Genomic DNA, 230686 nt, shown 5'->3' on the forward strand with positions numbered 1-230686 from the left:
GACTTTCAGACGGCCTGTGTGCGGCAGGTTGATACACCAAACACCGTTTTGGTTTTCTGCGGCAAAAGCCAAGCAGGGTTCATTGGCAATTACGGCTTTGGCATCATCAGCCAATTCTCCGGCTACGGCAAAATCGTTCAACGGCTCGAGCACCACTTTGGCACGCAATACATACATGCGCAATTTTTTGACGATGGTTTCAATCAAATCCTGTGCCATCAGCAGCAGAAAATCCCCGCCGCGGTTGAGTACAACCATATTGGCCAACACGCGGCCTTTGGCTGTGTTGTAGGTGGCGTAACAGGCTTGGCCGGCAGGGAGGTTTTGAATGTCGTTTGACAATTGGTTGTGTAGAAAATCGGCTCGGTCGTCACCGCTGACACGGACAACGCCGAAGAAAGGCAGGAGGGTTTGCATGGTGGGGATTCCTTGGTAACGGTCGGAAATAGGGTACGCAATGGCAAGGATATGGGGGCGTTATCATCAAAATAAAGACCAAAGCCCTAAGACCTTCTGAATATCTGCTGACATTTTCAGACGGTCTTGAATCATTTATTTTATTTGAACCGCTGAAACTTTGATTTCGACTTTCCATTCGGGATTGGCGAGTTTGGCTTCCACGCAGGCACGGGCGGGAGAATGTTGCGGATCGACCCATGCGTCCCAAGCTTCATTCATGGCGGCGTAGTCGGCGAGGTCGGGCAGGAAGATGGTGGCTTCGAGAATATGGTGTTTGTCCGAACCGCATTGCGCCAGCCAGTGATCGATTTGCGCCAAGACGTTTTCGGTTTGGGCTTTGACGTTGCCACCGGTGTTTTCAGGCACCATGCCGGAGAGAAAAACGAAACCATTGGCGACGGTGGCTTCGGAAAGACGGGGCGTTTGGCCGAAATATTGGACAGTCATGCTGTTGCTCCTCAAAAGTGTGAATGATTTTTAAACCAAAAGTGCGGTATATGGTAACATTTGCGCTTTGCATTGTCTTTGCTTTTATGGTGGCATATATGCGTTTTCAGACGGCATGCCGTCTGAAAATCGAAGAATTTAATGGAAAGGAAACAATGAGTAAGCAGGATTATCCGGTAACCGCCGCCGTGCGGGTGTGGCGCAGTGCCAAAATCGAATTCCGCCCGTATGTTTATCCTTATGAGGAACACGGCGGCACGGCGCAGTTTGCAGCTCTGTTTGATACAGACGAACATTGTGTGATTAAAACCATTGTTTTGCAAAATGAAAACAAGCAGGGGCTGATTGTATTGATGCACGGCGACAAGCAGATTTCCACCCGCAATCTTGCCCGTGAATTGGGCATGAAACACATCGAACCGGCCGACCCGAAACAGGCAAACAAGTGGACGGGTTATTTGGTCGGCGGCACAACGCCGTTTGGCTGCAAAACGGCATTGCCGGTTTATGTCGAGCAATCGATTTGGGATTTGCCCGAAATCTATATCAACGGCGGCAAGCGGGGCTTTATTGCCGCCATTTCGCCCGAGGGCTTGAAGGTGTTGAATCCGCAAACGGTAAATGTGGCGGTATAAGATTTTGAAATAAAAAGTTTTTCAATAAAAGGGAACAAAATGATTTATCTTTTGGCCAGTATCTTGTGCAGCGTCAGCGTGTCGGTTTTGCTAAAAATCGCCCGCAAACAGAAAATCAATATCGAGCAGGCGGTGGCGGTGAATTATATTGTGGCGGTGGCGCTGACCATGTGGGTTTTGCAGCCTGATCTGCATCAGCCGCAGCAGTTTTTGCCGACGTGGTGGATTTTTGCCGCCTTGGGTGTGTTGCTGCCGAGCGTGTTTATCATTATGGGCAAAGCGGTGGAAAGCGTCGGTATTGTCAAGTCGGATGCGGCACAACGGTTGTCGCTGTTTTTACCGATTGTCGCGTCGTTTGCCATTTTCGGCGAACAATTAACCGAAGGCCGTCTGATTGGTATTGCGCTGGCGTTCGTGGCACTGTTTTGTTTGCTGTGGAAAGCCGACGGCAGTAAAAAATCAGGCAGCATCACCACACAAATCAGTTTGCTGATGGGTGTTTGGGCGGGCTACGGCGTGATTGATATTTTGTTCAAGCAAGTGGCCAAAAGCGGCACGGCGTTTGCCGGAAATTTATTGGTGGCATTTTGCTTGGCGGCGATTTTGATGTTTGGCTACCTTTTCTCCAAAGGCACGAAATGGACTAAAGAAGGCATCATCGGCGGTATATTGCTCGGCGGCTTAAACTTCTTAAACATCATCACCTACATTAGTGCGCATCAAGCCATGAGCGATAATCCGACGCTGGTTTTTGCGGGTATGAATATGGGCGTGATTGTGTTGGGTACCTTGGTCGGCACGTGGGCATTCAAGGAAAAAATCAGCAGCATCAACGCCGCCGGTATCAGCGTGGCCTTGGTGGCGGTTGCGTGTTTGTTTTATTGGGAACAGATTCTCGGGTTTGTTAGCATGTAGCCTTAGAAATTATTTGCATTCATTATCTAAAGGCCCTTACTTTCGATTTTCAAGTGCAACATCTGTTAACAGAGGAGTGCGCTTTTTTGGTCTTTGCCGATGATGGTGTCGGCTTCCCAGTCGCCGATGCGCGTTCTGTTGTTGACGGTTTCGGGACGGTGTTCGATACCGACGCGGTCGGGAACTTTGCCTCTGGTCCATGTTTTGCTGCCGTATTTTTTACGATAGGGTTTGCTGCATATTCTGAGGTGTCGCCATAATGTGCCGCCGTTGTTTCTGTTTTGGTACAGGTAGCGGTAAATGGTGCTGTGGTGAAGCTTGATTTGGTGGTGTTTTTCGAGGTATCCGCATATTTGCTGCGGGCTGAGTTTTTGACGGACAAGGGTGTTGATCTGTCCGATGAGTTGTCTGGTCATTTTGTATGGACCGCGCTTTTTCTGTTTGCGTTGGCGGCTTTGCTGTTGTGCTGAGGCGGCGCGATAGTCTTGGTTTTGGCTATGGCGTTTGATTTCGCGGCTGATGGTGCTTTTGTGGCGACCGGGCGTTTGTGCGGTTTGTGTGATGGTTTGCCGGCGGTAATAATGCCGGATGTGGTATCGTTCGTCTTGGGTCGGTTGTGTGTAGCGCATTGCAATCTTTCTTGTCAGGAAAGGCAGTATGCTACCGCATACTGACCTTTTCTGTTTTGCAATGTTTGATAGGCGAATCCGCTGCCGTCTGAAACTTATTCATGCCTGTCATCACAACATTCAGCAAAAATCAGTACCGTCTATTTACTTTGGGGAATGGCTTGTCGTGTGGCGGCACTAAAATCCCGTTCCATTAAGCCGTTCAGACAGCATTCTTTACACTTTGAAAGCTTTGTTATATAGTTTGCAGTGATATGTTATTTCAAGGCCGTCTGAAAAACAGATTGTCGATTTTTAGTTTAAAAAACAGCGACCACGCTCAAGATCCAAACCAAAGGAGAAAGCAAATGATTAATGCAGAAGAACGCATCCGCCACGAAGGCTTGCGCAACAAAATTATGTCTGCCGAACAAGCAGCCGAATTTGTGCAAAACGGTATGAATGTTGCCATCACCGGCTTTACCGGCGCAGGCTATCCGAAACTTCTGCCGACTGCCATTGCTGAAAAAGCCAACGCCGAGCACGCTGCCGGCCGCCCATTCAGCATCGGCATGATTACCGGTGCATCAACCGCACCTGAGTGTGACGGCGTATTGGCCGCTGCCAATGCCGTGCATTTCCGCAACCCTTTTCAATCAGACCCATCACTGCGCAACAGCATCAACGCCGGTAACATTGCTTACCAAGACATGCACTTGTCGCACGTTGAACAGCAAATGCGCCAAGGTTTTTATGGCGATTTTGACTTGGCCATTATCGAAGTTTCCGGCATTACCAAAGACGGCAAATTGATTCCGGCTATGGGTATCGGTCACGGTAACGAAGCCCTGAAAGCGGCAAAAAAAGTCATTATCGAAGTGAACTTCACTCAAAATGCCAAATTAGAAGGCATGCACGACGTGGTGTTCGACATCGGCGTACCACCGCACCGCAAACCAATTGCCATTACCGGCCCATTCGACCGCATAGGTTCACCATATTTGGAATGCCCGGAAGAAAAAATCGTTGCCATCGTATTGAGCAACTCAGGTGACCGAAACAGTAAATTTGCCGATCCTGACGAAAATTCAAAAGCCATTGCTGCGCAAATCATTGATTTCTTCAGCCACGAAGTAAAAGTAGGGCGCTTGCCGAAAAACCTGTTGCCATTGCAGTCAGGCGTGGGCAACGTGGCCAATGCCGTAATGGCAGGCTTGTTGGATGCACCGTTTGACGATTTGACTGGCTACACCGAAGTATTGCAAGACGGTATGTTGGACTTGATTTTGGCCGGTAAAATGCAGCACGCATCGGCCACGGCTCTGTCATTCAGTCCGGATGCATTGCAACGCTTTAACGACAACATCGATTTCCTGCGCGATAAATTGATTCTGCGCCCGATGGAATACACCAATAATCCGGAAGTTATCCGACGCTTAGGTGTGATCGGTATGAATGCCATGATTGAAGCTGATATTTACGGCAACGTAAACTCTACCCACGTGATGGGCACGAAAATGATGAACGGTATTGGCGGCTCAGGCGACTTCACCCGCAATGCCTTCTTCTCATTCTTCGTATCGCCATCTGTGGCGAAAGATGGCGCGATTTCGTGTATCGTACCGATGGTTTCACACCACGACCACACCGAACATGACGTAATGTTTATCGTAACCGAGCAAGGTATGGCCGATTTGCGCGGCAAATCGCCACGCCAACGCGCTCAATTGATTATCAACAACTGTGCGCACCCGGATTACCGCGATATGTTGCGTGACTACTATGACCGCGCCGAAAAAGCAGGTGGCCTGCATACACCACACCTGTTGATGGAAGCCTTGTCATGGCACCAACGTTTTGTTGAAACTGGTGATATGCGTATCAAATAAGATAAAGTAAATCTTCATTTAAAAAAGCAGCTTGGTATTTGAACTGGACCCATAAAGTCAGACAGCTAATTTTATGGGTTCAGTCCATTGAAGCTGTCTTTTTATTATGTAATATTACTGTCGCGCATATTCACATCCTGCTTGGCACGAACCTCTACTTCCTTCCACTCGTGCTGCTGCCGACCGCTTCATCATGTTGGCGGCGGCATTGGTCGATCGAGGTCTTTTTAGAAGCAATGTCGCGCGATTTGCCGTAAATCGATTCGTCCAAATTCAGCGTTTGACGGACTTCGCCGATAAGTGGCATTGCGGCCGGCTAGGGCAGTGGCTTCTCATCGCTGGTAATGCTGCCCTGACGAATGCCCAGATCACAGTCGGTGGCAATCACGGTATCACTTTTATTCATCTAAAATGTAAGAAAACCTAGCGTTGTTTACAGTATTTGAAAGACAATACCGCCATGAACATTCACAAAAACACCCGACTGACACGCACCAACGTCAAGTCGTTTGGCGCGCCTATACACAGGATAAAATCACCGTTACCTCACCCGAAGGCTACACGGTTGCAACTGACCACACCGCAAAACAGCACCAACAACCGTTTCAAACAGGCCAAGTACGGTATGAAAGTTTGGCTAAAGCTGAGAAAGTCATCAACGAAAAGCTCAAAAACAGACTAAAACAGACTAATCCTATCTCGGTGAAATGGTGCATTTCGACACCAAACAGCTACCTTTATTACAGAACCAAAAAGCAACCAACCCGAAGGATTACCTGTTTGCTGCCATTGACGACTATTCCCGCGAACTATATACGACCGTTTTGTCTGACCGTACAGCCGCTAGTGCAGTCAAGTTCCTTTTGTATTGATTGACTGTTGCCTATATACCATTACGCCTTTCGAGGTTTTACGGGCTTATTTTTCTCAACCTGTTGTGTAAACAACGCGGCTGTTTATTACACTAAATTTTGCCTACCGTCAATTCTTGTATTCATTATCCATCGCTTTATCCAGCCGGTATTTTGCACTATCGACTGCTTGGGCAATTTGTTCTAGTTCATCAAGTGTCGGCTTCAAAAGCTTCGCTTCATCTGATTGAGTGGTTTTTCCAGCCTTTTTCTGGCTCTTTACTTGATCAGCAAGATTTCCGTCTGCTAAATAAAACATTCATGTTCATAAATGATGTAGCCATTTATTTTCATCGACTCGTCAGGCATCTTAATCCTTTGCTATGTTAATCTCCGGCCAGTTGACTATAGCAGGTATAGCGGGAAGCAGAATCGGGACGAATCAATTCAGGGAAATTTTGCATGGATAGATCCAAAAAGTTCAGACAGCCGTGAACAACACAGGGGCATTGTTACATTTTTCTTTATCGGTCACGTCTTTTTTAAACAATACTTGCCCGCCTTCTAATACGGAGAAACGGAGCTTGCTCCGCTTCTCTAAATCCCAATGCTTTATCACTGACTCCAGAATGGTTGTTTGGTTTTTGCAGGTCATTGTATAGCAAATAAACCTATTCTTCGATACAATTCCACCATGGCCTATTCAGAAGACTTCAAACAACCCGTACTCAAAAAACTCCGTCAAGGATGGACGGTTCGCAGAGCCGCAAAAGAATTCGGCATCGCCATCTCCACCATCACGCTTTGGAAACGCCCTCCGGCTCCTCAAGCCCCTCCAAAGCAACGGAAAGCCCGCAAAATCAGCGCACAAGCACTGCTCGAAGATGTTGAGCGTTATCCCGATGCCTATTGCTATGAAAGAGCACAACGCTTTGGCTGTTCCCATACCGCCATACACAAAGCATTAAAGCGATACAACATCAGCTACAAAAAAAGACCAACCGCCACCCGAAAGCCAACAGAGGGCTCAGAAAAAACTTCCTGAAGTTACTGCACCGCTACATCCGCCGTAACCGTCCGGTTGTTTATTTAGACGAGAGCGGATTCAGAACATCCTGTTACCGGCCTTACGCTTATGCGCCAAAAAGCCGGCGTTGTTATGCGCTTCATGATTGGCAGGGACATCATCAGACCGATGCCGTCGGAGCGTTATTTCACGGCAAACTGTTTGCCGTCGGGTTGTTTGATTGCAGTATTGACCGCCGGATATTTGACGCTTGGGTGGAGCGGATTTTGATTCCGGAGCTGCCGCAAAACAGTGTGGTGGTGATGGATAATGCGACGTTTCATAAGGGGAGTGCTTTAGCACTTCTGAAGGAGAAAGGCCATACCGTGTTATGGCTTCCGCCCTATAGCCCTGATCTGAATCAGATAGAGAAAAAGTGGGCTTGGATTAAGGGTGCAAGAGCTAAGATTTTATGCCCCTCTTTTTCTGAAATCTCTGCTAAAACAGACATCCGATGAAAGCGGGCATTATCCATCACGATAACAGATTGTTCAGTTAATTCAGGCAGCAATACGCCTTCAAACCATGCTTCAAATAAACGGCTATCCATCGTGCCTGAATAAATCATGGGTGCAATTAGATTACTTTGGTCTTTGATTTGAGCTGCAACCGGTGATGTGCGCCGGTATCGTTTACCACTGATTTGCGCTTTAACTGGAAGCCCTTTTGGTGAATAGGCATAAGGACGGTAGTAAAAAGTATCAAATCCTGTTTCATCAAGGAAAACAACTTGATAATCAGCATATTGATTTAATGCTTGTTGATAAGCGGCTACCTGTTCTGGTTTTTGTTCTTTGTAGCTCGTGGTCTTTTTTTACGCGTCATACCCAATACTTTGAACAAATAACAAATATTAGCCGGCGTACACCCAAAATGAGCTGCAATTTCATGCTGGTATGCATCAGGGTGTTCTTTAACATATTCTATGAGCAGTTTTTTATTGACTTTGGTTGCATTGCCACCTTTGACTTGATGTTCAAATGAACCAGTTTGCTCATAGCGTTTTCTCCAACTTCGAAATGTTTTTGGGTCAATTTGGTATGCTTTGCAAACTTCGCTGGCATTTTTGCATGCCTGATAGTATTGGTATGCTTTTTCTCGTAGTTCTATTGAGTATGACATTTTGGACTCTAAATATTCAGTGTTGATTTGGGAATTCTTATTTTAATATACTATAACTTGCAAAAAAAGCAGAATCAGAAGATTCTGCTTTTTGATGAAGGGCTATTTCTGCCCTGGTTCTTTTTGATAATGCGGGGAGCGTGGGCCATGGAGGATGCCGTTGTGCTTCATCGGAGAGAGCAACTGAACTCCGGCTGCCTGAGCCATATCATAGCCTTTGTCGCCTAATGTGCCGACTACTTGGTCAATAATGGCACCAAGAAGGGCGGCTAGGATACCATTGTTGTTTTTTTGTCCGGCATCAGAAGCTACGGCAGAACCACTCCAAAGCTCTTTGCCAGTACGCGCATCGACCAGTTTAGCCTCAGCACTTACAGTGGTCACGCTTTGTATAATTTGGTATTTAGTACCGTATTCTTTCACGGTTACATACAGTACAGCATCATTACCAAAGATTTCACGCAGTTTGTCCAGCTTGACATCGTGGATGTCGGCCGCATTGGTGAGGCCGTTTTGCTTGAAGGCTTCAGCAGCAACAGCAACCGGGAAGACATAATAACCTGCTTCGGAGAGTGGAAAGGTTGTAGCGGTCAGCATGCCCCAAGTGGCTTTAACGTCAGGCGATTCATTCAAAGGCGGCAAAACCAAAATAGATTTGGGATTGCTTTCTTTAAAAGCCGTATAGTCGTAAGGCTGTGGCTGGTGGTACGTTTGGCAGGCGGACAAAGCTAAGGTCGCGGCTAAAGGCAGTAAACACTTCATCATCTTCATTGTTTTCCTCCTGAGGCCTTACTCTTCAACAGAAAATCCATAAAAACCGCCGATTCGGGGAACAGCTGTTTTTCTGTTTCAAATTGTGCCTTGGCTGCATCCGGTTGTCCGGCATCAATCAGCAAAAGACCCATATGGGCATGGGCTCCCGGGGCGGCAGGTAGCTGCTTACGGTTGGCTTCATTAAAATACTGCTCCATCTTGTCGATTTGCTTACCTGCCGAACTGTCGTCGTTTTTCAGACGTTCGTAAACTGTTGAGCTGTAGTCTTTCCAGTAATACATCGACTTAGGCGCAGAGCCACAGGCTGCCAGTAAAAGTGCGGCAGCCAGAGGCAGTCCATATAATGACATCCCTTTTTTCATACGGCCTCCTTAACGGTTAGGCTGCCAAGCGCCATTGTCGATGGCTTGTACCAGGTTGTTTACGGCTTCGCGTACGGCCAAATCCAATACTTTGCCGTTCAAAGTTGCGTCGTAGCCTGAGGTACCGCCAAAACCGATGACCTCTCGGTTGGAAAGTGAATATTCACCGGCACCTTGAGTAGAATAAACAACCTCCGAAGTTCGGACATTAACGATATTCAAGGCAACTTTGGCATAGGCAATCTGTGATTTACCGCGCCCTAAAATACCGAACAATTGGTGGTCGCCCACATCTTTACGGCCGAACTCGGTTACATCGCCGGTGACAACATAGTTTGCACCTTTCAGATTTTGTGCCTTACCCGAGATGCCGGCTTCTTGTTTCAAGGCGCTCAGGTTGGTGCGGTTCAGCACATTGAAACGGTTGGTTTGCTGCAGATGAGTGGCCAAAATAGTCTTGGCTTGACTGCCTAAGCGGTCTTCGCCGTCGGAGAATACACCTTTTTGGAAGCTTGAACGGTTATCGAAGCTGCCGATGGATATCGGGGTACGTACGCCATTGTATTGTGTATTGTATGAAACAACTTTAGCTACTTCCAGACTGCGTGAAGATTCTGTCGCACAGCCGGCAAGTAAACCGAGTGCAATACCGCAGGCCAGAGTAGTTTTGATGATAGTCATAAATCGTTCTCCATATGAATGATTGGTTAAACGTCGCAAGTCAGTATATTGCATGGCTTTGTTAAGAAATGCAAGGTCTGATTAATGTGTGCCTTGCTTGGGCTTCCGTTGTCAAAACGGATACTTATTTATTATCGAAAGTTATGGAGGCAGCTGGAGCAGTTCGCTGAAATGGACAAACAGAAGCTGCCGACCGGTGCGCCCCTGCAGAAAGCATCTGTACAGCTGGACTCCGGCTCCGGCTAAGTCATGTACGCAATGAATTTATTATTTCGTCCAGTCAGTCGTATTTAATTCACAGATCTTACCGAATGCCTGATCATTCGTTACCAAAGCAGCCTGTTCAAAATGGGCATGAGCCGCAAACATCATATCGAAAGTGGACAGGCTTTTTCCATGCTTTTCTACAGAAGCTTTAAATTTGCCGTATGATTCGGATACCGATTGGTCGAATGGAAGGATATCGACGTATTTTAAAAACTCTTTTACAGCCTTATGCAATTTTACTGCCTCAGGTTTTTTAGCCAAACCGTAATGAATCTCTGCATGAGTGATGCTGGAAATGCACAATGATGAAATAGGGACTTTTTTCAGGTTTTCCATAAAGGCAGGGTGCAATTTGAGCGCATGATTAGTCGCATTGGTATCAAGCATATAACGTTTCATTCCTGCCAGCCTTCAAAAATATCCCGTTCTTGTGGATCTGCTTCTGTATCGCGCTCAATCAAATCATTATTTTGGGCTGCTGCCAAGATAAAGCCGTCCCAATTTTGCGGGCGCGAAGACAAAACGACATCACCGTCTTCGTTTCTACGGATAATATACTTCTGGAAATATCACTATCAAAGTTTGAAGTATGCTTGAGCTTATTATCAAAACTTTCAGTTTTTTTAATAATTTCATCGATTTTACGGACACCCGCAGCTCCAACAATTGCAGCCGATATAGCTTGCGGAATCAGCATCTCTTCCACAGCCGATCGTTCAGCCCGTTCAGGACTCATGCCTGATACGGTTTTTTGATCAATTTTGTCTTTTTCAATCCATGCGTCAGGGAAACGGGCCAAGAAACCGTCTTGATAGCCTGACCAGTTGATTGCCGCCGCCTGTCCGAATCTTCCGCCCAATAACGAGTTTTCACCGGACATCACCGGAGCAAACTCTTTAATCAGCAATTCCCTTTGCTTTCCATCTTTGATTTCATCTGCCAAATAGGTAAAGAAACGTTCTCTTTCTTTTTGGAACGCTTGAACCACAGCATTTTGGCAGGCTTTGTTAGGACACTGGGCATAGGCATGATTAGAATCTTCTACCGTATGAAAATTACCTTTTTGGATAATTCGGTCATATAAAACCTTGCTTTGAGGGTTCAGACGGGTACGGGCGGTACGGGAAAGGATAGAGTTATTCCCCACCGCATTGCCCGCATTCAAACTGCCTTGCACCGCATTCGCAGTACTGTTCCCAACCGCCGCCCCCGTAGCCGTTCCCAACAGGTTTGTAATCGCCGTTACGGTTTCTTTCTGCTCCGCAGTCAGTTTGCTGCCGTCTTTCTCACCGTAGAGATAGTTGCCGATTAGCGGTGCGGCAGCTTCGGCACTGCCGGCACTGATGGCGCCGGCCAGGGCGTTGTTGCCTCCCGCCGCTGCGGTGGCCGCACCCAATACCGTATGGGCTAGGATGTGGGCGGTTTCCTGTTTACCGGTAAGTTTGCCGTCTGAATTCTGTTGCGCCAGTTCTTTGAAGTGTTGTCCGATTTGATAGGATACGGCCGGACTTGCCGCTGCGGCGGCAATGCCTAATGCGCTGTCGGTCGGTGCGCTCAAACCTGTGGCCACGGCAGCTAGGGCTACGCCGCCTTTTTGCCAGTTGTCGGCCTTTTGATGGTGCTCGTTGGCGGTTTTTACGGCTTCGCGGTAAGCATTCAAATCGCCGTTTTGCAGGGCTGTGGCGGCTTTCTGTTCCGTTTCTTTGGCAAGTACTTTGCAGTTTGAACAGTATAAGGGGACTTGGATATTTCCCTTTATAATAAATACCGTCTGAAAAATTTGATAACTTTTCAGACGGCTTTGGCTTATAGGCCATAGAACGTGTGCATACTGGGGCACACATCCTGCCTATGGATTTTAAGTTTCATGCGGCTACGCTTGCTATATATTGTCATTGAAAATATAGTCAATTATATAAAGTAAAGAAGTTATAATAACTCCTCCTGCTATACTAACTAAAAAAGGATAAAATAATCTAAGGAATATTAATTCTGATTCTGGATCTATAATAATATTTGATAATATCAATAAAAATATAAAAAAACCTAATATTATCCCCTTAGCTACGGCATTAATATATTTTTTTTCTGAAAAATTATATTTACTAAAGAAAAAACTCAAAATTGCTTCTAATATTAAATTCATTTTTCTACTCCTTTATGACTTTTCTCTTCAATTTGTTTGAATGTTGTCGAATATAGTTTATTTAAAGTAAATTCATTTACAAAGATAACCGAAGATGTTGGGTTATTTTTTAGGAACGTTTTAATACTACCGCTGTTTTTAACTACATCAAGCATCCCCGTTTGTTTTACTCCCGCCAAACTACCGGCCATATAATTACCTGTGCCAGCAGTTGCAGCAGAAACGCCACCTGCTATTGCTGCTCTTTGGTAATTTATTGAAGAACTACAATTTTCTTTTTGCCCATATAGACAAGTACCATATTGTGTGAGGATATCAACACCCCCTCCAACTAAAGCCCCTTTTCCAGCTGCTTTCAAGATTGCTTTCTTACCAACCTCGTTCAACACAAGGGCTTCTCCCGTACCGGAGAGAGGAATCAGGGCAGAACCGCCCAAGCCTAACACATAAGGTAATCCATTAACGATAATAACGGAATTTTCAAATTTTCTTAATTCTGAAACCAGTTTCATTGCATTTTTATGAGATTCATCTTTTGAATAATATGCAGCAGAGCTAGGAGAAATCACTTGTAATAAATCAAATTCATTATTTCCCACCGCTGTCCGTGCAGCCCGCACACCGGCCACCGCATCTGCCGTTGAGCTGCCGGTTGCACCAACCGCCGCACCGCCCAAATTCAGAATACTCGAAACCGTCTCCTTCTGCTCCGCCGTCAGTTTGCTGCCGTCTTTTTCGCCGTAGAGATAGTTGCCGATTATCGGTGCGGCGGCCTCCGCACTGCCTGCGCTAATCGCTCCTGCTAGCGCATCATTGCCTTCCGCTGCGGATACGGCTGCTCCAAGTATACCGTGTGCAATGATGTACTTCAGGCTGCCTTCTTCTCCGTTGGCTTTGAAGTATTGTCCGATTTCATACGAGGCACCTAAGCCAAGAGGTGTCGAACTCGCTCTAAGACTTTTTTACATATCGATGTCAATATCAACAACTGCCTTAATATCAGATAAAAACTTTAATACTTCTTCCTCAAGGTAAATCGCAGGAACTTCATTGTCTTTAATTAAAATAGTAATGGACACTGCTATTTTTAAGTTCAATACTTCAATTAAATAGTTTAATTGTTGTGTTTTTTTTATAAATAGTGTTTTTATTTTAGATAATTGACTATTGATATCAAAGCTTTCTTCAAAGCCTGTTTGTACGCTCCAAATTGTTTCAATATTTGGTATTTTTTTCCAATTTTTTAACTCTCCTTTTTTTAAAGTCTCACTTGGGTTAACTCCTAAATATTCAGTAACATATTCAGTATCAAAAGTGTCTCCGATGAGAGAAAAATCTACATTTACCAATGTTGAATTATTTTCCATACAAAATCCTTATTTAATAAAATAACCTGTTCTAGTTCCATTTCCTAAACCTCCTTTTCTAAAAATTATGACTTCTCCTGTATTTTTATCAACATACAAATCATATCTGGAATTATTACCCCTACCCATAAATTCTTCTTTAATTCTATGGGCATCTAGCCCTTTTCTTTTTAAATATCCATCATTTATTTTTTGTATATTTTGTTTATCATCGTCATCATCAGGCGGCATAGGTGCACCGGCTGTGCTCTGTGGAATATCATTTGCTTTGTAGCTACCCGAATTGGGTTTATCGGTCTGATTCTCTGACAGACTAAAATCATCTTCAAACTTGCCCGACCAAATATCTTTTAATACCTGTGAAGCATCACAATTGCCCGTTATTGCACAAGCCGCAGCAACAACAAGCCCTGCCTCCGCAACGGGTAATGCATCTTTAGGGGTAAGTCGCCCGCCTCTTTGAATGATGCGGATAACCCTTCTTCCTTTGGATATGGCACTTACTCCATAATTATTCTCCACCGCCCCCTGCGCATTCAGGCTGCCTTGGGCCGCATTAGCTGTGCTGTTTCCGATTGCCGCACCCGTTGCCGTTCCCAATTTCTTTTATTTTGGATCAAGTTTATTCGGTGCATTCCATTCATTCCACTTTTGCCTCTTGCGCTTGCCATTATTCAAACCATACTCCATTTCCATCGCTACCATAATCCGGATTATTCAATAGAAAATTAGAAATTTCATCAATCAGTTCATACTCCTTATCACTTAATTTTCTAATTATCTCTTCTGCATTGCCATGTGAGTAATCCACTATAATTCCTCCTTTCTTAATTATTTGTTCCATAATATTCTTTAAAATCTTAATAACCTCATCAGAATTTAATTCTGGAAAATCTTCCTCAATGCCTATTTTAGTTCTCCACAGCCATACTTCGTCAAAAAGTATTTCATTACTCCGCTTGTCAATATAGTCCTCTATGGTCTTATATCCTTTTAAATTTAATAAATTATTTAAGTAATTAACTTGATCCATATATTTACCTCTCGCAAAGTAATTTATTTTTGATGTATTTTAAAATCTCTTGGCAAGCCTTTAACATTAAAATCTAATGTTTCACCATGTCGAGACGAACCTCTAACACCAAATCTATCTCCATTAGGCAGCTGATACCAAGTACCTCTACCATTACTGTATTTACCGACTTCCTTAGCATTTTTTAACAAATTATTTTTTATTTGATGAAATTCCCGCTGTGAAACAGTTCTAATATTTTCAGTTGCTCCTTTGTTCACGTTTCCCACAAACTCTCCATTTTTATCTTTAACAATGTGATCAATAGAACTCTTATCTTTATCCTCATCATCAGGCGGCATAGGTGCCCCCGCCGATGATCGCGAAACAGCGGCAGATTGTGCATTTGTTTTTTTGTCATTTGCATTATCTGCATTGCCCGAAGCCATATAACTGTCTTCAAACTCTCCGGACCAAACGTCTTCTAATACCTGTGAAGCATCACAATTGCCCGTTATTGCACAAGTCGCAGCAACAACAAGCCCTGCCTCCGCAACGGGTAATGCATCTTTAGGGGTAAGCCGCTTGCCTTTTTGAATGCCGCGGATAACTCGCCTTCCTTTGGATATGGCACTTACACCATAATTATTCTCCACCGCACTATCCGCATTCAGACTGCCTTGTGCTGCGTTTGTCGCGCTGTTTCCGACTGTTGCTCCTGTCGCAGCACCCAGCAAACTTGTAATCGCCGTTACGGTTTCTTTCTGCTCCGCCGTCAGTTTGCTGCCGTCTTTCTCGCCGTAGAGATAGTTGCCGATTAGCGGTGCGGCGGCTTCGGCACTGCCTGCACTGATTGCGCCGGCCAGGGCGTTGTTATCTCCTGCCGCTGCTGTTGCTGCGCCCAATACGGCATGGGCAAGTATAGTCAATCCCCCAAATATAAATTACAATCTCCCCCATGACCTATTCAACAGACTTCCGCCAACTGGCCTTAGCCAAACTCGCCCAAGGCCTCTCCATCCGTCAAGTAGCCAAAGAGCTCGGCATCGGCAGCGATACCGTGTTCAAATGGAAAAAGAATCCCATTCCCAAAGGCTATCCCCAAAGACAGAAAACCCCTCAAAATTACCAAAGAAGCACTGCTTAGAGACGTCGGACAATACCCCGATGCCTATTGCTACGAACGGGCACAACGGCTCAACTGTTCGACCAACGGCATCCACCAGGCATTGAAAAGATACGGAATCAGCCGAAAAAAAGACCAATAAACACCCCAAAGCAGATGTTCGGCTCAGAAAACGCTTTATCAGACTCAGACACCGTTTCCAACTGAAACAGCGTCCGATTGTTTGGCTGGACGAAAGCGGATTCAGAGCTTCCGTCCACCGTCCTTACGGTTATGCCCCAAAAGGCAGACGGTGTATTGATACCCATGACCGGCAGGGACGTAATCAGACTAATGCCATCGGTGCGCTGTATGATAATCAACTGTTTGCGGTCGGTTTGTTTGACTGTTCCATCAACAGCAGGATATTCGACACTTGGGTAGAACGGTTACTGATCCCGCAACTGCCACCCGAGAGTGTAGTGGTGATGGACAATGCGGCGTTTCATAAGGGTAAGGCAGAAGCCTTGCTGAAGGAAAAGGGGCATACCGTCCTATGGATGCCGCCTTACAGCCCTGACTTGAATCCCATCGAAAAGAAATGGGCTTGGTTAAAGGCGAGACGGAGAAAACTTGGGGTGGTGTCTGTGGATGAGTTGTTTAGGAATGTTATTTAAATTTGTGGGATTGACTATATATGGGCGGTTTCTTGTTTAGCGGTAAGTTTGCCGTCTGAATTCTGTTGCGCCAGTTCTTTGAAGTGTTGTCCGATTTGATAGGATACGGCCGGACTTGCCGCTGCGGCGGCAATGCCTGCTGTGCTTTGGGTGGGCGCACTTAAGCCTGCGGCAATGCTGTTGAGCAGCACTTTGCCTTTCTGCCAGTTACCTGCTTTTTGCCGGTACTCGGCTTCGCTGATAAGGCCTTTTTCTTTCTGCTCTTTCAGCGTATCCAGTTTTTGGTTGATTTCGCTGTTGGCCGACTGCACATTTTTGCTGAATTCCTGACTGACCTTCCGCTGCAAATCAATCTCGTTCTGCACCCGCTCTTTGTCAAAGATGTTGTTCAGACGGCCCGAATCCGCTTCGGCGGTTTCGGTGCGGGTGGCGGTGTAGGCCGCTGCTGCCTGTGTACCGTCGGTATCGTTGCCGATGATGATGTTGCGGGTGCCGATGCCGCTTTTGGTAACACTGCTTTGGCTGCCGCCGTCGCTGCCGTAGCCGATGCTGCTGTCGATACCGTTTTTAGCGGCGACGGTTTGGATGCGGCTGTCGGCAGCAGGTGCGGTTTGGCCGAGGCTTTGGCCGCTGATGCTGCCTGATACGCCGATGCCGAAGCCGTCGCCTTCATAGCGGCTGTGGTTTTCAATGTCGCTGTGGCTGATTGAGGCCGTCCGAAAGCGGTTTCTGCCTTCGCTTTCGGCTGTTTCGGTGGCGGTGATGATGCCGCCTTTTAAGTCGGTATGGTTTGCCACGTTGACTTGGAAGCCGTCGTCACCGGCAAAGATGCCGCTTTGTTCGCTGATACTGCGGTGGTCGGCGTTGGTTTTGCTTTGGTTGTAGCCGGCAGTCGCGGATGCGCCGTAACCGACGGTTACCGAACCGCTGAGGTTTTGCTGTTTGCTGCGGTAGACGGCGCTATCCTGTATGCTTTCGATGTTGAGGTTTCGGGTGCTAAGGGCAACGCCTTTGCCTTTTACCTGCGCGCCTTTGAGGGTGGTGTCGCCGCTGCTTTGGATGACGGTGCGGCTGTCTTTGTCGCCGATGTGGGTATGGCGGTGGGTTACGTCGTCACCGTTGCCGTAGCCTTTGCCGTGGTTGCCGCCGGCGGTAAAGCCGAAGGCAAGACCGTTTTGTCCGAATGAAACGGCAACGCCTGCGTTCCAGCCTTCGGATTTGTTTTTACTGCGCTCGCTGCCGGTTTGCTCGGCAGACTGGAGATTGATTGGGCCGTCGGCAATGAGAACGGTTCCGGCTTTGCCCGCAACATCCGAGCCTTTGATGTTGATATGGGATTGTTTGCCTGCTCCTGTGGCAATCAATGTGGTTGTGCCACCGGCAAGGGTTTGTGAGGCTTGGGCTTCTGTTGCCTGTGCTTGTGTTGTTTGCCGGTTTTTTTGTTCGCCGTAGGTAATGGAAACGCTGACTTGTTTGGCTGCTTTTTTAGGATCGGCGGCTACGTTTTGTGCGCTTTTTCCGGCTTGGTAGGCCTGCCAGCCTGTGTTGGCGGCTGCCATGGCATTGACACGGTCGTTTTTGCTTTGTCCGACTTGTTTGCCGCTTTGTGCGACTGAATTGATTTGTTGTGCCAAATCGGTAACGGGCGAGCTGAATGCCACCGTTAAACCTTTTTGTTCGTAGGTCTGGACGGAGGTGCTGTCAAACCGGTTCTGTGCGGCTTCGATGTCTATGCTTTGGGCGGCAATCAGGTTGTTGCCCTCGGGGCTGGAAACGTTACTGCCGATTTGGGTATATTTCTTACCGGCAACGATGGTCGTATCGCCTTTCAGGCTGCCTACGGTGCTGCCTGTGTGTTCTGTTCTTTGGGATTGGTTTTCTGATGCTTCTTTTTTGGTACCGACCGTAAAACCGATGCCTGCGCTCATCAAACCCGATTTTTGGGTTTGGTGATATGTTTCGCTTTGGCTGTGTGTTTGGGTTGTATCGATTTGGACGTTGTTGTCTGCCTGAATATAGGTGCCGTTATCGGAAATAACGTTGCTGCCGCTGATACGGGCATCGTGTCCTGCCTGCATAATCACTTTCTTGCCGTCAAAAGTGCTGCTTTGGGCGGTTTCGTTATGATTTTTGACTTTGTCGGTGATGACTAATTTATTGCCGCCGCCGGTGCTGCCGACTTCGGCTGCTTTGGCATGGAGGGTGTTGCCTGCCAAGAGGGTTATGACAATAAATAAATTCCTTGTGCAAGAATAACATCAATCAATCTATTTTTAATATAAGAATTTGATTTTAAATATATTTTATGAGTAAAATCATAACCGATAGAAACAGTTACTTGGATATTTATAAAAACAAAAGTGCCTATAGGGCGCTCCTTTAATGCATTTAGTATGCTTCTCATGAATTGTTCTTTATTGTTAATTACTTGAACAGGGGCAGAACATTCTGCATAAACATCACCTTGATTTTCATCATATATAAAAGAGAATATTTGAAAAAATTTATCAAATATTTTTTCTATTTCATATATATAGTCAGGATGTTCAAATACTGATGAATAAGAAACGAATTGTTCTTTACTATACTCGTATTCACTTAAAAAATGGTCAAAATAAGATATGGTTAGAACATCAAAATTCTGACTTTCGGCTAAATATTCTTCCTCAACATCTATATATTGACCTGTAATGTTTTTGCTTTCAAAAACTGTTTTCAAACTATCAAATATCATTTCATTTTTCAAATCAAAATATTTCATATTAATCTCTCAAGAATTTTCCATCTTTAGTAATTGTACCAATTCTTCTTCCTTTGGCATCAAGTAATTTCCAGGCACTTCCGCCATGACTTCGTCCTCCAGCTCGATCAGGCGAAATTCGCCAGCCGGTTTTGGGATCTCTAAATTCTGCTTTCGCTCCATTTTGGCTAACTCGATTCGTGAATTTTGACAAATCAATTCTATCCCCTGTTTTTAAATCTCGAGATTTATAATCTTTAACTTGTTCGTCCTCATCATCAGGCGGCATAGGTGCCCCCGCTGATGATTGCGAAACAGCGGCAGATTGTGCATTTGTTTTTTTATCATTTGCATTATCTGTATTGCCCGAAGCCATATAACTGTCTTCAAACTCTCCGGACCAAACGTCTTTTAATACCTGTGAAGCATCACAATTACCCGTTATTGCACAAGCCGCAGCAACAACAAGCCCTGCCTCCGCAACGGGTAATGCATCTTTAGGGGTAAGTCGCCCACCTCTTTGAATGATACGAATAACCCGTCTTCCTTTGGATATGGCACTTACTCCATAATTATTCTCCACCGCCCCCTGCGCATTCAGACTGCCTTGCACCGCATTAGCTGTGCTGTCTCCGACTGCCGCCCCCGTTGCCGTTCCCAACAGGTTTGTAATCGCCGTTACGGTTTCTTTCTGCTCCGCCGTCAGCTTACTGCCGTCTTTCTTGCCGTAAAGGTAATTGCCGATTAGCGGTGCGGCGGCTTCGGCACTGCCGGCACTGATGGCGCCGGCCAGGGCGTTGTTGTCTCTCGCCGCAGCAGTCGCCGCGCCCAATACCGTATGGGCGAGGATGTGAGCGGTTTCCTGTTTACCGGTAAGCTTGCCGTCTGAATTCTGTTGCGCCAGTTCTTTGAAGTGTTGTCCGATTTGATAGGATACTGCCGGACTTGCAGTGGCGGCGGCAATGCCTGCTACGCTGTCGTTCGGTGCGGATAAGCCCGTGGCCACGGCAGCTAGGGCTACGCCGCCTTTTTGCCAGTTGTCGGCCTTTTGATGGTGTTCATTGGCGGTTTGTACGGCCTCGCGGTAGGCGGCCAAATCGCCGTTTTGCAGGGCTTCGGCGACTTTTTGTTCCGCTTCTTTGGTAAGAGCTTTCAGGCTATGGCTTACTAATCATAAATTATCATCCGTAATTTCTTCTTTGAATACGCTAATTGGAAGACTAACGCTATGCTTTGCTAATTTATTTAATAAATCTTTATTGAATATCTCGAAATTACACTGATCTGAATAATAAATATCCATAAATATACTAAACGTATCAGCTCCTTTTGCCTTTAGTAGATGGGAATTTTCTTCAAAAAATTTCACAAATTCTATTTCGTAATTAATGTCAGGAAACTCTGACGAAAATTCATTTTTATGAACTAAATATAGATAGCCTATTCCAAAATCATCAATGACTAAAGAAGTCTTTAGACCTGATAGTACTTCAGTGGGATTAAAATTTTCTCCTGTTACATTTATAGTAAATCTAGCATACATTATAAAAACTCCTGAATATTAATTTTTATACGAGGACTGTTTGGTTTGTTTCCTTGAATGAAAATATCCCCATTTTTGGGATTCCTATAAAAATCAAAATTGTTAGAACCACGTAATTCTTTGCTATACCTTCTAACAATATTTCTTTTAATGTTTGTTTTATGCCAGTTTTTATTTCCTGTCATTTCTTGAATTTGTTTATCAGTCATTTTTTTAGACTGTTTACCATTGCTATCCTCATCATCAGGCGGCATAGGTGCCCCCGCTGATGATTGCGAAACAGCGGCAGATTGTGCATTTGTTTTTTTGTCATTTGCATTATCTGTATTGCCCGAAGCCATATAACTGTCTTCAAACTCTCCGGACCAAACGTCTTTTAATACCTGTGAAGCATCACAATTGCCCGTTATTGCACAAGCCACAGCAACAACAAGCCCTGCCTCCGCAACGGGTAATGCATCTTTAGGGGTAAGCCGCCCGCCTCTTTGAATGATGCGGATAACCCGTCTTCCTTTGGATATGGCACTTACTCCATAATTATTCCCCACCGCACTATCCGCATTTAGACTGCCTTGCACCGCGTTGGCAGTTGTGTCTCCGATTGTCGCACCCGTAGCCGTTCCCAACAGGTTTGTAATCGCCGTTACGGTTTCTTTCTGCTCCGCCGTCAGCTTGCTGCCGTCTTTCTCGCCGTAGAGATAGTTGCCGATTAGCGGTGCGGCGGCTTCGGCACTGCCGGCACTGATGGCACCGGCCAGGGCGTTGTTGTCTCCCGCCGCTGCCGTTGCTGCGCCCAATACCGCATGGGCAAGTATATGGGCGGTTTCTTGTTTACCGGTAAGTTTGCCGTCTGAATTCTGTTGCGCCACTCCTTTGAAGTATTGCCCGATTTGATAGGATACGGCCGGGCTTGCCGCTGCGGCGGCAATGCCTGCTGTGCTTTGGGTGGGCGCACTTAAGCCTGCGGCGATGCTGTTGAGCAGCACTTTGCCTTTCTGCCAATTACCGGCTTTTTGCCGGTACTCGGCTTCGCTGATAAGGCCTTTTTCTTTCTGCTCTTTCAGCGTATCCAGTTTGCGGTTGATTTCGCCGGTGGCCGACTGCACATTTTTGCTGAATTCCTGACTGACCTTCCGCTGTAAATCAATCTCGCTCTGCACCCGTTCTTTGTCAAAGATGTTGTTCAGACGGCCTGAGTTTTGTTCGGCGGTTTCGCTGCGGGTGCCGGTGTAGGCCGCTGCTGCCTGTGTGCCGTCGGTATCGTTGCCGATGATGATGTTGCGCGTGCCGATGCCGCTTTTGGTAACACTGCTTTGACTGTCGCCGTCGCTGCCGTAGCCGATGCTGCTGTCGATACCGTTTTTAGCGGCGACGGTTTGGATGCGGCTGTCGGCAGCAGGTGCGGTTTGGCCGAGGCTTTGGCCGCTGATGCTGCCTGATACGCCAATGCCGAAGCCGTCGCCTTCATAGCGGCTGTGGTTTTCAATGTCGCTGTGGCTGATTGAGGCCGTCTGAAAGCGGTTTCTGCCTTCGCTTTCGGCTGTTTCGGTGGCGGTGATGATGCCGCCTTTTAAGTCGGTATGGTTTGCCACGTTGACTTGGAAGCCGTCGTCACCGGCAAAGATGCCGCTTTGTTCGCTGATACTGCGGTGGTCGGCGTTGGTTTTGCTTTGGTTGTAGCCGGCAGTCGCGGATGCGCCGTAACCGACGGTTACCGAACCGCTGAGGTTTTGCTGTTTGCTGCGGTAGACGGCGCTATCCTGTATGCTTTCGATGTTGAGGTTTCGGGTGCTAAGGGCAACGCCTTTGCCTTTTACCTGCGCGCCTTTGAGGGTGGTGTCGCCGCTGCTTTGGATGACGGTGCGGCTGTCTTTGTCGCCGATGTGGGTATGGCGGTGGGTTACGTCGTCACCGTTGCCGTAGCCTTTGCCGTGGTTGCCGCCGGCGGTAAAGCCGATAACCGGTTTGCCGCTTTGAAATGCAACGGCAACGCCGGCGTTCCCGCCGCTGCTGCGGTTGTCGCTGCGTTCGCTGTGGCTCTGTTCGGCCGATTGCAGTACGATGTCTTTGGCGCGCAATAATGTGCCTTCTTTACCGGCCGCATCTGAGCCGGTGATGTTCAGACGGCCTTCGTCGGCGATCAGGCTGACTTGGCCGCCGCCGATGACTTGGCTGCTTTGGGCGGTACTGCCTTCGCTGTGGCTTTGGGCAGTGTTTTTTTGTTGGCCGTAGGTAAGGGAGACACTGACGTTGGATGCGTTTGCTGCAGATTGCCAATCGCCGGCGGATAGGGCGGCAGCGGTGTTTGCCAGGCCTTTGAGGTTGTCGGGACTGCTTTCTTCGGCCAATAACTTGCGTGTCTGCCATGCGGCATTGGCCGCGGCCATGGCATTGACGCGGCCGTTGTTGCTTTTGCCGACGGTTTTGGCAGCGGCTGCTGTGCTTTGTACGGCCTGAACGACGGGCACGTTGACCGCTACGGTCAGGCCTTTTTGTTCGAGGGTCTGCCGGTAGTCGGTGGCGTAAGTATCCTGCGCCGCTTTAATGTCGATGTTGCGCGCACGAATCAGTACGTCGCCTTCGGGCGAGGAGACGGTCGAGCCGGTTTGGCGGTAGTTTTGTTCGGCAGAAATGACGGTGTCGCCTGTTAAGCTGCCGACGGTCGAGCCGTGATTCACCCGGGTACGGCTGCCGCTGTCGGCGGTGTCTTTTTTGCTGCCGACGGTAAAACCGATGCCGCCCGAACCCATCAGGCCGGATTTTTTGGTTTGGTGGAATTCGCTGTCGTTATAGGTGCTTTGCGCGGCGGTGATGTTGACATCATTGCCCGCCGTCAACACGGTCAGGCCGTCTGAAACCACGTTGCCGCCGCGTACGGTTAAATTGTTATCGGCTGCAATCAACACTTTGCCGCCGCTGATTTCGCTGCCGACCGCTTCGTCGTGCTGACGGCGGTATTGGTCGAGGCCGGTTGTTTTGGAAGCGATGCCGCGCGATTTGGTGTAGATTGATTCGTCCAAATCCAGCGTTTGACGGCCTTCGCTGATGTCGACGTTGCGGCCGGAGAGGGTAACCCTGCCTTTATCGCTGGCGATGCTGCCTTGGCGGACGGTCAAATCGTCTTTGGCGGAAAGCAGGATATCGCCGGCCGCACCGATGACGGTACCCGCTTCGGAAGTTTGGGCAACATGGCGGTGGTTTTTATCGCTCAGTTCGCCCCATTTGCTGTGGGCTTCGAGCTTGGCGGTGCCCAAATCGATGCGGCCGTCTGAAACGATTTGGGTTTTGCCTTTGGACGCTTCGTTACGCAGATTGGCGGCGACGAAGTCGATGCTTTGGTTGGCTTTGAGGCTTAAGAGGCCGTCTGAAGCGTTGTTGACATACAAACCGGCAACGCGGTCGATTTGGGTTTGGCCGTTGCGCTCATCGCCACCGGTAGCCGTGGTGGAGGCAACGCGGAGGCGGTCGGCCTCGACGGCCAACAGGGTGTCGGCGGCGACGGTGCCGCCTTCGATGTTCACATCTTGGCCGCGTAAGCGCACTTTACCGCCTTGAACCACACCGCTGTTGGTGATGTCGGTGGCGGATAGGTCGGCGATTTTACGCCCGGCCAACGTACCGCTGTTGATGATGCTGCCCGTGCCGTTCATCGCCAGTCGGTCGGCACTGATCAAACCGCCGTGGGCATTGATGTCGCCGGGTTTGACGGTGAGATAGACTTTGGGTGCCAACACATCAACCGTGCTGCCGTCGATTAAGGTAAGGGTTTGGGTTTCCAGCCAAACAATGTCGGAAGTGAGGCGTGCTACTTGTTCTGGCGAAAGGGCGATGCCCGGTGTGAGCTGCTGTTCGCGGGCGAAGGTGATGCCGGCTTGCATCAGTGCTTTGAACTGGGCTTCGTCGTTGGTGTAACCGTCGAGGCGGCGGTAGCCGGTTAAGCGGGCAACTTGTTCGTTTACCAGCTTTTGCTCGTAATAGCCGTCGCCTAAGCGTTTGTGCATTCTACTTGGGTCGAGTTTGAGGGCATTGAGCATATAGTCGCTGCTCAGCCATTGTTTGTAGTTGGTAAAGGCGGGATCGGTTTCGACCAGATACGACGGGTGGGCCGGGTTGACGGCATACAGGCTGGATGTCGGCAGCTTGGTATCGGTGTTGAGGGTTTTAATGGGTGCGGGGGTGCTGCCGCCGTGAGTAACGGCGGTTGGAGAGAGATTGGCCTGTTCGGCAGCATTACCGGTTAATGTTAGGGTACTGTATTCCTGTACATCGGAAACTTTGGTTGTAAAGTCGGGGTGGGTGTCCGGCGGATTGGGAATATGGCTGCTTTCTTTGTCAAACTCAATATGACGGCGGCCTCGGGAACCGTGCCTATCATAACTGCCGCCTCGCAGCATACCGGTATTAACAGTGCGGACGGTATCTTTAGCAGCCTGGTTATTGATGTTGGTTTTATCGGTAATTGTGCCGCCGGTCAGAATCATACTGTTATGGTTTAACCATTTTCCTTCAACGTTAAGGTTGCCGCCTACAAGAATTTGGCCGGGACGGTTTTCAACGATTTTCTGTTTGTAAATATCTTGAATATAATCAGCCTGATAGTATTGGCGAACAGCGTATTTGTGCAGCCATTGCTCGGTACCGTCATTGTAGATAAAGCCGAAATCATGTCGTTCTTTGCGGGTCGTACCGTCTTTGCCTTCGGTAAAGAATGGTTCCGCTTCCCCGGCTTTGGTATAGGAAATAATATGTTTACTGCTGTCTAAATATTCGCCGGTCCGGAAATGATTGTTTAGATTTTTTAATGATTTCACCCCAATCCGTGCGTCTCCTCCTGCTTCAATCGTGGCACTGGCATTAATCAAACGATCAGCCATACCCTGCGCCTGATGCTGCTCATCCAAACTGCCGCCAATATTCAAACTGCCTTCGCTGGAAAGCTTCGCTTCTTCCTGATTGGTAATCTCCTTCGCCCCCACGGCCAAATGTTCGCGCGCGGCAATGACGGCGGCTTTGGTTTCGCCATTGGCCGTTTCTTCTTGGTTCACCAGCTTCTCGGCCTCAATCGCCACCCAGTCGCCATACACGCGTCCGCTGCCGATGTTCAGTACGGTATTGCCTGCATCCAAGAGGGTGAGGCCGTTGCTGTTGATTAAGCCGCGGTTGGTAATGTTGTCGGCTTTGAGACGGGTGTCGCTGCCGGATTGGATGGTGCCGGATGCGGTGTTGTCGATGTGGTCGGCTTCCAAGCGTACGAAACGGCTGCCTTCCAGCGTGTAGCTGTTGTGGATGCCGCCTTTGCTGCTGACGGTCAAACCTTGTCCGGCACGGATGTCTTGTGCGGCGGTAAAGCTGTCTTTAAGATTGAGCGACAGGTTTCGGTTGGCCGCCAGCTCTCCTTGCTTGGTCAGTGTTTTGGCTTGGATATCAAGGTGTTGTTCGGCGAGTATTTCGCCTGATGCATTGTTGATGCTTAGACTTTGGCTGCCGCCGTCGTGTATTTTCACGTCTTTGGCCGAACCGATGAGGCCGCGTTGGTTGTCAAGGCCGTCTGAAACTTTGAGCTCGGTCATTTCATCGCTGCGGATTTGGCCTGAGGTATTGTCTAGACGGGCGGCTTCGGCTTTCAGACGGCCTGTGTCGATTTGGCCGCTTTGATTGAGCAGGGCTGCGGCTTTGATACCGGCTTGTCGGTTGACGGTGAGTCGGCCGTTGCTGTTGTCCAAGGTTTGGACGGCCGCAGCCAAACTACCGCCGGATTGCAGGGTACCTTCGCGGTTATCGGTGGTTTGGTTGCGGATGGTGAGCGTTTCGGCAGCGGTCAGTTTACCTTGGCGGTTGTCCAAGGTTTGCGCGGTAATCTCGGCCTGGCGGCTGATGATTTCGGCTTCGCGGTTATCCAGCAGGCTGCCGCCAACGGCCAGTTTGTTCAGATGTAGTTTGCCTGTGTTGCCCAAGCTGTTTGCGGCGTGGATATCCACGCCGCCGTTGGCGGTGATGCTGCCGCTGTTTTCCAGGCCGTCTGAAACCTTCAGACGGCCTTCGGCCAAGGTCAGCGGTACGGCAGCCGCATCATTTTGAGTTTGGATTCGGCCTGACGCGGCGGCGGTGGTCGGTGTGGCAGGCGTGCTTGGGGCAGTATTGCCGCCGTTGCCGGAAACATGGTCTTGGCCGGCATAAGCGATTAAACCGCTATTGTTCAATTTGCCGGCTTCAATATTGAGGCTTTGCAAACCGGTTTGCGCCATGTCGCCGCTGTTGTTCAGACGGCCGGTTTCGATGTCGAAACGGGCAGCCTGTATGGTTTGGCGGTTGTCGAGGTTTTGTGTGCGGATATTCAGTTCGTCGGATGAGGTGATCAGGCCGCTGTTGCCGACTTTCGGGCTTTGAATCGCGGTTTTTCCTTGTGATGACAAGGTGCCGCTATTATCAAACGCCGTGGCTTGAATATTTACACGCGCCGCTGCGCTCGAGCGTTGCGTATTGTCGGCGGCCGCAATACTGCCGCTGTTACCGATTTTACCGTCGGCACTCAGGGTCACACCGCCAGCGGTGGCAAAGGCTTGACCGGCATGATGAACGGCTGCGCCTTTGTCGGTGGAAACCAGCGTAATCTTGTTGGCATACATACCGCCCAGCTGCGCGGTGTCGATGGCCACGGCAGGAGCTGGGCGGCCGTCTGAAACTTGGGTGTGGCTGCCGTCGGTCGCCACATCGTTGCTGCCCGATACCACGCTTAAATCTTTTGCCCATACGCCGGCATTGATTTGCGCGGCGCGGGCAAGCAGGCGGGTGTAATCGGCTCCTGAGGTATCCAAGCCGTCACCGTTGACGGCAATATCGCCGTCGCGTACTTGGAAACTGGTGAGATTGCCGTTGTCAAACAGCGGTTTGCCTGTGGTAAGCGTTACCCCCGCCGCATTGATAAAGCCTGCACCGTTCACCCGGATACCGGCAGGATTGGCCAATACCACCTCGGCACGACGGCCGGCCACTTCGATATAGCCGTTGAGTAGTGAAGGACTGACGCTGTTGACCTGATTCACAATCACCTTGGCTTCGCCGCGTGCCAACCACGGATTACCCTGTATCCAGCCGCCCAATTTGGTCTGCGTGTTGCTGCGGCTGTTGTTCAATATGGCACCGCGTTTGTCAACATCGAATTGGCGGTATTGGTTAACCGATACGCCGCCTGCGGTCGGGGTTTGGATATTGACTTGCGGCAAACCGTTGGCCGTCTGCAAAACGGTGGGTTGTTGGCCCAAAGGCGCGGATTTGTCGGCCTGAAGCCCTGCTGCCCACACGGGGCTGACAGCAGCCGAACCGACCGCCAGCCACACCGAGAACGCCGCCATCTGTATCTGAAACTTGGCCGCACCCGCAAGGCCGTCTGAAATAGCCGCTTTGCCGTCTTGCACGTTTTTACCGTCGCGTGCGGTGTTTTCGGCAACAGCCATCATCATGCCGCGCTTTTTATTGAAGATGACTTTGTAGCAGGTTTTGTTCATGGCGGGTTCCTATAAAGCGGAAATACCCCCGTGCCTGTGTTTTCAGACGGCATGAGGGTAGGAAAGGGATTAGAAACTGTAATTCAGATTGAGACCGAACGTGGTGTTGGCCGTTTGAAAGCGGTCGGGTTTGTGCAGCGGTTTGGCGGCGAAAAAATCGTAAGAAAGTATTCCGCCCACTTTGCTTTGACCGCGCACACCTAAGGCCGCACCACTCAGACTTTGCCCCAACAGGTATTGCGCAGAAGGACCGGAGACACGGCCGGCGTCCAAACCCGCATAAAGCTGATGACTCGGATGATACTGCCAAGATAAATCGTTGCGCCAATACCAGCCGCGTTCGGCAGATAAAGTGGTTTCACCATCAAAACCGCGCACGGTATAACGGCTGCCGATGGCCAGTTTGTCTTGCGGCGTTAATGGTGTTTTGTTCCACTGTGCATGGAAGTTGCTGTCGAAGGCAAAGTTTTGCTGCCCGATTTTAAACGGCACATTCACACCGGTATCGGCAGTAAGGATTTTCATGCGGGACGTGCCTTCGCCGAAGGCTTCTTCGGGCGCAGACAGGCTGTTGTTCCGCCCCGTACCTCGTTTGTAACCCAAGCCCAGATTCAGCGTGGCTTGGCCGATGTATTCCTTGTGGCTTAAATTAGCAGACCAACCGGCCGTGCGGCGGCGTTGCACTTCGATTTCCGCATCATTGATAAAGCTGTGCGTTTCACGCTGCCACAATTTGAACGCGGCATGGGTTTTACGGCGGGCATCACGGTAAAGCAGGCGGCTCACGCCGACATCGCTGTTCCAGCTTTTACCGTTGTAGTCATACACCTCAGAATCGCCTGCTACCGCCTGATGATAACGGTAGTAGCTGTGGTTCCATGACCAAAGCCATTTGCCGAACGGTACGGAATAATGGAAAGCATAGCCGTTGGTACCGCCTTTGACCGTATGGCCGTCTGAATCGGTATCTGCCGAACGTGTGCCTAAATCACGGTTATACGAAGCGTAAAACAAATCACTCAAACCCAAAGGGTTATCGGCGGAGAAAGTCATATTGCCCTGATAGCGGCCGGTGGCCTTGCTGCCCGAATTGTCAAAACCCAAAGTCAGGCGGTAGGGAAGGGTGCGCTGCCGCCATTGCACCACCACATCACTCACATCCGCTTTTTCAGACGGCATGATTTGGATATCTGCCTCGGCAGTCGGAACGCGCTTGAGGTTTTCCAAACCCTGTTCCAAATCGCGCAGGTTCAACAGGCCGTCTGAATCAGCAGGAAATTCGTTTTGAAATGCGGTAATCCGACCGACATGGGTTTCTGCGGCATGGCTTTCATCAAAACGGATTTGACCGATGCGGCCGGGGAAGACAGTCAATTCCAATTTGCCGGAATTCAAATCCTGAGGCGCAGCCAAAATCCGCGTGGTGGTATAGCCGCGGTCAATAACGGCGTTTTGTGCTAACGTCATGATGTGGTTGATGCCTTGCGCACCCAGACACATGCCCGGTTGGAAGCCGGATTGTTTGATGGCTTTATTCAGTGCAAATTGGAATTTGGCGGCAGAATCGCCGATTAAGGTGATTTCTTGAACGGGGAAACAAGGCGTTTCGTTTTGAGGAAGCAGCAATGAAGAAACGGCTTCTGCGGTTCGGTCTAGGCGCACATCCGGTGCCGACTGCATCTGCTGCTCGAGTTGGCGCAAACGCTGCTGTTCCTGCCGGGCTTGTTCTTGCTGAATCAAACCGGCTTGTCTTTCGTCAGCCAGCGCGGGCATGGCAGCAGTTGCCAGCAAAGCGAACGACAACATCAATGAGCGGCAGTCTGAAGAATAGTGAAAGGCGGACATGCTTGGAACCTGTAAGGTGGTTGAGCGAGCCATGTTATTGGAATAAGGTAAAGAAAAGCAAAGTTTACATGATTAAAGGTTGGTTATTTGGATAGCCGGCCATTCCGATTTGCAATAAATTTGTTATTTTATTCAAAATAATCAATATTTTATTTTTGATTTACCTTGGTTTTTAGATGGGGGATGAATTGCGTGACAGTAGGTGGAATCCTAACCATTCCAGTTCAGGTTGCTGCCCATCAGCGCATATCGCGGCAAAACCCTGAATGAAATTGCCAATATCAGATAGAGAAAGGAAAGACGATGGCCATTGCCCATATCATCGAAGTGGAAGAATCGCCGGACTTGAGTGAATGCTCGGTGCGCCTGAGTTTCAGCGGCGGTACCAAGCTTCAGAGCAAGGAAGGGAAGACCGCATTTTACAGGAGCTTGGCTGTGGTTGAGGATGCGTTATCTGAATAACAAAAAGGGCAGCAAGATAGCTGCCCTTTTTGTTATTCTTCGTTATTCACTCAGTTATCATCACTGTCATTGAAGTACGAACAATACCAACGATTGCCAATATAGTCTGCATAGAAAATGGGGCTGACGTAGATTAGCAGTTAGGTTACACTCAAAAAATGAAGATAACCCATTACAACACAGTAAATCTACACAGCAAAAGTTGCTTCAGTTTTTTGTATTAGAAGTTACTGCTCGTTCAGCAGCGGATATACTCGGTATTCAATCTAATTGTGCTATGTTGTTTTACCGCAAAATCCGTCAAGCGATTGCCTACCATTTAGCACTTCAAGCAGACGAAGTTTTTGATGGCTCTATTGAGCTGGACGAAAGCTATTTTGGCGGACAACGCAAGGGTAAACGCGGTCGCGGTGCGGCTGGTAAAGCGGCTGTTTTTGGTATTTTAAAACGCAATGGTAAGGTCTATACCGTTGTGGTTGAAAACACCAAACAAGATACTTTACTACCTGTTATTAAAAGAAAAATCATGCCTGATAGTATTGTTTATACGGACTGTTACAAAAGCTGTGATGTGCTTGATGTGAGCGAATTTATTCATCATCGCATCAATCATTCACAGATTTTTGCAGAGTGTCAAAACCACATTAACGGCATTGGGAATTTCCGGAACCAAGCAAAACGTGTTCTGAGAAAATACAACGGAATTGACCGTAAATCTTTTCCCTTATTCTTGAAAGAATGCGAATTTTGTTTTAATTTTGGCACACTAAAATAGCAGTTAAAAATTCTGCGAATTTGGTGTGGTGTTTAGGGCTAATCTACGTCAGCCCCTTTAATTTTGCAACACTGTGCTGTTGTATTTCGGCCGGGCCATGACTCCAGCTATATGGACGGTAAGCCATTTGGTGTTCCTTTGTATTTTTTATGTTTATATTAAAATCAGATCGTTATATTGGCATTTCATTCCAGGTGCGCCCATTCAATTCTTGGCCATTTGCTTTTTTAGCCCGTTTTTTGCCGTCGGCTCCCCAGCCGCCCCATTGTTTAAAAAAGAAAGCAACTCCTGAGTCTGAGCATTGTAGGCGCACATTTTCAACCCAATCTATACTCATTAGTCTGGCTTTGCTGCCAGATTCGCCGCCAACAATAACCCAGTGGATATGGGTCAAATCAATTTCCCTAGGGCCTACAGTGGGCAATAATTGGGCCTTTATGCCAAGGAAAAGTTGGCGATGCCGGCCCAACCGCTGTCGATAACCGATTATTTATAGAAGCCATACTATGGATTATCCGTACCGGCAGTCCTTGGCGCGATCTGCCCGAAGAGTTCGGCAATTGGAAAAGTATCCACAAACGCTACCGCAGATGGGTTTTGGCCGACCGTTTTCGTCATATTTTTGAAGAACCGAACCGTGATCTCGATATGGAGTATGTCATGATTGACGGCACAATCGTCAAAGTTCACCGCCACGGTCAGGATGCAAAAGGGGGACTCGAAATCAGACCATCGGCCAATCCAAAGGCGGAATGACGACCAAGATTTTGGCTATGGCGGCTGCTTTGGGGAACCTGATTGACTTCAAACTGATGCCTGGTCAGCGCAATGGCATTTGCGGCGTAGAACCGCTGATTAAAGATAAGGAATTTGATGCTTTGTTGGCGGATAAAGCCTTTGCTGCCGACAGGCTGGTCGAAGAGCTGACCGAAAGGGGGAGTAAGGTGGTTATTCCGCCGCGTAACAACCGCAAATCGCAGCGGGAACACGACAAGATGATGTATTGCTGGCGACATTTGATTGAGAACTTTTTTTGCAAACTCAAAGAATTCAAGAAGATTGCGATGCATGCAGAAAAAACCGGCCAGTCTTTTACTGCCAATATTTACCTTGCGGCTGCCGTATTGCGATTAAGGTAAACTTGAATGTCGACAGCCCCTAGGATTTTCTACATCTGAGACCTTGCAAAACCGCCATCTTTGGCACATTCTTTCGTTATGCGCCGCTCGAAAGCCTGTGATATTTCTACGCTTCCTAAGCCGCTATAACTTGGAACTGTGCTCAAATCTGGAGTTTTTTAAAGCTCTCGGTCTGATTTATATCATCACGAAGCCGCTATCTACAAAGTTTGCATATATTTGATTGACACGGTTGCAAGCTGTTTTTATATTATTAGGAATATCTTTCATTTCCCACCCTGCGTCAGAACGCGGCACAACCAACCGAAAAGGAGTGTAAGTATGGCAGCATTTGAATTACGTAAGAGCGGTGATGGTCATTTCAGCTTCAGCCTGCTGGGCGATGATGATAAGACCTTATTGAAAAGTGAGCAATACAACAGCAAAGCTTCTGCGCAAAACGGTATCGAGTCGATTCGTAAAAATTCTGCCGAAGATGCACGCTATGAGTTAAAGGAAAGCAACAACGGCAAATTTTACTTTAATCTCAAAGCCACCAACGGCCAAGTCATCGGTACCAGCCCGCTGTTTCCCGGCGAAGCCGCGCGTGAAGCCGCGATTGCCAAAGTGAAAGCAGAAGCCGCTTTGGCCGGTGTGTTGGAAGGTTAAGCCAATTCTAAATAATCAAGGCCGTCTGAAACGAAAATTTCAGACGGCCTTGATTATTTATTGATGCTTACAACACAACCAAAGCCGCATCGTAATTCGGTTCCTCACCGATTTCAGGCACCAATTCACTGTGCAGCACTTGATCGTTTTCATCTAAAACCACCACCGCGCGAGCGTTTAAGCCTTTTAGCGGGGAAGACTGAATTTCTGTGCCGTAGTCTTGCTTGAAGGTTTTGCAGCGGAAAGTCGAAAGCGAAATCACGTTTTCAATGCCTTCGGCACCGCAGAAACGCGCCAAAGCAAACGGCAAATCGGCTGAGATACACAAGACAACCGTGTTGTCCAAGCCGGCGGCGCGTTCGTTGAATTCGCGTACCGATTTCGAGCACACGCCTGTGTCGATGCTTGGGAAAATATTCAGTACTTTGCGCTTACCGGCAAAATCCGACAGATTTTTTTCGGATAAATCGGTGGCTACCAAGGTAAATGCAGGGGCGGTTTGGCCGACTTGGGGCAGGGTACCGCCTACTTCTACAGGAGTGCCTTTAAAGGTTACTTGAGCCATGTTGATTCCTTTCTGATTAAGTTAAGTCCTACGGCTAATGGATTTCGTCAATACGACGATACCATGCTTCTTTTTCCGCATCACTGATAAACGAGGCTTTGAACGAATTTTTGCACAGCGTGCGGATGTCGTCATTGCTCAAATCCAAAGCCTCGGCCAGCTCGATGAAATTTTGATTTACATAGCCGCCGAAATAGGCCGGGTCGTCTGAGTTCACCGTTACCAATACACCGCGCTGCAGCATGCGGTGCAGATTGTGCGCGCTCAAATGATTGACCACTTTCAACTTCAGATTGCTCAACGGGCAGACCGTCAACGGCATTTGCGCCTCAATCAACCGCTGCATCAGCGCATCGTCTTCTTCCGAGCGCACACCGTGGTCGATGCGTGCGACCTTGAGTAAATCCAAGGCTTCACACACATATTGGGGCGGGCCTTCTTCACCGGCGTGCGCCACGGTCAGCAAACCATGTTCGCGTGCTTTGGCAAATACACGTTCGAATTTAGAAGGTGGATGACCGGCTTCGTTCGAATCCAAGCCCACGCCGATGATTTTGTCGCGAAACGGCAAAGCCTGCGCTAAGGTTTCAAATGCCGATTCTTCCGGCAAATGGCGCAGGAAACACATAATCAGGTGGCTGGAAATGCCCCATTCTTGCGCGGCATCGCGGCAGGCACGGTCAATGCCGTTAATCACCGTTTCAAATGCCACGCCACGATCGGTATGGGTTTGAGGGTCAAAGAAAATCTCGGTATGGGTGACATTGTCTTCACGGCAGCGCAGCAAATAGGCGCGGGTCAAATCATAAAAATCGGGTTCATGCAGCAACACCGCAGCGCCGGCATAATAAATGTCCAAAAAAGACTGCAAATTGTGAAAATCATAAGCGGCGCGGACTTCGTCGACATCTGTATAAGGAAGGCCAACTTGATTGCGGCGGGCGATTTCAAACATCAATTCCGGCTCAAACGTGCCTTCGATATGCACATGGAGTTCTGCTTTGGGTAGGGCGGCGATTAATTCATTACGTGTCATGATGGCTTTCGTGTTCAGACGGCCTTTATTGGCAGCCGTTATTCGTTGATCGATTGTCGTCTTTTCAATTTATGCAGTCAATGTTTGCGAGTGTAAGATTCTGTATGGCGCAGATATGGCATGGCTGAATTTTCTTGCCGGTGATTGGTACTTAAAGCTAATCACGATTGCTGCTTTAGGCGGCAGCCCGACTTTCAGACGGTCTTTCTCTGCCTTCGGACTTGTCTAATCGGACAAATCAGCCTAGACTTTCTCATTAGTCTGTTTCCGGGAAAATAGAATGTCTAAAACCAAACAAGATATTTTTGAACACAACCGTCGATGGGCCGAGGAGCAATTGCGCAAAGACCCGCATTTTTTCGATAAACTTTCCATCAACCAAACCCCTGATTATCTCTATATCGGCTGCTCCGACAGCCGCGTGACCGCTGAAGACATGATGGGCATGCGGCCGGGTGAAGTATTTGTGCACCGCAATATTGCCAATATGGTCAATGCCATTGATATTAACGTGGCTTCGGTCATCAATTATGCGGTTTACCATTTGAACGTGAAACACATCGTCGTGTGTGGCCACTACGAATGCGGCGGCGTAAAATCCGCCATGCAGGCTAAAGATTACGGCATGCTCAATCCTTGGTTGCGCTGTATCCGCGACGTATACCGCCTGCACCGCGAAGAATTGGATGCGATAGAAGACGAGCAAGCGCGTTACGACCGCTTAGTCGAATTAAACGTACAAGAGCAATGCATCAACGTCATCAAAAGCGCCGGCGTGCAAAAACGTTATTTGAAGGAAAAATTTCCGGTGGTACACGGCTGGGTATTTGATATCCGCACAGGCCGTCTGAAAGATTTGAATATCGATTTTGATAATATTCTAAAAGAAATTCAGAAAATCTATGATTTGACCGACAGCGATTGGAGCGTCCCGCAGCCGTGACGGAGTGACGGGTTTAGACACAGAATTAAAGGCCGTCTGAAAATTGGTTTCAGACGGCCTTTTGATCATAGATAAGCGTAACCTTTAAGCAGTTAACCACTCATTAATCGCGGCTTCCAATCGCGTCATGCCTTCTTGTAAATCTTCATCGGTTAGCAGCAGGCAGGGGGCGAAGCGCACGACATTAGAGCCGGCAACCAATACCATCAGGCCGTGTTTTAGGGCGGCGTTGAAGATTTCGCCGGCGCGGTTTTCATATTGATCAGCCATCACGGCGCCGAGCAGCAAGCCCATGCCGCGGACTTGTTTGAACACGCCCGTGCGTTCGCCGATTTGTCGTAAGGCCGTTTGAAGTTTTTTGCCTTGGACTTGCACATGATTCAGGGTTTCAGCGCGGTTGATGATGTCGAATGCGCGGTTGGCAACGGCGCAGGCTAACGGATTACCGCCGAATGTAGAACCATGCGTGCCGGGCCCGAAGGTTGGGGCAATGGCATCGGTGGTGATAATCGCGCCAATCGGGAAGCCGCAGCCCAGGGCTTTGGCCAAGCTCATGATGTCGGGTTCTATACCGTAATGTTCGTAGGCAAACAGTTTGCCGGTGTGGCCAACGCCGGTTTGCACTTCATCAAAAATCAGCAAGGCGTTGTGTTGGCTGCACAAGCGGCGGGCAGCTTCGAGATAGGCTTGCGTGGCAGGCAAAATGCCGCTTTCGCCTTGAATCGGCTCGATAATCACGGCACAAGTTTTATCGCTGACGGCAGCTTCGAGCGCGGCGGTGTCGTTAAAGGCAACATGGGTGATGCCTTGCGGCAGCGGCGCGTAATCTTGGCTGTATTTCGGTTGGCCGCCGACGGATACGGTAAACAGCGTGCGGCCGTGGAAGCTGTTGACGCAGGCGATGATTTCGGTTTTGTGTCCGCCGAAATGGTCGCGGCCGTATTTGCGTGCAAGCTTCAGCGCGGCTTCATTGGCTTCGGCGCCTGAATTACAGAAAAATACTTTGTCGCCGAAGCTGTGTTCTACCAAGCGGCGGGCTAAATCTTGCGCAGGCTGGGTGGTGTAGATATTGGAAATGTGCCACACCTTTTGCGCTTGCTGATTCAGCGCATCTATCAACTCGGGATGGCTGTGTCCCAAGGCATTCACCGCAATGCCGCCTGATAAGTCAATCAGCTCACGCCCTTCGGTATCCCATACGCGACTGCCCGAAGCACGTTCGGGAATCATTGGGGCGAATGAGAAATTGGGGGTGAGATAGTTGCTCATGGCGGCTTCCTTTATTGAAGTGGATTGAATGTTTTTCGCTGAAACGAGCGTTTGATTATGCGCCGATTGTTAACGATTTTCAAGACAAAAGGCCGTCTGAAAAGGATATTTTCAGACGGCCTTTTGTGATCATAATCAAATCGAGTATTCGATCAATTCGTTTTGCGAAAAGATATAGATCTGTTTCGGCACCAAAGCCAGCTCTTTGCCCACGGACAAGGCCAAGCTGGCGGCATCGCTGCCGGCTAGGTTGATGTGCACGTCGCGGTTGTCGTGCTTGACGGTGATATGGGTCAACGCGCCTACGGCGTGGATTTTTTCAACTGCGGCGGTGATCATCGGCGTTTGGCCTGTTTGGGCAATTTGCCATTCGTGCGGGCGGATATAGCCGGTGGCCAATTGTTCCTGCCATTTGTATTGGCGGTCAAGCGACCACCGGTAGCTGCCGTAATGCCACACGCCTTTTTCTATGCGGCCTTCAAAGGCATCGGTTTCGCCCAGAAATTCGGTGACAAATGCGTTTTCCGGCTGGCGGTAAATGTGATCTGCGCTGCCGGTTTGCTCGATGTGGCCGTGGTTCATCACCACGATTTCATCGGATACTTCCAAGGCTTCTTCTTGGTCGTGGGTGACGAGAATGCTGGTCACGCCGAGATTATGGTGAATGTCGCGCAGCCATGTACGCAACTCTTTGCGAACTTTGGCATCAAGTGCGCCGAATGGTTCGTCCAACAGCAGCAATTTTGGCTCTACCGCTAATGCGCGCGCAAGGGCGATACGCTGGCGCTGGCCTCCTGAAAGCTGGTGCGGATAAGATTTGGCTAAATGAGAAAGCTGCACCAAGCCCAATAATTCTTCCACTTTGGCGCGGATTTTTTCTTTACCCGGGCGCTCGCTTTTCGGCAATACGGTCAAGCCGAAAGCTACGTTATCGAACACGTTCATGTGGCGGAACAAGGCGTAATGTTGGAATACGAAACCAACTTTGCGGTCGCGCACGTGTTTGTCGGTGACGTCTTGGCCGTCGAACAGGATTTTGCCATTGTCGGAAGTTTCCAGGCCGGCAATGATGCGCAACAGCGTGGTTTTGCCGCAGCCGGACGGGCCGAGCAGCGAAACCAGTTTGCCGGTCGGTACGTTTAGATTGATGTTTTTCAGTGCGTGGAAATTGCCGAAATGTTTGTTTAAGTTTTCAATGGTGATGCTCATGCGTTTCTCTCCGCTGCGGCGAGTTTTTTCTCTTGCATTTTGGTAATGAAGTTTTGTAAGGCTAGGGTGGTTAAGGCCAATAAGGCCAATACGCCGGATAGGGCAAAGGCGCCGGTAAAATTGTATTCGTTGTAAAAGATTTCCACCAAAAGCGGAATGGTGTTAGTTTCGCCGCGGATATGGCCGGATACTACGCTGACGGCACCGAATTCGCCCATGGCACGCGCATTGGTCAGAATCACGCCGTAGAGTAATGCCCATTTGATATTGGGCAGGGTCACGCGCCAAAACATCTGCCAGCCGCTCGCACCTAAAATCAAGGCCGCCTGCTCTTCACTATCGCCTTGTGCCTGCATCAGCGGAATCAGTTCGCGCGCCACAAACGGGAAGGTCACAAACAAAGTCGCCAACACGATGCCCGGGATGGCAAAAATAATCTGAATGCCCTGTGCTTCGAGCCGGCCACCCAAAGCGGTGTGTGCGCCGAACAGTAACACAAACATCAAACCGGCCACTACCGGCGACACGGAAAACGGCAAATCGAGCAAAGTAGTCAACAATTGTTTGCCACGGAAATCAAAGCGCGTGAGCAGCCAAGCCATGGCAATGCCCAACACGGCATTCACCGGCACCACAATGGCGGCGGTAATCAAGGTCAATTGAATGGCCGACCATGCTTCGGGATCGGTAATCGATTGCACATACAAATCCCAACCGCCTTTTAGGGCTTCGTAAAACACCGCCACCAGCGGCACAACCAGCATCACCAGCAGGAATAACAAGGCAATCGCGGTTAAGGTCAAACGCAGCCAGCGCGGTTCGGTCAGATTTGGATTGGAAGAATGGGTTTGCATAATGAATGTCTTTTTTCTATTCCAAAAGTTTTCAGACGGCCTATCAGGCTTTGGCGCCGGCACGTTTGCTCAATGCCCATTGGGTCACGTTTAACGCAAACAAAATCGCAAACGAAATCATCAGCATAAACAATGCCACTGCCGATGCGCCCCGCACATCAAACTGTTCTAATTTGCCGGTAATAATCAGCGGCAAAATCTCGGAAACCATCGGAATATTGCCCGCAATAAAAATCACCGAGCCGTATTCGCCGGTGGCGCGGGCAAACATCATGCCGGCGCCGGTAATCAAGGCCGGCATAATTTCCGGCAGCAATACACGGCGGAAAGTGGTGAAGCGGTTGGCGCCCAAAGTAGCCGCTGCTTCTTCATATTCGCCCGATAATTCTTCCAACACCGGCTGCACGGCACGCACGATAAACGGCAGGCTTACTACCACCAGCGCAATCCAAATACCGATGGGCGTAAAGGCGATTTTGATGCCCAAAGGCTCGAACCATTGTCCAATCCAGCCATTCGGCGCATATAAAGTTGCCAAGGCAATACCGGTGACGGCAGTAGGCAGGGCAAAGGGTAAATCCACCAACGCGTTGGCCAGACTTTTGCCCGGAAACTCATAGCGCACCAACACCCACGCGGCTAAAGTACCGAACACGATATTGGTCAACATGGCGTAAAACGACATTTTCAGGCTCAGCCATACCGCTGCCAAAACGTTGGGTTCGGCAATGGTTTGCCAAAAAGCCGTCCAACCGATTTCGCCTGCTTTGGCGGCCATCATCGCAAACGGCAACACGACCAAAAGCGACAAGCACAACACGGTCAGCCCTAAGCTGATTTTAAAGCCCGGTAAGACGCTGGGGGTTTTCAGTAATAACATGGTTCGATAACAGAATAGTGATTACGGGCGTCACTTTATAGAAGCCGTCTGAAAAAGGGAAAGAATGGTTTGTTTATTGCAAAGATGATTTTGTTATATATATGCTTGTGTGGAGGGGCTGAACGTAAAAAGGCCGTCTGAAACCAATGTTTCAGACGGCCTTTAAAGACAAAATGTTATGCAGCAAACTGTCGGCTAAATTCGATAAATTCTGCTTTTTTGGCTTGAGCTTTACCCGAATCAATCGCTTCTTGCGCAGCTGCGGCACCATCGGCCAAAGAATCCACCACGTTGCCCGCATACAAGGCGGCAGCGGCGTTGAGTACCACGATATCGCGCGCGGCACCGTGTTCGCCGTTTAAGACGGCATCCATTTTTTTGAGCGATTCTTCGCTGTTTTCCACGCGGATGTCGTCAAGGTTGCGGCGGATTTCCATGCCGAAATCTTGCGGGTTGATATTGTATTCGCGGATGGTGCCGTCTTTTAATTCGGCCACGCGGGTATTGCCGGTGAGGGTGATTTCGTCCAAACCGCCTTCGCCGCACACAACTAACACGTGTTTTGACCCCAATTGCTGCAACACGCGCGAAAGGATACCGCACAAATCAACGTGGAATACGCCCAAAAGCTGGTTCGGCGCACCTGCCGGATTGGTTAACGGCCCCAGAATATTGAAAATGCTGCGGAAACCGAGTGAGCGGCGCACCGGCGCAACATGGCGCATGGCGCTGTGGTGATTTTGTGCAAACATAAAACCGATACCGGTTCGTTCTATACTTTGGGCGACTTGCTCGGGCGTAACATTCAACACCGCGCCCATTTGCTCCATCACATCGGCCGCACCGCTGGAAGATGATACCGATCGGCCGCCGTGTTTCGCAACTTTGGCACCGGCTGCGGCTGCAACAAACATGGCGGTGGTAGAGATGTTGAAGGTTTTCGCACCATCACCGCCTGTACCGACGATGTCGACCAGGTTATCGGTATGGTTGACCGCTACTTTGGTAGAAAACTCACGCATCACTGCCGCTGCGGCCGTAATTTCGGAAACGGTTTCTACTTTGATGCGCAAGCCTGTCATAATCGCCGCGATTTGCTCCGGCGGCACTTGACCGCTCATGATTTGGCGCATCAAATCGGTCATTTCATCGTAAAAAAGTTCGTTGTTGCTGATTAAACGTTCAATTGCCTGTTGCGGCGTAATCATGTGTTTTCCCTTCAATAATAGATAAATGCTATGCGGTTTCTTCGGAGGCAGGCTCAGGTTTGGGCGGCGTGCCTGCCAGCCAAGCACACAGCATGACGGCACTTATGCAAAACCACAGCCAAATATAAGCCAATGCAGATGCAAAATCGGAAGGCGGCAGCCAAATGGTGTGCGCTTCCATGTAGTGGATAATGATTTTAAACAGCCATGCGCCGATCACAATGGCTAAGAAAACCGCCGTGGCGCAAAAGCCGATAATATACCCGCCGCGTTTGTTGCGGTAAACCCGTTTGGCCACGCAAATGGCGACGGTAAGCAAAACCAAGGGCAGACAGGTCAGGGTGGCATATAGCAGGATTTCAAAAAGATGGGCGGGTATGCCGGTTGGGGGCGGATGATAACCGTCTTGCTGCTCGGCCCATCGGAGAATCTGCCAATTGGCTTCGATAACGAGCAATGATATGCCGAAACCGCCCATGAGTGAATAGAGAAGCACTTGGCGGTTGGGGTAAGATAGGTTGGCCATGACGTAGCAATATCCTTAGTGTTCTTGCCATAAATTATGGATTTGCCGATAGCGCAAAGAGCATATGTTTGCAGGGCTTGTTTGGCCGGAAAATGAGTAAACCGGCCATCGAGGCAAATTTAAAATTTACGGTGGCTTATGGAATAGATATTGAGCAGGCGTATTGCCGAATGTGTTGTACCGCAAGGGCGCGGCATGCAAAGAGAATTATGAGGCCGTCTGAACATACTAAATAAATAGATTCAGACGGCATTTGTTGTATGAAACTTCAGACTGCTGTCATGCCGGTTAGTTCATTGAAATTGAATTTTTTTCTTCAAGCGGCTTGCGGGCGAAAATCTTTGAATTCTTCTAAAAAATTACGCAGCATGTCGTGGCCGCGTTCGGTCAGCAAGGCTTCGGGGTGGAATTGCACGCCTTCGACGGCATATTGTTTGTGGCGAACACCCATGATTTCTTGATCTTCCGTCCATGCGGTGACCTCAAGGCAATCGGGCAGGGTGTGGCGGTCGATGACCAAGCTGTGATAGCGCGTGCAAGTCACCGGATTCGGCAAACCTTTAAACATACCTTGGTTGGTGTGGTAAACCGGCGAAACTTTACCATGCATTAAGGTTTGTGCGCGTACGACATCGCCGCCGAATGCTTCGCCTATGGTTTGATGGCCGAGACACACGCCCATAATCGGCAGCTTGCCGGCAAAATGCTGCATGGCCGTCACGGAAACGCCTGCTTCTTTCGGCGAACAAGGGCCGGGGCCGATAATCAGGTATTGCGGATTAAGTGCGGCGATTTCTTCTAAAGTAATGTCGTCATTACGGCGCACCATGACTTCTTGGCCGAGTTCGGCAAAATATTGTACGATGTTATAGGTAAAACTATCGTAGTTGTCAATAAAGAGCAGCATTTTTAACCTTTTGTATTTATTTGTTTTATATTTCAGACGGCCTAATTTTTCACCAACGTCAGATTATTGGGATCATTGATAAACGCCCACATTTTATCATCGGTGGCAAATACGCCGTTGCGGATGAGGTAGTGCAAATCATGCTTCAATTGGGCATCGGCTTTGCGGATGACCACGCGCATATTGTTGCGGAATGCAGCCATTTCGAGAATTTTGGCGGCAAACTTAGGCTGGTGTAAACGGGTATGGGCAAGCGGATTGCGGTGGATGTATTCATTTAATTTGCGGGCGCTGCTTTTGAAATCGGTGTGCAGCGGATCGATGAATACGATGTGAAACGGCATCCGGCTGAGATAATCGTGTTCGATATCCATCATCGCACCTTTTCTGTTATGTTTATCTTATCAGCAATTCAGGCCGTCTGAAAGAATTTTTGCGCAGGTAAAAATACCTACCAATCTTTCAGACGGCCTGTTTTAATGTCGAATTGAGTTTACGGTAATTTTGGTTTCACTTTGACGCTTAAAGGCAGATGGTCGGAAAGCATTTGCCAGTTGCGGCTGTTGTGGACTTGGGTATCCAAGATGTCCAAATTGCGCGTGTAAACCCTGTCAAGGCTGAGCAGCGGCATGCGGGAAGGGAAGGTTTTCGGGCGTTTGCCGTTGTTGTCGAGAAACACTTCATCTAAGTTGAGCGCCTTGCCTAATGAAATGGCCGATTTATAGCGCCAATCGTTGAAGTCTCCGGCAATAATCAACGGGCTTTGGGTATCAATCTGCCGGCTGACGTATTCAAAAATCGCTTGATACTGCTTGGCACGGTCAGGTTCGCGCAAATTCAAGTGAGCGCACAGACACACCAAAGGAACATCCCAACCTTCCGGCAATACTTCACAATGCAATACGCCGCGCTGCTCGTGTTTGTTGACCGTGATGTTCAGATTATTGCGGGTTTCAAGCGGAAGGCGGCTGAGAATGGCATTGCCGTGGTGGCGTTGCGGATAGATGGCATTTTTACCGTAGCTTCGGTTGAAGGAAAGGTAATCACCCAACACGTCATAATGCGGCTCGCTCGGGTATTCGAGAATTTTACTGCTGCGGTTGGCATGCATGCCTTGCACTTCTTGCAGAAACAACACATCCGGATTGAGCGATTGCAAGGCATCGCTCATGCTGTTGAGCTGGTATTTGCGGTTGAGCGCCGACATGCCTTTGTGCATATTGTAGGACGTAATGGTAATGGGACGTGATGACATGACATGACCTCACTGCGTGTTTTGTTATGTGTCGGCTCATGATTGGATTTTTATTAAAGCCGACCGTTTTTGCTCATTGTAGTATACCACCATCGAAGCAATGGTTTTTTTGTGCTATGTAAAAAAACTTCAGTTTTAGCAAGCTCTAAGTAAGATGAAGGCCGTCTGAAAACCGAGTTTCAGACGGCCTTTGATTTACTTATATCAAGATTTGGCTTTGCGTTTGCGGGAAGATTCGCCGCTGTTTTTTACCTTAACTTTAACCCCTTTGTTTTTAGATTTTTTGCTTTTTGCTGCTTTAGGTTTTGCAGCTTGCTTGTGTTCATCCGTTTTATGGCGAGAAGGTTTTTGCTTGGCAGCGGCCATTTGCTCGTCAATTTCCTTAGCCGATAGTTTTTTACTGCGCGTTTTAGCTTTTTTTGCAATAACCGGCTGTTTGCTTTCGGTTTTGGCAGCAACGTGCGAATTTGAGCGGCGGCTTTTTGTGCCGTTTTTATTGCTGTTTACCAATACCAAGTCGATTTTGCTGGTGTCCAAATCTGCACGGGCAACTTTAACCAGTAGTTCATCACCCATATTGAAGCGTACGCCGCTGCGTTCGCCTTCAATCGCCATGATTTCCGGACGGAAATTGAAATAATCTTCGCCTAAGTCGCTGATATGCACCAAGCCGTCGATGTGGATATCGTCTAAGGTAACAAAAATACCGAAGCTGGTTATACCGGAAATCTTGCCTTTGAATACCTCACCCACTTTATCGCGCATGTAATAAGTTTTCAGCCAGTTTTCAACGTCTTTGCCGGCTTCATCGGCGCGGCGCTCGCAGAATGAAGTATGCACGCCCAGAGCCTGCCATGTTTTCATCGGTGTGTATTTTTCACCTTGCAACACGGCTTTAATGGCACGATGCACGGTTAAATCCGGGTAACGGCGGATCGGTGAAGTGAAGTGGGCGTATGATCTGTAAGCCAAGCCGAAATGGCCATCATTGTTCGGTTCATACACTGCTTGCTGCATAGAACGCAATATCATCACTTGCAGTAATTCTTCATCCGGCCGGCCTTTGAATTGCTGCGCCAAGGCAGCGTAATCTTTCGGGGTCGGTTTGTCGCCGCCGCCCAAGGCCAAGCCCAGTAAGCCTAATTGTTCGCGCAGGGTGGCTAATTTTTCAGGCGTAGGGCCTGAGTGGTTGCGGAATAAAGCAGTATGCTTGTTTTTCAGCAGAAAATCTGCCGCGCATACGTTTGCCGCCAACATACATTCTTCAATCAACTTATGCGCATCGTTGCGATGCACAGGCACAATTTTTTCGATTTTACCGTTGTCGTCGAAAATCATCTGCGTTTCCACGCTTTCAAATTCGACTGCGCCGCGGTCTTGGCGTTTTTTCTGCAGAACTTGGAAAAGTTTGTATAAGGTATCGATTTGTGGCTTCAGCGGATTACCGGAGCCTTCTTGAATCCATTGCCATACTTGGTTATACGTCAAACGGGCGTGGGAGCGCATCACTGCCGGATAGAATTTGTATTCTTTCACGTTGCCGGCATAAGTGATGGACATATCACAAACCATGCACAAACGTTCGACATCAGGGTTCAGCGAGCAAATACCGTTGGAAAGGTTCTCCGGCAGCATTGGAATCACACGGCGCGGAAAATAGACGCTGGTACTGCGTTCGACTGCATCATTATCAATCGCATCGCCCGGGCGCACATAATGGCTGACATCGGCAATCGCCACCACCAAGCGGAAATTGCGGCCGATTCGCTCGGCATAAACCGCATCATCGAAGTCGCGCGCGGTTTCACCATCAATGGTTACCAAAGGCAAATCGCGCAAATCGACGCGGCCTTTCAAATCGCTTTTACGTACATGATTAGGGATTTTTGCCGCGGCTTTTCGGCAGACTTCGCTGAATTGATGCGGCAAATGATGCTTGCGCACGGCAATTTCGATTTCCATGCCGCTGTCTGCATATTCACCCAACACTTCAATGATTTTGGCTACGGCAGGGCGGTGCAATTCAGGATAGCTTTCGATTTCGGCCACAATCACTTGGCCTGATTCAGGCTTAAATTGTGCCACGCTGTCTGGCTCCAGCACGATGCTTTGTGTTAAACGTTTGTCTTCCGCTTCCAAAATGGCAATCCCGCAATCGATATAGAAGCGGCCGACCACTTGAACCTGCGCGCGTTCGACAATATCCAGCACCATACCTTCGCGGCGGCCGCGACGGTCGATTCCGGCAGGGCGTACGGTGACAATATCGCCATGCATCACGCCGCGCATTTGACGTTCGTATAAAACAAAATCGCCTTCGCCGGTTTTTTCCAACGGTACGGCAAAACCGAAGCCGTCTTTATGTGCTTCGACACGGCATTTCACCAAGGCCAGTTTATCCGCTGCACATACCGCGCCGCGACGGTTAATCAACACCTGACCGTCACGTACCATGGCTTTCAGACGGCGTTCGAAAAATTCGTATTCTTCGTCTTTAATAGAGAGCTCGCGTGCCAAGGCATCAATTTTGGTGGGCACGCCTTTTTGTTCTAATAATTCAATCACCCACTCTCGGCTGGGTAACGGCTCGGCGTAACGCTGCTTTTCTCGCTCTAAGTAAGGATCTTTTTCTCGTAGATTTAATAATTTAATTTTTTTATTCATTTTTGCAGTTGACATTCTTCGTTGTAAATATATAATAGCCACTTCGTTTCAGCAGCATCTTCGGTACTGTAACGTAAAACGGTAAATAAAGCAAAGCCCAGGTGGCGGAATTGGTAGACGCGCTAGCTTCAGGTGCTAGTGTCCTTACGGGCGTGGAAGTTCGAGTCTTCTCCTGGGCACCAAGTTGGTCTTTTTGCTTTAATGACGATTGAATGCCCAGGTGGCGGAATTGGTAGACGCGCTAGCTTCAGGTGCTAGTATCCTCACGGGTGTGGAAGTTCGAGTCTTCTCCTGGGCACCAAAACTTCCGGTTCGAAACCGGATTTTTTTATTATTTGCTTGATGCGAATCGGCAAGCAATCCTTTACAGAGGGGTGGATGAGTGGTTTAAGTCGCACGCCTGGAAAGTGTGTATACGTTAATAGCGTATCGAGGGTTCGAATCCCTTCCCCTCTGCCACGAATATGAATCCCAAGTCGTTATTGACTTGGGATTTTTATTATCTGGCGACAATGCATTCGAATAATATTTGAAAATTACTTTTATTCTTAGTTACTTATTTCATTTATTCATCTCTGTACAAAGCAGCCGGATCGGTGTATCCTTGCAATTGTTTAATACATTCATAAAATATGTATCTTTTAAAAAGGCCGTCTGAAAGCCTTTAACCAACAAGGAACCTGACTATGACTGATTTTACCGTTTGGGAAACTGCGCCTTTTAATGCAACCATCGACCATATTTTGCAGCGTTACCATAATGTGCATCGTGCGCAGTTTGATGAATTGGTGCCGTTGGCGCAAAAAGTGGCAACAGTGCATGCGGATACTTTTCCGGCTGAAATCGCTGAATTGCTGGCCCATATGCAAAACGAGCTGTTGAGCCACATGATGAAGGAAGAGCGTATGCTGTTTCCGATGGTGAATCAAGGTATCGGGCGTGGCGCAGCCATGCCGATCAGTGTAATGATGCATGAGCATGAAGAGCACGATAAAGCGATTGGGCGCCTGCGCGAATTAACCAACAATTTCGAGATTCCGGAAAACGCCTGCGGCAGCTGGACACGCTTGTACCGCTTGGCAGAAGAGATGGTTAATGATTTGACCGATCATATTCATTTGGAAAACGAAGTATTTTTCCCGCGTGTGTTGGCTTCTTAAGCTAACTTTATGGAATTGGAAATGCCGTCTGAAAATCTTCAGACGGCATTTTTTTCAGACGGCCTGTTGTTCTGCTTCAAATGCCGACAATACTTGTTTCACATCATACGCTTCTTTCAAGGTCCGCACGCGTTCAAACAAATCTTGTGCTTGCGGGAATTCTTTTTTCATCATGCCGAGCCATTGTTTCAAACGCGCCACGGGGTATTTGTTATTGGCTTCTTTGACCATGCACAAATCAAAAAAGAGATTAATCCAGCCAGCAATTTCAGCAAAATCAGCAGGCTGTACTGTTTCTCCGCGCTCATATTGTTTGATTTGTCGCGCCAAATCCGGCCGAATCACCGCGCCGCGCCCCAGCATCACGCTGTTGCAGCCGCTGACCTTTTTAATCGCCAGATAATCTTCCAGCGTGAACACATCGCCATTGGCGGTAACCGGAATCGACACTGCTTCACGGATTTTACGTACCCAATCCCAATGTGCCGGTGGTTCGTAACCCTCGACTTTGGTTCGGGCATGAACCGTCAAACCGCATGCGCCGCCTTCGGCAATCGCGGCTGCGCATTCCAAGGCTAAATCGGTATTTTCAAAGCCCAAGCGCATTTTGCCGGTTAGCGGGATATGTTCGGGCAGGCGGCTGCGCAGGGTTTTGACGATGTGGTGAATCAATTCCGGCTCTTTGAGCAAAACCGCACCGCCTTTGTGTTTATTTACCGTCGGTGCAGGGCAGCCGAAGTTTAAATCGATTTTATCCGCACCGAAACGCACCGCTTCCAAAGCGTTTATAGCCATATTATCGGCATCGCTACCTAAAAGCTGCACTGTGCAAGGCGTGCCGGCAAAGGTTTGGTTGCTGTTGGCGATTTCGGGCAGATATTTCAGCCAGGTGGCGCGGGAATGTACGGTATGGGTAATGCGCACAAATTCGCTGACACACTCGTCATAACCGCCGATGCGCGTTAATAAATCACGCATCACGTCGTCGCATAATCCTTGCATGGGGGCGAGCAGCAGTCGCATAGTCAATAGGCCGTCTGAAAAATGAAATGCGTATTGTAGCGGTATATCGGGTAAAATACAGCCGTTGAAGATATTTTTCAGACGGCCTGACCATGATGAATACAAGAATTCCGGCAACTGCCGCCATGTTGGTAAAAAATTCCGAGCGCTATTTGGCGGAAGTGCTGACCGCGCTGGGCGATTTTGATGAAGTTTTGCTGCTCGACAACGGTTCGACCGACCGCACATTCGACATTGCTGCGCAATTTAAAAACGTCAGCTATTTCAAACATGATTTTATCGGTTTCGGCCCCATGAAAAACATGGCCGCACGTTTGGCGCAAAACGATTGGATTTTCAGCATCGACAGCGACGAAGTGCCGGATGCGGAATTGATCGACAGCATTCGCACTGCCGTAGCGGAAAATAATCCGCAAAGTATTTATACTTTGTCCCGTCTGAATCATTACAACGGCCGTTTGATTAAAGGCTGCGGCTGGTATCCGGATATTCTGCCGCGCCTCTACCACCGCCGTTTTACCCGTTTTTCCGACCGGCAAGTGCATGAATCTCTGATAATTCCTAAAGACGCGCAAAGCTATTCTTTGTCAGGCCGTCTGAAACATTATTCTTTTGAAAACGCGGAAGGCTTGATTCAGAAAATGCAGCAATATTCTTCGCTCTATGCTGATGAAAACCGCTTTAAAAAGAAAACTTCACCGGCCAAAGCTCTGTTGCACGGCGGTGTGTCGTTTATTAAAAATTATTTTCTGAAACGCGGTTTCGCCTACGGTTCAGACGGCCTCACCATTTCGGTGGCCAATGCGCAAGGTTCTTACTATAAATATGTGAAGTTGCATGAGCGCAATCAGAATCTGAAAGTATCGCTGATTATCACCACGTATAACCGGCCGGACGCACTCGCATTTGTGCTGCAATCGGCTTTATCGCAAACACGCTTGCCCGATGAAATTATTGTGGCCGACGATGGCTCGGCCCGCGAAACGGCAGATGTGGTTCAATACGTTAATCGGCAAAGCTCGGTACCGGTGAAACATTCTTGGCGGCCTGACGATGGTTTTCGTGTCGCCGAATCACGCAATCGCGCGTTGGCAATAGCCAAAGGCGATTATATTGTGCTGATTGACGGTGATATGCTGTTGGACGCGTCATTTATTGCCGACCATTTAAAACTGGCGCTCAAAGGCCGCTTGGTGCAAGGTTCGCGCGTGATTTTGACCGAAACGCGCACTCAGGAAATTTTGGCTTCCGATCAATTGCCGAACCTTTCCGTATTTGATTCAGGCATTGAAAAGCGCCTTTCTGCTTTAAGATGTCGTTTTTTGTCTGCTTTAGTCGGTAAAAACGGCAACCAAAACCACCGCGGCATCAAAACCTGCAACATGAGCTTTTTCCGCGAAGATGCCTTGGCAGTGAACGGCTTTAACAATTGGTTTGTCGGCTGGGGACGTGAAGACAGCGAGTTTGTTGCCCGCTGCTATCACAACGGTATGAAAAGACACAATCTTAAATTTGCCGGCATTGCCTACCATTTATGGCATCACGAAGCCGAACGCGCTGCACTGCCGCAAAACGATGCGCTTTTAAAGCATGCTTTAGAAATGCAGCAAATCCGTTGCGAAAGCGGTGTAAGTGTATTTTTGAAAGAAAATAGCTAAGCCAAACGGCAGGCCGTCTGAACCGGTTTTCAGACGGCTTTTTTAACACAGTAAATTACGCTTAAATCAAAAATCAAACAGCTTGTCATACTAATTCGGTTTACCTTCTTAGTATGGCTAGGATGTCAAAACAATATAAAAAAGAAAACGCCGCATGACACAGACAGCCGAAAATCTTTATCAACAAGCCAATCAATTCTTGCTGCAATCGCCGCCGGCTTATGCGCAAGCAGTGCCTTTATTGCAGCAGGCCGCCAAAGCCGGACACAGCGAAGCCGCTTTCCAACTCGCTGCATGCCTGATTAACGGCCATGGCATTTCGGCAGATTTTGCCGCCGGTATCGAATACCTGAAACAAGCGGCCGTAGCAGGACATGCGTATGCCCGCTACAATCTGCTGCAATTGCAAGAATCGGAAAACGCCGATATTCAAAGTCTTTTGCGGCACTATACCGAATTGGCCGAACAGGGTTTGGTGCATGCACAATTACGCTTGATGCGCGCATTCAACGACATGGGGCAAACCCAACAGGCATTGCTTTGGGCAAATAAGGCAGCTGAGCAAAACCATCCGCAAGCACAGTATTTTTTGGCGCAATATCATCAATATGCCGCCGAACCTGATTTACACAAAGCACATCGGCTTTACTGCTTGGCTGCCGAACAGGGCTTTGTTGCGGCACATTGGCAGCTTGGTCTGCAATACAAATTGGCGCAAGGCGTTGCAAAAAATTTAACGCAAGCAATAGCGCATTTTCAGGTTGCCGCGCAGCACGGCATTGCACCTGCGCAAACCGCATTGGCTGAAATTTTGTTGCTGCAAAACAGCGCCGGAGCACTGACTTGGTTTCAGACGGCCGCACAAAACGGCGACAATAATGCCCATGCTGCGTTGGCAGAAATTTATCTGCTGGGTCAGTATGTTGAGCGCAATCCGCAAAAAGCGCATCATCATGCCGGGCAAGCTGCCGTAAACAATCATCCGAAAGCTTTGCGTTTATTGGGCGATATTTACCGTTATGGTCTGGGTGTAGCTGCACATCTGCCGAAAGCCCGTGAGTATTACCGCCGGGCAGCGGATTTGGGCGATATGGCGGCACACCAAAAATTATTGTCCGACAGCGCGTTGAACGACCATCGGCATTATGAAGAAGCCAAACAGGTCGCGTTGCAACGTCAGCAAGCAGAAATCCTTTATCAAAAAGCCTTTGCCGCGCATTATGGTTTGCAGCGCAGCCAAAGCTATGCCGAAGCCTTGCCGCTTTACCGCCAAGCAGCCGAGTTGGGGCACACCAAAGCCAAAACCAATTTGGGCATGATGTATTACAACGGGCAGGGCGTTGCGACTGATTTCAGCCGGGCCGCGCAATGGTTTGAATCTGCTGCCGAGCAGCAAGATACGATGGCGCAATACAATCTGGCCTGCCTGTATTTCCACGGTATGGGCGTGGAAAAAAATGCTGCTAAAGCCTGCGAGTGGCTGCAAAAAGCGATTGAGCATGGCTACGAACAAGCAGACGTGTTGAAAACATTGTTGGCACACTGGCAACAGGCCGTCTGAAAGCATAAGCACAAAGAAAAGGCCGTTTGAAAAGTCATAATCAGGTATAATTGCGCACCATATCCTAAGCCGTTTGTTTCAGACGGCCTTTTCATTTTGATTGTAAAGATTTAACCGGTATGACAGATTCCACCCAAAATCACAAAGAAAACCAAGTACCTACCGAACATTTGCGTTCCGTCCGCAGCTTTGTGTTACGGCAAGGGCATATGACTGCCGCTCAACAGCGTGCCATTGATACCATGTGGCCGCAATTCGGTATCGACTATCAAGATGCCATTATCGATTTAAACCAATACTTCGGCCGTGGTAATCCGAAAGTTTTGGAAATCGGCTTCGGTATGGGTACGGCTACGGTAGAGATTGCCAAGCGTTTGCCGGAAACCGATTTTCTGGCGATTGACGTACACGGCCCGGGTGTCGGTAATATTTTGAAGCTGATTGAAGAAAAGCAAGCCGGCAATATCCGCGTGATGCGCCACGATGCCGTGGAAGTGGTCGAAAACATGTTGGCTGATGGTGCATTATCGGGCATTCACATCTTTTTTCCCGATCCGTGGCACAAAAAACGCCACCACAAACGCCGCTTGGGGCAACCGCATTTTGTCGAAAAACTATTGCCGAAATTAGCCATCGGCGGCTACATCCACATGGCAACAGACTGGGAAGAATACGCCGTGCAGATGCTGGAAGTGTTAAGCGGCTTCGACAGCCTGCAAAACACGGCTGAAGATTATGCGCCCACGCCGGATTACCGCCCCGAAACCAAATTTGAAGCCCGTGGCAAACGCTTAGGGCATGGCATTTGGGATTTGGTGTTCAAGCGCATTAAATAAAACCCATGCAAAAAGGCCGTCTGAAAGAAATGTGAACTGCACCCCAAAAGTTGGACACCCCTCCAACTTTAAAAGGTGCAGTTTTCTTATGTCCAAATATAACCTACACTTCAAATACCGAGCCGTACTCCATTATCACCAAGTGCACAGCCAACAGCGCACCGCAGAGCACTTCAACGTCTCGCGCACCCACCTGCGCCGTTGGATAGCCGCCTATCGCCAAGGCGGTATCGCCGCACTTCAACACCCGCAGGCTACGTTTATGAAGACCAAACGCAAAAACCCGTTTATCGCCGACAAACCCGACCACGAAAAAACCCAGGCGGAACTGATTGAAGAGTTACGTTACATGAGGGCGGAGAACGACTACCTAAAGCACATGAAAGCCCTCAACGAAAAGAACGCCGCCAAAGCTGCGAAACCGTTCAAACGTTGAGAGCGAAGCACCCGCTGAAATATCTGCTGCACAGTGCCGGCATTCCCAAAAGCAGCTTTCATTACCATATCGGCAAAGCCGATCCCGATGCGGCGGCCAAAACCGCAGTAAGTGAAGTCTATCGCCGACACAAAGGCCGCTACGGTCATCGGCGGATTGCCGCCGTATTGTCGTGGAACAAAAAGAAAGTGCAGCGCATTATGGGTTTGTTGGGACTGAAAGCCAAAGTCCGCAGCAAAAAAGCCTACCGTCCGCAGGTAATAGGAGAGGCTTCGGATAATATTCTTAATCGTGAATTTACTGCTAGCAAACCGGCAGACAAATGGCTGACCGATGTGACGGAGTTCAAATGCACAGACGGGAAGCTGTACTTATCGCCGATATTGGATGTGTTTAATCGGGAGATTGTGGCCTATTCTTTAAGCCGCAGAGCAAACAGTAAACTGGTGGCGCAAATGTTGGATAAAGCATTTGGCCGTCTGAAAGGCCAAACGCCGCTGCTGCATTCCGACCAGGGTGTGCTTTACCGCACCGGGGCTTATCGGGCGAAACTGGCTGGGAAAGGAATGGTGCAAAGCATGTCGCGCAAAGGAAATTGCCGGGACAATGCGCCGATGGAGCGTTTCTTCGGTACATTAAAAGAAGAGAGCTTCTATCAGGAAGGTGCGTTGTCGGTGGCAGAGCTGACAGAGGTAATAGATGATTACATACATTACTACAATCATGAGCGGATTAGTTTAAACTTAAAAAAGCTGAGTCCTGTCGGCTACAGAACCCAGCTTGAAAAGGCTGTTTGAGAAAGATTCTTAACTTGTCCAAGTATTGGGGGGCAGTTCATTGGTTTCAGACGGCCTTTTTATAGCTGCAAAACACACACAATCAACGCAATTCGCGTGAATCTTTCCAGCCGTCGCTGGTTTTGACCAGTGTGGCCGTTTGCACACGCACTTCATCCAATGGCAACTTGGCATTGCCGCCGGCTTTCAATAAATTACCGACCCATTTTTCCGGCACAAATTTAGCCTCATAAGATACACGCGAAACGGTCATGCCGTTGGCCGGGCCGGGCTCGGTGTACCAATTGATTTTATTGACTTCTTGATGGCCGATGCAGAAATGCGGCATTTTCTCTTTGGCGCGGGTTTGTTTTTCACCTTTTTCGGTCAGCTTATAAACCAATACTTTGACAGTCTCATCGCTGTTGGCGGCAACCGGTATGGTTTCTTTGGACTTTTCGTAGAAGTCTTCTTTTTCCAGAATATTCAATTGCTTCAACGCTGTTTTGTTGATGTCGTTGCCTTTACGGTCTTTTTCGGCCAACTTGATTTCAGGTGTGCCAATCGGCACCTGCGTGAAGCTGTCGTTTGCACGCGGGTTTTGCACATTCAAAACCAAAGGCAAACAAATGCCTTGTTTTTTTGCATATTGATTGATGGTTTTTTCAAATAAAGAATTGCTCGGTTTTTTGTCTGAACAGCCAGCCATAAGCACGGCGGCGGCCATTAAAGAAAGCGTGACGTTTTTTTGCATCGATTCGCTCCGTAATGATGTCTGTGTCGGAATACCGGCCAAAGCCGCTGCGTTTATTCTACCGTATTTTGTGGCAAACTGTACAAGCTCTCGGTAGAATGTCAGGGTAAAAATCAATGAAAGGCTGAACATGATTAAATTATATGGTATTCCCAATTGCGACACAGTCAAAAAGGCCCGTGTTTGGCTGGCGGATAACGGCATAGAAGCCGAGTTTGTCGATTTTAAAAAATCACCGCCCACAGCTGAATTGGTCAGCGCATGGCTGTCACAAATTCCCTTAGAAAATTTGTTAAACAAACGTGGCACGACATGGCGTAAATTAGACGGGCAAACTCAGGAACAAGCCTCCGAACAGGAAGGTGCCGTTCGCATTATGATTGAAAATCCGAGCGTGATTAAACGCCCGGTATTGGATAAAGACGGTCAATTTTACGTTGGTTTCTCGACTGATCATTATCAGCAGATTTTTGGCTGACTAAGTTTCAGACAGCATCTCGAAACCTTTGCAAAATCTCTATCTTTGGCACATTTCTTTGTTATGCGCTGCTCGAAAGCCGTCTATCTCTGCGCTTTCTGTGCCGCTATAGCTTCGAACTATACTCAAATCCGGTGTTTTGTAAAGGTCGCATCTTGTATTTCTGAAGACATAATTCATTCGTCAAGGCCGTCTGAAAAGTATGAATTGAAGTGCAGATTCGCGAAAAAAACGTTACAATACGCGTTTGCCATCCACATATCTTTATTGAGCTGTTATGTTTCATTCCGTTGAAAAATATAAATTGCCCGCCCAGATTTTATTGGGTTTGATTGCGTTGACCTTTGTCGGTTTCGGTGTGAGTACCGTCGCCGCACCGGGTTCGGATTATATTGTTAAAGTCGGTGATCAGAAGGTGAGCGATCATGCTTTGAACGTGGCCATGCAGAATGCGCAGGCGGCCGGCGGCAATGAGTCCCGCGATGCAGTATTCCAATCTTTGCTGCAACGCGCTTACCTGACCCAAGGTGCGAAAATGATGGGTATTGCGGTGTCTCAGGAACAAATCAAACAAATTATTGTGGACGACCCGAGCTTCCATGATGCCGGCGGCAAATTCAGCCAAGCGATGCTGACCCAGTATCTTGATCAACGCCGCATGAGCGAAGACCGGTTTGTCGAAGAAATCCGCGAGCAATTTGAATTGCAAAACCTGCTGAACTTGGTACAAAACGGCACTATTGTCAGCGATGCACAAGCGGCGCAATTGGTAAACCTTACTCAAGCCGCGCGCACGGTGCGTTCGGTAACGTTTAATCCGGAAATGTTTGCCGGCCAAATCAAGGTTGACGATAAAGCGGTGCAAAGCTTTTACGATGCCAACAAAAAAGATTATGTGATTCCGCAAGCGGCCAAAATCGAATATGTCGCTTTAGATGCCAATGAATTGTCGGCTAAACAAAGCGTGAGCGAAGAAGAAGTGCGCAAAGCATTTGATGAGCAAGCAGCGGCGGCTCCGACCGATAACAAACCGGATTTTGAGCAGGAAAAAGCCCGCATTGAAAACGAATTGAAGCTGAAAAAAGTTTCCGGCGAATTCAATAAACTCAAAGAGCAATTGGCTGAAGAAGCATTCAATAATCCAAATAGCTTAACCGAAGCAGCCAAAAAGCTGAATTTGAAAGTCGAAGCACCTGACGAATGGCTGACCCGAGCCAACGGCAAAGCGGCCGGTATGCCGGATGAGCTGATTGCAGCGATTTTCAGCGAAGATGTTTTGAAGAAAAAACATAATTCCGAGCCGATTACCGTTGCGCCGGATGTGGTGTGGGTGGTACGTGCCAAAGAGACGCGCGAAGAGAAAACCGCACCTTTTGAAGAAGTGAAAGAAGCAGCACGTTCAGCTTATTTGTTGACCGAAGCGCGTAAATTAGCTGAGAAAAAAGCCGATGAAGCCTTGGCTGATTTGAAATCGGGTCAGAAAACGACTGTGGAATGGTCGCCGGTTTCTGATTTGAATGCCCAACAAGCGCGTCAATCCATGCCGCCTGAAGCCTATGCGGAATTATTAAAAGCGCGTCCGGCTGGGGGTAAACCGGCTTATGTGAAGTTGGAAGGTTTGCCGGCACCGGTGATTTTGGAAATACAGGCCATCAAGCCGCCGGAAAATGTTAACGAGCAATTGCCGGCAGCCAAGCAGGCTGTGGTACAGCAGCAAACAGCCAATGTGTTTGACCAATTGTTGCAATACTTGAACAAGAAAATCAAACAAGAACAAGGTGCTCAAAAAGTGAATCCGACAGAATAACGGATGGATTCAGACGGCCGGTATTCCGGCCGTTTGGTTTATTAAAATTCATGGAAAGCGGCGAGGCCGTCTGAAAAAATATGAGTAAACAACCTGACGCATTCGGCCGATTGATTAATGCCTTGAAAGTGCTGCCCAATGTGGGTCCCAAATCCGCGCAGCGCATGGCACATCAATTGTTGCAGCATAAGCGCGAAGAAGCGCAAGAATTGGTCGACGCGCTGCAACATGCGCTCAAACAAGTACACCATTGCCGTTTGTGCAATACGTTTACCGAAAACGAGATATGTGACATTTGCACCGACAAAAGCCGCGACAAAAGCCGTTTGATGATTGTGCACATGCCGGCGGATGTGTCGAACATGGAAACCGCACATTGTCACGATGGCTTGTATTTTGTGCTGATGGGGCAGATCAGCCCGGCGCAAAACATGGATATTTCGGCGATTGCCTTGGATAAGCTGGTCGAACGTTTGCAGCAGAGCGAAATCGATGAAATCATCATTGCCACCAACTTCACTGCAGAAGGCGATGCCACGGCGTATGTGTTGTCGGAATTATTCAAAAATCTGCCTTACAAAGTCAGCCGCCTGTCGCGCGGCATTCCCTTGGGCGGGGAATTGGAATACGTCGATGCGGGTACTTTGGCGCAAGCAGTGTATGAGCGGCGTATGGTGAAAGAATAAAAGAAGAATTAGCAATATGTAAAAGGCCGTCTGAAAATTTCAGACGGCCTTTGAAATTGGAATCGGATTATTTGCAGTTCACACCCTGAATTTTAGGGGCATCGCCTTCGCCTACTTTAAAGGTACACTTGGTGCTGTCGCTGCCTGATACGACAACATTGCCGCCCGAGCGGGTAAGGCTAACCGGTTCTTTCACGCCCATGCCCAAAGCGGAGGCGGCTAATTGCTGCACTTGTGCGTCGGTGTAAGGCGTATTGTTGGAAGCAATTTTAACTTCTTTAGCCGCATACGCATTCACGCTGAACGCTAAAGCAGCAGCGGCTACGGATAAAGCTAAGAGTTTTGTGGTTTTCATTGGATATTCGTCCTTATTCATGGCACCAGACAGGTCCCGTTGGACTTAGAATAAAGCCGATTTGCTACAAATGCAAATTTTTCGGCGGATTTTACCGAAATTGTGGTTTGCAAGGTCAGTCTTTACAGTTGTTTTTTATGCCTTAGGCGTTTCAGACGGCCTGCGCGTTTTACGGTACAATACCGCTTTTATTTTGAAACGAAGGCAGCTTGAAATAAATGGCTTCTTTAGAATCTTGGATTGGCCTGCGCTATTTGCGGGCGAAAAAGCGCAACGGATTCATGTCATTCATCACCATGATTTCGATAGCGGGCATTGCATTGGGCGTGACTGCGCTGATTGTGGTGCTTTCGGTGATGAACGGTTTTCAGAAAGAAATCCGCGGGCAGTTGTTAAACGTCGCGCCGCATGCCGAAATCGGTTATTTCGACAATGGCAACGGTGCCGAATGGCAGGATTTGCGCCGTTATGTCAAAGGCAAAAAAGAAGTATTGGCCAGTGCGCCTTATGTATCCGACCAAGCGTTGTTGGCCAATTCGGGCGAAGTTCGGGGTGTACAGATTCGCGGTATTTTGCCGTCTGAAGAAAAAAACGTGGTCGATTACGGTAAAGACATGCCTGTCGGCAGCTTTGACGATCTGAAACCGGGCAGTTTCGACATTATTTTGGGCGAAGGTTTGGCGCAGGCTTTGGGGGCGGAGCCGGGTGGAAAAGTGACGGTAATTACACCTGAGGGTAATGTGACGCCTGCTGGTGCGGTGCCGCGTTTGAAGCAGTTTAACGTGGTCGGTATTGTCAAAACCGGTGTGTATGAAGTCGATAACTCATTGGCAATGACACATATTCGAGATGCGCAGGTTTTGTATCGCCTGGGTGATGGTGTCGGCGGTTTGCGCCTGAAGCTGGCCGATCCGCAAAACGCGCCTGCTTTTATCGCCAATCTGATTCCCGCCGCCGATCAGCAAGACGTTTGGGTACGTGATTGGACGTTTAGCAACCGAAGCTATTTTGAAGCAGTTGAATTGGAAAAACGCATGATGTTCATCATCTTAACGCTGATTATTGCCGTGGCGGCGTTTAATTTGGTATCGTCATTGGTGATGGCGGTGACCGAGAAGCAGGCCGATATTGCGATTTTGCGCACCTTAGGTTTGCCACCTGCCGGTGTCATGAAGATTTTTATGGTGCAGGGCGCGTTTGCGGGCTTTTTCGGCACCTTAATCGGCGTGGCGTGCGGCGTGCTGCTGGGTTGGAATGTGGGCAAAATCGTGGCATTTTTTGAAAAACTGTTCGGTGTGCATCTGATTAATTCGCAGATTTATTTCATCGATTATCTGCCAAGCGATGTCAATATGAAAGACGTGGCTGTAATTGCATGTATTTCTTTGGCTTTGGCCTTTATCGCCACGCTGTATCCAAGCTGGCGGGCGGCGAAAACCCAACCTGCGGAGGCTTTGCGTTATGAATAATATCGTGTTGAAATGTGAAAACGTCGGCAAAAACTACAACGACGGAGCATTGAACGTACAGGTATTGAACGGCTTGAATTTAGAAGTAGCGCAAGGCCGGAGCGTCAGTATTATCGGTTCGTCGGGCAGCGGCAAGTCAACGCTGCTGCACATTTTGGGTGGCTTGGATATGCCGTCCGAAGGCCGTGTGACACTGATGGGGCAGGATTTAGGGCAAATGAACCAAAAGCAGTTGGGCTTGTTGCGTAATCAATATTTGGGGTTCGTGTATCAATTCCACCATCTTTTGCCGGAGTTTTCCGCTTTGGAAAACGTGATGATGCCTTTGTTAATCGGTAAAAAACCGAAAGCCGAAGCCGAAGCCGAAGCGGCGGCGATGTTGGAAAAAGTGGGATTGAAACAACGTATGCTGCATCGTCCGAGCGAATTGTCGGGCGGTGAGCGTCAACGTGCTGCCATTGCCCGCGCATTGGTGACACAGCCGAAATGTTTGCTGGCCGATGAGCCGACCGGCAATCTCGACCGCAAAAATGCGCAAAATGTACTCGACATGATGCTGGATTTAAAAAACGAACTCGGCACCAGTTTGATTGTGGTGACGCATGATGATGAATTGGCTGTACGGTTCGAGCGCGTTATGAGCATGCAGGACGGATGTTTGCAAGACAAATAATCCGTATGGCGAACAGATGTAAAACGGTATAATAGGCCGTCTGAAAAGTGTTACGTTAAACTTTCAGACGGCCTATTCCGTGAGAAAACAAAATGAATGCTCCCATCGATTTGAGCCAGGCAGCGGCTTTGGCTGCTACCCGGTTTTTGCAACAGCACGCGCCCAAAGATGCGGCAGTGGTCGCACCTTATGTTGAAGCCTTGTTCAGCGCACTGCAAAACGGGCATTCGTTTATTTGGGTCACTGATAACGAAGCGGCAGCCTTGAAGCGTGCCACGTTAGTGGTTGGCTCCGATAGCGAAACGCCGTTGATATTGGACGGGCGGCGTTTGTTTTTAGGCAGGCTTTGGCAGTTAGAATATGACTTGGCCGTGGAAATCAAGCGGTTGGCAACAGCATCCATCGATGATGTTGATTGGCTGCAGGCTTCGCAGAATCTGCAAAACTGGTTTGCCGAAAAAGGCAGCGAAGGGCAGCGAGATGCTGCGGGTTTGGCTTTGCTGCAAGCCTTTATGCTGATTACCGGCGGCCCGGGCACCGGCAAAACGACCACAGTTGCCAAATTATTGGGGCTGATTTGCGACAATGCCACCGGTTTACCGCGCATCGCCTTGGCCGCCCCCACCGGTAAAGCGGCTGCGCATATGGCACGCTCGCTGCATCGTGCCTTAGACGGCTTTGATTTGCCCGGGCGCATCAAGCAGCATTTATTGCTCTTGGAAGGCCAAACCGTGCACCGCCTGTTGAAACTTCGCCCACCGCAAATGCAGCCGGCCTTTCATGTACAGCGGCCCTTGCCTTTAGACGTGTTGGTGGTGGATGAAGCATCAATGCTGGATTTATCGCTGTTGCTGCAATTGCTCAAAGCCATTCCGAGTGGCTGCCGCGTTATCTTTTTGGGGGATGAATTTCAATTACCGTCGGTTGGCGTGGGCGCGGTATTGGCAGCTTTATCGCGCGAAACCGTTTTAGATGAAGACACCCATCGCCGTTTAAACGAATATCTGCCGCAGCATGCATTTAAAGTTGCCGAAAATCCGCCGGCTTTGTCGCAAAACATTGCCCATTTGCATGTCAGTCACCGCTTTGGTGCAGACAGCGGCATCGGTTGCTTGGCGCGGGCGGTGGTTTCGGGCGAAAGTGAAACGGCATGGGCGCAGTTTGAACGCTTCCCTGATGAATTGAAGGTATTACATGCCGACATGAAACATCAAGCCGAATTGTTGTATCACAAGCATGAGAAATACTGGCGGGCAGTCTCGAGCGGTAATGTAGCGCTGGCATTCGGCCATGCGGCAGATGTGGTGGTGTTAACGGCTTGGCGCCAAGACGCGGAAAATTTTAATCAGGCTTATTTCCGCCATTTGCAGCGTCAACAGCGCATATCCGGCGATATGCCGTGGTTTGACGGCCAGATGATCATGGTCACGCGCAACGATTATGCATTGGATTTGTTTAATGGCGATATCGGCTTGGTTATGCGGGATAGCGGATCGGCCAATGGTTTGGCGGCGTATTTCCCGTTTGCGGACGGCTTCAGGAAAATCCCCATCAGCCGTCTGCCGACTTTTGAAACGGCGTTTGCCATGACTGTACACAAAAGCCAGGGTTCGGAATATCGGGAAGTATGGTTGCTGCCGCCAAGTCTTGATACGGCGAATGAAAGTGATGATGTGCTAAACTGCCTGAATAATGCGCTGTTGTACACAGGTATCACCCGTGCGCGGGAGCGTTTTGTATTTTGGGGGAGCAAAAAAATCTTCGAATGGGCAGTAAAAACCCAGAAAAAACGCCATACAGCATTAGATGAAATGATTAATGCGCTGTTTTAAAATAAATTAAATAAAACTACATAATGTTTCTTTTTAGTGGATTTATAGTAATTTTGCATAAATTTTCATCTAAGATAACGTTCAGACGGCCTATAGCAAAGTTGATTTTCATCAAATTAATCGGTTTGTTTTTTAATTCATGTAAAATTTTCTTGACGAAATACAGTAAACTACATAGCATTGTTGTCACATTGGTTACATAATTTAATATGCTGCTTTATATAATACGGCGGTTTTTGAAAATTGTAACTTAATAACACCGATGTGGTTTGTAATCGGTCCAACCGGCTCATCCATAAAATTGTTGCCAATCGGTTTCAAATCCAGCTTCGACAATAAAAACAAAACGGTTGTTTACTACTTTGATAAATTGGAGATTTGCATGAAAATTCAAAAAACCTTTGCTGTTGTTTGTGCTGCTTTAGCTGCTGCGTCTTTCGCTGCGGCCAATCCTGCCGGTAGCGAGCGTGCTGCTGCGTTGTCGACCGCCGGCGATTACGTTAATTCCGGCAGTATTATTCGTAAAGATGACGATAAAATCAGCATTTTTAATGACTTGCTGACAGTAAACGGCGCTTTGCGTGTCCGCGTGGACAGCGAAGATACGGCGGCCAACAACAGCGGTGTGAATCCGACCCCTGAGAATACACACAGTGAATTTAACGCCGAATTTTGGGTGCGTGCAAATCTCTATAAAGATTGGAAAGCCGTAGCGCAAATCGAGCCGAACATCGATTTGGAAACCGGTAAGTTCCGTGGCGATCATGATGTGCCGGTAAACAAACTGTATGCCGAAGGTACGCTTTACAATTTTGGTGATAACAGTATTAAAGCCCGTATCGGTAAATTTGGTGCATTTTCTTCATACGGCCGCGTTTGGGATACCGAAGTGACCGGCGCAGAATTGTTCTTCGACAACAAAGTATTGCCGACAAAGGTGAGTTCAGGCCGCCGTACAGGCTACTTTAACGACAATATCTGGGGCGCAGGCGGTCGTCGCAAGCATTTTGCTTCGATTCAAAGCACTTACCCGGTAAATGAAAACATTAATGTCGGCGCGACTGTCAGCTACATGAAAGATATTGACATCGGTGATCGCCATAATGCTAAAAATGCCGTATTCGGCGAATTGGGCGCCGACGTCAAATTCAACGATGATTGGCGCTGGATGGCTGCTGTCAGCAAATCCAACATCAAAGCCTATAACGATGTCGGCCAAAAAATCAAAAACGACGGCATATTTACCGAAGTTCGCTACAAATTGGCGGACTGGGATGTGCGCAATTCGTATGACGTGTTCTTGAACTACCGCCGCGTGGGGTCGCTGTCGGGCGTGTCTTCGGTTGAAGACTACAGCAAAAACGTCCAAGGCGTTCAATTGGGTGCGGCTTACATTCCTTGGAAAAACTGGAAAGTGAAAGGCTTCTACCTGCACGGTAAACAAGTTACTGCCACCGTTGGCGGCGACAAACAAGACGTGAACGTGGTTCGCGGCCAAATAGAATACAAATTCTAATCGGCGTTGAAAACCGGCGGGCAGGAGATACTTGCTTGTCAGTTTCAGAATAATTTTAAGGCCGTCTGAAATTTCAGACGGCCTTACTGACATGGATTTACCAAGTATCGCGTTTGACTTTATCCAATTGCCGGCGGTCGCGTTTGGTCGGCCGGCCGTCAGGGTAAGCCGCGGTAATGCGGCTGGCCTGGTCAAGCAGCTTTTGATTTTCGCGATCGGTGGCGGTTTTGGCATCTTCTTGATAGAGCAATCTTGCTTCCGAAGCAGGGCGGCGTTGGTGGTTCAGCGCCAATACTTTGAATTTATAAGGCAGCGAATTCAAGGTCATGTCGATGTTGTCGCCGACAACAATGTATTTGCTGTTTTTCACTTTTGCCCCGTTTACTTGAATGCGGCCAAGCTCGATATGTTTTTGTGCCAGCGCACGGGTTTTGAAAAAGCGCGCGGCCCACAACCATTTGTCTAGGCGCATGGTGTGATTGTCTTGTTCGTTTTTCATAAGCGTGTCAGAAAAAATTTGAATTGCTTCCGAGTTTATCATAAGATATGCCACCCGATGCATTAGTGTATCTATACTAAAAATCTGTCAGGCTGTCTGAAAATCATGGGGAAGCCCTGATTTTTATCAAAAGGCTGCATATTTTTTGTGCAAATTGCTGCTAAAATTGACTGATTAGCGTATGATTGCAACAGAATCTTATTCATGAGAACTTCATCGTATGAAACCTGTTTTTTTAGATTTCGAACAACCTATTGCTGAGCTGACCAATAAAATCGATGAATTGCGTTTCGTTCAAGGTGAGTCGGCAGTCGATATTTCAGACGAAATTTCCCGTCTGCAAAAGAAAAGCAATGATTTAACCAAATCTATTTTCAGCAAACTGACACCTGCCCAGATTTCACAGGTTTCACGTCACCCGCAGCGTCCTTATACCTTAGACTACATCAACGCGATTTTTACCGACTTTGAAGAATTGCACGGCGACCGTCATTTTGCCGACGATTATGCCATTGTGGGCGGTTTGGCGCGTTTCAACGGTCAAAGTGTGGTGGTAATCGGCCATCAAAAAGGTCGCGATACCAAAGAAAAAATCCGCCGCAATTTCGGTATGCCGCGTCCGGAAGGCTACCGTAAAGCCTTGCGCTTGATGCAAACTGCTGAAAAATTTGGTTTGCCGGTGATGACTTTTGTCGATACCCCGGGTGCATATCCGGGCATCGGTGCGGAAGAGCGTGGCCAGTCGGAGGCCATCGGCCGCAATTTATACGAATTGACCCGCTTGCGCGTGCCGGTAATCTGCACGATCATTGGCGAAGGCGGTTCGGGTGGTGCTTTGGCGATTGCTGTGGGCGACTATGTGAATATGTTGCAATACTCGACTTATTCGGTGATTTCGCCGGAAGGTTGTGCATCGATTCTGTGGAAAACTGCCGAAAAAGCTGCCGATGCCGCGCAAGCTTTGGGCATCACTGCCAAGCGTTTGGAAGAATTAAACTTAATCGACCGTATTATTGATGAGCCTCTGGGTGGCGCACACCGTGATATGGAAGCGGTGATGTTGAGCGTGAAACATGTTTTGGAAGAACAATTGCGTGATGCGCAAAGCATTCCAATGGCAGATTTATTGTCACGCCGTTTTGACCGCATCATGGCATACGGTAAATTTATCGAGAAATAATTTAATATTGTAATCATCCAAACAAGCAGGCCGGTGCCTGCTTGTTTTTGCATTTAGGCCGTCTGAAAAGAACGGAAGTCAAAAATGGATTTATTGGCTTTATTGGCAGCAGAATTACCGCAACCAAGCAATGAATTGAGCATTGAAATTGGCTTGAGCGGCGGGTTGGATTCGGTGGTCTTGCTGCATTTATTGGCTCGTTTCCGCGAACAGAAAAATTTTAAGCTCAATGCTGTACACGTCCATCACGGTTTAAGCCCGCTTGCTGATGAGTGGGTAGATTTTTGCCGAACATTATGCGCTCAATCTAATGTTGATTTGCGAGTCGCTAAAGTTGCCATTAAAGGGAAAGGAAAAGGCATTGAAGCGGCTGCAAGAGCAGAACGCTACCGTGTATTTTCAGACGGCCTGTGTGATATTTTGGCTTTGGCACATCATCAAAACGACCAAATCGAAACCTTTATGCTCGGCGTTGCTCGCGGTGGCGGGATACGCTCACTCGCAGCGATGCCGAAATGGCGTGATTTGAACCAAAGCATCAAAATCTGGCGACCACTTTTGGACATACCAAGAGCTGCTTTGGAAAACTATGCTTTTGAGCATCATTTGGCTTATGTTTCAGACGAAAGCAATCAGGACACCGGCTATTTGCGCAATTGGATCCGCCACGAAGCATTGCCGCAATGGCAACGGCAAGTATCAAATATTCACCGGCAAATTCTGTCCAACGTGCGCAGTATGCAAGACGATTTGGCTTTGTTGGACGAAGTCACACAAGACGATTATCGCCGTATTCTTTCAGACGGCCTGTTTCAGGCCAAACAATGGCGCGGCTTGAGTGAATTACGCCGTCGCCGTGTCTTGCATCATTTTTTTCAGGTTCACCAAATCCGGTTGCCATCGCATAAAACTTTATCCGATATGGCCAGAGTTTTGTTGGAAGCCGAATCTGCGCAATGGCAGTTTGACGGTAAAATCATCGATTTTTATCGAGATATTTTGTATGTCAGAGCCATTCATACGGAAAATTATCCATGGCTGCGCCATGAAGGAATTCAAGGCCGTCTGAAAGATATTTTGCTGGAAAATGGATTTATCTTAAAACCGCATCGGTTTGGCTTGAGTGAACAAGTATTAATGGATGCAGGAACAGTTCGCAAAGTCACTAATAGCGATGTTATAAAATTAGAGCTCGGGCACAAATCAACCAAGAAAATATTACAGGAATGTCATATTTTGCCGTCTGTAAGACAAATCTGGCCGGTTATCACAAACGCCGATGGTATATGCCTGGCAGTTGTTAATCTCAAAGCAAATCAGGATTTTCGGGCTTCTGATGGCTTTTTGCCTATTTATGAGCCATTAACGAAATATATTACGGAACTAAATCCCGCCAAAAATGTCATAAGATAACACGGCACGCTTTGCTATTTTATGACATTATATAATGTAGCTATATAAAAGGTTAAATAATGAATGATCGCCGGATCGATCAAATGCTGGTAGAGCGCGCGCAAAAAGGCGAACAAAAGGCGTTTGAGATGTTGATGACCAAATATCAACGCCGATTAATCAGATTGATTTCACGTTTCGTTAAAGATGAGCATGAAGTAAACGATGTAGCGCAGGAAGCCATGATTCGGGCCTATCGCGCCTTACCGAATTTTCGTGGCGAAAGCGCGTTTTATACATGGTTGTACCGCATCGGTATCAACACAGCAAAGAATTTTTTAGTCACTTCCGGAAAGCGGCCGTTTATCAGCGCAGAAGCCGCAAACGAAGAAGGCGACATTCTCTATTTGGCAGATCAGATTGCGGATTACCACACGCCGGAAGCTGAGATGATGAATCGGGAAATTTTACACACCGTCGAGGAAGCTATTTCGAAGCTGCCCGATGATTTACGGAAAGCCATTTCATTACGCGAAATGGAAGGGTTGTCTTACGAGGAAATTGCTCAGATTATGGGGTGTCCGATAGGCACTGTGCGCTCACGTATCTTTAGAGCGCGCGAAGTCATTGCAAAAGACTTAAGGCCATTATTGGATACCGCTGAAAACCAAAGGTGGTAAGGAAAAATGACAACAATAAACGATAAATTCGAATATATTTCCATTGCAATGGATGACGAAGATTTATCTGACGAAATGCTGGATAAATTATTAACTGATGATGAAGCCGGCCAGAAATGGTATGAATATCATCTCATCAGCGATTGTATGAAACAGCAGGCGGTGGGACGTGATGCCGATTTCATGCAAAGTGAAATGTTTACAGCCGCTTTGGCGGAAATCAGCCGTGAGCATGCGGCTAATGCGTCAAAGCTGACGAACAAGCAACCAAAAGCAGCAAATAATCATGCATTCAAAGGTTTTGCCGTGGCGGCCAGCTTGGCCGCTGTGGCGGTATCGGTTTGGCAATTCTGGCCGCAAGCCGATATACGGCAAATGATGCCGGTAGCTGTTGAGAAGCAGCCACGGCAGGTTGATCAAAATATCGTGCCTGTTCGCGCTGCTGCTGAAAATAAAGCCGCTTCGGATGTGGTTGTGCCGAATGCTGCCAAGCAGTTGTCAACGCAGCAAAATACGGCGGTTCATATTGAAAGTCAAACAGGCACCAATACCCCATCGAAAGAAATTGTGCAATAACTCCCAAAAAGCCTTTATATTATGTAAAGGCTTTTTTATTTTCAGACGGCCTCACCATGCCGTCTGAAAGCGGCTATAATGCACGGCATGAAACTGATTACTTCTGCCCGAAACGAGCAGCTCAAGCATTTGGCCAAGCTGCTTTCCCAATCCAAAGCGCGCCGCCAATCTAGGCAAACCGTATTGGAAGGCGTACACCTGCTACAAAGCTATCTTGAAGCAGGCGGCAAACCCGTGCAGGTTTATCTGCCTGAATCCAAAGCCAATCATCACGAAATCCGCCGCCTGATCGAAGAAATTCCAGTCAATTTGATGACGTGGGTAAGCAACGAAGCCTTATCCAAAATCACCAGCCTGACCGATTCCGATGATGTGATGACTTTAATCGACATTCCGCACGAACAGGCATGGCCGAAGCAAGGCGATTGTGTGGTATTGGAATGCGTGCAAGATCCCGGTAATGTCGGTACCATCATTCGCAACGCCGCGGCTTGTGCCATTCCGCATTTAATTCTCAGCCAAGACTGTGCAGACGTGTGGTCACCGAAAGTATTGCGTGCCGGAATGGGGGCGCATTTTTTGTTGAACATCCATAGCCGTGTACCGATGATGCAATGGCTGGGCGAATTTCAAGATACAGTTTGGGCAACGGCTTTGAGCGAGCACAATAATTTTAATCTTTACGACATGAGTCTGCGACAGCCGGCCGCTTGGGTATTCGGCAATGAAGGCAGCGGCGTAAGTGCGGAAGTATTGGAAAAAGTCAACGCCAGCGTCAAAATTCCCATGCTGGGGCGGACTGAATCGCTGAATGTCGCCATGGCGGCAACCGTCTGCCTGTTTGAGCAGATGCGCCAAAGAATGATTGCTTAACGTAACGGTTTTAAGGCCATCTAAAAATATTGAAAAGGAATGAATCCATGCAAGTAAGAACTTTTGACGAAGCATCACGCAACCGCCTGATTGAGTTGCTTGATGCCAAATCTTTAGAACACAACACCATGCGCTGCGATGAAGTGCAGGGCTTTATGATGGCCTTGTTAAGCGGCCCTGATGCCTTGAATCCGAACGACTGGTTGCCGGAAGTATTGGGCGATGAATCATTGTTTGATGCCAAAGAGCGTACCGAAGTCGAGCGCTTGGTATTGGCTTTGGCGATGGATATGCGCAATCAATTGTCGGATAAAAAACTGCCGGATTTATGGCTTTATGAAGATGAAGCGGGCAATCCTGATTTTTACACATGGTGTAACGCCTATCTGTATGCCTTGGATGTAGTGCCGACTGATTGGTTTGAAGCGGTCAACCAAGAAGAATTCGAAGATTTGTTCTACCCGGTTATGGCCTTGGGCGGTATTTATGATGAAGAAGAAAACGGCGAAGTGATTCTGCATTTGACCGATAAAGAATTAACCGAGCTGGAATCTGACCTGCCGCATGTTTTGCTGGATATTTACAGCTACTGGCAAGCCGTGATTAATAAACCGCAGACCGTGCGCCGCGAAGGCGGCAAAATCGGCCGCAACGATCCTTGCCTTTGCGACAGCGGTAAAAAATACAAAGCTTGTTGCGGTAAAAACTGATTGTTTTTTATATAGTCAATCCCCCAAATATAAATTACAATCGTCCCCATGACCTATTCAACAGACTTCCGCCAACTCGCCTTAGCCAAACTCGCCCAAGGCCTCTCCATCCGTCAAGTAGCCAAAGAGCTCGGCATCGGCAGCGATACCGTGTTCAAATGGAAAAAGAATCCCATTCCCAAAGGCTACCCCAAAGACAGAAAACCCCTCAAAATTACCAAAGAAGCACTGCTTAGAGACGTCGAACAATACCCCGATGCCTATTGCTACGAACGGGCACAACGGCTCAACTGCTCGACCAACGGCATCCACCAGGCATTGAAAAGATACGGAATCAGCCGAAAAAAAGACCAATAAATACCCCAAAGCAGATGTTCAGCTCAGAAAACGCTTTATCAGACTCAGACACCGTTTCCAACTGAAAGAACGTCCGATTGTTTGGCTGGACGAAAGCGGATTCAGAGCTTCCGTCCACCGTCCTTACGGTTATGCCCCAAAAGGCAGACGGTGTATTGATACCCATGACTGGCAGGGACGTAATCAGACTAATGCCATCGGTGCGCTGTATGATCATCAACTGTTTGCGGTCGGTTTGTTTGACTGTTCCATCAATAGCAAGATATTCGACACTTGGGTAGAACGGTTACTGATCCCGCAACTGCCGCCCGAGAGTGTGGTGGTGATGGACAATGCGGCGTTTCATAAGGGTAAGGCAGAAGCCTTGCTGAAGGAGATGGGGCATACCGTCCTATGGATGCCGCCTTACAGCCCCGACCTGAATCCCATCGAAAAGAAATGGGCTTGGTTAAAGGCGAGACGGAGAAAACTTGGGGTGGTGTCTGTGGATGAGTTGTTTAGGAGTGTTATTTAAATTTGTGGGATTGACTATAGTGAATCCACTTTAATAGAAAAGGCCGTCTGAAAATTTTCAGACGGCCTTTGTCGTGTGTGCAAAATAAATCAAAACAGGCTGACAATCCAGATCGTCAGCAAGGTCAAGATAATGGTGAGTGCGCAGCCGACTTTGGCCACCGTGCCGATGATAAAGCCGATAAAGGTGCCAATGCTCACTTTACCGGCCTGCCACATGTCTTTTCGGGTCAGAAATTCGCCGATACCTGCACCCAATAACGGGCCAAATAGCAAACCCGGCAAGCCTAGAAATGCACCGGCTACACCGCCGGCAAAAGCACCCCAAATAGCCGGCTTACTGGCGCCGGTGTATTTCGCGCCCAGCATTCCCGCTACATAATCCATCGCCGTACCGATGACGGTGACGATGCACAGAAACACCAGTGTCGTGGTGCCGAAAATCTGATAATCATTGGCATGCGCCAGCAGCCATGCGCCGCCGAACATCAAGCCTAAGCCCGGAATGGCGGGGTAAACCGTACCGAGCAGGCCGGTGAGAATCAGGATTAAAGACAGGGTGATTAAAGCAGCGGTCATGCATGTTCCTTAAGGATATGTGTGTTGTGTTCAGACGGCCTTATTGTAGGACAAAGTCTTACATTGCGGGTTAACGCTTTGCAAAAATATCAAAATCCGGCCTTTCGGACGGCCTATCAAGCGCCGCAGTTTTTGGGTTTGCTGGCCAAGATATTAATCACTTTGCGGCTTGGTTTTTCCGCTTCGATTTTAACTTCGCTGCCGTCTTCATCATCGAGGCCGTCTGAAACAAAACGCTCGGGCACGGTTTCGCTGTCAAATGCCAAATCGCCGCCGTGTTTCAAATTTTGGCCGCGTTCTAAACCGGCAAAGTCGAATAATTCAGGGTCGGCCAAATGCGACGGCACCACGTTTTGCAGCGCGGAAAACATCGATTCGATGCGGCCGGGGAAGCGTTTGTCCCAATCGCGCAGCATGTCGCCGAGGACCTGGCGTTGCAGGTTCGGCTGCGAGCCGCACAAATTGCACGGAATAATCGGGAATTGCTTCAGTTCGGCGTATTTAACCAGGTCTTTTTCCTTCACATACGCCAGCGGGCGGATCACAATATGCTCGCCGTTGTCGCTCACCAATTTAGGCGGCATGGCTTTGAGTTTGCCGCCGTAAAACATATTCAAAAACATGGTTGCTAAAATATCATCGCGATGGTGGCCGAGTGCGATTTTAGTACAGCCCAATTCTTTTGCGGTGCGATACAGAATACCGCGGCGCAAACGGCTGCAGAGCGAGCAGGTGGTCTTGCCTTCTTCCAGCACTCGTTTCACGGTGGAATAGGTGTCTTCTTCAACGATTTTGTAATCGACACCAATGCTTTGCAAGTATTCCGGCAATACATGCTCGGGAAAGCCGGGTTGTTTTTGGTCAAGATTCACTGCCACCAAATCAAATTCAATCGGCGCACTGGCTTGCAGTTGGCGTAAAATATCCAAGAGGGCATAGCTGTCTTTACCGCCCGACAAGCAGACCATAATCTTGTCGCCCGGCTCAATCATATTAAAATCGTTGATTGCCGCGCCCACTGCATGGCGCAAACGTTTGTTGAGTTTGTTGTTTTCTAATTCTTGTTTGGTTTTTTTGGACATGGTTTTATGGGGAAAATAATGGAAACATTCAAGCGCGTATTTTACCTGAAACTGCGCCGCCATGTTTTATTGATTCAAACGCAATGCCGTCTGAATATTTCAGACGGCATTGCGTTAATTTTTAATTGATAGCATTTTTCTTACCGAAATACACAAAGCCGGCCGCACCCGACACAATCATCGGTATACTCAGCCATTGTCCCATCGATAAGCCCAACGTCAGCAAGCCCAAATAATCGTCGGGTTGGCGGGCAAATTCGGCGATAAAGCGGAAAAAGCCGTAGCCGCCTAGGAATAACGATGCCACTTGTCCGGTAGGGCGTGTTTTTTTAGAAAACACCCACACCAAGATAAACAGGCAAATGCCTTCCAGCGCGAATTGGTAAAGCTGCGAAGGGTGGCGAGGCAGCATGCCGAATTGGTTGAGCCATTCTGTCCATTGCGGATTGTGCGCCGCCGCTTCCATGTCTCCGTAACGTGCTTGCGGGAAGCCCATTGCCCAGAAAGCGTTCGGGTCGGTTACGCGCCCCCACAGTTCGCCGTTGATAAAGTTACCGATACGACCCGAAGCCAAGCCCGGCGGCACTAAAGGTGCGACGAAATCCATGGTTTTCCATACGCTGATGTTGTGTTTGCGGCTGAAAAGCCACATCGCCACGACTACACCTAAAAAGCCGCCGTGGAAAGACATACCGCCTTCCCACACTTTCAGCATGCTGATAGGGTCGGCCAGATAGTCGGATAATTTGTAAAACAAAATATAGCCCAAGCGGCCGCCGAGAATCACGCCCAAAATGCCCCAAGTGAGAAAATCATCAAGCATTTCTTTGGTGAACAAGGTGTTGCCTTGCGCGATGCGGCGGCGGCCCAGCAAGATAAACAGTACAAAACCGACAATATAGCTTAAGGCATACCAGCGGATGGCCAACGGGCCTATGCTGATGAGTACGGGGTCGAACTGGGGGTGAATAATCATAGGGAATCCTTAAATTAAATTGCGGATAAAGGCCGTCTGAAAAAATGCCTCGCTTTCAGACGGCCTTTTGATCAATAAAATACTTAGCGCAAATCGCCTGATACATTCCAAATTGCCGAAACCATCGCTTCGCCTAAACGCAGCGAGCGTTGGCCGTTCCAGCCGAAATCATCGTCGGGTAGGTTGTTGTTGTCTTTAAACGGCATTTCCAGCGTGTAGGCCAAGCATTTGAATTGCTCGCCTATCCATGGCGTAGACATGTTCAAATTGGCTTGGCAGGTTTCGTCTTTCGGGTAGCCGATTTCGTCTTGGAAATCCGGGCTGGCGGCGAGCAAGGCTTGTTTGAACTGAACTTCCAAAGCAGCAATGCGTTCGTTATAGCTCGGCACGCCTTCGGTGCCCGCCATGAAGACAAACGGCAAACCTTCGTCGCCGTGAATATCGAGAAATAAATCCACGCCGGTTTCGCGCATTTTCTTGCGCACCACATACACTTCCGGGCTGCGTTCCATCGTTGGATTTTGCCATTCGCGGTTCAAATCGGCACCGGCGGCATTGGTGCGCAGGTTGCCCAATACCGAACCGTCGGGGTTCATGTTCGGTACGATGTAAAAGGTGGCACGGTCGAGCAGGGCGCGTGCGGTCGGGTCTTGCGGGTCGAGCAGGCGGCCTAGGAAACCTTCGACAAACCATTCCGCCATGGTTTCGCCCGGGTGTTGGCGCGCAATCACCCACACTTTCAAATCGCTCTCGACCTGGTTGCCGATGGTGAGCAAATTGATGTCGCGGCCTTGCACGGTGCTGCCCAAATCATCGATTTGACACAAGCCGCTGCCTTGCGCCTCGCCCAGCAAGTTCAAATGCTGCTCATGCGAATAAGGCTCGAAATAGGCGTAATACACGCTGTTGGACAAAGGCGTGTGGTTGATGGTCAGCACGCCGTTTTCATAATAAGTCGGCACGCGGAACCAGTTCCGGCGGTCGTAAGATGCGCAGGCCTGGTATTCTTCCCAGCCGTCGGGATAAGCCGCTTGAGCCGCATTGTCGAAATGCATCACGCAATTTTGATACGCCGCGCCTTGAAGACGGAAATAAAACCATTGCGCAAAATCGGCGGCATTGTCGGGGCGCAGCGACAGGCGGATATTGCCCGGGTCGCTCAAATCGTTCACAATCACCGAGCCGGCGTCAAATTGGGCGCTGATTTTCATCATGGGGTGGAGATTCCTGTGTGGAATAGAAGTTTAATAGCCCGTTATTCTAAAACATTTCAGCCGAATCATAAATCCTTTTACGTTTCGGCTTGTTTCAGACGGCCTTTAGTATTAATATTCCAAAATTAAAATTGTTAACAATTCAATCAAAGAAAGGGTAGATTCATGCGCGATATGAAACACATTTCCGCCGCCGACAAAGCCGCGATTTTATCCGAAGCCCTGCCGTATATCCGCCGCTTTTCCGGCTCGACCATCGTGATTAAATACGGCGGCAACGCCATGACCGAACCGGCTTTGAAAGAAGGCTTTGCCCGCGACATCGTGTTGCTGAAACTGGTGGGCATTAACCCTGTGATTGTGCACGGCGGCGGCCCGCAGATTAACGACATGCTCGGGCGTATCGGCAAAGAAGGTGTATTCGTGCAAGGCATGCGTGTGACCGACGGTGAAACTATGGACATTGTCGAAATGGTTTTAGGCGGCCATGTCAACAAAGAAATCGTGTCGATGATCAATATCCATGGCGGTAAAGCCGTCGGTGTGACCGGCCGCGACGGCCACTTTATCAAAGCCAGAAAATTGTTGATCAATACTCCTGAAAACCCCGGTGTGGACATCGGCCAAGTCGGCGAAGTGGAAAGCATCGACACCACATTGATCCAAGGTTTAATCGACAACGGCCAAATTCCGGTGGTTGCTCCGATTGGTGTGGGTAAACGCGGCGAAGCGTTCAACATCAATGCCGACTTGGTGGCGGGTAAATTAGCGGAAGAACTCAACGCCGAAAAACTCTTGATGATGACCAACATCGCCGGCGTGCTCGATAAAGAAGGCAGTCTCTTGACCAACCTGACCCCGAGCCGCATTGACGAATTGATTGCCGACGGAACGCTTTACGGCGGCATGTTGCCGAAAATCAGTTCGGCAGTAGAAGCCGCAGTCAACGGCGTGAAGGCTACCCACATCATCGATGGCCGTGTACCGAATGCTTTATTGCTGGAAATCTTTACCGATTCCGGTATCGGATCGATGATTTTGGGCGCGGACCAAGCGTAAGTTAAATCAATAGAATTAAGGCCGTCTGAATATTTCAGACGGCCTCAGAGCTTTGTAAAACTCTGGATTTGAGTGCAGTTCGAAGTCAGAGCAGCGCACAAAGCGCAGGCATATCATTCAGATAGGTAAGCTTTCGAGCAGCGCATAACGAAGAAATGTGCCGAAGACAGGGATTTTGCAAAGGTCTCAGCTTTTTGTATTTCAAAGCATTATTTGTGCAAACCGCACTCTTTGCTGTCTTTGCTTTCCCACCACCAACGCCCGGCACGGATTTTTTCATTTTCTTTTACCGGTCGGGTGCACGGTTCGCAGCCGATACTCGGATAGCCTTGGTGATATAAATCATTCAGCGGCACATCATGCTCTTGCGCATAAGCCCACACGTCCAATTCTTCCCAATCAAAAATCGGATTGAACTTAGCGATATTCCGGCCCGAATCATGCTCTTCAAAATTCAATTCGCTGCGCGTCTCCGACTGGCTGCGGCGTTGGCCGGTGATCCATGCGGGGGCGTTGTCCAAGGCGCGGTTGAGCGGTTCGATTTTGCGGATATGGCAGCATTGGCGGCGTAGTTCCACGCTGTCGTACATAGCGGTGGTGCCGAATTGCGCTTCAAAGGCTTGTGCATCGGCTTCAATCGGGCGGAACACTTCCAGTTTGATTTGATAACGCGCATTGGCCGCGGCAATCAACGCTTCGGTTTCGGGATTGAGTTTGCCGGTGTTGAGCGTGATGATGCGGATGGGCAGCTTCAGACGGCATATCGTATCGGTAATCACCATATCTTCAACTGCCAAGCTGGAGGCTAATACCGATTGCGGAGATTGTCCGGCAATCTCTTGCAAACGTTGTTCTAAAGTGGCGGTGAGTCGGGGCAGGCGTTGGCGCGCTTCGGCAGTCACTTCGGGAATTTTCCAGAAGTTCGGGCGGAAAAGTGAAGTCATGGCAGGAGTTCCTTATTGTGTTTCAGGCGGCCTTTGCATGATTCAAGGCCGTCTGAACATTATTGTCATGCCCTCATTGTCCGCCTATAGCAGACCGAAAGGAAAGAATGCTTTTCTATTTCTTTATAACCAAAGCGGTTGCTGCTGGTTTTTCGGCAATAAATGGCTGACCCCGATACCGATTAAACGAAAAGCATCTTCCGTTTGCGGCGGCACGCGTTCAACCAATGTGCGTGCGGCTTTAAGCAGGGCTTGGCTGCCGGGTAACACCGAAGAATAAGTCACGGAACGGGTGATGATGCGGAAATCATGGGTTTTGAGTTTGAGCGTAACACCTTTGGCATCAACGTTTTTGCGCTGGAGTTGCTGCCATAAATCTTCGGCCAAATGCGGTAAATGTTCTATCGTTTGTGCCAGCGACAAATCTTCCGGCAACGTGATTTCGGTCGAAATCTGCAAACGCTCGCGGCTGGCTTTTACCGGCCGTTCATCCGCCCCGCGTGCCAAATCGTAAAGCCGATAACCGTAGCGGCCGAAATGGTTTAAAAGTTCCCCACGCTCGAAGCGGCGCAGGTCGCCGGCAGTCTGCATGCCCAGCGCCTGCATTTTTTTCAGCGTGACTTTGCCCACGCCGGGGATTTTGCCCAGCGGCAGCGTTTCTAAAAAAGCATCGATTTTTTGCGGATGCAACACAAATTGGCCGTTGGGCTTGCGCCAATCGGATGCGATTTTGGCGAGAAATTTATTAGGCGCAATGCCTGCGGAAGCCGTCAGACCCGTTTCGGCAAAGATTTCGGCGCGGATTTTTTCGGCGATTTCACTGGCGTAGCGAATATTTTGCTTGTTGACCGTGACGTCCAAATACGCTTCGTCCAAAGAAAGCGGCTCGATTAAATCAGTATGCCGTCTGAAAATAGCGTGAATCTGCGCCGATACTTGGCGGTAGAGCTCGAAATGCGGCGGAATATAAACAGCTTGCGGGCAAAGCCGTTTCGCCGTCGCTACCGACATTGCCGAATGCAAACCGAATTGCCGCGCTTCATAAGAAGCCGCACAAATCACCGAGCGTGCGCCATCCCAAGCCACCACCACGGGCTTGCCTTTCAGGTGCGGCTGTTCGCGCAATTCTACCGAAGCGTAGAATGCGTCCATATCGATATGGATGATTTTGCGGCCGGTCATAGGTGTAGAGAGTGTTATTTCAGTTGCGGATAGGAAGTATAATTCATTAGTATATTCAGTTAAAAGGATAAATATGTTTTATGAGTTATGGAATTTCTTAGGCACATGGTTAGAAGCCAATTGGATAATTTTTTGGGTAATGATACCTTTTTCTTTTGTTATCTATTTAATAGCTTTTGCCGGATGGCATTGGCCCGAACTGGATGGAATAAAGGGGAAAGAATACTTAAAATTATTTATAATCCTTATCTGCATTATTGTAGAAGCAATTTTTATGGAGCTTAATAATGCTAACCAATCTTCTGAGGACTTATCAACCACAAGCCTGATTGTGCTAAACGTTCTTCCTATTTTCCCTTCTGCCCTCCTATTATATTTGTTTGGAAAATGGAACGAGCAGATACGGCCGCTTAATGAAATGGTAGTGATATTAGGATCTATGCATATTTCATGTATGATGGTTTTAGCTTCTTTGCCTGTGACTGTACAAATTAAAATTTTAGCCAATTTAACTTATTTAATATTACCGGCCTTCTTTATCTATCAGATTACGACACCAAAAGTTTCTGATGATGAAAGAGATAGTTCTGGTTAAATATGAAGGCCGTCTGAAAATTCAAATCCATTTTCAGACGGCCCGTTTCTTAAACACATCAAACTTTATTTCTTAGGCGAGAGTTGGTCCACCAAACCGCCGTCGGCGAAATATTTCTTCATGATGTCTTCCCACGAGCCGAATTTTTCGTTTGGCGTGAAGGTTTCGATGGCCGGGAAATCGGCTTGGTGCTTGGCCAATATGCCGGCATTACGCGGGCGAAGGTAGAGTTTGGCAGCCAATTCTTGCGCCGGTTCGCTCCACAGATATTCCAAATATTCTTTGGCGGCTTCCTGCGTGCCTTTTTTGCCAACCACAGAATCAACCACGGCAACCGGGCTTTCCGACAAAATGGTGTAGCTCGGGTAAACGATTTCAAATTGGTCTTGGGTCAGTTTTTTGCTGACGTGGTTGGCTTCGTTTTCAAAAGTTACCAATACGTCGCCAATGTTGCGTTGGCTGAAGCTGGTGGTGGCTGCGCGGCCGCCGTTTTCAAATACAGGGGCGTTTTTCAAGAAGGCGGCGACAAATTCGTTGGTTTTGGCTTCATTGCCGTTGTTCACTTTCAAGCCGTAGCCGTATGCGCCCAAGAAGGCGTAGCGGCCGTTGCCAGTAGTTTTCGGGTTGGCCAATACGATTTGCACGCCGTCTTTGGTTAAGTCGTTCCAGTCTTGAATCTGCTTCGGATTGCCTTTGCGCACCAAGAAGACGGTGGTGCTGGTAAACGGCACAGCGTTATCCGGCAGGCGTTGCGCCCAATCGTTTTTCACCAAGCCTTTTTGTTCCAGCAATTCGATGTCGGAAGTTTGGTTCATGGTCACCACATCGGCCGCCAATCCGTTGGCAACAGACAAAGCCTGCTTGCTCGAGCCGCCGTGTGACTGCTGCACATCGATTTCCGTGCCATTGTGTTTGGCTTGGTATTCTTTGATAAACAGCGGGTTGTATTCTTTATAGAAATCGCGTGCCACATCGTAAGACACGTTCAAAAGGGTAATGCCTTTGCCGTTGGCGGCAGGTGCGGCGGCATTGCCGCCGGCGGCTTTTTCTTCTTTCGGTGTGCAGGCGGTTAAGGCTACGGAAGCGGCGATGGCGGCAAGGGTCAGGTTACGGATGGTCATGTGTTGGCTCCTTCAATCGATGGGCGTACTTTATACCGTCTGATTGAGCGTGAGAAATAATGTTTGATTTGGTGATTATCAGTTTTGGTTATAAGTAATCAGGCCGTCTGAAATGTTTTCAGACGGCCTGAAGGTTTACTTCGCTGTAGTGGTCAATTCGTCAAACATACTGCCGTCAGCAAAAAATTTCTGCATGATATGCGGCCATGCCCCCAAGGTTTCGTCGGGGCGGAAGGTTTCCAAATCGGGAAAATCGGCATGATTGGCGGACAAAATGGATTTGTCGCTCGGACGGAAGTAAAGTTCGGCCGCTAATTTCTGCGCAGGCTTGCTCCATAAAAATGCCAGGTATTCTTTGGAAATGGCTTCGGAATCTTTTTTTTCGGCCACGCTGTCGACCACGGCTACGGGGGTTTGCGCTTCGACGGTGTAGCTTGGGTAAACGATGTCGAATTGGTCGGGCGCAAGGTGGCGGCTGACGAAATTGGCTTCGTTTTCCAAGGTAATCAACACGTCGCCGATTTGGCGTTGGGTGAAGCTGGTGGTCGCCGCGCGACTGCCGTTTTCAAACATCGGCACATTATTCAGCAGTTTGCGCATAAAGTTTTTCGCATCGGCTTCGTTGCCGTTATTTGCTTTCAAGCCGTAGCCGTATGCACCCAGGAAGGCATAGCGGCCGTTGCCGCTGGTTTTCGGGTTGGCGAACACGACTTGGACGTTGTCACGTGCCAAATCTGTCCAATCGTAAATCTGCTGCGGATTGCCTTTACGCACGAGAAAGACGGTTACGCTGGAAAAAGGCACGGCGTTATTCGGCAAGCGTTGCGCCCAATCAGACTTGACCAAGCCGCGTTGCTTCAGTAAATCAATGTCGGAGGTTTGGTTCATGGTCACCACGTCGGCGGGCAAACCGTTGGCCACCGACATGGCCTGTTTGCTCGAGCCGCCGTGTGATTGTTGGATATGCAAATCGATGTGCGGATGGTTTTTGCGGAAATGTTCGATAAACAAAGGGTTATACGCTTTGAAAAAATCGCGCGATACGTCATAGGAAACGTTGAGAATTTTCTTATATTGGTCTTTTTCGGTATTGGTTTTGCCGCTGCCGCAAGCAGCCAAAGACAGTGCGGTTAAGGCGATGATAAAGCGGATTTTGTCCATGTGTGTTCCTTTGTCTCGTCGTTTTATCGGACATACTTTAATCGGCAGGAGACAAAAAAGGAAAGAATGGTTGATTGTATCGAAAGGATTTTTGGTTATATATTTTATACAGTTATTGAATAGGCCGTCTGAAAGTATCCGGACGGCCTGACAACTGCTATACATATTTGCGCATTAATTCGCATTTGACTTTGACTTGTTCGTTTAAGGGCAGCGCCGCTTCGCCTAAGGATTCGTAACCGTTTAAGCGGTAAAACGGCACCGAATTGAGCGAAGCATAGAGTTTTAAAAAACTCAAGCCCGCGTTGTGCGCCAATTCTTCGGCCCGCTGCAACAGCGCCGTACCCAAGCCTTTGTTGTGCATTAAGGGATGGACATAAAGCGCGTCAAGCTGCGCTTCTTTGAAATCGACTTGGAAAAAGCCTTGAATCACGCCACGGTATTCTACTACCCACAAAGCCTTGGTTTTATCCGCCATTGTGGCGTGATAGCTTTCCATGCCGAGCAATTCTTCCCATGCCTGCAACACGCGTTCGTTATAGCTGCGGATGCAGGTGTATTGTACGGCATGCAGATGCGCGCTGTGAATGAAGGGGCAGTCTTTTTCGGTAGCGGGACGAAGCACAGTGAGTAGATTCATGGTGGTTTTCACAAAAAGCGTCGGACAAAAGGCCGTCTGAAAATCAATAATCGATGAAGTGATTATAGCAGCAACACAGCTGATTCAGACGGCCTGCAAACGAAATTTTTGCTGTCGTTATTCGCTTTTAAAATGCTTGCGTAACACGAAAAACATAATGCCCATGCAGCTGAACATCACAATCAAATCGCCAAATGCGGTGAATTCGCCCCAGTATCGGCCGCCGGCGAATACAAAGGCAAAAAAAGCATGCAGCGCGGCCAGCAGAAAAAACATGCCGGCCCAAGCCCAATTGAGTTTTTTCCAGCCATCAGGCGAGAGCACCAACACCGAATCAAACATTTTTTGCACGGCAGAACGGCGGTCGCTGAAGAAAAAGTGCGACGCCAGCATGCCCGCGCCGAATGCGGCATTGAGCAACACGGCTTTCAGGCGGATGTAGTAATCGTCGCTCAAGGCCAGCGTCACACCGCCGAATACCACAGTCATCGCCAGCACAAACCATTGCCGGCGCTCCAAACGGAATTTCTGTTCCACCAATTGATAGCCGTACACCAGCACCGTGGCGGTAATCAGACCGGCAGTGGCGGCCAAAACGTGATTATTGCCAACGCCCGCCGCGCCGGTGAGTTGCAGCAGCGGATGGTCGGTATCGGTCGGTTCGACGGTTTTATAAAGGTAGAAAAAAACAATCAGGGGCAGGAAATCGAGTAAAGCTTTCATGAGATGGGGAACTTAGGTTTCAGACGGCCTTCGGTTCAAATAGCTCAAAGGCTGTCTGAACAATCAATAAAAATGCCGGATTACAGATTATAAAATCCGACCCGATAGAAACGTTTTCAGACGGCATATTGTAGCGCAAATGCCGTCTGAAAACAGAAAACGATTGTAAAGCCCTTAAGCGCGTTTCAATGTGGCGTGTAAGGCTTGGGCCTTTGCAAAAGCAGCATCGGCATCCTTAGCTAAAGTAACAAAATGCCCCATTTTACGACCCGCACGTGCGGCTTTTTTGCCGTAAAGATGCAGGAAAGAAGCCGTATCGCTTTGCAGTGGCAGCCAATCCGGTTCACTGCCGTCATCTCCCCAGACATCGCCCAAAATATTTGCCATGCAGCAGGCCGAGAGCAGGCGGGTATCGGCGGGGGGAAGGCCGCACATAATGCGCGCCTGCTGCTGAAATTGGTCAGCGGCGCAGGCATCGATGGTGTGGTGGCCGGAGTTGTGCGGGCGGGGGGCGATTTCGTTTACCACCAATTCATGCGTATCGCCGACCACAAACATTTCCACCGCCAACACGCCGACATAATCCAATTCGTCCGCCAACCGTTGCGCCATCTGCCGCGCCTGTTGCTGAATATCGGCACTCAACCGCGCCGGAACGATGGAATAGGCCAGAATGCCGTTTTCGTGAATATTTTCCGCAGGATCGAAGGTTTGCACATTGTCGCTGTTCAGACGGCATACCACTACCGAAATCTCGCCACGCAAATCGACCATTTTTTCCAACACGCAATCCACGCCGCCGTGTTCGGCAAAAGCGGCTTTCAGTTCGTCTAAGGTTTTGACCCGAATCTGCCCTTTGCCGTCGTAACCCAAGGTAGCGGTTTTCAAAATGCCCGGCAAAAATGCCGCGCTCTCTTCGGTGATGTCTTCCGCTTTACAGACGGCCTGATAAGGCGCAGTCTGCAATCCGGCTTTTTGAATCCGCGCTTTTTCCTGAATGCGGTTTTGTGCGATTGCCACACAGTCGCCGCTTGGGGAAACACGGGTATGTTGCGCCAAAAAACGCATGGCATCAGCATTGACGTTTTCAAATTCGGTCGTTACCGCCGCACATTTAGCCAATTCGTTCAAAGCGGCTTTATTGTCAAACGGCGCACACAAATGGCGGTCGGCAAATTCGGCCGCCGGCGCATTCGGATCAGGATCGAGTACGGTGACTTGATAGCCCATGGTTTTGGCGGCAATAGTAAACATACGTCCGAGCTGGCCGCCGCCGAGGATACCGAGATTGGCCGGGGGTAGGATGGAGGTGTTTTGCATGGTTTATGATTAGATATTTATTAATTAATTCAAAATGAATATGAAGGCCGTCTGAAATGTTTCAGACGGCTTAGGCTGCCATTCCCGCATAAGTGGGAATCCGGACTGATAAATTTCAGCAATTTTTCTTTCTAAGTTTCGGAGTATCAATGTTCTGGATTCCCGCCTACATGGGAATGACGGGAAAAATTGATTTATTGGATAACATTAAACTGTATTCTGTTTTTTATTCAATGATTTCAGGCCGTAAGTCCCGCCGAATTGGATTATTTTCTTCAAGCAAGCGTAATTTCCATTGTCTGTTCCACTTCTTAAGCTGTTTTTCTCGTGTTATTACATTTAGCATCGTTTCATGCAATTCATACCAAACCAAGCGTGTAACGTTGCAGCTATCGATGAAGTCTTGTGTCAACTGCTCTTTGTGCTGATATACGCGCTGAATCAGGTAGATGTCGCGCCGATGTAAGCGTTCCATTGCGTTGATTGGCAACGATGTATACAGCAGGCTGTATGAATAATCCCAATTGAACTTGACGGCCCGTAAGTCAGTGTATTTCGAAATTAAAGAAAGAACTATAGCCTGTCATTCCCGCATAGGTTAAGAAATCCAGAGTTTCAAATTATTGTAATAGCCGAATATCCCCGAACCAATAAGTCTGGATCCTACCTATGCGGAATGACGGGCAAAAAGAGCCAGTCTGCTCCTACTTATCCAACCCTTCCTGCACCATCTGCGCCGCCCGAATCACGGCTCGGGCTTTGTTTTGGGTTTCGTTCCATTCGGATTGCGGGTCGGAGTCAGCCACCACGCCTGCACCGCTTTGTACATAAAGCGTGTCGTTTTTAATCACGGCGGTGCGGATGGCAATCGCCAAATCCATATCGTTGTTGAAGCTCCATACGCCCACGGCACCGCCGTAGATGCCGCGTTTGCTTGGCTCAATTTCTTCGATGATTTCCATAGCGCGTATTTTAGGTGCGCCGGAAAGCGTGCCGGCGGGGAAGGTGGCGGCCAGAATTTCCATGTTGGTGATGTCGTCTTTCAGACGGCCTTCCACATTCGAAACGATATGCATCACATGGGAATATTTTTCCACCACCATTTTATCGGTAACGCTGACTTCGCCGGTTTGGCTGATGCGGCCGACATCGTTGCGTCCTAAATCGATGAGCATTACGTGTTCGGCGATTTCTTTGGCATCGTTCAATAAATCTTGCTCGTTGGCCAAGTCTTCGGCAGGGTTTTTGCCGCGCAGGCGGGTGCCGGCAATCGGGCGTACGACCACGGTTTCTTGTTCGCGGCGCACGAGAATTTCCGGTGAAGAGCCGACAATGTGGAAATCATCGAAATCGTAATAAAACATATACGGTGACGGGTTCAGTGTGCGCAGGGCGCGGTAAAGTGCCAGCGGACTGTCGGTGTAAGGCATGGTCATACGCTGGCTCGGCACGACCTGCATGCAATCACCGGCAAAAATATAGTCTTTGACTTTTTCTACGCAGGCTTTAAACGGTTCTTCGCCGAATTCGCTGACGGCTTCGGTACGGCTGCTGCCCAGCGACAGGGGTATGGCGCAGCTTTGGCGCAGTTGGGTACGCAGATCTTCCAAGCGTTCGCGTGCTGCTTCGTAGCCGTTGGTTTGGCTTGGGTCGGCATAGATAATCAGGTAGATTTTGCCGGAAAGGTTGTCGATCACAGCCAATTCTTGCGACAGCATCAGCAAAATATCCGGTGTGCCGAGTGGGTCGGCTTTAGGCGGGTTTTTCAGGCGGTGGGCGAAATGCTCGAAATTATAGATGGTTTCATAGCCGAAATAGCCGACCAAACCACCGGTAAAGCGTGGAAGGCTTGGGATTTCAGGCGTTTTGAAACGTGCGTGGAAGGCTTCGATAAAGGGAAGCGGATTGCCGTCGTATTGTTCGACGATTTCACCGTTGAGATACACATCGACATGTTTGCCGCTGGCTTTCAAATAATGATGGCAGGGCAGGCCGATGAAGGAATAGCGGCCGAAGCGTTCGCCGCCGACCACGGATTCAAGCAGATAGGTAAAGGGTTTGTTACCCAATTTGAGATAGAGCGACAAGGGCGTATCGAGATCGGCGAGGACTTCCTGCACCAGCGGAATGCGGTTGTATCCTTGTGCGGCTTGGGTTTGATATTCTTGTTTGCTGATCATGTTCAGACGGCCTTACCTGAAAAATGCGATGCGTGTATGCAGCGAAATGGTCGATGTTAAAGAGTGCAAAGAGTATAGCAGTTTATGGGGGTATTGTTAACCGCTTTGCCGAAGCCGCAAAGGCCGTCTGAAACAAAAAATGAACACCGTTTCGGTGGGAAACGGTGCCGGGTGAGATTAGAAGCTGGAAGCCGTATCGATTTTGGTTTGGCGCGCGCGCTTGAATTTAATGAAATAGCCAAGGGCGACCGGAATCAGTGCCAAAACGATTTTAAATGTCCAGCTCGCATACCAAGGCTTGGCAACCACAATCGCTTGGCTTTCCGTGCCGGGTACGATGAAGTCTTTAATCGCAAACCAATCGAGAAACGGCCACCAGCAGGCCACCAATAAGCCCAAGAACCATGGCCAAATCATGCGGCTCAAATCACGCTGCCACAATACGAAACACACCGCCGCCCAAAGCAGGGTAAAGCCGGTGATCACTAAAGAAGTGTAGGTGTCGGCACCGAGATAAGCGGTGAGAAAATAGGTCAGGGCGACCCACAATAATCCTAAAACGAATACGATTAATTCTTCAGGACGTTTGAACATTCGGTTTCTCCAAAACAGCGCATATTTTATCAACTTGATGAATAAGGAATACTATACCTGAAAAGCGTTTTTGTGAAGATGATTCTGACGCACGTTTCAGTACGGCCCGATTTTTCAGATAAAAAGAACTATGGCAAAATATCGTTTACTTTGAATCCATCCAACGGAACCTGCCATGCGCCAAAAAATCATCATTACCGGACATTCAAGCGGTTTGGGTAAAGCCTTGGCTGCGCATTATCTACAAGCCGATATGGAAGTGTTGGGTATTGCCCGCCGCAAATTGCCTACGCAAAACGGTTTGCAGCAGATCGCACTGGATTTGGCCGATTTGGAAAAATTGAGTGCATGGCTGCAAAGCGGTGCAATCGAAACATTTATGCGGAATGTCGGTGAATTGGTGTTGATTAATAATGCCGGCACCGTTGCGCCCTGTTCGGTGTGCGGCAAACAGAGGCCGTCTGAAATTGTGGCGGCGGTAAGTCTGAACATTACCGCGCCTTTATTGCTCAGTAATCATGTTTTGGCAGCCAAGGCTGAAAATCAAACAGTAAAAATGGTGCATATTAGTAGCGGCGCAGGGCGTAATGCTTATCAGGGCTGGAGTGTTTACGGCACCACCAAAGCCGCTTTAGATCATCATGCGCGCTGCGTGGAAGCGGAAAACCACCGCAATGTGAAAGTATGCAGCATTGCGCCCGGCGTGGTCGATACCGATATACAGGCGCAGATTCGGGCGCAAGATGGTGACGATTTCCCGATTTTGCCGCGTTTCCGGCAGCTTCATGCCAATCAGCAATTGAGTTCTCCGGAGTCGGTTGCCGAAATAATTGCCGAAATGATTGCCGATGCTGATTTTGGGGATGAAATTATTCAAGATGTCCGCACATGGCAGTCATTGAAACAGACTTTTCAGACGGCCTTATCGCCAAACATCGTAAAAACAGGCCGTCTGAAATAAAATAAGGAACATCAAATGAATATGGATTTTCAAGCCACATTAAAAGCCTTAGGCAAACAAGCGAAAAAAGAAGCAGGGCAGCGTAAAATTGAAGCAGCGGAAGCCAAAAAGCACGAAGAAGAGCCGGTAGATTTTGCGAAAGCGGTCGGTGCTGTAACGCCTTTGAAAAATTCGAAACGCTACGAAGTGCCACGCCCGAAAACTGCCATCAAACCGCGCCCGAAATCAGAAAGTGAGTTGGCGGAAGAAGATTATTTCTATATCGGCCAAGGCGACTGGGACGAGCCGCCGGCCACCTTCAGCAAAAACGGCCAAGGCAAAAACGATATTCAACGTCTGCGCAACGGCCATTATCCGGTGGTGGCCGACGTAGATTTACACGGCTATACGCAGGAAGAAGCGCAACAAGTGTTAAACGAATTTATCGAATTTACTAAAAAACGCGGCATATGCGGTGAAATCGTACATGGCAGTGGTTTGGGGTCGGCGGGCTATAAGCCGGTTTTGAAAAATATGACCCGCCGCTGGTTGATGCAGCATCCGGATGTGTTGGCTTATGTCGAGCCGCGACAAGGTAATGATGGTGCGGTACGGATTTTGCTGAAACGCACGCGTCGTGAAGGATAATAGAACGGTATAGCCAGTTTTATCTCAATTATACAAAGCCTATACAAAGCCGTCTGGAAACCAAAAAGTTTTCAGACGGCTTTGATTTGTTTAAAATGTAAATGAGAATTTTATTTATTTAAATCTTTACGCTTTTTTGCTTAGAAAACGAAAGCCAAAGCGAAGGTACTCTTTTTCTTAAATGATGGCTGTAGCACTTAATGCGAAAAGAAAATATTCGATTTATTTCGATTATGAATTTTTTGGAAAATTACACAAAAATTCAGGCTGAAAAAATTTGATTTTTATTGAATAATTCACCGGATTGGTTTGCCAGCCGGAATAAATACTGATAGGATTTAAGCCGTCATTTTAAGTAGGATAATTATGACAAAGGCCGTCATCAAGCGGCATTGGTAAATTTTGCCTGTAAATCAGATGTTTTGGCGGTAAAATCGTCATATGCTTCACTTAAATATTCGATTTTGAAAATTTTATTTTCTAAATTGAAAATATTCGAATCGACTCGAAAGAATGCTTTCAAAGTCGGTGTTTGTAACCAAATATAAGGATACTGATATGTCCACTCAATTGCACGATGTAGATCCGATTGAAACACAGGAATGGTTGGATGCATTAAGCTCGGTTTTAGAAACCGAAGGCACCGAACGCGCCCACTTCCTGCTGGAAAATCTGGTGAAATATACCCGCCGTCGCGGCGTTCACATGCCGTTTGACGCCACTACTGCTTACTTAAACACCATTCCGGTAGGTAAAGAGCAGAAATCTCCGGGTAACCACGAATTGGAACACCGCATCCGATCTGCCATCCGTTGGAATGCTGCGGCCATGGTGTTGCGTGCAGGTAAAAAAGATTTGGAATTGGGTGGTCATATCGCATCTTTCCAATCGGCTGCTACGCTGTATGACGTAGGTTTCAACCACTTCTGGCGTGCTAAAGGCGAAGGCGAAGAAGGCGATTTGGTGTTTTTCCAAGGTCACGCCGCGCCGGGTATTTATGCCCGCGCATTCGTTGAAGGCCGCCTGACTCAAGAGCAACTGGACAACTTCCGTCAAGAAGTAGACGGTAAAGGCATTCCTTCTTACCCTCACCCGCACTTGATGCCTGATTTCTGGCAATTTCCGACCGTATCGATGGGCTTGGGGCCGTTGATGGCGATTTACCAAGCGCGTTTCTTGAAATACTTGGATTCGCGCGGCTTGAGTAAAACCAAAGGCCGTAAGGTTTGGGTATTCTGCGGTGACGGTGAGATGGACGAGCCGGAATCTCAAGGCGCCATCGCATTGGCTGCCCGCGAAGGTCTGGACAATTTGATTTTCGTCATCAACTGCAACCTGCAACGCTTGGACGGCCCGGTACGCGGTAACGGCAAAATCATCCAAGAACTGGAAGGCAACTTCCGCGGTGCAGGCTGGAACGTGTTGAAAGTGATTTGGGGCAGTAAATGGGATGCCTTATTGGCGCGCGATACCAATAATGCACTGAAACAACGCATGGAAGAAGTGTTGGACGGTGACTATCAAACCTACAAATCCAAAGACGGTGCGTATGTACGCGAGCATTTCTTCAACACGCCTGAATTGAAAGCTTTGGTTGCCAATATGTCCGACGAAGAAGTTTGGGCATTAAACCGTGGCGGTCACGATCCCCACAAAGTGTATGCGGCTTACCATGAAGCGGTAAACAACGCCGGCGGCCGTCCGACCGTGATTTTGGCAAAAACCATTAAAGGCTACGGTATGGGTGCTTCCGGCGAAGGCCAAAACGTTGCCCACCAAGCCAAAAAAATGGACGTGAAATCGCTGAAACAATTCCGCGACCGTTTTGGTATAGACGTAACTGACGAGCAAATCGATAGCGGCGACTTGCCATATTACCGCTTTGCCGAAGACAGTGAAGAAATGAAATATTTGCGCGAACGCCGTAACGCCTTGGGTGGCTACCTGCCGCAGCGTAATCCGAACAACGAAGCTTTGCCTATTCCTGAATTGAACGCGTTTGACGGCCAATTGCAATCAAGCGGCGATCGTGAGTTCTCTACTACCATGGCGTTTGTCCGCATCTTATCAACTTTGTTGAAAGACAAACAAATCGGTAAACGCATTGTGCCGATCGTGCCTGATGAAAGCCGTACCTTCGGTATGGAAGGCATGTTCCGCCAATACGGTATTTGGAACCCTAAAGGCCAACAATACACCCCGCAAGACAAAGACCAATTGATGTTCTACAAAGAGTCGGTTGACGGTCAGATTTTGCAAGAGGGTATTAACGAGCCGGGTGCGATGGCAGACTGGATTGCGGCGGCCACATCATACGCCAACAACCGCTATGCCATGATTCCGTTCTACATCTACTACTCAATGTTCGGTTTCCAAAGGGTTGGTGACTTGGCATGGGCAGCCGGCGATATGCACGCACGCGGTTTCTTGTTGGGCGGTACTGCCGGTCGTACAACTTTGAACGGCGAAGGCTTGCAACACGAAGACGGCCACAGCCAAATCCAAGCCGATCTGATTCCGAACTGCGTATCTTATGATCCGACGTTCCAATACGAATTGGCCGTGATTGTTCATGACGCATTGCGCCGCATGTATGTAGAAAATGAAGACGTGTTCTACTACCTGACTTTGATGAACGAAAACTATACCCACCCGGCCTTACCTCAACGCAAAGGTATCGAACAAGAAATCTTGAAAGGTATGTACTTGCTGGAAGAAGGCGGCAAATCTGACAAGAAAGTTCAATTGATGGGCTCGGGCACCATTTTGCAAGAAGTGATAGCCGGTGCGAAATTGCTGAAAGAGGATTTCGGTGTGGAAGCCAACGTGTGGTCTTGCCCTTCATTTAATGAATTGCACCGCGATGCTATGGAAGTAGAACGCTACAACCGTCTGCATCCGCTGGAAGAAGCCAAAGTGCCGTTTGTAGCGCAACAATTGAAAGGCCATGAAGGTCCGGTCGTTGCCGCTACCGACTATGTCCGTAGCTTTGCAGAACGCATTCGCGCCTACATTCCAAACGATTTCCATGTGTTGGGTACCGACGGTTTCGGCCGTTCTGACAGCCGTGCAAATCTGCGCCGCTTCTTTGAAGTTGACCGCTACAACGTAGCCGTTACCGCTTTGGCTGCCTTGGCTGATGAAGGTAAAGTAAGCAAAGAAACCGTACAACAGGCCATTGAAAAATACGGTATCGCCACCGATACCTCACCAAGCTGGAAACGCTAAAACGTTTCAGACGGCCTTGTGATCAAAGGCCGTCCGAAAAAAGATTTTGAATATCTGTTCTTATTCAAAATCAAGCGTTAAACATACAAGGCTGATGTTTCAGACGGCCTGAAAAATAAAAGGCCGTCTGAAAACAAACGTATCTGTTTCAAAAAACCTTACTGCGACGATAAACGTTGCAGCACAACTAAGGAATAAAACGATGAGTCAAATCGTAGAAATCAAAGTACCTGATATCGGTGGTCACGAAAATGTGGACATTATTGCCGTAGAAGTCAAAGCAGGCGACACCATCGCCGTTGACGATACCCTGATTACACTGGAAACCGACAAAGCCACCATGGATGTGCCTGCCGATGCTGCGGGCGTGGTGAAAGAAGTGAAAGTCAAAGTTGGCGACAAAATTTCCGAAGGCGGCGTGATTTTGCTGGTGGAAACCGGTGCTGAAGCTGCCGAAGAAAAACCGGCTGCTGCCGAAGTGCCTGAAGCCGGAGAAGCCAAAGCAGAAGCTCCGGCCGCTGCAGCCGGCACGGTAACTGTAGCTGTACCGGATATCGGCGGACACGAAAATGTTGATGTGATTGCCGTCGAAATCAAAGCTGGTGATACCGTTACCGAAGACGACACGCTGATTACCTTGGAAACCGACAAAGCGACTATGGATGTGCCATCTACCGCTACCGGTGTGGTGAAATCTGTGTTGATTAAAGTTGGCGACAAAGTATCTGAAGGTTCGGCAATTATTGAAGTTGAAATTGCCGGTGGCGCAGCTGCCGCACCTGCTGCACCTGTTGCCGAAGCGTCTAAAGCTGCTGAAGCTGCCCCGGCTCCTGCTCAACAAGAAGCATCTAAAGCAGCTGAGCCTGCACCTGCCGCTCCTTCTGCGCCTGTTGCCGCATTCGGTAGCACACCGGTTGATGAAGCCGCATTTGCCAAAGCACATGCAGGCCCATCAGCGCGTAAATTAGCGCGTGAATTAGGTGTCGACTTGGGTCAAGTAAAAGGTACCGGCTTGAAAGGCCGTATCGTTGGTGACGACATCAAGGCATTTGTGAAAGCCGCCATGCAGGGCGGCGCGGGCAAAGGAGCTCCTGCTGCGGCCGGTGCCTCTTTGGGCGGTGGCTTGGACTTGTTGCCATGGCCAAAAGTGGACTTCAGCAAATTCGGCTCGGTTGAAGTGAAAGAATTGTCGCGTATTAAGAAAATCTCAGGTCAAAACCTGTCGCGCAACTGGGTGGTAATTCCACACGTGACCGTGAACGAAGATGCGGACATGACCGAATTGGAAGAATTCCGCAAACAGCTGAATAAAGAATGGGAACGCGAAGGTTTGAAATTGTCACCTTTAGCCTTCATTATTAAAGCTTCCGTTGCGGCCTTGAAACAATTCCCCGAATTCAACGCTTCTTTAGACGGCGACAACTTGGTATTGAAAAACTATTTCAATATCGGTTTTGCCGCCGACACGCCGAATGGTTTGGTGGTTCCGGTGATTAAAGATGTGGATCAAAAAGGCCTGAAACAAATCAGCCAAGAATTGACCGAATTGAGCAAAAAAGCCCGCGAAGGCAAGTTGAAACCGCAAGAGATGCAGGGCGCATGCTTTACCATTTCCAGCTTGGGCGGTATCGGCGGTACCGGCTTTACTCCGATTGTGAACGCGCCTGAAGTGGCTATCTTGGGTGTGTGTAAATCGCAAATGAAACCGGTTTGGAACGGTAAAGAATTTGAAGCGCGTTTGATGTGCCCATTGAGCCTGTCTTTCGACCACCGTGTAATCGACGGAGCCGCCGGTATGCGTTTCACTGTATTCCTGGCTAATCTGTTGAAAGATTTCCGTCGCATCAGTCTGTAATCGGTGAAGGGCTCGGTGAGCTTAAAGGCTTGCCGTAACATGCTAAGTTTGAATGATGTTGAGGCCGTCTGAAACCTTTCGGACGGCTAACCAGAAAGGCTAAAAATGAGCTTAATCGAATTGAAAGTGCCCGACATCGGCGGTCACGAAAATGTAGATATTATTGCCGTGGAAATCAAAGCGGGCGACACCGTCGCGCTGGAAGACACGCTGATTACCTTGGAAACCGATAAGGCTACTATGGATGTACCGGCAGAAGCCGCGGGTGTGGTGAAAGAAGTCAAAGTCAAAGTCGGCGATAAAATTTCCGAAGGCGGCTTAATTGCAGTCATCGAAGCCGAAGGTGCAGCTGCTGAAGCGCCAAAAGCAGAAGCCCCGGCACAAGAAGCACCTAAGCAAACTGCACCGGCGCCTCAAGCTGCGCAATTTGCCGGTACTGCTGATGCCGAATACGACGTAGTGGTATTGGGCGGCGGTCCCGGCGGCTATTCAGCTGCATTTGCCGCTGCCGACGAAGGATTGAAAGTAGCTATCGTTGAGCGTTACAGCACCTTGGGCGGCGTCTGCTTGAACGTGGGTTGTATCCCGTCAAAAGCCTTGCTGCACAATGCCGCGGTGATTGACGAAGTGCGTCATTTGGCGGCCAACGGTATTAAATATCCTGAGCCCGAATTGGATATCGACATGCTGCGCGGCTACAAAGAAGGCGTGGTCAACCGCCTGACTACCGGCCTGAAAGGCATGGCAAAGGGCCGCAAAGTAGACATTATCCAAGGCGAAGGCCAATTTGTCGGTCCTAACCACATGGAAGTGGCATTGACCGCCAGTGAAGAATACGAACAAGCCACGCAAACCGGCGAAAAGAAAACCGTTGCGTTCAAAAACTGCATCATCGCTGCAGGCAGCCGCGTTACCCAATTGCCGTTCATCCCCGAAGATCCGCGTATTTTCGACTCAACCGGCGCATTGGCATTGAAAGAAGTGCCGGACAAAATGTTGATTATCGGCGGCGGTATCATCGGCTTGGAAATGGGTACGGTATACAGCACCTTGGGTACACGCTTAGACGTGGTTGAAATGATGGATGGCCTGATGCAAGGTGCCGACCGCGACTTGGTAAAAGTATGGCAAAAAGCCAACGAATACCGCTTCGACAACATCATGATTAACACCAAAACCGTAGCTGTTGAAGCCAAAGAAGACGGCGTGTATGTGACTTTTGAAGGTGCGAACGCACCGAAAGAGCCGCAACGCTATGATGCCGTGTTGGTGGCCGCAGGCCGTGCACCTAACGGTAAACTGATTGGTGCGGAAAAAGCCGGTGTAGCGGTGACTGACCGCGGCTTTATCGAAGTCGACAAACAAATGCGCACCAATGTACCGCATATCTACGCCATTGGTGACATTGTCGGCCAGCCTATGCTGGCGCACAAAGCCGTACACGAAGGCCACGTTGCCGCGGAAAACTGTGCCGGCCACAAAGCATTCTTCGATGCGCGCGTGATTCCGGGTGTTGCCTACACCTCGCCCGAAGTAGCTTGGGTAGGTGTAACCGAGTTGTCTGCCAAAGCAGAAGGCCGCAAAATCACCAAAGCCAACTTCCCTTGGGCCGCTTCCGGTCGTGCCATTGCCAACGGCTGTGACAACGGCTTTACCAAACTGATTTTTGATGCCGAAACCGGCAAAATTATCGGCGGCGGTATTGTCGGTCCAAACGGCGGCGACATGATCGGCGAAATCTGCTTGGCCATCGAAATGGGCTGCGATGCTGAAGACATCGGCAAAACCATCCACCCGCATCCGACCTTGGGGGAATCCATCGGTATGGCTGCAGAAGTGGCGTTGGGTATTTGTACCGACTTGCCGGCGCAGAAGAAAAAATAAGAGGCATACGACAGCATTGATTGCTGCCTAATCCTATGAAAAAAAGGCCGTCTGAATATTCAGACGGCCTTTTTGATTTGTTAACCATATTCTTTAATGATTAAGCTGCATTGCTCTCTTGAAACCATTTCAACTCATCGCGCAGTGCGGCAACTTCGCCGATGACCATCAAAGCGGGGCGCGGTGCATTTTCTGCCATTTGCGGCAAATCTTTCAGACGGCCTGTTTGCACCGATTGGCTCGGCAGGGTGCCGTTGGAAATCACGGCAACAGGCGTGTCTTCGCTGCGGCCGTATTCAATCAGCTTTTCAGTAATCACCGAAGCACGTAAAGTACCCATATAAATCGCTAAGGTTTGATGGCTCAAAGCCAAAGTGCGCCAATCGGGCTGGTCACCGTCGTGTTTGCTGTGGCCGGTGACAAACAGCGCGCTTTGCGCGCAATCGCGATGCGTCAGCGGAATGCCGGCATAAGCAGTTGCGCCTAAAGCAGCGGTTACGCCCGGCACAATACGGTAAGGCACACCGGCTACACGCAATATCTGCGCTTCTTCGCCGCCGCGCCCGAAGACAAACGGGTCACCGCCTTTCAAACGTACCACGCGCAGACCTTGTAATGCGTATTTCACCAACAACCGATTGGTTTCTTCCTGCTGCACGTGATGGCAGCCCGCACGTTTGCCGACGCTGACTTTTTCCGCATCCTTGCGTACCATGCTCAGAATTTCATCCGAGACCAACGCATCATACAATACAATATCCGCCGCCTGAATCGCCTGCAAAGCATGAATGGTCAACAAACCGGCATCGCCCGGGCCTGCCCCCACTAATACTACTTCGCCTTTGGCAGGTTGACAGCCGTCAAGCTGGGCGGATAATTCAGCTTCGGCCGCTTCAAGATTGCCTTGTGCGGTTAAAGCATTAAAGCGGCTGTCGAACAGATGCTCCCAAAAGCGGCGGCGGTTTTCCATGCCATCGATTTTTTCTTTCACGCGAGTGCGCCATTTTCCTGCAATGGCCGCCATTTTCCCGGTGTGAAGCGGCAGCAGCGTTTCGATGATTTGCCGCCATTTTCGTGCTAATACAGGCGAAGTGCCGCCGCTGGAAATGGCGATTTGAATCGGGCTGCGGTCAATAATGGCCGGTACGATATACGAGCATAAACCGGCGGTATCGACTGTATTGCAGAATTTACCGCGCGCTTCAGCCGCTTTGAAAATCCGTTGGTTGAGATTGTGGTCATCAGTGGCGGTAACGGCCAAAAATACATCATCCAAATAAAAATCGTGAAACACACCGCCCAACCAAGTAATCCTGCCTTCGCTTTGCCATGCCTGAAAAGTCGGATTCAGCTTTTGCGCTACCACGCGTACGACGGCTCCGGCTTTCAGCAGGCTTTCCGCCTTGCGCCCGGCCACTTTGCCCGCACCGGCTAGCAAAACGGCGCGGCCGCGCAAATCAGCAAAAATCGGATAATGGCTCATGGTGTGTTCTTTCTTATTTTATCGATGTCGGCATGTTAAAGGCCGTCTGAAAAAATAGGAAAGAATCGATTTTACTTATCTTATGGTGTTTGGTTATAAGTTGCGCCGATAAAATGACAAGGCTTGTGGGTAGGTAACATTCATAAATACTTTCGTTTGAAAATTGAATAATAGATATTCCTAAAAGTCATTGTGATAAAATTTTTAATCTTATTCCGCTATCAATACTTTCTCTTTCAACGTCTTCAACACTTCCTTCACCGCATTAATCCGCACATCGATATTTTCCATTTCCGTGTGATACCGCAGCTTGTCCGCGCCGGCCAAGCGGTATTTTTTGTCGGTTTGAATCAATATGATGATTTCGGTCGGGTCAATGCGGTTGTTTTTGCCGAACGTGATGGTAACCGCTTCGTTGGTAGCGTCAATGGCGGCAATGCCCATTTCTTTGGCTTGCAAACGCAAATGGTGGCTTTCAATCAAGGTTTTCGCGGCAGTTCCGGTCAGGCCGAAGCGATCGACCAATTCTTCATGAACAGCGTTGATTTGCTTGTGGGTTTCAGCGGTGGCCAAACGTTTGTAGAGCACCAAACGTTCATGGATGTCGGGGCAATAGTCATCAGGCAGCAGTGCAGGGCTGTGCAGCTTGATTTCGGTGGTGACGCCCAGCGGTGCATCCAAATCGGGTTGGCGGCCTTTTTTCAAATCGCGCACGGCTTGCTTGAGCATTTCGGTGTATAGCGTGAAACCGACCTGCATCATCTCGCCGCTTTGGCCTTCACCCAAGATTTCACCTGCACCGCGGATTTCCAAGTCCTGCATCGCGAGGGTGAAGCCCGCGCCCAATTCATCGGCGGCGGCAATCGCATCCAAGCGTTTTTCGGCATCTTTGGTGACGTATTCGGGCGTGAGCAGGTAGGCGTAGGCTTGGTGGTGGCTGCGTCCGACGCGCCCGCGCAGTTGGTGCAGTTGCGCCAAGCCGAATTTGTCGGCGCGGTTGATGATGATGGTGTTGGCATTGGGGATGTCGATGCCGGTTTCGATGATGGTCGAGCAGAGCAATACGTTAAACCGCTGCTGCAAAAAGTCGCGCATGACTTGTTCCAATTCACGTTCGCGCAATTGGCCGTGCGCTACGCCGATGCGGGCTTCGGCCAGCAGGGCTTCCAAGCGTTCGCGCATATTTTCGATGGTATCGACTTCGTTGTGCAGGAAAAACACTTGTCCGCCGCGTTTGAGTTCGCGCAGCACCGCTTCGCGCACGCTGCCTTCGCTAAATGTTTTGACGAAGGTCTTCACCGCCAAGCGGCGGCTCGGTGCGGTGGTAATCAGTGAAAAGTCGCGCAAGCCTTCCAGCGCCATGCTTAAGGTGCGCGGAATCGGCGTGGCGGTCATGGTAAGGATATCGACATTGGCGCGCAGGCGCTTGAGCTGCTCTTTCTGGCGCACGCCGAAGCGGTGTTCTTCGTCGATAATCACCAAACCCAGGTTTTTGAACTTGATGCCGTCCTGCACCAATTTGTGCGTGCCAATGACGATATCGACCGTGCCGTCGGCCATGCCTTCCAATGCGGTTTTGGTAGTTTTGCTGTTGTTGAAGCGCGATAAGGAGGCGACTTTTACCGGAAAATCGGCGAAGCGGTCGGTAAAATTCTGTGCGTGTTGTTCGACCAGAAGCGTGGTCGGTGCCAACACGGCCACTTGCTTCCCGCCCATTACCGCCACAAATGCAGCACGCAAGGCGACTTCGGTTTTGCCGAAGCCGACATCGCCGCAAACCAATCTGTCCATCGGTTTGCCTTGGGTCAAATCTTTAATCACAGCGGCAATGGCGGCGGCTTGGTCTTCGGTTTCTTCATAACCGAAGCCGTCGGCAAAGGCTTGGTAATCCGATTCGTTGATGTCGAATTTGTGGCCTTTCTGCGCAGCGCGTTGGGCGTAGAGGTTGAGCAGTTCGACAGCAGTATCGCGTGCTTTTTCGGCGGCTTTGCGTTTGGCTTTGTTCCATGCTGCGGTGCCGAGTTTGTGTAATTGCACATTATCGTGCGCATGGCCGGAATAGCGGCTGATGAGGTGCAATTGCGACACCGGAACATACAATTGGGCTTCGCCCGCGTATTCAAGCAGCATCATTTCGGCGGTTTCGCCGCCCAAATCCATCGTCACCAAACCCATATAGCGGCCGATGCCGTGTTCTTCGTGCACCACCGGATCACCAAGGTTGATTTCGGCCAAATCGCGCAACAGGCCGTCTGAAACTTCGGCATGTTTTTTGCGGCGGTTGGTTTTGCGGGATTTGGCGACGTATTGGTACAAATCCGATTCGGTAATCACGGCGATGTTTTGCTCGGGCAACTGGAAACCGTAAGCCAGTGGCGCCACAGTAATCATCAGCGGTTCGTGTGCCGACAAAAAGCCCTGCCAATCGCTGACAGCTTTGGCTTTAATGCCGTTTTGCCGCATAAAGCCGGTCATGGTTTCGCGGCGGCCGAGACTTTCGGCACACAACAAAATCCGCCCTTCAAAGGCCGTCTGAAAATCAAGCAGGGCTTGCAAAGGCTGTTCGGCTTGGCGGTTGACCGCGACACCGGGCAGGTTTTGGTCGTGGCTGAACATGTCCGGCCATACTTGCGCATAAGCTTTCAGACGGCCTGCAAATTGGTCGGAGGTAAGATACAAATGCTGTGGAAGCAAAGGCGGGTAGGTTTCATCGCCTTGCGCCATTCGGTAGCGTGATTTGACATCGCTTTGGAAACGCGCGGCTTCGGCATGCACGTCGCCCAAGCAGACAAACAGGGCATTGCTGCCGACATAATCAAACAGCGTATCCAACTCATTTTCAAAAAACAGCGGCAGATAATATTCCACACCCGCGCCGAAATGGCCGTTGCTCACCGCTTTATACACCGCTGCCGCATGATAGTCGGCATCGATTTCATCACGAAAACGGCTGCGGAAGATTTTTTGCGCTTCGTCGTCGGTGGGGAATTCGTGTGCCGGCAACAGGCGGATTTCGCAGACCGGCGCAACGGTGCGTTGGGTATCGGGATCGAAGGTTTTGATGCTGTCTATTTCGTCATCAAACAAATCCAAGCGGTAGGGCATGTCGCTGCCCATCGGGAACAAATCGACAATCCCGCCGCGCACGGCAAATTCGCCTGTGGCTACCACGTTGGATACATGGCTGTAACCGGCTTCGATCAAATTGCCTTTAAGCGCGTCCAAATCCAAAGATTGGCCGGTTTTCAGCCAAAATGTGCGCCCGGCCAAGAATGATACCGGCGGCAATTTCTGCATAGCCGTCGCCACCGGCACAAACAACGCATCTGCCGCGCCGCTTTTAATTTGCCATAAAGCGGCCAAGCGTTCCGACACCAAATCGTGATGCGGCGAAAAACGCTCGTAGGGCAGCGTTTCCCAATCGGGCAGGAAAACCGCCGTATCGTGCGGCCGGAAAAACTGCCAGGCCGTCTGAAGGCGCAGGGCTTGCTCGGCATCTTGAGTCAATACCACTTTAAGCTGCTTGTGCGGCAAATGGCGTGCCAAAGCCAATGGCAACGAACCTTGCGAAAGATTGAACCAACGGTTTTTTTCTTGGGGTTTGGGAATCGGATAGGTCATGATGGAGATAGAAAACAGGTTGAGGCCGTCTGAAAGGCTTCAGACGGCCTGAATGTTAGGAATGCTTATTTTATCAGAGAAACAAAATAATGTTGGCGACAGAAAGGCCAAGCAAAAGAAAAATCGTCACGGCCATAGCGTGATTTTTTCAGTTTGGCATTATAATGCGATGCCGAAGATGCCTTATTTGGAAATATATGTTTCAGATTCACAACCGCCGCTATCTAGGCAGCAAATTCAAGCTGCTGCCTTTTATTGATTACGTGATTCGCATGCATTGCCGCGATTGCCATACCTTTACCGATTTATTCGGCGGCACGGGTGTGGTGGCGCACCATTTCAACGACCGTTTCCGTATTCAAATCAACGATACTTTATTCGGCAATTTTTTGGCTTATCAAACTTTCTTTGCTGATGAAGCGGTCAATTGGCCGCATATCAAAGAATTGGTTGAGGGATACAATCGGTTGGGCGATATGCCGTCTGAAAACTATTATTCACGCCATTTTGCCGATACCTTTTTGAGCCGCCAAAATATGCTGAAGGTTGGGGTAATTCGTGACGACATCGATGTCTTGTTCGTCCAAGGCAAAATCAATGCGCGTGAACAGGCTGTATTGATTACATCATTATTGTATGCCATCGACCGCATCGCCAATACCGTCGGTCATTACGATGCTTTCCGCCGCAGCGGCGATTTGGCCAAGCCGCTGGTATTGCGTTTGCCGCAAACGCAGGAAGACCACAATCGGGGCAATCAAATTTTTCAGCAGGATGCCAATGAGCTGGCGAAAACCCTTCGCAGCGACATTGTCTATATCGACCCCCCATATAATTCGCGCCAATACGGCGATGCTTATCATTTTTTGGAAAATGTTGCTGTCAATGCTAAACCCAAAGTGCACGGCGTGGCGCGCAAAATGGACAGAAGCCATCTGAAAAGCGATTACTGCACGCAAAAAGCAGCGGCGCAGTTTGGCCGACTGATTGAAAACATTGATGCCAAATACATTTTAGTGTCGTATAACAATACCGGCTCAAAAATCAATTCGCGCTCAAATGCCAAAATTTCTGATGTGCAAATCATGGAAATTTTACAGAAAAAAGGCAAAGTGTCGGTATTCGAGCAGGATTTCCATGCCTTTACCACCGGTAAAACACAGCTTGCCGAGCATAAAGAGCGTTTGTTTTTGTGTGAAGTCGGCATTCGTGACGAATCGGTTGCATTGATGCCATCCAATGAATCCAATCAAGAAATCGTTAAATCGCCGTTGAACTATACCGGTGGTAAGGGCAAATTGTTGCCGCAAATCAAGGCCAAGCTGCCTGAGCCTTTCGGCGTGTTTTACGATGTATTTTCAGGCGGTGCCAATGTGGGTATCAATGTATTGGCTGATGAAATCATTTGCATCGATAAAAACGAGCAACTGGTTGATTTGATGAATTTTATTCAGAGCCAAAGCTATACCGATTTGGTGGCGCAATTGGAACAAAAAATCGCGCATTACGGCTTAAGCGATACCTTCCGCCACGATTACGATTTTTATGAATGCAACAGCAACAATGGCTTGGGCAGATTCAATAAACAACCGTTTGCCCAATTGCGGCAGGATTATAACCAATATAAAGACAATTTATTGTTTTTGTTGCTGATTTTTTACGGCTTTAACAACCAAATCCGTTTCAACCAAAAAGGCGGATTCAATCTGCCGGTGGGCAAGCGTGATTTCAATGTCAGCCTGCGCAACAAGCTGCGGCTGTTTATGCAAAGGCTGCACACGCGCCATATCCGTTTTGCCTGCCAAGATTTCCGTGATTTAGACATTCAGTATTTACAGCAGCAAAACGCGTTTCTTTATCTTGACCCCCCGTATTTGTTGGGTACGGCAGCCTATAATGAAAACGGCGGCTGGACGGTGCAAGACGAACGGGATTTACTGCAATTTCTCAAAAACTGCGATGCGCATCATATCCGCTTTGCCTTATCCAATGTGATGAAACACAAAGGCAAAACGCATCAGCAATTATTGGATTGGTGCATCGTGCATTCGTTTAACATCAACTATCTGAATTTCCATTACCAAAACGCCAATTATCAGGCGAAATACAAAAGCGGAGAAACGCAGGAAGTGTTGATTACCAATTATTGACAAAACAGAAAAGGCCGTCTGAAAAGTATTTTTTCAGACGGCCTTGATTATAGGTCACATTATTTTTCGTTTTGCCGATACCATTCGATAAACGCATCCGGTTTCACAAAACCCAATAAAGCTTCGCTATGCGTACCGTCCGCACGAATCACAAACACACCCGGAGGCCCGAATAAGCCGTATTCTTTCAACAAGGCTTGATGACCGGCAGTGTTGGCGGTGACATCGATTTGGAAAAAGCGCTGCATATCCACCGCTTCGTGAACCTGAGGCTGGTTGAGCGTGTAGGCTGCCATTTCTTTGCAGGAAACGCACCAATCGGCATAGAAATCAAGCAAGACCGGTTTCGACGGATCGGTTTTTAAAGCGGCATCCATCGCGGCCTTGAGTTCGGCCGCATCGGTAAACATAATGCCGTGGCCGCCGCTTTGTCCGGCTTCGGACGGCGGGGTTAGGGTTAAGAAATGATGCAGGGCAGTGGTTTGGCGTTGGTAGCTTTGCCAGCCGAACCATGCGCCGCCAATCAGCAGCAAAAAGCCCGGCACCATTGCCACGCTTTTCAGACGGCCTGTCTGTTTACCGGCACATACCAACAACCACACCGCGGGTACCAAAAGCAATAAAGTATAAAGCAACGCCACCAGTGCGTAAGGCAGGTAAGGCGTAGCCAGATACACCGCCACCGCCAGTAGGATAAAGCCGAACGCGGATTTGATGCCGTTCATCCAATCGCCTGCGCGCGGCATGATGTGGCCGCCGAAAGTACCGATGATAATCAGCGGTACGCCCGTACCCAAAGCCAAGGCATACAATGCCAAACCGCCCAATACCGCATCACCGGTTTGGCCGATATAGCCCAAAGCAAAGGCCAAAGGCGGCGCTACACAAGGGCCGACAATCAACGCAGACAGCATACCCATCACAAACACCGAAGCCATGCGGCCGCCGGAAAGCTTGTTGCTTTGGTTTTGAAAATACGACTGCACCGAGCTTGGCAATTGGATATTGAAGAAACCAAACATCGATAAAGCCAACAACACCATAACCGCCGCAGCAGTTAATACTACCCAAGGCTGTTGCAGCCACACGGTCAACAGCGAACCGGTCAGACCGGCAAACACACCGACCAAAGTATAAGTGAGCGCCAAACCTTGTACATACACCATCGACAAGGCAAACGCCCGCCCCTTAGTGGCATTTTTATCGCCGACGACAATGCTCGACACAATCGGCAGCAGCGGATACATACAAGCGGTAAAGCTCAGGCCCAAACCGGCGAGAAAAAACGCCAAAAGATTGGCGTTCAAAGTATCTCGAGACAATTTGAAACGACCCCCGCCGCTTTGGGCAGGTGCAGATTTCAGACTGTCTGAAGATTTGGCATCGGGTCGGGTGAAGCGTTCTTTCGCCGACACCGGCGTATCATCGCCTTGCGGCTCATACAGGCCGTTGCCGTTGATGTCGAACACCGTATTTACCGGCGGATAGCACACGCCGGCTTCAGCGCAACCTTGATAGCCCAAGGTTAGTTTATATTGGCCGAAAGCTTGTTGATAAGGCCAATTCACTTGCGCCGCGTGGTGGTACACGGTTTGCTTGCCGAAAAATTCGTCTTCTTTTTCTTCACCCGGGCCAAATTGCGGCGTATCGCTCAACACGCCGGCAGGATCGGTATCGGCAATGATTTTGGATTGGTAAAGGTAATAACCTTCGGCAATCTGAAATTGCACATTGATACCTTGCTCGGTGACATTAATCTGCGGGCGGAACGCCTGCTCGGGCGGCAAAAGTTTCGACGCATCAACCGGCTCGGCAAAAGCTGTGTCAAACAAGGCGAGAAAGGCCAAGATAAAATAAAAGAGTTTTTTCATATCGGCAACCTGTCGGTGCGGGGTAGATCCGCGTTGGTTAAACAAAAATTTAATATCATATCAATGTTTCGGCATTAATCGGCATTAATAAGTGATTTGAGGCCGTCTGAAACACAGGAAACAGGTTTGCTTGCGTTAAATCAGTTTCAGACAGCCTATGCAGCATAGTTCCGTCATTAACAATGCCGTCCGGACGATTCGTTTTCAGACGGCCTTTGCTGAATATTGCGTTTAAGGATAAGCAATCACCGCATAAGCCGAATGGTTGTGAATCGATTCAAAGTTTTCACTTTCCACCACAAAGCTTTCCACGCGGGCATCGGCAATCAGAGAAGTGGCCACATCGCGCACCATGTCTTCCACAAATTTCGGATTTTCATACGCTTGCTCGGTCACGAATTTTTCATCAGGGCGTTTGAGCAGGCCGTAGAGTTGGCAGCTTGCTTGCGCTTCCACGCAGTCGATGACCTCTTCAATCCCCACATCGGCATTGGCTACCAGCGATACGGTAACATGCGAACGTTGATTGTGTGCGCCGTATTGCGAAATCTCTTTGGAACACGGACAAAGCGAAGTCACCGGCACCATCACTTTCAGGTTGTGGCTGTATGCACCGCTTTTGATTTCACCGGTCAAGGTAACATCATAATCAAGCAGCGACTGAATGCCGGACACCGGAGCAGTTTTCTTGCGGAAAAAAGGAAAGCCCACACTGATTTTGCCGGAATGCGAATCCAGCAATTCAACCATTTCGCGCGTGAGTTGCTGCAAACGCTCGAAGCCCAAGGCTTCGGTTTGCTTTTCCATCAACGCAACAAAGCGCGACATGTGCGTGCCTTTCTGGTCGGCAGGCAGATACACCGTCATGGTCAGACGGGCAACGGTGGCCTGTTCGCCTTCGGCGGTTCGTAAGGTAATCGGGAAACGTAAATCTTTAATTCCGACTTGGTTAATCGGCAGGTTGCGTAAATCGCGGGTTGATTGCACGTCTGCGATGGCGTTCATGCGTGTTTTTTCCTTAGAATTAAGCCTAGGCTTGATTAAGTGTGGGCGGGAAACGGTAATTCAAGGCCGTCTGAAAGGTCGGTTTGATGGCCGATTTTATAAATGCGAGATTATATCACTTAGCGGGCAGGACGGTATTGATTGTTTCTATTTTCCAGATAGTGATAGAATGAATGCCATTCATATCGAAATAGGTTTGTGCCATGAAATTTGCCACCAAAGCGATTCATTCCAGCTATGATTGCGACGAACACCAGCGCGCGCTGATGCCGCCGGTTTACCAAAACAGTATGTTTGCCACCCGTGAAATCGGCGAACAAACCCCTTACCGTTATTCGCGCTTGAGCAATCCCACGCGCAAAATTTTGGAAGATACGGTCGCCGATTTGGAACACGCCGCAGCCGGTTTTGCTTTTTCCAGCGGCATGGCTGGCATTGATGCCGTGTGGCGCACATTTTTGAAACCGGGCGACACAATCATTGCCGTGGCCGATATCTACGGCGGCGCCTATGATTTGTTGAATGATGTGTATGCGCCATGGGGCGTGAACGTGGTATTAGCCGATTTGAGCGATCCCGATAATCTCGATGCGCTGTTGGCCGAACACGCCAACGTCAAAATGCTTTGGCTCGAAACGCCTTCAAACCCATTATTACGCTTGGTGGATATTCCGGCTTTAGCCGCCAAAGCCAAGGCAGCCGGTGCGCTGGTCGGCATAGACAATACTTTTGCCACGCCGTATCTGCAACGCCCGCTGGATATGGGTTGCGACATTGTGTTCCACTCCGCCACCAAATATTTGTGCGGCCATTCCGATGTGTTGATGGGCGTGGCGGTGGTGAAAACCAAAGAATTGGCCAAGCCTTTGCACACCATGATGGTCAACAGCGGCGCAGTGGCCAGCCCGTTCGACTGCTGGCTGGTGTTACGCGGCATCAAAACCTTGGCCTTGCGTATGAAAGCCCACTGCGAAAACGCCTTGGAAATCGCCAAACGCATGGAAAATCATCCGGCGGTGGAAAAAGTTTTTTATCCGGGCTTACCGTCGCATGAACATTACGAATTGGCCAAAACGCAAATGCCCGAAGGCATCGGCGGCGTGGTCACGGTTTATCTGAAAAACGACACCAAGCAAGCAGCCAACAGCGTGATTCAAAACATGGATTTGATCAAAATGGCATCCAGCTTGGGCGGCGTAGAAAGCTTGGTCAATCATTGCTATTCACAATCACACAGCGGCGTGCCGCACAATGTGAAAATGGAAATGGGCATCAGGGTCGGTTTGCTGCGTTTTTCCATCGGCATTGAAGACGTGGACGACATTTGGCAGGATATTTCCAAAGCTTTGGATACGGCTTTGTGAATATTCATGCCGTCTGAAGGCCTTTCGGACGGCATGAACTGTTTCCATAAAAACTTTACTGTTATTTTTCAGACGGCCTTAGCGTATAATCAAGGCCGTCTGAAATATGTTGACCAAAGGAAACCTTATGGCCGCCGCACCTGAAGCCAAGTTCACCGAAGAAAAAGTGTTATGGGTGAAACACCACACACCCAAACTGATGACATTCGCCATCACGCGCCCCGAAGCCTACCGCTTTTCCGCCGGCCAGTTTTCGCGCTTGGGTTTCCGCGACGGCGAAGGCTTTATCTGGCGTGCCTATTCGGTGGTATCGGCCGAATATGCCGATACTTTGGAATATTTTGCCGTGTTGATTGAAGACGGACCGATGTCGGCCAGATTGGCAAAAATGCAGGCAAACGATGAAATCCTGCTGGATAAAACCGCTACCGGTTTCCTGTTGCCCGAACGTTTTCCAGACGGCAAAGATTTGGTGATGCTCTCTACCGGCTCGGGCATTGCGCCGTTTCTATCCATCATCGAGCAACCGGAAATTTGGCAACGCTTCGAGCGGTTGGTGCTGGTGCATTCCGTGTCATATGCCGATGAATTGATTTTCAGCCGACGCTTGGCCGATTTGAAAGATCATCCGCTGATTGGAGAGTATTTCCACAAATTGGTTTTCGTGCCCGTAACCACGCGCGAAACCACCGAAAACACCTTGTCCAACCAACGCATTCCGGCTTTGCTGCTGGAAGGCGGTTTGGAAAAACACATCGGTTTTACGTTTAACAAAGCCGATACGCGCTTCATGGTGTGCGGCAATCCGGCAATGGTAAAAGACACCTTCCAAGCCTTGATGGACTTGGGCTATGCCATGCACCGTAACCGCGAACCCGGCCAAATTATGATGGAAAACGGGTTTTGATTGGGCTTGGCCCCGTTTCAGACGGCCTGTCAGCTAAAAAAGGCCGTCTGAAAAAATACCACGCAAAGAACGCATTATGTCTGTCAACCACTACGAAAATTTCCCCGTCGGCTCCATTATTTTGCCGCGCCGTCTGCGCAAGCCCATTCACGCCGTGTATGCTTTTGCCCGCACTGCTGACGACATTGCCGATGAAGGCAATTCAAGCGATGAAAGCCGTTTGCACGATTTGACCGAATTGGAACACGAGTTAGACCGCATCCAAAAGGGTGAAACGCCGCAAACCGCGCTGATGCAGCGGCTCAATAATGAAGCGATTACACCTTTTAAAATGCCGCTTGGGCCGTTTTACGATTTGCTTTGCGCGTTTAAGCAAGACGTGGTGAAAAAACGCTATCAAACCTTTGGCGAATTGATTGATTACTGCCGCCGCTCGGCCAATCCCGTCGGGCGCATACTATTGCATCTCTACGGCGAACATGATCCGGTAAGCATTGCCCGTAGCGACGGCATCTGCACCGCTTTGCAACTGATCAACTTTTGGCAGGATGTCGCCGTCGATTGGCAAAAAGGGCGTATCTATATTCCGCAAGATGATTTGGAGCGCTTCAAAGTCACGGAGCAGCAAATTGCCGAAGGTAAAGCCGATTTCGCCTTCCAACGCTTGATGGCACACGAATGCGGACGCGCATTCAGCATGCTCAAAGGCGGCTCGCCCTTGGGCAAAACACTCAAAGGCCGCATCGGTTTTGAGCTACGCATGATTATTATCGGCGGGCAGTTGATTTTGCAAAAGCTCGACGGTATTGAATACGATGTGTTTAACGAGCGTCCGGTGTTGGACAAAAAAGACTGGATGATTATCGTCAAACGGGCGTTGCAGAAAAAGTAAACACTCCCAAAGGCCGTCTGAAATTCCAGGCGGCCTTTTTGTAAAAATTTGCCACATTTCACCGCCAATAATTCAGACCGACAGATAGCTTGAAACAAGGATTTGCGGTAAGATAGGCGGTATCTGAAAATTATATTCAGACGGCCTTTGAAAAGCTTCAACAGGCCGTCTGAAACCGTTTAAACCTGCTACAGAAAATACCATGAAAACTTCTGAATTACGTCAAAAATTCCTGAAATATTTCGAACAACACCAACACCAAATCGTCCGCTCCTCTTCGCTGGTGCCGCATGACGACCCGACCCTGCTGTTTACCAATGCCGGCATGAACCAATTTAAAGACGTGTTCTTAGGCTTTGACAAACGCCCGTACAACCGTGCCACCACCGCCCAAAAATGCGTACGTGCCGGCGGTAAACACAACGACTTGGAAAACGTCGGCTACACCGCCCGCCACCATACCTTTTTTGAAATGATGGGCAATTTCTCGTTCGGCGATTATTTCAAACGTGATGCAATCCACTTCGCATGGGGTTTTCTGACCGGCAAAGAATGGCTCAACCTGCCGAAAGAAAAACTGCTGGCAACGGTTTACGCTGAAGACGATGAAGCCTACAACATCTGGCTCAACGAAATCGGTATGCCCGCCGACCGCATTGTCCGTATCGGCGACAACAAAGGCGGCCATTATGCGTCCGACAACTTCTGGCAAATGGGCGACACCGGCCCTTGCGGCCCGTGTTCCGAAATTTTCTACGACCACGGCGAAGAAATTTGGGGCGGCATTCCCGGCAGTCCGGAAGAAGACGGCGACCGCTGGATCGAAATCTGGAACTGCGTATTTATGCAGTATAACCGGGATGAGCAGGGCAACATGAATCCGTTGCCGAAACCGTCCGTCGATACCGGCATGGGCTTGGAGCGCATGGCGGCAGTGATGCAGGGCGTACACAGCAACTACGAAATCGACCTGTTCCAAGGCCTGCTCAAAGCCGTGGCACGGGAAACCGGCGCTGCATTCAGCATGGACGAGCCGAGCCTGAAAGTGATTGCCGACCATATCCGTTCCTGCTCTTTCCTGATTGCCGACGGCGTATTGCCGGGCAACGAAGGCCGGGGTTATGTATTGCGCCGCATTATCCGCCGTGCCGTGCGCCACGGTTACAAACTTGGTCAAAACCAGCCGTTTTTCCACAAACTGGTGCCGGATTTGGTTAAAGAAATGGGCGATGCCTATCCTGAATTGAAAGAAAAACAGGCGCAAATCGAAGAAGCCCTGAAAAACGAAGAAAGCCGCTTTGCCCAAACTTTGGAAACCGGCATGGCTTTGCTGGAAAACGCTTTGGCAAAAGACAGCAAAAAACTTGACGGCGAAATCATCTTCAAGCTCTACGATACCTACGGTTTTCCATACGACTTAACCGCCGATATCTGCCGTGAACGCAACATTGAGCTGGACGAAGCAGGCTTCGAGCGGGAAATGGAAGCCCAGCGCAACCGTGCCCGTGCCGCCCAAAGTTTCAAAGCCAACACCCAGTTGGGCTACGAAGGCAAAGACACTGAATTTAAAGGCTATACCGAACGCCAAACCGAGGCTTGCGTATTGGCGCTCTATAAAGACGGCGAAGCGGTAAACGAGTTGGCAGAAGGCGAAAGCGGCGCAGTGGTGATTGATTTCACACCGTTTTACGCCGAATCGGGCGGCCAAATCGGTGATGTCGGCTATATTTTTGCCGGAGAAAACCGCTTTGAAGTGCGTGATACGCAGAAAATCAAAGCCGCAGTGTTCGGCCAGTTCGGCGTGCAGGTTGCAGGCCGTCTGAAAGTCGGTGATGCCGTTACCGCCAAAATCGACAACGATATCCGCAACGCCAATATGCGCAACCACAGCGCCACCCACTTGATGCACAAAGCTCTGCGTGATGTATTGGGCAGCCATGTCGAGCAAAAAGGCTCGCTGGTTACCGCTGAATCGACCCGTTTCGATATTTCCCACCCGCAGGCGGTAACTGCCGAAGAAATCGCCGAAGTGGAACGCCGTGTCAATGAAGCGATTTTGGCAAACGTGGCCGTGGAAGCCGCCATTATGAGCATGGAAGATGCCCAAAAAACCGGCGCAATGATGCTGTTCGGCGAAAAATACGGCGACGAAGTGCGTGTCTTGAAAATGGGTGATTTTTCAACCGAATTGTGCGGCGGTACCCACGTTTCCCGTACCGGCGACATCGGTCTGTTCAAAATCATTTCCGAAGGCGGCATTGCCGCAGGCGTGCGCCGTGTCGAAGCGATTACCGGCCTGAATGCTCTGAAATGGGCGCAAAACCAAGAGCGGCTGATTAAAGACGTGATCGGCGAAGTCAAAGCGCAAACCGAAAAAGACGTGTTGGCAAAAATCCAAGCCAATGCCGCTCAAAGCAAAACTTTGGAAAAAGATTTGGCAAAAGCCAAAGCCGAATTGGCGGTTTATGCCGGTGCCAAACTGCTGGAAAACGCCAAAGACTTGGGCGCAGCCAAACTGGTTGCCGCCCAAATCGAAGCCGATGCGGGTGCATTGCGTGAAATCGTCACCGATTTGACCGGAAAATCCGACCAAGCCGTGGTTTTACTGGCAGCGGTCAACGGCGAAAAAGTATCGTTGTGCGCCGGTGTATCCAAACCGCTGATGGCAAAAGTCAAAGCGGGCGATTTGGTGAAATTTGCTGCCGAACAAATCGGCGGCAAAGGCGGCGGCCGTCCGGACTTGGCGCAGGCAGGCGGCAGCGATGCGGCGAAATTACCGCAAGCCTTGGCAAGTATCGAAGCTTGGGTAAACGAAAAATTGGCTTAATGAGCACAAAAGCCGTCTGAAAAGGTTTTCAGACGGCTTTTTATCCCAAAACCACCGTATGATTATGCCTTAAATATATGGACAAATCAGGCTAACAAGATTATCTTATCTCCTGTGCAGCCGCGTACCGGTGATATCAATATTTTCTCAAAGAGGGTTTAGAGTATGGCTTATCGTGTTGAATATGATTTATTGGGCGAACGTGAGATTCCGAGCGATGTGTATTGGGGCATCCACACCTTGCGCGCTTTGGAAAACTTCCAGATTTCTTCGCAAAAAGTAGCGGACATGCCGCATTTTGTGCGCAGTTTGGTGCAGGTGAAAAAAGCGGCGGCACAGGCCAATGGCGAATTGGGCGCGTTGTCGGCGGAAGTGGCGAACGCGATTGATAAGGCTTGTGATGAAATTTTGGTAAACGGTCGCTGCATGGATCAGTTCCCGACCGATGTATTCCAAGGCGGTGCGGGTACTTCCGTCAACATGAATACCTGTGAAGTGATTGCCAACTTGGCTTTGGAGCAATTGGGGCAGGAAAAGGGCAATTATGAAGCCGTGAACCCGATTGACGATGTGAACGCCAGCCAATCAGCCAACGATGTTTATCCGACTGCTTTCCGCTTGGCGGTGTATTACAGCGTGGGTGATTTCTTGAAAAACCTGACTGTGTTGAAAGATTCGTTTGCGCAAAAAGCGGATGAATTTAAAGATGTATTGAAATTGGCGCGTACGCAGTTGCAAGATGCGGTGCCGATGACTTTGGGGCAGGAATTTAAATCGTTCCAAGTATTGTTGGACGAAGAAATCGTCAATTTGGAGCGCACACGCCAATTGTTGTTGGAAGTGAACTTGGGTGCTACCGCCATCGGCACGGGCGTGAATACGCCGGAAGGCTATGCTGATTTAGCGGTGAAAAAATTGGCAGCCATCAGCGGCTTGGATGTGAAGCTGACGGAAAACCTGATCGAAGCAACGTCCGACTGCGGCGCGTATGTGATGGTACACAGCGCGGTAAAACGCACGGCGGTGAAAGTATCGAAAATCTGTAACGACTTGCGTTTGCTGTCATCCGGTCCGCGCGCCGGCTTCGGTGAAATTAATTTGCCGGAAATGCAGGCAGGCTCTTCAATTACGCCGGCTAAAGTAAATCCGGTGATTCCGGAAATGGTCAGCCAAGTCTGCTTCAAAGTAATGGGCAACGATACCACGATTACCTTCGCTTCTGAAGCAGGTCAATTGCAATTGAACGTAATGGAGCCGGTGATTGCGCAATGTATGTTGGAATCGATTTCGTTATTGGACAATGCTTGCACAGGCTTGGCAGAAAAATGCGTGAAAGGCATTACGGCTAATCGCGAAGTATGCGAGAGCTATGTGTTCAATTCAATTGGTTTGATTACCTTCCTGAATCCTTACATCGGCCATGAAAACGGTGGTTACATCGGTAAAATCTGTGCGGCCACCGGCCAAAGCGTGCGTGATGTGATTTTGGATTTAGGCTTGATGGAAGCTGCGGATTTGGATCGCATTCTGTCGCGTGAAAACATGTTGAATGCGCAATTGAATAAATAATGGGTGAAAAGAGAAAAGGCCGTCTGAAAACAGACGGCTTTTTTTATATCCTGTTATTGACGATAATTTTTCAAGAAGCGTTCCAATTTCGCCATCGCTTCTTCGATTTGATGCACATAAGGCAGGGTCACGATGCGGAAGTGGTCGGGCTTGATCCAGTTGAATCCCGAGCCTTGCACAAACAAGACTTTTTCCTGCACCAACAAATCGTAAACGAATTTCATGTCATCATGGATGTTGTACATTTCAGTATCGATTTTCGGGAACATATACATCGCACCCATCGGCTTCACGCAGGTAATACCGGGAATTTGGTTCGCCAGTTCGTAAGCTTTGTTGCGCTGCTCCAGCAAGCGACCGCCAGGCAAAATAAATTCGTTGATGCTCTGATAGCCGCCTAAGGCCGTCTGAATCGCGTGTTGCATAGGCGTGGTAGCACACAAGCGCATAGAGGCAAGCATTTCCAAGCCTTCAATATAGCCTTGAGCGTGTTGTTTCGGCCCATTGAGCACCATCCAACCTTGACGGAAACCGGCTACGCGATAAGCTTTTGACAAACCGTTAAAGGTGACGGTCAGCAAGTCGGGGGCGAGGGCGGCAATGTGGTGATGCACGGCACCATCGTACAAAATTTTGTCGTAAATCTCATCAGCAAAAATAATCAGGCCGTGTTTGCGTGCCAATTCGGCGATTTCCAGCAGGATTTCTTTGCTGTACACCGCGCCGGTCGGGTTATTCGGGTTAATCACTACAATGGCTTTGGTTTTCGGCGAAATTTTGGCTTCCATATCGGCCAAATCCGGAAACCAGTCTTTTTCCTCGTCGCACAAATAATGGCGCACATTACCACCGGCCAGCGTGGCGGCTGCCGTCCATAAAGGATAATCCGGCGCCGGAATCAGGATTTCATCGCCGTCATTGAGCAATGCCTGCATAGACATGGTAATCAGCTCGGATACGCCGTTGCCGATAAACACATCATTCACGGTAATGTCACGCAAGCCCTTGGTTTGGTAGTAATGCACAATGGCCTTACGCGCAGAATAAAGGCCCTTGGAATCGCAATAGCCCTGTGAAGTCGGCAGATTACGGATAACGTCTACCAAAATTTCATCCGGCGCTTCAAAGCCGAAAGGTGCGGGGTTGCCGATGTTCAGCTTCAGAATTTTGTGGCCTTCTTCTTCCAGGCGCAGGGCTTCTTTGTGTACCGGCCCGCGGATATCGTAGCAGACATGATCCAGTTTTGATGATTTGGGGAAGCGATCCATGATGTGTGTTCCGTTGAATTGAAGATTGTTTACAATGTAGTAAATGTACCCTTTTTGTAATCAGAATAAAAGGGGATAACCGACAATATTTGTCATTTTAGCAAATTTATCGGCAAAAACAGGAGAAAATGGCTTATTTAGACCGTCTGAAACTGCGAGACAAAGGCAAAAAAGACCGCATTAAGCGGTCTTTTTAAAATTTGGTGCCCAGGGTCGGACTCGAACCGACACACCTTGCGGCGGGGGATTTTGAGTCCCCTGCGTCTACCAATTTCGCCACCTGGGCGGTGAGGAAGCCGTTATTATAGTGACTGCAAAAAATTTGTAAAGCATTTCGCCTGATTTAATCTATAACTAATTAATATATAATGATAATTTATTCATCGGCTGCTAATTTGTTTTCAGGCGGCCTGAATGGTTTTTTACATTTTATTAAAATTTCCTGATATCAAAGCGATTACAATAGCCAAACTTTCCCTACACCTTGATGAAAGATAAAGGAAAAAACATGACCCGTTATTTATCTGCCTTGATGTTGGCCGCGCCGATGGCGGTTGTGGCTCCTTATGCTGCCGCTACGACGCATCCTGCGCAAACGCAAATGCAGCAAAATATGGATACTGTGTTGAAGATTGCCAAAAGTTCGGCAAGCGAAGCGCAAAAAATGAAGCAAATCGAAAGCTATGCCAACCGCTATCTGGATTACGAGCGCATTTCCGCTTTGGCTGTGGGCGCGCCGTGGCGTAATTTTACTGCCAAACAAAAAAGTGAATTCATCAGCGCATTTAAAGACATGATTATCAACATGTATTCGCATTCGGCCTTAATGGGCGCGGCGGATGCCAAAGTGAAATTGCTGCCGAAAATGACTTCCAACGGCAACCGACATGATGTTTTCTCTGAAATCCAAACCAAAAACGGCACCAAATACGAAGTGGCTTACCAGCTTTACCAAGTCGGTTCGGTATACAAAATCTACAATATCCGCGTAGACGGCGCCAGTTTGGTAACGATTTACCGCAATCAATTTAATGAATTAATCCAACAAAAAGGCATTGACGGCGCGATTGCGACCGTGAAAGCCAAGGGCTTGAAAAAGCAGTAATTGATTGATTAAAAGGCCGTCTGAAAAAGCATTGCTTCAGACGGCCTTTATTTATATGGATAGCCTTAATCGTGTTGAGCTTTGAAGGCCTCCCGTACCGGCTTGATTTTGGCCAAACGCGCTTCATCTATGCGTTGCGCAATTAAATGTTGCTGCTGATCTCGGGCGCATTGTGCGGCAATTTCTCCGGCATCAATTTCATTGGCTGCCTGTAATAAGTTTAACCAATGTTCACGCTGCGGATACCCGGCATCTTCAAAATTCAGACGGCCTTGTTGATCAGCCATACACACATTCAAGGCCGTCTGAAAGCGTTCAGGCCGTCTGAACGCATCGGTTTTCTTTAAGGTCTTCAATATGGTAGCCGGTTTGAGTTGTGCTGCTTGATGAAAAATAATGTGCCAGCGGCAAACCAGCTCGGCCAATTCGGCGCACGCACGCGGCGCACGCAAACGTTCATTCACTTCACGTACCAAACTTACGCCGGCCAAATCATGCCCGTAATGCTTGGGTAGAATTTCAGACGGCGTTTTGGCTTTGCCCAAATCATGCAGCAGCGCCGCATAGCGCTCAGGTAAACTTAAGCCCATTTCGGCCGCTTTTTGCAACACCATCAGCGTGTGGATGCCGCTGTCGATTTCAGGGTGATAATCCGCACGCTGCGGCACACCGAACAAGGCTTCTACTTCGGGCAGCAATACCGCCAATGCGCCGCATTCGCGCAATACTTCAATCATTTTCGCCGGATTTTGCTCCATCAAGCCTTTGGCCAATTCCTGCCAAACCCGTTCCGCCACCAGCGCATCCGCTTCGCCGTCGGCCACCATCTGCCGCATCAGCTGTCTGGTTTCGTCCGCCACCGTAAAGCCGTAACGTGCGGCAAAACGGGCAATGCGCAAAATCCTGACCGGATCTTCGGCAAAAGCAGGAGAAACATGGCGCAAAATGCCGTCTGAAAGATCTTGTTGCCCGCCGAACGGATCGATAATCAGGCCGTCTGAATCTTGCGCCATGGCATTGATGGTTAAATCGCGGCGCATTAAATCTTGTTCCAGCGTCACGTCTTTATCGGCATGAAACGCAAAACCGGCATAGCCTTTGGCCGTTTTACGCTCGGTGCGGGCGAGGGCGTATTCTTCGTGACTGTCGGGATGCAGGAACACGGGAAAATCTTTGCCCACCGGCTGAAAACCCTGCGCCAGCATGGTAGGCGCATCGGCACCTACCACCACCCAGTCGCGGTCTTTGACTGCCAAGCCTAACAAATGATCGCGGACGGCACCGCCGACTAAATAAATCTGCATACCAAACCTTCAGTTGATTAAATTGTTTTCAGACAGCCTGAGATTAGTGTCAAACTTGAAAATATTCAGAAATTTCCAATCCGTTCCCCGCGTAGACAGGAATCTAGTCCTATCATTTTCAGAAATCTATAAATATTACAGTCATTTGAAATTCTGGATTCCTGCCTGCGCGGGGGAAGCGTAGCGGACTTGCGCAGCTAATGAGGAGGATAGACTCATTAATTTTTACCTAAGTTTTGCAACTGTCTCGACCTTTTAATTTATTTAATCACATCATCATGATTACCCAAAGCCTCAAACGCCGCTTTCATGGTCGGATTTTTGCGGGTAAGTTTTTTCACGCTCAATTCTTCCGCCTTATTGTTGGCCAAGCGTAAGTTGTTTTCCGAAGAGAGCAGAGCTTCTTTGGTTTTTTGCAAATGGGTGATGGTTTTGTCGATTTCTTCAATGGCCGTCTGAAACTTGCGGCTGGCCAATTCGTAATTGCGGGCAAATGCGGTTTTGAAGGTATTTAAATCTTCCTCAAAATTCGTGATATCGATATTTTGTGCACGCATCTGGGCAACTTCCTGTTTGTATTGCAAGGTATTCAGCGCGGCATTTCGTAATAAAGAAATCAGCGGAATGAAAAATTGCGGCCGCACGACATACATTTTCGGATAAGCGTAAGACACATCGACAATGCCGCCGTTGTAAAGCTCGTTGTCGGCCTCCAAAAGCGACACCAACACGGCATATTCGCATTTTTTCTCGCGGCGGTCCTTATCCAACTCTTTGAAAAAATGTTCGTTTTTCTTTTTGGTGGCGGTAGTTTCGTTTTCGTTTTTCATCTCAAACATAATCGAGATGATTTCATTGCCGTCTGAATCGCACTCGCGGTAGATATAGTCGCCTTTGCTGCCGCCGGTTGCGTCGTTATCTTTGCCGAACACGGCTTGCGGGAAGGCGGTGGTGCGGATGCGGTTGAACTCAGTTTCGCAGTGCTGCTCAAGACTTTCGCCAACCATTTTGGTGGATTGGCGCGCTTTGAAATCTTTATAAAACGCAATCGCTTCGTCTTTTTGCTTCAATTGGGCTTGATATTGCTCGCGCAAGGCTTGTTTTTCCAATTCGCGCTCTTTAGCCTGTAATAAAAACCGCGCATTGAGTTCGCCCAATTCACGTTCTTTCACTGCCACAGCACGATGGATTTCCAATTCTTTTTCAATGTTTTTCGATTCTTCCAAGGATTTGGCCTGCAAACGCAACGCGGCAATTTGCTGATCACGATCGGCCAATTGCGCTTTCAGACGGCCCTCTGCTTCGGCAACGGCCAGTTGGCTGTCTTTTTCATGGCTTTTTAAGTGTGCCGCCAATTCGGCCAATTCGCGATCTTTAGCAGCGAGCTTCTGCTGATAAGCGGTTTCCAGCGTGTTTTCCGCCAGCTTGATTTCGGTGTCAAACTGGCGGCGGCTTTGCGCCAAACGCTCGTTTAATTCCTGCTGAAATTCCAGCGTACGCACTTGGTTGGCAATGTCGGCATAACCGGCTTGGTCAACGGTAAAAGCGGTGTGGCAATGAGGGCATTTTATTTCGGGCATCATGTTCTCGCGTGATGTGTTTGTGCGTTATTTTAGCAGAAAGGCCGTCTGAAAACCGGATTTCAGACGGCCTTATATATCATCTTTCGTATGGTCTCGGCATATTGCGTCAATCGCATTTCACCGCGCCGACATCATAGTGAATATTATGAAATTCATTCAGGCTGCTGCGGTGGCCGATGCTGATGATGATGCTTTGGGGCATTTTTTCGCGAATGGCGCGGTAAAGCTGCGATTCGGTGGGTTCGTCAAGTGCGGAGGTGGCTTCGTCGAGTAAAACCACTTTGGCGCGTGAGAGCAGGGTACGGCAGAAGGCGACGCGCTGTAGTTCGCCGGGCGAGAGTTTGTGCTGCCAATCATCGGTTTTGTCGAGCTGGCTGCTTAAATGCTCGAGGCGGCACAGACTCATTGAAGCGGCTAAATCAGGATGCTGCGGGTCGATATCGGGGTAGCAGATGGCTTCGCGCAAAGTGCCTTGCGGAGTGTAGGGGCGCTGCGGCACAAATAAAATCTGGCTGCGCTCGGGTTGCGCGATGTGTCCGCTGCTGCCAAACGGCCACAGTCCGGCCAGTAAACGCAGCAGGGAGGTTTTGCCGCAGCCGCTCGGGCCTTTAATTAATAGGGCATCGCCGGGTTGGACATGGATATTGATATTATCCAACAGGATTTCGCCGTTGTTTCGGTAGAGTGCGACGTTGTTGAGTTTGAGGCCGTCTGAAACGTGTTTAATCTCGGGTTTAGGGGCGCTGTGTTGCTCGTGGGTGCTGAGTAAAAAACCGTATAAACGTTCCAAACGGGCGCGGTAGGCGGTGAATTCTTCGTAAAACATGCGAAAAAACGACAGCGCACGTTGCAGACGGGCAAAGGCTTGCACAGTTTGCTGCACATCGCCGATTTTGATTTGGCCGGCAAACAGGCGTGGCGCTTGCAGAATAATCGGGAAAAGCTGAATACCGTTGCTGAACATATCGTTAAAGCCGCTTAAGGCCACGCTTTGACGGGCGATGCGCCAGCGGTTGCGGATAATGGCGGCAAAGCGGCTGCTTAATTGGTTTTGTTCGCGCCATTCGCCGTCGTAAAATGCCACGCTCTCGGCATGATCGCGCACGCGGATGAGCGAATAGCGGTAGTCGCCGTTGAGTTTTTCGTTTTCATAGTTGTAACGAATCAAGGGGTTGCCAATCCACATGGCGATAAAGGTTGCCAAAATCACAAAGATAAACACAAACCACACAATGCCGCGCGGAATATCGTAGCCAAATACGGTCAGAATGCCCGCCAAGCCCCACAATACAAAGGCAAATTCGAGCGACGACACCACCGAATTGAGCATACCGCGCACAAATTCGATGGTAGACGTAATGAAATCCTGTGCGTCTTGTTGGATACGTTGGTCGATGTTGTCGGGCGAATGACGGCGCATTTGCAAGCGGTAGTAATTTTTGTTTTCCAGCCAGCGCGCGGTCAGCACATGATTAAGTTTTTCCGACCATTTGATGGCCAAACTTTGATCGAGAAAATCGTTAACCACACCGTTGAACGCACGCAGCAGCACCACGCCTGCATTCATGGCAGCAAACTGCCAAAATGCCCGTATTTTCATGTCTTGCATGGAGCTGTATAAGCCGTTGGACATAAAAGTACTGAGCACATTCAACCGGATTTCAGTGAGCAGCAATACCACCATCACCACAATGGCGATGATGATTTTGACGCTGCTTTTGCGCGTTAAACAGAGCTTGAGAATATATTTAAATTCTTGGCCGAAGCGGGTTTTGGAAGCGAAAAATAAAATAATGATGAGCGCCACTGCCACGCCTGCGAGCGCTTGCAGCAGCCACAGCGGAGTGCCGTAAAGCTCGGTTTGCCATTTTTGCATAAGGTTCTTTTTAATTGCGTTACCAGGCCGTCTGAAAATATTTTCAGGCGGCATTATTTAATGATTCAAGAGATTATTGCGTTAAGTGTTGTATTTATTGTTTAAAATTAATGATAAGAACAATTTCTATTTCATTTTATAGCGAAGAATAATGTTATCAAATATAATCCGTCCTTAAAATCATTTTTAGATTTTTTACGCTTAAAACATATTTATTTCAGAAACATATTTATTTCAGAGAAAACCTACATGAACAGTAAATTAGCCTTAATGCCGCTCTTGATTGCCGCCGCATTTACCCATGCTGCCGATGAAAGCAGTGATGCCGCAGCTGCCAATCAAACAAAATTGCAACAAGTAGAAGTGAAGGGCGACAACGCACGCGTGCGCGCAGCCAAATCGTATTCCATTGCCAGCGACGGCGATTTGAAAGACCGCGTCAATCTTGGCGTGTTGGGCAAAGCCAATGCCTTTACCGCACCGGTGACGGTAGTGAGTTATGATGAAAAAGCGATTCGCAACACTGAAGCGCGCACTTTAGTGGATGTCGTGGCGAAAAAAGATGCGTCGACTTGGCAATTCGGCGGCGAAACCAATACGCTCACCGGCCTGTATTTCCGCGGCTATCAGCTAGACTCGCGCCAATTCAGCGTCAACGGTTTAGCTGGTATGTACGGCACGCAGGGTACATCCAGCGTGCAAGTGGCTTCTGCGCAGTTAATCAAGGGCGCATCGACCGCAGTTAACGGCATGGATCCGGAAGGCGCGGCTTCCGGCTCGTTAAACATCGAAACCAAAAAAGCCGCCGATGAAGGCAAGCACACCGTCGGTTTGGGTTGGTTTAGCGACAGCCGTGCGCAAGGCACGTTTGATTTGGGCAAGCGTTTCGGCGAAAACAAGCAACTTGGCGTACGCGTCAACGGCAAGTTGCGCCACGGTGATACCCCGCGCGACGGTTACAGCGAAGACAACAAAGAATTTGCCGTAAACACCGATTACCGCGGTGAAAAATTACGCGTGGCGTTTGATTCTGTGTATTCCAAACGCAAAGCACAAGGCGGCCGCGCGCGTATTCAGGATATCCAAAATGCCAATGGCCGATTGTTCGAAGCACCAAGCGGCAAGACCAATTTACTGCCTTCTTGGAACTGGCAAAACACCCGCACCCAAACCAATATGCTGACCTTTGAATACGACACCGACTACGATTCCCAAATCAGCGGCGGTATCGGCTACAACGATGCGCGTTATTACGGCACACTGATTTCGCCAACGGTCAGCACCACCGACAGCAGCCAATACAACACCAACACTGCCCGCCTGACCGACCAGCGTTTCCAAACCACCAGCATGAATCTCACCGCACGCGGCCAATTTGAAACCGGCGTGGTTGCGCACACTTGGAGCGCAGCCTTAGACCGCATCGACCGCCGCCGCCAAACCTATCGCGGCACCAAAGCAGGCAGCAGCAAAGCCACCATTGACGGCACCGGCGATATTGCCGCGCAACTGGCTTCGTTTACCGCCGATTATCCGACCACCATGGAAAGCGCGTCGAATCCGGATACCCGTATTGAAGTCAACAGCTTAGCATTGTCCGATACCATGGGTTTTGCCGACAACCGCTACCGCTTTACTTTGGGCGGCCGCTTCCAGCAAGTCGAGCAAAAAAACAATCGCGACCAAACCAAAGCCGATGCTGGCCGCTTCAGCCCGATGCTGATGGCCGCGTGGGTGCCTCAACCGGATTTGGTGGTTTACGGCAACTACATGGAAGATTTAGAACCGGCCAGCTTGAGCGTTGACAATGCCACCGGCGACACCACCATGGCCAAACCGCGCGTCAGCCGCCAGTTTGAAATCGGCGTGCGTAAAAACTGGGGCGATTTTGTCACCACGTTAAACGCCTTCCAAATCCGCCGTCCGGGCTATTGGCGCGGCAACACCACCGGCGAAACCGACTTTGCCGCCAGTGGCGCGGCTCCGGGCGATGCGCATGGTATTGAGCGTAACCGCGGTATCGAATTTAATATTTATGCCAATCTGCTGAACCAAACCCTGCGCCCGAGCTTTGGTTTGATGTATTTGAAATCGCAAGTCAAAGATTATCCGAATTACAAAGACAATCTGATCAGCGGCGTGCAAGTCGCCAATCCGAGCGTGATTGCCAAAGCAGGCGTGGAATGGGATATTCCTTATGTGAAAGGTTTGACGCTGTCGGGTAATGTGCAGTATTTCGGCAAATCTTATCAAGATACGCAGAAACAATACGCTTTCCCGTCTTATACCTTGGCGGACATCGGCGCGCGCTATAAAACCAAGCTGGGCAAGAACGATTTGACCGTGAGCACGGCGGTAGAAAATCTGTTCGACAAAGCTTATTGGCAAGTACAGCGCGGCCAATATGACCGCAGCTTTGCCGTATTGGGTATGCCGCGGACTTATTGGCTGAAAGCCGAATATTCGTTCTGATTGCGAATATAAACAAAGGCCGTCTGAAACTTTCAGACGGCCCATCAATATCAAATTTATTCAGTTACTTTTAAGCCGAAATGCAGGTAAGTTCGCTCGGTGGCGACACGGCCGCGCGGTGTGCGTTGCAAAAAACCTTGCTGAATCAAATAAGGCTCAATCACATCTTCAATGGTATCGGTTGATTCGCCAATCGCCGCCGCCACGTTTTCCAAACCCACAGGGCCACCGCCGAATTTATACAAAATGGCTTCGAGAAATTTTCTGTCCATCACATCCAAACCTTTGGCATCGACATCAAGCATACTCAAAGCGGCATCGGCAATATCGGCATCAATCACGCCGTCGTTTTTCACTTCGGCATAATCACGCACGCGACGCAACAGACGGTTGGCAATACGCGGCGTACCACGACTGCGCTTGGCCACCTCCATCGCACCTTCATCACCCATGTTCAACGACAATAATTGCGCCGAACGGCTGACAATCGTAGCTAAATCATTGTTTTCATAGAACTCCAAACGGGAAACAATGCCGAAACGGTCGCGCAGCGGATTGGTCAGCATACCCGCACGCGTAGTGGCACCAATCAGCGTAAACGGCGGCAAATCGATTTTTACCGAACGCGCCGCTGGGCCTTCGCCAATCATGATATCAAGCTGATAATCCTCAAGGGCAGGGTAAAGAATTTCTTCTACCACCGGACTCAAACGGTGAATTTCATCAATAAAAAGAACATCATGCGGCTCAAGATTGGTTAATAGGGCAGCCAAATCGCCGGCACGCTCCAACACAGGGCCACTGGTTTGGCGCAGATTGACGCCCAATTCTTTGGCAATAATGTGCGCCAACGTGGTTTTACCCAAACCCGGCGGGCCAAACAATAAGGTATGGTCAAGCGCTTCACCGCGTTTTTTCGCCGCTTCAATGAAAATGGCCAACTGTTCCTTAGCCTTGGTTTGGCCGATGTAATCCGCCAATGTTTTCGGGCGCAAGGCGCGTTCTAAAAGCTCTTCTTGGGCAGAAATCGATTGTGCCGCAATAATGCGCTGCGGCGGCTGGGCGGTAAGATTATCAGTTTGCAACATAATTTATCATTTCAATCATCGGCAAATGCCGGAAATATTTTCAGACGGCCTCAAGGTTAACATAGTCCTAGCCGCGCAATTCACGCCAAGCCAAGTAATCACGCAGCGGCGGCATGGGCGGATTAATGCAATGCGGACACATGCCGGTGATGTCTTCATCATCACTGTCGATATGGTATTCATTCGGATCAAAACGCTGCTGCTGCAAAACCGCCTGAGCCAATGCCTGTGCCTGAACCACGTCAAAATCAAAGCGCTGTAAAATTTCTTGCAGCAAACCGGTTTCATTGGCGCTGAAATCGCTGCTGTTAGTGATAATCATATGCTGATAATCTTTGTTGGTAATTTTCTCGAGCAGTAAATCGGTATTAAACATAAAGCTATTGGAAACAGAGATAATAGGCCGGATTATACAGCATAACTTTGCCGCTCATTAGTTTGCGTTTCAAGATAATCATGTTAATTCGCATAATGTCGGGTTTATGACAAGTTGCCGAAGCGACCCATTCCGGCGCAGTATTTTTAAATATCAGTCTTGCTTCGCTGGACGTGGTTTTGCGATTTAAAAACGGGCAAATCCCAAAGGATAGGGTATTCATAAAGATTCGGAAAAAAAACACTCCGAATCTTTACAAACCTTCCCCCTATCCTTTGGGATTTGCCCGTTTTTGGACAATCGCACCCCGACCAAGCGAAGCAAGACTGACATTTAAAAAAACGCCTACATTAGCAGTTTAGCCCCTCCCAGCTCCACAATCCTGAGCAGGGCGGAACGATTAAAAAAACATGAAAGGAGCTTAAAATGACTTAGATTTGACAATTGACAAGCCAAGCGATGGGGACAAAGCAAAAATCCCCAAGCGCGAACTAGGGGATTTTTGCTGTTCCTGCCAGTTTTAAACAAACCTAAAGGAACTTAAAAATGCAGATAACCTTTCGATTCGGGAAACTGCTTTTGACTGCATCGGTTGATACACGCATTATCTTAGCGTTAATTATGCTGCTTAGTCAATAACCCACGATAATAAGGCCGTCTGAAGTTTCAGACGGCCTTTAGCATTTTATGCTAGCCGGTGAAGGCCGGTTTTGCCCGATTTTGGAATAAAAAGCACTTTTAAGAGCAATTTAATTACCGATGGGTTCGAATCAGTTCTGATTTCAATAAATCATCCTGTCCGAAGTAGGTCTGAATAGCTACCGACGAAAAAAACAGGATTGCAGTAACCAACAAAATGATGAAAGCCCATTTGAACGGTTTGGTCAAAAAGCCAATGCTGGTTGACTTGGTCAGAAATTCGGGAGATTGGTTAGCCATAATATTGTCCTTCTACAAAAGCATTGTTTTCTGAGTCATCGGTGCGGTTCAAGCGGACAATTTCACGCATTTTTTCAGCAACGGCAGTCAAATCGGATGGAACATCAATGTCCGGGTCGGGCAAGGGGAGTGGGAGTCGGATTTTATAGAGTTGCCCGCCCTCTAGTAGCGCAAAAGCCTGTCCTTTGGGCAGGTTGATCAAGTCTGATGTTTGCAGCATCGGGACGGTTTCTGTTGCTAACCGGTCTTCGTTCGAACTGGTAAAATCCTCCATGTCTTTCGGAAGGGCGACATCTCCGGCGGAAGATACTTGAGTGCCTGAAACGACTTTGACATCCGGTAGCTGGCTGGTCAGCAATTCGGCGGTTGATTCGTGCTTGACACGGAGCATAATCATATTGTTCAAGTTACCGGCAATTTGGCCGGCTTTGGCGGCCGAACCGATTTTGGCTTCGACATCGGACCATGTTTGCGTGTAAACGGTGACTTGATAACCGGCACCGCCGGCTTTATTCAGCAGCGGAATGAACTCATCCCCGATTAATTCGTTAAATTCATCTGCATGAATAGCCACTTTCCGTTTTTTAGTTGCTCCTGACTGGCCAAAACCATGACCGTGCTTGTAGATATGACCGGAAAGCGAAGTCAGGTCTGCAAACATTGCATTACCGACTGCTGCGGCTACTTCAGCATCGGTTAGTGCATCCAGTCCCACATATACCACCGCTTCGGAGGCCATGACTTTACGCCAGTCCATAACCGGCCGCTCATCAGTTAAATCATTGAAATCCGGACTGATTAATTCGGCTACTTTGCCGCTGGTCAGTTTTTCAAGCAATGGGTACAGTGATGAAACCAGTTTATCGAAATAGGTGCGTTCATTACCTAAAATGCCGATGACAGCATCCGTCAATGGATTGTTCGATCCTTTTGATTTCAGAAAATACGCGGTTTTAACCGTTTCCATATCCCGACCGGTTTTGCCGGCCGTTTTCTTTTGTTCTGATTCCAAATCGTAAGATTCATATTCTTTTTCCCACTCGGGATATTCCAAGTTGAGTGTTTTTTCAAAATAGGCTTTGGCCAAGTCATCCATATTCACGGCACACTGGTAAATGCTCAGATAGGTTGGTTTAATGGAAATAGCTTCCATAATTTTGGCCAACACGTTTACAAAGCGCCATACGAATGCTTTAAATGCTGCCGAATTACCTTCTCCAGGCAAACCGTTGGACATACGGGTGGCTACTTCGGTAATTCTTGAGAAATCGCCGACCGGATTGTAGCGGCAAGATACTTCAGGGAAGCCTAAGTGAAAAAGGTAAAACGGCCGGTTCATTTTTTTCGCACGTGCATACATCATCAGCATCACATCGGCATCACCTTTGGGGTCGAACATAATGGTCACATCACCACGGCAGATGTCTTGGTTGATCATTACTTCTGCAAGGCGGGTTTTACCGACACGGGTAGTTCCCCAAACCCCGGTATGGCCGACGCGCTCGCCCAACGACATGAAGATTTCTTCTTCCTCCGGTTCGACACCGTGAATTTCAGGAGAACCGCCGACAGGAGGTAAGGGGCAACCGGATTCCACCAGGCATTTGATGAAGCCAGCTTGGTCAGCCATGTTTCTCCCGGTGTTTTGATTTCATGCAGGCGTGCTGCTTTATATAGCTTCCCCGGGAGGCGCAGGTGGTCGTTTTCAGGCTGGCGAATCATCATCAAGCGCTGGGTATGCTTCTGCGTCCATCTAAATCCTTTTCCCAAAAACAATGCTTTGTCGGATACCGGAATTTGGTCGGGAGTGGCCGCATAATAGGGGAGGTTTTTCACGTTCTTCCGATACCGGCGGATGCGCTTGCCTTCAAAATAACGTTTGACTGCCAGACCGCCTAAAACCGGAATAACCGCATAGCGGCTGATTCCGGGTAATGGCATGAGTGTGGCTGCCAGCATCGCGGCAGAATAGGATGCGGCGCTGCAAAATTCATAGGGGTAGCGGTATACGTTTTCAGGAAGACGGATGGTCAGGCTCATGAATCTTCTCCGGTCGGTTTGGGTTGGAGTAGGTTTTGGCTGTCAGCCAGTGCAATATCAATGTTGTTCGGTGGTCTGCTGTCGGCTTTCACAATCAGGTGCAGCTTGTCTTCTGGTATCAGATAGCAGTGAAACAGTAATTTCTGCTGTGCTTTAACGGCCAAGGCGGTATAGATGGCAGAACGTTTGGTCAATCGGATTAAAGACAAGGGGGCGGTATTGTCGATTCCCGGGTTGTTGGATTTGTCGCAACTGGACATGGACGGCCAGCCGGAAATTGCCAAGATTTACCTGAACGGTCTGTCGGATATGTTGTTGAAAGTCGCTTTGCTGATTGCGCGTCAGGATTACGAGACCCGTAGGGAACGGCAACATCAAGGTATCGGGCAAGCGCGGCAACAGGGTAAATACCGTGGCCGCCGCCCTGATGCCAACCTACACCGCAACGTATTCCGGTTGCGCAATGCGGGTACCAGCATCAACGAAACCGCAAAATTAGCGGAATGCAGCCCGACCACGGTTAAAAAGATTATGAAGATGTATAGCAGTATTGATGAAATTCCTCTTTAAGGTTTGTACAACGTTTTAATATCATGAATTTACATTAAGAATACATTACCATCTATTGCTTCGACATCGAAAATCCGTATAATGATATACATGTATATCAAAGACTGATATTAAAAAGGAAAACCATGATTGCCGTCAGATTGCCTGAGGATATCGAAGCCCGTTTAGCAGAGCTGGCAGCCAAAACCGGCCGCACTAAAACCTTTTATGTGCGCGAAGCGGTATTAAGCCACTTGGAAGATTTGGAAGATTTATATTTGGCTGAACAGCGATCCATTGAAATCCAAGCCGGCCGCAGCCAACCTGTTTCATTGGAAGAAGTGATGAAGCGCTATGGCTTGGAAGGTTGAGTTGCACCGAACGGCAGAAAAAGAATTGGCTAAATTGGACAAACAAGTTGCCGTCAGAATTTTGAAATTCCTTCACGAACGTGTTGCCGCTTCTGAGAACCCTCGACAAATAGGGGAGGCACTCAAAGGGTCGGCACTTGGCGAATATTGGAAATACAGGGTAGGGGACTACCGCATTATTACCGAAATCAAAGATAATGTCCTGACGGTTTTGGTATTAAAGGTCGGCAACCGCCGGGAAATATACCGGTCACGCAACTAGATTCTCGCCCCTATATTTTTATCAACTGCCGGTGGATTGGAAATAGCCGCCGGTATCGGCCGCATGGGATACGGTCTTGCCGGTGGACTGGAAGTTTCCGCTACTGCTTGGGTGCACGGCAGTACGTTCAGTCGTATGGAAATAGCCTTCCTGTTTCTTAACAGATTTTTTAGCGGCTTGGGCTGTGTTTTTCAGACGACCTGACCCGCGCATCGGCGTTGGCTTGGAAGGCAGGCTGACACGGAGTGTTTCAGCCGTTGCGGAATCGGAAATTTTTTGCAGATTTCCCTGTCTATAATTCTCTGTTTTGGATGATTTTTCTTGAAACAGACGGTATAGGGAAGTAATATTGCGGACATAGGCGCGGGTTTCCCTAAACGGCGGAATGCTTCGGCCGTATTTGCGGACGTTTCCCGGTCCCGCATTATAGGCGGCCAACGCCAGATCGACGGATTTAAATTCGTCCAGCATCTTACGCAGATAGCGGCTGCCGGTACGGATGGAAACTTCGGCATCGAATAACTGCAAATGGTGTACACCCAAATCGGCTGCGGTACCCGGCATGACTTGGGTCAGACCTGTCGCTTTAACCCGTGAAACCGCCTTGCGGTTGTATCGGCTCTCGTAAGCCACCAGTGCCTTGAACAAACCCGGATCAACACCTTCCTCGCGTGCGATTTTTTCAATGGCGGGACTGTGTTTCCAGTAGTTTGCAATCATCGTCAGACAAGATTTGTTGGCGATTTTGCCTTGCAGACACCCCTCTACCTGCTCTTTGGCACTTTTGGCGAAAGCGGGTTGTGCGGCCAAAAGCACGGCCGTCAAAACAGTAACGACGTTTTTTTTCATTTTGCAATACCTCGGACAAACAAACGGGATATTTTTGGAATCTTTGACAGGAGTAAGGCTATGAAACAGAATAATCAGAACATCGACCTGACCAAAGTGGATTTGACCCAGTTGGATAGTGAGTCTATGAACCAGTTGATTGATGCCTTTAAAGGAACTAAACATTACAAGAAAAATCAGAAGATAGTTAAGATCTTTGGAAGTATTCTTCTTTTAATTCTCTTAATTGTATTTGCACCTATAATTCGTGAAATTTTCACCTTAATTTCAAAAGCATTTTAAAAAAGAGCTGGCTGGTTAGCCAGCTCTTTTTTATGCTCAACCGAACGTACTCTTGGCATGTATCAGTGCAGCCCGGACATCACTCAGACTCAAATGCGCCTTGTTGTTGCCCACCCCGTGATAATAGCTTTGACCGGCGGCCACATGCCGCACATGGCCTTTCATGGCATGAGGCACTGGGAATGATGCCCACTCCTTCGCCATGGCCACCATCGCCTTATTAAGGTCGTTGTGCTTGCCTTTGATAAAGTCCAAAGCCGCACCGCCGCCTGCTTTGCCAATCAGGTATTCGCTGAAGAAACGCTCCTGCAATTCCGGCGTAAATTTTTCGTTACCGGACAGCTCCAATGCTTTGACACCGGAAGCGAAGGTGGACGGAATCATCTGATAACGTCCGACGGCATTAAATTCCTTGCTCCGTTGGGCGGCCATGATTTCGTTTACCGTCATACCGGACAAATTGCGTGTAGCGGCTCTTTGTCCGTGGCGTTCGCCTAAATTGACCGAATTGTAACCGCCTTCGCCTTTACTGATGAGGGAGCGCAATGCGGACATCGGAGCAGCATTGCCCGGTGATGCGGATGCGGTAGCCGAACTGCTTGAAGTAACTTCTCCCAGACCACGTACCTGACCGGATTCAGCCAGCCGTTCGAAGCGCTCGGCAGCCGCCTGATTCTTAAAGTTGAAGTGGATGTGATCCCCGGTGGCACCGCCTTCTCCTTTCTTCTCATAATTCACATAATAGTCTTTGTCACTGAACCCGTTTTGCTGCATAAAGTCACGGATTTTATGTTCGGCCGCCATCCAACTGGTATGGCCGGTACCCAAGGCCTGCGTGCTTTTGCCTTCTTGGTCTAAAACCATATCTAGTGCCAAACCGCGTACATGTTTACTGTTCGGACGGTTATCGACATGGTAGGAGTCGTTGAAGGCGCTGAAACGGACATCCTGCTTGTCGGTATCGAACAGTTTTTCCATTGCGTGCGCCATCGCCAATACGCCTTCTTGGGTTTTCACCCCGTTTTTGGCTTCACCGCCAAAGGCTTTGTTGCGTGCCAACGTCGTCAGTCCTTCACGGTCGGTGGATAGGTAGCTGCCGTTGTCCGGCGTATTCATTGAGGTTTTGTGCAGGCTGCCTGAAGACGGGGTAGGGTTCTGGTCGCTGTAATCCAGCATTTGTTCCGCTGTCGGTGCAGTCAGCTTGCGGCCGATAATGCTTTCTAGCGACGAACCGTCAAACGTTTTGCTGGAATCGTTGGGATTGTAGTTGTCCAACATCTTGTTCAGTTCGGCATAGCGTTTGTTTAGGGTATCAGTTGAATCTGAAATAGCAGTTTTAGTCAGCCCAACACCTCTTGCCAATGCTTCCCCAGCTTTTTCCCATGAAGCTCGCTGACGCAACTCCTTCTCAATCGCCTGTTTTTCTTCAATCGCAGCCACTTTCATGGCGTTGTTGGCCTCAATCACCTTACGCTGCTCGGCAATGGTCATGCCCATGCTGTTGACCTTTTCACCGACCTGCGGACCGAGGTTGCGGGTACCGCCCAGCCGTTCGCCGACATTCAAATCCTGACGGAAACTGCCGACGGAAGCCGCGTGCTGAGGGTCGATGTCTTGGTTGATACGCGCCGCTGCCTGTCCCTGCATCATCTTCTGATGCTCCAGCATATCCATACGGCCTTCCAGCATGGCTTTGTGGGTTTCGATGCCCTGCATATCGCTGTGGTTGAAGATTTCGCGCATGGCGGCATTGGCCGCTAACCGTTCCGCATCGCTGCCACCGGCATTGAATGCCATCAATCTGTCAAACAGCGCACCGTTGGCATTGCCGCCGAATCGACCCGCATCCATAATGGTCTGCGCCACTTTGTCGCTGTACTGCTCGGCAGCGGTAATGGCCGCATTACGCTGGATGTCGGCGGCCTGACTGTCGCGGTCGACGTTAATCATGACCTCGTTGAACATTTTTTGGTCGATGCTGGTGGCGCTGCTGCCGGATTGTTGCAGGGAAGCAGCGTTCTCCAGGCTGCTCATATCAGAGCGCAAATCGGAAAGGGTCTGGCTGTGGACCTGTTGCAGTGTCTGCGAGTCCAGGCTGGCCGCCGTCATGGTCAGGCCGTTGCGGTTGGTTACGCTGCTGCTGGTCGTCGTGCCTTCCGATTTCTCGCTACCGGTACTGGTGCTGCTTGTATCACTAGTTTGGCCGCTAGTAGAAATTTCCACTAAGCCGCCACCTTTCAAAGCAATTCCACCTCCGTTTCCAAAGGCTTCAAGCCCAGTTTTTGCGGTTATCTCCCCTCCTGCATAGACCTTACCACCGGCAGCCTGAGTAGTTGAGTCCGCCATCACATGCGTACCCGCTTCCACATAACGCGCCGAAGCCTGCTGGCCGGTCGCCTGGTCGATGACCCAGCCGGAAGAGGTGGCTACGCCGTTCGAATCGACATGGGCAAACGTCATCTGCTCCGCCGTCGTACCCAACGCACTGGCCTGTGCGGACAGTACGCGCTTGGCCGTTTCGGTCTGACTGTCGGTCATGGCGAGGTTGAAAGTGGTCGGGCTGTTTGCATAGGCGTTGGACTGCAAATCCTCCATGCTTTCCGCAGGGCCGTATTGGGTCGCATTCTGAATCATCCTCTCTGCACCGATAACGCTGGTTTTGTGGAGATCCGGTGCCTCCAGTTCTTCCTTGATGGCATTTTGGCCGACCAAGTTGGCACGGTTGGCAATCGCCGCAAATCCGTAGGCCGAACCGCTCAAAATAAAGAACAGAATGGTCGGGATATAGGCCATCAGCGATGAACCGGTCAGGATGGATTTTTGGATGCTGTCGAACAGTCCGGCGGTAAATCCCGGGGACAGCACCACGTTCGGCGTACCGCTGTACATAATGGCCAAGGTTGCTTTGTAGAGGTTGTCCATCAGGTTTTGCTGCATGAAATGGGCAATCAGGGTGTCAATCGGCAGCCAGGAGTTAATCCACGCCGCCAACATGATGTACATGCCCAACAGTTTGAAACCCGCCCAGCCGCGAATCACAATCATGAATACCATCAGCGGGGTCACGCCGATATACAGGCACAGCATCAGGTTCAAGAAGCCTTCGGCCAGCGTCTGAAAAATCGACGCTTCACCGGCGGCATCCACGGCGGAAGTACCGATGGCATCCGTCATCATGGCGGCGGCCTGAGTACAGGCGGCATCTTGTGCGCCGATACACTGGTTAGCGATTTGGTTAAAAATCATCGAAGCCTGAATCGAAGCCGCATCAATCTGCACGCCGGCACTGTAATACTGTGCCAAGGCATTCGGTGTCAGGGTACCGCTCTGCTGCGCCATGGCGTAGGCCGTCGTCAATACGTCCGCCGGTTACGGATTGCTGCCGGAAGAGCCGCCAACCTGGGTCGCCAATGCGCCGGGCAATTCATCCAACTCGGTCTAAATTTTGACCGCACGCGCAGACGGGTCGAGCGTTACACCGGAGCTGCCGCTCATGTTGCGGGTGGACACAATCTGATTAGCGGCTGCCGAAGCGCTTTGCGCGGTTGCCGGAGTAGTGTGGCTCAATACTTGGGCAGCAATGATTTTGCCGGCATCGGCACAGTTCATCGAAGTTTGGATGGCCTTGCCGCCGCCAGCCGGATCGGGAACCATAATCTGTGTCATACCGCTTTGATGGCCGCTGGTCAATACACGCAAAAAGCCTTCTTTGCTCACATCGCTCCAGCGCACATTCCAGCCACAGGAACGGGTGGCAATAGCCATATTGGTCATGATTAAGGCGTTTTCAGGAGTATTAAACTGACGGCGCAACTGCATCAGCGTACGCAGCGGACTGAAGAAGCCCTGCGTGCCGTGTACCGACAGATTGCCGGCTACCGGCCCTTCGACGGCTGCCGTACCCGTCCAGTTGGCATCGGGCAGTACGGTACTGGCCGTGTCGATGCCCTCGGTAAAACTCTTGCCCAACTTGCTGAACAAGCCCAACGTCCATGCCACACCGACCGGGATGTTGTCCACCTTACGGAAACGCACCGCACCGGCATTGCTATTCAATGCTTGGTCGTAATAGGAGGCAACATATACCGGCGTGGTCGGAATAATCGCGAACGCCAAAAAGATAATCATCAGGATGGTTTTGAACGGCTCGAATTTCATCGAGGTGGCCGCGCTCAGGCACATCAGCGTGATGGCAATCAGGATGGCCAGCTGGATGGCGGAGATGACCATAGAGCCGGAATCGCTGTTGAACAGCATGGCAATCATGCTGAAGGTACGGGTAACCATGTCGATGTCGCCGACCACCCAAATGGTCGAAATATCGGCATTGCCGGGAATTTCGCTGTCGGGAATGGCGGCATAGGCGGCCGGTACGAAAGCCGCCAATAAAGCCAAGACAGCACTGAGGCGGGTCAGGTGGCGTTTCAGGGAAGGCATGATACGGTTTCCTTATTTTGCTGCGGTGGTCAATCCGTTTTTAATCGCCAATGCGGTATCCAGCATCTGCGACAGGTTCTGCATGGTTTGGGAACGGGCGTTGAAGGTCAGGCGGTTGTTGGCTTCCTGCTCCAGTTTTGCCATTTGTGTTTTTTGGCTGTCACTCAGCGGCACGATATGCTTGCCGTTCTGGGTCACGTTGGCAGAGTAGGCCGAGGCGATGTTTTTGTTCATGGCCATCACCAGCTCTGCGCCCATCTGCTCCGCCCATGCGTCGGCAAAGGCGGAGACGGCTTGGGTTTGCAGGCGCGTACCGGATTTGGCTGCGGCGGCCAGCTTGCTGCGGATTTCTTCCGGAAGCGAATTGACGAAGGCAATCTGCTTGGTACTTTGGGCGATGGTATTGTCGGCCAGGTGCGCCATAATCGAATCGGGAGCGATGGCGGTTACGACGGAGTCCCCCATACTGCTGCTGTCGCCGTAGGCGGTCTGTTTGCCGGTCATCATATTGATGATGTAGCGTTTCACGCCGGGAAACTCGGTTTCGGCCATGGTCACAGTTTGGCAGCTGTCGGCCTTATTGATGTTGAAATCGGAACATTTGTAGCCGTCCAATGCCGCACCGGTCTCTCTGCCGTACACCAAATCACGGAACGACCAAATCGGTTCGTACACCTTGTCGCCTTTTTCTTTGGATTCCTTGGCAAACATGCCTCCGGAAGTGCTGGAAGCGGCATTGCTGCCGGTCAGCGCAATGGTGGTACCGTACAGGTTCATCGCCAGTTGCAGATAGCTCTGGTCGCCGCCGTAAGGCTCGGTATTGATACCGCCGCCGCCCTGACCGTTTTTGCCGAATACGCCGGCGGATGCCAGGGTATTCATCATGTTGTTGCCGTAAATGGTGGACTGGTCAGCCGCATCATCGGGACGGTTGGCATTTTTACCGGAATAGCTGCGCTTTTGCAGGGCTTCCGAAAAATCGGAAACCGCACCTTTGGCCGCACCCCATGCCGCCTCGAAACTGCCTTTGGTTTCGCCGAGCATGCTGCTCATCTGCGAAGTATCGCCGCGTGCCGCCTCAACCATCGCGCTGCTGATTTGACAGGTGTTTTTGGCGGCTCCGTTAATTTTGCTGGTCATGTCGTGCAGGCCACTCATGATGTTTTGGCAGGACGGACACATATTGTCCAAGGCGATTTTGAGGGCATAGCCGGTACCGTTGGCCATGATTGCGCGGATGATGTTGCGCATATTGTCCACGGAGATCATGGAAAACGAACCGAAGTAGGCATCAATGCCGCCGCAGCCGGCAGAAAAGCGCGGCGGGTCGTAGGCCAGAATATTGAACGAACGCACCGGAGAACGCATACTCAGACCGCCGAGCGAACCGCCGTAGTTACCGTTGACCGCGCCCAATTCGGGAGTGGTCGTCGTCCACATCGCGTCCATGCCGGAGGCGATGTCGGCCTGAACGGTCGAAGGCAGGGTGGCAAACAGCAGTGAGGCGGCCACTACGCCGATTTTGACGGTTGCGTAAGTGCGTTTAGCTTTGTTTTTCAGAATCGACATAACTCGGGTCTCCTACATTTTGTTTTTGATGATGCGGTTCAGCATTTTGACCACTTCGTCCATATTATCCGGATCTTCCAACTTGGTTTTGGCGGCATTCAGATCCTTGCTACTGATCATACCGCGCTCGTTTAGTTTGGCGATGTTGGTCAGGTTTGGGTCGGCCAGATTCATGTCGATGGCCGCCGTTACGATTTTTTGTTCCAACTCGCTCATGCTCATTGCGCCGTGGGCGACGACGGCCACGCGGTCGGGCGGAGCAACCAAAATGGTTGCAGGTGTCAGTTGGATGCCCATGCTGCGTGCGCGTTGTCCGCCACGGTCATAACGGATTTGCGCGGGTTTCATGCCGTTGATGACACCGCCGTCGGTACTGATGTAGCGCACCTGCATGTTGTATTTCTTTTCCAACATCTTGGTAACTTGGTACTGGCTTTGGCAAAAGGCGCAGCTGCTGTCGAAAAACATCCAAATACCGGCTTTGCGGCTCAAATCCTTGATGATGCCTTCTTTGGCCTGGTCGATCTGCCACAGTACCTGTTGGCGTGCCAAGGCGGAAATCGGTACGCGCACCGATTCGGACAGCATCGGGTCGGCATCGGTCACTTTTTTGCTCATACGGGCAAATTCGTCGGCCTTATCGAGCATCAGCCGGTTGACGTATAGATAGGCGCGGACGTTCTCTTCGGTCGGATTGGAAATCGCCAGCTCGAGCAGCTCTTTCTGTTTGTCGCGTATCCAGGTGGCGGAGCCGAACTCGGCCTTTTTTTCTGCCTTGGGTGCTTCTTGTTTTTCAGATGGCTTCGGAGCCGGCACAGCTTCCGGTTTGGGTTCTTCTTTGGACTTAGGCTTGGGTTTGGCGGCAGGCCTGTCCTTGTACCAGAAGTAGCCGTCGTCGGTAGCCTTACCGAAGGCGGAACCCTCTGCCAGTGCCTGCATGCTCCAACCCGCACCGACCAAAGCGGCCAGCATCAGACCGGCGGCGGTTTTTGTTTTCCAGTTTTTCATCGTATTCGGCCTCTATCGGATGGTGGCAGGGTCTTCAAACAGCGGCGCGGCGTAGTCGGACGGAGTAGGGCGGATGCCCCGGCGTTGCAGCCACATGGTGACGGAACTGCCGACCCGCTTCTGTTCGTCCGGCTTCAGACTGTTCATGGCGCGCTTGGCATAAGATGCGTACCGTTTGTCGGTTGCCGCCGCGATTTGCAACCAGCGTGCGGCTTCAAGACGGTTTGCTTTGTGCAGGCTGTCGCTTTTGCCGTAATAGCGTGCCAAAGCCACCATTGCGCCGCTGTGCCAGCGGTCGGCAGCACGGTTGTAATAGGGAAGCGCCGCAGGCTGGTTTTCAGCGGCAATCAGCAGGCCGTAACGGTAAAGCGCGTTCGGGTCGCGCATCCGGGCGGCATTGGCATAATGGCTGCGAGCCTCGGCCAGCTGCGCCGGTGCGGTTTTGGCGGCCGCTTCCTTAATCAGGCCGGCATGGTATTCGGCCGGCCAAAACACAGCGTTGCGGCCTTTACTTTCGCGGTATGCCTGTATTGCGGTCAGAAACCATTTCAATGCGCTGCGGCTGTCCGCCGCCACACCCTTGCCGTAGTAGTAGGCCAGGCCGAGGTTGTAGGCGGCCAAATGGTTGCCGGTCAGACTGCCGTCGGCATTTTTCACTGCTTTTTGATAGGAACGCAGCGCCAGTTGCATATCCTGACGGCCGGACAGTTTGCCGGTTTCGGCTAGGTAGCCGTAATACAGCGAAGCCCAGCGGTTGCCGCCGTTGGCAGCATCCCTCAGTTTGGCTGCATACAGGCTGTCGCCGTGGGTAAAGCGCTCGTACAGTTGGCGTGCCGCTTCCTGTTCGCTCGGTTTGCGCTTGTAGCCGGTTTTCGGCGCAGGGCTGTCTGCTTTTTTCTCTGCCGGTGCTTTGGCGGCGGCCGGCGTGCCGATGTTGCGGCGCTCTTCACCGAATACTTTTCTGTCCATTTCCTGTTTGCCGTCCTGTGCCGACGCATTCAGGGCGGCAAACAGGGTCATGCAGACGGCGGCGGTTTTAACGGTATTCATCTCTCACTCCTCAATCAAATTCACAGCAGTCCACCCAACGCCACAACAGATAAACCGCATCTTCGTCGCCGGTTTTCGTACCTTTCTCGCTGCGGCCCATGCCCCAACGCAGGCTGCTGGCTCCGAGACGGTGGGCGCAGCGGCTGGTAATGTTCAAAAAGCTCGCCACCTCTCCCGCGCCTTGCTTGACGGCCGCACCCAAATCCAAACCCTCGGCACTGCCGGAAGTCGAACCGGAAGAAGATTCGCTGTACGGATACAGCATGGTGGACTTAAATTCGGATTTGCGCGGAAAAGGAGCGGGTATCGGCGAACACAATGCGTTGTCGCCGACGGTACTCATGCTGGCAAAACCGCCGGTGCGGTTGGACACCATGATGGACCGGTTCAGAATCGTCGAAGTGGCAATGGTGCTGTCGCGCTCGGCCGACAGCGTACCGACGGCCGGCAGGTTGTTGCCCATGCAGCCGCCCAACCAAAAAGCGGTATCGTCGGCATAACCCCAACCGGCTCCGGTGGTATTGGCCACACAGGAGGCGGTATGCGCCGCCATATCGAACAGGGGATTGTTGGCGACGTTGCCGATGGCCATCCACTCCGGATAGAGCAGGTTGCTCCATACCTCGTCGCGTTTCGACCAGGTAGGCTGCAAGACCGAACTTTCGAAAGAGCCGCGATAGAAACAGCGCGGGATCCAGCCGTAAATGTTGTACAGCGGGAATACCCAGCTGTGGTAGTGATAGAAACCGGTATCGTATTTTCCTTGGCCGACGCTGCCGCCGTTGGCGGAAGCCTCGCCGGTCAGTCCGCCGACACGGGACATCTGTTTCAGAACCTGTCCGACTTTGTCGCCGTAGACGGGCGAGCAGGAAGGATTGCGCATGACTTCGACCAAGCGGGTAGGCAGCCACATACCGCGCGTATAGCCGTAGCGGACATACGGTTCTTTGCCGCATTTGCAGATACTCTTATTGGTCGCGTGCGGCGGATTGGGTACGTCGTTACCGGAAATAACGGTGTTGCCCATGATGCGTAAAGGGAAGGCCGAATCAAAGCAGAAGTCGGTGATTGCGCCCATACCGGCATTGGAACAGCTGTTAGCCGAAGCAAAACCGGCTGCTGTACAAAAAAGCAGCGCGGCAAGGATTTTTTTCAACATGACGGACTCCTACGGATTTTTCACTTCGACGACATCAAAATGCTTGCCGTTCTGACGGTAATAGGTCGGTACGGCTTTGACCTGCAACAGCTTGCGGGTTCTGTCATCCAACGGAGCGGCATTCAGCCCCGCACCGTCCAAACGGCCTAAGCGTGTGTACAGCACCACCAGAGCGGGATGGTATTTCTTCATGGCTTGGGCGAAACGTACCTGCCAGGCATTGCGGCCGTCGATGACCACCAAACCGCGCACGCCGGCCGGATCCAAGGCCAAAACATTGAAGCGTGTTCCGCGCGGATACAGAACCTTGCCGGTTTTCGGATCACGAATATCGAAAGCGGCCGTCTGATAAGGAATCAGGCGGGTAATTTTGCGCTCTGCGGCTGCCGGCAGGTTCAGACGGCCTGCCAAGGCTGCCTGTGCATCCTGACGGGCTTGTGCCGCTTCCTTGTTCCAGTCGCGCTTTTGTGCCTGTCGGCGCATAACGTCTGCCTGATCGGGTTCGCTCACGCGCCACTGCTGGCTCAGGCGTTGGTTGAAACGGCGCTCTTTGACCGCATTGACTGAGGCGTTGATGTTTTGTACACCCTGCACCAGATACCATTTGTTGTTGCTGTCTTGATGCGCCAGTGCCGGAACGTAGGTTATCCGGTATTCGGCAAATGCAGCCGGCTGCACGATGATGTTCGGCGGGTTTTTCTTGGCACGCTGCGACAGCTTTTTATAGAGGGTGTCGGTATAATCGAACATTTCCTCCACACTGCCGTTCCCCCAGCCACGATAGGCAAACACCACGTCTTTACGTCCGGCTCCCTGTTCCAACAGACCCAACACAATTTGTTCCGGCATGGAACGGCTTAAAAAGACCACTGTGCGCGTGTGCTGCAATTCCTCCATAGTCGGATTCTGTCCGGCCGGCAGACGGCGGCTCCCCGCCGTCTGCTGCTCGGCCTCTTTGGTAAACTGCACGCTGCGTGCTTTCTGCTGCCGGATCAGGTCGCTTAAAAACGCCGCATCATCGGCTTTTGCCTCAAAACAGAACGCGAAGGCGGCCAACCAAAGCGCTGACAGGATACGGACCCCGGTAGCGGGAGTCATACGAGTGTTTTTCCGTCCCATACACGAAAACTTCATCCTTTCCCAGACGGTATTCGGTATCCCATGCCGTCAGAGGTTTGTTCCACTTGCCGGCGACGTAGCGCACATCGCCCAAAAATTTGCCGTTGATGTACAGATTGCCGTTTTTGATCGTCACCGTGTCTCCGGGCAGTCCCGCAACCAGCTTGCCGACCATCTCGCCGTCTGCCAGTACCGGCTGCATGTTTTTGGCCGGGAACAGCACCAAATCGTAACGCTCCAACTGTCCGACAGCCTCTGTTTTATCCCAAAGATAGACCGACCACGGCAGACAGCCGGAAATCGTGCGCTCCAGCATGATGCCGTAACGCTCGGTAATGCCGACCGAGGCGAACTTGACCGCAAAAACCAGCGGTACCGCCCACAGGCCGCGCAGCCAGTCGTTTCGGGTCAGCTCTTTCCCCAACACCTTCATCAGTCCAACTCCGCTCCGCCACCGGCCGTACTGGTTGCCGGCAAGCCGCCGTCTTGAGGCAGGGAAGCCGGCGGTAGCACGGCAGTGGGCGAAACACCCGTTTGCGGTACAATCAGTGTAATGCCGAGTTCCTGTGCCACCTGCTCGGTAATGTCCGCCCCTTTAGGGTAGGTTACGACGGCCGAGCGTTGGACGATAATCATGCCGTCATCGAACATCCGGCTGAATTTCTCCTGCACCTGCTCGAGATTCTGCGTCAGCATCCGGCGCACCTCGTCAGGGTCTTGGTTGTGCGACCGGCTCATTGCCTGTGTCAGGTAAGACGCCGCCAGGCAGTCGCTGTCCACCACATAAAATCCTGCGGCAGGTTTAACAGTAAGGCCGAAAGACGACTGGTAAAAGTTGTAGCCGGCCAGCATCAGCGCCGCCGCCGCCAGCCCCAAGGCCAGCAGGCTGCCGGAGCCGTTGTCGGCCGTATCGGGACGGCCGCCTGTTTCCTGCTGATTGTCTGTTTGGGTTTCGCTGCTCATGCCTGCTCCTTTTCAGATTCCGTTTGTGCCGTTTTACCTTCATAACGGGCGGCCTCGGCCATCAGACCGTCAATGGTTTGGCGTGTCGTTCCATCCCCGTAATAGTGGGCTACCCGTTCCCAATCGAAGTGTTCGGCTAGCGGTCCTTCCGCCGTATCGAAAACAACATCAATCCAACCATCGTTCTCGGCACCGACCACCACGCCGGTAATTTCCGGTGTTTCGCGGTAATACACCAAATCGCCGAATGAGAATGTCGCGCTCATTGCATAATCCTTGTCTTAGTCAAACGTACCGTCGCCGTAACGGTTCCAGGCTTCGCGGCGGATAAGGTCCGCCACTTTCTCACCGGCACGGATGCGGTTTTTCAAATCGGTAAAAAATGCCCCTTCGGTACTGAACAGCACGCGGTTGAATGGGGTTTCGATCAGCCACACGATACCGGCCGTCTCTTCGCCGGAAATCAAGACGAACTCGCCGTACTCGCCTTTGACCGTATGGATTTTCTGCAACAGGCTCGAAATATAGGGAGAGGGCTTGAACCAGCCTTCCCGCGTCGCCTGTTCCAACGAATCGCCGGTCTGACGGAACATGAATTTGGTGTAGGTCGAACCCATGATGTCGTAACCGAATTTGGTGGCGAATACCTGGTTGAAGGTTTGTCCGACCACCCATACGCCGCCGTCTTCTTTACGGACTTTGGAACACAACTGCCCCGTCCATTGCGCGAACGGCGCATCCTTCAGCAAGTCGCCGCACTCTTCCAGCCACAACAGCCGTTTGCGGCCGTCGTGTTTCATAAACATTTCCTGACTGATGCCGGTGGCCGTCATCATCAGCACCACATCGTGCAGATGGCGGTTGGTCGCCAATCCCGACATTTCCAGCACCGTCCAGTCCGCCTCGGTACGCAGGTTGTTTTTACCCCGGAACCAACGCCCCATGCTGCCGGTCGAGCCGAAAGGCATCAGCAGCATGGCCAACTCATGTTGTTTGCCGCTCATATGGCCGCTTTGTGCCTGCAAATACTGAATCACATCGGTTACTTCGGCATCATTGGCTTTGGCCGTAAATACCGACTGGATTGCTTCCATCAGCAGGGCGCTTTCCAAATCGTCCAAACCTTCGGTCGGTTTGGCCATCTTCCCGAAAATCGGAATCAGGATTTCCATCTCGCGCTCGATGTCGCTGATACGGGTAAACGGATTCAGGCAGATGTCGGAGTTCGGATGGAAGTCGATAACCTGTGCGCCGGCGATTTGCGCCGCCGCCACATAACTCATGCCCCGGTCGATGGTCCAAACCTTGGTGCCCAGCGACAGTTCGTCCTGAATCATGCGCTGAGACAGTACCGATTTACCCTGACCGGACTGGCCCAAGATCAGACCGTTGTAGTTAGAGTTCTGCGGGTCGAAAATACCGAATCGGAACGGTTTGCCGCGACGGGTGGTAAACAGGCTGCGGTTGCCGAAACCGCGCCATTCGTCCATCACCGGCAGCAGGTGTGCCGCCAGAGCGGTCGGCATGGTTTTAAAACGGAACGTCCGTTTGATGCTCTCCGGCGATGCGTTCATCGGCAGCGTATTGAAGAAGCTGACTGCCGGTAACAACCGTTCCTGACGCATCAGAAAGCCGTTACTGCGTAAATAGGCCGCCATGCGTGCCAAACTTTCACGGATCTGCCGGCGGGAATGATGGAACAGCGAATACGTCGTGCAGACCTCGACCACCTGTCCGCCTTTGGTGGTTTCTTCCTGTATCATTTTGAAACCCGCGAGACGGCGGCGCAGACGCGGGGAAATATTCAACGCTCCCGGTACTTTGGCTGCCCGTTCCGTCATCAGGTGGTCGGAACTGACCTTGCTGCGCTTTTTATCCTGATTCGGAAAATGAATCGTGGTCTGGAACATATACGGCATACCCGGCTGCGGGCCGCTGCCGCTTGGATGACCGATCAAATCGATCATGCGCGACATATGCCACGGCTTCTCTTGGGTCGGATAACGGTCGATGGTCAGAATGCCGACGTTTTGATTTTTACCGTCATGCGAAAAGCCTTTACACAGCAGCATTCCCTGTCGGAACATTCCCCAATCCACCGATGTTCCCGGTGGGAACAGCTGCACGTTCAACGGCATTTCCTCATCAATTCCGCCGTCCCATTTGCCGTCCATATCAAAGGGGCGCCGCATAATCGCCATCGCTTCGGAACGGTCAGCCAACCGGATATTGAGGCCGGCCGAGCGCAACTGGCTCAGACACTGGCTGTACAGCCGTTTGAACTCCTCACATTCCTTCATAAACTTGCGGTAGTCTTCTTCCGATCCGTCCAAAGGGCGTTTGGTTTTAAGCGGAATCTTGAGCGTCCAAGTACACACCGGTTGCAGGATTTTGGCATCGCTGGCATGCAGCAGTTTGCGTTTCGTTCCCTCCCGAAGATATTCGGCACGTCCAGCTACCGCTTCTTTAGCCAAAGCGACCGACTCGTCGCCGTAAGCACCCAGGCGTTCCGCCTCGTAACGGCCGGTTACTTCGTCAATGTCGGGGATGCCGAAATTGTGAAAAGACATCAGCGTGCCTGCCGGATATTGGATTTCCAGCAATTCGTCAAAGGAATTACCCATTTCCGCATTCCAGCCCGGAAGCGGATCGAACAGACCCATGGTCGCAATCGCATTTTCGTTTTCGTAATAGAAAATTCCGTCAGCATCATCGCCGGCAATCAGGCTGACAAATTGACGGCCGCCGTCGCGGTTGCGGTTGATTTCAAAAATATCGGGTTTAGACATGTTTGCCCCAAAGGTGAGAGTAGCCAGGGGCGGCAGAAGGCCGCCCTTATTCCGTATAACAGGGAATCAGAACGGCGAATCGTCCGCTTCGGAATCGTTCGGGCGTGGCGGACGTAAGGTGACGGATTCGATGCGGGTCGAATCCAGATTGAGGTAGATGTCTTCTACGCGGATTTTACGGGTACGGTGAACCACACCGTCTTTCTCGTAAGAACCGATGCTTTCGCGGCCGGTAATCGTTACCGGCAGACCCTTGACCAGAATACCGGCCAAATGCTCGGCACGGCGCTCCCAGTATTCGCATTCGACCCATTCTGTATGGCCTGCGACATAACGGCGCTCGCCCGACGAATTATCAGGACGGTATTCGGTAGAGGCGATGGAAAAATTTAGTACGGTGGCTTCTTCGCCGCCGGAACGTTGGGTTTTTTTGAGGGTAATGTTTTGACCGAGATTACCTCGGATTTTCAAATCAATAGACATAGCAGGCATTCCTTGCGGATTGCCTGTGTTTTGAATATGGTAGAACAGAAATTCTACCGATAGAGATGGGGGTAGAGTGGAATTTACTCCCGAATTTTTTAGTTGTCAATAGGTTTTGTGAAAATTTTGCAGGCGGTCATTTTCAATACCCAAACGGTTGAAATTAAATGGAATAAGCATAATGCTGCCACAGGAAGCGTATCTCGCGCACAAACCTCCGACTCATCTCTGCCACAGATATTTCTCCTTGCACAAACATCAGGGGTGTTCACCCCCTGAACACCTCCGGTTTCCGCCTCAGTATCCGGGCAGATCTTCTTCAATCGGGTTGTAGCGCACCTTATCAGGCAGCATCTTTTTTTCAAAACCGCTCACAGCCAACGCTGCCTCAATTTCTACTTTCATGTCGTATAGCTGCCTCAGCCGGAATACCAACAACCCCGCACGGTGGAAATAGTCCTTCATGGCAAAATGCACTTGGAAGTGGATCAGAATTTCATCGAACGATGCGTTCTTTTTTTGCAGCAACTCGAAAACCTGTTCCCATTCGTTGAGGTTTTGTCCCCGATACAGAAAACACACATAGGGAATGTGGTACTCGTCCCGGGGATAATACGGCAGGTTTTTACCCATACCGTAGTTCCTACGGGAACGAACCCCTAAAAACAAAATGCCCTGTTCCCGCATTTCCTTGACTTCTGCGGCAAACACCTTCGCATCCATAGTCAGCTCGCGCCATTCCGTTTCAAAACGGCGGATTTGCCCATCTACGGCATCAATGCCCTTAATACGTTTCAAACTGCCGAAACGCCCGTATAGCGTATCCGCAGTCATATCTTGTCGTTCCATACTATCCACTTGCCGGTTAATGATTTCTAATCAGCCCACGGTATTGCCATGACGGAAATGTCCGCAACGCATACGCTGTATCCGCAGACAGGGTGTATAGGGGGTATACACCCTGATATTCGTTTCTGTGGGTGTATAGGGGGTATACACCCATCTTCGCCCCCCTTACCCTTAAAAGCCTTTTAGTGTGCGGACTTTAATGACACGGATTTTCCACCGAAGAAAATTCACTCTTATGCTTCTTCCCCGACAGCCAAAAGCCCGTATTGCGCCGCATAAGCCGTCATTTTTTCCAAATCGGCAGCCGAGAACGGAGAGCACAGGAAAATGTATTGCGGTACGGTCTCATAGATCAACACATTACGCGGAATAGGATCAACCGCCTTTTCATCGATCGCCGTTTTCAGACGTTTGCCCAGCGAACCGTCTTCATCATTCAGGAAGTCGTGACGGGAAAGGTTTTTAATCTTGCGCATTTTCATTGTGACCAAATACAGATTTTGGTTCAATCGTCTGATTTTCGAACCTCCTGCACGGATGATTTCGTTACATACCGAGTTTTCCAACAGACCTTTCAGCATCAGTGTTTTGGCCAGACGGATATACAGGTCGTATGCTGTCAACAGTTGGATCAGACTGAAACCGTAACCACGGATATGGCCGACAGGAATGCTGACCGGCTTTTCGTTTTCAACCACACCGATATGGATGCCGGAAGTGTTGACCCGTTCCACCAACAAACGCATTTTGTCGGTTTCGGTCTTCAAAAAAGCCGCCGTCTGAGACAACTCGTGTTCGAACCGAATCAGTGCGGCATGGGCAAACGGATTACCGTCTTGGGTCATTTTAATCAGTTCAGCCGTCAATGCCATTACATAACGGATACCCGGCCAGCGTTCACGGATACGGTTCTTATCATTCATCCCCTCCCATGCACGTACAGCCTGTTTGGTATGCAGCAACACATAGTCCTGTTGGATATCACGCAGTTTGCCGATACTGTCAAACTTGGAATCCGCGCTCATAAAAATTTCGATATCTTCCAAAGAAGTAGCACCGGCATTTTTAAAAAACGGATTGAGGCTGGCAGCCCCCATACGAGGGGCGAGACGTTTGTCTCGGATATATTTTTGAAGCAACTGCCTGTGGCTGGAGAATTGGCGCACCGCCTCATATTCGGGATTATCCTTCGGAACGCTGAAAATATTGATCTGATGGACACCGCCAAACAAATCGCCTAAACGCTTTTCTTCGCCGTCATAGTCATACCCGTTGGAGAAGAACGACTGCTTGACCGTCGGTATTTTCTGAGACCATTCGGGCGGTGTTTGAATGGCGAAAGGCGGAATAACGATATGGTGTTTTGCACTCATGGAAAAGCTCCTCGGGTTAAGTGGATAAACTGGTCGGATTTTTGAGCCAGCTGCGGAAATATTCGTTTCTGTATAGGGGGTATACACCCTGATATTCGTTTCTGTGGGTGTATAGGGGGTATACACCCTGATATTCGTTTCTATGAGTGTTCAGGGGGTGAACACCCTGCAAATTTCAGCTTCGCCCCTTACCCTTAAAAGCCTTTTAGTGTGCGGACTTTAATTACACAGATAACCGACATCTCGGAATCTTGCTTAATCAACTTCCGAAACGTGGATTTTCACTATCGGAGATTCATGGTTTTAACGGGTGAGTTTCTGTTTCAGCATCTTCTGTATATCGGCAAAGACTTTTCTGCCAAAATCTTTTTCTTTCGGGGTTTCAGACGGCGCTACTGTTTCCGGCAATACTCGGTTGGCTGTCATGCGTGCTGTTTCAATTCGCATGTTTCTCACAATGGATGCAAATGAGTAGGTTAAGCCTTCGGGACTGGCAGCCTGTTTGCACAAGTGTGTCAGTAAACCCAGCGGACTGTTGACGGGTTTAACCTGACCGGCAATCTCATCAAGAATTTCCTGATATTGGTCGTGGCTGCCATTGGGAAAGTACTTAACGAAGATGTGTTGGCAGTCTGTTTTCAATTTGGACAGCTTGGAGGGGTATGCCAAACCGTCAAAACGGATGTCTGCATCCCCATTGGAAGGAGCAGGTGTATCAACCACTACCACATCACATCCCTGTGAAGTTCCAGTACCGGTGTTTGTTGTAGTTGTAATATCCTCCGTAGGAGGATTATTGTAATTATTACTATATATATTTTGCCGATTAGTCACTTCTGGCTTTCCCAAATCGTCACTTCTAAACTTCTGACTTTCCCCTTTTGTTACTTCCGAGTTTGCCAATTTGTCACTTCCCAAATCCTGCCCCGTTTGTGCCTTGCGTGCTGCCAATACACCCAAACGCATTTCCGGCTTCAGGGTGAGGCTGATTTTTTCTTCCAGCATGGCCATTAGACGTGCGCCATTGATGTGGCTGAAGATACGGGCGTTCTGCTCGTAATGCTTTTCTACCAGCAGACCGGCATTCTTCAACATGGTTCGGGTACGCTGCTGAGGTTTGTAGCCCAGCATGGTAGCTTCTTCCCATTCTTTGATGGTGGCCGAGTAATACAGACGGCGCATCATAAAGGGGTTGTTCAGATTGGCGTGACGTGCGCTTTGGTGAAGGGCATTCGACAGGATAACGGCGGCATGGATGTCACCGGTCAACCATACTAAATCGAGGTGGTACACGATGGAGTCGCTGAAATAGTCACGGATAAATCCTAATTCCTGTTTGCGCCATTCCTCAATGGTCAACTGGGTAATATGCGTTAAACCGAAAGATTCGCAAATGGCTTCAGACAATGCCTCCAAATTAACACGCACAGCCAAACGCGCACCCTGGCCGATACGGGCAACCTGAATCAGGTTGAGTTCGACCAGTTTGTCTTTGCACAATCCCTGTTCACGTTTGGTCAATCCTGTTTCTTCTTCCGTTTCGGCAATAGATTTGAAAATCCAGCCGTCACGGATTTCGACATTGATACCGACCCGCAGCCAGTAAAGCAGTTGTGACAGATAGGAGGCAGTTTTAAGGCTGCCGGTAATCTGTATCAGGCTGCGGTGTACTACGATACGGCGGCCTGACTGCAAGCGCCGCCAACAGGCAATAAGATTGCCGTTGAACTCTTTCGGAGGGAGCAGTTCGTTCATGATGCCTCCCTATGCCTGCGGGTTATGCAGATACTGCCATGACAGATCCGCTATGGCTTTATGGTTCAGGCGGAATACGGTCAGTTCGTATAAAGGATGCCGACCCGCTTCCAATAATCCGGCTTTAGCCAAAGCTTTCATGGCGTGCTGTTGCTCTGCCTCATTCAACATTGACATGGTCTTTACCTGGTTCTCGGTATAGAGAATCCATTCACTAAAATCACCGCGTTTGTCGGGTGTTTGATAGCGTTGTTGTGCCTGAACCATAAAATAGAACAACACATCGTTGATTTTGAGGCCGGATTGCAGCATGGCTGCCGCACACAGCCGGTCAACCGGAACGGACGGCTTCATGCTGTATGTGCTGTCGCCGCGCAAAGCGTTATCCTGTTCGCGCAGCGCATCAGAGAAGTGTTTTTCGTTCAGGCTATATACGGTATTCATCCCGGAGCGTTCAGACAACAAAAAGCCCTGTTTCTTCAATAGACGGCGCACGTTATGCCATCGGCTCTGCCCAAATCCTAAGCCATCACGCATATCGGCATCGCTGATGGTTACTGACTGACCATAAGGGCAGCTACGAACCATCCATGATAAGAAGTAACCGGCATAGGTATCGCCCGCCAACTGGCCGTAAGCGGGAACATACAGCACCGGTTCTTCCATCAAAGAGCCTAATACGCTGGTAATGACTTGGTTCTGTTCGATTTCCACAAGTTCGGGATACTCGTACAGGTTTAATACATTGTTCATTTCAGATACTCCGAGATGGCAGTATTCAACTGGGAAAGGTCATAGTCGGGAAAGGCTTTGTGCAGCAGTTGATAGCGCGTATAACTGTCTTTCTCCTGTTCGCACAATTCCTCCCAGTAAGCTGCAACCGTCAGTTGCTCTTCCAGCTCCAGTGTTTTACGTCGGCCGACTGCTACCGGCAGGTTCATTTCTGCACGCAGTTTCTTAATGTCGGCCGATGCCAGCATCGCGCACATATTCAGGATCATGATGTTACTCGCACCATGAGCAACCAGCCATTCGCATTGCTGCATCTGGCGTTGGCGCTTCTCGTTCTGTTCGCGCTCGATACGCATGATTTCCTGTAAAGTGTTTAGGTCGATACGGACTTCTAATACTCCTGCCAGGCGTTCGGCAATCGTGCCGACTTGTTCCGCTGTCAGTTTGCTCAGATATTCGAATACCTCAGCGTATTTACCAATCATCACGGAATTGGTTATGCGTTCCTGCTTGCATGGCGAACCGGCAGCAAGGATATTCAGAATCTGTGCATAGAGCGGGGCGTTCTTGCCTGTCAGCCGCATCTTGTAGGTATCTGCAGCCGACATCACGACAGGTTGGCGGCGTGCCGTATTTCTCAACATTCTTCGTTCGGGAAACATACTCCGTCCTCCTCGTCAAACGGGTTTGAACACATCCATTTTCGGCCAGCCGCAACGGTGTGCATTGATAACCGCCTGCAGATATTCGAACAACAGCGGTGACAGTTCTTCATCACCCGTCATCAGGTAATAGACGTTCAGGTTCAGATTGTCGAAACCGCCCGCTCCCAAAGTGTATTCAACCACGTCTTTAAATAATTCCGGATCGCGGTAAGCGGCCGCCAGTACGGGATGTCTGCGTTCGTTTGCCAAAAACGGATTGTATTTTTGCAGCATATCAGGCGAACCGAACAGTTCGGATTCGTTGCTGGTCTGCCACAAATAACCAAAGACGACTGAGGCACGCGGATGACGGATGTTCAGACTGCCGTTTATCAGCAGGTTACCGCGCCATTCGTCACTGGAAAAATCCGGCAAATCCAGCATGTAGCCGTAAGGCATTTTGTCGTCAAATATTAGGAAATCACGGATGTTGGCTGCATTTGTTAGGTTAATCACAGCAGTATGCAGGGCTTTGATTGCCTGATTTTCATCTAAGGCTACCGCTGCGGCAGCCGAAGGCAGGGTTACGGGATTATGGGCAGAATCGGAAGTAGGGGATTCGGCCGCAGATTGAGGAAGAGGGCGGTTACTGGTTTCAGTTTCGCGTATGAATGCCTCGTAATGCGGTTCGACCGCCTTCCGAGCCACGCTGTCGCTCTGCACATCAGGCGTTGCTGTTGTTTCCGCTTTTTCCTGCGTCTCCGAATCGGACGCTGTTCCAGTTTCGGCGGCGGAAGCCGCGCCATGGCCGCTTGGAGAAGCTGTCCCAGTTTCCTGTTTGATGCCGTAAACGGCCTCAAACTGCTGTTGCAGATATGCTTGAAGCGCCGGAACATCGAGTTCCGTCTCTTCAATATGGTCGCTGTGCCATGTATCTAACGTAGCCTCCCAAAAGTCGGCAAACGCTGTCCCAGTTTCATGCTCGGAAGCAAGCTGTCCCAGTAATTCGTTGTATTGTTTGCGGATGGCCGAACTTTTAGATAAGGAAAGGTCATTACAGAACTTGCCGAGTGCGCTCAGGTTGTCAGTAGCAAAGAAGTAGAGAGATACTGCGCCTAATGAAATAGACAGGCCTTTTTTACCAAACTCATCCACCAACTTGCGCAAACCCAAGGTTTGAGAGGATTTTTCTTGCAACATATCGCGGATTTCCGCATACGCGCAGGCTTTGTCCCAAAAAACCATATCCGCACGCTGTTCGTTTTCAATCAGGTGGGCGATTTGGATGTCTTCGTCGTTGGTGTATTCAATATAGATGCACGGAATGCTTGCAAAACGGGCATCGTCGGTTTCCTCATACAGTTCTTTGACGATTTTAAGGCGAGTATTACCGCCTTGTGCCAGTATGTATTTACCGGAATCGGGGCGACGGGTCACATGCACGGGGTGCTGTACGCCCGATGCGCGGATAGAAGCTTTGATTTGTCCGTACAATTCCTCGTCGTGTTGGCGGCGGGGATTTTTGTCGAAAAAATCAATGTCGTTGACTGATAAATTGAGGAACATGCCCGGCATATTTTGCGGGGCAGTATTCAGATTCATACCGGTTTGTGTCGGATTGGCAACGAGCAGGCTGGAATTGACCAAGCCGCCCGTCAGTTTCCGAGTCGGTCTGATGGGTTGGTTGCCGTTGGACATGATTATTCTCCCGCTGTATCGGTTTCAGGTTCTTCTGTACCGTATTCGCTGTACAAATCGGCCATATTATTGAAGAAAGTGCCTTCCAACTGCTGATCTTTAATCGGCGGGAAAAGCTCATACACGAGAGAAGTCATTACTGAGAGTGCAGATTCGGACTTGCCTGCGTGTTCGCGTTCGTGGCAATGTACCGGAATCCGATAAGTAGAGGCTTCCAAATAGGCTTTGGCATACGGAATAACCGTGTTCAGAATCTGATTTTTACCGTCAATGGAAGTATTGAATTCGGCTTTGATTTCATCAGCAATCAGACGGGCATTACGCGAACGGTCTTGCGCGTAAATCAAGGCACGCAGAGGCGGAACCTCTAAGTTGATGGCCGAACCGAGGCTGAGGCGTTCCAGCAGACCCAACGTACCTTTCAAAAACTCACGCGTGCTGAGTGCGCTCGGATTGATTGGGCTGAGGAGCATGGTTGAAGCATAGACAACAGCATCCTGAACCGGACCGACAGCTCCTTGGGTGTCGATAATAACAATATCGTAATTGGTCTGAATGAACGGATGAACCAGCTTCGAACGCAGCAAAACGGCGCGGTCGATGCGGTTTTGGACATTGATACGGACATCATCCGACAGGTTGTTTGACAGGATAATGTCCAAATTCGGATAAACCGTATTGGAAACGGTAGATGAAATGGTATTTTCGGAATTATCTCCCAAAAGCAACTCGACAATACCGTTCGGTGCAACGTAATGCAGCGGATAGTATTTGCTCAAAGATGCTTGAGGGTCGGCATCAATCATTAATACACGGAAGCCCATATCGGCAAGCATGCCGCCGATGTTTGCAGTAACAGTTGTTTTTCCTGTTCCACCTTTGGTTCCCACGGTTCCAAGAGTCATAATAGGCATAGGATGACCTTTGTAAAATTGCGTTAAAAATAAGCCTATACCGTATATCTTGACTGTTTTAAACCACTTCGAACGCCGGTTTGGAGATTTTACCAAAGGCAGCGTTCTTTGATTTCGCATAATGTATATTATGTTAAATTTTAGACTGAGGCTCCGAAGTGTCTGAATTTGGCAACGGCATCCCACCGTCAAAAGGCATTATTTATCCCCCTTTTTTGGGTAAAAGATGGAAATTTATTTTTATTAACTTCCATTTTTCAATAGTAAGGATAAATTATGTCTGCACCCGTAATTTTAGCCGCCACCTCAACCAAAGGCGGGGTCGGCAAAACCACTTTGCTGGCAAATGCCTCGGCTGTACTGGCCGATATCGGCCTGCGTGTCCTCATGGTTGATGCCGATGTTCAACCGTCACTTTCCAAGTATTATCCGCTCAACTACCGTGCACCTAACGGTATCGTAGAATTGCTGCTTGGCGATAATTCTGATACCAATGTACGCTCAACAGTGTCCAATACGATTTTCCCAAATCTGGATATCATCATTTCCAACAATATCTCGGCCGATATCCAAACCAAAATCGCCAATCGTGCCGACCGTGCTTTCTTGTTGAAAGCCAAATTCCAAAATCCTTTCTTTCAAAATAATTACGATGTCATTTTAATCGATACGCAAGGCGCAGTCGGTGCCTTGCAGGATGCAGCTTCCTTCGCCGCCAGCTGTCTGATTACTCCTATCATGCCTGAAATCCTCAGTGCCCGTGAGTTCGTCACCGGTACTCAGGAAGCTTTGTCACGACTGGCTCAAGGTGAAGTAATGGGACTTGGCACCCCACAGCTGCGTGCCATTATCTACGCTCAAGACCGCAGCAAAGATGCAAAACTGATTGCCCAAGAAATCCGCGAATTTTTCAGTGTGTCACTCGATGACCGTAAAAAGCTGCTCCAAACCACCGTTCCGGAAGCAAAGTCGTATAAAGAAGCGGCAACATTGCGTATCCCTGTGCATTGCCATGAGCAGCAGCACCCGGGCAAGCTGATGCCTGCCTATGAGGTGATGCACAATATTGTTTACGAAATTTTCCCAGGGATCCAAGAACGTCAACTGCGCGGAAGCTGTTTCAACAACATGACCACCCTGCTGCCTGAAGAAAAATCTGCGGAGGTATTGTCATGAATGGAAATCAATTGACCCAAGGTGTGGCCGGTTTAAGCCTCCATATCGGTACCCCGGTTCAGACAAACATGCTCTTAAATGACAAACCGGCCATGGCTAACGGCATGTTCATGCAGCTGCCGGTGGCAGAAATCGAGTTTTTCGACAAAAACCCGCGCCGCCAACATGATGAGGCCAGCTACGCTGCCATCAAAGAATCCATCCGTGCCACCGGTATCCAACAGCCTGTGCATGTGACCCAGCGTCCGGGAGAAAACCATTATGTTCTGGCTCAAGGGGGCAATACACGTTTGAAAATCATGCGGGAACTGTATCAGGAAACAGAAGAAAGCCGTTTCCGAAACATTCCCTGTTTCTACGTGGCCTATACAAACGAAACCGATCTTCAGATCGCCCATTTAATCGAAAATGAGCAGCGTGCAGAGATGTGCTTTTGGGATAAGGCCTGTGCTTATGCGGAAGTCCGCGATATTTTTCAGGATGAGAGCGACAAACGCCTTTCCCTGCGCGAATTGGAGGTGATGTTTGGTGCGGCCGGTTTGATTGTCTCATACCAAGCGTTAAGCCTGTTCTTCTTTGCCTCAGATTCTTTACAGGAACTGGGTCGTTATGCCTATGAACTGTCAAATCCGAAGGTATCAGAAATCAAAAAATTGCATACAGCCATGGCAGCTGCAGCCAAAAAAGCCGGTGAGGCCGACGGCTTCCTCGCAACATGGTCGGATATTCTGGAACAGTGGCACGAACAATTCACAGCGGACACTTTGGATGTGACCGCCCTGCTCGATTTTGTCAGCGGCCGCTTTGAAGCAGTATATGGCACAGCCGCCTTTATTGATGAAGATAAAACTGACTCAATTGACATCCAATATTCGGAATCTGATTCAAACTCCTTAGAAAATTATCCATCTTCTGCAAAATTAAACGCTGAAGAAACCGGTGCAGTGCAGCACCAAGCTGCACCTGCCGCCACAGGCGGCACACCTGTGTCCAACAAAACTGTGCCAGTGTCTTTCACGCCGACAGGCGCGGCGCGGCCGGAGGTCGACCCTCCGGCTGGGACGGCTCATACGGCGGAAGCTGGAACAGCCGGACAAATCACCAAAAACCTGCATACCGCAGTCAAAAAATGGCTGAACCGTGTCGGCCTGGGCGAATGTTTTAAAAGCAATCCCGCTTTCCCGCTTGGCTTCTACATCGAATATCCGGACTTTTCAGCGATTGCCAACAACCCTGATGTAATTTCCCCTTTCATTGTCGATAACCTGCATGCCGAGGCCGGTAATGTGTTTACCTATTTGTGGAAGCTGTGCGGGTTGGATGAGCTGATGCTCAATATTGATGATGCGGACAATCCTATTCTGGCACTCCCTGAAGATTCTAAGGTCCGTATCGCCTATCACGATCCGGACAAATGGGATGAGTTTCTGAATTTCGGGATTGGCGAACGCCCTGCTTTGATTAACTGTGTCTTGGGCTGGCAAACCCGTGCGGATCATCCCTTCTGCGCTGTTTTGGACGAAATCCACCTGCTTGTGCGGCAAATCAACGGGGGGCGGCATGATGGCTAAGAACAAATCTTTGGTCTACCGCATGGCCAGCACCGACAGCCTCCATACTTTCTTGGCTTTGAGTAAGCTGGCCGCAGCGCCGCATTCTAAAAATGAAGCCTCATACAATGCGATTGCATTGCGGGAGCATAAACAGACCTTGGCCAAGCTGCGTCAGATGGACACCAAACAACTGGAAAAATTAGCCAAACACTCCATCGGTGTCGTGAGCTACCTGATTGATCTGGACTGTCTGCAGGACAATCTGAACGTATTTGAAAAGAATGTTCAGCAGTATGAAGAAGAGCTTCAACGTGTCCGTTGGCTTGTAACCCGTAAAGCCAGCAACCAGATGATTATTGATTTGTGCCCTTTGGTCAGTTTCGATGAAATCAAAAAGGTTCGTCTTGAATTGGGGATGCCCGTATCCCGAGGCCGTCTAAAAATGCCCGATACGAATACTAGACTTCAGATTTTGAAGGCATGGCAAAAAAATCAGTCAGAAAAAAACCTGTATCTGCGCTACCAAAACTTGTCTGCCGAATTTCTGAATTTGGATTTGGGTCAGCTGTATACAGTTATTACAGACGATAAGTATTTTGGAGGTGAAGCATGAATACCGACATCAAAGCATCTTTGTTTGTACCCGGCTTCCCTGTTCCCGGCCATTGTGAGCATACACTGAAGGGGCTGGCCGCCCTGTGGGAAGAGCCGGCGACCTATGTCAAACAGTTTGCAGAAGCCATGCAGTCTGTGACGCAGGGCTACTTTTTGAGCTATTTCACCGAAAAATGCATGCCCGGCGAATGGATTTCCCTCAATAACGACATCGTATTCGATGAGGCAGGATTGACCCCTAAGCAGTGGCGCAATATCCGCCAGCAGCTGATGGCCAAAGGCCTGCTGCTGAACAGGCGAACCGTCTTTCCGACGGATTCCCTGTTCACGCTGGACGACCTGCTGCTGGAGCGTACCATCCGTGAACACAGCACACGGGACATGACGGCGATCGGGGGGCCGCCGGTATCCATCAACAAACTGCACCTCAAAACGCTGGCCGGTTTGGGCTTGTCGTTCAAGTCGGTTCTGTATTTGTCATTTTTGCAGAATGAAACCGGATATGTCGCCTTCCAAGACCGTGGCGAATGGTCGCCGTGGACTTGCATGGCTGAAGGCCATGTGACGGAAATGACAGTTTTATCCCGGCGCGAACAGGAAACCGCCATTGCTGAGCTGGGCAAAGTCGGTTTGCTCGAAATCAAGCTGGAAGGCATGCCTGCAACCAGAAGCGGCCGGTACAGTCTGAAGATGCTCGGTACTTTAACCGCACAATATTTGAACAGGACGTAATGATGGCCACACTGACCTTGCCCCCGCCGTCCCTGTTTAATGCGGAGCTCTCCCAGTGCTGGGAAGCCCTTCAGGGCGGCCGCACAATCGCGGTATACCGGTGTCTGATTGAGATTACAGGCTCTCTTAAGGCTGCCGCCATGCTGTCTCAGTTGCTGTATTGGACACGCGTCAGCAAGGAGGTTGCGCAACGTGACGGCTGGATTTACAAATCCATCTCACAAATGCAGGAGGAAACCGGCCTGACACCGCGAGAACAGGATACCTGTAAAGATAAACTGAAAAAGCTCAATCTGATTCAAACACGCCGAAAAGGTGTGGGTGCGCCTTTGGCGCTCAAGGTCAATTTGGATGAGCTGTCCGCTGCCGTCTGTATGAATGGAGGCAATAGTGGCAATGTCGGACTGACCTTGGATGAACTGCAAAACAGAAGCTCTTTGTTTTACCGCCGCTATTTCAGTAAGCGTATTGCTTATCACCGTGACTTGGTCACACTGACCGGTTGCATCCATGCGGCAGTGATGTTGACCTGTGCTTTGCAGGATGCTGTCAACCAGTTGAACACCCACAAGCATCATGCCTTTTCGTCGCTGACGGCTGCTGAATGGCAGGAGCGGATTGTGTTGTCCGATAAATCACAGCGCACCGCACGTAACCGGCTTAAGGATTTGAAATTCATTTTTGAAAAACATTTTCTGGCCAGCCGCCGGATTTTTACCTTGGTAAATGGCCGTGCCATTTTGGAAACCATACGAAATCTGTTGAATGCACCTGTACAGGAAAGTCGTAGCAAATTGTCCGAAAAGGCCGAATTTCGCAGATTGGCGGAAAGGGCCAAAAAAGATTGGCGGAAAGGGCCAAATATGGATGAGCAAGGCTTTCAAGCCGATTTGCCCGAGAATATTCCCCACTCTGAAAATATGACATTCAGAATCGACAAAAGGGAGGATTCAGAATCGACAAATGGTGAAATTAAGAAACCACAAAACAGGAAATTCATTTCCGACAAATGGGCAGTTTCAGAATCGACAAATGGGCAGATTGTTATATATTTAAATTACAAAGGTGTTTTTAACTACAACTACAAAACCGTGTTACCCAACAAGACAGTAAAGCCTGATGAAAAAGTTGTGGTTGTTGATTCTTCGGATTTGATTTACCCGAAAACATTCAATGCAACCATGAAAGCTCAGGCTACGCAGCTGTTTAGCCGTTTCTGTCCGAATATCGACCATCAGCAAATGCAGGAAATCCTGGATGAGATTGCAGGCCAGAAACAGGTCAACAGCCCTTTGGGGCTTTTGATGACATTCTGCAGACTGGCAGGACAAGGCGAGTTCACCGCCATGGTGGCGCACAAAGTCCGAGAAGCCCGTATAGCCATGGCCAGAAACCGGGAGCAGCAGGAAAAAGCGGCATTGGCTAAATCAGTATCCGGTAACTCTGAGAAAAACCAGATGTCTGTAGAGGAACTGCGCGCCAGCACCCTGGCTGCGGTCAAAAAAAGAAAGCCATATTCTAAATAAACGTAATTTCAGACGGCCTGAAAACTGTAACGGGGGGTTACAGCTGTTAAGGGGCTTAACAGCCTCCGCGCGGCCCGGTTCTGTCAAGAGTCTTGACAGCGGTTAAGAAGCCACCGGCTGTCAAGAGTCTTGACAGGGTGTCTGAGCAGATACTGCCGTTGTTCTCGGATTTTCTCCAGTTCTTCGGACATTTTTGTTCCTTTCGTGGTTGGTTAAAGGTGTGGGAACCGTAACTATACCACGGGTGCTTCCGGCAGCATTAAAGCCGGTGGCCGCCGGGAAAATCCGGACCCTATAACCACAGGTTGTCACAGCTTGTGACAACCCCTACTATTCAAAAAACGTAACAGATTGGAAGAGCATATGGAATTAAAACAACAGCACGTCATCAAACCCGGGAGTATCCATGTCCATCAGGAGTTTCATCTGAAGGTCGGCAACAAAAACTCCCCGTTCAGCAATGGTTACGATATGCCGCGTGCAGCGGAATCGCTTGGCAACAAAGTGTTTGAGGCGGTCTCGGAAGAAGACCCTCAGTTTGCCGAGTGGGAGGTGTTCAAGGCTCATGAACTGCTCCTGAAGAACTACCTAGGCAAAAACAATAAGTACAAAGGTAATCTGCTTTGGGGGACTTACGAGATTCTGCCGTCTGAAAACGACCGCTTTAGAAAAATCAGAAATCTGACCTCCTCAGGCAGTGACAAATTTCTGCTGCATACCAAGCAAGGGGTTCGGATGTGGGAGGGGAACAATAACCGTCGAAACGGGGCACGCTGGCCGGGTATCAAATACGGACTCAGTCTGAGCGGGGAACTGTTCAGTGCGGCTATGACAGACAACCCGTATGCCCAATACCACCTTTGCAGCCTTGAAGAGCAGATACAGGAAATCAATGCCTATCTTCATGATGCCCAAAATGAGGTAGACAAACAGATTCAGGAGCTGGCCGCCAGCGGTTTGAGCATTTCGATTGTCCGCAATGATGACCCGGTGGAAGTGAGTTTGATGAATACCAGGGGATACAGCTTTAAACTGGTTAAAATGCTGATGGACTACGACCAGTTTGTCTGTTCGGTAAAAACCCTGACTACTAAGGGCATGATGTCGAATAAACAAGGGAATGACATACTTTATAATGGCAGTCGGTTAATGAGACGCACTTTGAATTACCTGTATACGGTAGTCATGGAAATCCGATCGATTCGTAATATCCGAAGAGACAGTCTGTTTGATGATGCCACTCGTGCGAAGCTGAAACTGGCAACAGAACAAGGAGCATTGCCCCATTTGCCAATGAGTCTGTGGATGTATGAAAAACAGCCGTCACTGGTATATATCCAGAAAAAAATGAAGTCGGATGAATTACAGAAGCTGGCGGCACTGTTGGAGGAAGAAGGACTTGCCGAGTAATATCAATGGGCTGTAACCTATTAGGATGCAGCCCATTATGTTTGATCGGATAGAACTTTGAGTGGAACAGAAATGTCAGATGGCAAGAGAAAACATACCGAAACCGGGCGCAGAAAAACTCAACTTGATTTATGTTACTGCAAAAGCCTTTTAAGGGTAAGGGGGATAACCGAACTGGAAGCCAGGATAGAGGAAAAACTGAACGAGCTGTCAAACCTTGTGACAGAGGCTAAAGGATATTATCGGGAATGTATGCGCTATCGGTTTGTAATGCGGATAATGTACCAGCAGTCACCCATCAGTTACAAAGGGATGCCGAAGCTGAATACCGATACGCTGCATATCCCGATTATGAATTTCACCAGTACGCAATATGAGGGAAGAGCGGTTATCAAAAGACAAGTCGTATTCTCTTGGGAAGGTGTCAGCGATGCACTTGATAAAGCAAATGCCTCTTTAGATGAGCGCTTACTCCATATGCGCGTCTATTATGCGTTTAAAGACTTTTACTGCCGAAGCAGAGGAATTGCTCAGGAGTTAAGCTCGCTATACAATTCAAAAGCCTATTTTGAGAAGATGATTGAATATGAAAGAATGGCTTTGCATAATCTGCCGAAATTCATGACCGAGAAAGTCGAGTAACTCTGATAGATATAGATGGAGAAAGGTTGTAACCTACGGTTACAACCTTTTTTGTTGGCAGGCGCGGCCGTCTGAAAATCATGGCCATGCAGACACCCTGTCAAGACTCTTGACAGCCGGTGGCTTCTTAACCGCTGTCAAGACTCTTGACAGAACCGGGCCGCGCGGAGGCTGTTAAGCCCCTTAACAGCTGTAACCACCCGTTACAGTTTTCCGACCGGCGGCGCGGCCGTCTGAAAATCATGGCCATCTCTTGACAAGATGTCATGAACCCTGCAATAATACCCCATCCTTAATCTCATGATGGGGTATTTTATCCCTAATTCTTTCTGCCATATTTTCCCTACTTCTTCAGGAGCTAAAATATGTCAGTTCAACTTTCTGTGCGCGGTAATCTTGGCAAAGATTTTGACTTGCGCCCCGTATCCAATCCAAACAGCAGTGAACCCAGCATGGTTCTTAATTTCTCTGTTGCCTCTCCAAACCTTAAACGCAATGCAGAAGGCAAATGGGAAACGGTATCCACCGAATGGCTTAACTGCGAATATTGGAACCGTGAAGCCGCACACCTGCATAAAATCTTAAAAACCGGTATGCCCGTTTTCCTTGAGGGTGATGAGCGCTTCGAAAACTATACGAATCGTGATGGCATAGAAGTGCGCGCCCGTGTCCTACGCGTTAAAAATCTGTTCATCGTCCCAAATGAACGTATCGAAGGCATTTCCTTGCGCCCTGCCCGTGACCCTGCATCAGGTAAAAATCAAGATTCGGATAATGTGCCGGATGATGATATTCCGATGTAACCATGGCCGAGAAAAAGACATCAGCTTGGTACGAGATAACCTGCTGGGTAAAGGCCATTCTGACCGAAGCAAAAGATATTATCTGGACCATTCTGTTATACGGAACTTTGCTCGCAGGTATCTCTTGGGTTGTTTATACCGTATTTCTTTGGGTGTTTTCTGAATTGAAAAAAAGTATCGGGATTTGAGATGCGCTTATTCCTCTGCGAGAAACCCAGTCAGGCAAAAGACATCGGTAAAGTACTCGGTGTCCTGGACGGCCGCTATGACGGCTATTTCCAAAAAGGTGATACCGCCGTGACTTGGGCGTTCGGACACATTTTAAGCCAAGCCATGCCTGCTGCTTACGGTGAGGAGTTTGCTGATTTTGGCAACATCACTGCTCTTCCTGTTCTGCCTCAGCAATGGAAAATGGAAATCCAGCCGAAGGCGGCCAAGCAGTTCAAAATCATCAAAGGACTGCTGGCCAAAGCCGGGGAAGTTGTTATTGCAACAGATGCTGACCGTGAGGGTGAAGTTATCGGCCGCGAAATTCTGGAATACTGTGGCTACCGGGGCAAGGTATCGCGTTTCTGGACCAGCGGACTAGATCCTGCATCGGTTAAAAAAGCCTTGACAAGCATCAAACCTGGCCGGCAAACGGAACCCCTGTATCAGGCCGGACTGGCGCGGGGGCGTGCGGACTGGCTGGTCGGTATGAACCTGAGCCGGGCATACACCGTGGCATACTCGGCAGGTTTCGGAAAAGAACACACTCTATCCATCGGCCGCATTCAGACACCGACGCTGAACCTCGTAGTACGCCGCGACCACATTATCGACAACTTCCAACCGTATCCGTATTACGTTTTGAGTGCCGACTTTCAGGCGGCCTCCAAAGAGGTTTTTACAGCGGTTTGGCAGATACCCGAATCCCTTAAAAATTCAGACGGCCTGTGTACTGACAAAGCATTTGTTGAAAACTTGGCCAAACAGTTGGCCAATGCGGCAGGTGTTGTCGTTTCTGCTAAGACCGATCGCAAAAAGACACCCGCTCCATTGCCGTACAGCCTTTCGGCCTTACAGAAAGAAGCCGGCAAAAAACTGGGGATATCTGCCTCAAAGGTGTTGAAAATTGCCCAAGAGCTGTACGAGAAACACAAAATTACCTCCTACCCGCGTACGCCGTGCCGTTATCTGCCTCAGTCGCAGCAAAGCGAAGTGGCCGAGGTATTTACGGCCATGGCGGCCATCGACGGCAGCCTGGCACCGGCGTTGGCCAAAGCTGATCCCAAGCGTCCGTCGCGGGTATGGAACGACACTCAGGTCAACAAACATTCGCACCATGCGATTATTCCGACCAAGGTCAGTAACTTCAATTTGGCTCAATTGGATAAAAACGAGAGGGAAATCTATCTGATGATACGCAACCGTTACATTGCCCAGTTCTATCCCGACTACGAATACGACGCAACCGTCATTGTGGTAGAAAGCTGCGGGCAACAATTCAAAGCCACAGGCCAAACCCCAAAAGTCCTGGGCTGGAAAACATGGTTGGGCAAAACAGAAGAAGACGGCGGTGACGATAACGACAGCGCCGTATTGCCGGCCGTTTCAGACGGCCAACAACTGGTTGTAACCGGCAGCAATCCCGAAACCAAGAAAACCGCACCACCGCCGCGCTTTACCGAAGCCACGCTGCTGGATGAAATGCAAACCCTGTCCGATTTTCTCAAAACCGTGGACGACGAACAGATTAAAAAAATCCTCCGCAGTACCGAAGGATTGGGAACCGAAGCCACCCGCGCCAATATCATCGACCGCCTGTTTGAGATGGGCTACATCGAGAAGCAGAAAGGCAAAATCGTTTCCACCGAAAAGGGGCGCAAACTGATTAGCCAAATACCGGCAATGGTGGCCGATCCCGTTACCACCGCCAAATGGGAGCTGGCTTTGGCCGGTATCGAATCGGGCAAATTGACGATGGCGGACTTTATGGCCTATCAGGAAGACCTGATTCGGCAGTTGGTTGATCAGGCCAAAGCCGATGCAGCGAAAAGGCCGAAAGCGGCAAAACCGGCAGCGTCCGGTCAACCGAAAACGCAGCCAAACACAAAGCCGGTGATACATTCCCTGACTGTGGCGGTACGTTGCAGGAAAAAGCGTTGAATTTGGGATGTTCAAAGTATCCAGAATGTAAGCATTTTGAATGGGCGCAGTGAGAATTTACTTAAAGATACGATTTTAGAGGTCGCAAAAATGTTTGATTTAATCACCGTAATAATGATTACTATGCCAATAGGGTTGGGAGTATTCATACTGATTCAATCCATTAAAAAAGAAAATGCTGTTGAGATATTGCTTTCCCTAATTTTGATAGCCATAAGTTCAGGTACACTTTTGATAGTTAAACATCTTTCTGACATTTATATCGAAATTGAAGCACAAAACATCAAACTTGACCTTTTAAAAAAAGAAAAGGATTGGAAGAAAGATTTTTAGAAGAAACATTTAAGATCTTCTGTGAATACGAAGCGTAAGTATTTTGAATAGTTACAATGTTATGGACATAAAATGGAATCAACAATTTCAAAATGGCAAAAGAAGCTATTGCTCTACTTATTTAATGGTGAAGAACAGGACGGTTATATTTTTGGGAGTATCGCCTCCCCCATTCCATTCGAATCTGATGATACCTATAAAATTCCGGCAGATACGTTTTATCAGACAACGTCAGAATATTTTTTTAGAAAATGGGTACTTTTTGAATTTCTTACACATACTTTGAAATTTCAGTTTCGTTTGCTTGGTAATGCCTTGATTGGCGCATTAGCGCCAATGGGTGGTTTAATTGTATTGTCGGCTTTTTTTCTATCGTCGCAACAATTTAATGAAATTGTTGCACTCATAAATACTAAAGAAGGTTTTCAAAAACTCTACGAAGTTGGATTTATATTTGCGTATGGTGTTTATTTAATTAACTGGGTAATCAGGTATAGTTCGAATAAAGCCACTTTAGTATATCTTCTTCAACGCAATTGGCTTAATTTTATTCAAGGTAAAGCAGAAATAAAAGTTCTATTACCTATTGGAAAAGCAGTTGCTATTAAAGAAGATGCTAATTAATTGTTTAACAGGTGTTTCAATGATGAAATGGTTTTGAATCGGCATTAATTTTAGAGAAGGATATCTGAACATGATTCATGATATAGGTTTTATTAAAACATACTTCGTCATAACCGTTATAGCGTTTGCTCTCCTAACTTATTTTGCAGTAAGGCAAAGAAGAGCAAAATTACTAATTTTGGTTATTTTCCCTTTTTACGCATTAAACTTGGGTATAGTACATGATTTAAAGGAAAGCAGATTACTCTTGAGTGTTTTATTCCCATTGATTGTTTATGCTATTGGAGCAGCTTTGTATTACTTTACTAAGGACTGAATAATGAACTTAAGCCGTCGTGATTTTCTTTATAAAACGACCGCCTTAGCAGGAATGGTTGCTACTGGCGCTGCGGGAATTTTGCTTCCAAAGGATGCTCTTGCCGTGACTAATATGTCTGATTTTTGGAGTAGAGATCGTTTAATTGATTTTCGCCGAGCTGATACAGGAGAGAAAAGTAGTATTCGCTTTTTCAGTCAGAATAGATATGATCCTGAAGCATACCGACATGCCTGCTGGTTGTTACGTGATGCAAAAGATCAAAATGCTATGATTGGCATGGATATTGGACTATTGAACTTACTTTACGCTATGCAGGAATGGGCACGGGTTTCAGGACGGCCTGACCCGGTTATTACCATCAACAGTGCATATCGGACACCGCGCCGCAACGCTTCTATAGAAGGTGCTGCACGAAACTCACTGCACATGCGAGGTAAAGCAGTCGACATTACCATGCGCGGCGTGACGCTTGGGCAGCTGGAGCAAATGGCACAGTATTACAAGGTTGGCGGCATCGGCATATACGACAGCTTCATTCATTTAGATACCGGACGATACCGTAGCTGGAGGGGGTAGCATGTCTTTATTAGACAGGGTTCTCGAACATCCGCCAGCTTGGGCAGAGGATATTCTTCAACCGTGGGATGAGGCTGCTTATCAGGAAAAGGCTCCGTTTATCTCGCGACATTACTGGACTTCGCAGGGGAGTATCAATGTTTTTAGCGTGGTTGGAACGATTCATTCCGATTACCAAAATCATTCATGGCTGCATCTCTTACAAAACGGCAAAAGGATGCATCTTAATTTGCCCTTGCTTGAAAGCAACCCGCATTACTACCATGACACTTGCTCCAAAGAACCTCCAATGTATTTTAAAACTTTGGACGGCCGCCGCTTTTACATCGATGATGACGGTAATCATCGAACCTGTATCGCACGATTCTATTTTTATGAGCAAGGCTTAACTCAGTTACATGGCGTGGTGATCAACCACTACCAGATTGATGAGGAATTTTTTAGCATCTATCAGCAGTTGGAACAGGAAATCCGACGACAGGGTTTGAAAATATGGCTCAAACCCACCCGTAAATCGATTGGACGGGACGACACGGCAGGCTGGAAAGAAGATTTGTTTGAGACAGAGTTGAAATGGCAGGAAGGTTCTCAAACTTTACTCCTGGATAAGGCGGCAGCCTTAGAAAAACTGGAAGCATTGCGCCGTAGAAAGCACTCATGGCTTTCCAAGTTGTTTTCAAAATTGTAAGGTTAACGCCAAGCAAGCAGTTTGGACGGCATCTGTTTATGCCGTCTTTTTTTGTTGCATCCGTGCATAAAAAATACAGTTACCCTGTTGACAGTGTGAAAATTTGAGCATATATTAAAGCCGTATTGTACGTTTTGTGGCTTTTCTCAAAAGCCTCGTCATTTAGCCGCTCGAGAATGAAATCCGATCCGTCGGATTAGCGGTACATACTTTCAACCCGCCTTTGGTAAGGCTTCTAAGTCAGTTACGGCATTCGCAAAAGCCGTATTAACCCTTTGGGGATATATTTATCCTCATAGGGATTGATATATCCCCTGTTTTTTATGGAGATATATCATGACTCAATCTAATCAAACCCAAAACCAATACTTCAATCTGACTGCCGACGGCATCGGTTTCTTGAACCGCCCCCGTACGGTAACAGCTAAAAAAGGCCATCCTTACTATGCTGCTACCATTCAGGCATCCCGTGGCGATTCCGGCGATAAAACACGTTTTGACGTGCGTATCGTTGGTGGTCATGCAAAGGAACTCTTCGAGCAATTGCTTCAGGAATTTCCTAATTTGCAGGCCACGCAGTTGAAGGATCGTCCGACAGTCATTGTCGGATTTCGTGTAGGTGATTTACAGCCCATCAAATTTGAAACCGAAGATCGCAAGACCGGTGAAAAAATTGAGACGCTGAGCATCGATGCGCGACTGCTGAAATTTAAGTTCATCAAGGTGAACGGAGAATTTTGGTACCGATCGTCACAAGACGAACAATCTCAAACCGATGCGGACAATACTGCCCCTACCCCTCGCCCTACTGAGGAAGTGGCTGAAACTCCGACTCAGTAATTAAGAAAGCAGGAAGCCTTTTGGCTTCCTCTTCTTAAACTCCCCTATTCGTTCAGAAAATTAAGCACCTGACCATCGGATGTTTAATTTTCTGAACGAACCCCTTCTTAATTTTAAAGCAGTACAAGGGCAGGCAACCTTGTAAAAAACAGCTTGGCTTTAAACCTGATTTTGTTTTCTTACCGATGCCCATATCAGTGTGGGCATCCGTAAGCAGATAAATGCTCCTTAACAATTCGGACTTTTTATTTTTGAATACTTGGATTGTCCAAGTTCATTTTTTAAGCCACCCTCAGGGTGGCTTACCCAAACGTTTTTGAACAGAACATTTGGGTAAGCTTCCCCGGTTGACAGACCGTTTTCTGTCTGCGTACAGCTGTGTTAAAAGTACGTTCAGTCATTCGTGATTGCCACAGCCCTATTTAAACCCAACCGTACATCCGGTTCTTATCACCCCTGCAATGCGGTGCAGCTTTTCAGGGCTCAACTGGGCTTTTGCCCCGAACTCACATTTTTATGTGGGTTCTTCAAGTCAATTTTACTGAGATTGCCTTGAAGAACTTGCATTTTACCGGTTGACAGGCCGTCTTCATCTGTCTTGCTCTAGCCGTTAATCATCAGCGCGTGTATTCGTACATCTACGGCCTTTTCTTTCAACCCATCGGGGCACCTTCCCCGGCGGGTTTGGTGTCCCTTTTTTTGGAGTGCACCATGTTTCATTTCCTTTCCCGCCGAAATACCGGCGTTCTCCCCATCAAACCTGCGGATATCCGCAAAGGTATGGTTCTGACCCATCTGCCCACCGGCACTCGCCGCACAGCGGTACATGCTGCATCTAGCGGGCTGCTTTTGATAGACGATTCCGGACACTTGTTCGGGCCGTCTGAAAAAGAGCTGGCACAGCAATACTGCCTGCGCGGCCACCAGCTCCGCTGCGGCTTCGAAATCGAAGCACTGTGGCAGAAAGCCCGCCAACTGCATCAGGCCGACAAACGCCTGCTGACCCGTTTGGGCTTTCGGCTGAGTCCCGAAACCATCCGTCGTGCTCTGGCAGCCTGATCAGGCTGCTTTCAAATTTTTCTGTTCAACCCTATGGGGATATACCCCGTTAGGGCGGTATATCCCTTTTCTTGGAGATATACCATGTCTGTTACCCTTCCCGCTACTTTGAATGTTGTTGAAAAAAACGGCCGTAACGGTGTGTTTATGGCCGCCGAACTGATTACCGACATCGGTACGTTCGACCTGAAAAACCGTGTGCTGGAGCAGTTTTCACAAGGCACATACAGCGGTGTGTTCACCATTCTGCGCATCTACAACCAGAGCGTCTCATGGAAAAACGGCACTTGGACCAAACTGTGTGCCGAATTGGACTGGGAAGCCCTGCGCATTATGGCGCAATCCGAGGAAACCGTTCCGAGCCCGGCTATGGCCGTTGCCGAAATGGTGGCCGAAGAGGAAGCTGTAACCACTCAGGCTGCCGTGTCTGCCGAAGCTGTACCGACCTCCGCACCGATCATACCGTCTGACGAAGACCTGGTATCGGATATGGCGCAGCTTCAGCTCAAACTGGACGCGTCCGAACCGGTCAAGCTGGACATCACGATGGAAGACCGTCAGGCGTTGCGTGAATTACGCGACCGGATGAAAGCCCACGGCTACCGCTTCGACGGCAACAGCCGGTCTTGGCATCCTGCAACAGCATAAGGAGGCAAATCATGCTGTTTCAAACTTCATCGCACGATTTGTTTTCGGACGCGTTTTTCATCCTCAACGACCGGCTGATGTTCGCATCACTCTACGGCCGTGATGCCAACCTGCTGTCGCTGTTGGCCGTTTTGAACAACAACGGCCTCAGCGGTCAGGAGCGTTTGGGCTTCCGCGAACCGGATTCGGCTGCTGCGTATCCGCCATGCTCGACCGCACGGTATTTCTCCGGTCTTTACAAGCACATGACCAAAATCCAGACACAGCCTTACGGTGTGCTGGTTCATGCGTTTGTCTACGCCGGCGACATCGTGCAGCAGGACTTGGATACCAAAACGGTCTGGCTGGTATCGGACAATACCGATACCGACCTGTCCGAAGGTATTTGGCAGACGGTCAGCCGTTTGAGCGACATACCGCTGCTGGACGGCTGGTCGGCACAGATACTGCCCCGCCTGCGGGAACAGGGCTGTGTCCGCCACTATCCGCCGGGTATCAATGCCGAAGCAGCCTTGGTCGGTGTACAGGCCTGCCACATCCGGATTCCGGATGATTTTGACCTTCAGGTCAGCAGCCTGCTTAAAACCGGCGTATTAACCGTCTGATGACTTTAACCCCTTGGGGATATGCCCCGAGGGCATATCCCCTTTCAGGAGCAGAGATGAAGCCTCTTATTTATCTGAAAGTCTATACCGATTCAGCCCCATACGATGTTGCCTGGAAACAGGCGGATTTGGAGGTTGAAATCGCCGGCGGAACCGTACGTTTTTACTGTACGGTCGAGCTGGATGAACGCTGCGACATCTTGCCCAAGAGCCTGCGGATTGCGGATTTCGGAAATTCCGAATTTCTTTATGACGGCTCTGTTGGCCAAGAAACCGTATTGCTACCCGAAGCACATCCCTGCATCAGCGACAACATCTATCCGGTGTCGTTGCTGCGGCCAGAGGTGTTCAGTCACGCATTGGCCGATGCTGCAGCGGCAGTAGTCGGACAGCTGTATGACACGGAGTATGTGTAGCCCTCAAACCTGCCTCAAGCAGGTTTTTTAGCGGTGCTGATGGTTTTCAGACGGCCTCGGCATCGCCAAAAAGCCTGTTTCACACAGCCGACAGACTGTTCCTTCTGTCTTGGTGCTGCCGTTAAACATCACCAACCGCATTCGTGCGGCCACGGCATTTTTTCAACCCATTGGGGATACACGTCCCCACGGGGTCATGTATTCCCTGATTTTGATTTTTTTTAGGAGAACCACCATGACCCAGTCAATCTACACCCAAAACGAAGCCCTGATTATGGGCGATTACGGCACATCGGAAGTATTCCGCCAGCTGATACTCAGCCTGTTCAACGGTTATACCTATCCGATGCCGGTGCTGACCGTTTCACGCTTGGACAGCAAGCATTTCCGGCTGTTTGCCGACATGATCGAAGCCTATCACCGAGACGGGGAAACGGCTGAACTGCGTGAGCTGGCCTGCAAGGTTCTTGACCGATTTCCGGAGTTACGTGTCCGTTGCGTCCATCCGGAAAGCACGGCGCTGGAAGAACTGAAACGCGCACTGATTTTTTACGATCTGTGCGATGAGGATCAGGAATCCCGCGCCACCGGTGCATTTGCCGATTCGAAGGAGATGCTGGTCAATGCCGTCCGTCATTTGCTCGAGAAGAGTAAGGACTAAATCTGTTTTTTAACCCCTGTATTTTTTACAGTATCGGCCATTGGAGCCGATTTTAAGTATTTCATATGAGAGTAAAAATATGCCTAGAATTGCAACCGGTGCTGAAAGAAACAGCGCACAACGATTAAGTCGGTCAGCTCTGTTGAATGATAGTGAATTGAGCGTTATTGACATGATTTTAATGTCGCATGATGCCCAAGAAGAAATCGAAGAAGGATGGTTTGACGATTTTGCTGTCATTGAACTGAAATATGCTGATTGATGCTTTACCAACCTGCTTTCGAGCAGGTTTTTTAGCTGCGCTGAAACCCGCAGGGCTCGTTTTCAGACGGCCTCGGCGCAGCTAAAAAACCTGTTACTTTGAGGAGAATGAAATGTCTAATCAAAACAATATCCGATATGATTCCGAAGGGCCTTTTGAAATTTGGCTGGGAATGAAATATTTCTTAATTTATTGGCTAAAACATGATTCAGGTCATGAAATTTTTGCCAGGGAAGCCGATGCGTGGGAAAAAATTGAAGAACTGAAAAAGAATCCCGATTTGGAAGCCTTCGAACTTTATGAAACCAATTTAAGCAAGCGTTGGGATCTATTCGATTACAGGGGAGATAAAGAAGCCGCTATCGAAAAACTGAACTCCATTACACGCTGACAGTCGTTTTACTGTCTTGATGCTGCCGTTAACCATCATCAACCGCATCCGTGCGGCCACGGCTTTCTTTCAACCCCGACCGGCGGTGATATATTCGCCGCCGGAGGATGTGTCTCCGCCTTTTTTCAATGAGGAGATACATTTATGATGTACGAACTATCCGGTTCTTTGCCGGAAAAAGTTTTGAGTTGGTCTGGCGGGGTGGTAACATATGTTTAAGAAGTTCTTAAGACTTGTGTTTCCGTTTCGCAAGCCCGTTTCAAAACGAATATTCGATTTGTGGCTGAAAATTTTGGAAGACAGCGCCTCGGCTTCGATTATCGCAATCGGGCCGTATCTGTGGATAGACGGTGCTTCCATCTGGAACCGCTGCCTGAATGTACTGACCCTGCTGTTGGCAAGTTATACAGCTCAGGTGTTGGTATACCATTTGGCACGGAACGAATCCAAACTTGTTCAGAATCAAACCGACAACCCGGACAAATCCGATGAAAGGAAGAATCCATGACTGCACTGACTTGGTTTCTGCTTCTGGTAATTGTGCTCATGTGGGTAGCGATTTTTAAGCTGTCCAAACTGAGCGATGAAGACCAAGAGCAGGAAAAGCAGTAATTTTTACCAACCCTTAATCCCACCACAGCCCGCGCTGCCGGTGGGATTGTCATATCTTTTATCCAACCCTGTGGGGATACCGTTCCCCAAGGGGCGGTATGCCCTTTTATTTTGAAAGGAAATACCGTGGGTACTTCAAACTTCATGTTCAATATCCGTCTGGATGTTGTCAGCGGCCTCTCTTACTCCGATTTCGATGTGGATTCCTACAACGAAGGAATGGACGCAGAAGACCGTCTGCAACCGGATGATTACGAACGTATCGGCGACATCATCGGTTTCTGTACCGAGGATTTCATCGCCGATTTCAAGCACCGTGCAGACGAACCGCACCGCAACCGTGATACCGCTCCACGTTGGCGAAAACACCGTATCGGCAGACTTTTAATAGAGTCCACCACAGATGCTGCAGACGATTCCCGCAACGGCTTTCATGACCGTAATTACGGCGGAACCAAGCTGGCTGAAATCACGGCGGATGCGCTGTTTTACGGCCATAACATACGGATGACCATGGATATCATCATGCGGCACGGCTATTACGACGGGGTCAATATCGACCAGCAAATCAACCTGGAAACCGACTTCTCGGCTTACCGTTGGGATGATTGGGACACGGAAGACGTTGACGGCATGGCCTGCGACATCCTCAGGGAGTATGCGGACTGCCGTATCGCTACGGAAGCCCAACTGGCACGCCACCGCGATGCCGTCGCCAAACGCCTGCAGGCTTTGGAGAAAGTATTGTGGCAGCGTTATGAGGAACTGGTCTCCCCTTATTGCGAGGAATACCGTGTAGCCGCACGTTTCTGCAACGGCGAAACCTGGTATGAGAAGGCGGCAGCATAGCCCGAACATACCTCAACCTGCTTTCGAGCAGGTTTTTTAGCTGCGCTGAAACCCGCAGGGCTCGTTTTCAGACGGTCTCGGTGCAGCTAAAAAACCTGTTTCCAACGCCGACAGTCGTTTTACTGTCTTTGATGCTGCCGTTAACCATCATCAGACCGCATCTGTGCGGCCACGGCTTTTTTCCAACCCGTCTGCGGGCTGCACCCGTCAGGGCGGCAGTTCCGCCCTGTAAGGAGCGTACCATGCACACTAACCCTTTACCCCGTCCTGATTTGGATTGGGATTTTGTCGAGGCACATTACCCCGACTACCACCGTTGCGACATCATCTGTCAATCCGGCGACATGGCAGCCTGCTTTGAGTTTGCCGGCATCGATCCCGATGAACTCATCACCGCTGATGCCGTAGGCCGTCTGAAAGCGCTGGCTCCGGACAGGCTGGAAAGCCGCGAACCTTCTTACCACCAGGTTCAGGCATTTGACGACTATATCGGCAGCGGCCTGACCTTTGGGGAAGCCGCTCAAAAGGTCGACAATTACTGTTTGGCCAAAGCGGTATTGGACTGCCCTGATGCGCTGCCTGCCGAAATGCTGAAGTGGGCGCGGGTTGTATTGTCTTAACCTTGAATTGTACGGATAATTTCCGTACAATATTTTAATCTAACAGTTGGGAGCATTTAATATGGCAACCTATGCAGACTGCCGTTTCGAAGCCCGAATCAGTGCAGATACCCGTGCCTTATTGAAGCGGGCAGCCGAGCTGCAAGGCAGAAGTATGTCCGAATTCGTTATCAGTACCGCTCGCGAAGCTGCTCAAAGAGCTGTCGCAGAAGCGGAAATCCTGATGTTTTCCGAACGCGACCAACTGCTGTTTGCAGAAGCACTGCTTGATCCACCCAAACCGAATGAGGCATTAAGCAGGGCTTTGGCAAAGCATGATGAGATGTTCGGGGGATAAGTATGGCCTTATCGGATGTCTGCATCCGCCTTTTGGACGCAAAGGATGACAGAAAAGCGTTCAACAGCCCTTCGGAACCGTTAAACCGTTATTTGCAGCAACAGTCAACCCAAGATGCGAAACGCAGGGTTGCAAAATGTTTTGTTGCTGTTGATTCTATGGGAAATATTGCAGGGTACTATACCCTGACAGCCACCGGTGTTGCGCAAATCAACATTCCCGAATCTTATCGCAAAAAACTGCCCCGTTACCCGACGGTTCCTGCCGTATTAATGGGGCGTTTGGCGGTTGATGAGAAATATCGCGGCATGGGTTTGGGCGCACTTTTGCTGGCCGATGCACTTAAAAGAATCGACAGGGCTGAAATCGCAGCCTATGCGCTTGTGGTTGAGGCCAAAGATGAACAAGCTGTTGCGTTTTACCGGCACTTTGGTTTTATCTCGATGACGGATGCGCACGAGCATCTGTTTTTTCCATTGGCCAATCTACGCTGATTGGCAACATTTCTTTTTCAACCCTTTGGGGACTGCTCCCCGAAGGGTGCAGTCCCCGTTTTTTTGGAGGCTGCATCATGCAATTTCAAACCTGCGATTACCCGTTGACTACAGACGAGCTTTACGAAGAACTCAAATTTCTGTCCCCGGATATGCGCCATACCGAGGCCGTACACCAATTCAACCGTCTGCTGGAACAGTTGCGCGGCAATGATTTGACCCTGTCTCAGTTTTTGGACGATTTCGGCGGCAGCCTCTTTGAGGCGGTTACCGAACAAAACCGGCCACTGTACCAAGGCCAAACCCATGCCGCCCACGAGGCGGTGCTGGACGGTTTGACCCGCCGGCTCTTTCCTGCCCAACGGGAAGTGGTGCGCGCGGTCAACCAACTGCTGCTGGTCGAAGACCAACCGGCGGCCGTCATCAATGCCGAGATGGGTACGGGCAAAACCATGATGGCCATTGCCTGTGCCGCTGTTGCCCACGCCGCCGGCGTATCCCGGACGCTGGTTCTGAGTCCGCCCCATTTGGTCTACAAATGGCGGCGTGAAATCCTCAAAACCGTGCCGGATGCACGGGTATGGGTACTCAACGGTACCGATACGCTGGCCAAGCTGCTTAAAATCCGCCAGATGCGCGAAGCACCGACTGTTCCCGAGTTTTTTGTATTGGGACGGGTTAGGATGCGGATGGGCTACCACTGGCGGCCGGCGTATGCGGTGCGCAAGCAGTACCGGAAAGATTACGCCGAAGGCAAGCACTTTATCAGTACGGAAAGACTGTTTTGTTGTCCGAAATGCGGCCGCGAGTTGAAGAATGAGGAAGGCGAGCCTTTCCATTCGGAAGTTGAAGCAAAGGCATTTTTGGGCAAGTCCAGACGTTTCTGCACGGCCAAACGCAACTGCGGCGAACCTTTGTGGACCTTGTGCCGTAAAGACAGCAACACCGTCCAGCAGAGCGTGTACGAGCGTGTTATCGGCGCGGTGGCCGCACTGCCGGGTTTGGGGCCTAAAACGGCTCAGAAGCTGGTAGCGCAGTTCGGCGAAGCCATGCTGGCAGATATCCTGGAAAACAACATCCAGGCATTTGCCAATCTGATGGATGAACACGGTGAATTTGTGTTCAACGACCGTCAGGCGGCACGGTTGGACCGGGCTTTGGCTAAAACCGAGTTCTCTTTGGGTGTAGGCGGCTACCAACCGACCGAGTTCATCAAACGCTATCTGCCGAAAGGCTACTTCGGACTGATGGTGGTGGACGAAGGCCATGAGTACAAGAACTACGGTACGGCACAAGGTCAGGCCATGGGGGTATTGGCACGCTGTGTCCGCAAGGTGCTGTGTCTGACCGGCACCCTGATGGGCGGTTACGCCGACGACCTGTTCTACCTGCTGTGGCGGTTGAATCCTCAGGCCATGCTGGCCGACGGCTTCGGTTACAACAAAACCAACACCTTGGGGACGGTGGCGATGGCGTTTATGCGACAGCACGGTGTGCTCAAGGAGGTCATCCGCAGCAACGGCAGCGAGTTCGACGGCGGTTCGTTTACCAGTTCCAAAGCCAAGCGCACTTCGGTACGCACGGCCAAGGCACCGGGCTTCGGCCCTTTGGGCATCATGCGCTACATTCTGCCGATAACTGTGTTTCTGAAGCTCAGGGATTTGGGCGAAGGAGTCCTGCCACCATACGAGGAAAATTTCCGGCCGGTGGCGATGACACCGCGACAGGAAGAAATCTACCGCAACATGAGTCTGAGGCTGCAGGACAAGCTGAAACAGGCTTTGGGCAAAGGCGACAACACCCTTACCGGTGTGGTTACCAATACGCTCTTGGCTTGGCCGGACTGCGGCCACCAGCCGGAACGGGTGGTTTGGAAACGATGGAACGAGCGGCTGTTCGAAGCAGAAGCCGTTTTTGACGAAACCGAACCGTCGCCCAAAGAGGCCGACCTGCTGTCCGTGGTCAAGGAGGAGTTGGCTCAGGGACGCAAATGTCTGGTCTACACCGTCTACACCGACACCCGCGATACCGCCGGGCGTCTGCAGAAGCTGTTACAGGCGGAAGGCATCAAAGCGGCTGTGATGCGTGCATCGGTCAAAGCCGACGAGCGCGAAGATTGGGTGGCCGCGCGCCTAGACGAAGGTTGCGAGGTGGTCATCTGCAATCCGGAACTGGTAAAAACCGGCCTGGATTTGTTGGCGTTTCCGACCATCTATTTCATGCAGACCGGCTACAACGTCTATACCCTGATGCAGGCGGCACGACGCTCTTGGCGGATTGGCCAAAAGGAACATGTGAAGGTGTATTTTGCCGGCTACATGGAGACTGCCCAGCAAATCTGTCTCGAACTGATGGCGCAAAAAATCGCTGTGGCCCAATCCACCTCCGGCGACATGCCGGATACCGGTTTGGACATCCTCAACCAGGCGGAGGACTCTGTCGAAGTTCAGTTGGCCAAACGGCTGCTGGATCAGTAATCCCTTTTTACCTGGGTATGAAGTGTGTTTCAGACGGCCTTCAGGCCGTCTGAAATATTCCGGATACTACAAGGAGCTGAGATGCGATACAGCAACAACAAAGATTTTGCCGCCTATGTTGCGGCGCTGGTACGCAGCGGCAAATGGGTATACATCCCCAAAGGCCGCCGCCGGCACGGTTGCCTGTAACACGAGAGCGGCCGCAAATGCCCGGTGCCTTGCAGCCCGGGTAATGATCCGCGCGGTTTTTTGAACTTCAAGGCCATGACCCGGCAGATTGAAGCGGAAAGCGCCTGAATTTTCCGCCGCAAGCCGGCGGTTTCTACAACCTGCTTTCGAGCAGGTTTTTTCAGACGGCCTCAAGTTAAGGCCGTCTGAAAAAACCTGTTTCCAACGCCGACAGTCGTTTCACTGTCTCGGTGCTGCCGTTAAACATCACCAACCTCATTTGTGCGGCTACGGTTTTTTTTCACTCTGTGGCATATCTAAATGCCACTTTTCATCTTCTCAACCCTCAGGGGGCTTCCCCTAGGGCAGCCTCCGCCTTTTCTACGGAGGCTTCCATGAATTCCACCAATCATCTGATGCACCCGCGCACCGCGCACAACCATGCCGACAACGGCTATTTCCCGACCGATGCGGCCACACTGGAAGGCATTGCTGCGCGGCTGGACATTGCCGGCGGCAATATCCGCATCTTCGACCCCTGCTGCGGCACCGGTGCCGCACTGGCTGTCTTGGCCGAACACCTGGGCAGCTGCGGTGCACACTGCCGCAGTTTCGGGGTGGAACTGGACGGTAAGCGCGCACTCGAGGCCGCCGGGATGTTGGATTTCGTTGTCCAAAGCGACATTGAAAACTGCATCCTGCAACCGCGTACCGTGGGTTTGCTGTTTCTCAATCCGCCATACGGCTTTTCCACCGCCGACAACCTCAGCGCGGAACGCACCAAACGTTTGGAGGAAATATTCTTCAACCGCACGGTGCCGGTACTGCAGGAAGGCGGCATTCTGGTGCTGATTATTCCTGAGGCTGCCTTAACCGACCGCTTTACGGCCGGCATCGCTTCCCGGTTCACCGAACTGAGAATGTACCGTGCTGCCGTCGATACCTACCGCCAGTTGGTGATTATGGGTAAAGCCGGCCGCAACATCGGTAAGGCACTGGCCAAGCAGCAACAGCAACTGCTGTTACAGCAGGAAGCCGCCATCCCCGTTCATCTGGCCGATACCGACTATTGGTACGAAGTACCCGAAGCAGCAGTCAAACCGTTCCGGCCGATTAACCGCAAGATTGAAGCTGCCGGTTTGTCTGCGGAGCTTTCAAGTGCCGGGAACCAAACGCTGTGGCCGCATTTCGACCGTTTTTTTCGGGAGGACGCTGCCATGGAAAAACGCCGGCCGCTGTGTGCACTGGGTAAATGGCATGCCGCACTGGCTTTGGCCGCCGGTCAGGTCAGCGGCATTGTGACCGCTTCAGACGGCCGTCGGCTGCTGATCAAAGGCAGTACCCATAAAACCCAGGTCAGCAGCACCGAAGAAGTGATGAAGGCAGACGGCAGCGTGGATTACGTTACCACGAATCTCGACCGCTTCGTACCGAGTATCCGCGCCATCGACTTGTCTGATGGTGCCGGTTTTGGCGATGTGCTGACCATTAAGTAGTTTTTAACCAACCCTGCGGGTGGCTGCCCGTCGGGGCGGCATCCCGCTTTTTCTTTTGAAGGAGAAGAGTATGACCACCGCGATGAGCACAAACCAACCCGTTTTACCCGAGCTGTTGCTGTCCCATCTGGAGCAGAGCAAACCGGACCTGTTTCCTTTGGGGGAAACGGTCTGTACGGCCAATTCGCTACATTGGGCGCAGGAAAACCTGCTGCCGCAGCTGACTGAAACCCATCTGTGGCAGCTGATTCTGCTCAAGGCCCATGTCACCGGCTGCTGGCAGGATATGGATCCCGAAGACCGCAGACTGAATCTTCGGGCGCTGGAACCGGGAAACGAAGGGCGGATTCTGTCTGCCTACACCCTGCTGGATCAAAAAATCTACGTCATAACAGAATGGGACAGAAGCCATACCACCATTCTGTTGGCCGAAGATTATTGAGCATGATGCAGGCGGCCTCCGTCTGACCCATGCCTAAAAATTAGGCAACCGCGCAAACCAAAGCCCGACCGAAGTTTGCCCGAACTGCCCGTCGGTTTATCCACTGTTTTTGCGGATAAACCTTTTTCCAACCTGCGTGGAAGCCCGTCTTCCACGAACGGGCTTTACGCTTTGTTTGCCGTTAAGGAGCTGTTATGAACCCGTCTGCAATCGAGCTGATGCGCCAATGGCTGCAACAGCATGGCAATCCGTACATCATGGGCGTATCGAAGGAGCTGGCCGCACCATTTAATGCCGAGTTCCGCCGACGCTGTCCGAAGCTGTATGAAGTGGCCAAAGAGCATGTCCGCCTGTGCCGCCGCCATACGAGGCGTTATGGCCCGGGGCAGCCGGTGTACACCTACATCGACTATCAGGATATCAATGCTTATCCGTTGCCTGCCATCGACCCGTATCCGAAAGCACCGACTGCTGCAGTACTTCTGGCCGATACGGCCATGATGCTGGCGGCTCGTTATCCGTCGCTGACGGTTTGCAGCCGGATTTTTTCACCTGCTGTTTGAGGTTTGACCTGCCTTTCGAGGCAGGTTTTTAGCTGCGCTGAAACGCGCAGGGCTCGTTTTCAGATGGCCTCGGCGCAGCTAAAAACCTGTTTCCAACGCCGACAGTCGTTTCACTGTCTCGGTGCTGCCGTTAAACATCACCACCCGCATTCGTGCGGCCACGGCTTTCTTTCAATCTTTTAACCAACCCTGTGGGGGCATGCTTCCCACTATGGGGACATGTCTTCACACAATATGGAGGACATGCCTTGATATATTTCACTTCCAAGTGTGTACAGGAGTGCAGAAAATGAATCCTGCAGACCTGATACGCCTGCCCATGGCTAAGCGCTTGTTTGACTTTTGGTATAAACTGTTTGAAGATGTTACCAAAGCCAGCTTGATTGCAATTCTGCCGTATTTCAAACTGAGCGAAGCCCCAATTGAATATCGGTGGCTGAACGTTTTTGTATTTTTAACCCTTGCTTTCTCCTGCTACTGCATTCTGTATTGGCTTGCTGATAATGAGGCATGGATGAGCAGGAAGGAGGAGGACTGATGGACTCATTGACCATATTTCTGCTGATTGTGCTTGCACTGGTTTGGACGTTTTTCTTTACTGCCCGACATTCGGTTAACAAACTGAAAAAAGAGCATGAAGAAAAAACGAAAGCCGGAAAAAACAGAGCCTGAAGCAACATTCAACCCGTACCGTGCAACGGTACACCTGATTCCCACCCGCACCTTTGGTGCAGGTGGGAATCTTTTTTCAACCCCACACGGGATACTTCGCCCCGTCAGGGTTCGCGGTATTCCGATTTTCAAAAAGGAGTTTCACCGTAAACACTGTTTCCAATACCTATATCGTTTGGTTCCACCGCGAGTTCGAGGCCGCCGAAAGTGCGTCCGAAGCCTTAAACGGCCAAGTGCTGCGGATGACGGATTCGGAACATCCGGAACCGGCAGACGTGGTTGGCGAAAGACTGCGTGAGCTGGGCTATTCCGGCGATCTGGTCGATGCCGTCCTTCCGGTGGCTGAGTATATCCGCAACGAAAACATGCATAAATCGATGCCGAGCCGCTGCTACAACTGTTACAGCGCGGCGGTGGTGATTCCGACGTTTCCCAACCGGGAAAACTGGTTGTCCGCCTACCGCCAGCCGGCATTCCTCAGCACTTTACCCGATGATGCTGCCCGGGAAGTATTCGGCGGCATCATGGCTGGTCGGGATGCGGATTACGCCCTCCTGATGCAGGCGGTGTCTGGCTGCAGCAACAGCCGGCCGCAGGATTTCCTGCTGGTTCCCGTTGCTGCGGATTTCGGTGGTTATGACGACATCGCCTATCTGCTGAAAGATGTCGAATACGGCCCGCAGAACATCGAAAGCGCTCTGGCCGACAAGCTGGACGAAGTCGATGCCGAATGGCTGTACCGGCGCAACAGTAAAACCATCTCTTGGTGGATGTTTAACCAAGATCTTGGGCTGGAAGACTTCGGTCACGAATACAGCCGGATTTTGGAAGTGCCGGGAAAAGTACGCTGGGAAGTGGTTTACCGCTGGGCCTGCTATACCGTCAAAGCCTACCTCGACAGCCTGAAATAAGGGCTGTTTTAAAAAGCACCTGTTACCTGAATGTGCGCCGGTTTTGCCGGCGGTAACTTTATCTAATCGGGCGCAAGCCTGTTTTTAACCCGACGGGGTCGTGATGTCCCGTCAGGAGAATCCGGCTCCGTATTTTGATGGAGTGTGTTATGCCTAACCATGTTACCAACATCATGACCGTGAACGGGCCGGCCGAAGCAGTAGCCGAATGGAAAGCCGCGTGGTTCCGCGCCGGCGTTCCCGACCAAAAAAGCAACCCCGGGCTGCCGGATATGGTGGTTGACTTCAATGCCATCCTGCCCCTGCCGGAAGGTTTGGACATCTCGTCCGGTTCGATGTCATCCAATGCCGAAGATTGGCTGAAGATGAAAGACGACTGGCTTTTGTCCGATGAAGCTTTTAGCAAAATCCGGCTCTCATCGAGACTGAAGCAGCACTTTGAAACGCTTGCGGATGGGCAGACCGATACGGTCGGCCGTCTGAAAGAGCGGGTACTGTCCACCCCTGGCTCGCTCGAGAAAATCGGCCTCGACCGTCCTTATCTGGAGCAGATTCAGCGCAACATTGCCGTGCATGGCTGCCCGACTTGGTACGGATGGTGCAACCGCCACTGGGGAACCAAGTGGAATGCCTACCACCAGTACCTCAACGAATGGTCGGATACCTCGTTTTCCGTTACCTTCGATACGGCATGGTCGCCGCCGGAGCCTCTGTTCGAGATTCTGGCCGATGCTTTTCCGAGTGTCGAAATGATGGTGCATTACATCGATGAAGGAGGTGGCTTTGCCGGCATCTTCATCGCTTCAGACGGCCTGCTGGAGGATTCCCCTTGTGCGGATGGCGATTTCAAAGCTTTCGCAGAGAAACACTTCGGCTGGACGTTTGATGACGACGATGATGACGAATAAGGCCGTCTGAAAAGCAACCCACCCGGCGGGTGTATCCCGTCTGGGCATACATCCGTCTCTTTGTATCTGAAGGGGCAACGTATGTATGAATCCGAACTGAAGTTTTACCCTTGTAGCAACATCCAAGACCGCCTCATTATGCTTTACTTGGAAATCTCTGAAAAATCCAATGACCAGGAAAGTATGTTCTGGTGCAGTTCCGACGATGACTTGAGCGTACCCGATACAGCTATTGAAATCGATGCCGAGCGACTGATGCAGGCCTTGGCCGTCAGCAGCCGCTATGCCGATGTTTTAGGCAGCGCCACCATTCCGATTCTGATTCATTCAAAAGGCTACGGCGGTAAAATCCGGCAGGACAAGCTGGAAATCAACAGTGCCCGCCACTGCAATGGTTTTTGGACGACGGCGTGGTTCATCAACGATTGGACAGGTTCGTGGTATTCCTTCGACACCGACCGCCATTGGCCGGTGGAGAAGCAGTACCTGCTGAAATACCTGGAAGATTTGTTGATTCTGTGCGGTAAACGCTAAACTCCAACGGCTGCTTCGGCAGCCGTTTTTTATGCAATCCAATATCTATTTAGACTGAAATAGTGTGGATTTCCCCTGCTATCATGCAATTCATCCACTCACCCTAAAAACCAAGGCAAATTAAAAATAAAATATTGATTATTTTGAATAAAATAACAAATTTATTGCAAATCGGAATGGCCGGCTATCCAAATAACCAACCTTTAATCATGTAAACTTTGCTTTTCTTTACCTTATTCCAATAACATGGTTCGCTCAACCACCTTACAGGTTCCAAGCATGTCCGCCTTTCACTTTTCCTCAAGCTGCCGCTCATTGATGTTGTCGTTCGCTTTGCTGGCAACTGCTGCCATGCCCGCGATGGCTGACGAAAGACAAGCCGGTTTGATTCAGCAAGAACAAGCCCGGCAGGAACAGCAGCGTTTGCGCCAACTCGAGCAGCAGATGCAGTCGGCACCGGATGTGCGCCTAGACCGAACCGCAGAAGCCGTTTCTTCATTGCTGCTTCCTCAAAACGAAACGCCTTGTTTCCCCGTTCAAGAAATCACCTTAATCGGCGATTCTGCCGCCAAATTCCAATTTGCACTGAATAAAGCCATCAAACAATCCGGCTTCCAACCGGGCATGTGTCTGGGTGCGCAAGGCATCAACCACATCATGACGTTAGCACAAAACGCCGTTATTGACCGCGGCTATACCACCACGCGGATTTTGGCTGCGCCTCAGGATTTGAATTCCGGCAAATTGGAATTGACTGTCTTCCCCGGCCGCATCGGTCAAATCCGTTTTGATGAAAGCCATGCCGCAGAAACCCATGTCGGTCGGATTACCGCATTTCAAAACGAATTTCCTGCTGATTCAGACGGCCTGTTGAACCTGCGCGATTTGGAACAGGGTTTGGAAAACCTCAAGCGCGTTCCGACTGCCGAGGCAGATATCCAAATCATGCCGTCTGAAAAAGCGGATGTGAGTGATGTGGTGGTGCAATGGCGGCAGCGCACCCTTCCCTACCGCCTGACTTTGGGTTTTGACAATTCGGGCAGCAAGGCCACCGGCCGCTATCAGGGCAATATGACTTTCTCCGCCGATAACCCTTTGGGTTTGAGTGATTTGTTTTACGCTTCGTATAACCGTGATTTAGGCACACGTTCGGCAGATACCGATTCAGACGGCCATACGGTCAAAGGCGGTACCAACGGCTATGCTTTCCATTATTCCGTACCGTTCGGCAAATGGCTTTGGTCATGGAACCACAGCTACTACCGTTATCATCAGGCGGTAGCAGGCGATTCTGAGGTGTATGACTACAACGGTAAAAGCTGGAACAGCGATGTCGGCGTGAGCCGCCTGCTTTACCGTGATGCCCGCCGTAAAACCCATGCCGCGTTCAAATTGTGGCAGCGTGAAACGCACAGCTTTATCAATGATGCGGAAATCGAAGTGCAACGCCGCCGCACGGCCGGTTGGTCTGCTAATTTAAGCCACAAGGAATACATCGGCCAAGCCACGCTGAATCTGGGCTTGGGTTACAAACGAGGTACGGGGCGGAACAACAGCCTGTCTGCGCCCGAAGAAGCCTTCGGCGAAGGCACGTCCCGCATGAAAATCCTTACTGCCGATACCGGTGTGAATGTGCCGTTTAAAATCGGGCAGCAAAACTTTGCCTTCGACAGCAACTTCCATGCACAGTGGAACAAAACACCATTAACGCCGCAAGACAAACTGGCCATCGGCAGCCGTTATACCGTGCGCGGTTTTGATGGTGAAACCACTTTATCTGCCGAACGCGGCTGGTATTGGCGCAACGATTTATCTTGGCAGTATCATCCGAGTCATCAGCTTTATGCGGGTTTGGACGCCGGCCGTGTCTCCGGTCCTTCTGCGCAATACCTGTTGGGGCAAAGTCTGAGTGGTGCGGCCTTAGGTGTGCGCGGTCAAAGCAAAGTGGGCGGAATACTTTCTTACGATTTTTTCGCCGCCAAACCGCTGCACAAACCCGACCGCTTTCAAACGGCCAACACCACGTTCGGTCTCAATCTGAATTACAGTTTCTAATCCCTTTCCTACCCTCATGCCGTCTGAAAACACAGGCACGGGGGTATTTCCGCTTTATAGGAACCCGCCATGAACAAAACCTGCTACAAAGTCATCTTCAATAAAAAGCGCGGCATGATGATGGCTGTTGCCGAAAACACCGCACGCGACGGTAAAAACGTGCAAGACGGCAAAGCGGCTATTTCAGACGGCCTTGCGGGTGCGGCCAAGTTTCAGATACAGATGGCGGCGTTCTCGGTGTGGCTGGCGGTCGGTTCGGCTGCTGTCAGCCCCGTGTGGGCAGCAGGGCTTCAGGCCGACAAATCCGCGCCTTTGGGCCAACAACCCACCGTTTTGCAGACGGCCAACGGTTTGCCGCAAGTCAATATCCAAACCCCGACCGCAGGCGGCGTATCGGTTAACCAATACCGCCAATTCGATGTTGACAAACGCGGTGCCATATTGAACAACAGCCGCAGCAACACGCAGACCAAATTGGGCGGCTGGATACAGGGTAATCCGTGGTTGGCACGCGGCGAAGCCAAGGTGATTGTGAATCAGGTCAACAGCGTCAGTCCTTCACTACTCAACGGCTATATCGAAGTGGCCGGCCGTCGTGCCGAGGTGGTATTGGCCAATCCTGCCGGTATCCGGGTGAACGGTGCAGGCTTTATCAATGCGGCGGGGGTAACGCTTACCACAGGCAAACCGCTGTTTGACAACGGCAATCTCACCAGTTTCCAAGTACGCGACGGCGATATTGCCGTCAACGGTGACGGCTTGGATACCTCAGGAGCCGATTACACCCGCCTGCTTGCCCGCGCCGCGCAAATCAATGCCGGCGTATGGGCAAAAGATTTAAGCGTGGTATCGGGCAGCAACGATGTGGCGACCGACGGCAGCCACACCCAAGTTTCAGACGGCCGCCCAGCTCCTGCCGTGGCCATCGACACCGCGCAGCTGGGCGGTATGTATGCCAACAAGATTACGCTGGTTTCCACCGACAAAGGCGCAGCCGTTCATCATGCCGGTCAAGCCTTTGCCACCGCTGGCGGTGTGACCCTGAGTGCCGACGGTAAAATCGGTAACAGCGGCAGTATTGCGGCCGCCGACAATACGCAACGCTCGAGCGCAGCGGCGCGTGTAAATATTCAAGCCACGGCGTTTGATAATAGCGGCACCTTGTCATCACAAGGAAAAACCGCGATTCAAAGCCCGAAAGTCGGCAACAGCGGCCTGATCACCTCATCCGACGAACTGAATATCCGCACACAAAACCTCGACAACCGCCAAACCATACAGGCTGCCCGTTTCGACATCGAAACCGGCCGTCTGAACAACAGCGGCGACATGGCGCAAACCGGTTTGCAAAGCCTCAATATTGAAGCCGGCAAATTGAACAATAGCGGTTTAATCGCTTATGCCGGCCAAGACCATGTTTCCGGCAACGGCGGCAATACTGCCCCAAGCACGCCTGCCACACCGACCACCGCCGCCGCGTCAGGCCGAATCCAAACTCAAAATGATGCGGCTGCCGTACCGCTGACCTTGGCCGAAGGCCGTCTGAAGGTTTCAGACGGCCTGGAAAACAGCGGCAGCATCACCGCCAACGGCGGCGTGGATATCCACGCCGCAAACAGCTTGGGCAACACAGGCAAACTACATCTGAACAAACTGGCCGTTGGCGGCAGCCTGCTGGATAACCGCGAAGCCGAAATCATCAGCCGCCAGGCCGAGATTACCGCGCAAACCTTGGACAACCGCCAAGGTAAACTGACCGCTGCCGAAACGCTCACCATCCGCAACCAAACCACCGATAACCGCGAAGGTACCCTGCAATCCGGCGGTAGTTTGGCTGCGGCCGTCCAAACCTTGGACAACAGCAACGGCCGACTCACCGTCAACCGACAAGCCGGTATCAAAGCCGCAGCCCTGCTCAATCAAAGCGGCCAAATCGACACAGGCCGTCTGAAAGCCGAAGCCGCCCGTCTAGACAATACCTCAGGCCAAATCCGCAGCGATGAAATGACCGAGCTCAAAGTTTCAGACGGCCTTGACAACCAACGCGGCCTCATCGGTTCGGCCAAAGACGTGAAAATACACGACGGCGGCAGCCAAAGTCTAAGCATCAACAATGCATCAGGCGAAATACTCGCCGAACAACACCTTGATATCCAAGCCAAAACACTGACCAAGCAAGGAGAGCTGGCGGCCAACCGAAACCTGTCGCTCAATCTTAAAGACAGCTTTACCGCCGCACAAGACATCCGTGCCGGACAAGGTTTGACCGTCAGCAGCAAAGGCGGCATCCACAACAGCTACACGCTGGAAGGCAGCCGTTTCGTACGCTTGGAAGCCGACCACATCGACAACACCGCATCCGGCACCATCCAATCCGGCAGCGACACCCGTCTCAAAGCCGACAACATTACCAACCGCGGCTTAATCAACAGCAACGGCCTCACCCTCTTGGATGCAGGCAATACCGTACTGAACATCGGCAGCGGACGCGTGTATGGCGACTGGGTGGCGATTGAGGCCGAGAAGCTGGTGAACCAAGAAGAAACGGCCAATGGCGAAACCAAAGCCGCCGTCATTGCCGCGCGCGAACATTTGGCCGTGGGGGCGAAGGAGATTACCAATCAGGAAGAAGCGAAGCTTTCCAGCGAAGGCAGTTTGAATATTGGCGGCAGTTTGGATGAGCAGCATCAGGCGCAGGGTATGGCTGATCGTTTGATTAATGCCAGTGCCACGATTGAAGCAGGAGGAGACGCACGGATTGGGGTGAAATCATTAAAAAATCTAAACAATCATTTCCGGACCGGCGAATATTTAGACAGCAGTAAACATATTATTTCCTATACCAAAGCCGGGGAAGCGGAACCATTCTTTACCGAAGGCAAAGACGGTACGACCCGCAAAGAACGACATGATTTCGGCTTTATCTACAATGACGGTACCGAGCAATGGCTGCACAAATACGCTGTTCGCCAATACTATCAGGCTGATTATATTCAAGATATTTACAAACAGAAAATCGTTGAAAACCGTCCCGGCCAAATTCTTGTAGGCGGCAACCTTAACGTTGAAGGAAAATGGTTAAACCATAACAGTATGATTCTGACCGGCGGCACAATTACCGATAAAACCAACATCAATAACCAGGCTGCTAAAGATACCGTCCGCACTGTTAATACCGGTATGCTGCGAGGCGGCAGTTATGATAGGCACGGTTCCCGAGGCCGCCGTCATATTGAGTTTGACAAAGAAAGCAGCCATATTCCCAATCCGCCGGACACCCACCCCGACTTTACAACCAAAGTTTCCGATGTACAGGAATACAGTACCCTAACATTAACCGGTAATGCTGCCGAACAGGCCAATCTCTCTCCAACCGCCGTTACTCACGGCGGCAGCACCCCCGCACCCATTAAAACCCTCAACACCGATACCAAGCTGCCGACATCCAGCCTGTATGCCGTCAACCCGGCCCACCCGTCGTATCTGGTCGAAACCGATCCCGCCTTTACCAACTACAAACAATGGCTGAGCAGCGACTATATGCTCAATGCCCTCAAACTCGACCCAAGTAGAATGCACAAACGCTTAGGCGACGGCTATTACGAGCAAAAGCTGGTAAACGAACAAGTTGCCCGCTTAACCGGCTACCGCCGCCTCGACGGTTACACCAACGACGAAGCCCAGTTCAAAGCACTGATGCAAGCCGGCATCACCTTCGCCCGCGAACAGCAGCTCACACCGGGCATCGCCCTTTCGCCAGAACAAGTAGCACGCCTCACTTCCGACATTGTTTGGCTGGAAACCCAAACCCTTACCTTAATCGACGGCAGCACGGTTGATGTGTTGGCACCCAAAGTCTATCTCACCGTCAAACCCGGCGACATCAATGCCCACGGCGGTTTGATCAGTGCCGACCGACTGGCGATGAACGGCACGGGCAGCATCATCAACAGCGGTACGTTGGCCGGGCGTAAAATCGCCGACCTATCCGCCACCGACATCACCAACAGCGGTGTGGTTCAAGGCGGTAAAGTGCGCTTACGCGGCCAAGATGTGAACATCGAAGGCGGCACCGTCGCCGCCGACACCCTGTTGGCCGTCGAGGCCGACCGCCTCCGCGTTGCCTCCACCACGGCTACCGGTGGCGATGAGCGCAACGGCCAAACCCAAATCGACCGCGTTGCCGGTTTGTATGTCAACAACGCTTCAGACGGCCTCTTAAGCCTCAAAGCCAACCAAAGCATCGACTTCGTCGCCGCCAATCTGCGTAACGAAGCGTCCAAAGGCAAAACCCAAATCGTTTCAGACGGCCGCATCGATTTGGGCACCGCCAAGCTCGAAGCCCACAGCAAATGGGGCGAACTGAGCGATAAAAACCACCGCCATGTTGCCCAAACTTCCGAAGCGGGTACCGTCATCGGTGCGGCCGGCGATATCCTGCTTTCCGCCAAAGACGATTTGACCGTCCGCCAAGGCAGCATCGCCAGCGATAAAGGCAGGGTTACCCTCTCCGGCCGCAACGTCGACATCAGCGAAGGCCGTCAAACGCTGGATTTGGACGAATCAATCTACACCAAATCGCGCGGCATCGCTTCCAAAACAACCGGCCTCGACCAATACCGCCGTCAGCACGACGAAGCGGTCGGCAGCGAAATCAGCGGCGGCAAAGTGTTGATTGCAGCCGATAACAATTTAACCGTACGCGGCGGCAACGTGGTTTCAGACGGCCTGACCGTGTTGACGGCGGGCAATGATGTCAACATCACCGCCGCGCAAAGCACCTATAACGACAGCGAATTCCACCAAACCAAAAAATCCGGCCTGATGGGTTCGGGCGGCATCGGTTTTACCGTCGGCAGCAAAAAAGACACCGCCGACAGCGGCAGCCGTACCCGGGTGAATCACGGCTCGACCGTCGGCAGCTTAACAGGCGACACCGTCATTTCTGCCGAACAAAACTACCGCCAAACCGGCTCGACCGTCTCCTCGCCCGAAGGCGACGTACTGATTCGTGCGCGCAACATCGACATTAAAGCGGCGCAGGATACTTACGCCACCGACTACCGGCAGACCCTCGAACAAAAAGGCCTGACCGTAGCGGTCAACGTGCCCGTCGTTCAGGCCGTACAAAGCACAGCAGCCGCTGCCAAAACCGTCGGCAAAAGCAACAACGGCCGCGTCAATGCCATGGCCGCGGCCAATGCCGCATGGCAGACACGCAAGTTATTGGCCGAAGAAAGCAGTCCCGACAACCTCAAAGGCCTGGCAAACACCGCTGCCGCCCTATCCGCCGGCGATTGGCAATCTGCAGCAAACGCATCCAACGTCAGTGTCTCCCTTACCTACGGCCAACAAAAAAACACTGCCCAAAGCCACAGCGAAGGCAGTACCGCCCAAAGCAGCCAAGTCATCGGCGGCGGCCAAGTCAGCCTGATCGCCGACGAAGGCCGTCTGAACATCACCGGCTCAGATGCGGCCGGTAAAGAAGGCACATTATTGCGCGCCAAAGACATCGTACTGCAATCGGCCGAACAGAGCCACAGCGAACGCAGCGACAACCGCAGCAGCGGCGGGAACGCCGGCGTTGCCGTTGCATTTCAAAGCGGCAAACCGGTTATCGGCTTTACCGCCGGCGGCAACCACGGCAAAGGCTACGGCAACGGTGACGACGTAACCCACCGCCATACCCACATCGGCGACAAAGACAGCCGCACCGTCATCCAAAGCAGCGGCGACACCACCCTCAAAGGCGCGCAGGTAAAAGGCAAAGGCGTTGCCCTTAGCACCCGAAACCTCAACATCGAAAGCATACAGGATAGCGCCGTCTACCGCAGCAAACAGCAAAACCTCAGCGGTTCGGTAACCGTCGGTTACGGCGCATCCGCGACTGCCGGCTACAACCAAAGCAAAACCAACGCCGACCACCGCAGTATCAGCGAACAAAGCGGCATCTTTGCCGGTGACGACGGCTTCCAAGTCAACGTGGCAAACCATACCGACTTAAAAGGCGGCATCATCACCGCCACCGAAACAGCCGAAAGCGAAGGCAGAAACCGCTTTCAGACGGCCTCAATCAGCCACAGCGACATTGAAAACCACAGCCGCTATGAAGGCGACGGCTTCGGCATTGGCGTATCAGGCAGCATCAGCGGCCAAAGCCTCGGCCAAACCGCACCTGCTGCCGACAGCCGCATCCAAACCGTCGCCGCTAAAAACGGTATCGACAGCAGCATCGGCTACGGCAGCGACGGCGACAGTCAAAGCAGTGTTACCAAAAGCGGCATCGGCACGCGCAACATCATCATCGGCAACGATACCGACGGCACACAGGCAGCAGCGGCCTACACCGGCACCCGCAGCGAAACCGCCGAACAAAACTCAGGCCGTCTGAACAACATCTTTGACAAAGAACGGGTGCAGAGCGAGATTGATTTACAGCGGAAGGTCAGTCAGGAATTCAGCAAAAATGTGCAGTCGGCCACCGGCGAAATCAACCGCAAACTGGATACGCTGAAAGAGCAGAAAGAAAAAGGCCTTATCAGCGAAGCCGAGTACCGGCAAAAAGCCGGTAATTGGCAGAAAGGCAAAGTGCTGCTCAACAGCATCGCCGCAGGCTTAAGTGCGCCCACCCAAAGCACAGCAGGCATTGCCGCCGCAGCGGCAAGCCCGGCCGTATCCTATCAAATCGGGCAATACTTCAAAGGAGTGGCGCAACAGAATTCAGACGGCAAACTTACCGGTAAACAAGAAACCGCCCATATACTTGCCCATGCGGTATTGGGCGCAGCAACGGCAGCGGCGGGAGACAACAACGCCCTGGCCGGTGCCATCAGTGCCGGCAGTGCCGAAGCCGCCGCACCGCTAATCGGCAACTATCTCTACGGCGAGAAAGACGGCAGCAAACTGACGGCGGAGCAGAAGAAAACTGTAACGGCGATTACAGGCTTGTTGGGGACGGCTACGGGGGCGGCTGTTGGCACTCATTCGGCGGATGCGGTTCAGGGTGGTTTGGTTGCAGGGAATGCGGTAGAAAATAACTGGGCCCACACTCTAGGAGTGAATGACTTCGATATGAATGCCGATCAGGCTCAGCAAACACGGAAAAAAGAAATCCGGCATCTTGCCCGAACATTATTTAAGGGCAACGAAAAATATGCTGAAGAGTATATTAATTACTATAATCAATACGCAGGAGAGGTAAATCGAATCGGTATACAAGAAGTGGCAGCAGGAACATGGGAAGCCATTGTAAACTATAAGGATACATATGCAGCCTTTATTGATGTCGTTAGCAATCCTGCACAAACTTTTGATAAAGTAATTATCAGTTATGATGAATGGAAACTTATCCGAGATGAAGCATATCGGTCAGATCGAAAATTGGCAGCTCATATGGATGCTTTACTCGCTGCAAGAGTAGGTGCAAATGCAACTTCAATAATTTTAGGTAGTGGCACAGCCAATTTGCTCGCTAAATCTGTACCAGTACAGAAAACAGTCGGAAAGTTGAAAAATGTAGTCCAAAGCTCATCATTTTGGCAGGAAGCAAGGAAAAAAGCCGACATCCGCATATTATCCGCTCAAATTCGAAAAGGAGCGAACAATGCAGCCTTACAAGCACCACAGAATAAACCACCTTCAGCTTGGGTACGAAATCATCAGCTATCTAACATAATCTCTAATAAAGCTGTTGGTATTCAGTGGGGTGCCAGTGTTGGCAAACAAGGTATGCCGTGGGAAAATTATGTCGGTAAAAATTTAGCGGCTGATGCTCGCCTACCGCCAAACTTCAAGACCTTTGATTATTTTGATGTAACGACGAAAACCGCAATCAGTGCCAAAACACTGGATACGCAAACGGCGGCACGTTTGGCCAAACCACAACAAATTTACAGCACCATGAAAGGATATATTGATAAGACGGCGAATTTTACAGAATATGAATTATCTAGAAAAATATTAACAACAGATATGATTAAACAGCGGGAAATCCATTTAGCAATTCCGGCTCAAACCAATGCAGCGCAAAGGCAGCAATTACAGCGTGCAGTAGAATACGGTAAAAGCCGCAATATTACTGTTAAAATTACGGAGATTAAATAATGACTTTCAATTCAGAACGAGATTATTGGGCAAGTTTTAAAGCTAACGAGAAAGCCTTTATTATTCAAACTTATTCAGGTTTAGGAATGATAGGAATAGATCATTTATATCCTCCCCATATTCTACCGTTGGATACTAATGATAAAATTCTAGGAGACATTGTTTTACAAGCGTTGGCAAACAGTAGAACATTAAATAATGAAGCTGAACGGATTGATTTTTTTGATTTTAATAAAGAAACTCAACGCCATATTGATTGGTTAAATCATCTTTACGAAAAACTAGGCTATAAAACCAAGCGAGCCTTGTTTAAAAATATGATGAGTTGCACGATTTGGCTGAATAACGGCCGCATCAAAATCAGCCCCAGCCGTCATGTCAAACTGGAAGCATGGGAAGGCATAAAAGGCGTGGAAAATGTGATTGTAACTTTGGACAATACGCCTGAAGAAATCGGCGCAGGATTGCGTTTGGCATTAAGCCGTTGCCGGTAATGTAGCAAGCTGTTACCCGCATAAGACTTCAATTCTAGCAAGCGTAGGTTGGGTTGAAAACCCAACAAAACCTTATATCTCTAGGTAATTGTTGGGTCATGGCCCAACCTACGCTTGCTTCAGCCGCTTTATCGGCAACAAAACCGACCTGACGCACGAAAACTCGGCAACCGTAACCGGTGTCGGCAGTGTCGTCGGCAGCGGTAGCGGCCATACCGGAATCACCGCCGGCAGAAACTACACCCAACGGGGCAGCAACCTGTCGGCCGACGGCAATATAGACGTTACCGCCCACAACATCCGTATCGATGCATCCGAAGGCGGATACCATGCCGACTACTACCGCCGCTTTACCCAAAAAGGCATGACGGTAGGCATCAGTTCCCCTGTTACCCAAGCAGTCGAAGCCGTTCAGACGGCCTCACAATCATTGGATCAAACTGGGCAAAGCCGCAACAGCCGCACCAACGCCATGGCTGCCGCCAATACCGGCTGGCAGGCTTATCAGGCGGCACAAAGCGTCGGTAAAGCCATTAACAGCGAAGGTGCAGGTATCAATGTCAATATTACCTACGGTGAACAGCGTAACGAAAGCAAAAGCCATATCCTTGGCACCCAATCCGGCGGCTCTGCCGTTCAGGCCGGCGGCCATGTTAAACTGACCGCCACAGGAAACGGCAGCGCTTCCAATATCACCGTGCGCGGTTCCGATGTAGCCGGTAAAGGTGGAACATTCCTCACCGCAGACAACAAAATCGACCTTCTGGCTGCCGGACAAACCCACAGCGAACGCAGCAACAACAGCCAACGGGGTTGGAATGCCGGTGTCGCCCTTGATTTCAGCAACGGTGTCAGCGTCGGCTTTACCGGCGGCGGAAACTACGGCAAAGGCTACGGAAACGGCGACGACGTAACCCACCGCCACAGCCATATCGGCGACAAAGACAGCCGCACCGTCATCCAAAGCGGCGGCGATGTCAATATCAAAGGCGCACAGGTCAAAGGCAAAGGCATTGCCCTTGCCGCTGAAAACCTCCGTATCGAAAGCGTACAGGATACCGCCGTTTACCACGGCAAACAGCAAAACATCAGCGGTCAGGTAACCGTCGGCTACGGCTTCAGCGGCAGCGGCGACTACAGCCAAAGCAAAGTCAACGCCGACCACCGCAGTGTAACCGAACAAAGCGGCCTTTACGCAGGAGACGACGGCTTCGACATCAAAGTCAAAAACCATACCGACCTCAAAGGCGGCATCATCACTTCTACTGAAAAAGCCGAAAGCGAAGGTAAAAACCGCTTTCAGACGGCCTCCATCAGCCACAGCGATATGGAAAACCACAGCCGTTACGAAGGCGAGAGTTTCGGCTTAGGTACTTCTGCAGAAATAAGCGGCAAAACGTTGGGACAAAGCCAACCTGACCACAACAGCCGTCTGAAAAACGTAAGCGATAAAGACACCTTCTCCAAAACCATAGGCTACGGCAGCGACAAAGACAGCCAAAGCAGCGTTACCAAAAGCGGCATCGGCACCCGCAACATCATCATCGGCAACGACCCGACGGGCGAAGCGACCGAAGCCGTTTACACCGCCACCCGCACCGAAACCGCCGAACAAAACTCAGGCCGTCTGAAAAATACCTTTGATAAAGAGCGGGTATTAAAAGAACTGAATATTCAAGTTCAAGTAACAAAAGAGTTCAGGCAAAACGCTTTTGCCACAATCAATGCATATGTCTTGCCAAAACAAGAAGCATTGCGAGAAAAAATCAAAAATACTCAAAGCGAAGAAGAAAAAACAGTACTTTATAATCAAATATACAAATTACAGTATCTGAAACGGATACTTGAAACAACTGTGGGCGTTGTCTCAGGAACACCTGATACGGCGATTACACAAGGAACATTACAGCTTGCGGCAACTAAACTGCGACAAGAAACCTTAGAAAATTCTCGCTTGTTTAAAGGAATATATGATAGTGAAACAAAACTGACTAACGCAGGTTATGATAGCGGTTACTTCGATGGCGTAAAATTAGGAGGTGTTCGGATTGATTTGGATGCGATTTGTGGAGGAATTAATGAGAAGTCACGTTGCAAACCGAATCCAGATGGTAGCTACAAATATATTGGCGGAACATCTATTGATGGTAATCCTATTCCTACTTTAAAGGATGCTATTGATAAGAATTTGAACTCTGCTGCAAAAGGGATGCATGGTCTCACAGGTGGTTTCCAACCTATTCAAGGAGAAATGTTTGGGCAATATGTGGTAGGCAGTTGGAAAGATTGGGTCGTCGAGTCCTTTGCAGGAACACACGATGTATTGGGCGGGCAAATGTGGGGATTATATGATGAGGTTGGAAATACCACTCGCGGCAGAGGAGAGCCTAACCATCCTAATAAAAATGATGGTAGGGTTTCAAGCGTTACGGCGATTGTAGCCATCCCTGCTGCAGCCCCTTTTGCATTATCAGATTTAATGTCGCCTGATGTATAGTATATTAAAATAAGAATTCCCAAGTCAACACTGAATATTTAGAGTCCAAAATGTCATACTCAATAGAACTACGAGAAAAAGCATACCAATACTATCAGGCATGCAAAAATGCCAGCGAAGTTTGCAAAGCATACCAAATTGACCCAAAAACATTTCGAAGTTGGAGAAAACGCTATGAGCAAACCGGTTCATTTGAACATCAAGTCAAAGGTGGCAATGCAACCAAAGTCAATAAAAACCTGCTCATAAAATATGTTAAAGAACACCCTGATGCATACCAGCATGAAATTGCAGCTCATTTTGGGTGTACGCCGGCTAATATTTGTTATTTGTTCAAAGTATTGGGTATTACGCGTAAAAAAAGACCACGAGCTACAAAGAACAAAAACCAGAACAGGTAGCCACTTATCAACAAGCATTAAATCAATATGCTGATTATCAAGTTGTTTTCCTTGATGAAACAGGATTTGATACTTTTTACTACCGTCCTTATGCCTATTCACCAAAAGGGCTTCCAGTTAAAGCGCAAATCAGTGGTAAACGATACCAGCGCACATCACTGGTTGCAGCTCAAATCAAAGACCAAAGTAATCTAATTGCACCCATGATTTATTCAGGCACGATGGATAGTCGTTTATTTGAAGCATGGTTTGAAGGCGTATTGCTGCCTGAATTAACTGAACAATCTGTTATTGTGATGGATAATGCTCGCTTTCATCGGATGTCTGTTTTAGCAGAGATTTCAGAAAAAGAGGGGCATAAAATCTTAGCTCTTGCACCTTATTCGCCAGAGCTTAATCCGATTGAAAAAGCATGGGCGAACATTAAAAAGCATCTACGAAAAGTGCTGCCTGAAATGGGCAATTTTATGGCCGCATTAATGAGTAGTTTTTATTTTAATTAACTATATTACAAATTCTTTTAAAAATTGGAGGATATAAATGATAAAAAAAACACCAATTCTAATATTAGCCTCTTTATTAATTTCTTGTTATTACGATAGAGAAACTGGTTGTGTGCAACATTTAAATTACGTAGACTGCCCAATAATTTCTGCCAATTCACTTTTTAAAGAAAATATAGATAAACAGCAATTATATATAGATATAAAGGAATGCACAAAAGTAATAGGAAACAACATAAAAGCAACGAAGGAAGCAAGATATCAATGTATGGAAAGTAAAGGCTATAAGCGTATTTTGAAATAATATTTTTTCAGACAGCTTGAACAACGTGTTTGACCAAGATAAAGTTGAAAACGAACTCAAGCTGTAAAGAACGGATTGAAAACCACAGCCGTTACAAAGGCGAAAGTTTCGATTTCGGAGCTTCCGGAGGGGTAAGCGGCAAAACGTTGGGGCAAAGCCAACCTGACCACAACAGCCGTCTGAAAAACGTAAGCGATAAAGATACCTTCTCCAAAACCATAGGCTACAGCTCCGACAGCGACAGCCAAAACAGTGTTACCAAAAGCGGCATCGGCACACGCAATATCGTCATCGGCAACGACCCGACAGGCAAACAAGCCGAAGCGGTTTACACCGACACCCGCAGCGAAACCGCCGAAGCCGCATCAGGCCGTCTGAAAAATACGTTTGATAAAGACAAGGTACAGCGCGAGATTGATTTACAGCGGAAGGTCAGTCAGGAATTCAGCAAAAATGTGCAGTCGGCCAACAGTGAAATCAACCAAAAACTGGATACGCTGAAAGAGCAGAAAGAAAAAGGCCTTATCAGCGAAGCCGAGTACCGGCAAAAAACCGGTAACTGGCAGAAAGGCAAAGTGCTGCTCAACAGCATTGCCGCAGGCTTATCCGCACCGACCGACAGCGCAGCAGGCATTGCAGCCGCCACTGCAAGTCCGGCAGTATCCTATCAAATCGGGCAATACTTCAAAGGAGTGGCGAAACAGAATTCAGACGGCAATCTGACCGCCAAACAGGAAACCGCCCATATACTTGCCCATGCGGTATTGGGTGCGGCAACGGCAGCGGCGGGAGACAACAATGCCCTGGCCGGAGCCATCAGCGCAGGCAGTGCCGAAGCGGCCGCACCGTTAATCGGCAACTATCTCTACGGCGAGAAAGACGGCAGCAAACTGACGGCCGAGCAGAAGGAAACCGTAACGGCGATTACAAACCTGTTGGGAACGGCTACGGGGGCGGTTGTTGGAAACACAACCACCAATGCGGTTCAGGGTAGTTTGGTTTCGGGAAATGCGGTAGAAAATAACTCTATCCTTTCCCATACGGCCCGTAGTCGTTTGAGTCCTCAAAGTAAGATTTTATACGACCGAATTATCCGAAAAGGTAATTTCCATACAGTAGAAGATTTTAATTATGCTTATGCCCAGTGTCCTAACAAAGCCTGCCAAAATGCTGTGGTTCAAGCTTTCCAAAAAGAAAGAGAACGTTTCTTTACCTATTTGGCAGATGAAATCAAAGATGGAAAGCAGAGGGAATTGCTGATTAAAGAGTTTGCTCCGGTGATGTTCGGTGAAAACTCGTTATTGGGCGGAAGATTCGGACAGGCGGCGGCAATCAACTGGTCAGGCTATCAAGACGGTTTCTTGGCCCGTTTCCCTGACGCATGGATTGAAAAAGACAAAATTGATCAAAAAACCGTATCAGGCATGAGTCCTGAACGGGCTGAACGATCGGCTGTGGAAGAGATGCTGATTCCGCAAGCTATATCGGCTGCAATTGTTGGAGCTGCGGGTGTCCGTAAAATCGATGAAATTATTAAAAAAACTGAAAGTTTTGATAATAAGCTCAAGCATACTTCAAACTTTGATAGTGATATTTCCAGAAGTATATTATCCGTAGAAACGAAGACGGTGATGTCGTTTTGTCTTCGCGCCCGCAAAATTGGGACGGCTTTATCTTGGCAGCAGCCCAAAATAATGATTTGATTGAGCGCGATACAGAAGCAGATCCACAAGAACGGGATATTTTTGAAGGCTGGCAGGAATGAAACGTTATATGCTTGATACCAATGCGACTAATCATGCGCTCAAATTGCACCCTGCCTTTATGGAAAACCTGAAAAAAGTCCCTATTTCATCATTGTGCATTTCCAGCATCACTCATGCAGAGATTCATTACAGTTTGGCTAAAAAACCTGAGGCAGTAAAATTGCATAAGGCTGTAAAAGAGTTTTTAAAATACGTCGATATCCTTCCATTCGACCAATCGGTATCCGAATCATACGGCAAATTTAAAGCTTCTGTAGAAAAGCATGGAAAAAGCCTGTCCACTTTCGATATGATGATTGCGGCTCATGCCCATGACGAAATAATAAATTCATTGCGTACATGACTTAGCCGGAGCCGGAGTCCAGCTGTACAGATGCTTTCTGCAGGGGCGCACCGGTCGGCAGCTTCTGTTTGTCCATTTCAGCGAACTGCTCCAGCTGCCTCCATAACTTTCGATGATAAATAAGTATCCGTTTTGACAACGGAAGCCCAAGCAAGGCACACATTAATCAGATCTTGCCTTTCTTAACGAAATTATGCAATATACTGACTTGCGATGTTTAACCAATCATTCATATGGAGAATGATTTATGACTATGCTTAAAACTACTCTGGCCTGCGGTATCGCGCTCGCTTTGCTCGCCGGCTGTGCAACAGAATCTTCACGCAGCCTGGAAGTGGCTAAAGTTGCTTCATACAATACGCAATATAATGGTGTGCGCACCCCGATATCCATCGGCAGCTTCGATAACCGTTCAAGCTTCCAAAAAGGTGTATTCTCCGACGGCGAAGACCGCTTAGGCAGTCAAGCTAAGACCATTTTGGCCACTCATCTACAACAAACCAACCGTTTCAATGTGCTGAACCGCACCAACCTGAGCGCCTTGAAACAAGAAGCCGGTATCTCGGGTAAGGCACAAAATCTGAAAGGTGCAAACTATGTTGTCACCGGCGATGTAACCGAGTTCGGCCGTAAAGATGTGGGCGACCACCAATTGTTCGGTATTTTAGGGCGCGGTAAATCACAGATTGCCTATGCCAAAGTTGCCTTGAATATCGTTAATGTCCGAACTTCGGAGGTTGTTTATTCTACTCAAGGTGCCGGTGAATATTCACTTTCCAACCGAGAGGTCATCGGTTTTGGCGGTACCTCAGGCTACGACGCAACTTTGAACGGCAAAGTATTGGATTTGGCCGTACGCGAAGCCGTAAACAACCTGGTACAAGCCATCGACAATGGCGCTTGGCAGCCTAACCGTTAAGGAGGCCGTATGAAAAAAGGGATGTCATTATATGGACTGCCTCTGGCTGCCGCACTTTTACTGGCAGCCTGTGGCTCTGCGCCTAAGTCGATGTATTACTGGAAAGACTACAGCTCAACAGTTTACGAACGTCTGAAAAACGACGACAGTTCGGCAGGTAAGCAAATCGACAAGATGGAGCAGTATTTTAATGAAGCCAACCGTAAGCAGCTACCTGCCGCCCCGGGAGCCCATGCCCATATGGGTCTTTTGCTGATTGATGCCGGACAACCGGATGCAGCCAAGGCACAATTTGAAACAGAAAAACAGCTGTTCCCCGAATCGGCGGTTTTTATGGATTTTCTGTTGAAGAGTAAGGCCTCAGGAGGAAAACAATGAAGATGATGAAGTGTTTACTGCCTTTAGCCGCGACCTTAGCTTTGTCCGCCTGCCAAACGTACCACCAGCCACAGCCTTACGACTATACGGCTTTTAAAGAAAGCAATCCCAAATCTATTTTGGTTTTGCCGCCTTTGAATGAATCGCCTGACGTTAAAGCCACTTGGGGCATGCTGACCGCTACAACCTTTCCACTCTCCGAAGCAGGTTATTATGTCTTCCCGGTTGCTGTTGCTGCTGAAGCCTTCAAGCAAAACGGCCTCACCAATGCGGCCGACATCCACGATGTCAAGCTGGACAAACTGCGTGAAATCTTTGGTAATGATGCTGTACTGTATGTAACCGTGAAAGAATACGGTACTAAATACCAAATTATACAAAGCGTGACCACTGTAAGTGCTGAGGCTAAACTGGTCGATGCGCGTACCGGCAAAGAGCTTTGGAGTGGTTCTGCCGTAGCTTCTGATGCCGGACAAAAAAACAACAATGGTATCCTAGCCGCCCTTCTTGGTGCCATTATTGACCAAGTAGTCGGCACATTAGGCGACAAAGGCTATAATATGGCTCAAACAGCCGGTGCCCAACTACTCTCTCCAACGAAACACAACGGCATTCTCTACGGCCCACGCTCCCCGCATTATCAAAAAGAACCAGGGCAGAAATAGCCCTTCATCAAAAGGCAGAATCTTCAGATTCTGCTTTTTTACTGCAAACAAAATAGTATGCCGTGTTGTGAAAAAACATATACTTGACACAGGTAAGGAAGTTGCCTTACACTTAATCTAGTGGGATATCCCACTAGATATTAAATTTACTAAATATTAAATTTTGATGAAAGTCCCATAGGCCGCTTAAATATTAAAGGCACACAGTAGGACTGATAAGCCAGAGTTGTGAAGAGTAATAGGAATATAGGCAGGGCACAAATGAATATGAATGTTATTTTAAATGCTGTGTCAACCATGACCAGTAAAAACCAAACAACCATTCCGGAGTCAGTGCGTAAAGCATTGGGGTTGGAAAAGCAGGACAAGCTCCGCTTCTCTGTATTGGAAGGTGGCCAGGTGTTGCTTGAAAAAGATGTGATTGATGAAGAAGAATGTGACGACGACCCGGTGGTTCACAATTTTCTGAATTTTTTGGAGCAATCCATGCAAAATTCTCCTGAGTCGATTCGTCCCGCTTCCTCTTCCCGCTATGCCCGCTATCGTCAACTGGCCGGAGATTAACATAGTAGAGGATCAATATGCCTGACGAGCAGATGATAATAAATGGTTATACCATTTATGAGCATGGGTGTTTTACTCAGCAGATGGAAAATCTTGCTGAGCAAGTAGAGAGCCAAGAAAAGGCCGAAAAAGCCGCCAAATCAGATGAGGCAAAGCTTCTGAAGCGGATACTTGATGAAATAGATGCCATTGCCCATGCGCCCGACAATAAAAAATACCGCTTGGGTCAGACTATGGGTAGTGAATACAAGCATTGGCGGCGGGCAAAGATTATGGAAAGGTACAGGTTATTCTTCCGATACGACTCGGCCAGTAAAATCATTATTCTTGCCTGGATCAACGATTCGGATACGAAACGAACCTACGGCAGCAAGAATGATGCTTATGCGGTATTTAAAAAAATGCTCGAAAGTGGCAATCCTCCATCAGATTGGCAGGCATTATTGAACGAAACAGTGAAATAGCATATCCGAGGCGGCTTCGCCAATTAAGGAGAATACTGCAATGAAAGGCAAAGTGAAATGGTTCAACGCCAATAAGGGGAGCGGTTACATTATAGGCGATGATGGTGAAGAATATTTTTACCGTTTGGATGATTTGCCTATCCGCAGCGGCGATATTGTGGAATTCACCCCTACTCAAAACGCCCGTGGTGAAGTGGCTAAAGAAGTTAAACTGCTGCAAAAAGCACCCTATGCAGACAAACACGGGAGAAACTATCAAAACATCAACATTACTTCAAACCACTCGACGGTCAAAAAATCCGGCTGCTTTATCGCCACTGCAGTATATGACCCTCGACCTTTCTCCTTTGATTAGTCACATTAAAAATAATCTGGGCTTATCCAATGAAAACTGGCACAGAGATGCTCTGCCTTTCCTCCACCGCTATATCGAATTCGTACAGCGCCTCCCGGCATCCGAATCACATCACCACGCCGGTGATGGCGGGCTGGTCAAACATACCTTGGATGTCGCCTGTCTGGCACTTATCGCCTCGACATCACAGTCTTGGCCGCCGAACGCAAAAACCGAAGATATCGCCAGAAAAACCGCCGTATGGCGTTACGGCATCATGTGCGCCGCCATACTGCACGATGTGGGAAAAACCATGACCGGTTTTGAAATCGAACTGTACGCTGATGCAGCCGACCAGCATAAAACCGTATGGTTGCCTGACACAGGATCAATGGCCGACAGCGGTCGGAAATATTATCGTGTCAATTTCCCTGAAACAAAATCCAATTACAGCACACACACTGAAATCGCGTGGGCTTTTTTTCAAAGCCTGGTGCCCGCACACGTCCGCAGGTGGATTGCAGAAACTGACCCTAATCTGATGATTGTACTGCGTAATTACTTGAGCGGGCAAAAAAACGGAAGCCCATTACAGGAAGTCATTACCCGGTCCGATATGACTTCCGTTTCCCGTGACCTCAAATCGGGCAGCCGGCAACGTTTTGCATCCGCAAAACGCACACCATTGATTGAAACCCTTATGGAAACGCTCCGGGAAATGTTGGCCGACCGTGGTGCCCATTTCAGCGTGGCCATTACGGCCGGCGGGGATTTGTTCCGCCAGGGCGACCTGATTTACATCATGGCCAAAAATGTCCCCGATTATGTCCGCCAATACCTGAGGTCCAACCAGCATCGGGCGGCCCCATCATTTCCTGCAGATAATCAGCGTATTTTTGATACCCTATATGAGTATGGCGCAATCGTCCCAGCTTCAGACCCATTTAAAGCCGTATCCAATATCGAAGTGTGCTTTACCCGTGGTGATGGCCAACAAATTTCGGCCAACTTCAGTGTTTTATGCTTCAAGGCAGCCATTCTTTATCCGGATGGAAACTTCCCCGAAGAATTTAAAGGCCATCTAAAGGTACTGGCAAGCAAACCTGCCCAAGCAGATGCCCCCAATGAGACAGAAAAACCGTCAGCTCGGGAAGAGTCAGAAAAAGACTCTCAACAGACACACATCCGTTCCGATTTTCTCAGCGAGAAAGAAGCAACCAAGTCTATCGCAGAGGTAGAGGAGACCAAAGCAGACACCGAAACGTTGCCTGCCAATCTATCCGAACCGACCACCCAAAATCATACCAGCCGCCAGGAAGCTGCTTCAGGTATAGACGGCTTACTGTCTAAATTTGACTTAATCCCAGAACAAACAACCGAAAGTCTAGATAGCGAACAAGCGGAATCTGCCCCAGTCAATAATCCGACACTACCAGACAAGACTGAAGTTGCCATCGTCGAAGATATCCCTGCCCCAAACACAATAGCCAAGGCAGTACCTTCAACTGGAACGGCGAAAACCGAGCAAAAGGCCAAAAGGCAATCCGGTAGGGCATTACTGAATCAGTTGTTTACTTCTGAGCAGCCTGACACGAAAAATGCAGATTCATCTAACCTGCCTCAAGAAGATACTGCACAAGCAGGAATTCGGGAAATCATCCATGACCGGCAATCCGTACCCAACAGTACCCCAAGGCCTGTAAACATCGCCCAAACGCCTACCTTGCAAACCATCACTGAAACCAAGGGCATGATCGAACTCGAGGGCAGCATAGCAGAACATGAACTCCGCTCAAAACCGGAGAAAGCTGAAACTGCCATTCCGGCGATAGAGGAAAAGAAACTGGAAGCCCGGCAAAGGGGCATCCAGTTTATCCATTGGCTTGGTAACGGGCTGGCTGACGGCACAATATCAACCAATCAACCGGGTTCGCCGGTTCATTTTATCGACCGTGGGATGTTGTTGGTTTCCCCTGTGATTTTTAGAGACTACGCCGGCGGGGTATTCAACAAGGCCGACACGGAAAGCTTCGGTCCTCTGGCTCAAAAGGGATTTGAGGCACTCCGTTTGCATGAGCGTACAAAGCGCAGTGCCTTATTCCGCACCATGACGACCAATGGCAGCAACAAACGTCTGTTTTACTGTTACCTGATCCCCGAACACAATATCAAACACATTATCCAGCCGAGCTCACGGCCGGCCAACAACACTGAAATCGCACTAGAAGATGATGCCAATTTGCTGAATTTGGAGAACGAATGAGCACCGCACAATATCCTGAAAACATTTATCGCGCTCCATACGAATGGGTCAGCGTAGCCGCCTATGCCTCGGCAATTGCCGTTCTGGCCGCATTGCCTATGCCGCTTCCTGTTACTTATGGCGGGATGCTGTTTTGCGGCGGTTTGGCATGCAGACGAACCCTCTCGGCAAGACGGATTATGAGATACCGCAAAAACATCAGGAACCTGCCTTACTATGCACTTACTGCAGATGAAATTCCGGTATCGGACAAGGCCCTGTACCTCGGCAAAGGGTTCCGCTGGACTCAAACCCATACACAACGCCTTTTTATGGTACGTCAGCCGGAAAATCAGCATTTGCTCAAGCCGTCTGCGCTGTATCGCATGGCCAGGAAATATGAGATTGAAACACCCGGGACAAATTGGCTGACCCGACTGACCCGCCAAAATGCATGGTGGAATCCGGTTGCGCCATTGCCGCCTGTCGGCGGCTCGCCGGAACTGCACGGCATTGAAACCGATGAACATGATATTTGGGAAGACTTGGGTGAACGTGTCGGCCATAAAGTCGTATTGGGCACGACACGCGTCGGAAAAACCCGACTTTGCGAGACCATGTTGGTTCAGGATATCGCCCGGGGCGATGTCACCATCGCATTTGACCCCAAAGGTGATGCTGATTTGATGATTCGCATGTATGTGGAGGCTCAAAAAGCAGGCCGGCCTTTCTATATGTTTCACCTGGGATTCCCGGAACACAGCTGCCGTTACAACCCCATCAGCGACTATGGCCGTATCACCGAGGTAGCCACCCGTATTGCCAACCAACTGCCGAGCGAAGGCCAATCTGCCGCCTTTAGAGACTTTGTATGGCGGTTCGTAAACGTTTTAACCAAAACGATGGAGGGGCTCTCCATCAAGCCGAATTACGAAAACATCTATAAAGCCGCAGCCAACGTCGATCAGCTGGCCGGCGATTATTTCCGCTTGATTTTAGATAAAAATTATCCTGGATGGCTGAATGAATTTAATGATTTCTCATTGCCGGAATCGGAAGCGAAAACGGCCGTTAAAACCGGCCGTAATCTGGACACCATCAAACTTGGTTCGTTCCTGAAAGCAAAACAGCACAATGAGCCTTTGATTGATGCCCTAGGCGGCATTTTATCCAATGACCGTTCCTACTTTGAAAAACTCGTCAGCTCGCTCTACCCGCTTTTGGAAAAACTGACAACCGGCGATGTCGCCAAACTGATCAGCCCGGATACTTCCGACTTGCTGGATCCCCGCCCGATTATGGACTGGCGCAAGGTGATTGAAAGCAACGCCGTGGTTTATATCGGCTTGGATTCCCTCTCTGACGCGGAAGTGGCCGGTGCCGTCGGTAATGCCATGTTCGCCGACCTCACCTCACTGGCCGGACAAATCTACAAACACGGGCATGGCTTTGGCCAAAGCGGCGCTACAGGCAAACGCAAAATTGCCATCCACGCAGATGAATTCAACGAGCTGATCGGCGATGAATTTATCCCGTTGCTGAACAAAGCAGGCGGTGCCGGTTATCAGGTCACCGTTTACACCCAGACATGGAAAGATGTGGAAGCAAAAATAGGTTCTCCGGCCAAAGCGGGCCAAATTGGCGGCAACTTGAATACCATGATTATGCTGCGCGTCAAGACGGCCGAAACAGCCGAAATGCTGACCAATCAGCTGCCTGAAGTCAAAGTCATGACCAGCACTTTGGTTTCCAGGGCAAATGATGTGGCTTTCCCTGATAGCCATGAGGACTTCGGTAGCGGCAATGAGGACAGGATTGGCTCTGAAACCGTGCCTATGCTCACGGTCGCAGATTTAACGCAGCTGCCCAAAGGGCAGGCGTTTGCCCTAATTGAAGGCGGGCAACTTTATAAAATCCGCCTCCCTCTGCCCAAAACAGACCCTGATGAGGCAAAACTCATTCCGAGCCATATCACAGACATAGCTGCTGCGATGCGTGCATCCTACCGTTTAAGCTCACCATCCGGTGATGATGAGGCATTTGTAGAGGGGGTATCCTATGTCGGCTAAATCCAGCGGCTGGTACATGAACTCGTTACCTTTGAAATTCCTGCTTTCACCATTTAAAGCAATTTATACAGTATTTCTGATTTTATTGATTATTTTTGGGCTTTCTCTTGCAACACAAAACTATCTGCAAGCACCCGATTTGTTAGAGCAGGAATTATCCCGCCTTAAGGCCATCAATCAGGATCAGGCAACACTGTGGCAGCATAGGCCGTCTGAACAGTTGAACACTACTGTGGCCAGAACATCCTATCGTACTTTGAGCACCGTATTCTTCGAGTGGTCTCAAATAAACAAAGCTTTATCCGCACAATCTGAATCAGATGAGGGTTATCAGTTCAAAAATTACCTGATTCCGCGATTGGACCTGCTCAAACACTTTGATAAGACCTTGCAGGTTATTTCGATACGCATTGGGAATATTTGTCTGTTTATCGGTTTAGCTGCGCTTCTCTATATTCTGGCCCTGATAGACGGCCTCGTCATGAGACGGATTCGGCAAGAGAATGCTTCGCGTGAAAGTGCCGGCATTTACCACCGAGCAAAATATTGGCGCAGCGGCATCATCTGGCTCAGTATTCTGTTTTATTTATGCAGCCCGATTGTATTGTCGCCCTATTGGTTATTGGTACCGATTTTAAGTAGTACCTATATGGTGTTTCTGCAGGCAAAATATCTGAAAAAATACCTCTGACGGATTAAAGGCCGCCTGCATGATGCTCGGCGGCCAGTTCCGCATTCGTCTTTACTGAATAACGGGGGTGATAAAGCCTCAATGACTCGGCAAACCGATCCAGATCAACAGCATAATATTTTTGTATGGTTCGAACCGATTTATACCCCATGAACTCCTGAATAAGCCGCTCATCACGGCATTTGAAAAAAAGCGTCCTGCCGCAAGCAGACCTCAGCATATGCGGCTTGACATGAAACCCGAAGATTCGCGAGGTAACCGAATAGGTGGTTCTATATAACTCATTCGTAGACAGCATATGTCCTCTTCTACCTGCAAAGAGGTATGTCTCAAGTGAGAAACGGGAGGGTCCGATTTTTTTGCTCAGCAGATTTACATAAAGACCAAGGTATTTTATGGATTTTTTGTCGAGGTAGATGCGTCTCGGATTTAAAAACTGCTGATCCAATACGATGGATTGGTTGATGAAATCAACATGAGCGACCCTGATTCCGATAAGCTCGTTTACACGCAATGCGGCTGTAGAGAATAGATCAATCATGCACCATTCCCTCATGGCGCAATAATTCCCCAGGTCATCAGGTTCGATATACGCCAACTTCTCAATCCTTAAAGTACAAGGGAGTTTTGAATGTAACTTAAAAGTTTTACAAGTTGAAAAACGATGGTTTTTAAGGCAATGTGTAGCGGTATACCACCTACAGAAACTGTGCCAAGCTGATATGTATAAGTTTAAGCTTGGATTGATAACCCCTTTTCTGCCTGTCGCACCCAATAACAGCTTGTGATATTCAACCAGTGTCTTCTTGAAAATCGGAAGGTGAACTAATGCTTCATCTTGGTGCTTATAACCCAAACCCACCACAATCAGTCCAAATTTAGTCAATTTAGACAGGTAAGCCGATTTCGTGGCTTTTGAATATCCCTGTTTATCCAATTCTGAAATAAACCTATAAAAGATATAGTATGGCCAGTATCCTGGGTTTGACTTTTTCTGACCTGCTCCTCTATTATATGCCATATGCAAGAAAAGTCCTTTGCCATCATCAGAAAATTTGCGACTAGAACCCATTTTACATAAAATTCAACCTCTTGAATAACCATTCTATCTAGAATAAACTCTAATATGGTTTCAGTTGGTTTTTAAGAATCAGTTAAATACATGCCTTGGGAAAGTATGAATTTAAAACAAAATAAGGAGGAATAATTTTATAAAACAAAAACTTAAATAAACCCATCTGTATATGATAATAATCTATATTATGTTAAATTACAATTAGCATATTTTAGTGATATTTGTTCCTTTTAAAAAAATTTTCATAACCCAAAAGGATAAATATTATGTCTGCACCCGTAATATTGTCATGCACTTCCACCAAAGGCGGTGTCGGTAAAACTACTCTCACAGCTAATATCGCGGCTGTTCTCGCCGACATCGGCTTCCGCGTTCTAATGGTGGATGTTGATGTTTAACCGAGCCTTTCCAAATTCTATCCGTTAAGCTACCGAGCTAAAAGTTGAAGAACTTCAAAGCCGAAGACACCGCCAACGCTGTCATCAGAGCATTGAAGGCGCACAAAAACAGGGTACACACGATTACGATGGATAACGGCAAAGAGTTTTACCGGCACAAGAAAATCGCTAACGCATTGAAAGCAGAAACCTATTTCTGCCACCCGTACCACTCTTGGGAGAAGGGAGCGAACGAAAACACCAACGGACTGATACGCCAATACTTCCCGAAACGGACGGATTTCGGGAAAATCAGCGGGAAGGAAATCCGGCAGGTTCAAGATGAACTGAACCACCGTCCAAGAAAAACACTTGGCTATGAAACACCAAGTGTTTTATTCTTGTTCTTTTTATGCCATAAATGACAAATGCTACTGGACGATTCCGCCGCTTGCATGAATAATACGCCTTTATTGAAATACTGCAGTCTTTATCGACCAATGAATGATTCCAAAGGTTTGCTGATTCGCTGGCTGATTGTGTGCCTGATGCCGATCATTACCATGCTGGCTTTTGTATTGATTCCGCCGCCGGATCACACGCAATATCTGATTAACGGCATTATTTTGGCTTGCGAAGCGACATTTTTATTTAAATTCGTACTTTTTGACGTGATTAAGCATCATTTGAAAGGAGAATTTGAATTAAAACGCAAAACTATGTTGCTGTTTATCCCGATTGTGTTGCTGATTATTTATTTGGTGTATTATTTCGGTGGATTTTGATACAAAAGGCCGTCTGAAAAATTCAGACGGCCTTTGATATATCACCTTAAAAAAGCGAATTACAGGCTGTTGGTGAATGTGCGGGTAATTACATCGCGTTGTTGCTCAGGCGTCAAGGAATTGAAACGCACGGCGTAGCCGGAAACACGAATAGTCAATTGCGGATATTTGTCCGGATTAGCCACGGCATCTTCCAAAGTCTCGCGGGTCAATACATTGACGTTCAAATGCTGGCCTCCTTCCACTTTAGGGCGCGCGCTAACATCCAGTGGAATTTCTTTATAAGAAATTTCACCCAAATCGGCCAAAGCCACCACGGCATCGGCTTGATAGCCGCTCTCTTCTTTTGCCACCAAGCATCGCGCTTCGTTAGTGCTGTCATCCAGCAACCAGAATGAGTTCAACAATGCTTCGTTTTGCGCTTGAGTAATCTGAATACCTTTAATCATAGCCACCTTCTCTTTCATTAACGTAGAAAAAATCTTAATTCAGCCTTATTTTATACCCCATACCCGAAAAGAAGTTGACATAAATCAAGTTACAAAACACTACACCTTAACCATTTAAGCAATTGTCTTTAATCAGCAAATTATCAAAATCTGATTTGTACAGCCTTATCCTAACCCCCTTTACCGATTTGTGAACGCAATTAATTTATGAATAATGAAATAATCAGGCCGTCTGAAAAAAAATCCTGCTGGCTGTTTTGCAATGTCATCGATAATTTCGGCGACATTGGTGTGTCGTGGCGTTTGGCACAGGCGCTTAATCATGAGCTGAATTGGCAGGTGCATCTGTGGGTAGATGATATAGCTGCTTTACAGGCGATTTGCCCTGATTTGCCGCCTGTTCCCTGCGTGCATCAAAGCATTGCTTTGCATGAGTGGACAGTGCAATCGGCCAATGATGTCGCTATCCTGTCCCCGCCGCACATCGTGATCGAAACCTTCGCCTGTAACCTGCCCGAAAATGTTTTAGATATCATTCGGCAACACCGCCCGCTTTGGCTCAACTGGGAATATTTGAGCGCGGAAGACAGTAACGAACGTCTTCATTTACTGCCGTCGGTACAAGCCGACGGTTTACAGAAATTTTTCTGGTTTATGGGCTTCGGCGATAAAAGCGGCGGCCTGATACGAGAAGCCGATTTTGGCAAACGCATTGACTTTGACGCTGGCCGTTTCAGACGGCATTATGGTCTGCCCGATAAAACTACCGACGAATGGCTATTGTTCGGTTATAACAGTCCGGTTTGGGTGAAATGGCTAGAAATGTGGCAACAACACGGCCAGCCCATCACCCTGCTTTTGGCGGGCAATCAAATCATCGACAGCCTGAAAGCGGCGCAAGCCATTCCTGAATGCGCCTTGCAACACGCAGGCGGTACGTTTCAGACGGCCTGCGTGACGCTGGTTAACATGCCTTTTGTACCGCAGCAAGATTTCGATAAGCTGCTACAGCTTTCAGACGGCCTGATGATTCGTGGCGAAGACAGCTTCGTGCGCGCGCAATTGGCTGCCAAGCCGTTTTTCTGGCATATTTACCCGCAAGATGAAATGGGGCATTTGGAAAAGCTGCATGCATTTTGGCAGAAAACAGCGCCGGTTTACCCACCAAATCTGATGGCCGCGCATCAAGCTTTATCCGACGAACTCAACGGCGCGCATGAATTATCGGCCGAGCAGCGCCTCAAGGCCTGGCAAACGCTGACGGCACACCGAGAGCAATGGCAGCAAAGTGTCGCAGATTGGCAGAAATTTCTGTTTTCCCAACAAACTTCACTGGAAAAACTAGCCAAATTTGTTTCAAATACGCTAAAATAGCGCGTTTATTTTGTAACTAGAATCTGATTGGAAACACACAATGAAAACAGCTCAAGAACTGCGCCCGGGTAACGTATTCATGGTCGGCAACGACCCAATGGTGGTACAAAAAACCGAATACATCAAAGGCGGCCGCAGCTCAGCCAAAGTCAGCATGAAACTGAAAAACCTGCTGACCGGAGCGGCTTCTGAAACCATCGTTAAAGCCGACGACAAATTCGACGTCGTGGTATTGTCACGTAAAAACTGTACTTACAGCTACTTTGCCGACCCGATGTATGTATTCATGGACGAAGAATTCAACCAATACGAAATCGAAGCCGAAAACATCGGCGATGCATTGAAATTCATCGTTGACGGCATGGAAGACCAATGCGAAGTGACCTTTTACGAAGGCAACCCGATTTCCGTCGAATTGCCGACCATCATCGTGCGCGAAGTAGAATACACCGAGCCTGCGGTTAAAGGCGACACTTCGGGCAAAGTGATGAAAACCGCCCGCTTGGTCGGCGGCACCGAAATCCAAGTGATGGCCTACATCGAAACCGGCGACAAAGTCGAAATCGATACCCGCACCGGCGAATTCCGAAAACGTGCTTAATCGTTTGATTTAAAAATAAAAAGGCCGCCTGAAATATTCAGACGGCCTTTTTATTGTGTATGCTTTTATCAAACAAATATTTAGCATGTGACTAAAATCAGGCCATCCGGTTTCAGACGGCCCATTTTTATTCTTCAAATACGCGCCAATTCTTCGCGCATTTGGTCAATCACCGCTTTGTAATCCGGCTTGCCAAAAATAGCCGAACCGGCCACAAAGGTATCTGCACCGGCAGCGGCAATCTCTGCAATATTGTCCGCTTTTACGCCGCCATCGACTTCCAGCGCAATATGTCGGCCAGTTTGCACTTCATATTCATCCAACATAGCACGCACTTGGCGGGTTTTCACCAAGGTCTGCGGGATAAAACTTTGGCCGCCAAAACCCGGGTTCACCGACATCAGCAGTACCATGTCCAAACGATCCAAAATATTTTCCAACACGCTTACGGAAGTGGCCGGATTCAACACCAAACCGGCTTGGCAGCCCAAATCGCGAATCAGGCTTAAACTGCGGTCAATGTGTTTGCTCGCTTCGGGATGAAAAGTAATAATGCCGGCACCTGCTTTGGCAAAAGATTGAATCAAATCATCCACCGGCTCGACCATCAAATGCACATCAATCGGCACGCTGGCATAAGGTTTCAGTGCCGAACAAATCATCGGCCCAAAGGTAAGATTCGGCACATAATGGTTATCCATCACGTCAAAGTGAATCAAATCGGCACCGGCTGCAATGACCTTGCTGACTTCTTCACCTAATCGGGCAAAATCGGCAGAAAGAATGCTCGGTGAAATACGATAGTGGCTCATAGATGCTCCAAAATTTAAAATTCGATGGGTGTGGCTGATGGGTGGCGTTTATTTTAACGTGAATCAGTATATTATGTGATTATTTAAAATATTAATGAATAAATAACGTTTCTAAAAAAATAATTACATGATTTATAACCTACTGAAAACAAAGCATACATTAGTGTTTGTTAATTTACAATTAACAATAATCCAACTAAAATTAACGCGTATAAAACCGCCTTTGACATGCTTATCCGTTATATTTCATTTGTATCCAAAATTAGGAAAATGCTGTGTTTGTTGTGTTGAAATCTCCTTTTGTTTTTCAGGTGTTATCGTTTGCCACCTTGTTGGTGTGCAGCAGTGTGATTTATGCCGCCCCCCATTCCTCACAATTGGATGATTTCCATGCCAATTGCAATTTCCGCCAATTGAATCTCAGCCAAGAGCAACACTCTGCACTGCGTCGTATCCGCTCCGATTATAAAGTGGCTGCCGACAAAGCCTATAAAAAAGAACAACGCACCGACCGCACACGCCGCCTCAACATTATGAAAATTTTGACCAATCCTAATTTTGATCAAAACAATGCGCGCGATTATGTTGAAAGCCGCTATCTGTCGCATATGGATTTTGCCGTGGACGAATTGGCGATTCAACACCGAATTTATCATTTATTGAGCCCGAGCCAGCGCCAAATTTGGCTTGATAGTTGTCTGCGCTAATTTTATCCAACACGAATCAACAAAGGCACTTTTTCAAGTGCCTTTTTGTTTTTAGTCTATTACACGTTGTTCCGGCAAACGCCCTGCCCAATCACAGGCAAATTGCCATGCAGAGCGGCCGGAACGGTTACTGCGCATTTGCGCCCACAATAAGGCTGCTTTTCTGGCGGTTTCATCGTACTCCACGCCGAAGTCGCGCAACCAATTTTCTACCGCCTTCAAATAATCGTTTTGATCAAACGGATAAAAGCTTAACCACAAACCGAAACGGTCGGATAAAGAGACTTTTTCTTCTACGGCTTCTTTTTGATGAATCTCACCGCGTATACCGGTGGTACCGCCGTTTTCATCCATATATTCAGGCATCAGATGGCGGCGGTTGGACGTGGCATATACCAACACATTGCTGCAACGTTGCGATAAGCCGCCGTCTAAGGTAGTTTTCAATGCTTTGTAGGTTTCATCACCGGTTTCGAACGACAGATCGTCGCAGAAAATAATGAATTTCTCCGGGCGATCAGCCAAAAGCGGCAACAATGCTGGCAGAGTGATTAAATCGCTTTTATCGACTTCAACCAAACGCAAACCCTGACCGGCATATTCATGCAGCAAAGCCTTTACCAGCGATGATTTACCTGTGCCGCGCGAACCGGTCATCAACACATTATTCGCCGGACGGCCTGCCAAAAACTGCTCGGTATTGCGAATCAAGCGTTCGGTTTGCGAACCGATTGCCGCCAAGTAACCGATCGGGAAAGTGTGCGGATTGGGAAGGCTTTCCAATACGCCTTTGCGCCCTACGCTTTGCCAACGGTAAGCCAGCGCATCCCAATCAATGGCCGTTTGCTCTGCCGGCAAAATCAAATCCAAGCGGTTTAATACCGCATCGGCTTTTTTCAAAAATTCAGCTAGTTCCATAGTTTTTCTTTTCAGACGGCCTTTTATTTATTTTGCGCCATCACACGCAAAACAGTATCGACGATGGCTTGGGTTTGCGGGTCGATTTCGATATTGATTTCATCGCCGGCTTGGCGTGTACCGAATAAAGTGCGCTCTAAAGTTTCGGGAATCAGGTGCACATTAAATTCATCATCTGTCACATCACCAATGGTTAAGCTGCAACCGTCCAAGCCGACAAAGCCTTTGGTTAAGATATAAGGTTTCAAATCCACAGGCAGGCAAAACCAAAGGGTGCGGTTAAATTCGTTTTCATCAATGCGTGTAATCGTGGTGGTAGCCATCACATGACCGCTCATTACATGGCCGCCTATTTCGTCACCAAACTTGGCGGCGCGTTCCAAATTTACCCAATCACCCGCTTTCAGACGGCCTAAATTGGTTTTGGCTAAGGTTTCGTTCATTAAATCAAAGCTGACTTGACTGCCGTCAATCTCGGTAATGGTCAGGCAGCAGCCGTTGTTAGCGACTGATGCACCAGTTTGCAGATTATCGGCCATGTTGAGTGGCAGTTCGACGATATGGGTGCGAAAATCGGGAGACGGTTGGTTTACCGCAACAATGCGCCCCATGCCTTGTACAATACCTGTAAACATTTTGATGCCTTGTATTTTTGGTTAACGGAATTGTACCGCAAAATTCAGTAGGCCGTCTGAAAGCATGAATATTTTTCAAGACTGTAGAAAATCCCAGCGTTGTTCACACTTTTTCTTTTTTGCCTGAAGACCTATTTTGGGATTTTTGGGTGTTGTCGGGAATACCGAAAAACACGGTGAAGCCGTATGGTTCTTGATAACACTCAAAAATCCCAAAATAGGTCTTCAGGCAAAAAATATAGTGGATTCACTATAAAAGCTGTTTCGCATAAAAAGTGTAAACAACCCGGCGATTTTCTACACCGATTATCCAAACAAAAAACCGAATCATCAGATTCGGTTTTTATGATTAGGCCGTATGAAAAATTACAGCGCGTCTTTCAATGCTTTACCGGCACGGAATTTAGGAGTTTTAGCAGCAGCAATGGTCAAAGGCTCGCCGGTTTTAGGGTTACGGCCTTGACGCTCGGCACGTTCGCCAACGTAGAAAGTACCAAAACCTACTAAAGTGACAGTGTCACCTTTTTTAAGCGCTTCGGTTACGGCATTAGTAGTCGCGTCCAATGCTTTTTGGGCAGCCGCTTTTGAAATACCAGCTTCTTGAGCAATTGCTTCGATTAATTCAGACTTGTTCACAATCAGTCCCTTCCTATCGTTGAAAATAATGGAGAACCCGATGATTCGGGCTTTTCGTACTTTTGAGTACCTGTGTGCTTTATAGCAATTCTGAAATTACCATGTCAAGCGAAAAGATACGGAATTGCTTTATTTTTCAGGCTTTGAAAGCAAACCCGTATCCTTTTACAACACATTTACAAGAAATCAGTGTTTTGTCGCTTTGGCTCTTGACGGCTTGATTTTCGGACTTTCGGCCAAGGTTCCCACGTTTTCCAACGTGGCCTGCCAAGGCTGAGGCTGATGTTCCAAACCCAAAGCCAATACTTCGTCAATCCACTTCACAGCATGGATTTCCAAACCGGTTTTCACGTTTTCCGGAATTTCTTCCAGGTCTTTGACGTTGTCTTTCGGAATCAACACATGCTTGATGCCGCCGCGCAATGCCGCCAGCAGTTTCTCTTTCAAACCGCCAATCGGCAATACTTCACCACGCAGCGTAATCTCGCCCGTCATCGCCACGTCAGCGCGTACCGGAATGCCGGTAAATGCGGAAACCATCGCCAAAGTCATGGCAATACCTGCGCTCGGGCCGTCTTTCGGCGTGGCACCTTCCGGCACATGCACGTGCATGTCTTGTTTTTCGTAGAAGTTCGGTGCCAAGCCGACTGATTCGGCACGCGAACGCAATACCGACCAAGCAGCAGTAACCGATTCTTTCATCACATCTCCCAATTGGCCGGTCGATTGGATATTGCCTTTACCCGGCAAAGCTACGGCTTCTACGGTCAGCAATTCGCCTCCAACTTCCGTCCACGCCAAACCAGTGACTTGACCTACTCGGTTTTCGCTCTCGGCCACACCGAAATCGAAGCGGCGTACGCCCAAATAATCATGCAGATTATCAGCATTCACCACAATCGCTTTCGGTTTTGTTTTACGGGTTTTGGCTTTTTGAGCATCTTCTTTCAGTTGCACCGCCATCACCACTTTGCGGCAGATTTTGGCGATTTCACGGTCAAGCGAGCGCACACCGGCTTCGCGGGTGTAATAACGAACAATATCGCGCACGGCCGATTCTTCAATCACCATCTCACCATCGCGCACGCCGTTGCGTTCCATTTGCTTCGGTACCAAATACTGCATAGCAATGCTGACTTTTTCGTCTTCGGTATAGCCTGATAAACGGATGATTTCCATGCGGTCGAGCAAAGCCGGTGGAATGTTCATGCTGTTGGACGTGGCGATAAACAACACATCGCTCAAATCGTAATCTACTTCCACAAAATGATCGGAAAACGCGTTGTTTTGTTCCGGATCAAGCACTTCCAACAAAGCCGAAGCCGGATCGCCGCGGAAATCATTACCCAATTTGTCGATCTCATCGAGCAAAAACAATGGATTTTTCACTTCCGCTTTAATCATGCTTTGAATGATTTTGCCCGGCATCGAGCCGATATAAGTACGGCGGTGACCGCGGATTTCACTTTCGTCTTTCACTCCGCCCAAAGCCATGCGGACATATTTACGGCCGGTGGCTTTGGCAATCGATTGACCCAGCGAGGTTTTACCCACGCCCGGGGGGCCAACCAAACATAAAATCGGACCTTTAAGTTTATCGCTGCGTTTTTGTACCGCTAAGTATTCCAAAATGCGTTCTTTGACTTTTTCCAAACCGAAATGGTCGGCATTCAATACCAAATCCGCTTTGGCGATGTCTTTGATCACGCGTGTTTTTTTCTTCCACGGCAAATCGAGCAGCGTATCAATGTAATTGCGCACCACAGTCGATTCGGCCGACATCGGCGGCATCATTTTCAGCTTTTTCAGTTCGTTCAAGGCTTTTTCTTGTGCTTCTTTACTCATGCCGGCTGCCTTGATTTTAGCCTCCAGCGCATCGAGTTCGCCGCGCTCGTCTTCTTCGCCCAATTCTTTCTGAATGGCTTTGACTTGCTCGTTGAGATAATACTCACGCTGCGATTTTTCCATTTGGCGCTTCACTCGGCCGCGGATACGCTTCTCAACCTGCATGATGTCGAGTTCGGCTTCTAATTGACCCAGCAAAAATTCCATGCGGCCGACTATGCCAGCAGTTTCCAAGATTTCCTGGCGTTGCTCCAGCTTTAATTGCAAATGCGCGGCAATGGTATCAACCAAGCGGCTATTTTCACTAATACCATTAATAGTATTCACCACTTCGGCCGGAATTTTTTTGTTCAGTTTGGCATATTGTTCAAACTGCGACAGCAAAGTGCGGCGCAGCGCTTCCATATCAGGATTGGCCTCATCCTCACGCTCGTTCACGGCTTCGACGTGCGACAAAAACAAATCGCCTTTGTCTTCCACAGTCAACGCACGGGCGCGGCGCACGCCTTCCACCAATACTTTTACCGTACCGTCCGGCAGCTTCAATACTTGTAACACTTGGGCAACCGTACCCATTCGGTGCAAATCTTTGGCAGACGGCTCTTCAATATTCGGATCCAACTGCGCCAGCAAAAATACCGGATCATCATTGCTCATTGCCATTTCCAGCGCGGCAATCGATTTCGGGCGGCCGACAAACAACGGCAGCACCATATGCGGATAAACCACGACATCGCGCAGCGGCAAAGTAGCCAGCGCGCTGTATTCTTCAAAATATTTGTCTTCTGACATATGTGTATCTCTTGCGGTTTTGAATCAAGTTGCCCCGTAAGTTGGGCTGAAAGATTGGATTTCAAGACTTGAAAATCGGCTTGATGCGCATATTTGCCCGATAACCATTTTAAATGCAAGGACAAGTCAGGTTAACAAGGCTTGGCGTTTGCGTTAAAATATGCCTGAATACAAAATCGGGCCGTCTGAACAGCATTTATCGGCTTTCAGACGGCCTTAACAAGGAATACCCCATGTCTGATCAAACCAATAAACCTTGGCAAACCGAAACCCTGCTTGAATTTCCGTGTATCTTTCCTCTGAAAGTGATGGGACTTGCCCACCCTGAGTTTGTCAGTTCCATTTTAGCTGCGATTCAGGAACACGCCCCGAATACCACCGAAGCACACGTAACCACCCGCCCGAGCAGCAAAGGCAACTATACCGGCGCTACCGTAAAAATCGAAGCCATCAGCAAAGAGCAGCTAGACAATATCTACCGCGCCCTAACTTCGCATGAAATGGTGAAAGTGGTTTACTGAAATGAAAATCGTGCAGAAAGGTTTGGCGGAATATCAGCCGACATTTGAAGCGATGAAAGCATTCAACACCAATCGCGACGAATATACCGAAGACGAATTATGGGTAGTCGAACATCCGCCGGTATTTACCCAAGGCTTAGGCGGCAAGCCTGAACATTTGCTGATTCGCAACGATATTCCTGTGGTGCAAATCGACCGTGGCGGTCAAATCACTTATCACGGCCCCGGCCAATTGGTGATTTACACCATGATTGACTTCAAGCGCCGCAAAACCAGCGTGCGCCGCATCGTTTCTGCACTGGAAAACAGCATCATCGCTACATTGGCCGAATTCGGCATTGAAGCCGCCGCCGATCCGAAACGCCCCGGCGTATATGTGGGCGAACGCAAAATCGCCTCGCTCGGCCTGCGCATCAAAAACGGCTCGATATATCACGGCTTGGCTTTGAATGTAAACATGGACTTAAGCCCGTTTAGCCACATCAATCCTTGCGGCTATGCCGGTATGGAAATGACCCAAATCGCGGATTTAATCAATCCGTGCCCCACGCTTGCCGAAGTAGCCGATAAACTTACCGGCCATCTGAACACGCAACTGACCTCGAAAGAATCATGATGAGCGAAATTAAAATTGACGATCCCAAACGCGGCGTAAAATTGCGCGGTGCCGACAAAACCGCCCGCATTCCGATTAAAGTGGTACCGTTGCAAGAAAAACTGAAAAAGCCGGAATGGATCCGTGCCAAATTACCTTCTAAAAAATTCTTTGAAATCAAAGATATTTTACGTGAACAAAAGATGCATACCGTGTGCGAAGAAGCCTCTTGCCCGAATATCGGCGAATGCTTCAGCAAAGGCACGGCCACCTTCATGATTATGGGTGATATCTGCACCCGCCGCTGTCCGTTTTGTGACGTGGGTCACGGCCGCCCTAACCTTTTGGATCCGGACGAGCCGCACAACCTGGCCGAATCTGTTGCCGCAATGAACTTGCGTTATGTGGTGATCACTTCCGTTGACCGTGATGATTTGCGTGACGGCGGTGCGCAACACTTTGCCGACTGTATCAAAGCCATCCGCGAGCGCAGCCCGAACACCAAAATCGAAATTCTCGTACCTGATTTCCGCGGCCGCTTGGACATTGCCCTGAAAATTTTGGCCGAAACCCCGCCCGATGTGATGAACCACAATTTGGAAACCCATCCGAGCCTGTATAAAAAAGCCCGCCCGGGTGCCGACTACCGGCATTCATTGGATCTATTGCGCCGCTATAAAGAAATGATGCCGCATATTCCGACCAAATCCGGCATCATGGTCGGCTTGGGTGAAACCGATGAAGACGTACGCGAAATCATGCGCGATATGCGTGCCCACAATATCGAGATGATTACCATCGGCCAATATCTGCAACCTTCAGACGGCCACTTACCGGTATTACGTTATGTAACGCCCGAACAATTCAAAATCTTTGAAAAAGAAGCGTATGAATTGGGCTTCAGCAACGCTGCCATCGGCGCTATGGTTCGCTCCAGCTATCATGCGGACGAACAAGCTGCCGAAGCGCTGCGCGAAAGCCACGGCGGTGGCTGTAGCCACTAACCCAAACGCGTTTATCATGCCGTCTGAACTTTTCAGACGGCATGATTTTTCAGTTTGTATTATTCCCTGATACGGTTTCTAAAAGCTTTTATGCTATACTTTCAAGCTGAACATGCGCAAAACTGCCGCAAACTTTATTTACCTAACACGATGTTTTAATAGGAATTTATGTCATATTTTAGGCATTATTCAAGCCGTCTGGAAATTAAAGAAAAATAAAACTATACTTTTTCTTAATTTATGCAATAATAGCTAAATAAATTCTTAGTTGATTCGTAATAACATTTCTTACAGAAAGCACCATTATGTCAGATGAAAAAAGCAAAGCCCTTGCCGCTGCCTTAGCCCAGATCGAAAAAAACTTCGGTAAAGGTTCCATCATGAAGATGGATGGCAGCCATCAAGAAGAAAACTTAGAAGTAATCTCAACCGGCTCGCTCGGCTTGGACTTGGCTTTGGGCGTAGGCGGTTTGCCGCGCGGCCGCGTGGTCGAAATTTTCGGCCCTGAATCATCCGGTAAAACGACTTTGTGCTTGGAAGCGATTGCGCAATGCCAAAAAGCCGGCGGCGTGTGTGCGTTCATCGATGCCGAGCACGCATTCGACCCGATTTATGCACGCAAATTGGGGGTGAAAGTGGAAGAATTGTATCTTTCCCAACCGGACACCGGCGAACAAGCCTTAGAAATCTGTGATACCTTGGTGCGCTCCGGTGGCGTTGACATGGTAGTGGTTGACTCAGTGGCCGCATTGGTGCCGAAAGCCGAAATCGAAGGCGAAATGGGCGACAGCCACGTCGGTTTGCAAGCGCGCCTGATGAGCCAAGCCTTGCGTAAACTGACCGGCCACATCAAACGCACCAATACTTTAGTAGTGTTCATTAACCAAATCCGCATGAAAATCGGCGTGATGTTCGGCAGCCCGGAAACTACAACCGGCGGTAACGCACTGAAATTTTACGCTTCCGTGCGACTGGATATCCGTCGTACCGGCCAAATCAAAAAAGGCGATGACGTGATTGGTAACGAAACCAAAGTCAAAGTCATTAAAAACAAAGTGGCACCGCCATTCCGCCAAGCCGAATTTGATATTCTGTATGGCGAAGGTGTGAGCTGGGAAGGCGAACTGATTGACATCGGTGTGAAGCACAACATCGTTGAAAAATCCGGTGCATGGTACAGCTACAATGGTGCCAAAATCGGCCAAGGCAAAGACAACGTACGCTTGTGGCTGAAAGAAAATCCGGAAGTCGCCAACGAAATCGATGCCAAAATCCGCGCAGCAGTCGGCATCAACATCGACATCACCGAAGGCAAAATCGACGATACCGACGGCGAACGTCCTGAAGAGTAAAATCGCTACAATAACACGGATTTGGCTTCTCATTAAAAAAGAGCAGGTTTACCGCCTGCTCTTTGTATTTTGGTTTGCTTTTGAATCGTTAAGGCCGTCTGAAAGTAAATATCAACCTTCAGCCGAAACCTTTGTCGTTTTTGCTTCGCAAATCGGTAAGTTGAACAAAGCAGCCAGACCGGCCAACACCATATCGGCGTACCACATCCAGCCATAATCGCCGAAAGCCGTAACCGCAATCCCACCCAAATACGCACCGAGAAAACCACCGATTTGATGCGACAATAAAGTCAAGCCGGATAAAGTTGCCGGATAACGCAAGCCGAACAATTTGCCGGTAATCGCGGCAGTCGGCGGCACTGTGGCCAACCACGTCAAGCCCAGTCCGAATGCGAATAGGCAAAACGTCCGGTCTCATCATCAGATAAACCAAAATCAGCAATGCGCGCGAAGCATATATCCAAAACAAAATATATTTGCTGCGCAACTTGTCCGCACACCAGCCCGCCGCCAAACTGCCAATCACATTGGCGATACCGATAATCGCCGGCGACCGCGGTAAGCCGCATAAGGCCACTTCAATCGGCAAATGTGCCGCCCAAAAAGCAATGTGAACGCCACAGTTAAAAAGCCCAGATACAATAAAATATAGCTGCGGTCTTTAAATGCTTGGGAAACAGTCTGTTTTACAGTCTGTTCAAATTGCACATGAAAGGCCGTCTGAACGGCTACCGCTGCTGATTCTCTACGCGTTAGCCAACGCGTAATCGGAATAATCAGCAAGCTCACCAGTGCCAATACATACATGGCACCGCGCCAGCCGATCGCCGGTAAGAAAATCAATCCTTGCAACACGGGTGAGAACAAAAATTGGCCGAACGGCCGCCTGCATTCACCACTCCCGAAGCTGTGCCGCACATCGATGGCGGCAGTTTATGGGAAAATTGGCTCATCAAAATCGAATGGCTGCCCGCAACGGAACCCATCGCCGACATCACGCCCATACTCAGGGTTAAGCCCAAGTAGTGGTAAGCGACGGAATCAGCGCGCAGCCACTGGCCAGAATAATCGTTCCCATAATAAAACCGGCCACGCACCAAAGCGATCCGTCAATGCGCCCGACAGAGGTTGCGCCACGCCCCACATCAATTGACACACCGCCATCGCAAAACCGATGCCGGCAATACCTGACGCCGTAGAATTCACCATCGGCTGTACAAACAAGCCGAGCGGCATCCTGATGCCCATGGTAATCATCAACACCGCCGCCGCTGCAAATGCAATCAGCCGCAATAATTTCGTTTGATGAGTATCTGTCTGCATATTTTTTCTTGATGATAGAATACATAAAACAAGGCCGTCTGAAATCAATTTTCAAGCAGCATCTTTAATCACTAATCAAACCTTAATCCGTCTGCCCGTCTGTACGCTTTCATAGGCTTTTTCAATTAAACCCAACACTTGCGCCACTTGCCGTGCATTTACCGCCAAAGGCCCGCCTTCAGTTAAGTCCGCATAAAGATTTCGATAAAACGCACCATAACCGCCGCGTTCGCTCGGCATGGTTTGGCAGGCAACTTGGCCGCTGATTTCCGTATGCAACACGCCCTATTCTTGCAGTGTTTCCGCATTCCAATCGCCTTCAGGCAACATACCGCCGACCAGCAAAGCCTCCTGATTGTCCGTGTCCTGCTTGATATACGAACTTTTTTACCGTGCGGCCATCATAAACGGCAACGGCTCACGGGCATATTTGGTACCGATAAGCGAAACCTTCAGGCCGCCTGAATAATACAGCGCGATATCGAAATTATCATCACTCAATGCGCCTTCGTGCTAATGGAGGATAGCGGCATACATTTCAGACGGCCTAATCACAGAATATCCGTTATAATAGCGCATTCATGAAACAGGCCGTATGCTTGATTGACAAGATTCACGCCCAATCCACTTCAAACGGCCATCAGAAAGGACACATTATGCGAAAACCACAACGCGGCTATGCCCGCCAAGACAGGGTTCGTGAACAAATCATGCGCGAACTGGCCGAACTCGTCCGCACCGGTTTGAAAGACCCGCGCGCCGGTTTCGTCACCATCAACGAAGTCGAAGTTACCCGCGATTACAGCCACGCCACCGTGTTTTACACCGTATTGGACGACAGCACCCGCGAAATCACCGAAGAAGCGCTTGACCACGCCAAAGGTCATTTACGCAGCGAATTGGCCAAGCGCATCAAGCTCTTCAAAATTCCCGAGCTGCACTTCAAATACGACGAATCTTTAGAACGCGGTATGAGCATTTCCAGCCTGATTGACCAAGTGGCCGCCGAAAAACCGGTAGAAGATTAAACCATTCCAGATAAAGGCCGTCTGAACCATTTATTTTCAGACGGCCTTTTACAGTTGAAACCATATGAATGCCAAACCCAGCAAACGCCCCGTCACCGGCGTTTTATTACTCGACAAACCCGAAGGCTTGAGCAGCAACACCGCCCTGCAAAAAGCCCGCCGCCTGTACCGTGCCGAAAAAGCCGGCCACACCGGCGTGCTCGACCCCTTAGCCACCGGCCTGCTGCCCGTGTGCTTCGGCGAAGCGACCAAGTTTGCCCAATACCTGCTCGATGCCGATAAAGCCTACACCGCCGCCCTGAAACTGGGCGAAGCCAGCACCACCGGCGATGCCGAAGGCGAAATCGTCGCCACCGGCCGCGCCGACATTTCCCCACAAGAGTTTCAGACGGCCTGTACCGCGCTCACAGGCCATATCCGCCAAGTGCCGCCGATGTTTTCCGCATTGAAACACGAAGGCAAACCGCTTTACGAATACGCACGCAAAGGCATCGTGATTGAACGCAAACCGCGCGACATCACCATTTACTCGATTGATATTCAAGAATTCGCCGCACCCAAAGCCGTAATTGACGTGCGCTGCAGCAAAGGCACCTACATCCGCACCCTCAGCGAAGACATTGCCAAACACATCGGCACCTTCGCCCACCTGACCGCCCTGCGTCGTACCGAAACCGCCGGTTTTACCATCGCACAGAGCCACACGCCGGAAAAATTGGCAGACTTAAGCGAAGCCGAACGCGACGCACTCTTGCTCCCTTGCGATGTGCTGGTGCAGCATTTACCGAAAATCACGCTCAACAGCCGCGCCGTGGAAATGCTGAAATTCGGCCAACGCCCGCAGTTCGCCGAAAACATCCCGCATGAACAACCGATTCGGGTCTATAGCCGTCAAGGCGAATTTATCGGCCTGGTTGAGTATCAGAAAGACATAGGCCGTCTGAAAGCTTTACGTTTGATGAATACAAGTAATGAGGTTTAAGGTTGTAATCACTCATAGCCATAATAGATGGTTGAATGTTCCGTATTTAGCTCAGCCAAAATAAATTAAATGCCGTCTGAAGTACAGACGGCATTTAATTTTTAATTTATTGATTAAATTTATTCAACCAAACCCTTGTTTGATATTTTTCATATTCTAATTTACTGTGTAAGAGATTGCTAGGGATTCTAGCAGTAAGCTGCCGCTCCAATTCAAGCAATGTCTCCAAATACAAATCCCTTTTCATAAAGTGCCACCACTGCTTATCTAGGTGTAACAAGTAATCCAATTTCAGAACCTTATGATTATAATTACCCATGTCTTCTGCCAAATTTTCAGGCAGATAGTATAAATGTAATCTGCCTTTATATATTCGCCCTTTACAACTACTCCATTGCATATCTACAATTCTAATTTGGGTATAAGCAATTTTGCCGCTTCCTTCAGGATAAATCTGATAGCTCAGATTTCCACCATCCAAGCAAATAAACTGCTGCGGATATTTCAAGCTGGCGTACGCAAATTTAGCTGAACGATATGTGGCATAACATAAAGCAATTAAAACGGTCAGCCATAAACCGATAATAAAATTCTCAACTTGATTTATTTGGCTGATTATATGTTTCCAACCAATCACACTTACCCAGCCAATCACCAAAAAACCTAAAATTGGTGCAGCCAAGCTGAATTTTTTCATCGGAAAAACAATAGCCTGTTTGGTTATATCCATTTTCTCAAAATACCCTCTTATTGTGCTATTGGTGCTCCTTCCCGTTCCGGAACGCCACCCTGTGCAGCATTTACTTTTTCCCTTGCTGCCTCTGCATTGTTTTTCAAGCCTTGCACGCGCTCTAAATACTTAGCGTAATTGCGTTCATTCCCCAAGCGCACTTTTCTGCCTTCTTCCAAAGCGTGCTGCGCCTGCTGCAATTCGCGTTGCGCCGCTTCCAAATCGGCAGATATGTTTGCTTGCGGTGTGCTTTCGCTGATGGCAACTGGGGTGGCAGTTTGATAAACAGGTGCCGAAGTGTACACCGATGGACGGCCGATATTGCTGGTTTTGCATTTCTTTCCGCCGTCTTGGCTATAGACCTTGCGGCCTGAACGGTCGGTACATTCGTAAACGGTTGCTGTTTGGGCAGCAGTGGAAGCAAGCAATACTAAGGTGAGTAAAACGGTTTTTTTCATGTGTGTCATCCGGTTTCAATCAATTCAAGCTATTGTAATGGATTCGCGTCAGGGTAAAACGCCGGTTTGCGTAAAAATAAGTTGATTAAAACCACTTCCACCAAATAAACACCAGCGCGGCAATCATAATCAGATTGGCGATGATAATCGGCGTCCAGCGTTGCGGCTGCCGGCTCACTTCGGTGGCATTACGCGTGCGACGGATATAGAAAAACGGGCTGAGCAGCATCGAGGCGGCGCAAATCAGAATAATCACGGCGTAATAGATTTTTTCGGTTTCCAACGCATTTCCTTTTCAGACGGCCTCTATAAAATATGCTACAATTCCGCCCGATTATAACACTCTATTTATAAAGGTTTTACCAATAATGATTTCTACCAACGGCATTACCATGCAGTTCGGCGCCAAGCCGCTGTTTGAAAATGTATCTGTCAAATTCGGCGAAGGCAACCGCTACGGTTTAATCGGTGCTAACGGTTCGGGCAAGTCCACATTTATGAAAATTTTGGGCGGCGATTTGGAACAAACCGCCGGCGAAGTGGCGATTGAAAACGGCGTGCGGCTGGGTAAGCTGCGCCAAGACCAGTTTGCCTACGAAGAAATGCGTGTTTTAGACGTGGTGATGATGGGCCACACTGAAATGTGGGCGGCAATGACCGAGCGTGATGCCATCTACGCCAATCCCGAAGCCACCGAAGACGACTACATGAAAGCCGCCGAACTGGAAGCCAAGTTCGCCGAATACGACGGCTACACCGCCGAAGCCCGTGCCGCCGAACTGTTGAGCGGCGTGGGCATTTCCGAAGATTTGCACAATGCGCAGATGAGCGAAGTCGCTCCGGGCTTCAAGCTGCGTGTGCTGCTGGCGCAAGCACTGTTTTCCAAGCCCGACGTGCTGCTCTTGGACGAGCCGACCAACAACTTGGACATCAATACCATCCGCTGGCTGGAAGGCGTGTTGAACCAATACGACTCCACCATGATCATCATCTCGCACGACCGCCACTTCCTCAACGAAGTCTGCACCCATATGGCGGATTTGGACTACAACACCATCACCATCTATCCGGGCAACTACGATGATTACATGCTCGCTTCCGCCCAATCACGGGAACGTGCGCTGAAAGACAATGCCAAGGCGAAAGAAAAACTGCAAGAGCTGCAAGAATTCGTCGCCCGTTTCTCCGCCAATAAATCCAAAGCCCGCCAAGCAACCAGCCGTCTGAAACAGGCAGACAAAATCAAATCGGAAATGGTGGAAGTCAAACCGTCAACCCGCCAAAACCCGTATATCCGCTTTGAAGCCGATGAAAAAGCCAAACTGCACCGACAAGCCGTAGAAGTAGAAGGTTTAGCCAAACGCTTTGAAACCCAACTGTTCAAAAACCTGAACTTTATCTTGGAAGCCGGACAACGCCTTGCCATCATCGGCCCGAACGGCGCCGGCAAATCCACCCTGCTCAAACTTCTTGCCGGTGCGTTCAACCCACAATACGCCGAAGGCATCGCAGCCGATTCCGGCAGCATCAAATGGGCGGAAAAAGCCAATGTCGGCTATTACCCACAAGACCATGAAAACGACTTCGATGTCGATATGGACTTGAGCGAATGGATGCGCCAATGGGGGCAGGAAGGCGACGACGAACAAGTTATCCGCGGCACACTCGGCCGCCTGCTGTTCGGCAGCAACGACGTGGTGAAAAAAGTGCAGGTTCTCTCCGGCGGCGAAAAAGGCCGTATGCTCTACGGCAAACTGCTGTTGCTCAAACCGAACGTATTGGTTATGGACGAACCCACCAACCACATGGATATGGAAAGCATCGAATCCTTAAACATGGCACTGGAAAAATACAACGGCACGCTGATTTTCGTTTCCCACGACCGCCAGTTTGTATCATCGCTCGCCACCCAAATCATCGAATTGGACGGCAAAGGCGGCTACGAGCATTACTTGGGCGGCTACGAAAGCTATTTGGAGAAAAAAGGTTTGGTTTAATTTCCAATTAAATTAAGCTAAAATATAAGACAGGCCGTCTGAAAAGTGAATCTGCTTTTCAGACGGCCTTATCTTTTGCCGAATGTTATAATCCTGTTCCAAACACATTTCCCCTATCGTGTCTCGTCTTATGAAACTCAATCCCCAACAACAAGCCGCTGTGAATTATTTAGGCGGGCCGCTTTTGGTGCTGGCCGGTGCCGGCAGCGGCAAAACCGGTGTGATTACACAAAAAATCAAGCATTTGCTGGTAAACATCGGCTATGCCGGTCATCAAGTGGCGGCAATCACCTTTACCAACAAAGCGGCGAAGGAAATGCAGGAGCGCGTGGCGAAAATGCTGCCCAAATCAAAAACGCGCGGGCTGACGATTTGCACGTTTCACTCGTTAGGTATGCGAATTTTACGTGAAGAAGCGGCGCAGATCGGTTACAAAAAAAACTTTTCCATCTTAGACGGCACCGACAGCGCCAAAATCATCGGCGAACTGCTGGGCAGCACGGGCAAAGAGGCCGTATTTAAAGCGCAGCACCAAATCTCGCTGTGGAAAAACAATCTGCAAACGCCTGAAATCGCTTTTCAGACGGCCTCAAACGAATGGGAAAAGCAAACCGCGCAAATTTATGCCGGTTATCAAGCCACTTTAGAAAGCTATCATGCAGTAGATTTTGACGACCTGATCCGCCTGCCCACGCTTTTGTTGCAGCAAAACAGCGAAGCGCGCCACAAATGGCAGCTGCGTTTGCGCTATTTGTTGGTTGATGAATGCCAAGACACCAACACCTGCCAATTCACCCTGATGAAGCTGCTCACCGGCGCGGAAGGCATGTTCACCGCCGTGGGCGACGACGACCAATCGATTTACGCTTGGCGTGGCGCCAATATGGAAAACCTGCGCCAAATGCAGCAGGATTATCCGCAAATGAAAGTGATTAAGCTCGAGCAAAATTACCGCTCGACCGCGCGGATTTTAAAAATCGCCAACAAAGTGATTGAAAACAATCCTAAATTATTCCAAAAAACCTTATGGTCGCAATTCGGCATGGGCGAAGTGGTGAAAGTGGCGGCGTGTCAAAACGAGCAGCACGAAGCAGAATGGATAGTCAGCCAAATCGTCAAGCAGAAAGTGGTAGCGGGCGACAAAGCCAAATACGCCGATTTTGCCGTACTCTACCGAGGCAACCATCAGGCGCGCGTGTTTGAAGAAGCCCTGCGCAGCGCACGCGTACCGTATCAGCTTTCCGGCGGACAAAGTTTTTTCGATAAAGCCGAGATTAAAGACGTATTGGCCTACATCCGCCTGATTGCCAATCCAGCCGACGACCCTGCTTTTTTACGCGCCGTGACCACGCCCAAACGCGGCATCGGCGACGTGACTCTGGGCAAACTCAATACCTACGCCCACGAACACGAGTGCAGCCTATACGAAGCCGCGCAAACCGAAGAAGCCTTAGCCCTGCTCAACACCGCCAACCGCGGGCATTTGCAAGCATTTATGCACATGATGGAAACCTACCGCAACCGCGCCGAAGCAGACGATGCAGGCGGGCTCATCACCAGCCTGCTGGAAGAAATCGGCTATGAAAACCATCTGCTGCTCAGCGAAGAAGGCAAAGCCGGTGAAATCAAATGGCGCAATGTCACCGATTTGACTTCATGGCTGCAACGCAAAGGCGATGAAGACGGCAAAAACATCATCGAAATCGCACAAACCATCGCGCTGATGACGCTTTTAGAAGGCAAAGGCGAAGAAGAAAACGACGCAGTCAAACTCTCTACCCTGCACGCTTCCAAAGGCTTGGAATATCCGTATGTGTTTTTAGCAGGCTGCGAAGAAGGCATTTTGCCCCACGCCGACAGCATCGAAGAAAGCAACGTCGAAGAAGAACGCCGCCTGATGTATGTCGGCATCACCCGCGCCAAACGCCAACTGACACTGACCCACTGCCTCAAGCGCAAACGGCAAGGCACATGGCAATTTCCGGAGCCAAGCCGGTTTATCGACGAAATGCCGCAGGAAGATTTGAAAATCTTAGGCCGTCAAGGCGGTGAACCGATTGTCAGCAAAGAAGAAGGCAAAAGCCATTTGGCCAATTTACGAGCGATGATTGCGGCGAAAAGCAAGGGTGAGCTTTAATGCCGTCCGAAAGTTTTTATAATCTTTCAGACGGCATTTTCAGAATGCCGGATACAAGTTACCCAACATTCTTGGATATGCTAATGCAAATGCTCGTAAATCTTTTCTGCCAATGCGCTGCTGATGCCTTCCACTTGCGCCAAATCTTCCTTGCTCGCTGCTGCCACACCGCGCAGGCCGCCGAAGCGGGTCAGCAGGGCTTTGCGGCGTTTGCTGCCTACGCCGGGGATATCGGTCAGCGATGAAGTAACGCGTGCTTTATCGCGTTTTTTACGATGGCCGGTGATGGCAAAGCGGTGCGATTCGTCGCGCACGGTTTGCAGCAGATGCAGCGCCGGACTGTTCGGCGGCAGGCGGAACACTTCGCCGGTAAACGGCAATATCAATTCTTCCAAACCGGCTTTGCGTTCGGGGCCTTTGGCAATGCCGATGAGCGGAATGGTCAAGCCCAATTCTTCCCACACGCTCACGGCCACGCTGATTTGGCCTTTGCCGCCGTCAATCAATACGGCATCCGGCCATTTCACTGCTTCGCCGTTCGCTTCGGCCTGCTGCATTTTGCCGTAGCGGCGCGCCAACACTTCGCGCATGGCGGCGTAATCGTCTCCGGCTTTTACGGTGGTGATGTTGTAGCGGCGGTATTGGCTGGGCTGCATGGCCTGTTCGTCATACACCACGCAGGACGCAATGGCCGCTTCGCCCTGCATGTGGCTGATGTCGAAGCATTCCAGGCGTTTGAGGCCGTCTGAATCCATATTCAACACTTTGGCCAATTCTTCGATGCGGTTTTGCCGGCTGCTTTGCTGCAACTGCCGCTGGCCGATGGCAATGCGTGCATTTTGTTCGGCCATTTTCATCCATACTTTGCGCTCGCCGATGGTTTTGGTGACAAACTGAATCTGCCTGCCCTGCTCGTCAATCAAGGCTTGTTGCAGGCTTTCGGGCAAACTGAAATTGCTGATGATGATGTCGGGCTTGTCTTTGCCTAAATAATGCTGCGCGGCAAAGGCTTCGGCGTAATCTTGAAGGTTGGGATCCGGATCGTGGCGGACATCGGGAAAGAAGCTTTTATCGCCGACATGGCGCCCGCCGCGCACGCTCACCCAATGGATACATACTAGGCCGTCTGAAACCACGGCGGCGAGCAAATCGATGTCGTTTGGGTTATTCGGATTTTTACTGTCGATATATTGGCGGCTCTGAATCACACCCAAGGCCTGAATCTGGTCGCGGTATTTCGCCGCTTCTTCAAAATTCAGCATATCCGCCGCACGATTCATTTTATGGTGCAATACTTGCGTGAGTTCGTCGGTTTTACCATTGAGAAATGTGGCTGCCTGATTCACATCGGCACGATAATCCTCTGGCGAAATATGGCCGGCACAAGGCCCCGAGCAGCGTTTAATCTGATAAAGCAGGCAGGCGCGTTCGCGATGCTCGAATACGCTGTCTTCGCAAGTGCGCAGCTTGAATACTTTCTGCAAAATCTGAATACTGTCGCGCACGGCATAGCCGTTCGGATACGGGCCGAAATACCGGTTCGGCTTTTTCAAGGTGCCGCGGTAATACGCCATCTGCGGAAACTCATGCCCGCTGAACATCAAATACGGATAGCTTTTATCGTCGCGAAACAAAATATTATATTTCGGCGACAAGGCCTTGATGAAATTGTTTTCCAGAATCAAGGCTTCGGTTTCATTGCGTGTGACCGTGGTTTCGATGTGGTGAACCTGCTTCACCATTAAGCGTATGCGCGGCGATAAATCGTTTTTTTGGAAATAACTCGACACCCTGCGCTTCAAATTCACCGCTTTACCGACATACAATACGTTGTTGTCCGCATCAAACATGCGGTACACACCCGGTAAGTTGGGCAGGTTTTTTAAGAATAAATCTAAACCGAAGTCTTGGGTTTCGCTCACGGAAAGGCTCGTCGGGTAAGAATTTGATGGGAAGTTAAGATAGGGATGGAACGGCGGTTTTCAATCCGTGGAGGCCGTCTGAAACTGTTTTCAGACGGCATTTTGTTATCTTAGTTTATGTGGACGAACCCGTTTTCAGACGGCCTCATCTTCTTTGGCAAACAGCTTATCGCGGTCTTGTTCAAATTCGCCCCACATTGCATTCATGACAGAGAGCAACACGGCAAAGCCTAAACCCAAAATCCATGCAAAATACCACATTGTCTGTTCCTTTCTTTTTTCAGATGGCCGCCAAATCAGTAGGCCGTCTGAACGTGTTAATACGCACTGTGATCGTTTTCGCGGATGTCTTTCACCGTGACTTTGCCGCTCATTACTTTATACGCCCACGACGTGTAGGCCAAGATAACCGGCATCATGATCACGGTGGAAAACAGCATCACCACCAAGGTCAGATGGCCGGAAGTTGCATCCCACACGGTCAGACTCGAGCGTAAATCGCTGCTGCTCGGCATAATGAATGGGAACAGCGACACGCCGAATGTGCCGATGACGCCAATCACGCCCAAGGCCGAGAAGAAAAACGCCGAGCCCATTTTATCCATACGCGCCAATAACGTAGCGATGGTGAATCCGGCGTAGGCAATCAGCGGCACCAGCATGGTCGGCGGATATTGCCGATAATTGTTCAGCCATGCGCCGGTTTGCCGGGTTACCTCTTTGCCCAAAGGATTCGGCAACGTATCCGGGCTGAGCGTGCCGGCGGTAACGACATAGCCGTCCACGCCCGTAGCCACCTGCCAGCCGCCGATGCTGAACAACACCAGCGTGGCGATTAAGGCAGGCAGCAACACCTTCCGCGTACGCCGATAAACCGCGCCTTCTGTTTTGTTCATCAGGAAAACCGCGCCGTGCAAAACCAGCATCGCCACCGATACCGAACCGCACAATAAGGCAAACGGGTTCAGCAACGCCCAAAACGAGCCGGTGTAAAACGAGCGCATGGTGTCGTCAAAGTGAAACGGCACGCCCTGAATCACATTGCCCAATGCC

At 49.5% G+C, this 230686-nt stretch carries 214 protein-coding genes, 4 tRNA genes and 9 pseudogenes (2 of these 227 cut by a window edge); 122 read left to right on the top strand and 105 right to left on the bottom strand.

What is annotated here, in order from left to right:
• Both ygfZ and H4O27_RS05500 read right to left on the bottom strand, forming a co-directional pair.
• Positions 1 to 417, bottom strand: the 5' end (the start) of a protein-coding gene (gene ygfZ, locus H4O27_RS05495) for a CAF17-like 4Fe-4S cluster assembly/insertion protein YgfZ (protein WP_165008174.1). 444 nt of this gene lie to the left of the window's left edge; the window shows 417 of its 861 coding nt (coding positions 1-417); its start codon is at positions 415 to 417; its stop codon lies off the left edge, out of view.
• A gap of 135 nt (positions 418 to 552) precedes the next feature.
• The gene (locus H4O27_RS05500) at positions 553 to 906 is read right to left on the bottom strand and encodes a RidA family protein (RefSeq protein ID WP_165008175.1); all 354 of its coding nucleotides are present in this window, start codon (positions 904 to 906) and stop codon (positions 553 to 555) included.
• 155 nt (positions 907 to 1061) lie between these two features.
• Between H4O27_RS05500 and H4O27_RS05505 the strand changes: the two genes are divergently transcribed.
• Both H4O27_RS05505 and H4O27_RS05510 read left to right on the top strand, forming a co-directional pair.
• Positions 1062 to 1541, top strand: a complete 480-nt coding sequence (locus H4O27_RS05505; RefSeq protein ID WP_165008200.1) for an aminoacyl-tRNA deacylase — start codon at positions 1062 to 1064, stop codon at positions 1539 to 1541.
• Between the two features lie 39 nt (positions 1542 to 1580).
• Positions 1581 to 2456: an EamA family transporter gene (locus tag H4O27_RS05510; protein ID WP_165008176.1), complete on the top strand. Its 876-nt coding sequence runs from the start codon at positions 1581 to 1583 to the stop codon at positions 2454 to 2456.
• Positions 2457 to 2527: 71 nt separating this feature from the next.
• Here the strand turns inward: H4O27_RS05510 and H4O27_RS05515 are convergent.
• Positions 2528 to 3085 (bottom strand): annotated as a pseudogene (locus H4O27_RS05515) (IS30 family transposase); the annotation flags it as partial.
• Between the two features lie 347 nt (positions 3086 to 3432).
• Between H4O27_RS05515 and scpC the strand changes: the two are divergent.
• Complete coding sequence (gene scpC, locus H4O27_RS05520; RefSeq protein ID WP_165008178.1) at positions 3433 to 4953, top strand: succinyl-CoA:acetate CoA-transferase ScpC; 1521 nt, start codon at positions 3433 to 3435, stop codon at positions 4951 to 4953.
• Between the two features lie 154 nt (positions 4954 to 5107).
• Here scpC and H4O27_RS05525 read toward each other — a convergent pair whose 3' ends face one another.
• Positions 5108 to 5260 carry a hypothetical protein gene (locus H4O27_RS05525; RefSeq protein WP_165008180.1) on the bottom strand — a complete coding sequence of 51 codons (153 nt, stop codon included), beginning with the start codon at positions 5258 to 5260 and terminating at the stop codon, positions 5108 to 5110.
• 153 nt (positions 5261 to 5413) lie between these two features.
• Between H4O27_RS05525 and H4O27_RS13450 the strand changes: the two are divergent.
• A pseudogene (locus H4O27_RS13450) lies at positions 5414 to 5816 on the top strand (IS481 family transposase); the annotation flags it as partial.
• Positions 5817 to 5934: 118 nt separating this feature from the next.
• On the opposite strand, the gene H4O27_RS05530 reads toward H4O27_RS13450, so the two are convergent.
• Positions 5935 to 6123, bottom strand: a complete 189-nt coding sequence (locus H4O27_RS05530; RefSeq protein WP_165008182.1) for a hypothetical protein — start codon at positions 6121 to 6123, stop codon at positions 5935 to 5937.
• A 375-nt stretch (positions 6124 to 6498) separates the two neighbouring features.
• Here H4O27_RS05530 and H4O27_RS05535 point away from each other — a divergent pair, with 375 nt between their 5' ends.
• Together H4O27_RS05535 and H4O27_RS13580 are read left to right on the top strand one after the other, a co-directional pair.
• Positions 6499 to 6849: an IS630 transposase-related protein gene (locus H4O27_RS05535; RefSeq protein WP_165008184.1), complete on the top strand. Its 351-nt coding sequence runs from the start codon at positions 6499 to 6501 to the stop codon at positions 6847 to 6849.
• Positions 6777 to 7328 carry an IS630 family transposase gene (locus H4O27_RS13580; RefSeq protein WP_226883510.1) on the top strand — a complete coding sequence of 184 codons (552 nt, stop codon included), beginning with the start codon at positions 6777 to 6779 and terminating at the stop codon, positions 7326 to 7328. Before H4O27_RS05535 ends, H4O27_RS13580 begins: the two co-directional genes overlap by 73 nt.
• On the opposite strand, the pseudogene H4O27_RS13420 reads toward H4O27_RS13580, so the two are convergent.
• From H4O27_RS13420 to H4O27_RS05605, 13 genes and pseudogenes are all read right to left on the bottom strand, one after another.
• Positions 7232 to 7591 (bottom strand): annotated as a pseudogene (locus H4O27_RS13420) (transposase); the annotation flags it as partial. The gene H4O27_RS13580 and the pseudogene H4O27_RS13420 overlap by 97 nt on opposite strands.
• A 50-nt stretch (positions 7592 to 7641) precedes the next feature.
• Entirely contained in the window at positions 7642 to 7992 is a 351-nt protein-coding gene (locus H4O27_RS13425) for an IS630 transposase-related protein (RefSeq protein WP_165011077.1), read from the bottom strand.
• A 102-nt stretch (positions 7993 to 8094) separates the two neighbouring features.
• On the bottom strand, positions 8095 to 8757 hold the full coding sequence (locus tag H4O27_RS05555; protein WP_193004351.1) for a DUF799 domain-containing protein: 663 nt from the start codon (positions 8755 to 8757) through the stop codon (positions 8095 to 8097).
• A 2-nt stretch (positions 8758 to 8759) separates the two neighbouring features.
• On the bottom strand, positions 8760 to 9128 hold the full coding sequence (locus tag H4O27_RS05560) for a DUF4810 domain-containing protein (protein WP_165011147.1): 369 nt from the start codon (positions 9126 to 9128) through the stop codon (positions 8760 to 8762).
• A 9-nt stretch (positions 9129 to 9137) separates the two neighbouring features.
• The gene (locus tag H4O27_RS05565) at positions 9138 to 9809 is read right to left on the bottom strand and encodes a CsgG/HfaB family protein (protein WP_193004354.1); all 672 of its coding nucleotides are present in this window, start codon (positions 9807 to 9809) and stop codon (positions 9138 to 9140) included.
• 267 nt (positions 9810 to 10076) lie between these two features.
• The gene (locus H4O27_RS05570) at positions 10077 to 10475 is read right to left on the bottom strand and encodes a type II toxin-antitoxin system VapC family toxin (protein WP_193004356.1); all 399 of its coding nucleotides are present in this window, start codon (positions 10473 to 10475) and stop codon (positions 10077 to 10079) included.
• 58 nt (positions 10476 to 10533) lie between these two features.
• The gene (locus H4O27_RS13025) at positions 10534 to 11736 is read right to left on the bottom strand and encodes a VENN motif pre-toxin domain-containing protein (RefSeq protein ID WP_226883452.1); all 1203 of its coding nucleotides are present in this window, start codon (positions 11734 to 11736) and stop codon (positions 10534 to 10536) included.
• A 222-nt stretch (positions 11737 to 11958) separates the two neighbouring features.
• Positions 11959 to 12222 carry a hypothetical protein gene (locus H4O27_RS05580; RefSeq protein ID WP_165011074.1) on the bottom strand — a complete coding sequence of 88 codons (264 nt, stop codon included), beginning with the start codon at positions 12220 to 12222 and terminating at the stop codon, positions 11959 to 11961.
• On the bottom strand, positions 12219 to 13133 hold the full coding sequence (locus tag H4O27_RS05585) for a VENN motif pre-toxin domain-containing protein (RefSeq protein ID WP_165011076.1): 915 nt from the start codon (positions 13131 to 13133) through the stop codon (positions 12219 to 12221). The genes H4O27_RS05580 and H4O27_RS05585 overlap by 4 nt, the downstream gene beginning before the upstream one ends.
• Positions 13134 to 13184: 51 nt before the next feature.
• A complete protein-coding gene (locus H4O27_RS05590) occupies positions 13185 to 13589 on the bottom strand; it encodes a DUF4279 domain-containing protein (RefSeq protein ID WP_165011073.1) in 405 nt (134 codons plus the stop codon).
• Positions 13590 to 13598: 9 nt separating this feature from the next.
• Positions 13599 to 14189, bottom strand: a complete 591-nt coding sequence (locus H4O27_RS05595) for a polymorphic toxin type 33 domain-containing protein (RefSeq protein ID WP_165011072.1) — start codon at positions 14187 to 14189, stop codon at positions 13599 to 13601.
• Between the two features lie 70 nt (positions 14190 to 14259).
• A complete protein-coding gene (locus H4O27_RS05600) occupies positions 14260 to 14622 on the bottom strand; it encodes a hypothetical protein (protein WP_165011071.1) in 363 nt (120 codons plus the stop codon).
• Between the two features lie 23 nt (positions 14623 to 14645).
• Positions 14646 to 15530, bottom strand: coding sequence for a VENN motif pre-toxin domain-containing protein (locus H4O27_RS05605; protein WP_193004358.1), 885 nt, complete (start codon positions 15528 to 15530; stop codon positions 14646 to 14648).
• Between the two features lie 29 nt (positions 15531 to 15559).
• On the opposite strand from H4O27_RS05605, the gene H4O27_RS13370 reads away from it, so the two are divergent.
• The 3 genes and pseudogenes from H4O27_RS13370 to H4O27_RS05615 form a co-directional block, all read left to right on the top strand.
• Positions 15560 to 15748, top strand: coding sequence for a helix-turn-helix domain-containing protein (locus tag H4O27_RS13370; protein WP_255525197.1), 189 nt, complete (start codon positions 15560 to 15562; stop codon positions 15746 to 15748).
• The gene (locus H4O27_RS13585) at positions 15741 to 15869 is read left to right on the top strand and encodes a hypothetical protein (protein ID WP_371870282.1); all 129 of its coding nucleotides are present in this window, start codon (positions 15741 to 15743) and stop codon (positions 15867 to 15869) included. Before H4O27_RS13370 ends, H4O27_RS13585 begins: the two co-directional genes overlap by 8 nt.
• Positions 15865 to 16383, top strand: a pseudogene (locus tag H4O27_RS05615) (IS630 family transposase); the annotation flags it as partial. The gene H4O27_RS13585 and the pseudogene H4O27_RS05615, both read left to right, overlap by 5 nt.
• Positions 16384 to 16400: 17 nt before the next feature.
• Here the strand turns inward: H4O27_RS05615 and H4O27_RS05620 are convergent.
• From H4O27_RS05620 to H4O27_RS05645, 6 genes and pseudogenes are all read right to left on the bottom strand, one after another.
• Positions 16401 to 18608: pseudogene (locus H4O27_RS05620) on the bottom strand (hemagglutinin repeat-containing protein); the annotation flags it as partial.
• Complete coding sequence (locus tag H4O27_RS05625) at positions 18605 to 19144, bottom strand: hypothetical protein (RefSeq protein ID WP_165011092.1); 540 nt, start codon at positions 19142 to 19144, stop codon at positions 18605 to 18607. The pseudogene H4O27_RS05620 and the gene H4O27_RS05625, both read right to left, overlap by 4 nt.
• A 1-nt stretch (position 19145) precedes the next feature.
• Positions 19146 to 20219, bottom strand: a complete 1074-nt coding sequence (locus tag H4O27_RS05630; protein WP_226883454.1) for a VENN motif pre-toxin domain-containing protein — start codon at positions 20217 to 20219, stop codon at positions 19146 to 19148.
• 75 nt (positions 20220 to 20294) lie between these two features.
• Entirely contained in the window at positions 20295 to 20666 is a 372-nt protein-coding gene (locus H4O27_RS05635) for an interleukin (protein WP_193004360.1), read from the bottom strand.
• Positions 20666 to 28171, bottom strand: coding sequence for a two-partner secretion domain-containing protein (locus H4O27_RS05640; protein ID WP_193004362.1), 7506 nt, complete (start codon positions 28169 to 28171; stop codon positions 20666 to 20668). Before H4O27_RS05640 ends, H4O27_RS05635 begins: the two co-directional genes overlap by 1 nt.
• A 69-nt stretch (positions 28172 to 28240) precedes the next feature.
• On the bottom strand, positions 28241 to 30016 hold the full coding sequence (locus tag H4O27_RS05645; protein ID WP_165007838.1) for a ShlB/FhaC/HecB family hemolysin secretion/activation protein: 1776 nt from the start codon (positions 30014 to 30016) through the stop codon (positions 28241 to 28243).
• A gap of 303 nt (positions 30017 to 30319) precedes the next feature.
• Here H4O27_RS05645 and H4O27_RS05650 point away from each other — a divergent pair, with 303 nt between their 5' ends.
• Both H4O27_RS05650 and H4O27_RS05655 read left to right on the top strand, forming a co-directional pair.
• Positions 30320 to 30478, top strand: a complete 159-nt coding sequence (locus H4O27_RS05650) for a hypothetical protein (protein WP_165009914.1) — start codon at positions 30320 to 30322, stop codon at positions 30476 to 30478.
• 202 nt (positions 30479 to 30680) lie between these two features.
• Positions 30681 to 31253, top strand: coding sequence for an IS1595 family transposase (locus H4O27_RS05655; protein ID WP_165009912.1), 573 nt, complete (start codon positions 30681 to 30683; stop codon positions 31251 to 31253).
• A gap of 172 nt (positions 31254 to 31425) precedes the next feature.
• On the opposite strand, the gene H4O27_RS05660 is transcribed toward H4O27_RS05655, so the two are convergent.
• A complete protein-coding gene (locus H4O27_RS05660; protein ID WP_206224787.1) occupies positions 31426 to 31647 on the bottom strand; it encodes a DUF5131 family protein in 222 nt (73 codons plus the stop codon).
• A 29-nt stretch (positions 31648 to 31676) separates the two neighbouring features.
• Between H4O27_RS05660 and H4O27_RS05665 the strand changes: the two genes are divergently transcribed.
• Both H4O27_RS05665 and H4O27_RS05670 read left to right on the top strand, forming a co-directional pair.
• Positions 31677 to 32392, top strand: a protein-coding gene (locus H4O27_RS05665; protein ID WP_193004398.1) for an IS5 family transposase whose coding sequence is annotated in 2 segments (ribosomal slippage) — positions 31677 to 31977 and positions 31977 to 32392 — 717 coding nt in all. Because the reading frame shifts where the segments join, the coding sequence is not laid out codon by codon here.
• Between the two features lie 321 nt (positions 32393 to 32713).
• Positions 32714 to 33040, top strand: a complete 327-nt coding sequence (locus H4O27_RS05670; RefSeq protein ID WP_165010738.1) for a YegP family protein — start codon at positions 32714 to 32716, stop codon at positions 33038 to 33040.
• 67 nt (positions 33041 to 33107) lie between these two features.
• Here the strand turns inward: H4O27_RS05670 and tpx are convergent, their stop codons facing one another.
• Complete coding sequence (tpx, locus tag H4O27_RS05675) at positions 33108 to 33605, bottom strand: thiol peroxidase (RefSeq protein ID WP_165010740.1); 498 nt, start codon at positions 33603 to 33605, stop codon at positions 33108 to 33110.
• A 34-nt stretch (positions 33606 to 33639) separates the two neighbouring features.
• On the bottom strand, positions 33640 to 34641 hold the full coding sequence (locus tag H4O27_RS05680; protein WP_165010742.1) for an adenosine deaminase: 1002 nt from the start codon (positions 34639 to 34641) through the stop codon (positions 33640 to 33642).
• Positions 34642 to 34921: 280 nt separating this feature from the next.
• On the opposite strand from H4O27_RS05680, the gene H4O27_RS05685 reads away from it, so the two are divergent.
• The gene (locus H4O27_RS05685; protein ID WP_165010744.1) at positions 34922 to 35584 is read left to right on the top strand and encodes a carbonic anhydrase; all 663 of its coding nucleotides are present in this window, start codon (positions 34922 to 34924) and stop codon (positions 35582 to 35584) included.
• Between the two features lie 84 nt (positions 35585 to 35668).
• Here the strand turns inward: H4O27_RS05685 and H4O27_RS05690 are convergent, their stop codons facing one another.
• From H4O27_RS05690 to rnr, 10 genes are all read right to left on the bottom strand, one after another.
• Positions 35669 to 36868, bottom strand: a complete 1200-nt coding sequence (locus H4O27_RS05690) for an acetylornithine/succinyldiaminopimelate transaminase (protein ID WP_255525201.1) — start codon at positions 36866 to 36868, stop codon at positions 35669 to 35671.
• Between the two features lie 120 nt (positions 36869 to 36988).
• Entirely contained in the window at positions 36989 to 38062 is a 1074-nt protein-coding gene (locus H4O27_RS05695) for a sulfate/molybdate ABC transporter ATP-binding protein (RefSeq protein WP_165010749.1), read from the bottom strand.
• Positions 38059 to 38916 carry a sulfate ABC transporter permease subunit CysW gene (gene cysW, locus H4O27_RS05700; RefSeq protein WP_165010751.1) on the bottom strand — a complete coding sequence of 286 codons (858 nt, stop codon included), beginning with the start codon at positions 38914 to 38916 and terminating at the stop codon, positions 38059 to 38061. The genes H4O27_RS05695 and cysW overlap by 4 nt, the downstream gene beginning before the upstream one ends.
• 43 nt (positions 38917 to 38959) lie before the next feature.
• Positions 38960 to 39796 (bottom strand): sulfate ABC transporter permease subunit CysT, encoded by an 837-nt coding sequence (gene cysT / locus H4O27_RS05705; RefSeq protein WP_165010753.1) that lies wholly within the window; start codon positions 39794 to 39796, stop codon positions 38960 to 38962.
• 176 nt (positions 39797 to 39972) lie between these two features.
• Positions 39973 to 41004 carry an anthranilate phosphoribosyltransferase gene (gene trpD, locus H4O27_RS05710; RefSeq protein ID WP_165010755.1) on the bottom strand — a complete coding sequence of 344 codons (1032 nt, stop codon included), beginning with the start codon at positions 41002 to 41004 and terminating at the stop codon, positions 39973 to 39975.
• Between the two features lie 28 nt (positions 41005 to 41032).
• The gene (locus tag H4O27_RS05715; RefSeq protein WP_165010757.1) at positions 41033 to 41530 is read right to left on the bottom strand and encodes a hypothetical protein; all 498 of its coding nucleotides are present in this window, start codon (positions 41528 to 41530) and stop codon (positions 41033 to 41035) included.
• 316 nt (positions 41531 to 41846) lie between these two features.
• Positions 41847 to 42437, bottom strand: coding sequence for an aminodeoxychorismate/anthranilate synthase component II (locus H4O27_RS05720; protein ID WP_165010759.1), 591 nt, complete (start codon positions 42435 to 42437; stop codon positions 41847 to 41849).
• Positions 42438 to 42478: 41 nt separating this feature from the next.
• Complete coding sequence (locus H4O27_RS05725) at positions 42479 to 42814, bottom strand: hypothetical protein (RefSeq protein WP_226883457.1); 336 nt, start codon at positions 42812 to 42814, stop codon at positions 42479 to 42481.
• Between the two features lie 116 nt (positions 42815 to 42930).
• Positions 42931 to 43692: an endonuclease/exonuclease/phosphatase family protein gene (locus H4O27_RS05730; protein WP_165010761.1), complete on the bottom strand. Its 762-nt coding sequence runs from the start codon at positions 43690 to 43692 to the stop codon at positions 42931 to 42933.
• Between the two features lie 204 nt (positions 43693 to 43896).
• Positions 43897 to 46371, bottom strand: coding sequence for a ribonuclease R (rnr, locus tag H4O27_RS05735; RefSeq protein WP_165010763.1), 2475 nt, complete (start codon positions 46369 to 46371; stop codon positions 43897 to 43899).
• An 80-nt stretch (positions 46372 to 46451) separates the two neighbouring features.
• Here rnr and H4O27_RS05740 point away from each other — a divergent pair.
• The 4 genes from H4O27_RS05740 to dnrN all read left to right on the top strand — a co-directional run bounded on the left by H4O27_RS05740 (position 46452) and on the right by dnrN (position 47516).
• Positions 46452 to 46538 (top strand) — tRNA-Leu (locus tag H4O27_RS05740).
• A gap of 32 nt (positions 46539 to 46570) precedes the next feature.
• Positions 46571 to 46657 (top strand) — tRNA-Leu (locus H4O27_RS05745).
• A 67-nt stretch (positions 46658 to 46724) separates the two neighbouring features.
• Positions 46725 to 46815: transfer RNA gene (locus H4O27_RS05750), tRNA-Ser, on the top strand.
• 227 nt (positions 46816 to 47042) lie between these two features.
• On the top strand, positions 47043 to 47516 hold the full coding sequence (gene dnrN, locus H4O27_RS05755; protein WP_165010765.1) for an iron-sulfur cluster repair protein DnrN: 474 nt from the start codon (positions 47043 to 47045) through the stop codon (positions 47514 to 47516).
• A 54-nt stretch (positions 47517 to 47570) separates the two neighbouring features.
• Here the strand turns inward: dnrN and H4O27_RS05760 are convergent, their stop codons facing one another.
• Complete coding sequence (locus H4O27_RS05760; protein WP_165010775.1) at positions 47571 to 48539, bottom strand: tRNA dihydrouridine synthase; 969 nt, start codon at positions 48537 to 48539, stop codon at positions 47571 to 47573.
• 95 nt (positions 48540 to 48634) lie between these two features.
• On the opposite strand from H4O27_RS05760, the gene H4O27_RS05765 reads away from it, so the two are divergent.
• The 5 genes from H4O27_RS05765 to H4O27_RS05785 all read left to right on the top strand — a co-directional run bounded on the left by H4O27_RS05765 (position 48635) and on the right by H4O27_RS05785 (position 53827).
• A complete protein-coding gene (locus tag H4O27_RS05765; protein ID WP_193004400.1) occupies positions 48635 to 50197 on the top strand; it encodes a glycosyltransferase family 2 protein in 1563 nt (520 codons plus the stop codon).
• A 154-nt stretch (positions 50198 to 50351) separates the two neighbouring features.
• Complete coding sequence (locus H4O27_RS05770; RefSeq protein ID WP_165010769.1) at positions 50352 to 51758, top strand: tetratricopeptide repeat protein; 1407 nt, start codon at positions 50352 to 50354, stop codon at positions 51756 to 51758.
• 119 nt (positions 51759 to 51877) lie between these two features.
• A complete protein-coding gene (trmB, locus tag H4O27_RS05775; protein WP_165010771.1) occupies positions 51878 to 52594 on the top strand; it encodes a tRNA (guanosine(46)-N7)-methyltransferase TrmB in 717 nt (238 codons plus the stop codon).
• 88 nt (positions 52595 to 52682) lie between these two features.
• A complete protein-coding gene (locus H4O27_RS05780; RefSeq protein WP_165088224.1) occupies positions 52683 to 53030 on the top strand; it encodes a helix-turn-helix domain-containing protein in 348 nt (115 codons plus the stop codon).
• Positions 53027 to 53827 (top strand): IS3 family transposase, encoded by an 801-nt coding sequence (locus H4O27_RS05785; RefSeq protein WP_193004364.1) that lies wholly within the window; start codon positions 53027 to 53029, stop codon positions 53825 to 53827. Before H4O27_RS05780 ends, H4O27_RS05785 begins: the two co-directional genes overlap by 4 nt.
• Before the next feature lie 82 nt (positions 53828 to 53909).
• Here H4O27_RS05785 and H4O27_RS05790 read toward each other — a convergent pair whose 3' ends face one another.
• Positions 53910 to 54560, bottom strand: a complete 651-nt coding sequence (locus H4O27_RS05790; protein ID WP_165010887.1) for an SEN1982 family lipoprotein — start codon at positions 54558 to 54560, stop codon at positions 53910 to 53912.
• Between the two features lie 130 nt (positions 54561 to 54690).
• Between H4O27_RS05790 and H4O27_RS05795 the strand changes: the two genes are divergently transcribed.
• The 3 genes from H4O27_RS05795 to recR all read left to right on the top strand — a co-directional run bounded on the left by H4O27_RS05795 (position 54691) and on the right by recR (position 57531).
• Positions 54691 to 55038, top strand: coding sequence for an arsenate reductase (locus tag H4O27_RS05795; RefSeq protein ID WP_165010885.1), 348 nt, complete (start codon positions 54691 to 54693; stop codon positions 55036 to 55038).
• A gap of 277 nt (positions 55039 to 55315) precedes the next feature.
• The gene (locus tag H4O27_RS05800; RefSeq protein ID WP_165010883.1) at positions 55316 to 56845 is read left to right on the top strand and encodes a SurA N-terminal domain-containing protein; all 1530 of its coding nucleotides are present in this window, start codon (positions 55316 to 55318) and stop codon (positions 56843 to 56845) included.
• Between the two features lie 80 nt (positions 56846 to 56925).
• On the top strand, positions 56926 to 57531 hold the full coding sequence (recR, locus tag H4O27_RS05805; RefSeq protein ID WP_165010881.1) for a recombination mediator RecR: 606 nt from the start codon (positions 56926 to 56928) through the stop codon (positions 57529 to 57531).
• A 67-nt stretch (positions 57532 to 57598) separates the two neighbouring features.
• On the opposite strand, the gene H4O27_RS05810 is transcribed toward recR, so the two are convergent.
• Positions 57599 to 57886, bottom strand: a complete 288-nt coding sequence (locus tag H4O27_RS05810; RefSeq protein ID WP_165010879.1) for a hypothetical protein — start codon at positions 57884 to 57886, stop codon at positions 57599 to 57601.
• Positions 57887 to 58104: 218 nt separating this feature from the next.
• Here H4O27_RS05810 and H4O27_RS05815 point away from each other — a divergent pair, with 218 nt between their 5' ends.
• From H4O27_RS05815 to H4O27_RS05830, 4 genes are all read left to right on the top strand, one after another.
• A complete protein-coding gene (locus H4O27_RS05815; RefSeq protein WP_165010878.1) occupies positions 58105 to 59355 on the top strand; it encodes a lipoprotein-releasing ABC transporter permease subunit in 1251 nt (416 codons plus the stop codon).
• Positions 59348 to 60028, top strand: coding sequence for a lipoprotein-releasing ABC transporter ATP-binding protein LolD (gene lolD / locus H4O27_RS05820; protein ID WP_165010876.1), 681 nt, complete (start codon positions 59348 to 59350; stop codon positions 60026 to 60028). Before H4O27_RS05815 ends, lolD begins: the two co-directional genes overlap by 8 nt.
• Positions 60029 to 60120: 92 nt before the next feature.
• On the top strand, positions 60121 to 61860 hold the full coding sequence (gene recD / locus H4O27_RS05825; RefSeq protein ID WP_165010874.1) for an exodeoxyribonuclease V subunit alpha: 1740 nt from the start codon (positions 60121 to 60123) through the stop codon (positions 61858 to 61860).
• Positions 61861 to 62242: 382 nt separating this feature from the next.
• A complete protein-coding gene (locus tag H4O27_RS05830; RefSeq protein WP_165010872.1) occupies positions 62243 to 63376 on the top strand; it encodes a hypothetical protein in 1134 nt (377 codons plus the stop codon).
• Positions 63377 to 63473: 97 nt separating this feature from the next.
• On the opposite strand, the gene H4O27_RS05835 is transcribed toward H4O27_RS05830, so the two are convergent.
• Positions 63474 to 63875, bottom strand: a complete 402-nt coding sequence (locus H4O27_RS05835) for an RNA-binding S4 domain-containing protein (RefSeq protein WP_165010870.1) — start codon at positions 63873 to 63875, stop codon at positions 63474 to 63476.
• A gap of 220 nt (positions 63876 to 64095) precedes the next feature.
• Between H4O27_RS05835 and H4O27_RS05840 the strand changes: the two genes are divergently transcribed.
• The 8 genes from H4O27_RS05840 to H4O27_RS05875 all read left to right on the top strand — a co-directional run bounded on the left by H4O27_RS05840 (position 64096) and on the right by H4O27_RS05875 (position 70157).
• Positions 64096 to 65055: an acetyl-CoA carboxylase carboxyltransferase subunit alpha gene (locus H4O27_RS05840; protein WP_165010867.1), complete on the top strand. Its 960-nt coding sequence runs from the start codon at positions 64096 to 64098 to the stop codon at positions 65053 to 65055.
• An 84-nt stretch (positions 65056 to 65139) separates the two neighbouring features.
• On the top strand, positions 65140 to 66468 hold the full coding sequence (gene tilS / locus H4O27_RS05845) for a tRNA lysidine(34) synthetase TilS (protein ID WP_165010865.1): 1329 nt from the start codon (positions 65140 to 65142) through the stop codon (positions 66466 to 66468).
• Positions 66469 to 66527: 59 nt separating this feature from the next.
• Complete coding sequence (gene rpoE / locus H4O27_RS05850) at positions 66528 to 67127, top strand: RNA polymerase sigma factor RpoE (protein WP_165010863.1); 600 nt, start codon at positions 66528 to 66530, stop codon at positions 67125 to 67127.
• A 6-nt stretch (positions 67128 to 67133) separates the two neighbouring features.
• Entirely contained in the window at positions 67134 to 67703 is a 570-nt protein-coding gene (locus H4O27_RS05855; protein WP_165010861.1) for a sigma-E factor negative regulatory protein, read from the top strand.
• 87 nt (positions 67704 to 67790) lie between these two features.
• Positions 67791 to 68576, top strand: coding sequence for a TrmH family RNA methyltransferase (locus H4O27_RS05860; RefSeq protein ID WP_165010889.1), 786 nt, complete (start codon positions 67791 to 67793; stop codon positions 68574 to 68576).
• 47 nt (positions 68577 to 68623) lie between these two features.
• Positions 68624 to 69286: a YecA family protein gene (locus tag H4O27_RS05865; RefSeq protein ID WP_165010859.1), complete on the top strand. Its 663-nt coding sequence runs from the start codon at positions 68624 to 68626 to the stop codon at positions 69284 to 69286.
• 48 nt (positions 69287 to 69334) lie between these two features.
• Positions 69335 to 69643 (top strand): IS630 transposase-related protein, encoded by a 309-nt coding sequence (locus H4O27_RS05870; protein WP_165010422.1) that lies wholly within the window; start codon positions 69335 to 69337, stop codon positions 69641 to 69643.
• Positions 69644 to 69680: 37 nt separating this feature from the next.
• Positions 69681 to 70157, top strand: coding sequence for an IS630 family transposase (locus H4O27_RS05875; protein WP_226883519.1), 477 nt, complete (start codon positions 69681 to 69683; stop codon positions 70155 to 70157).
• A gap of 89 nt (positions 70158 to 70246) precedes the next feature.
• On the opposite strand, the gene H4O27_RS05880 is transcribed toward H4O27_RS05875, so the two are convergent.
• The 4 genes from H4O27_RS05880 to H4O27_RS05895 all read right to left on the bottom strand — a co-directional run bounded on the left by H4O27_RS05880 (position 70247) and on the right by H4O27_RS05895 (position 74007).
• Complete coding sequence (locus H4O27_RS05880; RefSeq protein ID WP_165007591.1) at positions 70247 to 70735, bottom strand: DUF456 domain-containing protein; 489 nt, start codon at positions 70733 to 70735, stop codon at positions 70247 to 70249.
• A 116-nt stretch (positions 70736 to 70851) separates the two neighbouring features.
• A complete protein-coding gene (gene ttcA, locus H4O27_RS05885; protein ID WP_165007594.1) occupies positions 70852 to 71817 on the bottom strand; it encodes a tRNA 2-thiocytidine(32) synthetase TtcA in 966 nt (321 codons plus the stop codon).
• A gap of 121 nt (positions 71818 to 71938) precedes the next feature.
• Positions 71939 to 72793, bottom strand: coding sequence for a prolipoprotein diacylglyceryl transferase (gene lgt, locus H4O27_RS05890; RefSeq protein WP_165007597.1), 855 nt, complete (start codon positions 72791 to 72793; stop codon positions 71939 to 71941).
• An 83-nt stretch (positions 72794 to 72876) separates the two neighbouring features.
• Positions 72877 to 74007, bottom strand: coding sequence for a M14 family metallopeptidase (locus tag H4O27_RS05895; RefSeq protein ID WP_165007599.1), 1131 nt, complete (start codon positions 74005 to 74007; stop codon positions 72877 to 72879).
• A gap of 165 nt (positions 74008 to 74172) precedes the next feature.
• Between H4O27_RS05895 and argB the strand changes: the two genes are divergently transcribed.
• The gene (argB, locus tag H4O27_RS05900; RefSeq protein ID WP_165007602.1) at positions 74173 to 75066 is read left to right on the top strand and encodes an acetylglutamate kinase; all 894 of its coding nucleotides are present in this window, start codon (positions 74173 to 74175) and stop codon (positions 75064 to 75066) included.
• Between the two features lie 209 nt (positions 75067 to 75275).
• Here argB and H4O27_RS05905 read toward each other — a convergent pair whose 3' ends face one another.
• Complete coding sequence (locus tag H4O27_RS05905; protein ID WP_165007605.1) at positions 75276 to 76010, bottom strand: phosphoadenylyl-sulfate reductase; 735 nt, start codon at positions 76008 to 76010, stop codon at positions 75276 to 75278.
• Between the two features lie 123 nt (positions 76011 to 76133).
• Positions 76134 to 77192 (bottom strand): DNA polymerase IV, encoded by a 1059-nt coding sequence (gene dinB / locus H4O27_RS05910; RefSeq protein ID WP_165007608.1) that lies wholly within the window; start codon positions 77190 to 77192, stop codon positions 76134 to 76136.
• Positions 77193 to 77265: 73 nt separating this feature from the next.
• Here dinB and H4O27_RS05915 point away from each other — a divergent pair, with 73 nt between their 5' ends.
• Positions 77266 to 77787, top strand: a complete 522-nt coding sequence (locus H4O27_RS05915) for a hypothetical protein (RefSeq protein WP_165007611.1) — start codon at positions 77266 to 77268, stop codon at positions 77785 to 77787.
• A 65-nt stretch (positions 77788 to 77852) separates the two neighbouring features.
• On the opposite strand, the gene H4O27_RS05920 is transcribed toward H4O27_RS05915, so the two are convergent.
• The 8 genes and pseudogenes from H4O27_RS05920 to H4O27_RS05955 all read right to left on the bottom strand — a co-directional run bounded on the left by H4O27_RS05920 (position 77853) and on the right by H4O27_RS05955 (position 85526).
• A complete protein-coding gene (locus H4O27_RS05920; protein ID WP_165007614.1) occupies positions 77853 to 78908 on the bottom strand; it encodes a sulfate ABC transporter substrate-binding protein in 1056 nt (351 codons plus the stop codon).
• Between the two features lie 135 nt (positions 78909 to 79043).
• Entirely contained in the window at positions 79044 to 80069 is a 1026-nt protein-coding gene (locus H4O27_RS05925; RefSeq protein WP_165007617.1) for a sulfate ABC transporter substrate-binding protein, read from the bottom strand.
• A 157-nt stretch (positions 80070 to 80226) separates the two neighbouring features.
• The gene (locus H4O27_RS05930; protein WP_165007620.1) at positions 80227 to 80709 is read right to left on the bottom strand and encodes a GNAT family N-acetyltransferase; all 483 of its coding nucleotides are present in this window, start codon (positions 80707 to 80709) and stop codon (positions 80227 to 80229) included.
• 117 nt (positions 80710 to 80826) lie between these two features.
• Positions 80827 to 81432: an inner membrane-spanning protein YciB gene (locus tag H4O27_RS05935; RefSeq protein WP_165007623.1), complete on the bottom strand. Its 606-nt coding sequence runs from the start codon at positions 81430 to 81432 to the stop codon at positions 80827 to 80829.
• A gap of 174 nt (positions 81433 to 81606) precedes the next feature.
• Entirely contained in the window at positions 81607 to 82752 is a 1146-nt protein-coding gene (locus H4O27_RS05940) for a 5-(carboxyamino)imidazole ribonucleotide synthase (protein ID WP_165007625.1), read from the bottom strand.
• Positions 82753 to 82978: 226 nt separating this feature from the next.
• Positions 82979 to 83264 (bottom strand): annotated as a pseudogene (locus H4O27_RS05945) (GIY-YIG nuclease family protein).
• Positions 83265 to 83456: 192 nt separating this feature from the next.
• Complete coding sequence (gene trpE, locus H4O27_RS05950) at positions 83457 to 84932, bottom strand: anthranilate synthase component I (protein WP_165007628.1); 1476 nt, start codon at positions 84930 to 84932, stop codon at positions 83457 to 83459.
• 177 nt (positions 84933 to 85109) lie between these two features.
• The gene (locus tag H4O27_RS05955; RefSeq protein WP_165007631.1) at positions 85110 to 85526 is read right to left on the bottom strand and encodes a YfhO family protein; all 417 of its coding nucleotides are present in this window, start codon (positions 85524 to 85526) and stop codon (positions 85110 to 85112) included.
• Between the two features lie 175 nt (positions 85527 to 85701).
• Between H4O27_RS05955 and H4O27_RS05960 the strand changes: the two genes are divergently transcribed.
• From H4O27_RS05960 to lpdA, 5 genes are all read left to right on the top strand, one after another.
• Complete coding sequence (locus H4O27_RS05960) at positions 85702 to 86487, top strand: SDR family NAD(P)-dependent oxidoreductase (RefSeq protein ID WP_165007634.1); 786 nt, start codon at positions 85702 to 85704, stop codon at positions 86485 to 86487.
• A gap of 15 nt (positions 86488 to 86502) precedes the next feature.
• Positions 86503 to 87114, top strand: a complete 612-nt coding sequence (locus tag H4O27_RS05965) for a Smr/MutS family protein (protein ID WP_165007636.1) — start codon at positions 86503 to 86505, stop codon at positions 87112 to 87114.
• A 558-nt stretch (positions 87115 to 87672) separates the two neighbouring features.
• Positions 87673 to 90342, top strand: a complete 2670-nt coding sequence (aceE, locus tag H4O27_RS05970) for a pyruvate dehydrogenase (acetyl-transferring), homodimeric type (RefSeq protein ID WP_165007639.1) — start codon at positions 87673 to 87675, stop codon at positions 90340 to 90342.
• 202 nt (positions 90343 to 90544) lie between these two features.
• Positions 90545 to 92197 carry a dihydrolipoyllysine-residue acetyltransferase gene (gene aceF / locus H4O27_RS05975; protein WP_165007642.1) on the top strand — a complete coding sequence of 551 codons (1653 nt, stop codon included), beginning with the start codon at positions 90545 to 90547 and terminating at the stop codon, positions 92195 to 92197.
• Between the two features lie 105 nt (positions 92198 to 92302).
• Entirely contained in the window at positions 92303 to 94081 is a 1779-nt protein-coding gene (gene lpdA, locus H4O27_RS05980) for a dihydrolipoyl dehydrogenase (protein WP_165007645.1), read from the top strand.
• 100 nt (positions 94082 to 94181) lie between these two features.
• Here lpdA and cysG read toward each other — a convergent pair whose 3' ends face one another.
• Both cysG and mfd read right to left on the bottom strand, forming a co-directional pair.
• On the bottom strand, positions 94182 to 95564 hold the full coding sequence (gene cysG / locus H4O27_RS05985; protein WP_165007648.1) for a siroheme synthase CysG: 1383 nt from the start codon (positions 95562 to 95564) through the stop codon (positions 94182 to 94184).
• Between the two features lie 210 nt (positions 95565 to 95774).
• Positions 95775 to 99185 carry a transcription-repair coupling factor gene (gene mfd / locus H4O27_RS05990; protein WP_165007651.1) on the bottom strand — a complete coding sequence of 1137 codons (3411 nt, stop codon included), beginning with the start codon at positions 99183 to 99185 and terminating at the stop codon, positions 95775 to 95777.
• 197 nt (positions 99186 to 99382) lie between these two features.
• On the opposite strand from mfd, the gene H4O27_RS05995 reads away from it, so the two are divergent.
• The gene (locus tag H4O27_RS05995) at positions 99383 to 101335 is read left to right on the top strand and encodes a Dam family site-specific DNA-(adenine-N6)-methyltransferase (RefSeq protein ID WP_206224740.1); all 1953 of its coding nucleotides are present in this window, start codon (positions 99383 to 99385) and stop codon (positions 101333 to 101335) included.
• 59 nt (positions 101336 to 101394) lie between these two features.
• Here H4O27_RS05995 and dsbD read toward each other — a convergent pair whose 3' ends face one another.
• Entirely contained in the window at positions 101395 to 103206 is a 1812-nt protein-coding gene (dsbD, locus tag H4O27_RS06000) for a protein-disulfide reductase DsbD (protein ID WP_165007656.1), read from the bottom strand.
• Positions 103207 to 103437: 231 nt separating this feature from the next.
• Positions 103438 to 104211, bottom strand: a complete 774-nt coding sequence (folE2, locus tag H4O27_RS06005; protein WP_165007659.1) for a GTP cyclohydrolase FolE2 — start codon at positions 104209 to 104211, stop codon at positions 103438 to 103440.
• Between the two features lie 203 nt (positions 104212 to 104414).
• Here folE2 and H4O27_RS06010 point away from each other — a divergent pair, with 203 nt between their 5' ends.
• The 5 genes from H4O27_RS06010 (at position 104415) to aspA (ending at position 111770) form a co-directional block, all read left to right on the top strand.
• Positions 104415 to 105575, top strand: coding sequence for a trans-sulfuration enzyme family protein (locus tag H4O27_RS06010; RefSeq protein ID WP_165007661.1), 1161 nt, complete (start codon positions 104415 to 104417; stop codon positions 105573 to 105575).
• 127 nt (positions 105576 to 105702) lie between these two features.
• Positions 105703 to 106482, top strand: coding sequence for a ferredoxin--NADP reductase (locus H4O27_RS06015; RefSeq protein ID WP_165007664.1), 780 nt, complete (start codon positions 105703 to 105705; stop codon positions 106480 to 106482).
• Between the two features lie 76 nt (positions 106483 to 106558).
• Positions 106559 to 107374 carry a squalene synthase HpnC gene (hpnC, locus tag H4O27_RS06020; RefSeq protein ID WP_165007667.1) on the top strand — a complete coding sequence of 272 codons (816 nt, stop codon included), beginning with the start codon at positions 106559 to 106561 and terminating at the stop codon, positions 107372 to 107374.
• A gap of 202 nt (positions 107375 to 107576) precedes the next feature.
• Positions 107577 to 110201, top strand: a complete 2625-nt coding sequence (gene alaS / locus H4O27_RS06025) for an alanine--tRNA ligase (RefSeq protein ID WP_165007670.1) — start codon at positions 107577 to 107579, stop codon at positions 110199 to 110201.
• A gap of 165 nt (positions 110202 to 110366) precedes the next feature.
• Positions 110367 to 111770, top strand: a complete 1404-nt coding sequence (gene aspA / locus H4O27_RS06030) for an aspartate ammonia-lyase (RefSeq protein ID WP_165007673.1) — start codon at positions 110367 to 110369, stop codon at positions 111768 to 111770.
• 53 nt (positions 111771 to 111823) lie between these two features.
• Here the strand turns inward: aspA and H4O27_RS06035 are convergent, their stop codons facing one another.
• Together H4O27_RS06035 and H4O27_RS06040 are read right to left on the bottom strand one after the other, a co-directional pair.
• The gene (locus H4O27_RS06035; RefSeq protein WP_165007676.1) at positions 111824 to 113038 is read right to left on the bottom strand and encodes a pyridoxal phosphate-dependent aminotransferase; all 1215 of its coding nucleotides are present in this window, start codon (positions 113036 to 113038) and stop codon (positions 111824 to 111826) included.
• Positions 113039 to 113239: 201 nt separating this feature from the next.
• A tRNA-Leu gene (locus H4O27_RS06040) sits at positions 113240 to 113324 on the bottom strand.
• 222 nt (positions 113325 to 113546) lie between these two features.
• On the opposite strand from H4O27_RS06040, the gene H4O27_RS06045 reads away from it, so the two are divergent.
• Positions 113547 to 114143 (top strand): MlaC/ttg2D family ABC transporter substrate-binding protein, encoded by a 597-nt coding sequence (locus H4O27_RS06045; RefSeq protein ID WP_165007679.1) that lies wholly within the window; start codon positions 113547 to 113549, stop codon positions 114141 to 114143.
• A 65-nt stretch (positions 114144 to 114208) separates the two neighbouring features.
• On the opposite strand, the gene H4O27_RS06050 is transcribed toward H4O27_RS06045, so the two are convergent.
• From H4O27_RS06050 to H4O27_RS06060, 3 genes are all read right to left on the bottom strand, one after another.
• Complete coding sequence (locus H4O27_RS06050) at positions 114209 to 115447, bottom strand: multifunctional CCA addition/repair protein (RefSeq protein ID WP_165007682.1); 1239 nt, start codon at positions 115445 to 115447, stop codon at positions 114209 to 114211.
• Between the two features lie 260 nt (positions 115448 to 115707).
• On the bottom strand, positions 115708 to 117027 hold the full coding sequence (locus tag H4O27_RS06055; RefSeq protein ID WP_165007842.1) for a DUF2130 domain-containing protein: 1320 nt from the start codon (positions 117025 to 117027) through the stop codon (positions 115708 to 115710).
• Positions 117028 to 117136: 109 nt separating this feature from the next.
• Positions 117137 to 118906, bottom strand: a complete 1770-nt coding sequence (locus tag H4O27_RS06060) for an ABC transporter ATP-binding protein/permease (RefSeq protein ID WP_165007685.1) — start codon at positions 118904 to 118906, stop codon at positions 117137 to 117139.
• A 249-nt stretch (positions 118907 to 119155) separates the two neighbouring features.
• Here H4O27_RS06060 and H4O27_RS06065 point away from each other — a divergent pair, with 249 nt between their 5' ends.
• Positions 119156 to 121378 (top strand): TonB-dependent receptor, encoded by a 2223-nt coding sequence (locus tag H4O27_RS06065; RefSeq protein ID WP_165007687.1) that lies wholly within the window; start codon positions 119156 to 119158, stop codon positions 121376 to 121378.
• Between the two features lie 56 nt (positions 121379 to 121434).
• On the opposite strand, the gene ruvB is transcribed toward H4O27_RS06065, so the two are convergent.
• The 6 genes from ruvB to H4O27_RS06090 all read right to left on the bottom strand — a co-directional run bounded on the left by ruvB (position 121435) and on the right by H4O27_RS06090 (position 126015).
• Entirely contained in the window at positions 121435 to 122466 is a 1032-nt protein-coding gene (ruvB, locus tag H4O27_RS06070) for a Holliday junction branch migration DNA helicase RuvB (protein WP_165007689.1), read from the bottom strand.
• Positions 122467 to 122533: 67 nt separating this feature from the next.
• Entirely contained in the window at positions 122534 to 122842 is a 309-nt protein-coding gene (locus H4O27_RS06075; protein ID WP_165007692.1) for a hypothetical protein, read from the bottom strand.
• Positions 122843 to 123595: 753 nt separating this feature from the next.
• A complete protein-coding gene (locus H4O27_RS06080; RefSeq protein WP_165007695.1) occupies positions 123596 to 123781 on the bottom strand; it encodes a hypothetical protein in 186 nt (61 codons plus the stop codon).
• A complete protein-coding gene (gene traD, locus H4O27_RS06085; RefSeq protein ID WP_226883521.1) occupies positions 123774 to 125333 on the bottom strand; it encodes a type IV conjugative transfer system coupling protein TraD in 1560 nt (519 codons plus the stop codon). Before traD (H4O27_RS06085) ends, H4O27_RS06080 begins: the two co-directional genes overlap by 8 nt.
• Entirely contained in the window at positions 125219 to 125821 is a 603-nt protein-coding gene (locus tag H4O27_RS13030) for a P-loop NTPase family protein (RefSeq protein ID WP_226883459.1), read from the bottom strand. Before H4O27_RS13030 ends, traD (H4O27_RS06085) begins: the two co-directional genes overlap by 115 nt.
• Positions 125818 to 126015: a hypothetical protein gene (locus tag H4O27_RS06090; RefSeq protein WP_165007698.1), complete on the bottom strand. Its 198-nt coding sequence runs from the start codon at positions 126013 to 126015 to the stop codon at positions 125818 to 125820. Before H4O27_RS06090 ends, H4O27_RS13030 begins: the two co-directional genes overlap by 4 nt.
• Here H4O27_RS06090 and H4O27_RS06095 point away from each other — a divergent pair.
• The 3 genes from H4O27_RS06095 (at position 125996) to H4O27_RS06105 (ending at position 127003) form a co-directional block, all read left to right on the top strand.
• Positions 125996 to 126391, top strand: a complete 396-nt coding sequence (locus H4O27_RS06095) for a helix-turn-helix domain-containing protein (RefSeq protein ID WP_165007701.1) — start codon at positions 125996 to 125998, stop codon at positions 126389 to 126391. The genes H4O27_RS06090 and H4O27_RS06095 overlap by 20 nt on opposite strands.
• A 125-nt stretch (positions 126392 to 126516) precedes the next feature.
• Positions 126517 to 126741 (top strand): type II toxin-antitoxin system RelB family antitoxin, encoded by a 225-nt coding sequence (gene relB / locus H4O27_RS06100; protein ID WP_165007704.1) that lies wholly within the window; start codon positions 126517 to 126519, stop codon positions 126739 to 126741.
• On the top strand, positions 126725 to 127003 hold the full coding sequence (locus H4O27_RS06105; RefSeq protein WP_165007707.1) for a type II toxin-antitoxin system RelE family toxin: 279 nt from the start codon (positions 126725 to 126727) through the stop codon (positions 127001 to 127003). The genes relB and H4O27_RS06105 overlap by 17 nt, the downstream gene beginning before the upstream one ends.
• A 21-nt stretch (positions 127004 to 127024) precedes the next feature.
• Here the strand turns inward: H4O27_RS06105 and H4O27_RS06110 are convergent, their stop codons facing one another.
• Entirely contained in the window at positions 127025 to 127852 is an 828-nt protein-coding gene (locus H4O27_RS06110) for a transglycosylase SLT domain-containing protein (protein ID WP_206224741.1), read from the bottom strand.
• Between the two features lie 60 nt (positions 127853 to 127912).
• Here H4O27_RS06110 and H4O27_RS06115 point away from each other — a divergent pair, with 60 nt between their 5' ends.
• Positions 127913 to 128134, top strand: coding sequence for a hypothetical protein (locus tag H4O27_RS06115; protein WP_165007710.1), 222 nt, complete (start codon positions 127913 to 127915; stop codon positions 128132 to 128134).
• Positions 128135 to 128170: 36 nt separating this feature from the next.
• On the opposite strand, the gene H4O27_RS06120 is transcribed toward H4O27_RS06115, so the two are convergent.
• The 19 genes from H4O27_RS06120 to H4O27_RS06215 form a co-directional block, all read right to left on the bottom strand.
• Positions 128171 to 131473 carry a conjugal transfer protein TraG N-terminal domain-containing protein gene (locus H4O27_RS06120; RefSeq protein WP_165007713.1) on the bottom strand — a complete coding sequence of 1101 codons (3303 nt, stop codon included), beginning with the start codon at positions 131471 to 131473 and terminating at the stop codon, positions 128171 to 128173.
• A gap of 99 nt (positions 131474 to 131572) precedes the next feature.
• The gene (locus H4O27_RS06125; RefSeq protein WP_165007716.1) at positions 131573 to 132571 is read right to left on the bottom strand and encodes a conjugal transfer protein TraG N-terminal domain-containing protein; all 999 of its coding nucleotides are present in this window, start codon (positions 132569 to 132571) and stop codon (positions 131573 to 131575) included.
• A gap of 12 nt (positions 132572 to 132583) precedes the next feature.
• Complete coding sequence (locus H4O27_RS06130; RefSeq protein ID WP_165007719.1) at positions 132584 to 134140, bottom strand: conjugal transfer protein TraH; 1557 nt, start codon at positions 134138 to 134140, stop codon at positions 132584 to 132586.
• 12 nt (positions 134141 to 134152) lie between these two features.
• Complete coding sequence (traF, locus tag H4O27_RS06135; RefSeq protein WP_165007722.1) at positions 134153 to 135148, bottom strand: conjugal transfer protein TraF; 996 nt, start codon at positions 135146 to 135148, stop codon at positions 134153 to 134155.
• A gap of 12 nt (positions 135149 to 135160) precedes the next feature.
• A complete protein-coding gene (locus H4O27_RS06140) occupies positions 135161 to 136198 on the bottom strand; it encodes a tetratricopeptide repeat protein (RefSeq protein ID WP_165007725.1) in 1038 nt (345 codons plus the stop codon).
• A gap of 10 nt (positions 136199 to 136208) precedes the next feature.
• A complete protein-coding gene (locus H4O27_RS06145; protein WP_165007729.1) occupies positions 136209 to 137357 on the bottom strand; it encodes a TraU family protein in 1149 nt (382 codons plus the stop codon).
• A gap of 9 nt (positions 137358 to 137366) precedes the next feature.
• A complete protein-coding gene (locus H4O27_RS06150; protein WP_165007748.1) occupies positions 137367 to 138455 on the bottom strand; it encodes a TrbC family F-type conjugative pilus assembly protein in 1089 nt (362 codons plus the stop codon).
• Positions 138388 to 138909 carry a signal peptidase I gene (lepB, locus tag H4O27_RS06155; RefSeq protein WP_165007750.1) on the bottom strand — a complete coding sequence of 174 codons (522 nt, stop codon included), beginning with the start codon at positions 138907 to 138909 and terminating at the stop codon, positions 138388 to 138390. The genes H4O27_RS06150 and lepB overlap by 68 nt, the downstream gene beginning before the upstream one ends.
• A complete protein-coding gene (locus tag H4O27_RS06160) occupies positions 138909 to 139439 on the bottom strand; it encodes a hypothetical protein (RefSeq protein WP_165007752.1) in 531 nt (176 codons plus the stop codon). The genes lepB and H4O27_RS06160 overlap by 1 nt, the downstream gene beginning before the upstream one ends.
• Complete coding sequence (locus tag H4O27_RS06165; RefSeq protein WP_165007754.1) at positions 139436 to 139705, bottom strand: hypothetical protein; 270 nt, start codon at positions 139703 to 139705, stop codon at positions 139436 to 139438. The genes H4O27_RS06160 and H4O27_RS06165 overlap by 4 nt, the downstream gene beginning before the upstream one ends.
• Before the next feature lie 15 nt (positions 139706 to 139720).
• Complete coding sequence (locus H4O27_RS06170) at positions 139721 to 142228, bottom strand: TraC family protein (protein WP_165007756.1); 2508 nt, start codon at positions 142226 to 142228, stop codon at positions 139721 to 139723.
• A gap of 66 nt (positions 142229 to 142294) precedes the next feature.
• Positions 142295 to 142711 (bottom strand): single-stranded DNA-binding protein, encoded by a 417-nt coding sequence (locus tag H4O27_RS06175; RefSeq protein WP_165007758.1) that lies wholly within the window; start codon positions 142709 to 142711, stop codon positions 142295 to 142297.
• A 297-nt stretch (positions 142712 to 143008) separates the two neighbouring features.
• Positions 143009 to 143560: a hypothetical protein gene (locus tag H4O27_RS06180; protein WP_165007760.1), complete on the bottom strand. Its 552-nt coding sequence runs from the start codon at positions 143558 to 143560 to the stop codon at positions 143009 to 143011.
• A gap of 233 nt (positions 143561 to 143793) precedes the next feature.
• Entirely contained in the window at positions 143794 to 144933 is a 1140-nt protein-coding gene (locus H4O27_RS06185; RefSeq protein ID WP_165007762.1) for an AcaB family transcriptional regulator, read from the bottom strand.
• A 303-nt stretch (positions 144934 to 145236) separates the two neighbouring features.
• Positions 145237 to 146688, bottom strand: coding sequence for a hypothetical protein (locus H4O27_RS13035; protein ID WP_226883461.1), 1452 nt, complete (start codon positions 146686 to 146688; stop codon positions 145237 to 145239).
• Between the two features lie 9 nt (positions 146689 to 146697).
• The gene (locus H4O27_RS06200; protein ID WP_165007768.1) at positions 146698 to 147441 is read right to left on the bottom strand and encodes a hypothetical protein; all 744 of its coding nucleotides are present in this window, start codon (positions 147439 to 147441) and stop codon (positions 146698 to 146700) included.
• Positions 147438 to 148082, bottom strand: coding sequence for an STY4526/YPO1902 family pathogenicity island replication protein (locus tag H4O27_RS06205; RefSeq protein ID WP_193004366.1), 645 nt, complete (start codon positions 148080 to 148082; stop codon positions 147438 to 147440). The genes H4O27_RS06200 and H4O27_RS06205 overlap by 4 nt, the downstream gene beginning before the upstream one ends.
• 15 nt (positions 148083 to 148097) lie before the next feature.
• Positions 148098 to 149762 (bottom strand): ParB N-terminal domain-containing protein, encoded by a 1665-nt coding sequence (locus tag H4O27_RS06210; RefSeq protein ID WP_165007772.1) that lies wholly within the window; start codon positions 149760 to 149762, stop codon positions 148098 to 148100.
• Positions 149763 to 149764: 2 nt separating this feature from the next.
• A complete protein-coding gene (locus H4O27_RS06215; protein WP_226883463.1) occupies positions 149765 to 150667 on the bottom strand; it encodes a ParA family protein in 903 nt (300 codons plus the stop codon).
• A gap of 285 nt (positions 150668 to 150952) precedes the next feature.
• Here H4O27_RS06215 and H4O27_RS06220 point away from each other — a divergent pair, with 285 nt between their 5' ends.
• The 51 genes and pseudogenes from H4O27_RS06220 to H4O27_RS06480 all read left to right on the top strand — a co-directional run bounded on the left by H4O27_RS06220 (position 150953) and on the right by H4O27_RS06480 (position 204578).
• The gene (locus H4O27_RS06220; protein WP_165007776.1) at positions 150953 to 151852 is read left to right on the top strand and encodes a ParA family protein; all 900 of its coding nucleotides are present in this window, start codon (positions 150953 to 150955) and stop codon (positions 151850 to 151852) included.
• Entirely contained in the window at positions 151849 to 153423 is a 1575-nt protein-coding gene (locus H4O27_RS06225) for a ParB family protein (protein WP_165007778.1), read from the top strand. Before H4O27_RS06220 ends, H4O27_RS06225 begins: the two co-directional genes overlap by 4 nt.
• Positions 153413 to 154018 (top strand): STY4526/YPO1902 family pathogenicity island replication protein, encoded by a 606-nt coding sequence (locus tag H4O27_RS06230; protein WP_165007780.1) that lies wholly within the window; start codon positions 153413 to 153415, stop codon positions 154016 to 154018. Before H4O27_RS06225 ends, H4O27_RS06230 begins: the two co-directional genes overlap by 11 nt.
• Positions 154015 to 154752, top strand: a complete 738-nt coding sequence (locus H4O27_RS06235) for a hypothetical protein (RefSeq protein WP_165007782.1) — start codon at positions 154015 to 154017, stop codon at positions 154750 to 154752. The genes H4O27_RS06230 and H4O27_RS06235 overlap by 4 nt, the downstream gene beginning before the upstream one ends.
• Positions 154752 to 156278: a hypothetical protein gene (locus H4O27_RS06240; protein ID WP_165007784.1), complete on the top strand. Its 1527-nt coding sequence runs from the start codon at positions 154752 to 154754 to the stop codon at positions 156276 to 156278. Before H4O27_RS06235 ends, H4O27_RS06240 begins: the two co-directional genes overlap by 1 nt.
• Before the next feature lie 363 nt (positions 156279 to 156641).
• Positions 156642 to 157688, top strand: a complete 1047-nt coding sequence (locus H4O27_RS06245; protein ID WP_165007786.1) for an AcaB family transcriptional regulator — start codon at positions 156642 to 156644, stop codon at positions 157686 to 157688.
• Between the two features lie 57 nt (positions 157689 to 157745).
• Positions 157746 to 158330, top strand: coding sequence for a hypothetical protein (locus tag H4O27_RS06250; protein ID WP_165007788.1), 585 nt, complete (start codon positions 157746 to 157748; stop codon positions 158328 to 158330).
• Between the two features lie 365 nt (positions 158331 to 158695).
• Positions 158696 to 159133: a single-stranded DNA-binding protein gene (locus H4O27_RS06255; protein ID WP_165007790.1), complete on the top strand. Its 438-nt coding sequence runs from the start codon at positions 158696 to 158698 to the stop codon at positions 159131 to 159133.
• Positions 159134 to 159322: 189 nt separating this feature from the next.
• Positions 159323 to 161281: a DNA topoisomerase 3 gene (locus H4O27_RS06260; RefSeq protein ID WP_165007792.1), complete on the top strand. Its 1959-nt coding sequence runs from the start codon at positions 159323 to 159325 to the stop codon at positions 161279 to 161281.
• Between the two features lie 36 nt (positions 161282 to 161317).
• Complete coding sequence (locus H4O27_RS06265) at positions 161318 to 161614, top strand: hypothetical protein (RefSeq protein ID WP_165007794.1); 297 nt, start codon at positions 161318 to 161320, stop codon at positions 161612 to 161614.
• Between the two features lie 72 nt (positions 161615 to 161686).
• On the top strand, positions 161687 to 162238 hold the full coding sequence (locus H4O27_RS06270) for a hypothetical protein (protein WP_165007796.1): 552 nt from the start codon (positions 161687 to 161689) through the stop codon (positions 162236 to 162238).
• 319 nt (positions 162239 to 162557) lie between these two features.
• Positions 162558 to 163133: a YcbK family protein gene (locus tag H4O27_RS06275; protein ID WP_165007798.1), complete on the top strand. Its 576-nt coding sequence runs from the start codon at positions 162558 to 162560 to the stop codon at positions 163131 to 163133.
• Position 163134: 1 nt separating this feature from the next.
• Positions 163135 to 163821 (top strand): hypothetical protein, encoded by a 687-nt coding sequence (locus H4O27_RS06280; RefSeq protein ID WP_165007800.1) that lies wholly within the window; start codon positions 163135 to 163137, stop codon positions 163819 to 163821.
• 336 nt (positions 163822 to 164157) lie between these two features.
• Positions 164158 to 164661, top strand: coding sequence for a DUF3577 domain-containing protein (locus tag H4O27_RS06285; RefSeq protein ID WP_165007802.1), 504 nt, complete (start codon positions 164158 to 164160; stop codon positions 164659 to 164661).
• A 711-nt stretch (positions 164662 to 165372) separates the two neighbouring features.
• Complete coding sequence (locus tag H4O27_RS06290; protein WP_165007804.1) at positions 165373 to 165720, top strand: hypothetical protein; 348 nt, start codon at positions 165373 to 165375, stop codon at positions 165718 to 165720.
• 84 nt (positions 165721 to 165804) lie between these two features.
• Entirely contained in the window at positions 165805 to 166368 is a 564-nt protein-coding gene (locus H4O27_RS06295; RefSeq protein WP_165007806.1) for a DUF3275 family protein, read from the top strand.
• A gap of 11 nt (positions 166369 to 166379) precedes the next feature.
• On the top strand, positions 166380 to 166973 hold the full coding sequence (locus H4O27_RS06300) for a hypothetical protein (RefSeq protein ID WP_165007808.1): 594 nt from the start codon (positions 166380 to 166382) through the stop codon (positions 166971 to 166973).
• A 56-nt stretch (positions 166974 to 167029) separates the two neighbouring features.
• The gene (locus tag H4O27_RS06305) at positions 167030 to 167389 is read left to right on the top strand and encodes a hypothetical protein (protein WP_165007810.1); all 360 of its coding nucleotides are present in this window, start codon (positions 167030 to 167032) and stop codon (positions 167387 to 167389) included.
• Positions 167390 to 167624: 235 nt separating this feature from the next.
• Positions 167625 to 168050, top strand: coding sequence for a hypothetical protein (locus tag H4O27_RS06310; protein ID WP_165007812.1), 426 nt, complete (start codon positions 167625 to 167627; stop codon positions 168048 to 168050).
• Between the two features lie 40 nt (positions 168051 to 168090).
• On the top strand, positions 168091 to 168312 hold the full coding sequence (locus H4O27_RS06315) for a hypothetical protein (protein WP_165007814.1): 222 nt from the start codon (positions 168091 to 168093) through the stop codon (positions 168310 to 168312).
• A 112-nt stretch (positions 168313 to 168424) separates the two neighbouring features.
• Positions 168425 to 168703: a hypothetical protein gene (locus H4O27_RS06320; RefSeq protein WP_165007816.1), complete on the top strand. Its 279-nt coding sequence runs from the start codon at positions 168425 to 168427 to the stop codon at positions 168701 to 168703.
• A gap of 277 nt (positions 168704 to 168980) precedes the next feature.
• Complete coding sequence (locus H4O27_RS06325) at positions 168981 to 169211, top strand: hypothetical protein (protein ID WP_165007818.1); 231 nt, start codon at positions 168981 to 168983, stop codon at positions 169209 to 169211.
• Between the two features lie 230 nt (positions 169212 to 169441).
• Positions 169442 to 170164 carry a hypothetical protein gene (locus tag H4O27_RS06330; protein ID WP_165007820.1) on the top strand — a complete coding sequence of 241 codons (723 nt, stop codon included), beginning with the start codon at positions 169442 to 169444 and terminating at the stop codon, positions 170162 to 170164.
• Positions 170165 to 170406: 242 nt separating this feature from the next.
• Positions 170407 to 170784 carry a hypothetical protein gene (locus H4O27_RS06335; RefSeq protein WP_165007822.1) on the top strand — a complete coding sequence of 126 codons (378 nt, stop codon included), beginning with the start codon at positions 170407 to 170409 and terminating at the stop codon, positions 170782 to 170784.
• Between the two features lie 61 nt (positions 170785 to 170845).
• The gene (locus H4O27_RS06340) at positions 170846 to 171121 is read left to right on the top strand and encodes a type II toxin-antitoxin system TacA family antitoxin (RefSeq protein WP_165007824.1); all 276 of its coding nucleotides are present in this window, start codon (positions 170846 to 170848) and stop codon (positions 171119 to 171121) included.
• Positions 171122 to 171123: 2 nt separating this feature from the next.
• Positions 171124 to 171615, top strand: coding sequence for a GNAT family N-acetyltransferase (locus H4O27_RS06345; protein ID WP_165007826.1), 492 nt, complete (start codon positions 171124 to 171126; stop codon positions 171613 to 171615).
• Between the two features lie 152 nt (positions 171616 to 171767).
• Positions 171768 to 174092, top strand: a complete 2325-nt coding sequence (locus H4O27_RS06350; protein WP_165007846.1) for an SNF2-related protein — start codon at positions 171768 to 171770, stop codon at positions 174090 to 174092.
• 563 nt (positions 174093 to 174655) lie between these two features.
• Complete coding sequence (locus H4O27_RS06360; protein WP_165007828.1) at positions 174656 to 175756, top strand: DUF6094 domain-containing protein; 1101 nt, start codon at positions 174656 to 174658, stop codon at positions 175754 to 175756.
• A 70-nt stretch (positions 175757 to 175826) separates the two neighbouring features.
• The gene (locus H4O27_RS13040; protein WP_206224742.1) at positions 175827 to 176198 is read left to right on the top strand and encodes a hypothetical protein; all 372 of its coding nucleotides are present in this window, start codon (positions 175827 to 175829) and stop codon (positions 176196 to 176198) included.
• Positions 176199 to 176392: 194 nt separating this feature from the next.
• Complete coding sequence (locus H4O27_RS06370) at positions 176393 to 176761, top strand: hypothetical protein (RefSeq protein WP_165007830.1); 369 nt, start codon at positions 176393 to 176395, stop codon at positions 176759 to 176761.
• Positions 176762 to 177050: 289 nt separating this feature from the next.
• Positions 177051 to 177299 (top strand): hypothetical protein, encoded by a 249-nt coding sequence (locus H4O27_RS06375; protein ID WP_100562678.1) that lies wholly within the window; start codon positions 177051 to 177053, stop codon positions 177297 to 177299.
• Between the two features lie 376 nt (positions 177300 to 177675).
• The gene (locus H4O27_RS06380; RefSeq protein ID WP_165007832.1) at positions 177676 to 178344 is read left to right on the top strand and encodes a hypothetical protein; all 669 of its coding nucleotides are present in this window, start codon (positions 177676 to 177678) and stop codon (positions 178342 to 178344) included.
• 149 nt (positions 178345 to 178493) lie between these two features.
• Positions 178494 to 179252 (top strand): DUF1281 family ferredoxin-like fold protein, encoded by a 759-nt coding sequence (locus tag H4O27_RS06385; RefSeq protein ID WP_165007834.1) that lies wholly within the window; start codon positions 178494 to 178496, stop codon positions 179250 to 179252.
• Between the two features lie 81 nt (positions 179253 to 179333).
• Positions 179334 to 179786 (top strand): hypothetical protein, encoded by a 453-nt coding sequence (locus H4O27_RS06390; RefSeq protein WP_165007836.1) that lies wholly within the window; start codon positions 179334 to 179336, stop codon positions 179784 to 179786.
• A 279-nt stretch (positions 179787 to 180065) separates the two neighbouring features.
• On the top strand, positions 180066 to 181841 hold the full coding sequence (locus H4O27_RS06395; RefSeq protein ID WP_193004194.1) for a ShlB/FhaC/HecB family hemolysin secretion/activation protein: 1776 nt from the start codon (positions 180066 to 180068) through the stop codon (positions 181839 to 181841).
• A 69-nt stretch (positions 181842 to 181910) separates the two neighbouring features.
• Positions 181911 to 189944, top strand: coding sequence for a two-partner secretion domain-containing protein (locus H4O27_RS06400; RefSeq protein WP_193004196.1), 8034 nt, complete (start codon positions 181911 to 181913; stop codon positions 189942 to 189944).
• Positions 189944 to 190438 carry a contact-dependent growth inhibition system immunity protein gene (locus H4O27_RS06405; protein ID WP_165011079.1) on the top strand — a complete coding sequence of 165 codons (495 nt, stop codon included), beginning with the start codon at positions 189944 to 189946 and terminating at the stop codon, positions 190436 to 190438. The genes H4O27_RS06400 and H4O27_RS06405 overlap by 1 nt, the downstream gene beginning before the upstream one ends.
• Positions 190439 to 190529: 91 nt before the next feature.
• Positions 190530 to 192935 carry a hemagglutinin repeat-containing protein gene (locus tag H4O27_RS06410; protein ID WP_165011080.1) on the top strand — a complete coding sequence of 802 codons (2406 nt, stop codon included), beginning with the start codon at positions 190530 to 190532 and terminating at the stop codon, positions 192933 to 192935.
• Positions 192936 to 192985: 50 nt separating this feature from the next.
• Positions 192986 to 193839: pseudogene (locus H4O27_RS13045) on the top strand (IS630 family transposase).
• Between the two features lie 37 nt (positions 193840 to 193876).
• On the top strand, positions 193877 to 194143 hold the full coding sequence (locus H4O27_RS06425; RefSeq protein ID WP_165011130.1) for a hypothetical protein: 267 nt from the start codon (positions 193877 to 193879) through the stop codon (positions 194141 to 194143).
• 44 nt (positions 194144 to 194187) lie between these two features.
• Positions 194188 to 195846, top strand: a complete 1659-nt coding sequence (locus H4O27_RS13050; RefSeq protein ID WP_226883363.1) for a VENN motif pre-toxin domain-containing protein — start codon at positions 194188 to 194190, stop codon at positions 195844 to 195846.
• Between the two features lie 58 nt (positions 195847 to 195904).
• Positions 195905 to 196252: a PIN domain-containing protein gene (locus H4O27_RS06435; protein WP_193004207.1), complete on the top strand. Its 348-nt coding sequence runs from the start codon at positions 195905 to 195907 to the stop codon at positions 196250 to 196252.
• 247 nt (positions 196253 to 196499) lie between these two features.
• Positions 196500 to 197171 carry a CsgG/HfaB family protein gene (locus H4O27_RS06440; RefSeq protein ID WP_193004209.1) on the top strand — a complete coding sequence of 224 codons (672 nt, stop codon included), beginning with the start codon at positions 196500 to 196502 and terminating at the stop codon, positions 197169 to 197171.
• Between the two features lie 9 nt (positions 197172 to 197180).
• The gene (locus tag H4O27_RS06445; protein WP_165011147.1) at positions 197181 to 197549 is read left to right on the top strand and encodes a DUF4810 domain-containing protein; all 369 of its coding nucleotides are present in this window, start codon (positions 197181 to 197183) and stop codon (positions 197547 to 197549) included.
• A gap of 2 nt (positions 197550 to 197551) precedes the next feature.
• Complete coding sequence (locus H4O27_RS06450; protein ID WP_193004211.1) at positions 197552 to 198214, top strand: DUF799 domain-containing protein; 663 nt, start codon at positions 197552 to 197554, stop codon at positions 198212 to 198214.
• Positions 198215 to 198475: 261 nt separating this feature from the next.
• A complete protein-coding gene (locus H4O27_RS06455; RefSeq protein ID WP_226883364.1) occupies positions 198476 to 198778 on the top strand; it encodes a type II toxin-antitoxin system PrlF family antitoxin in 303 nt (100 codons plus the stop codon).
• A 17-nt stretch (positions 198779 to 198795) separates the two neighbouring features.
• The gene (locus H4O27_RS06460; RefSeq protein WP_165009838.1) at positions 198796 to 199242 is read left to right on the top strand and encodes a type II toxin-antitoxin system YhaV family toxin; all 447 of its coding nucleotides are present in this window, start codon (positions 198796 to 198798) and stop codon (positions 199240 to 199242) included.
• A 40-nt stretch (positions 199243 to 199282) separates the two neighbouring features.
• Positions 199283 to 199597, top strand: coding sequence for a cold-shock protein (locus tag H4O27_RS06465; protein ID WP_165009840.1), 315 nt, complete (start codon positions 199283 to 199285; stop codon positions 199595 to 199597).
• Positions 199569 to 201839 (top strand): MobH family relaxase, encoded by a 2271-nt coding sequence (mobH, locus tag H4O27_RS06470; RefSeq protein WP_165009842.1) that lies wholly within the window; start codon positions 199569 to 199571, stop codon positions 201837 to 201839. Before H4O27_RS06465 ends, mobH begins: the two co-directional genes overlap by 29 nt.
• Positions 201836 to 203887 carry a type IV conjugative transfer system coupling protein TraD gene (gene traD / locus H4O27_RS06475; RefSeq protein WP_165009844.1) on the top strand — a complete coding sequence of 684 codons (2052 nt, stop codon included), beginning with the start codon at positions 201836 to 201838 and terminating at the stop codon, positions 203885 to 203887. Before mobH ends, traD (H4O27_RS06475) begins: the two co-directional genes overlap by 4 nt.
• Positions 203877 to 204578 (top strand): IncC plasmid conjugative DNA transfer DtrJ family protein, encoded by a 702-nt coding sequence (locus tag H4O27_RS06480; protein WP_165009846.1) that lies wholly within the window; start codon positions 203877 to 203879, stop codon positions 204576 to 204578. Before traD (H4O27_RS06475) ends, H4O27_RS06480 begins: the two co-directional genes overlap by 11 nt.
• A gap of 4 nt (positions 204579 to 204582) precedes the next feature.
• Here H4O27_RS06480 and H4O27_RS06485 read toward each other — a convergent pair whose 3' ends face one another.
• Positions 204583 to 205599, bottom strand: coding sequence for a site-specific integrase (locus H4O27_RS06485; RefSeq protein WP_165009848.1), 1017 nt, complete (start codon positions 205597 to 205599; stop codon positions 204583 to 204585).
• Between the two features lie 320 nt (positions 205600 to 205919).
• Between H4O27_RS06485 and H4O27_RS06490 the strand changes: the two genes are divergently transcribed.
• The 3 genes and pseudogenes from H4O27_RS06490 (at position 205920) to H4O27_RS06500 (ending at position 206815) form a co-directional block, all read left to right on the top strand.
• Entirely contained in the window at positions 205920 to 206051 is a 132-nt protein-coding gene (locus H4O27_RS06490) for a ParA family protein (RefSeq protein WP_165009850.1), read from the top strand.
• Positions 206052 to 206092: 41 nt separating this feature from the next.
• A pseudogene (locus tag H4O27_RS06495) lies at positions 206093 to 206455 on the top strand (IS30 family transposase); the annotation flags it as partial.
• Positions 206456 to 206530: 75 nt separating this feature from the next.
• Positions 206531 to 206815 carry a hypothetical protein gene (locus H4O27_RS06500; RefSeq protein WP_165009852.1) on the top strand — a complete coding sequence of 95 codons (285 nt, stop codon included), beginning with the start codon at positions 206531 to 206533 and terminating at the stop codon, positions 206813 to 206815.
• Positions 206816 to 206874: 59 nt separating this feature from the next.
• Here the strand turns inward: H4O27_RS06500 and grcA are convergent, their stop codons facing one another.
• Positions 206875 to 207282, bottom strand: a complete 408-nt coding sequence (gene grcA / locus H4O27_RS06505) for an autonomous glycyl radical cofactor GrcA (RefSeq protein ID WP_371865584.1) — start codon at positions 207280 to 207282, stop codon at positions 206875 to 206877.
• Positions 207283 to 207471: 189 nt separating this feature from the next.
• Here grcA and earP point away from each other — a divergent pair, with 189 nt between their 5' ends.
• Together earP and efp are read left to right on the top strand one after the other, a co-directional pair.
• Positions 207472 to 208638: an elongation factor P maturation arginine rhamnosyltransferase EarP gene (earP, locus tag H4O27_RS06510; protein ID WP_165009856.1), complete on the top strand. Its 1167-nt coding sequence runs from the start codon at positions 207472 to 207474 to the stop codon at positions 208636 to 208638.
• A 40-nt stretch (positions 208639 to 208678) separates the two neighbouring features.
• On the top strand, positions 208679 to 209239 hold the full coding sequence (efp, locus tag H4O27_RS06515; protein ID WP_165009858.1) for an elongation factor P: 561 nt from the start codon (positions 208679 to 208681) through the stop codon (positions 209237 to 209239).
• Positions 209240 to 209373: 134 nt separating this feature from the next.
• Here the strand turns inward: efp and rpe are convergent, their stop codons facing one another.
• The gene (gene rpe / locus H4O27_RS06520) at positions 209374 to 210051 is read right to left on the bottom strand and encodes a ribulose-phosphate 3-epimerase (RefSeq protein ID WP_165009860.1); all 678 of its coding nucleotides are present in this window, start codon (positions 210049 to 210051) and stop codon (positions 209374 to 209376) included.
• A 275-nt stretch (positions 210052 to 210326) separates the two neighbouring features.
• On the opposite strand from rpe, the gene H4O27_RS06525 reads away from it, so the two are divergent.
• The gene (locus tag H4O27_RS06525; RefSeq protein WP_371865585.1) at positions 210327 to 210758 is read left to right on the top strand and encodes a Spy/CpxP family protein refolding chaperone; all 432 of its coding nucleotides are present in this window, start codon (positions 210327 to 210329) and stop codon (positions 210756 to 210758) included.
• A 51-nt stretch (positions 210759 to 210809) separates the two neighbouring features.
• On the opposite strand, the gene H4O27_RS06530 is transcribed toward H4O27_RS06525, so the two are convergent.
• From H4O27_RS06530 to lon, 4 genes are all read right to left on the bottom strand, one after another.
• Positions 210810 to 211676, bottom strand: a complete 867-nt coding sequence (locus tag H4O27_RS06530; RefSeq protein WP_165009862.1) for an ATP-binding protein — start codon at positions 211674 to 211676, stop codon at positions 210810 to 210812.
• Between the two features lie 23 nt (positions 211677 to 211699).
• A complete protein-coding gene (locus tag H4O27_RS06535; RefSeq protein ID WP_165009864.1) occupies positions 211700 to 212311 on the bottom strand; it encodes a riboflavin synthase subunit alpha in 612 nt (203 codons plus the stop codon).
• Between the two features lie 366 nt (positions 212312 to 212677).
• Positions 212678 to 212947 carry an HU family DNA-binding protein gene (locus H4O27_RS06540; protein ID WP_066078839.1) on the bottom strand — a complete coding sequence of 90 codons (270 nt, stop codon included), beginning with the start codon at positions 212945 to 212947 and terminating at the stop codon, positions 212678 to 212680.
• A 186-nt stretch (positions 212948 to 213133) separates the two neighbouring features.
• On the bottom strand, positions 213134 to 215584 hold the full coding sequence (gene lon, locus H4O27_RS06545) for an endopeptidase La (protein WP_165009866.1): 2451 nt from the start codon (positions 215582 to 215584) through the stop codon (positions 213134 to 213136).
• 233 nt (positions 215585 to 215817) lie between these two features.
• Here lon and H4O27_RS06550 point away from each other — a divergent pair, with 233 nt between their 5' ends.
• From H4O27_RS06550 to recA, 4 genes are all read left to right on the top strand, one after another.
• Complete coding sequence (locus H4O27_RS06550) at positions 215818 to 216105, top strand: YbeD family protein (RefSeq protein ID WP_165009868.1); 288 nt, start codon at positions 215818 to 215820, stop codon at positions 216103 to 216105.
• A 1-nt stretch (position 216106) separates the two neighbouring features.
• Positions 216107 to 216721 (top strand): lipoyl(octanoyl) transferase LipB, encoded by a 615-nt coding sequence (gene lipB, locus H4O27_RS06555; protein ID WP_165009870.1) that lies wholly within the window; start codon positions 216107 to 216109, stop codon positions 216719 to 216721.
• Positions 216721 to 217704, top strand: a complete 984-nt coding sequence (lipA, locus tag H4O27_RS06560; protein ID WP_165009920.1) for a lipoyl synthase — start codon at positions 216721 to 216723, stop codon at positions 217702 to 217704. The genes lipB and lipA overlap by 1 nt, the downstream gene beginning before the upstream one ends.
• Positions 217705 to 218009: 305 nt before the next feature.
• Complete coding sequence (gene recA / locus H4O27_RS06565; RefSeq protein ID WP_165009872.1) at positions 218010 to 219056, top strand: recombinase RecA; 1047 nt, start codon at positions 218010 to 218012, stop codon at positions 219054 to 219056.
• 111 nt (positions 219057 to 219167) lie between these two features.
• Here recA and H4O27_RS06570 read toward each other — a convergent pair.
• Together H4O27_RS06570 and H4O27_RS06575 are read right to left on the bottom strand one after the other, a co-directional pair.
• Positions 219168 to 220379 (bottom strand): annotated as a pseudogene (locus H4O27_RS06570) (MFS transporter).
• 75 nt (positions 220380 to 220454) lie between these two features.
• Entirely contained in the window at positions 220455 to 220661 is a 207-nt protein-coding gene (locus H4O27_RS06575) for a Gfo/Idh/MocA family oxidoreductase (protein WP_165009874.1), read from the bottom strand.
• 374 nt (positions 220662 to 221035) lie between these two features.
• On the opposite strand from H4O27_RS06575, the gene rbfA reads away from it, so the two are divergent.
• Positions 221036 to 221407 carry a 30S ribosome-binding factor RbfA gene (gene rbfA, locus H4O27_RS06580; protein ID WP_165009876.1) on the top strand — a complete coding sequence of 124 codons (372 nt, stop codon included), beginning with the start codon at positions 221036 to 221038 and terminating at the stop codon, positions 221405 to 221407.
• A 64-nt stretch (positions 221408 to 221471) separates the two neighbouring features.
• Positions 221472 to 222389, top strand: a complete 918-nt coding sequence (gene truB / locus H4O27_RS06585; protein WP_165009878.1) for a tRNA pseudouridine(55) synthase TruB — start codon at positions 221472 to 221474, stop codon at positions 222387 to 222389.
• A 106-nt stretch (positions 222390 to 222495) separates the two neighbouring features.
• Here truB and H4O27_RS06590 read toward each other — a convergent pair whose 3' ends face one another.
• From H4O27_RS06590 to H4O27_RS06600, 3 genes are all read right to left on the bottom strand, one after another.
• Positions 222496 to 223119, bottom strand: a complete 624-nt coding sequence (locus tag H4O27_RS06590; RefSeq protein ID WP_165009880.1) for a hypothetical protein — start codon at positions 223117 to 223119, stop codon at positions 222496 to 222498.
• Between the two features lie 17 nt (positions 223120 to 223136).
• Complete coding sequence (locus H4O27_RS06595; protein ID WP_165009882.1) at positions 223137 to 223577, bottom strand: DUF4124 domain-containing protein; 441 nt, start codon at positions 223575 to 223577, stop codon at positions 223137 to 223139.
• 85 nt (positions 223578 to 223662) lie between these two features.
• Positions 223663 to 223860: a hypothetical protein gene (locus tag H4O27_RS06600; protein WP_165009884.1), complete on the bottom strand. Its 198-nt coding sequence runs from the start codon at positions 223858 to 223860 to the stop codon at positions 223663 to 223665.
• A gap of 85 nt (positions 223861 to 223945) precedes the next feature.
• Between H4O27_RS06600 and H4O27_RS06605 the strand changes: the two genes are divergently transcribed.
• Positions 223946 to 225574 carry an ABC-F family ATPase gene (locus tag H4O27_RS06605; RefSeq protein ID WP_165009886.1) on the top strand — a complete coding sequence of 543 codons (1629 nt, stop codon included), beginning with the start codon at positions 223946 to 223948 and terminating at the stop codon, positions 225572 to 225574.
• Positions 225575 to 225704: 130 nt separating this feature from the next.
• Positions 225705 to 227711: a DNA helicase Rep gene (gene rep / locus H4O27_RS06610; protein ID WP_165009887.1), complete on the top strand. Its 2007-nt coding sequence runs from the start codon at positions 225705 to 225707 to the stop codon at positions 227709 to 227711.
• An 80-nt stretch (positions 227712 to 227791) separates the two neighbouring features.
• Here rep and uvrC read toward each other — a convergent pair whose 3' ends face one another.
• The 3 genes from uvrC to cydB all read right to left on the bottom strand — a co-directional run.
• Complete coding sequence (gene uvrC, locus H4O27_RS06615; RefSeq protein WP_165009889.1) at positions 227792 to 229633, bottom strand: excinuclease ABC subunit UvrC; 1842 nt, start codon at positions 229631 to 229633, stop codon at positions 227792 to 227794.
• 135 nt (positions 229634 to 229768) lie between these two features.
• Positions 229769 to 229894: a cytochrome bd-I oxidase subunit CydX gene (gene cydX / locus H4O27_RS06620; RefSeq protein WP_165009891.1), complete on the bottom strand. Its 126-nt coding sequence runs from the start codon at positions 229892 to 229894 to the stop codon at positions 229769 to 229771.
• A 56-nt stretch (positions 229895 to 229950) separates the two neighbouring features.
• A protein-coding gene (gene cydB, locus H4O27_RS06625; RefSeq protein ID WP_165009893.1) for a cytochrome d ubiquinol oxidase subunit II crosses the window boundary here: on the bottom strand, positions 229951 to 230686 show its 3' portion. It continues 422 nt past the right edge of the window; only the last 736 of its 1158 coding nucleotides appear in the window; its start codon lies beyond the right edge, outside the window — the gene reads right to left on this strand; it ends in the stop codon at positions 229951 to 229953.

This window comes from Neisseria yangbaofengii, from assembly GCF_014898075.1.
Classification (GTDB): Bacteria; Pseudomonadota; Gammaproteobacteria; order Burkholderiales; family Neisseriaceae; genus Neisseria; species Neisseria yangbaofengii.

Excerpts from the sequence above, each read along its gene's own strand:
- H4O27_RS05500 (WP_165008175.1), bottom strand. The coding sequence starts at position 906 with ATGACTGTCCAATATTTCGGCCAAACGCCCCGTCTTTCCGAAGCCACC.
- H4O27_RS05505 (WP_165008200.1), top strand. The coding sequence starts at position 1,062 with ATGAGTAAGCAGGATTATCCGGTAACCGCCGCCGTGCGGGTGTGGCGC.
- H4O27_RS05510 (WP_165008176.1), top strand. The coding sequence starts at position 1,581 with ATGATTTATCTTTTGGCCAGTATCTTGTGCAGCGTCAGCGTGTCGGTT.
- scpC (WP_165008178.1), top strand. The coding sequence starts at position 3,433 with ATGATTAATGCAGAAGAACGCATCCGCCACGAAGGCTTGCGCAACAAA.
- H4O27_RS05525 (WP_165008180.1), bottom strand. The coding sequence starts at position 5,260 with ATGCCACTTATCGGCGAAGTCCGTCAAACGCTGAATTTGGACGAATCG.
- H4O27_RS05530 (WP_165008182.1), bottom strand. The coding sequence starts at position 6,123 with ATGTTTTATTTAGCAGACGGAAATCTTGCTGATCAAGTAAAGAGCCAG.
- H4O27_RS05535 (WP_165008184.1), top strand. The coding sequence starts at position 6,499 with ATGGCCTATTCAGAAGACTTCAAACAACCCGTACTCAAAAAACTCCGT.
- H4O27_RS13425 (WP_165011077.1), bottom strand. The coding sequence starts at position 7,992 with ATGTCATACTCAATAGAACTACGAGAAAAAGCATACCAATACTATCAG.
- H4O27_RS05555 (WP_193004351.1), bottom strand. The coding sequence starts at position 8,757 with ATGATGAAGTGTTTACTGCCTTTAGCCGCGACCTTAGCTTTGTCCGCC.
- H4O27_RS05560 (WP_165011147.1), bottom strand. The coding sequence starts at position 9,128 with ATGAAAAAAGGGATGTCATTATATGGACTGCCTCTGGCTGCCGCACTT.
- H4O27_RS05565 (WP_193004354.1), bottom strand. The coding sequence starts at position 9,809 with ATGACTATCATCAAAACTACTCTGGCCTGCGGTATTGCACTCGGTTTA.
- H4O27_RS05570 (WP_193004356.1), bottom strand. The coding sequence starts at position 10,475 with ATGAAACGTTATATGCTTGATACCAATGCGACTAATCATGCGCTCAAA.
- H4O27_RS05580 (WP_165011074.1), bottom strand. The coding sequence starts at position 12,222 with ATGAATTTAATATTAGAAGCAATTTTGAGTTTTTTCTTTAGTAAATAT.
- H4O27_RS05590 (WP_165011073.1), bottom strand. The coding sequence starts at position 13,589 with ATGGAAAATAATTCAACATTGGTAAATGTAGATTTTTCTCTCATCGGA.
- H4O27_RS05600 (WP_165011071.1), bottom strand. The coding sequence starts at position 14,622 with ATGGATCAAGTTAATTACTTAAATAATTTATTAAATTTAAAAGGATAT.
- H4O27_RS13370 (WP_255525197.1), top strand. The coding sequence starts at position 15,560 with ATGACCTATTCAACAGACTTCCGCCAACTGGCCTTAGCCAAACTCGCC.
- H4O27_RS05625 (WP_165011092.1), bottom strand. The coding sequence starts at position 19,144 with ATGAAATATTTTGATTTGAAAAATGAAATGATATTTGATAGTTTGAAA.
- H4O27_RS05635 (WP_193004360.1), bottom strand. The coding sequence starts at position 20,666 with ATGTATGCTAGATTTACTATAAATGTAACAGGAGAAAATTTTAATCCC.
- H4O27_RS05640 (WP_193004362.1), bottom strand. The coding sequence starts at position 28,171 with ATGAACAAAACCTGCTACAAAGTCATCTTCAATAAAAAGCGCGGCATG.
- H4O27_RS05645 (WP_165007838.1), bottom strand. The coding sequence starts at position 30,016 with ATGTCCGCCTTTCACTATTCTTCAGACTGCCGCTCATTGATGTTGTCG.
- H4O27_RS05650 (WP_165009914.1), top strand. The coding sequence starts at position 30,320 with ATGGCCATTGCCCATATCATCGAAGTGGAAGAATCGCCGGACTTGAGT.
- H4O27_RS05670 (WP_165010738.1), top strand. The coding sequence starts at position 32,714 with ATGGCAGCATTTGAATTACGTAAGAGCGGTGATGGTCATTTCAGCTTC.
- tpx (WP_165010740.1), bottom strand. The coding sequence starts at position 33,605 with ATGGCTCAAGTAACCTTTAAAGGCACTCCTGTAGAAGTAGGCGGTACC.
- H4O27_RS05680 (WP_165010742.1), bottom strand. The coding sequence starts at position 34,641 with ATGACACGTAATGAATTAATCGCCGCCCTACCCAAAGCAGAACTCCAT.
- H4O27_RS05685 (WP_165010744.1), top strand. The coding sequence starts at position 34,922 with ATGTCTAAAACCAAACAAGATATTTTTGAACACAACCGTCGATGGGCC.
- H4O27_RS05695 (WP_165010749.1), bottom strand. The coding sequence starts at position 38,062 with ATGAGCATCACCATTGAAAACTTAAACAAACATTTCGGCAATTTCCAC.
- cysW (WP_165010751.1), bottom strand. The coding sequence starts at position 38,916 with ATGCAAACCCATTCTTCCAATCCAAATCTGACCGAACCGCGCTGGCTG.
- cysT (WP_165010753.1), bottom strand. The coding sequence starts at position 39,796 with ATGTTATTACTGAAAACCCCCAGCGTCTTACCGGGCTTTAAAATCAGC.
- trpD (WP_165010755.1), bottom strand. The coding sequence starts at position 41,004 with ATGATTACGCCGCAACAGGCAATTGAACGTTTAATCAGCAACAACGAA.
- H4O27_RS05715 (WP_165010757.1), bottom strand. The coding sequence starts at position 41,530 with ATGGCCAACCTATCTTACCCCAACCGCCAAGTGCTTCTCTATTCACTC.
- H4O27_RS05720 (WP_165010759.1), bottom strand. The coding sequence starts at position 42,437 with ATGCTGCTCTTTATTGACAACTACGATAGTTTTACCTATAACATCGTA.
- H4O27_RS05725 (WP_226883457.1), bottom strand. The coding sequence starts at position 42,814 with ATGATGGATATCGAACACGATTATCTCAGCCGGATGCCGTTTCACATC.
- H4O27_RS05730 (WP_165010761.1), bottom strand. The coding sequence starts at position 43,692 with ATGTCATCACGTCCCATTACCATTACGTCCTACAATATGCACAAAGGC.
- rnr (WP_165010763.1), bottom strand. The coding sequence starts at position 46,371 with ATGTCAACTGCAAAAATGAATAAAAAAATTAAATTATTAAATCTACGA.
- dnrN (WP_165010765.1), top strand. The coding sequence starts at position 47,043 with ATGACTGATTTTACCGTTTGGGAAACTGCGCCTTTTAATGCAACCATC.
- H4O27_RS05760 (WP_165010775.1), bottom strand. The coding sequence starts at position 48,539 with ATGCGACTGCTGCTCGCCCCCATGCAAGGATTATGCGACGACGTGATG.
- H4O27_RS05765 (WP_193004400.1), top strand. The coding sequence starts at position 48,635 with ATGAATACAAGAATTCCGGCAACTGCCGCCATGTTGGTAAAAAATTCC.
- H4O27_RS05770 (WP_165010769.1), top strand. The coding sequence starts at position 50,352 with ATGACACAGACAGCCGAAAATCTTTATCAACAAGCCAATCAATTCTTG.
- trmB (WP_165010771.1), top strand. The coding sequence starts at position 51,878 with ATGACAGATTCCACCCAAAATCACAAAGAAAACCAAGTACCTACCGAA.
- H4O27_RS05780 (WP_165088224.1), top strand. The coding sequence starts at position 52,683 with ATGTCCAAATATAACCTACACTTCAAATACCGAGCCGTACTCCATTAT.
- H4O27_RS05790 (WP_165010887.1), bottom strand. The coding sequence starts at position 54,560 with ATGCAAAAAAACGTCACGCTTTCTTTAATGGCCGCCGCCGTGCTTATG.
- H4O27_RS05795 (WP_165010885.1), top strand. The coding sequence starts at position 54,691 with ATGATTAAATTATATGGTATTCCCAATTGCGACACAGTCAAAAAGGCC.
- H4O27_RS05800 (WP_165010883.1), top strand. The coding sequence starts at position 55,316 with ATGTTTCATTCCGTTGAAAAATATAAATTGCCCGCCCAGATTTTATTG.
- recR (WP_165010881.1), top strand. The coding sequence starts at position 56,926 with ATGAGTAAACAACCTGACGCATTCGGCCGATTGATTAATGCCTTGAAA.
- H4O27_RS05810 (WP_165010879.1), bottom strand. The coding sequence starts at position 57,886 with ATGAAAACCACAAAACTCTTAGCTTTATCCGTAGCCGCTGCTGCTTTA.
- H4O27_RS05815 (WP_165010878.1), top strand. The coding sequence starts at position 58,105 with ATGGCTTCTTTAGAATCTTGGATTGGCCTGCGCTATTTGCGGGCGAAA.
- lolD (WP_165010876.1), top strand. The coding sequence starts at position 59,348 with ATGAATAATATCGTGTTGAAATGTGAAAACGTCGGCAAAAACTACAAC.
- recD (WP_165010874.1), top strand. The coding sequence starts at position 60,121 with ATGAATGCTCCCATCGATTTGAGCCAGGCAGCGGCTTTGGCTGCTACC.
- H4O27_RS05830 (WP_165010872.1), top strand. The coding sequence starts at position 62,243 with ATGAAAATTCAAAAAACCTTTGCTGTTGTTTGTGCTGCTTTAGCTGCT.
- H4O27_RS05835 (WP_165010870.1), bottom strand. The coding sequence starts at position 63,875 with ATGAAAAACGAACAAGACAATCACACCATGCGCCTAGACAAATGGTTG.
- H4O27_RS05840 (WP_165010867.1), top strand. The coding sequence starts at position 64,096 with ATGAAACCTGTTTTTTTAGATTTCGAACAACCTATTGCTGAGCTGACC.
- tilS (WP_165010865.1), top strand. The coding sequence starts at position 65,140 with ATGGATTTATTGGCTTTATTGGCAGCAGAATTACCGCAACCAAGCAAT.
- rpoE (WP_165010863.1), top strand. The coding sequence starts at position 66,528 with ATGAATGATCGCCGGATCGATCAAATGCTGGTAGAGCGCGCGCAAAAA.
- H4O27_RS05855 (WP_165010861.1), top strand. The coding sequence starts at position 67,134 with ATGACAACAATAAACGATAAATTCGAATATATTTCCATTGCAATGGAT.
- H4O27_RS05860 (WP_165010889.1), top strand. The coding sequence starts at position 67,791 with ATGAAACTGATTACTTCTGCCCGAAACGAGCAGCTCAAGCATTTGGCC.
- H4O27_RS05865 (WP_165010859.1), top strand. The coding sequence starts at position 68,624 with ATGCAAGTAAGAACTTTTGACGAAGCATCACGCAACCGCCTGATTGAG.
- H4O27_RS05870 (WP_165010422.1), top strand. The coding sequence starts at position 69,335 with ATGACCTATTCAACAGACTTCCGCCAACTCGCCTTAGCCAAACTCGCC.
- H4O27_RS05880 (WP_165007591.1), bottom strand. The coding sequence starts at position 70,735 with ATGACCGCTGCTTTAATCACCCTGTCTTTAATCCTGATTCTCACCGGC.
- ttcA (WP_165007594.1), bottom strand. The coding sequence starts at position 71,817 with ATGTCCAAAAAAACCAAACAAGAATTAGAAAACAACAAACTCAACAAA.
- lgt (WP_165007597.1), bottom strand. The coding sequence starts at position 72,793 with ATGATTATTCACCCCCAGTTCGACCCCGTACTCATCAGCATAGGCCCG.
- H4O27_RS05895 (WP_165007599.1), bottom strand. The coding sequence starts at position 74,007 with ATGATGAAAATCAGCGCCCAATTTGACGCCGGCTCGGTGATTGTGAAC.
- argB (WP_165007602.1), top strand. The coding sequence starts at position 74,173 with ATGCGCGATATGAAACACATTTCCGCCGCCGACAAAGCCGCGATTTTA.
- H4O27_RS05905 (WP_165007605.1), bottom strand. The coding sequence starts at position 76,010 with ATGACTTCACTTTTCCGCCCGAACTTCTGGAAAATTCCCGAAGTGACT.
- dinB (WP_165007608.1), bottom strand. The coding sequence starts at position 77,192 with ATGACCGGCCGCAAAATCATCCATATCGATATGGACGCATTCTACGCT.
- H4O27_RS05915 (WP_165007611.1), top strand. The coding sequence starts at position 77,266 with ATGTTTTATGAGTTATGGAATTTCTTAGGCACATGGTTAGAAGCCAAT.
- H4O27_RS05920 (WP_165007614.1), bottom strand. The coding sequence starts at position 78,908 with ATGACCATCCGTAACCTGACCCTTGCCGCCATCGCCGCTTCCGTAGCC.
- H4O27_RS05925 (WP_165007617.1), bottom strand. The coding sequence starts at position 80,069 with ATGGACAAAATCCGCTTTATCATCGCCTTAACCGCACTGTCTTTGGCT.
- H4O27_RS05930 (WP_165007620.1), bottom strand. The coding sequence starts at position 80,709 with ATGAATCTACTCACTGTGCTTCGTCCCGCTACCGAAAAAGACTGCCCC.
- H4O27_RS05935 (WP_165007623.1), bottom strand. The coding sequence starts at position 81,432 with ATGAAAGCTTTACTCGATTTCCTGCCCCTGATTGTTTTTTTCTACCTT.
- H4O27_RS05940 (WP_165007625.1), bottom strand. The coding sequence starts at position 82,752 with ATGCAAAACACCTCCATCCTACCCCCGGCCAATCTCGGTATCCTCGGC.
- trpE (WP_165007628.1), bottom strand. The coding sequence starts at position 84,932 with ATGATCAGCAAACAAGAATATCAAACCCAAGCCGCACAAGGATACAAC.
- H4O27_RS05955 (WP_165007631.1), bottom strand. The coding sequence starts at position 85,526 with ATGTTCAAACGTCCTGAAGAATTAATCGTATTCGTTTTAGGATTATTG.
- H4O27_RS05960 (WP_165007634.1), top strand. The coding sequence starts at position 85,702 with ATGCGCCAAAAAATCATCATTACCGGACATTCAAGCGGTTTGGGTAAA.
- H4O27_RS05965 (WP_165007636.1), top strand. The coding sequence starts at position 86,503 with ATGAATATGGATTTTCAAGCCACATTAAAAGCCTTAGGCAAACAAGCG.
- aceE (WP_165007639.1), top strand. The coding sequence starts at position 87,673 with ATGTCCACTCAATTGCACGATGTAGATCCGATTGAAACACAGGAATGG.
- aceF (WP_165007642.1), top strand. The coding sequence starts at position 90,545 with ATGAGTCAAATCGTAGAAATCAAAGTACCTGATATCGGTGGTCACGAA.
- lpdA (WP_165007645.1), top strand. The coding sequence starts at position 92,303 with ATGAGCTTAATCGAATTGAAAGTGCCCGACATCGGCGGTCACGAAAAT.
- cysG (WP_165007648.1), bottom strand. The coding sequence starts at position 95,564 with ATGAGCCATTATCCGATTTTTGCTGATTTGCGCGGCCGCGCCGTTTTG.
- mfd (WP_165007651.1), bottom strand. The coding sequence starts at position 99,185 with ATGACCTATCCGATTCCCAAACCCCAAGAAAAAAACCGTTGGTTCAAT.
- H4O27_RS05995 (WP_206224740.1), top strand. The coding sequence starts at position 99,383 with ATGTTTCAGATTCACAACCGCCGCTATCTAGGCAGCAAATTCAAGCTG.
- dsbD (WP_165007656.1), bottom strand. The coding sequence starts at position 103,206 with ATGAAAAAACTCTTTTATTTTATCTTGGCCTTTCTCGCCTTGTTTGAC.
- folE2 (WP_165007659.1), bottom strand. The coding sequence starts at position 104,211 with ATGAACGCCATCGCAGACGTGCAATCAACCCGCGATTTACGCAACCTG.
- H4O27_RS06010 (WP_165007661.1), top strand. The coding sequence starts at position 104,415 with ATGAAATTTGCCACCAAAGCGATTCATTCCAGCTATGATTGCGACGAA.
- H4O27_RS06015 (WP_165007664.1), top strand. The coding sequence starts at position 105,703 with ATGGCCGCCGCACCTGAAGCCAAGTTCACCGAAGAAAAAGTGTTATGG.
- hpnC (WP_165007667.1), top strand. The coding sequence starts at position 106,559 with ATGTCTGTCAACCACTACGAAAATTTCCCCGTCGGCTCCATTATTTTG.
- alaS (WP_165007670.1), top strand. The coding sequence starts at position 107,577 with ATGAAAACTTCTGAATTACGTCAAAAATTCCTGAAATATTTCGAACAA.
- aspA (WP_165007673.1), top strand. The coding sequence starts at position 110,367 with ATGGCTTATCGTGTTGAATATGATTTATTGGGCGAACGTGAGATTCCG.
- H4O27_RS06035 (WP_165007676.1), bottom strand. The coding sequence starts at position 113,038 with ATGGATCGCTTCCCCAAATCATCAAAACTGGATCATGTCTGCTACGAT.
- H4O27_RS06045 (WP_165007679.1), top strand. The coding sequence starts at position 113,547 with ATGACCCGTTATTTATCTGCCTTGATGTTGGCCGCGCCGATGGCGGTT.
- H4O27_RS06050 (WP_165007682.1), bottom strand. The coding sequence starts at position 115,447 with ATGCAGATTTATTTAGTCGGCGGTGCCGTCCGCGATCATTTGTTAGGC.
- H4O27_RS06055 (WP_165007842.1), bottom strand. The coding sequence starts at position 117,027 with ATGCCCGAAATAAAATGCCCTCATTGCCACACCGCTTTTACCGTTGAC.
- H4O27_RS06060 (WP_165007685.1), bottom strand. The coding sequence starts at position 118,906 with ATGCAAAAATGGCAAACCGAGCTTTACGGCACTCCGCTGTGGCTGCTG.
- H4O27_RS06065 (WP_165007687.1), top strand. The coding sequence starts at position 119,156 with ATGAACAGTAAATTAGCCTTAATGCCGCTCTTGATTGCCGCCGCATTT.
- ruvB (WP_165007689.1), bottom strand. The coding sequence starts at position 122,466 with ATGTTGCAAACTGATAATCTTACCGCCCAGCCGCCGCAGCGCATTATT.
- H4O27_RS06075 (WP_165007692.1), bottom strand. The coding sequence starts at position 122,842 with ATGTTTAATACCGATTTACTGCTCGAGAAAATTACCAACAAAGATTAT.
- H4O27_RS06080 (WP_165007695.1), bottom strand. The coding sequence starts at position 123,781 with ATGGCTAACCAATCTCCCGAATTTCTGACCAAGTCAACCAGCATTGGC.
- H4O27_RS13030 (WP_226883459.1), bottom strand. The coding sequence starts at position 125,821 with ATGAGCCTGACCATCCGTCTTCCTGAAAACGTATACCGCTACCCCTAT.
- H4O27_RS06095 (WP_165007701.1), top strand. The coding sequence starts at position 125,996 with ATGGCAGAACGTTTGGTCAATCGGATTAAAGACAAGGGGGCGGTATTG.
- relB (WP_165007704.1), top strand. The coding sequence starts at position 126,517 with ATGATTGCCGTCAGATTGCCTGAGGATATCGAAGCCCGTTTAGCAGAG.
- H4O27_RS06105 (WP_165007707.1), top strand. The coding sequence starts at position 126,725 with ATGGCTTGGAAGGTTGAGTTGCACCGAACGGCAGAAAAAGAATTGGCT.
- H4O27_RS06110 (WP_206224741.1), bottom strand. The coding sequence starts at position 127,852 with ATGAAAAAAAACGTCGTTACTGTTTTGACGGCCGTGCTTTTGGCCGCA.
- H4O27_RS06115 (WP_165007710.1), top strand. The coding sequence starts at position 127,913 with ATGAAACAGAATAATCAGAACATCGACCTGACCAAAGTGGATTTGACC.
- H4O27_RS06120 (WP_165007713.1), bottom strand. The coding sequence starts at position 131,473 with ATGGCGCAGCAGAGCGGTACCCTGACACCGAATGCCTTGGCACAGTAT.
- H4O27_RS06125 (WP_165007716.1), bottom strand. The coding sequence starts at position 132,571 with ATGCCTTCCCTGAAACGCCACCTGACCCGCCTCAGTGCTGTCTTGGCT.
- H4O27_RS06130 (WP_165007719.1), bottom strand. The coding sequence starts at position 134,140 with ATGTCGATTCTGAAAAACAAAGCTAAACGCACTTACGCAACCGTCAAA.
- traF (WP_165007722.1), bottom strand. The coding sequence starts at position 135,148 with ATGAAAAACTGGAAAACAAAAACCGCCGCCGGTCTGATGCTGGCCGCT.
- H4O27_RS06140 (WP_165007725.1), bottom strand. The coding sequence starts at position 136,198 with ATGAATACCGTTAAAACCGCCGCCGTCTGCATGACCCTGTTTGCCGCC.
- H4O27_RS06145 (WP_165007729.1), bottom strand. The coding sequence starts at position 137,357 with ATGTTGAAAAAAATCCTTGCCGCGCTGCTTTTTTGTACAGCAGCCGGT.
- H4O27_RS06150 (WP_165007748.1), bottom strand. The coding sequence starts at position 138,455 with ATGACTCCCGCTACCGGGGTCCGTATCCTGTCAGCGCTTTGGTTGGCC.
- lepB (WP_165007750.1), bottom strand. The coding sequence starts at position 138,909 with ATGAAGGTGTTGGGGAAAGAGCTGACCCGAAACGACTGGCTGCGCGGC.
- H4O27_RS06160 (WP_165007752.1), bottom strand. The coding sequence starts at position 139,439 with ATGAGCAGCGAAACCCAAACAGACAATCAGCAGGAAACAGGCGGCCGT.
- H4O27_RS06165 (WP_165007754.1), bottom strand. The coding sequence starts at position 139,705 with ATGAGCGCGACATTCTCATTCGGCGATTTGGTGTATTACCGCGAAACA.
- H4O27_RS06170 (WP_165007756.1), bottom strand. The coding sequence starts at position 142,228 with ATGTCTAAACCCGATATTTTTGAAATCAACCGCAACCGCGACGGCGGC.
- H4O27_RS06175 (WP_165007758.1), bottom strand. The coding sequence starts at position 142,711 with ATGTCTATTGATTTGAAAATCCGAGGTAATCTCGGTCAAAACATTACC.
- H4O27_RS06180 (WP_165007760.1), bottom strand. The coding sequence starts at position 143,560 with ATGGAACGACAAGATATGACTGCGGATACGCTATACGGGCGTTTCGGC.
- H4O27_RS06185 (WP_165007762.1), bottom strand. The coding sequence starts at position 144,933 with ATGAGTGCAAAACACCATATCGTTATTCCGCCTTTCGCCATTCAAACA.
- H4O27_RS13035 (WP_226883461.1), bottom strand. The coding sequence starts at position 146,688 with ATGAACGAACTGCTCCCTCCGAAAGAGTTCAACGGCAATCTTATTGCC.
- H4O27_RS06200 (WP_165007768.1), bottom strand. The coding sequence starts at position 147,441 with ATGAACAATGTATTAAACCTGTACGAGTATCCCGAACTTGTGGAAATC.
- H4O27_RS06205 (WP_193004366.1), bottom strand. The coding sequence starts at position 148,082 with ATGTTTCCCGAACGAAGAATGTTGAGAAATACGGCACGCCGCCAACCT.
- H4O27_RS06210 (WP_165007772.1), bottom strand. The coding sequence starts at position 149,762 with ATGTCCAACGGCAACCAACCCATCAGACCGACTCGGAAACTGACGGGC.
- H4O27_RS06215 (WP_226883463.1), bottom strand. The coding sequence starts at position 150,667 with ATGACTCTTGGAACCGTGGGAACCAAAGGTGGAACAGGAAAAACAACT.
- H4O27_RS06220 (WP_165007776.1), top strand. The coding sequence starts at position 150,953 with ATGTCTGCACCCGTAATTTTAGCCGCCACCTCAACCAAAGGCGGGGTC.
- H4O27_RS06225 (WP_165007778.1), top strand. The coding sequence starts at position 151,849 with ATGAATGGAAATCAATTGACCCAAGGTGTGGCCGGTTTAAGCCTCCAT.
- H4O27_RS06230 (WP_165007780.1), top strand. The coding sequence starts at position 153,413 with ATGATGGCTAAGAACAAATCTTTGGTCTACCGCATGGCCAGCACCGAC.
- H4O27_RS06235 (WP_165007782.1), top strand. The coding sequence starts at position 154,015 with ATGAATACCGACATCAAAGCATCTTTGTTTGTACCCGGCTTCCCTGTT.
- H4O27_RS06240 (WP_165007784.1), top strand. The coding sequence starts at position 154,752 with ATGATGGCCACACTGACCTTGCCCCCGCCGTCCCTGTTTAATGCGGAG.
- H4O27_RS06245 (WP_165007786.1), top strand. The coding sequence starts at position 156,642 with ATGGAATTAAAACAACAGCACGTCATCAAACCCGGGAGTATCCATGTC.
- H4O27_RS06255 (WP_165007790.1), top strand. The coding sequence starts at position 158,696 with ATGTCAGTTCAACTTTCTGTGCGCGGTAATCTTGGCAAAGATTTTGAC.
- H4O27_RS06260 (WP_165007792.1), top strand. The coding sequence starts at position 159,323 with ATGCGCTTATTCCTCTGCGAGAAACCCAGTCAGGCAAAAGACATCGGT.
- H4O27_RS06270 (WP_165007796.1), top strand. The coding sequence starts at position 161,687 with ATGGAATCAACAATTTCAAAATGGCAAAAGAAGCTATTGCTCTACTTA.
- H4O27_RS06275 (WP_165007798.1), top strand. The coding sequence starts at position 162,558 with ATGAACTTAAGCCGTCGTGATTTTCTTTATAAAACGACCGCCTTAGCA.
- H4O27_RS06280 (WP_165007800.1), top strand. The coding sequence starts at position 163,135 with ATGTCTTTATTAGACAGGGTTCTCGAACATCCGCCAGCTTGGGCAGAG.
- H4O27_RS06285 (WP_165007802.1), top strand. The coding sequence starts at position 164,158 with ATGACTCAATCTAATCAAACCCAAAACCAATACTTCAATCTGACTGCC.
- H4O27_RS06290 (WP_165007804.1), top strand. The coding sequence starts at position 165,373 with ATGTTTCATTTCCTTTCCCGCCGAAATACCGGCGTTCTCCCCATCAAA.
- H4O27_RS06295 (WP_165007806.1), top strand. The coding sequence starts at position 165,805 with ATGTCTGTTACCCTTCCCGCTACTTTGAATGTTGTTGAAAAAAACGGC.
- H4O27_RS06300 (WP_165007808.1), top strand. The coding sequence starts at position 166,380 with ATGCTGTTTCAAACTTCATCGCACGATTTGTTTTCGGACGCGTTTTTC.
- H4O27_RS06305 (WP_165007810.1), top strand. The coding sequence starts at position 167,030 with ATGAAGCCTCTTATTTATCTGAAAGTCTATACCGATTCAGCCCCATAC.
- H4O27_RS06310 (WP_165007812.1), top strand. The coding sequence starts at position 167,625 with ATGACCCAGTCAATCTACACCCAAAACGAAGCCCTGATTATGGGCGAT.
- H4O27_RS06320 (WP_165007816.1), top strand. The coding sequence starts at position 168,425 with ATGTCTAATCAAAACAATATCCGATATGATTCCGAAGGGCCTTTTGAA.
- H4O27_RS06335 (WP_165007822.1), top strand. The coding sequence starts at position 170,407 with ATGCACACTAACCCTTTACCCCGTCCTGATTTGGATTGGGATTTTGTC.
- H4O27_RS06340 (WP_165007824.1), top strand. The coding sequence starts at position 170,846 with ATGGCAACCTATGCAGACTGCCGTTTCGAAGCCCGAATCAGTGCAGAT.
- H4O27_RS06345 (WP_165007826.1), top strand. The coding sequence starts at position 171,124 with ATGGCCTTATCGGATGTCTGCATCCGCCTTTTGGACGCAAAGGATGAC.
- H4O27_RS06350 (WP_165007846.1), top strand. The coding sequence starts at position 171,768 with ATGCGCCATACCGAGGCCGTACACCAATTCAACCGTCTGCTGGAACAG.
- H4O27_RS06360 (WP_165007828.1), top strand. The coding sequence starts at position 174,656 with ATGAATTCCACCAATCATCTGATGCACCCGCGCACCGCGCACAACCAT.
- H4O27_RS13040 (WP_206224742.1), top strand. The coding sequence starts at position 175,827 with ATGACCACCGCGATGAGCACAAACCAACCCGTTTTACCCGAGCTGTTG.
- H4O27_RS06370 (WP_165007830.1), top strand. The coding sequence starts at position 176,393 with ATGAACCCGTCTGCAATCGAGCTGATGCGCCAATGGCTGCAACAGCAT.
- H4O27_RS06375 (WP_100562678.1), top strand. The coding sequence starts at position 177,051 with ATGAATCCTGCAGACCTGATACGCCTGCCCATGGCTAAGCGCTTGTTT.
- H4O27_RS06380 (WP_165007832.1), top strand. The coding sequence starts at position 177,676 with ATGACGGATTCGGAACATCCGGAACCGGCAGACGTGGTTGGCGAAAGA.
- H4O27_RS06385 (WP_165007834.1), top strand. The coding sequence starts at position 178,494 with ATGCCTAACCATGTTACCAACATCATGACCGTGAACGGGCCGGCCGAA.
- H4O27_RS06390 (WP_165007836.1), top strand. The coding sequence starts at position 179,334 with ATGTATGAATCCGAACTGAAGTTTTACCCTTGTAGCAACATCCAAGAC.
- H4O27_RS06395 (WP_193004194.1), top strand. The coding sequence starts at position 180,066 with ATGTCCGCCTTTCACTTTTCCTCAAGCTGCCGCTCATTGATGTTGTCG.
- H4O27_RS06400 (WP_193004196.1), top strand. The coding sequence starts at position 181,911 with ATGAACAAAACCTGCTACAAAGTCATCTTCAATAAAAAGCGCGGCATG.
- H4O27_RS06405 (WP_165011079.1), top strand. The coding sequence starts at position 189,944 with ATGACTTTCAATTCAGAACGAGATTATTGGGCAAGTTTTAAAGCTAAC.
- H4O27_RS06425 (WP_165011130.1), top strand. The coding sequence starts at position 193,877 with ATGATAAAAAAAACACCAATTCTAATATTAGCCTCTTTATTAATTTCT.
- H4O27_RS06435 (WP_193004207.1), top strand. The coding sequence starts at position 195,905 with ATGAAACGTTATATGCTTGATACCAATGCGACTAATCATGCGCTCAAA.
- H4O27_RS06440 (WP_193004209.1), top strand. The coding sequence starts at position 196,500 with ATGACTATGCTTAAAACTACTCTGGCCTGCGGTATCGCGCTCGCTTTG.
- H4O27_RS06445 (WP_165011147.1), top strand. The coding sequence starts at position 197,181 with ATGAAAAAAGGGATGTCATTATATGGACTGCCTCTGGCTGCCGCACTT.
- H4O27_RS06450 (WP_193004211.1), top strand. The coding sequence starts at position 197,552 with ATGATGAAGTGTTTACTGCCTTTAGCCGCGACCTTAGCTTTGTCCGCC.
- H4O27_RS06455 (WP_226883364.1), top strand. The coding sequence starts at position 198,476 with ATGAATATGAATGTTATTTTAAATGCTGTGTCAACCATGACCAGTAAA.
- H4O27_RS06460 (WP_165009838.1), top strand. The coding sequence starts at position 198,796 with ATGCCTGACGAGCAGATGATAATAAATGGTTATACCATTTATGAGCAT.
- H4O27_RS06465 (WP_165009840.1), top strand. The coding sequence starts at position 199,283 with ATGAAAGGCAAAGTGAAATGGTTCAACGCCAATAAGGGGAGCGGTTAC.
- mobH (WP_165009842.1), top strand. The coding sequence starts at position 199,569 with ATGACCCTCGACCTTTCTCCTTTGATTAGTCACATTAAAAATAATCTG.
- traD (WP_165009844.1), top strand. The coding sequence starts at position 201,836 with ATGAGCACCGCACAATATCCTGAAAACATTTATCGCGCTCCATACGAA.
- H4O27_RS06480 (WP_165009846.1), top strand. The coding sequence starts at position 203,877 with ATGTCGGCTAAATCCAGCGGCTGGTACATGAACTCGTTACCTTTGAAA.
- H4O27_RS06485 (WP_165009848.1), bottom strand. The coding sequence starts at position 205,599 with ATGGCATATAATAGAGGAGCAGGTCAGAAAAAGTCAAACCCAGGATAC.
- H4O27_RS06490 (WP_165009850.1), top strand. The coding sequence starts at position 205,920 with ATGTCTGCACCCGTAATATTGTCATGCACTTCCACCAAAGGCGGTGTC.
- H4O27_RS06500 (WP_165009852.1), top strand. The coding sequence starts at position 206,531 with ATGAATGATTCCAAAGGTTTGCTGATTCGCTGGCTGATTGTGTGCCTG.
- grcA (WP_371865584.1), bottom strand. The coding sequence starts at position 207,282 with ATGAAAGAGAAGGTGGCTATGATTAAAGGTATTCAGATTACTCAAGCG.
- earP (WP_165009856.1), top strand. The coding sequence starts at position 207,472 with ATGAATAATGAAATAATCAGGCCGTCTGAAAAAAAATCCTGCTGGCTG.
- efp (WP_165009858.1), top strand. The coding sequence starts at position 208,679 with ATGAAAACAGCTCAAGAACTGCGCCCGGGTAACGTATTCATGGTCGGC.
- rpe (WP_165009860.1), bottom strand. The coding sequence starts at position 210,051 with ATGAGCCACTATCGTATTTCACCGAGCATTCTTTCTGCCGATTTTGCC.
- H4O27_RS06530 (WP_165009862.1), bottom strand. The coding sequence starts at position 211,676 with ATGGAACTAGCTGAATTTTTGAAAAAAGCCGATGCGGTATTAAACCGC.
- H4O27_RS06535 (WP_165009864.1), bottom strand. The coding sequence starts at position 212,311 with ATGTTTACAGGTATTGTACAAGGCATGGGGCGCATTGTTGCGGTAAAC.
- lon (WP_165009866.1), bottom strand. The coding sequence starts at position 215,584 with ATGTCAGAAGACAAATATTTTGAAGAATACAGCGCGCTGGCTACTTTG.
- H4O27_RS06550 (WP_165009868.1), top strand. The coding sequence starts at position 215,818 with ATGTCTGATCAAACCAATAAACCTTGGCAAACCGAAACCCTGCTTGAA.
- lipB (WP_165009870.1), top strand. The coding sequence starts at position 216,107 with ATGAAAATCGTGCAGAAAGGTTTGGCGGAATATCAGCCGACATTTGAA.
- lipA (WP_165009920.1), top strand. The coding sequence starts at position 216,721 with ATGAGCGAAATTAAAATTGACGATCCCAAACGCGGCGTAAAATTGCGC.
- recA (WP_165009872.1), top strand. The coding sequence starts at position 218,010 with ATGTCAGATGAAAAAAGCAAAGCCCTTGCCGCTGCCTTAGCCCAGATC.
- rbfA (WP_165009876.1), top strand. The coding sequence starts at position 221,036 with ATGCGAAAACCACAACGCGGCTATGCCCGCCAAGACAGGGTTCGTGAA.
- truB (WP_165009878.1), top strand. The coding sequence starts at position 221,472 with ATGAATGCCAAACCCAGCAAACGCCCCGTCACCGGCGTTTTATTACTC.
- H4O27_RS06590 (WP_165009880.1), bottom strand. The coding sequence starts at position 223,119 with ATGGATATAACCAAACAGGCTATTGTTTTTCCGATGAAAAAATTCAGC.
- H4O27_RS06595 (WP_165009882.1), bottom strand. The coding sequence starts at position 223,577 with ATGAAAAAAACCGTTTTACTCACCTTAGTATTGCTTGCTTCCACTGCT.
- H4O27_RS06605 (WP_165009886.1), top strand. The coding sequence starts at position 223,946 with ATGATTTCTACCAACGGCATTACCATGCAGTTCGGCGCCAAGCCGCTG.
- rep (WP_165009887.1), top strand. The coding sequence starts at position 225,705 with ATGAAACTCAATCCCCAACAACAAGCCGCTGTGAATTATTTAGGCGGG.
- cydX (WP_165009891.1), bottom strand. The coding sequence starts at position 229,894 with ATGTGGTATTTTGCATGGATTTTGGGTTTAGGCTTTGCCGTGTTGCTC.